A 230686-nucleotide genomic window follows, 5' to 3' on the forward strand; every position below is an offset into this window, starting at 1 on the left:
AAAGCGGCCCCGACGGCCGTCGCGCGCCGCCCTTGCTTGTGTTTTTGTGCGCCCAGCATGGGCGATTATTTTATGTAATCTGGCAAGATAACCTCGCGGTTCGTACCATAAAATATATCATCATGTCCGCTTATTCGTTGACAAAACTGTTCGAATTTATCCCATGAATTATGGATATCGAATTCATAACTGTGCCCCCATATATAAAAAATTTGCGGCTTATCAGGCTTTAAGGCAATAAAAGCTTCCGCAAGCTTCTCCATTTGCCCCCATTCTTGATGGTGATAAACAGTTGGATTAAATCTAAATAGGTTGTCTTGCAGGTCAAAATGATAGGTAGATGTTGTTGTTCTTGCGTATTGGATGGCTGTTTGGTTTCTTATGACATTCGCAACGTAATCATTGTTGTTCACGCCCCCGCCTGGATAGGCCATACCAACCACATCATATCCCACGATTGCTTCCAAATTTCTACGATCTTCTTCCACCTGCTTCACGATCTCGGTTTCATCCAATTGAGTAAGAAGTGGGTGAGTTAAGGTGTGCGCTGCGACTTCATGTCCGAGGTAAACTTCTCTTACTTGATCTCTTTGAATTTTGGTATGATTAACGGTTTGTCCTTCCCTGATAAGGGCGTTGTCCAATCCAAGGAGTTCCGAGTTAAGATTAAAAGTTGCTTTAAGTCCGTACTTATTAAAGATTTGAATCAAACGTATATCTTGGGTCACACCGTCATCATAGCTGAATGTAACAGCCTTCATTTTTCCGTTAAACATGTACATCCTCCTTAACTTCTTGCGTATTTCTCCGACCGTATCATCGAAAGAAATCACTGTCAATCCTAACTTTCCATTAACCTCCTAATTAGGTGAGTAGTAAGTAAATTTGTTACTGATGATGAGTAAATCTATTCCTTACTTTATAGGCAATTCATAGGTCATAATGGATTACAACCAAATGAGTGCTCGAACAAACGCACATGAATTGCAGCGTTCTTGGAGCCTTTAATCAAGGAGAAAGCTGAGTAAGAACGTTCGATGTTTGGTAGCAGGGGGGATTTGAACATTGGATTATTCAATCATGATAGATTGCTGGGATAAATCATGTCTCATCCAAGGAAATTGGTTTCCGTCCAAGCTCAGAGGGAACAGGGAAAGAGATACAATTTACTCAATAACTGCTGGAAGCTCTCTCTTTTTTGTACCACGATTAGAAAATTCTGGTGTCTATAAGGTATCCGTTTACGTAATCAAGGCATTCGGGGAACAGCACTATGAAATCATTCATGATGGTACCAGCACTTGGGCAACAACTTCTTCAACTGCTGGTGAAGAGGGCTGGACAGAATTAGGTAGGTATATGTTTAGAGCTGATGGCAGCGAGTATATCAAATTGATCTCGCAGAACGGATGTACACGGGGGACGTCGATTATGCTGGAACTCACCGAGGAAGTGAGGATTTTGGCTAATATGGGTGAATTTATAAGTAAACCTTCATCAGCTAAAGGAGTTCCGTCCCCAGATTTTTTTAATATGGCAGGTGAAATTCTAGACTGTACAACCGCCACATACACGGAGTCGGGATGCTGGCAAGATGCACTACTTGAGAATTATAAGGGTGAAAGCAGGACCAGAATGTCTTCGACACGGGGAGATTCCGTGAAATGGTTCATAACGACACCAATGCTATCTGCACAAGAAGAGGGCAATTTTGCTGTGTATGTTTGGATGCCTTACGGGAATAGCAGCGGGGCAAGTGTAAAATATTCGGTTCAAACATTGAATGGTCTTTGGGTCAAGGAACTCAGCCAGGAAAAGCACTATCGAGGCGGTTGGGAAAAATTGGTAACTGTGCGTGCATCTGGGGACACAGGTTTTGGGGTCATCTTGGAGGTATTGTCTGAGACGGATACCTATGCGTCGGCCATTAAGCTAGTTCGGACGGAAGCAGCGGAGGATGCCGCTGCGAATATGATGAGTGAAGCGGATACAGAAACGGTCGCTGTTCTTGTTAATCAATCCGGATACGATATAGGTAGAGCCAAGAGAGCAACGATTGTGAATATCCCTGACGAAACACCATTTTTTATCAAGGATGCCCTGACAAATGAAACGGTTTATACAGGAAAAGTCGTCAATCATCTCGCAGATTTTTCAAACCTGAATCCCGATAGCAAAAGTATGTATTATGTGGAGTCGGGCGGGGCTGTATCGTATACGTTTACAGTGGCAAATAGTTGGATCCAGCGCGTATCCGTTCCTGCTGCTCTTGCTTTCATGAACCATGCTAGGAATGATGCCTGGCTTCCTGGGCTTACTAGTATTGCCTGGCGCGACAGCCATCAATTTTCTTTTGAACTAGGCTCTCTGGCAATGTTATATATGTCGAATCCGTCATTGTACGACAACATGTCGCGAACCATTGTCCAATTAGATCTGACGATGTTTGAGAACTTGAAAACGCAGAATGAGCCGGATATTATTTGGCTGATGAAGTTCGCTGCAGAGCGATATTATGACTTGAAGGTGAATCATTCGCATGCTTTACATCCTCTCATTAAGGAGCAATTATCTTATTTTATCTATATGTTTCCTCATATTAAGGCGTATGTGTCGGAGGAGGAATACGTAAGAATCAGAGATTTTACAATCGAGGAGTGGACTTCGTCCGATCAGACAAATACGCTGAAATGGTACGACATTGCAGGTGAAAAATATAACCTCATGGAGGTTCAGACTGCATGTGGAGGAATTAAGGGTTCTTTCCCACCTGGGCATGCCATCGTCCCGAACCTGTTGATGTACGAAGTAGTCAAACGGGATCGACTTGGCGGAGAGGAGCTGTATTTCGAGGCAGCTTATAGAAATTGTGAATATATACTTGACCATATTGATATAGCAAGTCCTTATTATTCCAAAGGTCAACGAATGAGTGAGCACATCGTCATGGAAAATCTAGCTTACTTTCAGGAGATGTACCCGCAACAGGCGCCGGCAAAATTGATAACTGAAATCAATCGTTGGGCGAAAAAAATGATCGCGCGCTCCGCAAACATGTGGGATATGAGGATGGCATCTTCTGTCTCTGCTGGCGATGAGCAGGATTTTTGGACAGGAGCGGCATACGCCAAGTCCAATGACCCTCAAATAACGGCGCTTATGAACGAGCCAGGAAGTGAGGCGGGGATTCAGGCAGCAATGTTTGCGGCTGCCAGAGTTATCGACGACCCACAAGTGGCCGGACGGCTGAAAGAAATTGGCATTGCAGGAATCGATCATATGTTCGGACGTAATCCTTATGGCAGAATGTTCTTTTACGATGCGAAAAGAGATATCGAAGGGGCTCATTCAGGATGGTTCTCCAAACATGAAGTTGCTGGAAATGGTCGACTTGGTGATGTTCCCGGGCGAATTGACGCTTCTCCGAAAGAATCGGCATACCCCTTTAAACCAAAAGCAGATCCGGGATATGTTGAAGGCTGGGTTGCTTTCAACTCAGCTTGGAATTGTTCCATTGCATATAGCGCAGGAGATGACATAGAGATTTCGCTCAATAAGGCCCGAGCAAGAGTGGGGGAATGGATTCAAGTCCGCTTAAGGGCACCTATTCATATGGATAGTGAAAAAGTAGAAACTGCAACGATACAAGTGACGGATTCGATTTCAGGCAAATGTGATTGCTTAAGTTTAAGAGAAGAGATCCAAGACAGTATGCATTTCACTGGAGTGTACCTTGTTCCGGAAGGCATGGGTTTGGAATTTTCGTACGGATATGGATTGTTTAAGAAAGTGGCAAAGTTAAAGATTATTTCAGAACTATAAGACATCGGCATAGGAGGTATAAAGAAATGAGTAATGCAAAGGCACATTGGCGTCTCTGGTATGATCGTCCCGCTGAACAATGGACGGACGCGCTACCGGTAGGAAACGGCAAAATCGGAGGTATGATTTACGGAGGCATTCATGAGGAACGAATCGGACTGAACGAAGAAACGGTGTGGTCGGGTAAGCCGCATTACGACGCGAGCCCTAGTGTGCTGCAAACGATCGACCAAGTTAGAAACTTGCTGTTTGAAGGAGACTACCGCACAGCGCATGAGTTGGCGGAACAATCGATGAGAACACCGCTTAACCCGTATTACGGCAATTATCAACCGTTGGGAGATCTGTATATCAAATTGGACTTGCCTCCTAGGGATATAACGAAGTATCACAGAGAATTGGATATCGACCAAGCCATCTGTAGAACAAGCTTCTATGTAGGAGAAACTTGCTATACGCGGGAGGTTATTTGCAGCAACCCTGATCAAGTTATGGTAATTCGCTTGGAAGCCAGTGATACCCCTTCTCTAAGCGGCTGTCTTCGGATGGAGCGTGAATCTGGAGCAAGTGTATATCAGAATGGCGCAAGCGGGCTGGCTCTTCGTGGCGAATGTGAGTACGAAGGTGTGAAATTCGATGCAAGTGTGGAAGTGCATTCCGAAGGGGGAATATGTTATTCAACAAGTGATTCCGTCATATTCAGGGAATGCAAGGCCATTACGGTGTATGTGACCGCAAATACGACATACCGCCATAAGGACCCTCTAGAAGTAAACAAATCGCTGCTTCATTTGGCGGGCATGAAATCATGGGAACAATTGAAGACGGATCATAGTAGCGACTACCAATCCTTGTTTCACCGTATGGATATCGATTTGGGTGCGGACCGGTACCAAGAGCTTCCAACAAATGAACGTCTATCCCAATTGAAATTCGTTCAGGATGATCTCTATTTGACGGCACTGTATGTTCAGTATGGCCGTTATCTGTTAATTGCCAGTTCACGGAAAGGAACCCTGCCTGCTAATTTGCAAGGCATTTGGAACGATAGCTTTACACCGCCTTGGTTCTCGGATTATACGATAAACATTAATGCGCAGATGAATTATTGGCATGCCGAAACGTGCAACCTATCCGAGCTGCACGAACCGTTGTTTGATCTCATGGATACACTCGTTGAGCCAGGACGCAAGGCTGCCAAAGAGCGCTACGGCTGCGGCGGAGTGGTGCTCAGCACGCGGACGAATCCTTGGCTTAATACGTCGCTTCGGGCAACTTCTTCACTGCTCTGGCAGGAAGGAGCAGCTTGGCTAAGTAGGCATTATTGGGATCATTATCTATTTACAGGCGATATCGAGCTGTTGGAGCAAAGGGCTTATCCGTTCATGAAGGAAGCAGCCCTGTTTTATCTTGATTTCATGGTCGAGCATCCGATTTACGGATGGCTTGTCACTGGTCCGACAACATCGCCGGAGAATAAGTTTTTAGCTGCAGACGGTATGGTAACTGCACTCGATATGAGTCCAACAATGGCTGTTCAAATTATAGACGATTTGTTCGAAAACTGTATCCGGGCAAGCGAGGAGCTTGGGTTGGATTATGATTTCAGGGAGCTGCTCATTCGGAAACGTTCACAATTGCCTCCGATGCAGGTCGGGAAATTCAGGCAACTGCAAGAATGGCTTATGGATCATGAGGAGACAGAGCTAGGGCACCGGCATATTTCACATTTGTTCGGTTTATTTCCGGGGCACAGCATTAGCTACAAAACACCAGATTTGCTCCATGCTGCCCGAACTACGCTCAATAGAAGACTTAGTCACGGAGGCGGACATACGGGTTGGAGCTGCGCTTGGATCATTAACTTATGGGCGCATTTGGGAGAAGGAGAACTGGCCAACCAGTATATCAAGACGCTGTTTACCCACTCGACGCATAACAACCTTTTTGACAACCATCCGCCTTTTCAAATCGATGGAAATTTCGGGGCGGCGGCAGGCATCGTAGAAATGCTTATGCAGAGTGATGAAGACGAAATTCGGCTACTGCCTGCGCTTCCTGCTGAATGGGCGAACGGAAGCATTCGCGGTATTTGTGCGAGGAACGGATTTGAGTTAGAACTTCACTGGAGTGATAGTGTTCTTGATAAGGCGGTCATCCATTCCAAGCTGGGTCGCCGCTGCCGGGTAAGGTACGCTTTTGAAGCGGGGATTGAAGTACAATGTGCGAAGGAGTCAATTCCAATTAGTATCGTAAATGGGACACTGGCGTTTGACACACAACCTGGAGAACAGTATCGCCTTTTGTTTTAATACAGAGAACCTTTGCCTGAAGAAGGCAGAGGTTTCTTCGTGTCTAGGCGTTGTTATCTCAATTATTCAGCTGGAAGTAAGTAAATTTGTTACTGATGATGAGTAAATCTATTCCTTATTTCTAGGAGCCTTATAGGTGATAATTGAGTTACAGCCAAGAAATAAAGGAGGTCTTGTAATTGGCAACATTATGGAAGAATAGAGTGCTCTACATCATGCTTTTGCCACTGGTGGCGTGGTATATCATTTTCAAGTACGTGCCAATGTATGGCGTTATCATCGCATTTAAGGATTACAGTATTATGTCAGGGATTGGCGGATCCGATTGGGCTAATCCATGGTACAAGCACTTCAAGATGTTTTTTGACTCGCCTTATTTCGCGCAGTTGCTCACAAATACACTGTTAATCAGTTGCTATAAGCTGGTATTTACCATGGCGCCGTCCATCATACTGGCCATCCTGCTGAATGAGTGTCGGAACGTTTTCTTGAAGCGATGGGTGCAAACGTTGAGCTACATGCCTCATTTCTTGTCTTGGGTCATCGTTTATGGAATTGCTTTGGCGTTTTTTTCCGAGACTAACGGACTGGTCAACCGCTGGATCGGGGATCTAGGGCATAACACAATCCCTTTTCTTAGTTCGCCGGATTGGTTTCGTTCCCTTCTGGTCGGAACGGATGTTTGGAAGGACCTTGGCTGGGGAGCGATTATTTATTTAGCTGCGATAGCCGGCATTGACCCTTCGCTTTATGAAGCGGCTATGATGGACGGGGCGGGACGCCTTCGGAGAATCTGGAACATTACTCTTCCTGGAATTGCAAACGTTATCGCTTTGCTCTTGATTTTAAGATTGGGACACGTTATGGACGCTGGGTTTGAACAAATTTATATTTTCTATAATGTTCGGGTCTACTCTGTAGGAGATATCATCGATACTTGGGTGTATCGTACAGGGCTAGAGCAGCTGAACTTCAGTTTGGCAGCTGCAGTAGGTTTGTTCAAATCAGTAATTGGCATGGTGCTTGTACTTAGCGCCAATAAGCTTGCAAAGAGATGGGGTGGAAGCATATGGTAGTCAGTCGCGGGGAACGTGTATCGGGTGCAGCTATTAATTTGATTCTTGGTTTCGTAGGAATTATAAGTCTCTTTCCGCTGTTATTCGTAGTATCGATGTCACTGACGCCTTATGGCGAAGTTATTAAAAACGGAGGATTTCTGATTATTCCTAAATCCATTACGTTTGAAGCCTACAAATATCTCTTTCAAACCAAAGAGTTGCCGCAAGCGATGCTGGTTTCCATCTTTACGGCTACAGTAGGGACAGGGATCAACTTGTTGCTTACAATGCTTGGTGCGTACCCGCTGAGTAGGAAATCGCTTCCGGGCCGATCGGCTATACTGTTACTGATTGTATTTACAATGCTGTTTGGCGGCGGCTTAGTACCGACTTATTTGTTGGTCAAATCCTTAGGTATGTTAAATACCCTATGGGCGTTGATCATTCCGAGCGCAGTCGCAACGTATAACCTTTTGATTATGAAAACATTTTTCGAAGGACTCCCTGAGGAATTGTTCGAGTCCGCACGAATCGATGGCGCTAGCGATTTAACGATTTTGTTTCGTATCGTCGTTCCGTTGTCCGTGCCCTCGTTGTTGACCATCGGGTTATTCTATGCCGTATCCAATTGGAACAGCTTTTTCTCGGCTGTTATCTACATCACCGACCCGAATTTAAATCCACTGCAAATCGTTGTACGTAAACTATTGCTCTTGAGCAATTCCGTCGAAAATACAACGGATATCGTTGTACCAACGCCGACTTTGCAAATGGCGGCAGTCATCATAGCCAGTCTGCCCGTACTCATGGTGTACCCGTTTATACAGAAACACTTTACAAAAGGTGTATTAATCGGAGCTGTCAAGGGATGATTCGTTGTGTACCGCATTATTTTCGCGCTAAGAGAGGGCGAACCGTTGCGTTCACATATATAATAGTCATGAAAGAAGGGGTAACATGAAAAAACATATGAGAAAAAATGCAGTAGTAGCCATTATCCTATCCACTAGTTTGCTAGCAGCATGTTCGAACACCAGTCCTTCAGCAGAAACAACATCAAAGGGGGAGGCGTCGAGCAAACCGTCCGCGGCTCCTATGAAGATTGAAATCATGCAAGATGAGACGGTCACCTCAGCAGATGGTCCTGGTTTTCCAAAGGATGATTTCGTCAAGAATGAATTGAATAAGAAGTTGAATATCGACTTGACGATGACCTTGGATACGAGCGATTATTTGGCCAAACTGAACACGAGAATGGCAGGTGGAAACTTTCCGGATGTCATGCTGCTTATGAAAGAGCAAGTTCAGCAGTACGCCCAGAACGGTGTATTGCTTGATATGGGGCCCTATCTCGATAAATTGACCGATTATAAGAAATTCGTAGGTGCAGACGATGTGAAGAAGGGGGTTGTAAGCGGCAAGCAATATGCGCTGCCTAAGGCACCTGGATTTGCAACGAATACGTATTGGATTCGTAAGGACTGGCTTGATAAATTAAATTTGGCTGTGCCTACTACGGTCGATGAACTGTTTAATGTGGCGAAGGCATTTACCGAGAATGACCCTGACGGAAACGGCAAGAAGGATACACTCGGCATTACGGGGGTCGGCATAGATACATTTGGTCCTGTTTTTGGAGCTTACGGCGTCACGGCAAGTGCTGCAACGCTAACGGTTTTGAATAAAGATAAAATTGTTAATTCACTTTATGATCCAGCCATGAAAGATGCTTTAACGACAGTTAAAAAATTTATTGACGCCGGCGTTGTTGATCCTGAATTTATGAGTAACAAGCCTAATACTTCGAAAGATAAGGCATTCCAAGGGAAGATCGGCATTATTTTCGATGGCTGGAGCGGTATTATTAAAGAGGCGACGGTTAAGATCTGGAAGCAAGCAAATCCGAATGCTGATTGGGTACAGCTCTCCGCACCGAAAGGACCTAACGGACTGCAATATGTTAGTAAAGTCGATATCGCTTCAACAGGCAAGATGCTTGCATTCCCGAAGGCACTAGAGAAACAACCAGAGAAAATCAATAAAATCATTGAGCTGCTCAATTACGTCTCGACAACAGAAGGCAACCGCTTGGTAGATTACGGACTCAAAGATGTTCACTACAAGGCCGATGGCGATAAGATTACCATTACGGATCAAGGCCTAAAGGAAAGCGGATATACATTCGTTTATCAATTAACAGGCCGACCAGAACTTGCCTACCTGCAAACCAAATTCCCGGGGCAAGCGAAGTATATCGAGTTTGAAAAGAACTTGCCGCGATTGCAGGTCATTGACAAGTTTATCGATATGCCGAATGGTTACAACAAAGCCGATGCAGAGCGGTTCATTCAGGAGGAATTAACGAAATTCATTTATGATAAAACACCAATCACGGATTACAGTAAATTTCTTGCTACTTTAGAAAGTACATTTAGTTATAAGGTTTATACCGACGCTGTGACCAAGCAAGCGAAGGATCTTGGGCTCACGAAATAAAATGAAGATCCCCCATTGTGCATGTTGCAATGGGGGATTTCATTCAGAAGCAAATACTGGTAAATGTTGTGAGTGAGGAGATTATCTTTCACGACAAAGGGGGACATGCTAAGATAATTCTAAAGGCACACGTTGAATGAGGTGAAGTTCGAAAGGGGAAAGTGCATGTTTCAAACAATTAAAAGACTATGGCCAGCCAAATTGCAAAATCGCATTTTCCTAAGCTTCCTAGTAGTGATTTTCTTTCCTTTCTCCATTCTACAAATTCATAATTACAATCAAATAGAAACGATTATTGGAGCGAAAATTAGTGAACAGAACGTTACTCAGCTAAGCCAAATGAAATTCCAACTTGAAGAGGTACGTCGAACCGCCTTGAATTCGGTCTTACAGCTGGAGCGAGACACCAGCATTCGGGAATTGATGTCCCGAGCTCATAACGTACCGGGAGCAGAATCATCTCGCATTGTCGAGGAAAAACTGGATGCAATGAAAAGTACATTTTTACCGAATAGTGTATTTATTCAATATACATTTGTCCAAGAGAACGGTGATGCATACACATCTTTGCCGCATGCCGAGAACAATGAAGGCCCACTACATGCTCAATTGGCTGACGAGCTAACTGCTAAACTACCAATCGGAAGTCAACTGTTGAAGTGGGAGTTTGAACAAGTGCGCAACGGTCTGCAGTCGGAGCCCGAGACCAAAAAGGTTTTATCCTTATACTCGCTTTCAAATGCTACTGGAGGAGAATGGCTGCGCGCGCGAGCGAGCATCGATATCGATGGGTGGTTGCGAAATTCGGCAAACAGTATTCAGATCAAGCAAAACTATTATGTATTGGATCAGCAGGGCGCCATTATTTCTCAATCGAACCCGGGGTTCGTCATGAATCCACTTATTACATCAAAAATTCTCAATCAGGCGAAATTGTCGCCGAATGCTTATATCATAGATAAGTCTGGAACATTCGTTTTTAATGCTATTTACATTCCTTCCATTTCAAGTTATGTTGTCAGTCAGTTTCCACTGGATTTCTACTTTGGCGATATTCAAGCACTCAAGCAACGGGTGTTCGGCACCTACCTGCTGTTTATTGCGTTTTTCATAGGCATCTCCTTCTTGACGCTATCCACCTTGACTCGTCCGCTTCGGCTCTTGGAGGCTAGGATGAAGGAAGCTGCGGAGAAAAGGATGAATATCAAGCTGTCCGAGGAACCGCATAGGGGTGAAATTTTGTCATTTGTTCGCGCGTTTAATGGGATGGTCGACGATGTCACAAGCTTGATTGGGCAACTCAAATTAGAAGAGAGACAGAAGGAATCGATTCGGTTTCAAATGCTTTTGAACCAGATGAACCCGCATTTTTTACTCAACACGATCAACACGATTAAATGGAATGCCAGCAATTTCGGTGATGAAACGACAGCGGAAATGTGCAAAGCGCTTGCCAAACTGCTGGAAAGCAGCCTGAACACAGATAAGGATCTGGTTTTTCTGCATGATGAATTGAATTTATTGCGTTCCTATGTCTATATTCAAACGTTTCGGTACGACCACCGTTTTGAGGTACAATATGAAGTCCAGGCTGGTCTGGACTATGCGCTAGTACCGAAGCTAAGTCTACAGCCGCTTGTCGAGAATGCCATCCAGCATGGGCTTGTATACCGTAAGCAGGGGGGCATTATAAAGGTCAAAGTGGCATGCGAGGATCGCTTTCTTATTATTGATGTTCAAGATAATGGTGTGGGTATGCAGAAACAGCAAGCGGATGTACACCGAGTTCGTAAAGGAATCGGTCTAAGCAACCTGAAAGAGCGTTTATCTCTCCTCTACAAGCAGGACGGCAGTTTGCAACTGATTCCGCAAGAGGAAGGGATGCATGTTCAAATCACTGTACCTTTGTTGTTGTCTAATCCCTATCAACTTGAAGAAACTGATGTTTGATAAAGAAAAGGGGGACAAGCGATGTGGAACCTACTGCTTCTGGAGGATGAACCATTCGTACGCCGGTCTATTCGGCAAGCCATCAATTGGGAGTCATTAGGGTTCAGGGTAGTGGCAGAAGCTGAGGATGGAAACGAGGCTTGGGAATTCATGCAAGCCCACCATGTGGATGTGGTGTTGTCCGACATTATGATGCCTATCATGAACGGAATTGAGTTAATTCGAACGGCCAAACAAGCTGGTCATGAGGCAGAGTTCATCATGCTTACCTGTGTGAATGAATTTGAATATGCGAGACTTGCGCTCCAGTATGGAGCTGTTGGCTATCTGCTCAAAGCCTCTATGGATATGGAAGAGTTGAAAGGGCTCCTGCTAAAAATAAAACATAGTTTAATCAAGAAGCGCGATCAACGAACGAAAGCGCCTATGTTTAACTTATATCATAACATTTGGAGATCTCTACATGGCTTAGAGGAGATGGAGCAAAAGGAGGATGAAGAAGAATTACTTCGACTTCCCACCTATGTTCGCCTATTTGTTGGTTCTGCCAATAATGCCTCATTAGTGAATGATCGGATTATGAACCTATTCGACATGAACTGCCGTGACAAATTACTCGTACATCCTTTTATCAATTGGGGAATTACGACTGTATTAGTCTGGTCGGATGAACGCTATATTCCTATAACACCAGTACTTACGGAAGTATGTTCTACGACATGGTTGACATCTGATGAGTTGAAAGCGGGATGGGAGTCATTGCTTCAAGGCATCGGACGTATCTGGTACGATCTGGATCCCTCCATCCCAACAATGAGGGAGTTGCAGCTTGAGAACTTGGCTTGGAAAAAGGAGTCTCTCATTCTGTCGCAATTCGAAGCTGCACAGTGGGTGGAATGCGAGAAATCTTTGCAATCGCTATGGGATTACTTCAAAGAGCGGCAACTGGCTGTGGTGATGGTCAAGGAAGCTGCTGACCGTCTGGACAGGGCGTTTGCCAGGTTATCGAATCAATTTCCTGCAGGGAAGGCGGTTTGGGCGGCAGTCGAAAGTCATAGGCAAGCATTGGAACAGATCGTAGATCGGGTTCACCATTATTCTAATCATCGGATGAAGGAAACCCTTACGGATCATCCTGAGATAAATAAAATCATTGCATATGTGAACAGACACTATGATAAGGAGCTTACGCTCAAAGGGATGGCTAAATACGTAAATATGGGCGAGCAGTATTTGAGTGGTTTGTTTAAGAAGAAGACCGGCGAGCAGTTTATCCAATATGTACAACGTATTCGAATCGAGCGGGCTTGCTATTGTTTGGCGGAGACGGAATTGCGCGTAGCGGAAATATGTGAGCAAGTAGGTTTTGTTCATATGAATTATTTCCTTAAGCAGTTTAAGAAGTGGACAGGGCTTACCCCGTCAGAATTCCGTGAAAGTAAAAAGGCAGAGCGGAAGAAACCGTTAGACACGGAGGATGCATAAAAAAGAAATCAAGGCTGTCTTGAGCCCCGACATGTCGGTTAGCTTGAGCAGCCTTTTTGCGTTCTCAAGTCGCTTTAACACAGCAGGGTATAATAAGTGAGTAACTTTGTTACTGTTGATAGTTAAATCTGTTACTTATATCGTAAGCGCTTTCTAAATATGATTAGTGTGTAAAAACAGTTCCTTTCTCCGATATGAGCAGATAATTGAAAGCGTCGACAAATTTTTGTGTGGAGAGTTAAAGGGGGAGGCGGAAGGAGTTGGGGATAAGAGTTCCGATTGAAATTTCTTCAATAATAACTTGATGCAGGAATGGAATCACTTAGTAAATAAACGAAGGAGATGTATGTTATGGGTAAGTTTAAGAAAATCGTATTTCAATGTTTGATGTTTACATGTTTATTTTTTTCTCTCGCTGCGGTTAGTTTCGCTGCCGAGATCATTATTGATAATGGGGACCCTGGTTACACAGAAATAGGCACTTGGAACAACAGTAGTGTAACAGGATATAACGGTAGTTCAACAAGATATTCCAATGTAAGCAATAGCAAGGCTCAATGGAGCCCCACTATTTTAGAAGCTGGAGACTATAAAGTATTTATTTATAAGGTTACTAATAGCACAGGGGACAATGACGTTGATATTAATGTCGTCTATGATGGTGGAACCATTTCAACCGAACAAGATTGGACTACAGGTTCTTCTGGTTGGGTGAGTTTAGGTACGTACCCATTTGCTGCCGGAACGTCAGGCTATGTACAAATCACGAAAGAATCGACTTCTTATACCCGTGCAGATGCCGTTAAATTTGTATATGTACCCGTAGTGAATTATGCGCCTGTGGGTACTTACTATGTTGATTCCATTAATGGAAATGATGCAAATAGCGGAACAAGTGAAAGTTCGGCATGGAAAACGCTAGATAAAGTGAATGTGTACACCTATCAACCAAGTACAACAATCCTGCTTAAATCAGGAAGCTACTGGACAGGGCAGCTTAAGCCATTGGGATCCGGAAGTGCTGGTAATCCGATTATTATTAATAAGTATGGAACCGGCAATAAACCTATTGTAGATGGGAATGGCATAACCAATGCGGGTGCGGTACAACTATATAACCAACAATATTGGGAAATTAACAATTTGGAAGTTATGAATGACGCACCAGCAGCTGCTACAAGATTCGGGATCTATATACAACTTGAAGATTATGGAACCGCGAATCATATTTATGTTAAAGATTGCTATGTGCATAATGTGAAAGGCGACAATTCTAATCCACATAAGGGCGTTGGTATCTTTTACTTTGTGACAAGTGCAGATTCCTCGAAGTTCAATGATATCCAGATAGAGAATAATACCGTCAAGTCGGTCGACCGATCCGGAATTATACTTAGGAACCCAAATGAAACGTACAGTACAGGTGTAGTAATCAGAAACAATTTTGTTGAAGATATCGGTGGAGATGGGATCGTAGCCAAAACGAGTAAGGCGCCGTTGGTCGAATACAATATTGCAAAGGACACCTCTGCTAGGGCTAACAATGCTAACGCTGCAATATGGACTTGGTATACGGACGATGCGGTTGTTCAATACAATGAAGCTTATAACACAGTGCGTCTTCCGAATAACTTGGATGCAAATGGTTTTGACAGCGATTTCAATAACAATCGGAGTATCTTCCAATACAACTATAGTCATGATAATGGTGGCGGATTTATCTTGGTTATCGATCCCGGGGCTAGTTCTTATAATGATACTACAATCGTCAGATACAATATCAGTCAAAATGACAAAGAAAAAGTAATTAATTTATTGGGAGATATTACGAATGCCCAATTTTACAATAACACCTTCTATTTGGACAGTGCTTCGACTGCCAAAATGATTGAAGTTAGAAACTTCTACGGCATTCCCAAATCAACAAGTTTTTATAATAACATCTTCTATAATTTGGGAAGTGGTGGATTCGATCTCCGAAAAATAGAAACCTCCGTATTTGATACGAATATTTTTTATGGCATGGCTGCGCCTTCTCCAACAGCGGACGCGGACATTGCCGTTATTAATGCGATTACAGCTGATCCGAAGCTGGTTAACCCAGGTTCTGGTGGAACGAATATTAATTTTAGTGATCCAAACAGACTTAGTGGTTATAAGCTGCAAGCCACTTCGCCAGCTATTAACACGGGCTTGATCATTGCGAACAATGGAGGCAAAGATTTCTGGGGAACTCCGTTGTACACGGGACAACCTGATATAGGCGCTTATGAATCCAACATCGCATCAGACATTATTATTGATAATGGCGATGCGAACTATTCGGAAAGCGGAAGCAACTGGCTGAACAGTTCTCTAACCGGCTACAAAGGTACAGGAACAAGGTACAACTGGCAGGATTCAGGCGCATATGCAAAATGGACGCCTACGATCCCGCAGGCTGGAGACTACAGAGTCTATATCTATAAAGTTGTATATCCAACCAGTGACACGAATGCCAAGATTGATGTTGTCTATAATGGCGGAACTTCCACACAGTATGTCAACTATACGTTGGGCACATCCGGATGGGTTGATCTAGGCGTATTCAACTTCAATGCTGGTTCTAGCGGTTATGTCAAAAATACGAGATCAAATAATTCAGCCCGCGAAGATGCCGTGAAATTTGTAAGACAATACTAGTGGTTAGGAGAGGTTGATTAGCAATCAACCTCTTATTTTAATCTACCTAGAAGGATCATAGGAGAGTGATCACTTTGAACAAGAAACGAATCCTACAAGGGTTCATAATTATCGTCGTACTGTTATGCTGCACGGCTTTTTTCTACAGTAAACCAATCAAAGATGACCAAATCGTTGCAACCGTTAATGGCGAACCGATTCGAGTTTCCGAATTTATGCTCATTATGAACAACAACTATGTGGCTAAAACATATAACTATTTTACAAATAAGTATGGTGTTAAAGATTATCAAGACTTTTGGTCTACTAGGTATGGCAATGAAAAACCAATCGACTACGCCAAAAGTTTGACACTAAAGGAATGGATACGAATAAAATCAGAGCAAATCTTGATGAAACAATATGGCGTGGTCAGTGATATGACCTATGAATCCTTTCTGAATGAGCTGGAAAAAGAAAATAACAGGCGAAAGACGGCTGTCGAGAATAAGCAGGTCATCTACGGGCCAGTCGAATATAGCGAGTATCAATATTTTTCTCACATTTTTACTAATGATGTTATAGAGCTTAAGAAAATACTTGGCAAAGAGAAGTTTAAGATGACAGAAAATGAGTTGAAAGATGCCTATGAGCAGTTAAAAGAAAAATATTTTAGGGAGTCATATGATATAAAAGTAGAGAAGATAAGCATGAAGAAGAGTGAGCATGCAGACGAGATCATGAGAGAATTGCAAAGAAGTTTAGGGCAGGCTGATTCCTTTGAAAAGCTAAAAAGCAACGATAAAGACATTGTGTTTGGAACACAAACTTTTAATGAAACCACAGCCAAAACGGATTATGATGTAAATCCACAATTACTCATCGAAGCGCAACAATTAAGTGTTGGTGACATAAGTGACATTATAGAAGAAAATAATACGTTAACGATAATTAAATGTATGGAGAGTAAAGAGAGAGGGTTTCAAGAGTATGACCAAGTTAAGGAACAAGTAAATGACCGAATCTTAGAAGAAAAGTATGAGGATTTGGTTCAACATACAATTAAAAATGCGAAAGTGAAAGTCGTTGATAAGGTTTTTAATCATGGCCTCAAGATCCTAGGCGCGCAGTGATTATTCACTTTCCTATTGAACTATAATACGAGCTTGCCCGTCTAAATTCTATACAACATACAGATAGCACTTACAGGAGGAAAGAGAAATGAGATTCAACAAAGACACAGCAAAAGGCATCGTAGCAGGTACATGTTTTACCTTAGCTTTAATGGCAGGAGTGGGCAGCGTATCCGCTGGGGGATTTACCAAAATGTTACAAGTTACATTTAACGATATTAAAATAAATGTGGGAGATAAAAGTCTGAATTTGGTAGATGAATCAGGCGCTGCTATAGAGCCATTCAACGTGGATGGGACGACTTATTTTCCAGTTAGAGCCATTTCAGAGGCGTTAGGTAAAAAGGTGGAATGGGACAGCGAAACGAACACGGTATATGTTGACAAATCACAAGCACAAAAAAATAACGACATTCACGTGCTGAAACCTGAAATGGTTAAAAACGCAGATCTGGAAAAGGCGATCATGACGACGCTTGAAATGGATGATAAGGACGCGAAAGAAACCCAATACTACTACAATCATATTGATTTAAATGGCGATGGGAATGAGGAGGTATTCGTTCAATTGACGGGACCTTATACCAGTGGATCGGGCGGAGATACCGGTTTACTTTTCAAACAGGAAGATCACACTTTCAAATTTCTTCAAAAGTTTACCTTAATCCGTAATCCAATTATCGTAAGTACGGAACAAGCGAATGGCTGGAATAATCTCATACTTCAAGTGTCTGGCGGTGGTGTTGCCTCCCACTATGTTCAACTGAAACATGATGGTACCCAATATCCCAATCCGTCAGATGCTGTTGAAATGGATACAAACGCAAAAATAGAAGGTACAAGCATAATTAACATGGATGATATCGCGTATGAGAATAGAGAAGGATTGCATTTAAAATAAGATAAACGCTCCCCACATGGAACAGTCAATTATGGTCAGATACGACCATGATTGAACTGTTTTTTTGTCACTCCCGTTTTCTCAACAAGTGAAACGATTGGTTTCCTTTCTTGTTCATGTATTGACCCATTTGGAGCAAGTGCTACAATGAGTAAAGATCTCATCGGACCTGAAAGGATACCATTATGTTTGAACTAAATAAGTTAGCTAAGCTTTCATATAATCAGGATAATCCCAAATCTCCTTACCTATTTTCGGGTATTACAGTACAGATTCAGCAAGCGGAACGTATCGCCCTTATCGGTTCATCAGGGCAAGGGAAAAGTACACTTCTACGTACCTTGGCCTTACTGAGCTCACCAGATGAAGGAATGATGCTATTGGAGGGAGCCTCCTATCAAGAGGTTGGGGCACGAAACTGGCGGAAACGAATTTGCTATGTTGCTCAGCAAGCGGTCATGCTGCCTGGGAGCGTTGAGGACAATTTGCGTACAGCAAGCCGACTGCATGGCACATCATATGAAAGCAAGCTAGCTGATGAATTGCTAGAGACATCGGGACTGAGCGAGTTGGATCTTCAAAAGAATGCCCGTGAATTGTCTGGTGGAGAAATGCAGCGGATTGCTTTAATTAGATCTATGCTACTGCGCCCATCAGTACTTCTTCTAGATGAAGTGACATCTTCCTTAGATGCGATGAATACAAGGGCTGTCGAGCAATTACTTCAGAAGTGGCATGAGAAAGAGGGAACTACTCTGATAGGGGTCACGCATGAGCTTGAACAAGCGGTGCGTTCGAGTGAACGTGTATGGTTTATGTCAAGCAATACGATACTTGAAGATGCGCCAACAGTGCGTTTCTTTAGCGAGCCATCTACAGAGGCAGCGAGAAAATTTATAGGGTTAATTAAAGAAGAGGTTCAATTATGACGATGTTGTCACTTAGCTTTACCTTACTATTCATACTCGCAACGATGTTGATATCATTTTGGCAGAAGCTTGGATTGGAAAAAGAGATCGCAATTGGCACGATACGATCGACTCTGCAATTATTATTTATTGGATATGTGCTGCATTACATTTTTCAATCGCAGCATGTTGTGTACTTGATGCTCATTATCACGCTTATGATTTCTGTAGCCTCCTGGAATGCGGCTAAACGCGGCGGCGGCATGCCTGGCATTCTATGGCGAATCGCCTTGTCGATCATGACTGTGGAGATTCTTATGATGGGTATGCTTCTGGGGCTGCATCTCATTGAAGCCACACCGCAATACATCATACCGCTAAGCGGCATGACCATCGGAAATGCTATGATCGTATCGGGCTTGTTTATTACTCAACTCAAAAGAGAAGTTCTTGCATCGAAAGGCGAGATTGAGGCCCTATTATCACTTGGAGCTTCCGCAGGACAGGCACTGCAAGACGTTAGGAAACGAGCGGTTAAATTCAGTATGATCCCGACCATTGACGGCATGAAGACAGTAGGGCTTGTTCAGCTTCCAGGGATGATGACAGGTATGATCGTGGCTGGAGCTGAGCCAGTGGAAGCTGTGCGTTATCAAATTTTAATCGTATTCTCCTTTACCGGCTCCGCAGCAATTACTAGCATACTGTTAAGTGTCCTCATTTATAAGTTAGTGTTTTCGGAACAGCTGCAATTAAAGGTTTTTCACGACGGAAGATAAGTAGTTAGTGTTTGCATAAAATAGACAGAACAAGAAACCTGAGAGATTGCTGCCCTCAGGTTTTTTATACATGCTGGTAAATCTTCGATTGACGTAAAGGTGTAAACCGCCTATACTGACCATGATTCTCATTCTCATGATTGTATTTAACTTCATTCCAAAGAAGGTCTCAACATATATGCTGACAAAGAAACGAATGATCCAATCTATAGCGATCTTCCTGGTCGTTTGTTCCATTGTTATCACATGGCAATGGTTCGATTCGAAGGAATGGCTTCGTGATGTAGGACTGCTCTTCCACCAGCCCAAATGGTTGGTCTTCATGGTAATCGCCTACCTAGCTTCCTTTCTTCTCAAAGCGGCAGCTTGGCGAATTTACGCGGGACAAGATGTCAAATTCGCGGTCTATTTTCATGCGATTAGCTACAGTTTGCTCGTAAACCATGTGCTGCCGATCAAGGTGGGAGATGGGGTGCGAACCGGTTTATTAATGAAAAATGGCGGAAAGTCATGGGAGGATGCACTCCATTCCGTAGCGGTTATGCGCCTGTTGGATATGCTTGTGCTGGCGGTCATTGGAGGCATTGGTATCGTCCGCATGGGTCTTCCTTCTTCTTGGATGTGGGTGACGCTGCTGGCATCTGGCACAGCGATTCTCGCAACGGCACATTATTTACCTGTGATTCGCAAATTCCCATTTGTCGCCAAACATTCTGCCTATTTTCATCTTAAAATGCTTTCGGGCAAAGGGCTCGCCATTCTGGGCTTCATCACATTCAGTTGGGTGCTAGAAGCGGGGGTCATTATCGCAGTCTCCCAAATTATTAATTTGCAATTAGGAAGCCTTTCGCTCGTGTGGGCCAATAGCATGACGATTGCTGGGCAAATTTTTCATATTACACCTGGGGGCATTGGCACCTATGAAAGTACGATGAGCGGCTCACTTGTCTTATTGGGTGTGGATGGGAAAGACGCCTATCGAGCGGCGCTATTGTCACATACGTTTAAATTTCTATTTGCCTATGCGTTAGGTGGCTATTCTTTGTTGCGGATGCCGCTGCACGTTCGAGAAATGAAAGCTTGGATTAGCCGAGTCACAAGTCAAACTAAATCACAATCCTATAACAAAGTGCGGAAGGAAGATTAATATGAAAAAGGCATCATCTTTTGAGATTGTTGCAGCACGCTGTTGGAATCTGTTGAATGAGGGGAAACCGTTTACACCAATTTTCGTTGTCGGCGTTTTTCTGCTGTACCATATCGGTGTATGGTCTGATTCTAGCTTTTGGAGCGCGGCGGGTCTAGGGCTAGTGATAACCATGCCTCTATTTGTACTATATTATTGCTTCGATTTTCCGCTCTTTTTACGCAATTATTTATGGTTGCCACTTATTGCCGCACTTCTTATTTGGGAACGAAATGAACTAACTCTATATGTGCTGGCGTTAGGGTTGTTTTATTTCTTTACGATTTATTTCTGGGGCACGTTTTACTATCATTTGCGAATTGGAACGACCTGGTGGAATTTCACACGCTTCTGGAAGCTTGTCCTGAAGAATAGTGACTCTACAAGCGGCAATGCGCAGGAGCAGATGCCTAAGTTTCTGCTGTTGCTGTTTGTATGGAGTCATTATTATGGTCAATTCAAGGCGGATGTTTCGGCTGATGTGGGTACAGGGCTGCTATTTGCAGGCGGTTTGTTGATCTACAGTTTCATTCTGCACCGTAACTTATTCGATTGGAAGCCATCAGAAATTCCAACGTATACACGTGATTCAAGCCCTGTACAAGCAGGCAGTAAAGCATTGAACCAGAAGGTGATCGTTATCGTTGTGGATGGCATGCGCAAAGAACGCTTTGAGGAAGCGAATGCCCCATTTATGAAGAAACTGCGAGCAGAAGGCACCGAATATGCGCAAATGGAAACCGTATATCCAGCGCGTACCGTTGTCTGCTTCTCCTCGATGTTTACAGGTACATATCCACGTGAGCATGGGATTCGCTCCAATATGGTGTGGAGGTTGGGTATTCGGGTTGAGAGTATTTTCGATTCCCTGCGTAAAGTGGGCAAAAAAGGTCGCTTGCTGGGCATTGCACACTTGATCGACTCCATGGGAGACGATGTGGAGAGTGTGACGGCTGTCATGCACAATGATTTGGCAGATCGTAATATCATCGAGCGAGCGAAGAAGATTATGGCAGAGCAAAATCCTGACCTACTCGTTGCCCAATTAATTGGAGTTGACCAAACAGGTCACAGCCGAGGTGTTCTCTACGATGATTACACGCAAAAGATTGCCGAAGCGGACCAACTTATTGAAGAGTTCGTCGGTTGGCTCGAAGAGCGCGGCATGATGGCGAACACGACGTTGATCATCTGTGCGGATCATGGTCAAGCAGACGGCATTGGCGGACATGGACATCTCGACGAAGGCGAGCGTTATGTGCCTTTCTTCCTGCACGGTCCGACCATCGAAGCGGGCCGCCGCATTGATGAGAAGCATTCACTCGTCTCTATGGCGCCGACACTGGCTTATTTGCTGGGAGCACCCTTCCCAAGCCATAGTCGTGGACCTGTTCTAACGGAGGCTATTAAACATCATGACTAAGAAAAAAATCATCGTTTTCATGCCTGCACATAATGAAGAAGAGAATATCAGCGGGGTCATTGCCCGCGTTCCGAGAGATTTTCACCCGCAGTATGAGGTGGAAGTACTCGTAATCGACGACGGGTCCAAGGACCTCACCGTCCAAGTTGCGCGCGAAGCGGGGGCCGACCACATTGTGTCGTTTCCGCACAATCGGGGGCTCGGCGCAGCCGTTCGCGAAGGGCTGAAGCAATGCTGCCTGCTCGGCGGCGACATTGGCATTATGATCGATGCGGATAATGAGTATCCGCCAGAGCAAATCCCGGACGTCCTTGCGCCCATTATCAGCGGGCGCGCGGACTACACCTTTGGCTCACGCTTCAAAGGCAACATTCAAGGGATGAAGCTGCATCGCCGCTTAGGCAACTATACGTTTACCCTGCTGCAGGCGATCCTACTGCGCAGATGGATTTATGACGGCCAGTCAGGTATGCGCGGATTCTCGCGCGATGCCATGGAGAACGCCGTCATTATCCATGACTACAATTACGCCCAGGTGCTCACGATTAATCTGGTTCGTCAGGGCTACCGTTTAGAGGAGATTCCGATCTCGTACCAAGTACGGACCAAGGGCCAATCCTTCATCAAGTTCAGACAATATGTGTCTTCCGTAATTCCAGCGATTTACAAAGAAATGAGACGTCCCGTCTCCCGCAAGCGCCAGGCCACTGTCCAAATGCATCGAGATGAACCGAGCTTATGACACGTAACGCGTTAGTAATGGCGCTTTTTGCAGCTGCGGTTATAGCCAGTGTGATCTGCCTTAGTCTGCTATATGCGAGTCCTTATGTGCGTACATGGGACGAGGTGGACTTCACACTCGCACTGCATCGGTATGATTTACTGGCCATGCAGCCTCATTTTCCTGGATATCCTTACTTTATCCTGGGTGGTTGGTTTATTAACCAATGGATGAATGATCCCGCTATAGCCTTATCCGTCTTCAATTCCTTAGCAGCTTTAAGCTCTGCGATTCCTATGTTTTTATTGGCACATCGACTGACGGGCAGCGGCATCAAGAGCCTTTTGCTGCCCGCACTCGTTTTAAGCAGCCCCTACATTTGGCTCATGTCCTCGCGTCCCATGTCGGAATGCGCAGGCATGGCCATGCTGTGGTGGTTTCTTTGGAGTATCCGCTTTGCGATGGATCGTCCGCACGCCGTGATGCGTCACGGGCTAGCGCTGCTGATGTTCAGCTTCTTAATGGGGATACGCCTATCCTTCTTTCCATATGGTTTAGCCTTAGTTCCCCTTTGGTATTCGCTTTGGCAGCAGGGGGCTACCCGTTGGAGGAGATGGCTCCGAGTAGGAGGTTCAGCTCTGGCAGCAGGGCTGTTTCAATTGATTTGGGTAGCCGGCTTGGTACTTTCCGAAGGAAATGTGGCTGGCTTCTGGAAGTTGTCCCTAGCTTTCGTAGAGGGACATTTCTCTGAGTGGGGCGGTGGCGTGATCTCAACGCCGATGCCCATGGGGGACCGAATCATCCAGCTATTCGGGAAAAATTTGCTAGGTTCTGCCCTTTTTGGTGGTTCCATTCTCATTGGCATGAGTCTCGCGATTTTGGTTGTCATAACGTTGGTCGTGCGAGGATTCGTCGCATCTCCAAAGCAGCTTAATAAAGAGAACAGGCACTACTTACTTTGGTTGGTCGGCTGTGCTGTTCTTTATTCCATATGGGCGTTAATAGGTCAAAATATTGAAAAACCTCGACATATTGTTCCGGTCGTTACGCCAATTTTATGCCTCCTATATGTCTATATCATTCGAACGGCAGGTGCAGTGAAAGCCTCAGATCCTAAGTCGCGTCTGTTGAGACTAGCACCAAAGTTACTTTACACGCTCTTCATTAGTCTCATCGTCGTACAGGTTTTCTATGGCTCGCAGCTATTAAAAAGGCAGGCTTTGGACGAACCAGCGATTTATCAGCTGCATGACTATATGAATAGCTTGCAGGAACCTCTCATCCTGTTTACATGGGAAGAAACGAGAGTCCTACAGTACTTACAAGCAGATTACGAACATGAGCGCATCTATACGTATGGGTATTTTCAATCATTAGCAGGAGCAAATTCGGATCGACGCGTTTTTCTAACCGATCATGTTGTGCAAGGTTTTGCGGCTCAGGGGAAATCGGTGGAATCGCATTTAAAACAGATTGCCGAGTTTACATCCGATACGCTGTTTGACCCTGCCTATGGACACGTGACTTTATTTGAATGGGTTCGTTAGTTGCCACTATGAACGGACGATGAACAGTGTGTGATCAAATTGTAAAATAAAGGTTGACATAAAAATGGACAATGATTATCATTATCAATGACATTGAAGATCGAATTCATTTGCAGGGGTGAAGATATGAAAAGATGGCTACTAGCCGGATTGACTCTTGTGTTTGCGGCATTATTAATTTTGCCGACTTCCGCGCTGGCCTACTCTTATGGTGATGCGAATACCGAAGATGTAGCAGAAACCTTTAAACTGGTGCAAACCAGTATTGGAGATGGTGCAAATGATTGGGGAGCAGCAGAAGGTGCCTACAAAGAGAGAAGATCTGAAATTGTAGCACACTTTGGTGAAGAAGTTGGAACTACGTTAGATGCGAATTTCCAGGCTAAGGATAATAAATTAGTCATTTCTAATTTCAAAGCTGTCCTCGTTATGAACTTAGATCGCCGCTTTACCTATGCTGGACAAGGAATTGATGACTATGCGGGAGCAAAGCTTCTATTGGCTAAGGCCAAAGCAACTTATGATACCCTAGAGCCTTATATGGGATCAGGTAAAGCGGAAATTGATAAAGCATTTGATGCTGCTCTTGATGCATTAGGTAATCCAGGATTGTTCGGCGTAGGGAAGAAGCCTGTACAACCTGCCGTATTTAAGGAAAAGGTTGATTTTATCTTTGGTAAGGTAAAGCCGCTATTTCCTTATAAAGCCTACAGTGCACCAGCACCAGTTGCCACAAGTACACCGGCGCCTACCGTTAAGCCGATAGAGACGACAAAGACAGAACCCGTTGTGAAGGCGGAAGTTAGCCCTAAGCAAGATCAGCCTGCTGCAACAACGGAGGCCAAACCAGTAGAGACGAAGGCACCAGACGCAGCGGCAACAGTTGCGACAAGTTCTCCTGAACCATCTGCATCAGCATCAGCGAGTCCAAGTCCAACACCGACTACCGAAGCTGCTAAGCCTACTGCAACAGTAGAAGCACCTGCTAAAGCTACGGAGACAGCTAGTACAGCCGTGAAAGCTGAGCCTGTAAAAGAAGCAGCCGCTCATGCACCTATGCAACGCACAGACAAAACGAATCCATGGGTCAGCGTATCCGTGATTGGTGGAGTTATCGTTATACTGGGCGGGGCCGTATGGTTTGCTCGCAAAAGAAAGTGGATTTAACCGTTAGGTCAACCCAAAAATTGAGATGAATAGAGGAGAAAATTATTATGCGTAAATTTCTATCTGTCGTATTAAGTGCTTCAATCGCTCTATCTAGCGTTGTTACTGTTTCATCCGTTGCTTTTGCAGAAACGAAATTCCAAATCAAAGAAGATCAAACGATCTCAGCTAGCCTTAAATCTTTCACAGATATTAAAGCACTTTTCACAGATAAAACCGATAAAGCCGTTCTTGCTGATATTAAGAAATTATATGTAGATAAATTCCAAACTGATGTTAAACGTCTGGATGTCAACATCAAAGCAGATGATCCTAAAATGGATGCTAACATCTTGCTTATTTTGGATGCTGCGATTAAAGGTGACTTGCCAGTAGGTCCAGCGAAAGAAGCAATCGATAAAGGTTTGCAATGGTATTACTTCTTCGCACTTCGTGATTTGATGAGTAACCAAGTGCGTCCTGCATTGACGAAAGGCGACATCGCTGGAGCGACAGCTGCTTTCGATAAAGTTGTTCAAATTTATGAAGGTGCTCTACAAGCTAACGTTGTAAAACGTGATACGAAGTATAACTTGAACATGGTACCACTTTTGAAAGCAACCATTGAGCTAATTCAAAAAGATATCAAAGACAACAACGTGAATGACTTTAACTTCCACCGTCAAATTCTTGACAAAACATTGATCAAAAACTACGCGCTTGCAACATATACATATGCTGAAAATGTTGGATTGGCTGCTGCAGCTGACCAATCTAAAGCAATCACAGAAGGTTACTTCCTTTTCATGCCTGTTTACACATACCTCAAAGGTGGAAGCCCTGCTGATGCTGATTTCGTGAAGAATGCCTTCGCTTCAGGCGATGCTAGCAAAATCAAACAAGCTGAAATCGGCGATGCCCTGCAACGTACAATGATCGGTAAAGTATCCGAATACCTTAACCAAATTCTAGTTAAACAAGAAGCTGGGGACCTACAAGGTGCACGTGGATATGTTGCTGAAGGTACGATGTTCCTTGCTAGCCAAGAAGTGTTCTTAGGTAAAGAGAAATTTGCAGCTGCAAGTGTTGCAGCTACGAAATTAAATGAAGCTGTTGATAAATCCGATGCAGCCGCTACGAACGCAGCTATTTTTGACATCGTAAAATTCCTCGTTGATAAAGATGGTTCCAGCTTAAAAGTGAACGACAAAGGCTATAAAGTAAATGGCGCTGCTTTCACAGCTGAGAATGCTCCGTTCGTTAATCAAGAAAGCGGCCGTACGTTAGTGCCGGTTCGAGTTATTGCTCAAGCGATTAATGCCCAAGTTGAATGGGTTGAAGCAACGCAAACGATCGTGATCACGAAAGATGGCAAGAAAACAGAAATCAAAGCTGGTTCCGATCAAGTTGTTGAGAATGGTAAAGTAAACGAGAAAGTTAAATTGGATCAGCCGGTTGTTCTTCAAAACGGCAGTTCATTCATCCCATTGCGTGCAGTAGCTGAGTTGTTCAGTTATGGCGTATTCTATCAAAATGGTGAGATCATCATTCTTCGTTAATCATCTCGTTCGGAAGGGAGACACTTGTGCTGTATAAGCACAAGTGTTTTTCAATGTTCAGATGCAAGGAAAGAGAACAGGAGGCAGATCATGGATTTACAGGCATTTCTCATTACGTTTCGTGAAGCACTGGAAGCCATTCTCATTGTAGGTGTCATCCTTACTTATTTGACTCGTATTGATGCGATCCATTGGCATAAATGGGTATGGGTTGGCGTGTTTTTTGCCATAGTTGTCAGTTACGGCTTGGCTCTTGCCTTCCAGGTTTTATTAACTGGTTTTGCAAGTATGGGTAGTCAGAATTATTTGAAGATCGGGATTATGCTTGTTTCGTCTGGTTTATTGACACATATGATTATGTTCATGGGCAAGCAAAGCAGTGAGATGCAAGGCAAGGTTCAGAGCAAGGTTGCTCATATATTGACCATTGGCGGCGCTATTAATATGATTGTTCATTCCTTCTTGGTTGTTGTGCGCGAAGGTGTGGAGACGGTCTTCTTCTTCGCTGCTATTACGGGTGGCGACATTCAGAAAGCGCTTGAAAGCTGGGGGGCTTTATTCGGTCTGGTGCTAGCCGCAGTGGTGGGACTTCTCTTCTTCAAAGGGACCAAGAAGATTCGTTTGAGTACGTTCTTCCGGATAACCGCTGTCTTCCTCATGATGATTTCGGCTGGACTGTTTGTTCAGGCGATTGGGATTATGCAGGATTTAGGAATTATAGGCAGCCTATATCGAACAGCTGGTCACCAGATTGGTGAAATTTACAATATTACAGCCTTTATGCCAGAACATCCTATTGACGGCGTACAATATCTGCGTGATTATGGAAAAGAACCGCTTATTAACGGCCAAGTCGGTATTTTCTTTAAAGCTTTCCTTGGTTATACGCAGAATCCTTCACTGGAAGAGTTCGTTGGTTACTGGGGATATTACTTCTTAGTATTCATTCTTCTAGCTGTTCAGAAGAAGCGTCAGGAACAGCAACAGCTCCAAGAAGATAAAGTGGCCGCGTAATACATAGGGGAAACGACTATTAATTGATTTTCAACATGAGGAGCGAGGATAACGATGAAAATAGGCATTGTTGGATATGGCCATGTAGGCAAAGCGATTCACGCCTTGTTTCCCAAGGCTGTTATATATGATGGACCTCTACAGATGGGCAGCCAAGATGAGGTGAACGTTTGTGACATGGTGTTCGTTTGTGTTCCGACGCCCTCGCTTCCGAATGGTAAATGCGATACATCTATTGTGGAAGAAGTTATTGTATGGCTGGCATCTGAAGTGATTGTTATTCGTTCTACTGTACCAGTTGGCTTCACGGATGAGATGAAGGAACGCACTGGGAAGAGAATCGTTTTCCAGCCCGAATATTACGGGGAAACCGTGGATCACCACTTCGCGGACTTGCGTCACCGTACGTGGCTTACACTGGGCGGCGCATCTGCCGATGCTAGCCTTGTGGTTCGTGCGTATCAGCAGGTGTATAACGCGGAAGTGAGAATACGATTAACAGATGCCCGTACAGCGGAAATGGCGAAGTACATGGAGAATTGCTTCCTGGCGCTGAAGGTGTCATTTTGCAATGAGTTTTATGATATCGCTGGCGCTCACGGCATTGACTACAATGAATTGCGTGAGGTATGGCTCGAGGACCCTCGAATCGGGCGAAGTCATACATTTGTCTATGAGGATAATCGCGGTTATGGCGGCAAATGCCTGCCGAAAGATGTTAACGCACTCATCAGCTTCGCTGAGGATAAGGACGTTAATGTTGATCTAATGAGAACGGTACAGCAGAAAAATAATCGACTTCGGGATTTAACGGATTAAAGAAATAAAGGGGAGCTTCTCATGAATATCCAAGCGTACTTGAAAGAAACACGTAAAATCATTGGTGTGGGACCGAACTTCAAAGCTTTTCGCGCTCAAAAAGGGATCACCCATGAGGAGGATCCCTTTCTCTTTATCAAGTCTCCGCAGAGCTTAACCGTAGAGACCGATATTTATTTGCCACCGCAGCTTACGGAGTTCATCTGTGAGGTGGAAATGGCGGTCATTATCGGTCAAGAAGCCAGAAATATTGCGGAAGAGGATGTGGCGTCCATTGTCGCAGGCTATGCCATTGCCAATGACATTACCGCGAGTGCGCATTTTGATACGGGAAGATTCAAGATGTTTGATCAGATGACCCCGATTGGTCAGATGGTTTCCCTTGCTGATCCACATCAGGTTGATCTCGAAATGTGGGTGAACGGCAATCTTATTCAAAAAGATAACACAGTGAACCTGCTATTCTCTTCGAACTGGTTGATCTCGCATATTTCACGCATGACAACCTTATGTAAGGGGGATATCATCTTAACAGGGACACCGTCGAATCCAATGACTTGTCAGATTGGCGATGTCGTTGAGATGAAGAGTCCGCAGCTAGGCAATCATCACTTTACGATTCAAAAGGAACTATGAGCCCATCATAGTTCCTTTTTTTGTGGAAAAAGCGAACACTTTGACAGCCATTTGCAATTGGAAACGAATATCAGGGTCTTTCAAATCAACCCCTAATAAGGTTTGAACTTTTTCTAGTCGATAGACAATGGAGTTGTAATGGCAGAAAGAAGCCTTTGCGGTTTCCTTAATGTTTCCTCCGAATTGCAAGTAAGTAATTAACGTATCAACGAGCTTGGCGTTATTCTCTTTATCGAATGTGTATAGGGGCTGAATATACTGAAATAGCTGTTTTTTGATGGATTCTTGATCAGAAAGTACATGAACAATCGAGTACATACCGAGTTGGTCGTAGTAACATAGCGTTTCATGGGGCTGAATGAAGTCCCAGAGTTCTAGCGCCGTTACGGTTTCTTTGTATCCCTCGTGTATATCGGATAATCCCTTCGTACTGCTGATGCCGAGGCGAATACTGGATTGTTTCAAGCATTTATGGAGCTCGGATTGGAGCTTGAGGTAGGCATTCTTCTGGTTAGCCAGCGGCTTTGGAATAAGAAAAACCCATTCATTCCCCATAGAAAGTAAGACGATGCCTTGAAGAATACAGTAAGCTTTCACATTCATGAGTTCTCGTGATGAAAAAGGTGGGAGCGGTGAGGTTAGACAAACATTGTAGCTAGTTTGCAGCTGAAGTCCGCATGAGGCCGCCTGCAGCGCTATGGCCTGTGGATCGGTAATTTCACCTAAGATCCAGGTTTTGAGAAAAAGATCTTTCTGATTATCCTCTAAACTGCGCAGCGAATGCTGTTTGCTAAGGTGCAGTGTCAGTAAGTTAACCGTATGCTGTAGCAGGAACTGCAACGGCTCCCATTCCCCGTCCTTACACCCCCAACAGACAAAGTAAGCCATCGTTTCGTTATTTTTCTCAATCGGCAAATAAATTGTGGTTGTGTCATCGTCCAGCCAATAGGAAGGCAGTGCTGTGGTAGATGAATGCGGCGCAACGGGCCGAAGGTGCCTAGCATCAGGCCATTCCTTCTTGAACGCTGGATCAGTGGCATACATATCAGATTCATAGGTAATCAAGGCAGCTTGCAAACCTGTGCTTTTGGAAAACGTCTCAATAAAGGTTTTGCTGTTCTCGCCCATAATTAGCGTACTGGTAAGCAACTGTATCTTATGATGCTGTTCCATGAGCCAATTCGTTTTCTGGTTGAGAATTTCCTCAAGCACTTCCGAAATGGTCTGGGAATAACCGATTTGATAGGCCAGCTCCAAGATGGGCAGCCCATATTCATTGGAAAGAGTAACCATTTCTTCTGGAACGGTTTCGAGATACCGCTTGGTTTTGATACCTATAGCGGCTATTCCTGTTGCAGCAAGTTTGGGGATCAGCTCATTCTGAGCATTGGGGTTATCTTTAATAGAGTATGCGGTGGTGAGGAGGAGATCGCCATGCCTTACCCAGTTGAAAACATCCGGTACTTCCATCACATTAACATTGGTAATGCGACGGTTTAAGCCGTTGGCGCCACTTATGATAGGATCATCTCCAAATAAGAAAGGTTTATGAGCAATTAATTCATTCACACTGATGCCATTCATGGCCTAACCTCCTCAATTTATATGTTAATAAACCTAACATAAAATGAAGGTGGAGGAAAGCACTGATTTAGTAGAAATCACTAAAAAAATCTTTCGTATATGGAGGGAAAGTAGAATGAATCGTTGAATACTACCAGTATGAACGCAGAATCTTTGTGAAATGTTCACAATGGGATCAGGATAGATTTGTGAAGCAACTCTAATGTAAATCGGATTTTTGTGATATATAATCTAACATATAAAGACAATATACATTACGGGGAGCTGGGGAAAATGAAACATGGTAAATGGATGAGCAAGGGCTTGGTTATTGCATCGCTTTTGTTAGTTACCGCTTGTGGAAGTAAGGCAACGACGACAGGTACAACGGCTAAGCCTGCTGACCAGTCAGTAGCATCTACAACTCCAGCCATGGCTGCATCAAGTGTGCCTGCAACATCAGCAACAGTTCAGCAAATTAAAAAGAACGGCAAGCTCGTGATTGGAACAAGCGGAAACTTCCGTCCAATGACCTTCATGAATGAACAAAGCCAGATCACAGGACTAGATATCGACATCGGTACAATGATTGCAGAGAAACTTGGCGTTAAGGTTGAGTTCGTGCCAGGAAACATCTCAGGCTTAATCCCAGGTCTCGTAGCAGGGAAATTTGATCTCGTGATGTCGGCTCTTTCGGAAACGGATGAGAGAAAGAAGAGTATTGATTTCTCCATTCCTTATGGCAAAGACGGCACGGTAGCTGTAACGTTGAAGGATACGACCAAAGTAGAGGACGTAACAAAGCTGAGCGGTCTGATTACAGGCGTGATTGGCGGTTCAGCGACACATACCGTTATTAAGGAATTCGGAGGCTTCAAAGAGCTGAAGGAATACCCAGGGAATGCGGAAGCCTTCACAGACTTGAAAGCAGGTCGAATCGATCTTTACGCAGTTGGTAATATTGCAGCGAATGATTACATCAAGAATGATAAGAGTGATAAACCACTTAAATTAGTTGGTAAAGTAGCGGCAGTGAAAAATATGGGTGTGGGTATGCGTAAAGATGAACCGGAATTAAAAGCAATCATTGATAGTCTGATAGACGAGAAAATGAAGGACGGAACGATTGATAAACTCGCTACCAAATGGGTAGGAGCACCGCTTCCGAAGTAACCTAAAATAAACAGAAAATGAGTGATTGGCATGGACTGGGAAATTGTATCCAATTATATGCCCCTCTACCTTGAGGGGGCGCTGACGACTTTCAGAATCTCCATACTAGCCATCTTGTGCGCAACAATACTTGGCTACTTTATTGCTCTTATGAGGCTTTCCAGTATCAGTGTAGTTCGCGGCATTGCTTTCGTTTATGTATGGGTATTTCGAGGAACCCCGTTAATGCTTACGCTGTTCTGGTTGTATTATGCCACACCATTCGGTCTAAAGCTTCCCGCGTTTATCGCGGGACTTGCGGCCATGTCGATCAATTCCGCTTCCTTCAAGTCGGAGATCATTCGAGCAGGCATCATGTCCGTGGATCGAGGTCAATTGGAGGCGGCGGATTCAATTGGGATGAACCCTTTTCAGAAGATGATTCGCATCACCATTCCGCAAGCAATTAGACTGCTAACGCCGCCTTATATTAATAACTGTGTCATTATGCTGAAAGAGTCAGCCATCGTATCCATTGTTACCGTGCCGGATTTAATGCTTGGCGCACAACGAGCTTATAACAGTACATACAGTGTCATCGAGACGCTGGGTGTGGCAGGCGTTATCTACTTAACCATGACCAGCTCGATCATGTTGCTGCAATTCTTCATCGAAAAGAAGCTGCGTATTGCGAAAAGGTAGGAGGCATGAGATATGATTCATATTCGTGGACTAAATAAACAATTTCATGAGAAAAAGGTACTAGATCAAATCAATCTCGAAATTCGCGAGGGTGAGGTTGTCTCGATTATTGGACCGAGCGGTGCGGGGAAAAGCACATTGCTACGCTGTATGAACCTGCTAGAGGTACCGACCTCTGGGGAGATTTACGTGGATACGCGCAAAGCCGAATATAAGACGAACGCTCGCGGCCGCTTAACACTGCAATCGTACATGAAATTGACCTGGCTTCGATCGGAGGTCAGCATGGTCTTTCAGCAATTTAATCTATGGCCGAATAAAACCGTACTGGATAACGTAACCGAGGGACCGCGTATTGTGAAAAAGGTTCCGCGTAAAGAAGCAGAGGCCAAAGCGATTAAGTTGCTTGAGAAGGTTGGCTTACAAGAGAAAATTAATGAGTATCCAACTAATTTATCGGGTGGTCAACAACAGCGTGTGGCGATAGCAAGAGCTTTGGCCATGGAACCGAAGGTTATTTTGTTCGACGAGCCGACGTCCGCACTTGACCCTGAATTAGTCCATGAAGTGCTCGATATCATGGTCAAACTTGCGAAAGAGGGCATGACGATGGTCGTCGTGACACATGAGATGAATTTTGCTCGCAACGTATCGGATCGCGTTCTTTTTATGGAGGATGGTCAAATTACGATGAGCGGGAAACCAGATGAAGTCTTTCATATGAAAAATGCAAGGATGAATCAATTCATGCGCAAGATCACCCATGAGGTCGAACTGAGAGGAGTTAACTAAGATGAAGATTGCCAGCAGCCAGTTTCGGGCCAAAAAGCTAAGATCAATGAAAGACTTTGAGGATCATGTTCGTTGGCATGTTGAATCAGCCGTAGCACAAGGGGCGGAGCTGCTCTTATTGCCTGAGTTTTTCGCGATTGAGCTGCTCACGCTGCACCATTTTGACATCAAGAGTACGGAGGATGTCACGAAAATTTTCGAGTGGTTTGGCAAGGAATACACAGCAGCGATCAAGCAATTATGTGCCAATTTGGCCAAAGAGTATCAAATCACACTCGCTGCGGGGACGCATTTCGCCTATCAGCCGGATCGTAAATGCTATTACAATACAGCGTATGTCTTCACGGCTAGTGGTGCTGTTTTTGAACAGAATAAGATCCATCCTTCCTATGAAATGGTGTATAACAAAGAATTGACCACGCCTGGCGATAAGCTGGATGTTTTCGAAATAAATGGTGTGACCTATGGCATCTCCATCTGCTATGATAACTCCTTCCCCGAAGTAGCGCGTATCCTTAGTCAAATGGGGGCTGATATTATCCTCGCGCCGACTTGTTGTCTCGATGAATGGGGGCAAAGCCGCAATATTCTATTCGCTCAGGCAAGAGCTTCGGAGAATCAGGTCTACGTTGTGAATAGTCACATGATCGGATCGATTCCGTTTCCAACGCATATTCCTTACGGATTTACATTCACGGGTAAGAGCGGCATCTATTCACCGATTCAACCGATGATTGGTACGCCAAATGCGATTGTCAGCCAAGGCGAAGCGAATGTGGAGATGGTTGTCGTCGGAGATATTAATCTGGATTACTTGAAATACATTCGAGAAAATGGACATAATCGGAATCGTACCGATATGCGGCCTTCTTTCTATCAACAATATGCCTTTCAAACAACCTGAATGAGAAAGTAGATGGCGAATGTGGACATTCTAGCAACCATGCTTCTTATGGGAATGATCTTAGGCTTTGCCGGGACGGGGGGCTCAGGTTTTATTATTGGGATTCTTCTAGCCGTGTTCCATGTCCCTGTTCATACGGCGCTGGGTACTTCGATTGCAGCGATGGTATTTACAACCTTATCGGGTTCAATCAGTCATTTCCGAGAAGGGAATGCTAGGCTTCGCTCAGGCCTCATTATTGGGGCTTTCGGAGCGGGTGGTGCGTATGCTGGAACCTTCGTGGCTCGCATGATTGCAGCCGATCAGCTCATTTGGCTGACCAGTGGTATGTTGTTCGTCTCTGGGCTTCTTATTTGGCTTCGGACAAGCAAGGTGTTTTCCTCGAAGGAGCGGGTGCTTGCTGAGGAATCCGACGAGTTAAAAAAGGTGAAGTTCTGGATGTTAGCGGCGGTTACGGGTATAGTAACGGGATCACTCTCTGGAGTCTTTGGGATTGGATCGACACCATTCATCCAGCTGGCTTTGCTCATTCTATTCGGGTTTCCACTCCGACAAGCGGTGGGGACGACAATGGTCGTTATTCTACCGATCGCTTTGTTCGGGTCGATTGGATTTTTCCAAGCGGGATTCTTGGACTTTGTATTGCTCGCTCAAGTCGTTGCAGGGACGATGATCGGCTCTTATATTGGGGCTAAGTTTACGAAGAGAGCTCCGAAGCTGCTGCTTCGCTCGGCGATGATCATGACACCGATAGCAGGATCGTTATTGATGCTAGTGAAAACATAGGATGTGTGAGGACTTCACTCGGTTGAAACGGTCATATTGGCAAGGAGGAACCATACTTGATATTAGGAGATTTCCACAAGTGGTCAGAGGATAAATGGTTATACGCTGAGCGGCTTGCGCAGCATTTGGACTACCTGTCTACCTGCACATTCGATGAAATCGAGGATGGGGTATATCCTGTGGGAGAAGACGGTACCTATCTGGTCGTGAAAACGACAGCAACGATCCCCTTCTCAGAGGCACTGCCAGAGCGACATCAACGATATATGGATATTCACTATATCCTTGCCGGATCAGAGACCATTGGATTCGCACGGGATAGCGAGAAGAATCAACCGGTTGAGGTGAGTCCAGCCATTGACGATCATACCTTTTTCGATGCTGCGGAAAATGAGATGGAGTTGACGCTGTGTCCAGGGCAGTTCGCCATCTTTATGCCATCAGATATTCATAGACCTTGGTGCAAGGGGACTAAGTCCGACTTTGTCAGAAAGGCCTTGTTGAAGGTGATAGTCCCTAATTAATGCTATAGTACCGAAAAAGTTCATAATGAAGCCCAGTAAATTAGATAGTTAATTTACTGGGTTTTTTGTGCGATACAACGGAATGAAGCTAATAGCTAAATCATTACGATTACTGCAAAGAATGATTACTTAAGGGTTACTCATCCGCTAAACGCCTGTCATGTAAGGGTTTTCAAGGTCGAGTAAAAGAAGTTAAATGAGTACGATAGCCTGATATTCATTTCATAACTTATGATACGAGGGAAGCCAAACACATACCAGTCAGGAGGAAGTCGAGTGCCGCAACCCTTGGAAGCACGAATGCAAAGAGCTCGATTAAGCTCATTTAAACGATCACAGCTAGTGCGGGATCTCTTAAGAGATCGATGGATGTATCTACTTTTGTTTCCCGGGATCTTATATTTTGTCATATTCAAATATGTTCCGATGCTTGGTCTGGTCATGGCGTTTCAGGACTACAAGCCTTTTACCGGATTTATAAACAGTCCATGGGTTGGCTTTAAACATTTTGAACGATTCTTTATGGAGCCCCAATTCTGGTCACTATTTCGAAATACTTTGTTGTTAGCCATCTATAATTTAGTCTTCTTTTTTCCGCTTCCGATTCTATTAGCTCTTATGATTAATGAAGCGCGAAGAGAGATGTTCAAACGAATCGTCCAAACATTGCTCTATTTGCCACATTTCATTTCGTGGGTAGTTGCTGTAGGTATATTTTATGTGTTATTTACGACAGAGGGTGGCGTCGTTAATGAATTGCTGGCACAATTCGGGTTTGAGAAAATCCCATTTATGCTAAGTGAAGAATGGTTTAGACCCATGATTATTGCGCAATCGATATGGAAAGAGGCTGGTTGGGGGACGATTATCTTCTTAGCTGCTTTGTCTGGGGTCGACTTGCAATTGTATGAGGCTGCTCGGATGGATGGGGCTGGTCGCTGGCGTCAACTCTGGCATATTACGATACCTGCGATCCGCAGTACGATTGTAATTCTGTTTATTCTACGATTAGGAAGTTTCCTGGATACAGGCTTTGAACATATCTTCCTTATGTTGAACTCGATGAACCGTGAAGTGGGCGAAGTGTTCGATACCTATGTGTATATGAAGGGTTTGACACAGGCGCAATATAGTTATAGTGCTGCAGTTGGATTGTTCAAATCGTTAGTGGGGCTGATACTTGTCCTCGGTGCGAACAAGCTAGCGAAGAAGTTTGGCGAAGAAGGCGTTTACTAGGAGGTGTAAATATCGAATGCCAACGAATGACAATACATTAAGCAATAGAATATTTGATTGGGTTAACTATGCCTTACTAACTCTTGTTTCTTTGATTACGATTATACCGTTTGTCTATATTGTTTCGGTATCTTTTGCAGCCCCTTCGGAGGTAGTTAAAGGGGGTTTGCTCTTGATACCTACCAAATTTACGTTTAGCGCGTATAAATACATTTTTTCAACAGACACCATGATTAGAAGCATCGGAGTATCGATTTATGTAACCGTTTTAGGAACATTGATCAATCTCATACTCACTTCGTTTACAGCGTATCCATTAGCTCGGGCCACGTTGCGTGGGCGTAAAACCTTTATGCTATTAATCCTCATTACGATGCTTTTCAGTGGCGGTATGATTCCCACCTACTTCGTCGTCAAATCGGTTGGTCTAATTAATTCGTATTGGTCTCTTATGATTCCAACAGCCATTAGTGCCTTTAACTTGATCGTTCTGAAAAACTTTTTTCAGCAAATTCCAGATGGATTGGAAGATGCTGCGAGAATTGACGGCTGCAACGATATCGGGACTTTATTCAGAATCGTGCTGCCCTTGTCCATGCCAGCTATGGCGACTTTCGGACTGTTTTACGCGGTGGGACATTGGAATACGTTCTTCCATGCCATCATTTATATCAACGATTCTGAGAAATGGCCCGTACAGGTTGTGCTTAGGCAAATTGTGCTCATGTCTCAAGATAAAATTGGCGATTCGACCTCACAGTCCGATCCGACGGATTATTTGCCTCAAACGATTCGGATGGCTTCGATTGTCGTCGCGACAATACCGATAGTTCTCGTCTATCCATTCTTACAGAAGCATTTCGCGAAAGGCGTTTTATTAGGTTCGGTAAAGGGATAACCTATAAGGGTTCATCTTTGCATATGTACCATATTATTCATAATCATGGAGGGGTAAGAATGATGAAAAAAAGGTATATGGCTTTACTTTGCTCCATCGCGTTGACAACAGGTACACTTGCAGGTTGTGGAAATAGCAAAGATCCGAAGACAGAAGAAAAAACGGTGGATAACACACCATTAGAGGTAACCATTGCTACGCCGCAGGTAGGGGAAGCGCCTAAAAAGGGCAGCGATATCGAGCTGGCGATAGAGAAATATACGAATGCCAAAATTGATATTCAATGGATTCCAGATGCTGCTTTTGAAGACAAAAAGAACATCATGATTGCTTCTAGCGAAATGCCGAAGGCTTTTAAAGTGAAAGCTAACGCTTCGACCCTAAATGCCATCCAGTCCGGTTTGTTCTGGGAAATTGGCCCCTTATTGAAGGATTACAAAAATTTATCGGAGCTTAGTCCGATGTATTACGACAACATTAAAGTAGATGGCAAGCTGTATGGGCTGCCGTTATACCGAGACATTGGACGTGCAGGCATCATTTATCGTAAAGACTGGTTTAGTGGGCTCGGCTTAAAGCCTCCGGTTACACTAGACGATTGGTACAACATGGCGAAAACAGTGGCAGAAAAAGATCCTGATAAGAATGGTCAAGCGGATACGTACGGCTTCTTCTTGGATAAAAACTATAACGATCCAGTGCTTAGCAGCAGCTTTTTAACTCGTCTATCGGTTCCGAATGGAGCACCTAATAAATGGGGGGTTGAAAATGGTAAAGTCGTAGCTGAATTTATGACGAAGCCATACATGGACTCCTTGAAGTTATTGAAACGTTTGTATACTGAGAAATTAATTAATCAGGATTTCTCCATCGTGCAAACGGCAGATTCCGATAACAAATGGAATGCGGGTAAAGTCGGTATCCGTGTTAACACGGTAGCAACAGCTGCAGCACTTTCTTTTGATAATGTTTCGAAATCAACGCCAAGCGCAGTTGTGGATGTCGTGCCCTTTGAAGGGCCATCAGGACTTAAAGTTCCGGCTGAGTCTGGAAACAACGGTTTCTTCCTATTCCCTAAATCAAGCGTGAAGACGGAAGCGGAATTGAAGCGCCTATTAGGCTTCTTCGATAAGCTGCTAGATGCTGAAATGTCAACGCTGCTGACAAGAGGGGTTGAAGGCAAACACTTTACCAAAACAGAGGATGGCAAGGGTCAAATTAAAGATTTGACACTGTTCAACCTTGAGGTTAAACCGTACCGTGATAGCTTGCCGTCATTTGAAACAGCTGGAAAAGGACTTCCGTTAAAGCAAAACGAGCTGCAAGCAAAAGGTTCGAAGATCGCTCAGGATAATCTGAAAAGCGTCGTTCCGAATGTGGCCCAGACATTTAATTCGAAGACGTATGCTGAAAAAGGCGTTGAGCTCGATAACATGATTCGTGATGCCCAAACCAAATACATTATGGGTAAAATCGACGATGCTGGCTGGCAGGCTGAACTCGATAAATGGATGAAAGCAGGCGGCGAGAAGGTTATTGCTGAGTACACGGCAGAATACGCGAAGCAGAAAAAATAGAGTGATTCATAAATATAGAGTCTGAGAGACGGAGTGAGTACATGCTTACAAATGTAGATGTCATCGAAAAAACCGCTTATATCAATGGCTGCTGGGTAGAACCCGGCAGCCGCCCTTCTAAGGATCATTACAGTCCGCTAAATACGGAGTTGTTAGTAGGACGAAGCCTCCAATTGAGCAAGGAAGACGTTGACTTAGCCGTTGTTAGTGCTAAGCGAGCGCTTCCAACTTGGTCTAGCTTGTCAGGTACACAAAGAGCTGCCTATTTGTTTAAGGCCGCACAGAAGATTGAGGATCATCTCGAGGAATTGGCACAACTTCTTACAGCTGAGATGGGGAAACCGATCGGCGAGGCAAGAGGTGAAGTCAATCGCGCTGTCGTACTGTTCCGGTATTACGCAGGTGAGGGACTACGCAGCATTGGTGAAGTATTGCCGTCCACAGACGGAGTATCCCACTTATACACGACGCGTGTACCGCTTGGCGTCGTAGGTCTGATCACACCTTGGAATTTTCCTGTTGCCATTCCCGTATGGAAGATGGCACCAGCCTTAATATTCGGAAACACCGTTGTATGGAAGCCTGCAGAACATTCTACCATTACGGCATCTAAGCTCATGCAGCTCTTGGAAGAGAGCGGCTTCCCGCAAGGCGTAATCCAGCTTGTTAGCGGCTCAGGCTCCGTTGTCGGACAACGAATTCTAGATCATCCTGATGTGACGGGAATCTCATTCACGGGCTCAGATGCTGTCGGCAAGCAAGTTTCGCAAGCCGCATCGTCCCGTCATGCGAAATATCAATTGGAGATGGGCGGGAAGAACGCGACCATTGTGCTTGCGGACGCCGATCTGGAGAAAGCGGCTGATGTCATCATTAGCGCTGCCATGCGATCTGCTGGCCAGAAGTGTACGGCAACTAGCCGTGTTATCGTCGAGAAGTCTGTAAAGGAACAATTGACCTCCTTATTGATCGAACGCGCGAACCAGATTAAACTGTCTAATCCGCAGGAAAATGACTGTTATCTTGGACCCGTTGTGTCCAAACGTCAATACGATTCGATTCTTGAATTTATCCAAATCGGTATTCAAGAAGGAGCCCAAGTCCTTGCTGGAGGGAAAGCGAAGATGGATGGCGAGTTTGCCAAAGGCTACTATATTGAGCCTACGATTCTGGATCATGTCGACCCGCAATCCACGCTCGCACAAGAGGAGATTTTCGGTCCTGTTTTAGTGATTAATGAGGTTGATCATATTGATCAAGCAATCGATATGGCAAATAGTGTTCGTTACGGATTGGCTGCTGCCATTTTCACACAAAATCAAAAGCATGTTCATCACTTTGTGAATCGTATTGAGGCAGGCCTGATTAAGGTGAACGGTGAAACCGCTGGTGTGGAACCGCAGGCTCCTTTCGGTGGGATGAAGCTATCCAGCTCCTATTCTCGTGAACAGGGACGCGCAGCAATCGAATTTTTCACACAGGTCAAAACCGTCGTGATTACACCATAGTCGTGGGAACGAAACGAAAGGAAGAGAACTCAGATGAATTATGCTGCATTCAGTAAAAGGCTGGAAACGATTTCAGCTATCAATATTACACCTTTTGATGAAGAGACGCGCCGCATTGATTGGGAAGGACTGGAAGCGAATATTGAGTTCTTGCTGGCGAATGGTACTGAAGTGATTGTGCCGTGCGGAAACACGGGCGAATTCTATGCGTTAACGCTGGAAGAGGCCAAGGAAGTCACCAAACGGGTCGTAGAAATCGTAAATCATCGTGCCATTGTTATGGCTGGTATCGGATATTCGGTTGAAACCGCGGTAGAGCTTGGTAAGCATGCTCAGCAGGTGGGGGCGGATTGCGTTATGATTCATCAGCCCCTACATCCCTACATCACAACGCCAGGTGCGGTGTCCTATTATCGTAATGTGATTGAAAGCTTGGATATTCCGTCTATCCTTTATTTGAAAGATGCTCATGTTTCGGACGATATCTTGTTTAGTCTAGCACCGCTGGATAAATGCGTGGGCGTGAAGTATGCGATCAACGATCTTCCGCGTTTTACCGAAACGGTGCGCAAGATCAGCGCAGCGTTCAACATCGCCTGGATCTGCGGGACAGCTGAGAAGTGGGCACCTTACTTCTACAATGCAGGCGCAAGGGGATTTACATCGGGCTTAATCAATGTAAATCCCGGTATTTCACAGGGGATGCTGCAAGCATTGCGCGATCAAGACTGGCCTACCGTATGGAAGCTGTGGGAAGATGTTCTGCCTTTTGAGAACCTGCGTGCCAAATATAATGCCGGTAACAATGTGGTCGCTGTGAAGGAAGCGATGGAACAATTGGGACTTCGTGCAGGTGTTACGCGCGAACCTGTAGATCCTTTGAATGAAGCGGATAAGAAGGAAGTAACGAACTTACTAAACGCATGGGGGCTGCTAACAACATGAAAATTTCAGATCTTAGACTTACGGTTATCGCAATGCCACGTAATACAGGGTTTGTCTGCAAGCATGTCATCGTGGAGATTGATGCGGATAACGGATTAACAGGTATTGGTGAAATGTCGGACTTCTCTCATCTTCCTCATTATTCATTAGATATTCAGGACATGGCCGTGGTGCTCAAGTCCATCCTATTAGGCCAGAGCCCATTTGATATTTCTCTACTAAATAAGGAGCTGCTCAGCAATTTTCCAGAAACGATGTTTTATTATGAAAAGGGTAACTTTATCCGTAACGGGATTGATGCGGCCTTACACGATCTTTGTGCGAAATCGCTGGGCATTTCCGTAGCTGAATTTATTGGCGGCAGAATCAAGGAGAAAATTAAAGTCTGCTATCCGATCTTCAGACATCGCTTTATGGATGAGGTAGAAGAAAATCTGGCGATTGTACGCGAGAGACTGAGTAAAGGCTTTGATACATTCCGACTTTATGTTGGCAAAAACCTGGATGCCGATGAAGCATTTCTGGATGGCGTGAAAAAGGAATTCGGATCGAAAGTGACGATTAAATCGCTGGACTTCAGCCATTTGCTGGACTGGAAATCGGCGTTGAAGGCCACGAAGCGCTTGTCACAATACGATTTCCAGATGGTAGAGAGTCCAGCGGTTCAGAATGATTTCGAGGGACTTCATCATTACCGAATGAACACGGAATACCCAGTAAGCGAGCATGTATGGAGCTTCCGTCAGCAATCCGAAATGATTAAGCATGATTCTATCGATATTTTTAATATTTCGCCTATATTTATCGGTGGAATTACCGCTGCTAGGAAAGCGGCTGCTGCGGCGGAAGTCGCTGGCAAATCGTGCTTGATCGGCACAACTCAGGAGCTGTCGGTAGGCACAGCGGCTATGGCACATCTGGGAAGCTCGCTTGTGAATTTGAACTACACGTCAGATCCGACAGGACCTGAATTGTATATTGGTGATATTGTTAAAAATCCAGTTCAATACGAGAATGGCTATCTGCTTGTTCCAGGCCGCGAATTACCTGGTCTAGGTATGGAGCTGGACTGGGATCAAATCAACAAATACCGCGTAGACGATCTAAGCTGGGGGAACGTATCTGTTCATCAACTTCAGGATCGTACCTCGCAAACCAAGAAGTAATCATGCAAGCAGCCGTCCGCACAGTAACACCGGACGGCTGGTTTTGGTATAATAAGGGTCATTGAAACGAAAGTAAACAGAAGTGAGGAATAACATTGCCCACCTATTTATATCGCATGATCCTATTCGCTATGTTGCTGGTTGCCATTCCAGTCACGACAATCGGAATGATTTCTTATCATATTTCCTCCCAGGATATAGAGAAAAAGGTTAAAGAAAGCAATTCCCAAATTTTGCTGCAGAACCAGATGAGAATTGAGCAAGTATTGAAAAATGTAGAAATGGGTGCCGTGCAATATTTAAATTCACCGCTTGTAACAGACAACCTCTACAATGCGTTGACACAGGATGATTTCCAAACGATTACAAGCCTTGCCAAGGGTTTATATAATTTGCACTCTTTATCGGGCGTAGCTGACACCCACCTCATTAACCTGGAAAAGGACTGGATGATCAGCAATTTAGGCTTCACCCGTACGGCGGATTATTCCGATAAAAAGCTTTTTCAAGATTACGCAAAGAATCCCAAAAATTTATTCTGGTTAGCTGACGAATATGGGATTCGTATGATTGTAAAGCTCCCAATGATTGCTCCGTCGGCAGCTCCGAAGGCATTACTGATCATAGAAATGTCGAAGACGGAACTGGAAAAAGGGTTAGCCCAAACGAAGCAGTTGGGAGACATCTATGTACTGAACCGCGAGCACATCCCATTCTTAAGTAACGCGGGAGCAGATTACATTTCTGATTCGATTTTGCAGCCTTTGAAAACAGTGACAGATACTAATGGCTATTATGAAGGCAAAAAAACGGCTGTGAATTACAGAGTATCATCCAATAGTTGGATCTATGCTTCTGTTGTTTCCATTGATCAAGTGACGATGGAATCGAAGAAGATTGCTCTCGTTACAATTAATGTCTGCTTGATCGTCTTCCTTGTGATTGCATCTGCCGCATTCTACGTGAGCAGACGGATGTATTCTCCGATCCGACGTTTATTTCAGACGATGGAGCAATACGGCGGCGAAACGACTGAGTCTCGCAGGAAAGATGAATTTGCTTATATCGAGGATAGATTTAATGCGTTATTCCGGACACGGAAGCAGTTTCAGCAGCAGCTTCAAGGTCAAACAGGACAGATGAAAGAGTTCTTCCTGTTGAAACTGTTCATGGGTCAGGTGACGGAGAGCGAATTTGCATTCAAGTGTGAAACCTACGGCTTTGCGGAAAAAGGAAAGCCCATGGGTGTGATTGCGCTGCAGATCGATTCCCTTCAGGATACGAGATACATGGAAAGCGATAAGGAATTGCTGTTATTTGCTATCCATAACATCGTCAGTGAGCTTTTGCCAGCTAATCGTTTACTTGGGTCGTTATTGCTGGATCAGTCTCAGGTATCCCTGCTAACTGGGGATGTCGAAGATCTGCAGGAACTGCAAGTGAGTTTTCACCAGGCGGCCGAGGAAATTAAAGATAAGGTTCACGAGCTGCTTCAGCTGAAAGTCAGCATCGGTATTAGTCGTGTATTTTCCCGATACACGGATGCCATGAATGCGCATGCAGAGGCTTTGGAAGCGCTGAAGCGAAGGATTCGTCTGGGAAGTGATATCATCATTCATTATGATGATATTGAAACGGTTCATGAGAACAGCAAACATCTGGCAGCATCGCTGAATTATTTGGAAGATTATTTCGTAAACGCATTAAAATCAGGTGATTCCACATCTACGTTTGAACATTTTGATAAATACGTTGCGTTGATCATGGAAAGAGAGATCCGGTTTAACGATTTTCAATTCGTAATGATTGAACTGATTACTGAGATTCATGGCCTAGTCCAGCAACAAGGCGGTAAATTGGAAGGCTTAATTGATACGAAATCCGTGCTCCATTCTTTTATGAAGTTGAACACGGTACAAGATATTACATCTTGGTTTAAGACGGATTTGCTTCCGCCTGCACTCGCTTTCTTCAAAGGACGGGCAGATTCGCAATATATCAACCTCGCGCATCAAATGCTTACAATGATTCATGAAGGATTCGAGCAGGATATTACACTTGAATCGTGTGCCGCGCAGCTCAAATATCATCCTGTTTATGTCAGTCGTGTTTTTAAGAAAGAGATGGGTGTTACTTTTATTGATTATTTAACCAACTATCGGGTTAACATGGCGAAGAAATGGTTGAAAGAGACAGATATGAAGATTTCGGAAATTGCGGAGCGGCTTAATTATGCCAATTCTACAGGTTTTATCCGGACTTTTCGAAAGCTGACAGGCATGACACCTGGACAATATCGGGACACCTAAGTTAACCATGTTAACCATTCGGGAGAGGATCATATGACATATCAATTGCTGGATCAACTAAGAGATCACTATATGGAAAGCGAAGGAACATGGTTTTCTTTGCGATGGCACTATATTGAGAACTGTATTCTCAAATCGTATATGGACAGCTATAAGCAATCGGGTAAAGAAGACTATTACCAGTTCGTCAAAAGCTTCATCGACCGTCTATATGATGAGAATGGCAGAATCCCAGCCATTGATGTGCGTTATTATAGTATTGATCAAATCAGACCAGCGACTATTCTTTTTGACTTATACCAAAGAGTGAACGATCCCAAATATAAGCATGTGCTTGATTTGATGTATGAGCAATTGAAAACCTATCCAAGAACAGCGTCAGGAAGCTTTTGGCATAAAGAAAATTATCCAAGCCAAATTTGGCTGGATGGACTTTACATGGGACAACCATTTTTGGTTCGTTACATCAAGGAGTTCGAGGAAAAGAAGGACTATTCCGATACCATACATCAATTTTTAAACGTCAAAAAGTTTATTTTTAATGAAGAGAATCGCCTGTACTACCATGCTTACGACGAGAGTAGAGAGATGTTTTGGTGTGACAAAACGAAGGGCATGTCTCCGAATGTCTGGGGGCGTGCTGTGGGCTGGTTGGTGATGGCCTTGGTGGACGTGCTTGAACTTCTAGAGGATGAACAGGTGGACAGTGAGCCTCTGAAAATGATGTTGCAGGAAACACTAGACGGTATGTTACCTTACCAGCATAGCGGGGGGATGTGGTATCAGATCGTTGATATGGGGGACCGACCTGGGAATTACTTGGAATCTAGCGGAACCTTGATGCTGGCTTATGCGATGTTAAAAGGTTCGCGCCTTGGCTATCTTGCTAGTGAATACACTGTGCGCGGGAAGTCTGCCTTTGACTGTACTGTCCGGCAATATCTCCGTGAGGAGAATGGAGAAGTGCTGCTTGGTGGCATCTGTCGAAGTGCAGGACTTGGCACAAACCCTGATACGGGCAAGGTTCGTGATGGAACCTTTAAGTACTATACCGAGAATGAAATCATCGTGAGCAATAATGGACATGGCGTAGCACCGCTGATTATGGCGTATACCGAGGTTAAGCTTTCAGAGCTTTAAGTCATGTTAGGAGAGAAGCCAATGCTGAATAAATTAAATAAGAGCCTGGAGAAATGGCTTCCGCTGATTACTCCTACGAGTGTTATTCTAGGAATTATTTTGACAGTATGGTTAAAGTCCTTTACTTACTTAGTACCATGGATCTTCGGCTTTATGACATTTACAGGCAGTTTAAGTATGAACTTTAAAGATTTAAAAAGAGTCTTAATTCAGCCGTTCCCGATTTTCGTCTCGCTGCTTGCTCTGCATGTGTTGATGCCTGCTATTGCATGGATTATCGGCAATGTGTTTTTTCATGATGATGTTTATCTGAGAACTGGACTAATTCTAATGGTCGTCATTCCTACTGGTGTCGTCAGTTTCATGTGGGTTTCCATCTTTAAGGGGAATATTGCGCTAACGTTGTCGGTTATTTTGATTGATACACTATTATCGCCGTTTCTCGTGCCTTTTACGATGGATGCGTTTCTCGGCGTACAAGTGCAGATGGATGTGTTTGGTATGATGAAAGGCCTTTTCTTTATGATCGTCCTTCCGTCCTTATTGGGTATGCTGCTAAATCAACTTTCGCAAGGAAAGGTGAAGGAGAAATGGGGGCGTCCCTTATCTCCTTTCTCCAAAATAGGGTTGGCTTTCACCATTGCGATTAACAGCGCTGTGGTGGCACCTTACTTCACAAAAATTGACAGTAAATTAGTCCTGACAGCTTGTGCAATTGTCGTCATGGCTTCATCTGGCTATCTGATTGGTTGGCTGATCGCCAGGTGGCTAAAGTGGGACCGCGATATCATGGTTACCATGGTGTTTAATACCGGGATGAGAAATAATAGCGCTGGTGCCGTGCTGGCCATTTCGTTTTTTCCGCCACCTGTCGCAATGCCTGTTATTATGTGTATGCTTTTTCAACAACTGCTCGCTTCTTTGTTCGGGCAATTATTATGCAAAGCCCCCGATTCGATAAAACGGAAGCCTGTCTCACAAAAAGCGATATAAGGGGAAGCCAGGTGTTCACATTAATGAATGCGTTTTACACACCGTACAGCGTTGGGAAGGCTTCCGGTAATTTGCCGGATTGATGCTATAGGAACTGAATCGGTCGATCTAACCTGCACATTTTGTGTAGGTTTTTTGTATTTTTAAAGCAATCTGAACATTACTAGCATGAGCCCAGTCCTTTTATTTTATAAACACAAAGAAGGAGATGTACAAATGAAAAAAATCATCGAAGGCTCGATGCAAAGAGCAATTCTCGTCATAGTCTGTATGTTGCTTATTCTGGGATGGGGAGGCATCTCCGCTTTTCAAATGCAGCGTGATTATTTGCCAAGCATTAATAATACAACTCTCCTTGTTTCGGTACGCGCCTCAGCTTACCAAGCCGATCAAGTCAAACAAAATGTAACACCCAAACTGGAAGACGCCATTCGCTCTTCGGATGGTTTGATGGATGTAGAAACGAATTCCTATGACGGCGGACTTTTAATGAATTTGTACTATCCGCTGGATTTCGATATGAAACAAGCAGAGAGCGAGATTAAACAAGCACTAACAAGTGCCGTCCTGCCGTCTGACGTTGGAGCGCCAGTCGTAACACGTGTAACGACAAGTACTTTTCCGATTTTAAGCTATAGCTTAACTTCAAACAATGCCAAAATTGACGAAACTGCACTTCGCTCTACGGTTGAAGCGGATATTGTTAAGCAGCTGAAATCCGTTCCTGGCGTCGCCGATGTGCGTGTTACAGGTGCTGCAAACAATGGCTACGTACTAAATATTCGCATGCAGGATTTAATCAAAAGTGGATTATTGATGGATGATTTGAATCAATCACTAACCGCCGCGCTGCCGAATTGGTTAACTGGAAAAGTGTCAAACAACAAAGACTCGTTTCCATTAACCGTGAATGGTTGGAACTTAACGGACCAGGAATTAAACAATATTCCAATTAAAAACAAGCAAGGCACAAGCGTCCCGCTATCGAGCGTGGCTGATCTATCCCACTCTTTGACAGATGTTAAAACGGTCTCACGCACAAATGGGAAAGCAAGCATTCTTCTAGATGTACTAAAAACACCGTCATCGAATATTACGGATGTGGCCAAACTCGTCAAGGAGCGCGTCGCACAAATAGCATCAATTAAAAATAACGATGTATCGTTAACCGTGATGCTTGACCGTGAACATGAATTAAATGCTTCCTTATTGGGACTTGTACGCGAAGGACTTTTGGGTTGCTTGTTCTCTATGCTGTGCGTTTTCTTTTTCTTCCGTAATGTACGTTCAACGCTGCTCATTGCGGTGTCTCTGCCTATTTCATTACTTGCCACAACGGCTGTTTTGAAATCGATGGGGATTACGCTTAATATTTTGACTGTATCCGGTCTGATTGTTGCGATGGGTCGAATTGTTGATGATTCCATTGTTGTTCTTGACAATATGTATCGTAAATATCAGGAGAATAAGGATCAATCCACCCTACATGTGCTTTCATCTGCTGTAAAAGAAATGCTGCCCGCTATTTTTGCCTCGACCGCAACGACCATCGCTGTTTATGTACCTATTGCTATGGTTGGCGGTGTCATTAGCGCATCATACTCTGGCTTTGCATGGTCTGTCGTGATTGCGCTGACGGTATCTTTCTTTGTTGCGATGCTTGTTGTTCCAACGTTTGCCTTCATGGGCTGGCGAAATGACACATCGAAAGCGGTGACGCTTGAACCGATGATGAAACCGGTCCTACGGTTTGCGTTTAGCCATAAAAAATGGATTACATCGATTTCATTACTAATTTTCATCGTTTCTGCGATATTTGCAACTACACTTCCAGTGAGCCTGCTGCCTACGGCAAATTCGGGAGATGTAGCGATTCAAGTTGAACTTCCGAAGGGTAGTGCACTTCCTGAGGTGGATAAAGAAGTCCAAAAAGTTGAAACCGTGCTGAAGGGAAATCCGAATGTTGCTTCGTATTCAGCCAATTTCGGATCTACCATGATGCCGCAGGCCGATGATGTATTTGATGCTGGTGGTGGATTTATTCAGCAGCCGAATATAGCCAACATGACTGTTGCCTTAAAGGATAAAAATAAGGTAGATGCCGTCATTTCCGATTTGCAAAAATCATTACCAGCAATAAATCAACAAGTGGTTTATACCGTTTCGAATCAAAGTATTGCTGGTGATGATAAGCAGATGAAAATCATGCTTTCTGGTGCAGATCAGAAAATACTGGACGACGCGGCGCAACTCGTTAGAAGTAAGTTAATGGAAGTGCAAGGACTTAGCGTGCAAGGAGCAACGGATCTAACAAACGGTACGCCTAAATATACCATTACACTTGATCGAGCTAAAATTGAGCAATCTGGCGTCAATGTACAGGACGTTACAAAAGTAATCGGTCAGTACATGATAGGTGGTAAGGACTTTGATATTCAGGTGAATCATAAGTTGATCCCAGTGGATATGTACATCACTCGGGTGGCTAAAGAAAATGCAACGTCAACCGATGTGCTCGCTGCGCTTGCTGCTGAAACAGTAAGTGGAACAGCTGGGCAAAAGATCAGAATTGATCAATTGGCGACGATCGCGCCTAATCAAGCTCCATCGTCCATACAGGAACGTGATGGACAATTATTTTCAACCGTTACCGTACAAATCACTTCTAAAGATATCAGTAAAGTTTCAAGCGCTGTCTACCAAAAACTTAAGAGTATCTCTTTACCAAGTGGAGTAACCTATTCCATGGGTGGTATTACCGAACAGGTTAAACAAATGATTGTGGACATGTCCATTGCCGTTGCATTTTCCATTTTACTCGTATTACTAATTACCAGTGGAGTCTTTAAGGGTTGGAGAGCTCCTCTAGCCGTACTATTAAGCATCCCACTTGCTCTTAGTGGTGTTGTGCTTGCACTCATACTTTTTGGTGGCGAATGGAACCTAGCCGCGCTAATTGGTGTCTTGATGCTTACCGGCATCGTCGTCACGAACGGCATAGTATTGATTGATAAAATTGAGAGGAACCGTAAAGAAGGGATGGCTTTCAATGACGCGATTATGCAAGGCAGCCTCTCTCGGGTAAGACCGATCTTCATGACCGCAGGCACGACCATTTTAACGCTGTTGCCGCTGGCATTGACGCATAGCTCTGATACTGTAATTTCGCAAACACTTGGTATTGTTGTGATTGGTGGTATGATTACATCAACTTTAAATAGCTTTCTTGTCATTCCAACGTTTTATGAGTGGCTGGTAAAAGGGAATCCTAAAACAAAAATTGATCAATCTTAAATGTTGATCGAGGGCAGTGCGGGAGGAAGATTATGTGTGGATCATGAATTAAATGACATAATCGGTAAAGCAATGAGTGGTGACAAAGAGGCTTTCGCCTTACTCGTATCACGATTTAAAGATAGTGTTTTTCGTTACGCTTATGGGATGCTTGGAGATCGTATGGAAGCGGAGGATGTTGCTCAGGAAGCATTTATTAAAGCTTTTTATGCCATTTCCAAGTTAGATAATAGTTATGCCTTTACATCCTGGTTAAAGCGAATTATATCGAATTTGTGTTATGACCGTATCCAAAAGCAAAAGAAAACGAGTGCCGTATCTGGAGAATTGATCGAAAAACAACGATCAAATAATGATATTGAACGAACAGACCTCCATATAACGATTGAAGAAGCGATGAGCAAATTAAGTCCTGAACACAGAGAAGTCATTATTCTAAAAGATGTTGAAGGTTATTCCTATGATGAGCTTGCGGGGATGCTACACATTCCGCTTGGAACTGTAAAATCACGTATTAATGCAGCGCGACTGCTGTTACGAAAAGAAATGCTTCGTGAAATGGAGGAGTAAGATGTCAGACCATATAGAAGATCTGTTATCTGATTACATGGATAATGAATTGGATGATTTGGACCGACAACGCGTCGAAGAACATCTGCTGACATGTTCGGCATGCAGTGCGTTGCTGAGTGATTTATCGGCATTTAAAAATCAAGTGTTTACTGCTTTTCATGCAATTGAGGCACCGGTTGGATTTGATGACAAGGTGATGCAAGCAATTAGCTTGAATCCATCGCCCGAACATGCTTCTACAGCGAGCAAATGGCTTTTGGTTCCATTGGTTAGTGCCTTTTGTTTCATTATGCTTGTTTTGGCTGCTATGGGGCCTTTCCTATTTAAATTAGGATCCATCTTGCTTAAAGTTACTTATAATTTAATGAGTGTATTTGGAGATATCCTAGGCTCAAACACGTATTTAATTGTAGGTTTGACGGGGTTTTCGATCATTCTCATTGTTGCATCTAGCCTTTCGCTCAAACATTTGCTCAAACCGAAAACGTATAAGGGGGCTAATCGGTGAAAAAGAAAGGGTTTATTTTCATGGCGATCCTGTTTTGCACCCTTTTGTTTACGATACCTACGAGTGCAATGGCAAAGGGTATATTCGAACATCAAGATACGGTTGTGCCTGCGAATCAGGTGGTTGATGATGTTGTGGTTGTCGGTGCAGATACAACGATATGGGGAACCGTGAACGATTCGGTTATTGTTTTTAATGGAAACCTACAGCTGAAAGCATCTGCAAAGGTAAATGGGTTTGTTTTAGTCGTTGGTGGGCAGATACAACAAGAGGAAGGTGCGTTCATTGCTGATGAAATTATCAATCTATCCTTTGATAAGGCTACTCAAAATAGTCTGTTGATAGGCGGAGGAATCGCCATAGGAACGTGGTTGTTGCAATTAGCCATCAGTATAGTTTTGATTGTACTGCCCGTTTTGACGGTTCTGATCTTCAAGAAACGTATAGATCCATTTGTCGATCATGCTCGGCAAGCATCTGGCCGCTTATTCGCGATTGGTTTTTTCAGCAGTCTCATCCTGATAGCACTTACCGTGCTATTACTTGTTACAATTATTGGAATCCCAGTTGCTATTGTGTTACTCGTTGCCGTATTCTTGGCTTTCATCATCGGATTGGCTGCTTTAAGTAGGGTAGTCGGTGAAAAAATACAAGGAACGCTCGGACGCTCTAACTGGGTTATTTCTTTAACTGGTTCGATTCTATTGGTGTCACTTATGAATATTCCACTAGTCGGAGTTATTATTTGTTTGGGGATACTGGTGTTTTCCATTGGTATCTTAACGATTTGGATGTTGGAAAAAACAACAAAAGGCAGCCTTCCTTAATGTAGGAGTGGCTGTCTCTTTTTTTTGGAGTGAGATCACATCACGCCTCCCGTTTGCGATACACTCTCTCAGGGCGACCCACGACGCCATATGTCAGATCGGCGAAGACTTCGCCCGAGGAGACTAGATGCTCCAAATATCGGCGTCCAGTCGAACGACTGACGCCTATTTCTTTGGCGATTTGATCCGCAGTCATCCCGTCTGCCGCGGTAGAAATCGCCTGAACGATTTTGACTAGCGTTAATTTGTCGATGCCTTTAGGGAGATACGCGATCTCAGCGCGGGAATCCTTTTTACTCGTTCCCAAAATGAGGCGATCGACATCGCTTTGATTAATAGAGCCAGTATGATGAAGTCGATTCAACTCGCTGTGAAAGTCTAGATAACGCAGGAGCGTTTCCTGCAGCCGGTTGAAAACAAGTGGTTTCATAATATAATCGAAAGCTCCGCTGCGAACGGCTTCCCGTATAGCCTCGACTTCTTTGGCAGCCGTGATCATAATGACGTCGGTATCTCGGAAATGTTGACGAATATAGGAGAGCAACTCCAAGCCATTGGAGCCAGGAATGTAAATATCCAGCAGAACTAAATTTGGGCGTAAAATGTCTAGCTGTTCCTTGGCTTGAACATCGTCTGTCGCGATACCGACAACGTGAAAGCCGTCTACTTTTTCAATAAACCTTCGATTAATTTCGGCGATTTTCACATCATCTTCGATGATCAAAACTTCAATGTTCGGTTGTTGGTGTTCTATCATCAGAGGTTGAACTCCTTTCTGTGGACATCGGATGTTTCGGTATGGCGACGGTGAAGAGTGTGCCGCATTCCGGGTTTTTATGGAAAGTGATATACCCGTTAAGCTTATGGACAGCGTGCTGGACTAAGGCTAAACCGATACCGCGATGTTCACCTGCTTTGGTTGAGAATCCCTTCTCAAATACGGCATTGCCTAACTCGTCAGGAATACCGACGCCGCAGTCCTCGCATTCGATAATCAAATCCTCGCCAAGATCGGTTAAAAATAATTTTACATACGGCGTTCGCTGTACCTCAACAGCCAGAACCGCTTCCATGGCGTTGTCAATCAGGTTGCCGATGATGGTGACGAGTAAATTTCGATCAATTTCCGCGGGGATATCTCGAAATGAGCTTTCACGGTCAATTTCAAAAGTTAGCTTTAGCTCCTGCGCATGATTGAATTTGCCAATCAGCAGCCCCCCAATCATGGGATCAGGGATTTCGGTCATGATGAACTGCACCCAGTTCTGATGCACGTCTGATTCCTTGGAGATGAGATCGACAGCTTCTTGATACGATTCCAGTTGGATGAGCCCAGAGATGACATATAGCTTGTTGGAGAACTCATGCGTCTGAGCGCGCAGTGCTTCAGCGAAGCGTTTCACCTGAGACAGCTCCTCGGCCAACCGGTAGAGTTCGGATTTACTTCGAAAGCTTGAAACGGCACCAGTGACACCGTGTTTCCGGCTCACAATCGGCACACGATTGACGATGACATCATGATCGCCGATCAGCATTTCATGGTCAAATTCGGCTTCGCCCGTACGTACTACTTCATGTAATCGCGTGTTCGGGATCACATCTTCGATGTGTCTGCCTGTGATTTTCGCACTGAGGGGCAGCTGCATAAGCTGCAAGGCATAGCGATTAGCCATTGTGATGATGCCATCTCGGTTTACCGCGATAATTCCCTCACGGATAGTTTGTAGAATGGCCTGTTTCTCGGTATACAGCTCACCGATTTCCTTAGGTTCAAGTCCATGGATGGAGCTTCGAACATTACGTGCGATTAAGACGGAACCAATGAGCCCAACGACAAGGACGATGAGGGAAATGAGCTCGATTCGCGACTGATACGTGAAGGTAATTGAATTGATATCTTTTGTAAGAAATCCGACGGACACAATGCCGATGACATTGCCTTGATCATCAAATAGGGGCGCTTTACCGCGAAGCGAAGGGCCGAGTGAGCCGATGGCCTTGGAGATGATCGATTGTCCTGCAAGCACAGGACCGTTGTCCCCGCCGACCATTTCTTTCCCAATTCGTTCAGGGAGCGGGTGTGAGTAGCGAATGCCTTCGCGGTTTCCTACAACGATATACTCGGCATCGATTTGATCTCGGATCTTCTCGACGAGAGGCTGGATGATCTTGGACGGATCCGAAGTTTGAAAAGCCATCCGAATATCCGACATATTTGCAACGGTTTCAGCCACCTTTAAGGCACGAGTTCCGATTTGATCTTCTAATGCTGTGGTCATCATGTAATAAAATATACTGCCTAAACTGATGATGACGATGGAAAGGAACGAACAAATAATGAGGATAAGCTTGGTCTGAAGCTTCATTTTCTCACGCAAGCCTCCCCTTCTTGTTTCATTTAAAAGAATGTATGTGTTTGGTATTGTAACATAAAGCGCTCTCATTTTGATGGTTATAGGGTCTCCAGATCCGTGAACAATATGAACAAAATGGTCAAAAAGCTGTTATTACAACTAATCGCCATAAACTTCCCAATAGACACAAGAGGGTGTTATTCTGAAAGCGCTTCAAAGAAAGCGTATACATGATAAACCAAAACCAAATATGGAGGGGTTTCATTTGATAAAACAAGTTTTTTCAGCGTCTTGGAAAGTAACGGCGATTAGTGTGCTTGCAATCAGTTTGGCGGCTTGCGGTAATGGCACAGCTAAACCAGCTTCGAAATCCAATTACCCAGACAAAGCACTTAGCATTATCGCGCCATCAGGTGCTGGCGGCGGCTGGGATATGACAGCGCGTACCATCGCGAAAGTATTAACGGAAACGAAAGCAGTCGATAAGCCCGTTTCAGTTGAAAATAAACCAGGCGGCGGCGGTACGGTATTTATGGCGGAATACGCGACCAAAGATATCAAAGATAACTACAAACTGTTCGTCAGTTCGCCTCCAATTCTCATTAATCATTTGAAAAAAGAAGGAAACACGCCTTACGGATACAATGATACGACGCCGCTAGCGCAATTGACCAAAGATTATGGCGCGGTCGCGGTAGCCGCCAATTCGAAATACAAAGATCTGAAGTCGCTGCTGGATGATATGAAAGCAGATCCTACGAAGCTAACGGTTGCTGGCGGTTCGGCACCTGGTTCCATGGATCACTTGGTATCGATTCTACCCGCGTTCAAATATGGGATTGACCCGAAAAAGGTGAAATACGTGTCCTATGACGGTGGCGGCGAAGCCGTAACTGCCTTGCTTGGTGGTAATGCTGATGTTTTAGGTACAGATGCTTCTTCCTTAGATCAGTACGTGAAAGCCGGAAAAATCCGCATACTTGCTGTTGCAGCACCTGCTCGTCTTGGTGGCAGCCTGAAAGATGTTCCGACGATGAAGGAACAAGGCGTTGATGCCGAATTCCTGATCTGGCGCGGTTTCTTCGGACCGAAGGACATGTCAGCGGATGCCAAAACATACTGGGAAGATACGATTAAGAAAATGGTAGATTCCGATGCTTGGAAAAAAGAAATGCAAGCGAACAGCTGGCAAACGGACTATAAGAAGGCAGATGATTTCAAAGCTTTCTTGGGTCAGCAAGAAACACAACTGAAAGACATGCTGACAGCGCTTGGTATGCAGAAATAAAACCTAACGAGACAAGGGAGAAGAGGACCTCTTCTCCCTTGCCCTTAGTAGGGTAGGAGGCAGAGAAATGAATACAACGTTTGATCGATATGCAGGCATCGTCTTTTTCGCCATTGGCCTTGCCTTTGTGATCGGTTCCTTAGGGATTTCAACAAGTGCTTATGGTAGTAATGTGGGTGCTAATATTTTTCCGATGATTTTGGGCTCGTTCTTGTCTTTGATGAGTTTGCGTCTTATTTATGAGACGTTCCGTAAGCAGCGTGCTGAGAAGGGCAAAGAAAATTTGGATTACAAACGATTTCTCATTATTTTTATCGCGGCTGTGTTATATGCCTATTTCCTTGAAGATATCGGGTTCGTGATCTCCACGTTCCTGTTCCTAATGATTGGATTTCAAACGATGCAAAAAGGTAGAGTATGGGTTTCCTTGCTGATCGCAGCTTGCTTCTCATATGGCGTGTATTACTTATATGTGAATCTGCTGGATGGATCGCTTCCCGGATTTCCAACATGGTTAGGGGGGGCATAAGATGAGCACGTTGGATTATGTGTTGAATGGTTTGGGCACGGCGATGCAGTGGCATAATGTTATTTTTGTATTTTTGGGCGTATTGATTGGTACGGTAGTTGGCGTACTTCCTGGGATTGGTCCGATGAGTGGTGTTGCTCTCTTGATTCCGATCACGGCAACAATGACAGCTGGTTTAGGCCCAGAAGAGGCCGCTACGAGTTCCATTATTTTGCTGGCAGGCGTGTATTATGGGGCGATGTACGGAGGTTCGACGACGTCGATTCTATTAAACACACCAGGAGAATCGTCTTCAGTCGTCACAACACTCGATGGCTATCAAATGGCCAAACAGGGAAGAGCCGGAGCAGCGCTCGCGATTTCAGCAATCGGTTCCTTCGCTGCGGGCATTATTTCACTGATCGGTCTCATTTTCTTGGCTCGTCCTTTGTCGGCAGTCGCGATCAAGTTCGGACCTGCGGAATATTTCTCCTTGATGGTGCTCGGTTTGCTCGCAATCAGCGGACTGGCTGGGAAATCGATGGTGAAGGCGCTCATGATGACGGCATTTGGTCTGTTGTTAGCGACGATCGGTATCGATAACGTGTCAGGAGTGGAACGATTCACATTCGGCATTCCCGAGCTATATCAAGGCTTGGAATTCCTGACTGTGGCCGTGGGTACATTTGCTGTCGGCGAAGTATTCAAAACCATCCTTCAGCGCGAAGGAAACGATGGTGAGATTGCCAAGATCAGTCGCATTCTGCCGACAAAACAAGATATGAAAGACAGCGCGGCACCGATTGCTCGTGGTTCTGTGCTTGGCTTTTTCATCGGCTTACTTCCTGGCGCAGGCGCTATTCTTGCTTCTTTCTTCGCTTATATCGTGGAGAAGAAGATTAGTAAAAACCCAGAGAAATTCGGCAAGGGAGCCATTGAAGGGGTAGCTTCACCGGAGGCTGCGAATAACGCGGCATCGGGTGGCGCGATGATTCCGCTGTTGACATTGGGGATCCCATCCTCAGGAACGACGGCTATTCTGATGGGTGCTTTCATTATGTACAACGTCCAGCCAGGTCCATTGCTATTCCAAGATCACCCACAGCTGGCATGGGGCGTTATTGCAAGTATGTTCGTCGGCAATCTCATGCTGCTGATTCTTAATATGCCGCTGGTCAAAGTGTTTGCCAAAGTCATTGAAACACCTGCTAAATATTTAATTCCATTAATTATCGTCTTTTCCGTATTCGGCGTGTATGCCGTACAGTATTCGACCTTTGATTTAATGCTCATTATGGGCTGTGGTCTTGTGGGATACTTCTTGTCTAAGAACGATTATCCGCTAGCACCACTCGTACTTGGTCTTATTCTGGGGCCAATGATGGAAAACAACATGCGCAGAGCACTTACCATTTCAAATGGTGATTTCATGATCTTCCTGCAAAAACCGGTTTCGCTTGTATTTCTCATCATCGGTCTGATCTGGATTACCATTCCACTAATAATGAAGCTTAGAGGTAAAAATGTACTTGTGAATGAGGAAGGGTAACCAATATGAAAAATACGATGGCTGGCAAAAGTATTATTTTACGTCTGGAATTGTTAACTGAGCAAATCCATTTCGGTCAATTAATTACGTTAATTACCGAAAACGGCGGGGATGTAATCGCGATTGACGTTATTCAAACCGGTGCGAATTGGACGGTTCGAGACATTACCGTATCCGCTTCCGAACAGTCCCAGCTGGACAGTATTGTCGCTAGGATGAAGGATCTCGCTGGCGTTCGACTCGTTCACGTATCGGATCGCACATTCCTGCTTCATCTTGGCGGCAAAATTGAGATGAAGCCCAAATCACCGATCCAAAACAGGGATGATCTGTCCCGCGTGTACACGCCGGATGTCGCCAGGGTCTGTATGGCTATCCATGAAGATGAGACTAACGCCTATAAGCTGACGATCAAGCGAAATACGGTCGCCGTTGTGTCCGACGGCAGCGCCGTGCTCGGACTTGGAAACATCGGACCCTATGCGGCGATGCCTGTCATGGAAGGCAAGGCGATGTTGTTCAAGCAGTTTGCTGATGTGGATGCCTTTCCAATTTGTTTAAGCACGCAAAGTACCGAAGAAATTATCGCGACCATCAAGCATTTGGCACCAGGCTTCGGTGGAATTAATCTGGAGGATATCTCCTCCCCGCGATGCTTTGAGATTGAAGCGAGGCTGCGTGAGGAACTGGACATCCCTGTGTTTCACGATGATCAGCACGGTACGGCTGTTGTGTTGTATGCAGGACTCATCAATGCGTTGAAAGTAGTCGGCAAGCAGATTAGTGAAGCTAAAGTTGTCGTCTGCGGTATTGGCGCAGCGGGAATGGCTTGCTCCAACATTTTACTGGCTGCAGGCGTGAAAGAACTGATCGGGGTTGACCGAGAAGGTGCGTTGGTACGTACGAAAGAGTACGCCAACCCACATTGGACGGAATACGCGGAGCGGACGAACCCTAACCTGCGGACGGGCTCCCTGCATGACGTCATCGAAGGAGCAGACGTGTTCATCGGCCTCTCCGCAGGAGGCTTGCTGAAGCGGGGGGATGTTGAGCGGATGGCGGCTAAGCCTGTGGTGTTCGTGATGGCGAATCCAACGCCTGAAATTCATCCCGATGAAATCGAAGATATCGTAGGTGTCGTTGCAACGGGGCGTTCGGATTTCCCGAATCAGATTAACAATGTGCTGTGCTTCCCAGGTATATTCCGTGCAGCCTTGGACTGCCAAGCCTCTACAATCAATGAAGAAATGAAGCTGGCCGCTTCCGCTGCGATTGCGTCGGTTGTCACACAGCAGGAATTGAACAAGTTATATATCATTCCAAGTGTGTTTAATCAAGAAGTGGTTAGACGGATTCGTGAAGCCGTCATCCGTGCGGCTATTCAAACAGGGACAGCACGGCGGATACCGCGTGAGTTTCGACAGACTGAATGAGTTTTAGTTAAGACAGCCCAGATTTCGGGGCTGTCTTTATCTATTTGTGAACATTTGTTGACAATACCTACAGATTATCTAGGATAAGCTTCGGTTTTGGGTTGCAATGTGGATTTACTGTCGGAGAATATGAGAGGACAAGGGCTATCTTTGCTTTCGCTCTCTTCGATGATTCCGTATACGTTCGTGCCACCGTTTGTTTTGTATATGAAGGATCAGATTCCATGACAACGTTGTTACTGATATTTGCAGGTTTGGGCGTGATAAATATCGGTTTAGGCATTCGCTTATTCATGTCGATGGGCCAATATACACCAATACAGGAAATGAAGGAACCAGATTTACAACCCCTCCAGGGTAAAAAGGTGTTTCTCACGTGTTGTTTCCATCCGTCATTATGTTACTTGCTTCTGTTGTATTCAGCGTTGCTCCTACGTTTTTGCCCTTATATTTGGAGAGTCAGGGCATGCACTCGGCTCCGTTATATTTTTTGACGGAAACAGCAGTGCTGATTCTGATTAGGTTCTTTGGGCGAAAACATATTCCATCGTCTGACACGTATCCCAAATGGCTTGTTGTACCGCTCATTGTCTGTTTTACGCTGTCTCCTGCATTACTTGCGATATCGATATCTACGCCTGTGTTTGTTTGCAGTGGTCTTGCGCTTTCATTGCTGTATCCAACTTAAATGACCTATATCTCGTTCATTGTTCCTGCACAAGTTCGAGGATATTCGATCGGCTGGTTTATTGCTGCAGCGGATTTCGGAACTTCATCGGGCGCTTTTCTTATGGGCTGGTTAGCGGAATCATTTAGCTTTGAGATGATGTTAAGCATAGCAGCCGGATTGGGAGGCGTTACCATCATCCTTGCTTTGTCGCATCAGGGTAGGAAGAAGGTGGCGCATTGAGTCTACTCGTGGTTGATCGCATATCCAAAACCTATAGATCATCCGGCTTTTTCCGAACAAGCATGAAAGAGGGAGCAGGCATTCGCGATGTGTCGTTTACGATTGAACCAGCCATGTGTATGGGGATATTGGGTGAGAGTGGAACGGGTAAGAGTACGCTGGGCAAGATCATTCTAGGTATTCTACGGCCGGATAGCGGCAACGTGAAGATGTTAGGTACCGATCTGTATGGTGCTGATGTGAAAGCACGGAAGGGCTTACGCCGCGATATACAAGTTGTTTTTCAAGACTGTTACTCTGCGGTAAACCCTCGATTTTCAATTCAACAAATTATTGCTGAGCCATTACGAAACTATGAACGGTTATCGCCACAAGAAGAGATTCGAAAGGTATCCGAGCTGTTGGAGATTGTCGGTCTTCATGCGAACGATAGGCATAAGCAGCCGAAGCAAATGAGTGGAGGTCAACTTCAACGGGTGAATATTGCAAGAGCCATTGCGCTGGAGCCCAAGCTAATCGTACTGGACGAGCCTGTAAGTAGTTTGGATATGGTGGTTCAGAAGCAAATCCTGCTTCATCTTAAAGATTTAAAGGAGAAGAAGGGACTATCCTATTTGTTTATTTCGCATGACGTCTTGGCAGTAAGTTTATTAGCTGATCAAGTAGCTGTTCTTGACGGAGGCCAGCTTGTAGAGCAAGTGGCAACAGCCAACTTACTTTCATGTGCACATCCTGCTTCAAGAAGGCTAATAGATGCTTCATTTTGAAATGTTCGCTAACGTTAAATGATCGAATGTAAGAAGAGGCTGTCTCCAAGGTCAAGTTGGACCTTGGGGACAGCCTCGTTTTTCGTTAATGATCGATGAGTAAACCTGATTCAAACCCATTGTGGCTTCCGAAATCTGAATACATGGTGCATGACATTGTTCAAAAGGGAACGTAGATGCGCTATTTCCCCGATATCCGGTGCAATTGACTCCAAGCGGAACGTAGATACGCTATTCGCCTTATTTCATCTGATTTTGGCGTATTTGAGCTAAATAAGGTACTGTCGTTCCCCTTTGATGCCCATTTTGTACATTTATCCGTAAATAGCGTATCCTCGTTCCCTTTCACTAATTAAGTTCGGAAATCAAAGCTTCCAGCGATGCTTTAGAGGCAGTAACATCTGGATGTACAGCACGGACTTGTCGCAATACTTTATCGATGGCATTGTCAATCGTATTCCACTTCGTTTTATTTATTGGCTTCAGCCGGGCCGCAGCTTTATCCCAAGCGGTCTCCAAATCAGTCACGCGTGTCTTTGCGGCTGAAGGATTTCCTGCTTGAACAAGACTTAATGTATCTTCCGTAATTTTACGGAAATTCGAAATGTCATCTTGTGGGAATGCTTGCGTGACGGAGCTAGAGGAAGACCCCTGCGGTAAGGCATCTTGGAGACTATTATGCCGTAAATAATAGCCCGTACCTGCCGCGATCACTAGCATAGCTACTACCACGACAACTTGCCACAAAGCGTTGGATCGTTTGGGTTCCGTTGCTGTCTTGGCTGATATTGATATTGTTGGTATCAAATCTCGCTTCGTGACAGAAAGGTAAATGACCAATAGCAGAATCGCTGCAATGAATATTGCGCTTGTTACCGTTGCACCTAAGCCTAACCCGCCATTATCTTGTGTTTGGGAAAGGAAATCCCCGATTGAAGCACCCAATGGACGCGTCATGATATAAGCAATCCAGAAGGCTAGCACAGCGTCAAGCCCCATTCGCCACGCGACAGTCATGATGGCAATAACCGCACAAACGATGGCGCCTGTTACGACATAACCAAGTCCCAAACTTTCTGCCATGAGGTCTCCAGCTGCCGTCCCCAGTGCAAATGTGAACAAGATGGTTAACCAATAAAAGGCTTCCCTTCGCTTCGTAAATATGGAGTGGATCGAGAGTGTTTTCTCGTTGGCATACCATAAGACAAAGGTCAATACCAAGGCTACACTGAAAACGATCGTGCTTACCTCAAGAGGGATTCCCAAGTTGTCTGTCAAATTATCGGTAACAAGCGTACCAAAGATGCTGATCAAGAATACCGTCAACCAATAGATACTAGGTATATATTTCTTGGACTTAAACTGAACATACATGGCTGCAAGCAACAAGACGCCAGTTACAATGGAGGTACCCGTTAATCCGAAATTGAGATTTACGTTGAGGAAATCAGCAGCAGTTTCTCCGACTGTGGTACATAAAATTTTTATGATCCAAAAATAAATGGTGACCTCTGGGACTTTACTTAACATCCGCTTTATTTCATTCGATTGAATTGTTTTCATCTTCAATCCCCTTTTTCAAGATTTTTTAAACCCCTAGACTTGCTTAGTCTACTAGCTTCAGATGAGAAGAAAATGAGAAATCGTTTTATGGACGAGTAGTTATCCGATCTGATGTTCATAGCAAAATGAAAGCACCTCAAGTCATACACAATTTCTTCAGTTTTTAATCTTGCTTTAGTAAGCTTGCAACCAGGTGAAAATAACGATTGAAGGAGTTACTTATGAATTTAGCTCAATTAGACTACCAATGGTTTCAAACGTCTCTATGAATCCATTGAACTAAGGTATGGAAGCCTTAGTAACATAGACAAGCCAGGACAGAGAATGCTCAGTCCTGGCTTGTCTTATATGCCATATCTCTTACTAAATTCGAAAACTTAATAATTAGTCCGTAATAGTAAATTGAAATTTGTAGCCTCTTGTAAAAATCAGCTAGATCTTTCTACCAGTTTATAGTAAAACGAGTGGTATCTTCTTGTACAAGTTCATCACCTAACAGGACTTCCATCAACTCAAGATTGGTAACTGCCTTGATTCCATGTTTGATGCCTGCTGGAATCTGTAAAGCTTCGCCAGCCACGAGCCTATACAGTTTGTCCTCCATAAGGATTTCCGCGCTACCTGACAAAACCGTCACGATTTCTTGGCGTTTGAGATGCAGGTGATAGCTCGTAGAGGTTCCTTTGGTGAGACACACTTTCTTGATCATTGTTTCAATGCCATTATCATTTTTCCAATAATTCAGTACTTGATAGGAACCCCATCTTTTCTCTCCATACATCGGTAACTGAGGCACTTGGGAGAGTAAATCCTTGATTTGATTAGCTTTATCTTTATTAGCGATCAAAATTCCGTCAGAACTTGCAGCAACAATGATATCGGGAACGCTAATAATTTCAATGGGATAGGGAAGTTCGTTGACGAGATGGGAACTCACGGAATCTTCTGATATCCGTCCCGATCCGATAACTCTATTTTCAAAATGACTGCTAAGCGAGGTCCAACTTCCCAGATCAGTCCATTGCCCTTCATAGCCCATGACAACAACAGGCTGTGTGTGCTCAACGACTTCTCGATCAAAGCTTAGATTTGCATGGTTTTCGTAATTTGCTAACCAAGACGCAACTTTGACAGGATGTCCATTGTCTTTCAAATACCTCAACATGAATGCCAAGTTGAATGCAAATACACCGCAGTTCCACAAAGCGTGATGCTCAATTAATTGGCTGGCAGCAAGTATATTAGGTTTTTCAATGAACTGGCGCACGAAAGCATATTCGTCATTCTCCTTTGGTAGAACTGGAACAATATATCCGAATTGATCAGAGGGTTGATTTGGCTTCGTACCAAGGAGAGCAAGAGCTGCTTTAGAATGTGAAAGGACTACAGGAAAGGAGTGGAGTAGCCGAAAAAAATCGGTATCAACATAAGTATCTACTGGAAGAATACAAATGGTTTCATTCGGATCCACTTGCATGATCTCATGATGATAACAGACAGCTAAAGCGACTGCTGTAAATGTTCCTCTTTTATAAGGTTCTTCTATGATCGGAATGTGTTCACCAACATAGTTACGCGTAATTTCAACTTGACTTTGATGAGTGACAATACATGTGGATTGTAGTAGGCCCACCTCATCCAATTGTCTGCATATTCGCCCAATCATCGATTCGCTGGCACCATTTTCGGTTTTCAAAAGTTTAAGAAACACCTTGGAGCGAATCTCGTTGGATAAAGGCCATAGCCTTTTTCCCGAGCCCCCGCACAATAGTACTATACGCATGCCAATTTCTCCTTCCTTGGGGAACATCACCCTGCATTTTTAATTATTAGATTGCATTACTTTTTCAACCGCACGCTTCAGTAACTTTCCCGCTCGATCCCATGATAATTGAAACATATCTCTTCTGCCTTGGAGTCCTTTTGCTTTGCAAAGTCCGGGATTCTCATATGCTTTCCTCATGATCTTCTTCAAGCTGTGTAGGTCCGGTTCCGCCCATAGTTGTCCTTTTTGCGCAAAAAGATTTCTGAACTTTCTAGAAATGGCACGCGGACTGTTCATGCTGACGGATGGGCTCCTCAGCTTAAAAGGAATTAGAAACGAGTTGGAGGGTGTAAGGAAGTCCATTTGCCCGCCCCAACCTGTTGCGATAACCGGGACACCGCTCGCCAACGCTTCTAGAAAAGGTAGTCCGACACCCTCACCACGAGTGGGGAGAACGAAGGCATTACCGAGCGTATACAAACCCTTCAGCTGGCTTTCACTGAGTCGCCTGCCGATAATGACAACAGGGGCTGTATCTTTGCGGATACCAAGCCTTTTTTTATATGTCGATATCTGATGCTTAATCCATTGCTCATTCTCATAAGCTGCATATCCATTCGTTTTGATTACAAGAATAACGTTGTCCTTTGATGAAAATTCTTCCCAGTAAGCCCTCAGCAAGCCTTCTGGATTTTTACGATGCTGGAAGCCAAAGACAGACACGAATGTAAATTTTCCCGCCGCACGAGGCAAAGCCATCTTCTTATTGTTCGGATGAAACTCCATGGTGTTAACACCATGAGGAACATTAAAAATCGGTATTTTTACACCGCTATTCTTTAATGCCCTTTTATTATGTTGTGAAGGTACACAAACCGCATCAAATTTGTTCATATGGGGACGCCAGCTTTTGGGGATCCTACTTGTTTCCCAAACGGTATTCAAAATAATTCGACCATAAAGACTTCGCTCTTTCTTCCATTGAATATGACTAGGAATATGATGATAAATAAGTGCTTTTCGTCTTTTTACCGTTATGCCATGTCTTAAAGTACCAACTCCAACAGTAACACCCTGGCGCTTTAGTGATCGGACATACGCTCTGCTTGCACGACCAAGACCGCTTCTTTTGTGTACAGGACCTTTCCAGACAACATAATAGGGCTTCATATTGACATCAGCTTGTTGGATTTCAGATAGCCTTTACGATTGTGAACCGTATTTTCATGAACGAATCTACACCGCTTTTTTGAACAAATCACCAGAATTCGTTGGACTAACACTTCAATTTGGTTTGTCACTCGCTCATCTCCATATAATCAATGTATTTATTATGATATGTCGAGAGAAAGAAATGGTATGGAGTAATTAGTATTAATTTGTACTCATAATTTAAGTGGATTGGAGAAGGGAATTGATAGAATACATCGTTACTCAAGACTTTTGAATGAATGCTCAGTTCTACTGTTAATCTTCCAGGGTTCAATCGGTAACGAAGAGTCATAAGTGGTGATACAATACGATAATCAAGTCATGTTACATATAACCTTTTCAGAGCGGACATACTACTTTTCGACGGTGAAAACAGCGAGGTGTCGTGTCCCAGAACATTCAAAGATAAAACACCAGGGAAGTTGTTTTTGAATCCATATTGAAGCGAGGCGATGTGCCGTGAGCTCATTAATGTAGTCTTGTACTGCAATAGTGTGATGAGGTAGAGACCGAGCAAAGTAAGGTTCAAGGCAAAAGTACCATCAATTTATTCACCGTCGAAAAGGACTCCGAAAGGAGTTCTTTTCTTGTTTTAATTTTTAAATACCAACTGAAATAAGGAGTTGAACAGCACGCGGCTCCATGTGCTAATTTATCATTATTCCATAGGGACGGGTAGATATTAATAAGACTATGATTAATTTAGAAATATTTTTATAAAGCCAAGTACCAGACGCAATTGGTATCATCGTATTTATCGTATTGCTAGGAATAAGTTGGCTGCTAAAAGGCAGGCGAAGATGTATCTCAAATCGGGCGTGAGTTTGGTAGATATCCATAGGCTGGACACTTTGAAAAGTGATCAGCCTATGGATACTTTTTTTAAATGGGTTAACTTGCTTTCATGCACGCATCCTGCTTCAAAAAGGTTCATCTATGCATTGCGCAAACGAAGATACTCTTCATAGTTTTTGATGATAGGCAATGAATCTGGCACACCGCTAGCAGCATATTTCATGGCGTGCGAAGTATTAAAAAGGACTACGGAATCGGAGGGACTTAGCCAGCCGCTATCACAAAGGGTCAATAAGCCTGCCCAAGTCGCTGAGCCTTCAGGCGATGAGGAAATACCCTGCGCGCCTAAGGTTTGACCGGCTTCAGCAATTTGTTGCTTGGATACAGCGATCGCTGTGCCGCCGCTTTGTTCCACAATGGACAGAATGAGGTCTAGATCCGGAGGATTCGGTACGCGCATTCCCGTTGGACTGGAGGTGATTCCAGCTTGAACAGACGGAAGCGCATTTCGATCAGCACCGTTTCTCCGCGATCGGAGACCCTCGACAATCGGTTGGCAGCCTTCCTCTTGCACACAAACGAATTTAGGCATGTCACATTGAATCCAACCCAGCGCTTTGAGCTCTAAGTAGGCTTTCCACATGCCAATAATGCCTGAGCCGCCACCGGTTGGATAAATGATGACGTCAGGAAATGTCCAGCCTAGTTGCTCGGCAAGCTCGATCCCCATCGTTTTCTTCCCCTCGACACGGCCTGGCTCCTTCAATGTGCCGACATTCACCCATCCCTGATCCTTTTTACCTGCTTCGATGATCGCAGCAGCATCATGAATGAATCCATCTACAAGGCATGTTGAAGCACCATAAAGGGGACATTCCTCTACAATTAATGAAGGACAGTCTAACGGAATAAAAACGAAGGATGCGATCCCTGCCCGACTTGCGTAAGCTGCCAAGGCACTTGCAGCATTGCCATTAGATGGAACGGCAGCTTTAGTCACCTTAGACTCCTTCAGTAAGGAAACTGCTACAGAAAATCCCCTCGATTTGAAGCTGCCAGTCGGATTCTGTTCTTCTCTTTTGATCCAAAGCTCACTTAGCTGTAGCTTCTGCTCCCAGTTAGACATACGCAACAATGGCGTCCACCCCTCGCCTAAGGAAACTACGCAATCTGGATCGCTGACGGGAAGCAGTTCCTTATATCTCCACATCGAACTGCTTCGATGCCAGAGAGCCTCTTTGGTCATTGTTTTGGCAACAGATTCTAAGTCATAGTGGACCAATAAGGTACCACCGCATACACATTTCATGTCTTGATATCGGAAAGGAATTTGCATGGAACATCGTGAGCAATAAAGCCCCATTCGAGTCATGATCTGAGCCTCCTCTGCCTGTGCAGTAGGGTAAGAGTTAAATTTTCCTACTCATATGAATGGCTTTGATCTTACGGAAAGTTGACTTATCTTTAAGTTTGAGGAATAGTTCAAGCATAGGAGCGAGGTTGACTTCAATGATCCAAACGCGTCCTTTCGTATCGAGAGCCATATCGAAGCCGAACGTATTTACCCATCGATAGGAAGGACCTAGTTTAGCTGCACCATGTAAGGCAACTTGATCTAACTTTCTAAGCAGTTCAGTAGTTTTCAGAGTAGGAAGATTGGATAGCTCGATCGCTTTATTGACCGTAATAACGTAGCCATGACTTTTGGCGGTATTCGTTACAATGAAGCCTTTCCCAGCCACTTTCGCCAATTTGCCAGTCACCTGCCAATGTGAATTCGGACGCCGCTGTACCATCACTCGAAGGTCAAAAGGTTTGCCATTCACGGTAGCGAGGGCGATTCGTTTCTGTACAATATGACTCCTGCTAAGCTTCTTGCTGATGAATTGGTTCGTTTGAAGTTTGGTTAATTTACTTTTTCTAGCGCCATCATGAATCTCATAAGTCGCCATCCCGATGTGTTTAATTCGTATGACCCCATGTCCTCCAGAACTACTTGTGGGTTTAATAATGACTTCGCCATACTTGGCGATCATAAGCCAGAAGCTGCTGGCAGTTAACCATCTGGTTTCAGGTAAATGAGGTCGAGTGGAAGCAGACTGACTGAGCAGTTTGTGTTTGCTCCATTTACTTGTCTTAGAAGTTGTGGGTATTTTCTTTTTATTAACATGGTTAATCTTCCAATTTCGATGGAGTGAGTGCATGTGGAATTGCTCCTCTACGTTCATAATGGACAGTCTTCATAGTTTATGATGACCAAGTATCGAACGAGGCAGCTAGTTGCCTATTTCACTGGAAAATGAGTAATAATTAACGCATTGTTCTAAGATGGGTTATTTTGCATGGAATACGTTCAGAATACAAGGGGAAGGAGCGGTTCATTTGGGGTTTTTAACAAATTGGTTAGAGCAATATGGCTATTGGGTGCTCTTTTTTGCCCTTTTACTTGAAATGCTGGCTTTGCCGTTTCCCGGTCAAGTCTTGATGAGTTATGCAGGCCTACTTATCTTTCAAGGGAAATTAGATTGGATCGTTGCCATATTGACAGCTGGTGCTGGTGTATCCACCGGGGTGACGCTATCCTACTGGATTGGGTTTCATTTAGGCACACCATTTTTCAATAAATACGGCGCTCGCTTTCATGTTGGACCCGATAGGCTTTCCCAAATATCTAATTGGTTTCAAAAGTATGGCAATAAATTGTTGCTTGTAGCTTGCTTTATTCCTGGCGTTCGGCATTTCACTGGATACTTTGCTGGGGTCACGCGGATCCCTTTCCGGACTTATGCTTGCTATACCTATACTGGAGCTTTCATCTGGGTGACGGTATTTATATCGCTCGGCAAGGTATTAGGTCCACAGTGGGAGCAGTACCACCATACACTTAATAGATACCTGATTTATGTAGGGATTACCGCGGCTCTCATATTTCTGCTCGTATACGTCTATCGGAGAAATAAGATTCGGTTTATTGAACTGCTGACAAGCAGCCTTCAGAAGGGGATATCTCATTTTCATTCGATGGGCAAAGTAAAGTTTATTGTCATGGCTGCTTTTACAGTGTTTGCTGCTTGCTTATCGCTCATGATTGGCATGATTCAGGAGTACTTAGAGAATGAATTCAGGCTTTTTGATGAAGTCGTTAGCTTTATCATTCATGAGGCGTTTGACCCGAGCTGGGGGATCTGGATGAATCGATTTGCGCTTCTGGGATCTTACTATGTGTTCACGCCATTGATTGGACTAACCATAATTTTGATTGTATGGAAGGGCAAGGATCGCATGCTTGAATTGATGTGTTTTGCCTTCGTTATTTTGGGAGGAGAAGCGCTGGATGAGGGGTTGCGTATGTTATTTCAGCATGTTGGACCTTCCACAGGTAGTCATGAATTTCCCTATACATTTCCTAGTGAGCAAACCTTAATTTCCTTGACGGTATGCGGCTTCGCAGCTTACTTGCTAGTCAGACATAAAGGGAATCTAAGCATTCGCCTAACAGTGACCTTGGTAGTAATTACGCTATGTTTACTAGTCGGGATCAGTCGTATCTTCTTTTATGTCCAGTATCCAAGTGATGTTGTCGCGGGTTATGTATTTGGGGGTATATGGCTTAGCTTGAACGTGATCCTTCTGGAGACTCTTCGTATGCTGCGCAGAAATATAATTAGAGAATTTAACCATAGTAATCTATGAAACTCGCCCTCACATCTATGAATCTAAAGAATAAGATATATTAACTCATTTGAAAGGAGTTGATATATGATGCTTTTTGTTAACCAGTTTTATGGCATAGTTTATAGAAATGCTAATGGAACAACCACCGTTTTTAATGCGCGCGTCGTGGCAAGAGGGTTACACAGAATAAGAATTAAATTCATGAATGAAAGAGGTTTTATCGTGTTTAGATTTCTTTTCCTTCGTCAAATTCTTAGATTTGTCTTAATTTAATAGCATTACAAAAAACTCCAATGCCATGTTTACATGGATTGGAGTTTTTGGGTTTACTTACGTCGCAGATGTAAGAACCGACCGTTTGCTCGCGCGTAATGCAGAGCTTTGAAGAACATCCTTTTATCCTGTAGTTGGTTGAAAATAAAGGGATCCGGTGATGTATTCACTTCTAGTACCCATGGTTTCAATTTTTTATCGATGCCAATGTCGATACCAATCTCTTTGAATCTCGGATAACTCGTCTGATAATGCTTAGCAATTCGATATCCTAAATTTCGCAGGCTATGGATATAATCCTTTTTCTTCTGTCCATTTACATAGGAACTAAGCAGCAATTCTAAGGGTAACGGTTTCCCGCTATTATGAAAGTTCGTCACTATTTTTTTGGGATGCGCGACTCGACCGATATAACCAGTAGTCTCCCAAGTTTTCATCTGGTTTTTTTGCACCATAATACGTATATCGAATATTCGCTTGTGATGGGTTAGAAGGTGAATGCCTTGTTGAATGAGGTAAGATCGTTTTAACTTGGCTTTGTTCAGAGCAGCGAATAAGCTTTGAAACGTTCCAAATGATTTAGCAACTTTACCGGCTTTTAAGTGGTATTTATCACTTTTCACCACTCGAATAATGCCATTCCCAGCCGTACCATGGTCGGGCTTCACATAAACCATCTTATGTTTGATTAACATCTGAAGCAAGTTGGTTTGACTGTAGATCCTTGTTTCCGGAACAAATTTGCGAAGTTCTTTATGGCGTAATAGAACTTTCGTTTTTACCCATTTACTTCCTACTGTTCTTGCACGATTCATTGTCAACACAGCACCTTTACTTGGGAATTGGCTTGGATCATACCCATTATCATATTCAAATAAGGTGGAGCGACTTGGAGTGGAGTCTAGTAGGAAATTAAATTTTTGAAACAATTCTATTGTGGGGTTCACATATGATTCTCATTTTTTTCTCATCTTCATCACGTAATGTTGATAACTAATGATGCCTTTGTTCTTACGGGCACTGAAATTTTATGAAAAAGGGAGCGGCACAGAAAATGAGGACACTATGGACAAAAGATAAAAAGTGGGTTTTGTTAAGTTGCGCAATTACGCTTGTCTTCGTTATTTATGGCGCATGGAATATGTATCATTTAACTTCTTCACAATGGCACGATCGTGCATTCAAGGGTCTATATAAAAATTATGGATCTCAAGCAAGGATCCTTTTGTTCGCTGTATTGGCTTATTACATTTTGAAGACATTGCTCCAAAAACGATGGATGAGTCAAGGCTCACTCTTAAAAAAAGGTGCGATTTTCCTTACTGGAATCATGAGAAAATGGCATTCGCCGCTCGCTATTCTTGCAATTGGACTTATCGCACTTCATATTATTGGAGCTTTTCTGTATGAGTTCAAGATAGATTTTGCCCATATTAGCGGTCTTGCAGCTGGAGTTGTTTTACTGCCTGTACCTATCGCGGGGGTGTTTCGTTACCGAGGACTTGATCGGAAATGGCATATGCGGTTTGGGCTTATCTTTGCTATTTTATTTTTGATTCATGCATTTCTTTGAATAGATAGCAAACCTCAGGGGGGAGCAGGTTACGGAAAAGGCCTTCATCTTAGAGCATATTCTTATCATTCCCGGAAAGTTTAGAGATTATGAAGCGAAGAATCTACTATGATGTATGGCAAAGAGACCTCCCTCACTAATGAAGTGAAGGAGGTCTTGTTATTTGGGTTAACGTTATTTAATTACGCGGCGAGCCGTTTTGTAATGCGTGCTCCACCAACCGGAATTCATATCCGTAATCGTTACACCTGGGCTGCCGTACGTATGCATAACCTTGCCATTCCCGATATAAATACCGACGTGATGAATAGGGGAATAGAAGAAGACTAGATCTCCTGGTTGTAGTTGATTTCTCGGTACATAAGTACCTACTTGTGACTGCTCTTTAGAAGAACGTGGCAATGTAATCCCATACTGACCATAGACATATTGCGTAAAGGAGGAACAATCAAATGTGCGTGTAGTTCCTTTCTGAGAGCCGAACTTATAAGGAACTCCAAGGTATCTTTTACCCAAGCTAATGATACTGCCAGCCTTGGTAGAGGCCGAAGTTGATGCCGTAGATACCGTATTAGATGTAGCTGCGTGAGCCGCATGTGGAGCAGCCATGACAGTCATAGAAGCAAATAAGGAAACACTAAGTGTCATTCCTAATAGCGACTTTCTCAGGCGATTCGTTTTCATAGTATTCATGATTGGATATCCTCCTTAAGGATCGTGTATTAGGCTTTCACTTGGCCTGGGATAACCTTAACACACTTATAACCTCCTAAGGATTACTAACTAGCGCTGTAATAGAGGGCTCATAAGGCTAGAGAATGGTTTATTAGAAAACGATGAGAGTTTCCTGCGCATAAAATCATTGACATTACAAAGAAGGCCCACAAACGCTAGTTCATGTATCCCGTTTATGATAACATTCTAATCTAACTTCGTAGGTAGCTACCGTGATGGCTGAGATCGCAGGGTCATATACTGTACCATAGTTCATATCTGAATGGTGGTGCACCTATGCTTGATACGGTTGGTATCTTAGTAGATCGGCAAACATTTAAAGGAATCCCTAGCAGAAGAACCGGGAACGAGCGGCTTGCTCTCTATAATAAAGCGGCAAAGCAGCTTGGTCTGAAGCTCTTTTATATGTCACTTGATCAAATGGGGAGAAAATCAGCATCAGGTTTTACGTATCGCAAAAAGACATACAAGCGCGAACGCCTTCCTATTCCTGCGGTGACACATAACCGCGTCATTACCTTTTCTTCCAAGGAGAACGGAAAGCTCAAACAATTGTCGCAAACTAGCTTCTTATTCAATCGACAAAATCGATATGACAAGTATAAGATTTATAAGTTGATCTATCAGAACCCTAAGCTGCGAGCCTATTTGCCAGTATCCCTGGTATTTACAGAAGCTCAGTTACAATCGGCAATGAAGAATTATTCCTCTCTATATATCAAGCCAACGAATAGTAGTGTAGGTGATGGGATTATGAAACTTAAAAAGCATAAGAGCGGGAAATGGCTGTTTTACTGGAAAAAAGGGTCACCCAAGTTGCTATCTAGTAAAAAAGCTGTCTCTACGATCACGAGGTATGTGGGGAAGATGAGATATATGATTCAAGAAGCCATTCCGGTAGCAACCTACGAGGGAAGACCCTATGATTTGCGCGTAACTGTACAGCGCGGCAGCACGGGTAGCTGGCAACTTATCGGAATGATTGGCAGGATTGCTGCGGCAGGACGACACGTTACGAATGTAGCCAAAGGTGGAAAGGTAAAAAAGGTCAAGGAGTTGTTCCAAGCGAGCGGATTCGAGCCGGAACAGATGGAGGCTGCTGTCCGCGAAGCTTCGTTACAGATTATGTGGTATTTGAGTGAGAAATTGACTCATTTGGCGGACGTCGGTCTAGATATCGGCGTAGATCGGCAAGGTGCTATTAAATTAATAGAGATCAACGGGCGAGATCAGCGCTATTCCTTCAAAAAGGCAAAGATGAAATCAACCTTTTATCGGACCTATGAAACGCCAATGAAATATGCGAAGTATGTATTGAATCAAAATAATCAAAAACCCTCTAACTCGTAACGTTAGAGGGTTTCTTCATGGGGAGGGAGATGATAACTTCAGTTCCGCAATTCTTATCGCTGTTCAATTGGATAGTCCCACCATGCAAGGTGACGATCGATTTGGCTATCGCTAGGCCTAAGCCAGATCCACCTGTTTGCCGGCTCCTAGATCGGTCCACGCGATAAAATCGGTCGAAAATGAAAGGCAAAACTTCGGAAGGAATACCGATGCCATCATCGACAATTCGGATACAGACATGTGATTCCTGATGTTCGAGGTATATGTCTATATGTTGATTCGCATATTTCAAAGCATTATCCAAGGTAATTAGCAGTACTTGTTTGATCTGTAAACGATCCGCTTCTATGAATAGACTTTGATCAGCCGGGAAAAGCAGGATCTTCTTACTTGAGAGTGGCTGCAGAAGCTGAGTAGTCTCTGTACAAAGTGAGATGAGGTCAAAGTTACAATAGATGAGCTTCGATTCATGTTCCAATTCGGCTAATTCGAGCAGTTGATACGTAACATGCTTCATTCGGTTACTCTCTGCATGAACAGCCTCAAGAGCTTCTTGATGAAGCTCCATATTTTCAAAGCCCCATCTTCGAATAAGGGAGGTATAGCCTTCAATAATCGTAAGCGAGGTCTTAAATTCATGAGAGGCATCGGAAGTAAACTGCCGCTGTTTCCGCATGCTACTCTCAATTCGTTCCATCATATGATTAAACGTCTCTGACAGTTGGTAAAGCTCATCATTTGACTTGGGATTTAAGGGCAATTTCCTAAACTCCAGACTCGTTTCAATCTCTTTCATAATTTTTATCACGCGAGAGAGGGGTAAGAACAGCAGTCTAGATAATAAGAAGCTTCCTGAAAGTGATAGAAGGATCGCGCCTAATGCAACATAACCAATGATTAGAATTAAGCGATATAAGCTTTGTTCTAACTCAGTTGGCGTTGAAATGATCTCCAAGGTTCCGATAATCTCTGTCCCATTGCGAATAGGTTCTCGAACAATCATGACTTTTTCTCGGTGATAAGTTGCTAAATAAGCCTCTTGGATATCCGCGTGTTGAGGAGGTATAGCGAATAATTCAAAACGGTTTGAAGCTTGGTTTTTTATCACAGATGTCTTGTCAATGGCGCGAATCATCGTGTGATTCGGGAGATAGGAATTCAGAAGCAGGTTATTCTCCTCGAATAGCAAGTCTATAGATGATATGTTTTTGAAGATTTCATTTGCGGAATGTTGTAATCTTTCCGTTTCTTCCTCTTTTTCGAACTGTGCGTACAAATAGTAAATAACAAAAGTGAGGGGTAACAAGATACCGATTAACCAAACGAAAGACAGCAGAGCGGCTTTTGTTTTTATTTTCATAGGTTACATATCCAAAATATAACCAACGCCGCGAATGGTTCGGATCGCAGGGAAGGAGGCATCCAGCTTTTTGCGGACATAGCGGATATAGACATCCACCAGATTGGAATTCCCGAGAAAAGCATATCCCCATACATCTTTCATGATTTGCTCTCTACTGAGAATTTCATTGGGATGCTCGATCAAATAAATAAGAAGCTGGAACTCTTTGGGGGTCAAATCGATCTTAACTCCGTTCACTAAAACTTCCCGTGTCCGAAGATTCACAAGGGTTCCTCGAAGCGAATACATATATGTTTCATTGTTCTTGTTTTCTTTATAAGGATCACGCGGCCGTTTATGATGGCGTATGCAAGCACGAATACGTGCTAATAGCTCCTCCATATGGAAAGGTTTAGTCACGTAGTCCTGCCCGCCAAGATCAAGGCCATTCACAATATCGGCAGGCGTACCGCAAGCAGTTAGTATAATGATAGGTGTTTCTGTATTCACTTTACGGAAGGAAGTAATGAATTCAAATCCATTCATGCCAGGTAACATAATATCAAGAAGAATAAGACTCCAATCGTCATGCAATGATTTCTTTAACCCATCAGAACCCTCATTGGCAATCTCAACTGAATATCCGGCATGTAGGAGTTCTAACTGTAGAAGCCTTGCTATTCGCTCTTCATCTTCGATGACGAGTATTTTGCATGTCATGGGATACCACTCTTTTCTACCTATCGCTATAAACGCATTGACCATGCATTTTATGCTTCGGAAAGGTGGTAGGTTCGTTTTCTTTTTCTCATAAGATTCTCATGATTCATCTTTATAGTAAGGGCAGTAGAACGGCGTGTGAGTATGAAAAGGGAGGCTTGTTGTCATGGCAAAACCTATTCTTCAAATCATAAATTTGACGAAGCGAATCGGGAATAAAACAATCATCGATAAATTAAATATTAATGTGCCTAGAGGCGAAATATTTGGGTTTCTGGGGCCAAATGGGGCTGGAAAGACAACGACCATTCGGATGATGGTTGGCCTAATGAGTATCACGGATGGGGATATTCTCATTGATGGGGATAGCATTACAAGGAATTTTAATAACGCGATCCTCAAAGTAGGGGCGATCGTTGAAAATCCTGAAATGTACAAGTATTTAAGCGGGTATAAGAATTTGATCCATTTTGCCCGAATGGTGCCCGGTGTGACCAAGGAACGAATCGAAGAAGTCATTCGATTGGTTGGCTTAGAGAATCGCATCCAAGATAAAGTTAGAACCTATTCGTTAGGTATGAGACAACGGTTAGGTGTCGCACAAGCGCTTTTACATAAGCCATCCCTGCTCATTCTAGACGAACCAACCAATGGCCTGGATCCCGCGGGGATTAGAGAGTTAAGGGATTACTTGTACACCTTAACACGTGAAGAAGGAATTTCCGTTCTTGTGTCTAGCCACTTACTTTCCGAAATGGAGCTTATGTGCGATCGTGTAGCGATTATCCAAAATGGCAAATTAGTTGAGGTGCAGTCTATTAAGGATTTAATGCATGAGGGGCTCCTCAGCTCGGTAACTTTCGAAGTAGACAACTTAGATGCAGCTGTACAATCACTTACTGATTTCCCAGAGGCACAGGCCAAGAAAGCGGAGGACGGATTAGTCTGCTGGCTAGAAAGAGAGCAAATTGCCTTGGTGGCTGAACGTTTAATGAGAGCTGGCATCAAGCTCTATGGGATTAAGAAGAACTCTCCTACGTTGGAAGATAAATTTTTGAAAATGACAGGCGGTGAGTCCATTGGTTAATCTGCTCTTAAATGAAAATATGAAGATATACCAACGATTGCGTACGTGGTTATTAATCATTGGTCTCGTACTCACGACGGTTTGCTTCTTGATTGCCCAACAATACAGTGTAAAGCCTACCCAAGTGGCTGATGCGAACTGGAAGGTCAATATGCAGCAACAGATTCAAAACGATACCGTGCAATTAACTAATATGAACAGAGGACCTGAATGGAAAACACGTGTTACTTCGCGTATTAATGTGAATCAGTATCATATTGATCATAATATTCCACCTACGGAAGAAACCCTTTGGGGGAACATGCTCAATGCTTCAAGTCTTATGATTGTGGTCACCTTGATGACAGTTATTATTGCAGCCGATAGTGTAGCAGGAGAATTCACCGATGGTACGATCAAACTTCTACTTATACGGCCCTCATCTCGCTCCAAAATTCTTCTGTCCAAATATATATCTGCATTTACTTTCTCGATTTTGTTATTTGTTATTTTGTTCGCTACAGCTTTCTTAGTATCAGGCCTCTTGCATGGATTTAAGGACATAAGTGCTCCGTATGTCTACGCATCAAGCGATACGATTGCTCATGAAACCAGCATTGTGAAACATGCCATCAGCACCTATTTATATCAATGTATTCAAATGGTGTTGGTTGTCACGTTGGCCTTTATGATTTCTACGATTTCACGCAGCAGTTCGATCGCCATCGCGCTTTCTATCGGTATTATGTTTGCTGGGACTAGCATCGTTGGATTCTTGAGCCAATATAACTGGGCGAAATATTACTTATTTGAAAATACGGATCTAACACAGTATTTGAACGGTGCTCCCAATATTGCAGGAATGACACTCGCTTTCTCAGTCAAAGTTATTATCGGCTACTTTATCATTTTCAATGTTTGCTCATGGCTTGTATTTAGGAAAAAAGACGTTACTGCATAATGGTATAAGAATTTAGCAAGGGGTGGCTTATTTGCATCAAATGATTGATTGGATTTCTACACATGCGACTTCGTTAATTGAAAGCTATGGGATTTTTGGTATTTTCATCGGCATGTTGTTGGAAAGTGCCTGTATTCCAATTCCAAGCGAAGTCATTATGTTATTTGGCGGTTTCTATATTCAACAAGGTTCGTTTAGTTACTTCGAGGTTGTGAGTGCGGGTGTAATCGGAAATCTAGTGGGTTCTATGCTCATTTATTGGGTAGGGGCTACAGGTGGTAGAGCATTGCTTATGAAGCATGGGAAATATGTCTGGATCAAGCCTGAGCATGTAAATAAAGCAGAGGCATGGTTTAGCCGGTATGGGGAATGGGCAGCTTTCTTTGGGCGCAATTTGCCCCTAATACGTACGTTCATATCCTTGCCAGCCGGAATCGCAAGAATGGAATTCTCACGATTCGTCCTCTTTACTTTCCTAGGTTGTTTGCCGTGGAATATGCTGCTAACCTACCTTGGATTTAAGCTCGGCGAGAATTGGCAGCAAGTTGAACCTTATATTCGACCTGTCAGCTACATCATGCTTGCCGCGATCATGATCTTCATCGTTAGACACATTTATAAGCTGACTTTCAAAGCGAGAAGATCGTAATCTTTCTCATCGTCCAGATGCACGAACTCTTTTATCACGATTTTCCATATACCATTGGAAGATCCAAACACTAAAGGTGAACCAGAATCCACTGGCAAAATAAGCGCCAACAACGTCACTCGGATAATGGACGCCGAGATAAATTCGGCTAATACCAATCATAAGTATCATCAGAATACTGAACAAAATGACGATCGTTCGGCCGCGTCTTGTAGGGACATGTCGCCACAGTAGAAAAGCAAGTGCGGCATACAGCGCAAAAGCCTCCATGGAATGGCCGCTGGGAAAGCTGTATCCCGTTTCTTGAATGAGCCTGTGAAGAGAAGGGCGCTCTCTTTGAAAAATCATTTTCAAAATCAAATTCAAGATGGCCGTCCCCGCCACAAGGATTAGAAATAGAACTAACTCTTGTCGGTGATGCAGGAATTTGAAGAAGAGAAATAGGCAGACTATTGAAATGACGATAACCACTGGCGTAGAGCCGATGAATGTAAAAGCATTCATAGCGGAAGTCAGCCAGGGTCTTTCCATGCCTTGAATCGAAGAGATCACGCTGCTGTCAAATTGTGCAATCGACTGCCCTTTTAACAGGGAAGCCACAACGGCAAAGCAAAGAACAGAAATAATGCTTAGAATAAGGAAAATAGTGACTTTTAATTTTGAGTTCATTGCCAAGTAAGCTCCAATTCTCTGATAAGTAAGATAAGGATAGTATAGCAAATTCAAGTCGTTAATATGTCGCCACGTAATATTTTGGGAACTTCAAGGGTAAGGAGAGATCAATAATGACTAATTCTACATCATCTACATTTAATCACATGAAACAATTGGCTGCCAAGGTTCCGGAAATTACGCTCTATTTTTGGATCACCAAACTGCTGACAACCGGCATGGGAGAAGTCGCCTCTGACTACCTGTTTGAGCACTTAAATCCACTGATTTCAGCTCCGCTTAGTGTTCTTATTTTCGTAGCAGCTATGATCTTACAGTTCAAAGTGCGCAAATATGTGCCAGGGGTTTACTGGCTAGTCGTCATCATGGTTAGCATTTTTGGCACAATGGCCGCGGACGTTGTGCGAGTAGGACTGGGCATTCCCTATATCGTTTCGACCATCTTCTTTGTAGCGGCGCTAGCTGCTATTCTCATCACTTGGTTTTACAAGGAAAAAACGTTATCGGTGCATAGTATTTTCACGCGTCGCCGTGAGATTTTCTATTGGCTGACGGTTCTAACGACATTTGCTCTTGGTACTTCTGCAGGAGATTTGACCGCGACGAGCATGCACTTGGGATACTTCACTTCCGGGCTGCTATTTACAGGTATGCTTGTCATTCCAGTTGTGGGGTATTTCATGTTTGGGATGAAAGAAATTTTCGCATTTTGGTTCGCGTATATCTTGACGCGCCCAGTAGGAGCCTCGTTTGCTGATTGGTTATCGGCCTCGCAAACTAATGGAGGAGTGGGCTTCGGCAGCGGTTCAGTTACGTTGGTATTAACAATATTCATTGTTATCTTAGTTGTATTTCGTGGCGGTTCTCCAGCGCTGTCACACGAAACCAAACCAGATGTCAAAGTTGCCTAAACATAATCAAACGACCTGCCATCATTAGGCAGGTTTTTGTAATTTCATTGTATTCTCATTTACTTCAGCTATAGTAGACAGAATAGTACGTGAAGGGAGATGCCGCTAATGAAGCGCATTTTATTAATAGAAGATGAAAAAAATCTCGTCCGATTCATCCAATTGGAACTCGAACACGAAGCTTTCATGGTGAAAGCTGCTTACGATGGGAAAACGGGCTTAGAACTGGCCCTTCAAGAAGATTGGGATCTGATACTTCTGGATATCATGCTGCCTCAAATGAACGGAATTGAGGTCTGTCGTCGAATCCGCGCTGCTCAAAAGACCCCTATCCTTATGCTTACAGCGAGAGATAGTGTCGAGGATCGTGTTTCTGGTTTAGACAGCGGTGCGGATGATTATATTCCGAAGCCTTTTGCCATTGAAGAGTTGTTAGCACGTATCAGGGCTATCTTTCGCCGCATGGAGCTTGAGGGAAATGTACAGCATGCACAGCTTACTTTTCAACATATAACGGTGGATTTGGATGCGAGGTTGGTTTATAAAGATAAGCAGCTCGTTGAACTGACGAAGCGGGAGTTCGATTTATTAGTCATGTTTATGAAAAATCATCATCTCGTTCTTACGCGTGATATGCTGCTGGACCAAGTATGGGGATTTGATTCCCTGGTGGAGACGAATGTGGTTGATGTGTATGTGAGATACGTACGCAACAAATTAGATCTAGATGGCGAAAATAGCTGTATTCAAACCGTTCGGGGAATAGGATACGTGATGCGATGAGAGGACGTTTAACGAGGTCAATTCAAAGTCTTCCTATCAAATGGAAGCTCATGCTGGGAGCTGCTTTGCTGATCTTTCTGCTATTTGCCTCCTATAATTTTGCGCAATATTTAGTACTGAAGCAGTGGATGATGAAACAAGAGGAAGATAAAATCCAAGTCAATATGGTACAGCTCCAAGACTATTTCCAGGATAAATTAGCTGCAACTAGCGACTTTCCTATTGCGGACAGCCAACTTTATATCGAGAAAATGTCGGGAAAAAACCAATTGGTGCGTATCCTCGACAAAGAGGGGAAGCCGCTAGTAGCCGTAGCGAACCATTTTGTAACGAACTGGGTTGTACCCAAGTCAGTGGTTATTCCAGAGCTTTACGACACGACGACGCACAAAGAAGATCATATTCTCATATACCGCAGTCCGTTAGTCGCGGGGAGTTTCGTTGGAACCATAGAGCTGGCGAGTAACTTGGAAACGTTCGATCACTTCAGTGACACCTTGCTATGGGTGATGCTGATCGGTGGTATTTTGGCGGTGTTTATCAGCGTGATCAGTGGTTTAGCGATTTCTAGGCAGTTTATGCGGCCGATACGAGCACTGGCGTCAACGATTCGCAGCGTCAAAGAGAAAGGACTTTCCGAACGTGTTACCGATATTCAAAATGGTGACGAGTTATCTAGCTTAGCCAAGCTATTTAATGAATTGATGAATCAACTTGAATTTTCTTTTCTTCAGCAAAAACAATTTGTAGAAGATGCCTCACATGAGCTGAGGACACCGATTACGATCGTGGAAGGCCATTTGTCTCTATTGAATCGGTGGGGGAAATCAGACCCTGCTGTTCTTGATGAATCCTTGGAGGCTTCCCTTCAAGAAGTTAGGCGTTTGAAAAAGTTGGTACAAGAGCTATTAACCTTAACGAAAGTAGAAGCCAATTTAATAAGTGATAGCATCACAGCAATCCAATTGGAGCCGCTCATTGCGGAAACGTTGAAACGCTTTGAAGTCATGCATGCTGAATTCGAATTTATTGCGAACACGGAAGCCATAAGAGACGTTATGCTACTGATGAATCCGTTGCATGTGGAGCAAATGCTGATGATCATTCTAGATAACGCAGTCAAATACGCGAGTTTGACGAAACGGATTGTAATTGAAGGGATTCGCCTGAAAAATGAGGTGCAAATCAGCGTACAAGATCATGGCATTGGGATTCCTGAAGCTGATTTACCATTCGTATTTGATCGTTTCTACAGGGTCGATAAAGCGAGAAATCGTGAGATTGCAGGTACGGGACTTGGTCTCGCGATAGCGAAGCAACTCGTTCTCAATTATCAAGGAAGCCTGGCGATATCGAGTGTGGAAGGTGAAGGAACACGTGTACAACTGACTTTCCCTCTCCATCAAATAGTAGATGCTTAGTTTCTCATTTTCCTCTCATGTTCATCAAGTAAAGTTTAGACGAAATAAGGAGTTCTCTCCTGAAATGTTGATGATGAAAGGTGGTTTCCATTTGCATGAACGCTAATCCTCGTGTACTAATTCTTACGGCTAGCTACGGGAATGGTCATCTACAGGCTTCCAAGGCCTTGTATCAGCAATTCATAGAGCAAGGAATAGAGCATGTGAAAATCGTTAACCTCATGAAAGAAGGGCATCCGTTCATCAATTTAATTACGACGACACTGATTAACACCAGTGTGAGAAGTTCACGCTTTGGTCTTGATTACTATGGCTGGTGCTATTACTTAACTCGTGAAACGAAGCAGACCGCGCTCTTTCAGAAATCGATGACCTATTTAGGTCAAAAGAAATTAAAAGAGCTCATTCAGGAAGAGCAACCTGATGTGGTCGTTAATACATTTCCCTTTGGGGCGGCTCCTGAAGTGTGCAGCTCCATGGGGATTCAGAACTTCACCGTACTTACGGATTATGCTTTGCATGCGAGTTGGCTGCATCCGAGTGTCGATAAATATTATGTGGCTACAGAGGAATTAAAGCAGCAAATTGTTTTTCATGGCGTTAATAAGGAACGCGTAGAGGTAAGTGGCATTCCAATTCGTCAAGAATTTGCTATGGAAAGTTCAATAGCTCGAGGTCGCAAAGGAAATCTCATTCTCATCATGGCAACCGATAACAGCGTAAATGGCTATATGGAGGACATGATTAGCGCCCTAGCCATGTTTGCTCAATTTCGTTTGGTTGTCATTTGTGGTCACAATGAGAAGTTACGTCAGAGACTACTTGAAATATTTGCAACGAACCCAGGTATTTGCATATTAGGATATGTCGACAACGTGCACGAATGGATGTCACAAGCTGCCTGTATCATAACGAAAGCGGGAGGATTGACTATCACCGAGGCCATTGTCCTTCGGTTGCCACTTTTCATTTATAGGCCGCATGCAGGACAGGAAAAAGAGAATGCTTTATACCTCTCGAGTCGGGGAATGGCCTCGATTTCGAATAGCCTAGAGGAATTAGTCTCGAATATGGATTATTTATTCCGACATCCAAGCCTATATGAAGAGGTAAGAAAACGTATGGCAGAGATGCAACGAAGTCAAGCAGCTGCTCATATCGTCAGTGATATTACACATAGATTGGCTAGGGAAGCGATCCCATTGTCGATCTAGAAGTTACGTAGGAGGGCCCAGATGAGGATACATGTACACAACAGCCATTATGGATCGCATATCATATGGACGATACTTATCGGACTTCTAGTCTATACAATTATACCGACAGCCATTGTTCGATTAGGTGGTTTTAGCGCTTATCGTAAAGGGAAGGGAGTAACCGGGATTGCGCTGACGTTTGATGATGGGCCAGATCCGGCATTCACACCTCAACTTTTAGATATATTAAAATTACATGGCATTCAAGCGACTTTTTTTATACTTGGTGCTAAAGCGGAGAAATATCCGGAAATCATCAGAAGGATGCATGCAGAAGGACACTTGATAGGCATTCATAATTATAGGCATTGGACCAATGCTGTACTGACCCCGAAAAAGGTAAGAAAGCAATTGCAAGATACCGTAAACGTGATCGACGCCATATTGGGAATCAAGCCGATCTATTATCGACCGCCGTGGGGGATTATTAACATATTTGATTTTCTGCGTATGAAACAATTTCGACTCGTATTATGGTCCTTAATGGTTGGCGATTGGCGATGCAGCGGTGGGACAGATAGGATCAAGAAAAAGCTGTTTGCAAGGCTGCAAAATAACGACATCATCGTGCTGCACGATAGTGGACAGACATTAGGGGCGAATCCATACGCACCGATGTACATGTTGGAAGCATTGAAGGAATTCGTGGAAGAATGCAGAAAGCAAGGTATTCCTTTTATGCGAATTGATCAAAGAATGCAGTTGGATGATCAAACGACGATTCACCCAATAGATCTATCTAGCCTAAAAGCTTGAGTATCCCCTTCAAAATACGAATATAAAATAACGGCAGACTAGACCTTGTAAAGGCCATAGACTGCCGTTTTAGTTTTTTTGGAAGCTATGTTAAGTCTCGTATAAAATGCGTCCTGTCTGCGATAAATCATATCCTTGGATAGGACGCAGCTCTTTATGGAAGGATTCCGATTGCAAAATTTGCTTGACACGTTCAATCCATGCAAGGTTTTGTGGTTTTTTTAACATGACAAGATCATATCGCTCTTGAATAAGCGGAATGAATTCAACGCCATTAACCATAGAGGCAGCTTTCTCTATCCCCACACCGAAATCAGCTTCACCTGTAGCAACTTTACCAGCCACGCCTAAGTGATTCGATTCCTCCTGCTCATAACCATGTAGCAGTTGTTGTGGAATTCCATGAAGTCGGAGTTGTTCATCTAATAGAACACGTGCACCAGAGCCTTTTTCACGATTTACCAATCGAAGTCCAGGCTTCTTGAGATCAGCCCAACCATGTAATTGTTTAGGATTTCCCGGTTGAACGTATAGACCAGCCGATCGTGACAAGAGATTCACAACAATGTACGAAGAACCAATCAGTAATTTTCGGATAAAAGGAAGGTTATACTCACCTGTGTCTCCATCCAGCAGATGCGTGCTGACAATATCGGATTCGCCCTTGTACATGGAGATTAGACTGTCCATACTACCAACAAACGAACGAAGTGGTCTGTAATGAGATATATTTTTTTCGATATGTTTGGCTAAAATGTCCAAGCTAACATCTTGTCCAGTTATCACAAGAGAGCGACTGGAAGATGAAACGGCTTGGAAAGAAGGATTAGTAATTGGTTCGACATACTCACTTTTAATCGTAGAGACCATACCATCTTTTGCACGTGTTTTATAGGCTTCAAGATCCGATGCATCCACACGCATCTGTTTGCCAACACGGTAAGCGGGTAGATCGCCTTTTTTTATTAAATCATAAACAGTTAGTTTGGATATTTTCAAAAGTTTAGAAATTTCTTCCGTTGTATAGGACATGTCAGCTGTCATTGTAAACCTCCATAAGCTTGTCTTCTATAAAAGTAGCGTAGATTTACTCCTGCATCCGTACGGAACCACCATCATCTATCATAAGCTGATAAATAGGGTATTTCAATCCTGTTGTTTACTAATTAATTCTGGTTTTATATAATGATCAGTAATTGTATAATTCTATTTATAATCAAATAGATATAAATTTAACCTTGGAGGGGACGTAATGTTAAGTTTAAGAAGGTTTAGTTATGTTTTATCTTGTTTTGTTGTCGCAACCATGATCATCACAGGTTGCTCCAGCCAAAAGGAACAACCCGCAGTAAGTACAACACCAACACAGGCAACTGTGGCACCTACAGCAACACCAGTGCCGGCCGAGAAAGTAGAGCTGACTATATCGGCAGCTGCAAGCTTAACGGATGCATTTAAAGAAATTCAAACCAACTATGAGACCAAAAACAAACAAATTAAACTGAACTTTAACTTTGGAGCTTCAGGGGCGCTGCAACAGCAAATCGAACAAGGTGCACCTGCGGACTTATTCTTTTCGGCAGCAACCAAAAATATGAAGACCCTAGTCGACAAGCAATTGATCGAACCAACACAACAAAAAAACTTGTTAATCAATGAACTAGTCGTCGTAGTTCCAGCGGATGGTAAAGTAGCCATTCAAAAAGCAGAAGACTTAACAAATGAAAATATCAAACACTTGGCAGTTGGAGAACCCCAGACCGTTCCTGCTGGCAGCTACGCCAAAGAGGCTTTGACTAACGTGAAACTGTGGGACACACTTCAAGCCAAAATCGTACAGGGCAAAGATGTACGCCAAGTACTTACCTATGTAGAGTCTGGGAATGCGGAAGCAGGTTTTGTTTATAAAACGGATGCGATGACTTCCAAAAGTGTCAAAGTAGCATTCAGTGTTGATCCAAAATCGTACACACCGATTGAATACCCAGCTGGTATTGTAAAAGCAACAAAACATAGCAAAGAAACGGCTGACTTCTACGCTTATCTTCAAACGAAAGAAGCACAAGATGTATTCGTCAAATACGGATTTTCTATTCCTAAATGAGGATGGAACAGATTAATTGGACAGAATTTGTTTCACCGATCCTACTTTCGTTAAAGGTATCCGTTGTATCCAGCATCTTCGTTCTGTTCATAGGGGGAATAGCAGCTTGGGGAATGTCGCGGCGTAAGTTTCGTGGAAAGACGTTGCTTGAAACGGCCATTCTTCTGCCGCTAGTGCTCCCTCCGACAGTTGTAGGCTTTATCTTATTAGTCCTATTGGGCAAAAAGAGTTGGATTGGTTACCTAATGGAGAGATTTTTCGATCAGTCTATTATATTTACATGGGGGGCTGCTGTGATCGCATCGATCGTGGTGGCTTTTCCATTAGTTTATCAAACGATGAGAACAGGGTTCTCACTAGTCAGCAAAGATTTGGAGGACTCGGGGAGATCCATCGGTGCAAATGAGTGGCAAGTTCTACGCTACATAACCTTGCCTTTGGCGTGGCGTTCTGTCACGGCAGCTTACATTCTTGGATTTGCTAGAGGGCTGGGGGAATTCGGTGCCACACTTATGATTGCGGGCAACATCCCTCACAAAACCCAAACTTTGCCTACCGCCATCTATATCGCTGTTGAATCAGGTAATCAAACTCTTGCCTGGTGCTGGGCAGCAGCTATCATATTCATCTCATTCGGGCTCATGTTTATCGCAAACCACAGAGCTAGAGATTAATAAGAAAATGAAGTTGGATTTGCTTCGCATAGCCTACGGGGAATTTAATATGAAGTAATTCGGCGTTCACTCAAATGAGTGAACTTTTTTCATTCCAAAGCTTATTTAGCGCTTCATCGTTGTGCCGTGTTCAGATTTCGCATATGCGTGGAAGGAAACCGCCGATTTACACGCGGGTAGCCGCTGTTCTACACTTTCTTATGAATCACTTTGACAGAGTAGGTGTAGAAGAAGGGGGAAAGACGAATGACTATTTTCAGTTTTGAAAGCGGTATCCCAGCTTGTTTTGCCTGTGACAGGCATTCTCGCTTGTCCATTACGAATCAGTACTATAAGGATGGCAACTATAGCTTGCAGTGGGATTATACAGAAAATTCATCCGTGATCGTCACGGAGTCGATAGGGTATCGTCCATTTCAGGAAGGTACGAAGGATCAGGCGCGCGACTCGTTTACGATCTGGATCTATAACGCTGCTCCAGTAGAGGGCGAACTTGTATTCGAGTTCGGGCGCGGTGGGCAAGCGGTAGACTGCTCCTTTCAATTTGGGTTGAATTTCAGTGGTTGGCGAACCGCTTGGGTTGCTTATGAAAGGGATATGACGGGTATCCCTCACCCAGAAATGGATACGGTTACAATTCGTATGCCAAGGGGCGTACAGCCAGGAACGTTGTTCATCGATCAGATGATGTTGAACACGCCGATCGATCCTAGGTTTCATACAAGGGATTTCCAGGTGCCGTTGGTAAACCTTCGCGCCGATGTATCTGCAAACGCACACTGGCTCGCGTTATGTGCGTTTGAACATTTGGCTCCGAAGCATGCGATCCCTTCAGCGGTCATGCAGGAAGAGAAAGAGGCTTTTGAGCTGATGAACGAGCGATTCGAGGCGCTCTTCTTCAAGGAACGGAGCGTGTTGAAGGATGAGATCGCGTTGCTTCAGCAGCGTTTCGCCGAGTATGGGATCGCGCGCAAAGGTGGAATTCTCACAGGCCGTCCGATCGAGCTGTTCTTCGATCATTATCCGCCTCCGTTAAAGGAGGAGCTGAAACTCCTTTCCAACGGTGTACCGCTGAGTAAGATTACTCAGTTCCTGCTGGAAACGGCTGTCTGTTTCCGGTCTTGCGAGGAGGCGGAACAGCGAGCTGATCTGCAGGCAATGTTTATAACAGTACTGGACCATATGGAGGATCAAGGCTGGACGTACGGCAGCTCGCAAGGAACCGTCCATCATTTTGGCTATAACTTTCGTGATTATTATCCTGCCGCTTTTCTTATGAGAGCTGAGCTTCAAGAGGCGGGAATCCTGGAGCGTACACAGCGGACGATGCGCTGGTTCAGCGGCGTGGGCCGCACACATACGCCTCTTGCAGAAGTAGAAGGCAACATCGACATCTACAACACGACGCTGCACGGGATGCTCGCTTCCTTGCTTATCATGGACGACACACCTGAAAAAGTACGGGACCTGAAAGCGTTCCGCGATTGGCTCTCCCAGTCGTTATTGCCTGCTCCAGGTTTGCGTGCAGCGTATAAAATCGACGGGTCTGCCTATCATCACGTGAATCATTACCCTGCCTATGCGGTAGGCGGCTTTCAAGGCGTGACACCGTTGATGTACGTATTGAAAGGTACCCCGTTCCGTATAAGCCAAGAAGCACATGAGACGATACGCAAAGCCCTTCTCTCTATGCGGCTGTACAGCAACAAGCGGGAATGGCTGATCTCCTTATCTGCACGACATCCTACAGGCAAATGGGCGCTAGATCCGGAGCCTTATGCTTTTCTAGCTGAGAGCGGCTCACCTGATGGTCGCAGCGAGGTAGATACAGAAGTCGCTGCAGCTTACCTGCGGCTGCTAGACCCAGGAGAGCGAACGGAAGCGGCACATCGCTTTAAAGAAGCGGGTATTGTACAGGAACCAGAACCGAACGGTCACTGGACGATGAACTACGCCGCGCTGGCCATTCATCGGCGTGATTCCTGGCTTGCCGGCATGCGCGGGCACAGCCGTTATTTGTGGGCGAACGAAACGTATGTGAACGCGAATCTGTACGGCCGTTACATTTCCCACGGTCATCTCCAGATTATGGGCCGTGGGGAGCCGGTCAATCATCAAGATAGCGGCTATCAGCAGGAAGGTTGGGATTGGAATAGATGGCCGGGGACGACAACCGTGCATAAGCCGCTAGAGGAGCTGCGCGCTAACGTTTGCAATGTAGATACATTCAGCGGCTTTGAGGAAATGCTCCTTTCGGATGAGACCTTTGCAGGCGGACTTCATTTGGAAGGGCACAACGGGATGTTTGCCATGAAGCTTCATGAGCATGCCAAATATGAGGGAAGTCATCGAGCGCGCAAGTCGGCGTTTTTCTTCGATAATCGCATTATTTGCTTGGGTTCTGGCATCGAAAACGATAATGAAGCCTGTGTGACAGAAACGACGCTGTTTCAGAATCATTTGCCTATCATGGAAGATCCGCTCTGGATTGACGAAGCGGCGCCGATTTATGATTTCCCTTATTTCCAAAAAAAGCAATTAGACAATCCCGCATGGATATTGGACAATAAAGGAAACGGGTATTATGTGCCAGCCGGACAGACGGTTTCTGTCTCGAAAGCAACACAACATTCCAAGCATCAATCAACAGATGTTGATACACAAGGTGATTTTGCTGCAGCATGGCTGGATCATGGGACTTCACCGAATGAGGGCAGCTACGAATACGCGATCCTGGTTGATACGGATTGCGGACAGGTTCAGCGCTTTTATGAGCAGATGGCGCATTCGGATACAGCCCCTTATAAGGTGCTGCGTCGGGATCGATCAGCACATGTGGTGTTCGATGCAGAGAGCTGTACAACTGCATACGCGCTGTTCGAGGCGGACGATTGTCTGGGGATCGGGTACGTGATGGCAGTTGATACGCCTGCGATGGTCATGATTCGCGAGGAAGGCGGAACATTGACGATGAGTGCGGTAGATCCGGATCTTCGTTTATATGAAGGAATCGAAACGGATCAATACGATAGAAGCGGGATTCAGAAAGAAGTCAGTGTTTATTCACGCAAGTGGGTGCATGCAGAAAGCATAGCCCATGCCATGAGAATTACGCTAAAAGGACAGTGGATGCTTTCGTCACCTGAACAGGGGATTCAAGTTCTGACAGGTGAGGGGGATTGCAGTGTCGTTGAGCTAATTTGCCAAGATGGAATGCCAAAGGAACTTGTCTTGGTTCCATGCGTTTAAACGTTTAGGAACGGTCAAACAAAATCGAGATGGGGGCGAAAAGATGAAAACGGCAATTAACCAACTACCGGTCTTTTATCGTTATCTTTTTTCCTACATGGCGCTATTTTTGCTTCCGCTGCTTGTATTAGGGGTGACTGGCTACTATCAGCTGGTTCATATCGTTGGCGGCGATGTAGAAAGGAATAATCAGGCGCTTCTTAATGAATTGCAGGATGGGATGGATCAGAAGATGATCCTGTTGAATCGGATTGCAGGTCAATTAGAAGGTGTATCTGAGCTATCTCCCTATGTACTGACTCATGATTATTTCAACGTTTATCAAGGTAAGAAAGTGCTGGAAAGCAAGGTTGTAGATGAGAGCATCCGAGAGATTGCGCTCTATATTCGGGGGACCGATTTTCTGCTTTCATCGACAAGTATTTATAAGGTCAATGCATTCATTGGTGAATTTTATCAGTATAAGCAGTGGACCTCCGTGCAGTTTAACGATGACATGAATCTTTTGACAGCCCCTCGGCTCAGGCCAGCGGAGGACGTTAAAATCTCAGGAATTCCCGATCAGCGGCTTGTTAGCTACATCGTGCCGATTCCGATTAACAGTCTACACCCTTACGGTACGGTACTTTTCATATTAAAAGAAAACGAGCTGCTCAAGAGTCTGCCGGTACCGGATGGCAACGCCATTGTGTTCGACCAATATGGGCGTGTCATAGCGGCTCAAACGCCTACTGACTACTTGCAAGATCCCGATTTCTTCGGCCAAATCGTGAATGGCAATGCCAAATCTCAGGATGTTACGATTCAGCATATTACCTATGCAGCCTCTTACAAGAAATCGGACAAAAGTGGGTTTACTTACGTCACGATGCTTCCTAAATCTACCTTGATGGCGCCGATTAACCGAGCCATTTGGCAGTGGGGAACCTGGATGGCTGTCATTTTCCTTGCAGGCTGTGTGCTCGTCTATGTGCTCATGATCTTTAATTATAATCCGGTTAAAAGGCTAGCTGCGCTTGTGGAGACGATTCGGGGTCAGTCACTCCGCAGAGCGAACGTCTTTGAAATGATCGGTAACGTCATTCATGATATGGCTGATTCGAACCGAAACCTAGGGCTGAAGCTGGAAGCCAATCGTTCAGCTGTTATGGAGCACTTGCTTGCCAGTTTATTGAAAGGCGAGTTCGCTTCAGTCGAAGCTTTAAATGTACAGGGGCAAGAGATTGGGTTCCTGCTTCCTTACCCAGAAACCGCTGTGTTAATGTTGGAATTCCCGGCTTCTTTTGTACCGATGAAAGGCAGGCTGCATGAAGAGGTGGAAGCCTGGTTCGGCGGGCAAATTGTCGGGTACCGCAAAGAAAGTCTCGAAGATCGCCGGATGCTGTTTATTGTATCCTCAGGCTGTTCGCCGGAAGCTTGGAGGGAGTGGCTGGATCAGATGCATGAGCATCTGACAGCCGTGTTCCAAGCTCCCATCACGATGGGAGTGGGCAACCGATATGCGGAGTTGGTGCAAGCGGGCCGTTCGTATCTGGAGGCTTCAACAGCGATCGATTATAAACTGATCAAAGGCAATCAGCGGGTCATTTTCTTCGATGGACTGCTCGTGCACGACCATGCCGACCTATTAAGCCCCAGAAGAGTGCTGGAGGACTTGGAAATCGTGCTACAGCATGGAAACGCAGGCCGAGTCGCCGAAACCGTCCATCAAATTGGCATGCGGATGAAACAGAGTGGACTTACGCTGTTTGTTGCTAGAGAGCTCTGTTACGATATGATTCGTAAGTTTATTGCCTACGCGGATAAACGCAATTCAGGCGGGGCAACCGCCAGCTTTCCCGACGTGCTGACGCTGACTGAGTATATGACATTGGATGAAATCGTGGATCTTCTGACGACCGCCTGTGCGACCTTCTGTGATTTGCTTGAATCGAAGAAGCCGGCGAATCCATCCGCAATGATCCAGCAAATCACGCAGTACATTTCACGGCATTGTGGGGAATATGATTTTTCTGTGCAGAGGATCGCCGAGCATTTCTCGTTATCTTTATCGTATTTGAGCAGATATTTCAAGGAACAGACGGGCAGGACCATCATGGACTACATGAATGAGGTCCGAATCGATCATGCCAAACGACTACTTAAGGCAGAGGATTTCTCCGTCAAAGATATTGTTCAGCAAATTGGCTATAGTGATGTGTCTAGCTTTATTCGCAAGTTCAAACAGACCGTTGGTGTCACACCGGGTGAGTATCGGAAACAGCATCGATGATGGCATGATCTTCACCCCGGCTAAATGGAAAACATACAGTTAATTCTCGCGAATTCCTCCGAATTTCACGGTTAGATGGATTATATGTTGTTAAATCATCGAATTTCATTCGTATTCTCTTGAAATCTTGAAATTACATGGATGATTTCCAGTTAAATCACTGAAACACGAATTAGACGTGAAATTAGATGTACAAAATACAGTTACTCTAGTGTTTGGTCCACGGCTGCCCGCATCCCTGGAGAAGAACGCCAACGTAGCTGCCGTATACTAAAAGGGACGTACTTCTCAAGTACAGTCCCTTTTCTTGTATTTCTCCATAAACGCTCTGTCCTTGAAGGACGGCGGAGGCGTTTTTTACCATTTCGTATTGAAATCGGCATATAGACAAGTTAAAAATGACTTATTCTTGGCCGAATTAGGCCAATATCAAGAATGGCATAGTCCATGTAGCGATCTCACTTATATACGGACGGTCTAAAAGGGTGGTACAAATGAGACATGAAGAATGAATATTACCAAATGGTCAACAGCTAGCGGAGGTGAATGGACAACATGACACAACAACAAATTTTTAAGCGTATCATCCGTAACTATGATTTATATTTACTGCTTTTGCCTACGCTGGCCTATTTCATTATTTTCCACTATCTCCCGATGTACGGGCTCCAAATTGCTTTCAAAAATTTCAACCCGGTAAAAGGCATCATGGGAAGCGCGTGGGTAGGATTCGATAACTTCGAGCGATTTTTTGAATCGTACCAGCTTGTTACCATTATTAGAAATACGCTGGGCATTTCTATCTATGAATTGCTTGTCGCATTTCCGGCACCGATCATTCTCGCACTGATGATCAATCAGTTAACGAGCGAAAGATTCAAACGTTTTGTGCAAACGGTTACGTATGCGCCACATTTCATTTCTACTGTTGTCGTAGTCGGTATCGTATATCTACTGCTATCACCTAAAACAGGTGCGGTCAACAGCTTACTCGGGATATTTGGCATCAAGCCAATCTTCTTTATGGGGAGTGCTGAATGGTTTAAAACTGTTTTCGTGTTCTCTGGTGTATGGCAAAGCGTTGGTTGGGGGACGATTATTTACTTGGCAGCCTTAACTGCCGTCAACCCAGATCTGCATGAAGCGGCAACCGTTGACGGTGCGTCCAAGCTGCAGCGTATCTACCACGTGGATATTCCATCCATCATGCCGACGGTTATCATTATGCTAATCATGAATATGGGCCATATGATGAGCGTTGGATTCGAGAAAGTGTATCTGATGCAAAATCAGCTCAACATTGACTCGTCGGAGACTATTCAGACGTACGTCTATAAAGCCGGACTTGTACAGGGGCAGTACAGCTACTCCGCAGCCATAGGGCTGTTCAATACCGTGATTAACTTTATTCTGCTGATCAGCGTGAACAAAATCGCAAAATCGTTAAAACAAACTAGCTTGTGGTAAGGAGGAGAACCGATGAAACTGGCGAGAACAAGAGCGGATCTCCTGTTTGATATCTGCAACTATACGCTCATCTCTATTCTGGTGTTGTTAGTTTTGTATCCGCTTTATTTTGTGTTGACCGCGTCTGTAACAGATCCTGATCTGGTATATTCCGGGAAGCTGCTATTCTTTCCTGAACATATAACCTGGGACGGTTACAAACGGTTGCTTGCCGAGTCCTCCATCTGGATGGGCTTCAGTAATTCGCTCTGGTATACAGTTACTGGAACGGCGATTAACGTCGTGCTCACGATCACGGCAGGGTACGTACTGTCCCGCTCGGATCTAATTGGTAGAAATGTGTTTATGTTCTTGCTTGTATTTACGATGTTCTTTGGCGGCGGACTTATTCCCAGTTATTTGCTTGTCAAAGAGCTGCACATGCTGGATACGACTTGGGCGATGATCATTCCGAATGCGGTTTCGGTCTTCAATGTGATTATTGTAAGGACATTTTTTCAAACCAACATACCGGGGGAATTGCTCGAGTCAGCTCAAATGGACGGGTGTTCTAATCTCAAATTTTTCTGGAAAATTGCTATTCCACTTGCCCTGCCGATCGTAGCGGTGATCGTTCTCTTCTACGCTGTAGGACACTGGAATTCGTACTTCCAAGCACTCATTTATTTGAAAAGCAACGCCAAGCAGCCGCTGCAAATCATACTACGTAATATCTTGATTATGAATGAGGGCTCCGATATGCAGGGTATGCTCGATGGTTCGCAGGAGCAGCAGAAACGGATGGAGTTGATGAAATACGGTATTATAATCATATCCAGTTTGCCCGTTATGATTTTGTACCCGTTCCTGCAGCGGTATTTCGTCAAAGGCACATTGGTCGGTTCAGTCAAAGGGTAATCGCGTTTTCTTCGCTTACTATAGGCAGGTTCATTTCTTGCATTTCTTAATCAGAAAGGGGAAAAAAAGATGAAATACAAATGGTCAAAAGCTTCACTAGGATTAGTGTTAGGCATGTCAGTTGCGCTTGTAGGCTGCAGTTCAGACAAAGGTACACCAGAGGCAAGCGGCAAGTCGGAAGGATCTGTACCGTCCAATATGAACGTGAGCGGCTTCCCGATCGCCAAAGAGAAGCTGACGCTAAATATTGCGGGGTTTAAGCCGCCTTCAGGCAAGGATTTGAACGACTACAAGCTATTCCAGGATATAGAGGCTACGACAAACCTTCATATTAATTGGAATTTGACCCCGGGCAGCAGTTGGACAGAGAAGAAGAACCTCTTGTTCGCCGGCGGCGAGCTGCCTGACGCTTTCTATGCGCACGGTATTCTCAGCGAAGACACGGATATTGTGAAGTACGGTTCTCAGGGTATTCTCATTCCGCTTGAGGATTTGATCGAGAAATATGCCCCTAATATGAAGAAGATTCTGCAAGATAATCCGACCTATAAAAAGCAATTAACCGCGCCTGATGGGCACATTTATTCGTTGCCTACGATCGACGAAAGCTATTCGCGGACGAAATCGACGATGTTTATCAATAAAAAGTGGCTTGATCAATTAAAGTTGCCTATGCCGACAACGACCGACGAGCTTTATAAAACGCTAAAAGCTTTTAAAGAGAACGATTTAGGCGGTAACAGCAAGAAGGATCAAATCCCGCTATCGTTCCTACAAAACTGGAACAGTGATGTCAATTCCTTCTTCGGCGCCTTCGGACGAATTGATCGCGATGTACATAAAGCGGGCAATAATCACCTAGCTGTTGAAAATGATAAAGTTATTTACACGGCGGTACAGCCGGAGTACAAGGCGGCCATTGAATATTTCAACAAGCTTTTCGCCGAAGGCTTGGCAGATCCAGAAAGCTTTACACAGGACGGCAAGGTGCTCACGGCCAAAGAAAGCAAAGGGCTTGTAGGCGTCGTGTTCGATTGGAATCCAGCCAACCAGGACTATGTATCGCTACCGCCGCTGAAAGGACCTAACGGTAAGGATCCGGTATGGGCGGAATATGCAAACGGTATTTTGCTGCGAGGTTCATTCGCCATTACGAACAAGAATCAACATCCGGAAGCAACGATTCGCTGGATTGACTACACCTATGATCCGAAAATTTCCATGCAAATGAGCAGAGGGGTTATCGGAGGCGACAGCTTAAAAGAGCGCTCGGATGGTAAATACGATGCGATTGCCCTTCCGCAAGGAGCTAACTCGGAAGACTTCATGAAAGTGCCGCCAACCGCTTATTCTGTCTGGGCACTCACCAAATCTGTCAGCGATAAGGTCGTGCCGCCTCCACAGACGTCAATTCGCTCGAAGGTCGACATCGACAATCTATACGGCAAGTACCTGGTTGACAATGCGTTCCCGAAAACGTATTTCACGGCAGAAGAAAGCGATCAGATTTCCCGCTACTTGACGGACATCGATGCCTACGTAAGTAAAATGTACGCGAAATGGATGCTTTCCGGTGGTATCGACAAAGAGTGGGACGATTATGTGAAAAAGCTGAACGACATGGGTATGGATAAAATGGTAAAAATTTACCAACAAGTTTACGATCGGTATAAATCAACGAAATGAGTGGGAAGCCGAACATCATTGTGATACTGGCCGATGACATGGGGAGTTGGGCTCTAGGCTGCGCGGGCAACAACGAAATTCACACTCCGAATCTCGATCGGCTTGCAGCCGAAGGGATGCGATTCGATCATTTTTTCTGCACGTCGCCGGTATGTTCGCCGGCGCGTGCTTCTATATTGACTGGCCGTATGCCGTCGCAGCACGGCGTTCATGACTGGATTTGCTCGGGCAATGTGACTCGGAGTGAATTGCGGGAAGAGGTGCAAGGCAAGCCGATTTTTGCTGACGAGCGTACAGCTATTGAATATTTGGCTGGTCAACTGACCTATTCGGAGCTGTTAGCCGAAGCTGGTTATGCTTGTGCTTTGAGCGGGAAATGGCATCTGGGCGCAAGCGCGGTCCCGCAGAAAGGCTTCGAACGCTGGTTTTCCATCGCCAGAGGCGGATGCTCGTATATGAAGCCTGATATGGTGGAAAATGGCGAGGTTACACTAATGGATGGCTATGTGACAGATTTGATTACGGATCGGGCACTGGACTTTCTGAATGAAATTTCCCAGCAAGACAATCCTTTTTATTTGAGTGTTCACTATACAGCCCCACATTCTCCTTGGGATCGCTCTGAGCACCCAGAGTCCTATGTGTCCATGTATGAGGACTGCCCGTTCGACTCTGTTCCTGAGCTGCCGCTGCACGTGAATCAAATCACTTCTGCACCGCATGGCGAAGGTGAACGCCGTAAGGAGTTGCTTCGCGGCTATTATGCATCTGTTACGGCTATGGATGATGGCATCGGCAGAATCATCGCAAGGCTGGAGGAACAGGGATTAAGGGAGCAGACACTCATTATTTTTACGGGCGATAACGGTATGAATATGGGGCATCACGGCATTTGGGGTAAAGGCAATGGAACGTTCCCACTCAATATGTTTGATACGTCCGTTAAGGTTCCCGCCATCTTCAGTCACCCTGGCGTAATCCCTGCCGGAGTTGTTCGTAGTGAACTGGTTAGTCAATATGATTTGTTTCCTACGCTGCTGGCCTATGCGGGATTATCCAATCCCGATCCGTACCCGCTGCCGGGTCGCAGCGTTCTTTCGCTATTGCGAGGAGAAGAGGACGACGGCCATGAGGATATTGTCATTTATGACGAATACGGACCGGTTCGTATGATCCGCACCCAAGCTTGGAAATATGTGCATCGTTATCCTTACGGTCCACACGAGTTATATGATTTGAACAATGATCCGAATGAGGATGTGAACCGGATTGATGATGCCGCATGCGAGTCGGTGTTGAAAGATTTGCGACGAAGACTCGGGGAATGGTTCGGGAAATACACAGATCCAAGCAAGGATGGCCGGATTGCACCCGTGACAGGAAACGGCCAGTTAGCACCGCTTGGGGTGGGGATTACCGAAGGCAGCGCCTTTAAGTAACACAAGTGGGAGAGATGCAGCAATGAAAAGACCTAACTTGGTCTATGTGTTCCCAGATCAACTGAGGCAGCAGTCACTGGGCTTCATGCATGCGGATCCGGTCATCACGCCGAATCTGGACGGTTTTAGCCAAGAAAGCTTGGTGCTCGATAATGCGCTTAGCAACTTTCCAATTTGCAGCCCTTACAGAGGCATGCTATTTACGGGGAAATATCCGTATTCTACTGGGGTTATTGCAAACTGCAACAGCAACCGAAATGTCTACGGCGTATATCTGAAAAAATCCGAGCGTTGCATTTCCGATGTGTTGAGTGAGCAGGGATTTGAGACGGGCTACATTGGGAAATGGCATCTAGATCCTGTAGAACCATCCCAAGCGTCTCTGACAGAGGGGTTCAGAGAAGACGGCGTGCTGTGGGACTCATATACGCTGCCAGAGCGGAGACACAATTTTCACTTTTGGCATGCTTACGGTGCTAGTGACAATCATCTGGATCCGCACTACTGGGAGAATGAAGATGCTATTGAGGACAGGCGGAAGCCAGGCGAATGGTCCGTCAAGCATGAAACCGATGTAGCTGTTCAATATATTAGGAATGCAGATGGCAAGTATCGGGATAACGATAAGTCCTTTGCTCTATTCGTTGCTTATAATCCCCCACATCCGCCCTTCGATCAGGTACCTGACAACTATGTGGCAATGTATGAAGGAAAAAGCGCTGAGGATTTATTGGTTAGACCGAATGTGACCGATCAAACGCCGGAAGCGTTGTCACGTATCGGATCCCGTCCCCACGATGGCTTGAAGTATGGCAAGGAACATGTTAAAAATTATTTTGCGGCCATTACAGGGGTTGACGATCAGTTCCGAAGAATCTTGGAAGCCATCGAACAAAAGGGGATAAAGGACGATACGATTGTTGTCTTTACATCAGACCATGGTGATATGATGGGGAGTCATAACTTAGCTGGAAAACCACATTGGTATGCGGAGTGCTTTAAAGTCCCTTTCTTGATTAGGTATCCGGGGAAAATTAAACCTAGCCGAGCAGATTTTATTTTCAATGTTCCGGATATTATGCCGACTTTGCTAGGCATGATGGGGCTTGCCGATCACATCCCTGATGATTGTGAGGGAGATAACAAGATGGGCTATTTCTACGGGGTCGAGCATGGGGAGACAATAGGCTTATTCATTAATCCGTTTACGAATATGCGGGGTTTGAAGACTAGGCAATACACGTTTCTAGTTAGCAAAAACTATGCAGAGCAAGAATCTTATCTGTTATACGATGATTTGAGCGATGAGTATCAGTTGAACAATATCGCAAATGAACAGGAAAACATCCATGTTGTACAGGCGTTAAGAGATCAACTGGATGTTGCTTTGGCAGCGACTCGGGATATATGGAATGATTAGTCCACCTAGGCACGCTGCTGATCCAATTCGTTACCCAAGGAGGAAAGATGGATGTTAGCTAACCAAATGCTGCCCTCGCCACGATCAGGTGGATTCCGAATGGATGACTACTGGGTATGGTGCGGTTCTGTTGTGAAGGGCGAGGATGACCGCTATCATATGTTTGCTTCCAGATGGCCTAAATACCTGCCGATGCATCCGGGCTGGCTAGTCGCGTCAGAGGTGGTGCGAGCCGTTTCGGACACGCCTGAAGGACCTTATCAATTTGAAGAAGTGGTTCTTCCTTTCAGAGGAGCGGAATACTGGGACGGCAGAAGTACGCATAACCCGCATATCGTGAAGCATCAGGATACGTATATTTTATACTATATGGGGTCCACGCACCCATTTATGGATGTATCGCCTGAAGAGGCAGAGACCTATGATCTTCATGATCCAAGATGTATCGTAGCGCGAGCCAATAAGCGGATTGGCATTGCTGTTTCCAAGAGTGTATACGGGCCGTGGGAACGCATGGACTCTCCTATCTTACAGCCAAGACCGGATAAGTTCGATAATTTCTTCACCTCTAATCCTGCGCCGTGCATTCATGAAGATGGATCCGTACTTCTGGTGTATAAGACTAGAACCTACAAATCTAGGCCGTATTCTACCTTTTTACACAGTCAAACCATGTCGTTTGGGGTTGCGAAGGCCGATCATTACAGGGGACCGTATACGGCTTTAGCAGATGAGACTGTGTTTCCAACAGATAAATTCTGCTTGGAGGATCCTTTTATTTATCAGGTGCCCGGCGGCTATGAAATGATCGCGAAGGATATGATTGGCAACATTTGCGGTGAATATCATGGCGGAATTCTGGCAAGTTCACAGGATGGGATACACTGGGAAGCTCTTGAGGGAGAAAAGTCATACTCTCGGAGTATCAAGTGGGATGATGGCAAGGAACAGGTCATGGGGAGCCTGGAGCGGCCGTTTATTTTATTTGAAAATAATGAACCCACCCATATGTTTTTTGCGACAGCTGACGGCCCTGGAGAATTTACAAGTGCCGCGAATACATGGAATATGGTCATTCCTTTGAAATAGGATGAATAAGGTTAGGGCATCAAATACTACATACAAATCACATAAGAGCGTTGAAACGGCAGCCAGCATTGGCTGCCGTTTTCCATGGGAAGCTGATTTGGTTATGAGAGTGTCATCATATACCTATCGGATGTCGTTATAAACCTATAACATTGCTCGCGCCATTTTTTATAATTAGAGGAGAATGAAGAATCAGGAATGCTAGGAGGTTTACTAGGATGATGTTGACGAATTGGCAGGCAAAGTGGATATGGGGCGAAGGGGAAGAGAGCCCGAGGAATGAATGGAGATGCTTTCGCAAATCGTTCACGGTTCCAGCTGGTGAAGGTGGAAGTGACGGCTATTCACTCCGAATTACGGCGGATTCGAGATACGTTCTTTATGTGAATGGCACGCAAGTCGGGCGGGGGCCGGTTCGTTCTTGGCCTTTTGAACAGTCTTATGATACGTATGAAATTGGACATTTGCTGCAACCAGGCGAAAGCAATACGGTAGCAGTTTTCGTGAACCATTTCGGCGTTGCAACCTTTTACTATGTGCGAGGGCGCGGTGGATTGTTGGCGGAATTGAACGATTCCGAGGGAAATGTGCTCGCAGCGACGGATGCTACGTGGATCACTTCTTTACATCAGGGGCATCATACCCGCTCATCGCGAGCATCCTGTCAGCACGCCTTTGCGGAATATGTGGATGCCTCATTATGGGATTCGGCATGGACAGGGCAGGTGTATGACACGGCAGACTGGACGAGTTCCGTTGTGCTCGGCCCTGTCGGCATGGAGCCATGGATCGCGTTAAAGCCGCGTGACATACCGCTGCTGACAGAGGAAATCATTGCACCCGTTCGGGTTGAATCACTTGCGAAGGTAAAGTCATTTCAAGTCACTGCGACCCTTGATGTCCGTAACGCTTGGATAGACGGAAGTGAGGATCATGCGAATCGCATTCGATTTCTAGGCTACGCAGCAACCTTGATTCGTTCCACCCAAGCGGGTCAGGCAACTATAGGGTTCTTTCAAGATAGGGAGTGTTTAAAGGCACTGTCTCTGAATGGCGAGTGGATCGATAGTGCTCAGATGTACGGCTCTGCTCCAGAACGCTATGTCGATATCGACCTGCAAGCAGGAGACAATCTGCTGTTCATCGACGTGTCGAGTGATATTCATACGGGTAAGCTCCAGATCGGCTTATATGCGGAAGATGACAATGTAGTGTCGTTTCAAGCACCTGCCCCATCAAGTAGCGAGCTGACTTCGGAATGGCTGCGAATTGGACCATTTGACGCTGTTGAGCTGCTGGATCACCAACACGTGCGTACACTGGATTGGGAACATCCTGCCTATCTGGAGTTCCGCGACAAGGTGAGAAGTGTAGAAGATTTGCGCGCATACCAAGAGTGGATCAAGCCGATAGATTCTAAATATGTGTCTGAGGTTGATGTGTTCGTTCTGAGTGTTTGGAGAAAAGAAAACATTCGGTACGCTGTTCCTGCCCAATTGCAGAATGCGGTCATTCCGCACGCTGAAGCAGCGATTGTACCTGTATTTGAAGGATATGATACCGAGGTACTCTTCGATTTAGGGAAGGAATACTCCGGTTACTTAAGCTTTGAAGTAGAAGCGGATGAGGGCGTTGTACTGGATTGGTATGGCTTCGAATATATGTCTGGTGAGTACAGGCAGGATATGTTCGGGCTTGACCATACGCTCAGATATGTATGTAAGGCTGGCCGTCAGCGTTATGAAACACCGATTCGCCGAGGTTTCCGGTATGTTTCTCTAACTGTACGGGGTGCGCAGAAACCGATCAAGCTCTATAGCGTCAACATGATACAGAGTAATTACCCTGTAGCGGAAGTAGGACAGTTTACGTGCTCCGATGAACTCCTGAATGATATCTGGGAAATCTCCCGGCACACGACGAAGCTATGTATGGAAGATACATTCGTAGACTGTCCGGCATATGAGCAGGTATTCTGGGTGGGGGACAGCCGGAATGAGGCGCTTGTCAGCAACTATCTATATGGGGTGCAGGATATTCTCAAGCGCTGTTTGAGGCTTGTGCCAGGTTCCAGTCACCAAACCCCGCTATTCGCGGACCAAGTACCGAGCGGGTGGAGCAGTGTGATCCCGAACTGGACGTTCTTCTGGGCGATTGCTTGTGCGGAATACTATGAACAAACTGCGGATGAAGCATTCGCTGCAGAGATGTACGGGCATATCCAATTCACCTTGCAACATTATCTAGCGAAGATCGATGATCGGGGTCTCTTTGCAGTCAAAGGCTGGAATCTGCTCGACTGGTCGCCGATCGATCAACCAAATGACGGCATTGTGTCTCATCAGAATATGTTTCTCGTGCATACCCTTAGAGTTGGAGCTCGTATGGCTCGAATATCGGGGGATCAAGCGGGAGCATCTTCGTTCGATGAAGCGGCACTAAATCTGGAGACAGCGATCAATGAACATCTCTGGGACGCTGACAAATTGGCGTACATCGATTGTATCCATGCCAATGGAAGGCGCTCCGATGTGCTGAGTATGCAAACACATGTTGTAGCTTCGCTAACGGGTGTAGCACAAGGTGACAGGAAAGCGATCATTGACAGCTACCTTGTGTCCCCGCCGGACAATTTTGTCCAAATTGGCAGCCCGTTTATGTCGTTCTTCTATTATGAAGCACTAGCTAAATTAGGAGAAGTCGAACGTGTGCTTGGGGATATTCGTCATAATTACGGTATGATGATTCGAAATGGGGCGACAACTTGCTGGGAACAGTATCCTAATTTTTTCGAAAATCGTGCGAATCCCGACATGCTTACGCGCAGCCATTGTCATGCTTGGTCTTCCGCTCCGGCGTACTTCTTGGGAAGGGAAGTGCTTGGCGTACGAAGTCTCGCACCAGGTTGGACAGAGGTGGAAATCGCGCCAGTACCAAGCGGTTTGACGTGGGCGAAGGGCAGTGTCCCGCATCCTGCTGGGGGAAGAATCGACGTGGCTTGGACACTGGACGAATCCACCAAAACGATAGTACTTCACATCAGTTATCCAGAGAGCATAGCTGTTCGTGCTTCTGTGCCTGAAGGCTACACAGGCATCATACATGAAACAAAGCTAGCGCTTCTATAGCAGGCAAGGGGTTGTCTCCTATGTATATTACATAGGGACAGCTCTTTTTTTGACTAAACTTTAACGCTTCGCGAATGATAAGAAAATAAGATTTGGTCCTCATGCGGGAGCACCTGTCTGTGTAGGATTGGTCAGCGGCACGAGGCTTCTGTCCAATGTCTACGAATACGAACTCGGCTGCGAGGGCCGGATCCTTCGCTGTCCTTGGCACGGCTGGGAGTTCGATCTGACGAACGGCAAGCATTTGGCGGACCCGAACGTGAAGTTGCGTGGCTTTGAAGTACTCGTTGAGGTCGGGGAACTCTATATAATGTTAGCATCATAGTATTGAAATAAACTGTAGAGGTCAGAAAAAACCGGAGCCCCATGAGTACTAGGGGGTCCGGTTTAAAAACTGAAAGCCAGATACATGTGGTTACTATTTTATCTCCGTCTCCGTTTTCTCAAAACCGATATAGTTGCCGTAAAGTTCTTCTAACGCAACCCCTACATGTTTGTGAGACTTTTGACCTTTCAAATCCGATTTTGCACCGTCACGTAGAGATCTTGCTCTCATGGACGAAGCAACAACTAGCGAATACTTGCTACCAATTTCAAGTAGTTTATCAATTGAAGGATATAACATTCAATCTACCTCATCCATTGTACGATTTTTTCGCTACTTTAATCATTATGTCCTCTTTAATAGCTATTTAACTTCCTTTTTCAACTTCGTCGTACATTTTGCTTCTCTTGTATGCTTCATATAATGAGCCTCTAGGTTGGTTCGCGATTTTTGGAACACAAAAAAAGAATCTAAAGATAGATCTTTAATTCTTTTGGGAGAAGGGAGTGTATTTTCAGAAAATTCAAAATAATATCCCGTTATCACTATAACATGACCATTTTTTCTTGTCAATTTATTGACTCCCCCATACATACCCTGTATATTTATGGAGGGGGTGTATGTGTGTCAGTCATACGCAGTAAATTAAAAGAAGTCATGGAAAATCACGATCCTAAATTATCGATACGTAGGCTCGCTAAAGAGATTAACTACCACTTTGACTCCGTTCGTCGTATGTATAAGGATGAGATGGTACAGTATCCTAGGGATTTATTGCTAAAGCTTTGTCTGTATTTTAATGTCCAGCCTGGGCAGCTCATTGGCATCGAAATGGATGAGGAAAGTGATTGGACGATAGATGCTTCGATGGATTATCAGGAGGACGTCAATGACAAGGAAATCGATTAAAATGGAGAGAAAGTCATATTAGGAAGAGTTGAGGAACGGGATAGTGAGTTCTATCAAGTCTTCTTTTTTTACATGCAAGAATCAGATTTGGAGTCCCCGAATAGGAACGAATTGGTTTTCATTAAAGTTTGACTAGATTTTATGGTCATGTTATAATCAATTTGACAAGAATTTATGGTCAAAGAGAGCAGGAAACAAACAAATGAGTAAATTTATTCAATTGAACAAGCGCACTGGTGAAACAAAGTCCCACATGAATCAAGCAAGAAAACAGGGACGCATCCCCGCTGTGTTGTATGGGATTGGTAAAGATACTTTGTCTGTAGAAGTAAATGAAAAAGAAATGCTGGATATTTTGAAAAAACATCCACGAGCTATCCTACAAGGCAATACATCCGATGAGAAAGTAATTCCGGTCATTGTTCAGAGCGTCCAAAAGGATGCGATGTCGGGCAATCTGCTGCATATCGACTTTCATCATGTGAATATGACTGAAATTATGGATAGCAAAGTTACTATCCAGTTTTCTGGAGAGGCAATCGGGGTTAAATCCGGTGGGGTTCTGCAGATCGAAATCTATGAAGTAGAAGTGCGTTGTATGCCTGGTGATTTGCCGACTTCCATGGAAGTGGATATCAGTGGCCTTGATACTGGCGACAAGCTTCTCGTTTCCGACCTGATCTTCAAGGATGGCATTGAAGTGTTGACGGACGCGAATACGGTTATGATTCAAATCAAAACCGTGCACGAAGAAGTCGAAGCAACAGCTTAGAAATAATTATCCCCTTACCGCGGAGAGTATGTAAGTTCATGAGGAGCTTACATACTTCCTGCTGTAAGGTTTTTTTGTTTTTTTTACCTCATGTTTCTTCTGAAAAGCTTAATTTACATGGGTTTTGGTGGACATATCAAAGTTAACATCTTCAATAAACTCGATAATTTCCCCATTGGGACTGTGAATGATAGCGTTCTTTATTCGAAGAGGAGGCTCACCAAGAGAAAGATGTGCCGGCTCTATAAAAGCCTTTGCTCCATGAGCAAGGGCTTTTTGAAATATTTCATCTACATTATCCACATAGAATGCGAAATGTAATAACGCTCCGTGAGCGATATCTTCTTCAGAGGAAGCTTTTTTCCCTTGGGCGGGAATGACTGCATCGTTATCAAAGACCTCAATACAGGTTCTTTGGTCAGGTGAAACCAGCATGGAAGCTTCTTTAATTTGAAAAGATGGCAAACTCCAATGATGACCTAACTTGAACCCTAAAACTTCAATATAGAATGTAATAGTTGCTTTATAATCGTTGGCTTGGATTGCTACATGTGAAAGGCCTTTTACGCTCATCTATCATCGCTCCCTTATTTGATAGATTAATTATAGTTACAATAAACCAAGATATACATACAGAAGGTAAGTCTTTTGTAGTAATATGGTTATTGAATATAAGGTATTTTGATTAAATTGGTTTATTTTATTTAATTGGTTCAGGGGGTTCTTGAGATGGATTATCTTATCGATGAAATGGATAAAAAGATCATGGCATTACTTCAGCACAATGCACGAAAGTCCATTTCTCAAATCAGCAAAGAGGTTTCGATGTCGCAGCCATCCGTTAAAGAAAGAATTATCAAGTTGGAAGAAAAAAACATCATTTCTGGATATAACACTGCTTATAATTTACGGGTTATGAATCGAGGTACGACCACATTTATTCTAATAAAGACAGAGCATTGCCAAGAGATTACTAATTTTTGTGAAAATGCTAGAGAAGTGACTGATTTATATCGCATTAGTGGAGAATATAATTATCTCATTAAGGTACAAACCTCATCTATTGAGGAACTTGCTGAATTCCAAGATTCCCTTATAAAGTTCGGACCTTCAAAGTCTCATATCAGTTTGAAAAATATACTTGAGAACAGGGTTATGCTCTAACGACATGAATATTTCGAAGAACCCAACTTCCTGCTCAATCCTTCGCTCCGTGCACAATTCTCCACTGGTTCACAAACGCGTCCTCGAGAATAACATCCTGGTTCACAGCTTGCAGCACGTAGTTTCTATAGTCTGAGGCTGTCATGCCCTCTTGAGCTTGAAATAACCGAGATAGATAGGGCAGACTCCAACCAACGCGGTTCGCGATCTCGCTGACAGTCAAATTCGTAAACTCAAGCCACTCCTTTACCTTGAGCAGCCGAACATTCTGATGATATCGGATCGGCGTCATTCCCGTATGGTTTCGGAATAGTTCGATAATGTAATGGGGATGAAAATTAAATTGATCGGCCAGTTCTTGAAGGGTGATTTGGCGTTCTAGGTTCTCCTCCAGATAAGAAGCCATCCGAAATGGCTCATGTTTACCAATCACCATGCCGCTCACGGATGGGGAAGGAACCAGCAGGCCGAGTAGTATGCTTTTAAACCAAGTATCGATGCGTAGTAAAGAAAGTGGGTCTAGGGTAATCTTCATCCCATGCTGTTTCATGGAGAGTTTAAATATTTGTTTCAATTCATGCAAAGTATCTTTGGCGTATTTTAGCACCTGTAAGAATGGAGGCAGAGCCTCAGAGAGTCGTGGATCGGTTACAGCAAATTTGAAGTCGAGTGTAATGGTTTCGCGTTCGAAAAGAAAACCGTGCTTGGTTCCTGCAGGGATTAGGCAGCAATCTTGCTCGCTCAGTTGATGCAAGGAGTCATCCGTCGTCAATTGGATCGCACCTTCCAGTACGACAAGTAACTGGTTAAAGTTTGTATGAGCATGTTCGGAAACGACGCTGTTTTTGGCATAGTCGATCCGTGCTGTCCATAACATTTTGATCTGGCTGTCGCGCAACGCTTCACTCATTCTCGGGTACTCCCCCTATGGAATTGCCTCATGACCTGAATATCGGTTAAACATACTTGAATAAACGGCATGGAGGCCACATCCGCACTTATACTACAATAAAAGTGTAGATTTGCCAATGAGCTGATGAAGGTGAGGGAACGGAAATGGTTAGAAAAATGACAGTGCCGTTAATGGAGCTAACAGATGAAGTGGGAACAGGAACGCAACAATGTGCAGTTATGGAGAATATTGGTGAAATCGTAATTAAGCGTGCTTATATACCGGAACCTGCGGATCATGAAGTGCGAGTTAAGATTAAATGGGTCGGGATATGCGGCAGTGATGTTGAAGTATTCAGAGGAGCCCGGGAACCGGAGTTTATTTCTTATCCGACTCGTCTCGGTCATGAAGTGGCCGGAATTATCGATAAGGTCGGTAGCCGAGTTATTGGTGTAAAAGAGGGAGACCAGGTTGCCTTGAGGTACGTTTGGGGGGCTTTCGCCGAATATGTGTGCTGCAGTCCTTTCTCCGTCAAAGTGCTTCCCAAGGATTTCCCTCTTCTCGAAGGCTCGCTAATCGAGGTGCTGCCAGGTGTGCTTCACGCCGCTGAGCTAGGTGACATCTCCCCGAACAAAAATGTGTTGATCATGGGACAAGGGGTCAGCGGCCTTGTGATGACGCAAGTTATCGCCTTGTTCAGCCCCCGTAATTTGGCTGTAACCGATCTCTTCGACGAGAAACTCGAGCTAGCCAAAGCTTACGGAGCCACGCATACGTATAAGCTGACGGACGAGCATGCGCGAACAATGGACTTTGCCAGCGCTGATTTTCCGGAGGGCTTCGATGTCGTGATCCCGTGTCTTCTAGAGGGAGACGGGATGGTGGATGCCATCGATGCGGCCGCTCAAAATGGCAGAATTGTCATGTACGGCTGTATTGGAACATGCCGGAAACCGGTTGAATTCTTTAAGGTGCACAAGAAGCGGCTGGACATCTTTTCGACAGAGCCGAAGCGGGACATCGATAATCGGAGATACTTCGAGGAAAGCTTAAGGCTCGTTCTAGATGGGCTTGTGAACACAAAAGACATGATTACGCATGTATTGCCCTTGGAGGAAATCACGCAAGCCTTTAAACTGCGCAACGAGCATCGGGGAGATATTATTCATGTCATGGTCGATTGCGAGACCGTGGGTAGACAAGAATAGACATGTCATGCTCTTACGACATGAAAATACCTACAACGAAACCTTGTTAAATCCAAGGTTTTTTTGTGCTTATGGGGATATTACGCTGAATGCTCCAAGCGTCTAGGTCAACCATAGCGTTCATATCAGCCGAATTTTTGATGATATATTTGCGATTGGCATCTGCCGTAAAATAGACTTTGCCTGTATTCGACTGGATAAATAACGATTGGAGAGGGGGAATATGAAGGACTTTGCGCCAGAGATCAGGCGAACACATACGTACAAGTTGAAAAGGAGGAGAGAGCTGAACATGGTCTTAACACAGCGAACGATGAAGTGGCGTTGGTTTGTTTATTTATTGATCTTATTTCTAATATTCAGCGGCATGACGTTTGGGCCGAGGGCGGCTAGCGCATCCACCGCATCGTTTATGGGCACAGACACGACTACGAAAGGCAATTGGGTGGGCGCTTACGGCAGTGAAGGATATGTACTGCCCTATTACACGACAACTGCGATGAACTACAGGGAAACGCCGCCTGCCGCCGACGTCGCGCAACTGCCGACATATGTGAGCGCTTATGCAAAATCGGGCTCTAACTATTGGGTTTCTGGCAATCAGGCCGATCCACGCGGCCTGCAATCGCCGGATGGCAGCACGCGCAAACGATTCACAGTGTATACGTACGGCACGATGTCCTTTTCGTTTACGCTATCTGATAACGAAACACATCAATTCTCCGTGTACACAACCGATTTTGGGTCGACGGAGTCTATTCAGATGGGGTTTGAATTGCGCGATGCAGGCGGAACGGTTCTCGATTCCCGAACGGTTTCGACGATCAACGGCGGTAAATACGTGACTTATCGTGTACAGGGCAGCTTCAAGCTGGTCGTTACCTTGCAGGCAGGTACGCAGGCAAATGCGCAAGGATTTTTCTTCGATGCGCCGGGGCCGGTATGGCCTGAAGGAGGAGCGGCTTCGGCCACAAGTGTAAGCGCTACCAGCGCAACTATCAACTGGCCTGTGGCAATTGACCCAGATGGCGTGACGGGGTATCGCATTTACAAGAACAACGCACTGTTGGATACAGTCAGCGGATCGGTCTATGCCTACAACGTGACGGGCTTGTCGCCAGCCACCACTTACACGTTCGCTGTCGAGCCCGGCAATGGCAGCAGCTTCTGGGGCAGAAAGTTGGCGGTGCCGGTGACTACGGCCATAGAATCAGATTCTGTAGCGCCTGTCTGGCCGTCCGGCAGCGCATTGACCGCATCGCAGGAGACCCCTGCCGGGGTTCATCTGGCCTGGAACGCCGCAACTGACAATCGAGCTGTTACCCAGTATCGTATCTACAGAGACGGTACGCAGCTTGCAACTGTCGGGAGCGGTGTCTACGCCTACGATGTAACCGGCCTTGCGCCGGAGACCGCGTATACGTTTCACGTGCAAGCAGGTGACTCAGCCGGCAACTGGAGCGGTGATGGACCCTCCGTAACGGCCATGACTATGCCTGCTCCGACCTACTACTTGGGACAGGATACGGTTAGCAAAGGGAATTGGATCGGTACCTATGGCGGAGACGGCTACATTCTGCCGTTCTTTTCAGCAACGTCCGCATCTGGCAAAGACGCGACGACGCCAGCCCACATCGCCAGTCTCCCATCGTATGTGAGTGCTTACTCGCTCGGAGGCAGCAACGGCTATAATGTCGTGCAGAATCCATCTACCGACGCGCGTGCGCTCCTGATGCCGGACGGCAGCATCCGCAAAATGCTGACGGTCTATACGTACGGGACGTTGACGCACTCGTTTACGCTGACGGACAACAATCTCCATCAGGTAAGTTTTTATACGACTGACTTCGGTTCACAGGAAGTGAATGTAGAAAAGTTTGAACTGCTAGACGGAAGTGGAAATGTATTAGATGCTCAGACGGTCGATACGATTAACGGCGGCAAATATGTCTCCTATCTAGTGAGAGGCAGCTTCAAACTGCGGTTTACGAAGCTTGCCGGAGCACAAGCGAATGTGGAGGGGATCTTCTTCGATACGCCGCTTGCGCCAACCGTGTCAGATCTGCAGGCTATGAACGACGGCATACGTCAGGTGGCATTGTCTTGGGTGAGTGCCGGAACCGACGATACGATCGTTCTCCGAAAAAAGCAGGGCGATGCTGATTTTGCTCGAATCGCGAAGGTAAGTGCAGGCGTGCACGGGTATGCCGATTCCAGACTAGAACCTGGCGTCGTCTATCAGTACGGACTACGCAACATCCGCCAATACCGCTATTCAGACATTGCGGTGCGCGCATCAGTTACTATTCCCGCGTACCAGGCGACAAGCCTGACATTTGAAGACACATCGCTCGTAGTCGATCGTCCGAATGAAATCGTTCAGCTACGCGCTGTGCTGAAGGACAGCATAGGTGCTCCACTTGTAGGCAAGCCGGTTGCGTTTGAGTTAGCAGGCACTTATGTCGGCTCACATATTGATCCCAACGCTGGCTCCGGAGTAACGGACGAAAACGGTGTGGTTACGGTCGAGTATACGCCGTTGTTTGCTGGTTCTTACACGATTAAGGCTGTTTTTGCCGTCAACGATATTCTGTTGCTAAACGCGAGCACGGACACGATTCCTCTGCTCGTTCATTTGGAGGATTGGGAGCAGCCACCCGTTGTGCTGCGCTTTTCTGACGCGGTCGTTCCGGGCACGCTGTTTACCGTTTCCGGCTACGGCATGACGCCATCCGCCGTCGAAGTCGCCATCGACGACTACGCGCAGCTAGGCGCCAGCCCGCCTTCCGCAGGTGCCCGTACGCTCGATATCGTTCAGACGGACGATCAGGGAGCCTTCGTCGTATCGCTTTTACCAGAAGATATGGCCCCGGGGTCATATGCTGTATGGATTCGCAACGAATACGGCTGGAGCGAAGCGAAGCCGCTTAACGATCCGCGTCCGCAGTTTATTTCCGAACGGGAAGCGTTCGAAGGGCAGCAGATCAAGCTTGTTGGACGCAATTTCGACGCGAGGGAGTTTGGAGGTGCGTCCGCTGACACAGCTGTTAGACTGAAGAGTGTTGCTGGCAGCGTATACGAAATGCCGATTGTTGAGCTGAACCCGTTCGCCGTCACCTTTGCCATCGATCAGGCTCCGCCGCAAGTATATTGGGTCGAGGTACGCAACAGCGTAGACGGTAATTGGGTGCGGTTGGGCAATGGCCAACAGCTAACCGTTACAGAAGCTGGCGACGATCCACTGGGCCTTGGCGTCGCTTGGGCAAAGAATTTCCAATGGAGCAATGTGTACAATGTGGCAGATTACGGGGCGACGGCCGATGACACAATAGACGACACCGCTTCGGTGCAAAGCGCCGTCGATCAGGCGCATACGGAAGGAGGCGGGGTCGTATGGTTTCCGGACGGTACATACCGGATCGCGAAGATTTTGCTGCCAGCAGGCGTTGTTCTGCTAGGGGAAAGCCAAGAGAACACAGTGCTTGCTTATTCCGGCACGAGCACCGGCATGTTGATCGTTTCGTCCGGCGACGGCCAAACAGCCGGTCATGCGGGTGTAGCGCGAATGAAGCTGGATGTCTTCAATCCGTCCGTGTATCCCGATTTCTTCATCTGGCTCGGGCACTCATGGGGTGCTGCCGTTACGGACAACGCCCTTCGAACCGCCAGTGAGCTATTCGTCACGGAAGTCACGATCGATGCTCCCTTGGAAGAGCAAACGGGTCGGGCGAACGGCGTCGGATTTATCGCCAATGAACGCACGTTGTTCGTCGGCAATTCCTTTAAAGGCAGGGCGGCGACAATCGCGACCGGCTACGTCAACGCCTACAGCCAGGTTCGCAACAACATCATCGAATATGCGAGCGGAGCAACCAATATGCTCGCCCGTTACGTGATCGTTGAAAACAACCGGCTCATCGGGCATCCGGAGCAAAATACAGATACACACGGGGTCAACGTCAAATCGGATTACTATGTGTCGAACAATGTGATTCAAGGTATTGGAACGCTGGATCACGCGAACAACGACGGCGAGATGGTACTGAACGAATCGCCTAGCGGTACCTTTAATTATGGTGAAGTTTTAGGCGCTTCGGGCACGGAGCTGAAGGTGGCGACCGTCGTCCCGCTCAGTGTTGGGGCGACCGTGACTGGCAACGTCTATAGCTTCCCGCATCGCTACGGCCGGTTGGCAGTCGTTATCATGGCGGGACGGGGAATCGGGCAGGTGCGTGACGTGGTGCAAGTCACTGGGAACACGATTTCTGTCGAAACCCCTTGGGACATCGTGCCAGATCGGACGAGTAAATTTTCGTTCATTGTTCCGAACGCCAGAGGGACGGTTTACCGAAATACAGGCATGGACAGCGGAGGACCGATCTCACTGTATGGTAACTCCTTTGATAACGTCGTAGCTGACAATATGCTGACCAACACAGGCGGAGCAGTCACGTTCGGCTTCAACTCACTTGTGCAGCACCGTTTAAACAACACCTATTTCGTCAGGTTTGACAATAATACCATTATAGATGCGTTACCTGGAGCCGTCTTCGGACTCGGTCTGCAGGCTGATAATACCGGCTATGCGGTAATGGCATACGGCAGTGAATTCCGCAACAATCGAGTTGTTGCCGATCAGAATGCCGATGCGTCAGGCTTGTTTATCAGGACAGTGAAAGGCAACACATTCGACGTACCGGTCGTCAGGAATACGCTGATCGAAAATAACCAGTTTGTTGATTTGAAAACTGGTATTTCATTGACGCAGGCGATCTACGGCCAGGTACTGAGCGGAAATAGCTTCGTAAGTGTCACGACGCCGATCGTTGACGCTGGCTCGCTCAACACGGTCACAACCGGGAACGCTTATGCGGACGTGAGGGCGCCCTATTGGTCGGCGGGCAGCAACGAACTGTCTGTCATTGACGTTACATCTACGGAAGCGCAATTGATTTGGCCATCGGCGACCGATACGTCGGGTGCGGCGATATCGTATCGCATCTATGTAAATAGTTTGCTTCAAGATACCGTATCGAACATCAACACTTACACGTTCAACGACTTGCTGCCGGGCACGGCCTATACGTTCCGAGTAGAAGCCGTTGACGTTGCAGGAAACGCAGTTCGTGACCAATTGACCGCATCCACTGTTACGCTTCCTTGACCTTAAGACAGCACCCCCGTACTTTCGGTACGGGGGAAAGCTGTATGTGCAGCGGTTCAAAAAAATGATGATTGAAATGAAATCCGGCTTCACTTACGGTTGAATGCGGATACAAGACTGGAGGAGGAACAGAAATGTCGCGTAATTTGGCTACTATAATCGGGCAGGTCTCGCAGGCGACGAGGCGGATGCCAATGGCGGAATGGAACTGGAGTGAAGGCGTTGCACTGTATGGTTTAGTTTCGTTGTGGAAGGCAACGAAGGACGATTCGTTGCAGCTGTATTTAAAAACGTGGATTGACGATCAATTGGAGCGAGGACACGTGTTCGAAACCGTCAATGCAACGGCGCCTTGCTTTTCGTTGATCGAGCTATATGTCGCTTCGGGCGAAGCACGTTACGCAGATATCATCAAGTCGAGGACTGACTTTCTCCTGCGCCGTGCAGAGCGGCTTGCGAATGGTGCGTTTGAGCATACGCTCGTGGAAACGAATTTTGGCGGGCAGATGTGGGTGGACACGCTGTTTATGGCTGGTCTATTTCTTGTGAAGGCAGGGCTGTTATTCAATGATCGGGAAGCGGTCGACGAAGGACTTAACCAATATTTCCTGCATGTGCGTCATTTGCAGCAGGAGAACGGTCTGTATTATCACGGCTGGGATGAGCGCAAAAACGGCCCAATCGGCTGCTTGTGGGCGCGGGGCAACGCGTGGGCGGCCATTGTGTCAGCGGAGCTGCTAGTTCTGCTTCCGGAAACAGAGCCTAGACGGAACGCGATTAAGGATTCCTTGGACCGGCAATTGGCAGGTTTGTCGCGCTACCAGGATGTCTCCGGTTTATGGACGACGGTGATCGACGATCCGAAAACGTATTTAGAAACATCTGCAGCCGCCGGCATTGCCTATGCTGTGAAGCAGGCGCTTCGCTACGGCAACGTGGAAGAAGCGTACGTGGAGATGGCTAATCGAGCTGCGCGTGCCGCGCTTTCACACGTGGATTGGGAAGGGGTGTTTCGCGGTGTGTCTGCCGGAACGGGGGTACAGAAGCATGCTGGCGAATACCATGTCATTGCGCAGCACCGCGCAGAAGGCTACGGGCAAGGTTTGTTGCTGATGCTGCTGTCGGCGATGCTGGAAGAAAGCGGTAGAGCACCCGAAAACCAACGGCAATAGGGAACGTACATGCATATTGCACGGTCTAAACAGTGAAGCGCAAGGAGATTCCCATATCGAATCCAACAAAGAGTCCTGGGTTTCCTGGGCTCTTTGCTGTTCATAGCGCCCGGAATCGGCATCATCTCTGTGTTATCAGTCAGACTACTGATTCCGAAAAGATGACGATGCCGATGAAAGCGTTCTTTTGGTATAATAAAGCCGAAAAGCCCATCCATTTTGGAACTAAGAACGGTGATACGCCTATGAACCTTGTTCGTAAACTTATTCGACAACGACAAATCGCCTTACTTTTGCTCTTTTCTATTATACCAGTGCTCGGTTTCGGGACGTTCAGCTACTACACGAGCCTTCGCCTAATCGAAGCGGAAGTGAAGCGGACGTCTGAAGTGGCAATCGCCCAGATGAAGGAGCAGGTGGACCAGTTGCTTCGGCAGATCGAAGAAGTAACGGGACAATTCTCGCTGCAGGCGGGCATGCTTCAATTTGTCAAAATTCAAGAAACTCCGTTGCTCGGCACGCTGCAATCGGTCAACGAGCTCAGACGTGAGTTAGCGAATTTCTCATCTTCAATCCATGCGGTCGACTCGGTTTATCTCTATCACCGAAAGCAGCAGCTTGTGCTGACGTCGAATTTACTGTTCGATCTGAACAGTTTTCCTGATTCGTCGTGGTTGCCGACGTTGCGGCAAGCGGGGATAGAACGCAAATCAAAGCTGTGGATCACGCCTCGTGCAATGGGCGGCGATGCCGGCAAAAGCCTGGAAGCACTAACGTATTTGCTCCCGTTGCCATACTTCTACGAGGAGCCCGATGCGGCACTTGTCGTCAACGTCAAGACTGGCGTGATCGCCGACATGATCCGCTCGTTTCCGTTTGACAGCCGGGGCGGCTTGCTCGTCTTTTCGCCAACGGGACAGACGATCGTGGAGGCAGGCAAGCTGCGTCTTACGAAGCCCGACGCGATCGGCGCGTTACTGGCTGCCGGGTCTTCGCCCGAAGGCAGCCTGCCGGTCAAGCTGGACACGGAGGCCGGTGAGATGTACGTGACGACCGAACGGTCTGCGGCATACGGCTTTCTCTACGCTATGCTGATTCCCGCGGAGGCGGCATCACACAACGCGCAGCTGCTCAAGATCTGGATCGTTGCCGCTACCGTGGCGCTATCGTTATTGTCGCTGTTTGTCGCGTATTTTAATGTTCGGCGATTTCAAAGTGGCTTACGGAGCATCTTCCTAACGCTGCGCGGCAAGGGCGAAGTGAACGGAGATGAAGATCAAGAATCGTTCGACGCTGACTATGCCGCGGGCTTTACTCGGATTGAGAGTGGCATTGCCGCGCTACTCAAGGAAATGGGCGACGTGCGCTCACAATGGAGCAGCCAGCTGCCGGTGCTGCGCGACCATTTCCTGTTATCTGCGCTACTCGGTAACAACGCCGGCATGGACCCATGGCTGCGTCAGAAGCCCGTCGAGACGCCTCTCTTTCCGGATCCGGTTTTCTGCGTGCTCGTGGCGGAGATGGACGCGACCGGCGAGAACGCCCGCTTTCGCAGCGGTGAAGATTCACGGCTGTTTCTGTTTGCTGTGGCTAATATCAGCCAGGAGTTGATGAAGGACAAGTTCGCCACGGAAACGGTCGTCTCTCGCCAGCATGTGGCCGTCATTCTAAACATGCCGCAGCATGAGACCGAGCGAGAGACGGTCCGTGCGGCGGAGACGATTCGTTATGCAGTTGCGTCGTACTTGAAACAAACGGTGACGATCTCCGTTGGCAGGCCTATCACCGATTTCGGTGAGTTATCTGTTTCGTATCAAGACGCGCTGCATGCGCTGCAAGAAAATTGGCCGAAGGCAGGCAATGAGGTAGTACGTGGAAGCCAAGAGCAGGAGGCGCTTGTCCCCGTACCGTATCCGGCAGAATGCGAAAGCGCGTTGCTGGCGGCAATCCGCGAAGGCAACCGAGTGCAAGCTGCGCAGGAACTGAACGCCTTCTTCGATGGGCTGAATGGCAGTCGTCTTCCCTTTGCGCTGATTAAAACATATGCAATGCAATTGCTCGTTTCCGTGATCCGGTTGCTGCAGGAGTATGACCCCGACCTTACGAAGACGTTTCCGGGACGGAGCCTGTACGCCGAATTTGCCCAGTTGAACGCTTCCCCTTCGATGTGCGAATGGTTCAGCGAAACGGTCTTTGCACCGGGGATCGATTTTCTGAATGGGCTAAAGCGGCTGCGGATGGAAATGATCATGGAGCGGACGAAGAAACTGATCGAGGAACGGTACGCACAAGACTTGTCGCTCCAGCTTGTTGCTGATCAGCTCAGTATCAGTCCGTCGTATTTGAGTGAGCTGATCAAGCAACATTGGGGGGAAACGTTCATCGCTTATGTCACACGCTACCGGATCAGCAAAGCGAAAAGTCTGCTGCTTAAAACCGAGTTGAACATCGCCGACATCGCAGTTGAGATCGGTTATGGCAATGCCACGCATCTCATTCGGGTATTCAAAAAATCGGAAGGTATGACGCCGGGCGAATATCGCTTGCAGAGCCGTTCCTGATTGCGCGAAATGCGCCGCAGCCGCCAAGGCTTCGGCGCATTTTCCGTTTCAGTGGTCACGAAAATGTGACGATTGCGTTGATATCGTAAGCGGCCGTAAGCTGATGACATCGGCAACCAATGGACAACTGATGCGGCTGTGGGTCAAACGTCCGCAACTGGCATTTCCGAGCCGTATGAGGAACGAAAGGACATCGCAATACACGCAGGTCATACAAAAAGGAGGATCAAACGTCATGCAAAAAGGAGGATCGAACAATATGGAAATACGGCGCGCGATTCTTAAGACCCGCGATCCGGGAAGGGAAGTCGGATGGCAACGGCAATGGCGCATTTACAAGCAGCACCGTGCGCTTATTGTTATGCTGCTGCCTGGACTGGCACTATTTCTGTTGTTCAGCTACGTGCCGTTGTATGGCATTGTCATTGCGTTCAAGCATTTTCAGATTACCGAGGGCATTCTCGGCAGCCCATGGGCTGGCTTGGAGAATTTCGAGCGATTGTTCAAGGGGAACGGCTTTCTGAATGCACTACGTCATTCGGTGCTGATTGCTTTCTTGAAAATGGTGTTTGTGTTTCCAGCACCGATCGTACTGGCGTTGCTGCTGAACGAGATCCGGCTGACTTGGTTTCGGCGGACGATTCAAACGGTGACATATTTGCCGCATTTTTTCTCGTGGGTCGTGCTTGCGGGCATCTTGTTTCCGTTTCTAGGCAGTGAGGGTGGATTCAATAAACTGCTCTCCCTGTTCGGCATCGCGGAGCAGTTGTGGTTGCTAGAGCCGGACTATTTTTACGGTGCGGTCGTACTGACCGACATTTGGCAATCCGCGGGCTGGGGATCAATCGTCTATTTTGCGGTGCTGGCTTCAATCGATCCAAGCCTCTATGAGGCTGCGATCGCGGATGGAGCAAGCCGCTGGCGGCGAATCTGGCATATCAGTCTGCCGTCGCTCGCGCCAACTGTCATCATCATGTACTTACTATCGATCGGCCACTTCCTGTCGGTCGGCTTCGACCAAATTTACAACCTGATGACGCCCCCTACCTCAGGAGTAGGGGAGATTCTCGATACGTACGTGCTACGTCGGTTGTTGACGATGGATTACGAGCTTGGCACCGCTGCGGGGTTGTTCAATTCAACTGTTGGGCTGACGCTGGTGCTTGTCGCTAATGCGTTGGTCAAGCTATTCAACAAGGAGCGAGGATTATGGTAGCGAGAAGGGGGGGGAGAATGTGAAAACAACTTGGGGCGAGCGATCGTTCGACGCGCTGAATGCTGCTTTCTTGACGATTTTCGGGCTTGCGACGCTGTATCCGCTGTTATACATTATTACGCTTTCGTTCAGCACGCCGGCGGATGCGCTGGCGATGAAGTTTTATTGGTTCCCGCTGCATCCGACGCTTATGTCGTACGAGAAAGTACTTGCGCATCCTGATCTGTTGTCGGCTTACGGTAATACGCTGATCCGAACAGGCGTCGGTATTGCGATTTCGCTAACCATGACGGCGATGATTGCGTATCCATTGTCCAGGCGCACGTTTCCGCATCGGAAGCTGATCATGAAACTCTTCGTCTTCAGTATGCTGTTCAGCGGCGGCACGATCCCGATGTTTTTGTTAGTGAAAAATCTCGGCTTGCTCAATACATTGTGGGCGCTTGTTTTGCCCGGTGCGGTGTCGGCGTTCAACATGATCGTGATGCGCAACTTCTTCGAGGGTATCCCGGCCGAAATTATCGAGTCAGCGCGCATCGACGGCGCTTCCGAAATGCGAGTACTCATGCGCATTGTGTTGCCGCTGTCCGTGCCAGTAATGGCCGTCATGGCGCTCTGGGTCGGCGTCGCGCATTGGAACCACTGGTTTGATGCACTAATCTACACAACGGACAACCGGTGGCAAGTGTTGCAGCTGTTCCTGCGCAGAACCGTCGTCGATGCGACAGTATCGCTGACTCCGGGCGAGGATATCAACCGGATTAACGAGGAATATACGCCGGAGTCGCTCAAAGCGGCCACGATCGTGGCAGTGACGCTGCCGATTCTGTTTCTGTACCCGTTCATCCAGCGGTATTTCGTCAAAGGCATCATGCTGGGTTCAGTCAAAGGCTAGGTATATAGGCCTTGCGGTGCGAACTGGGTATGCCGATATAATACAATACAATTTCATGTAGGAGGTTACAGGATGAATGCAAAAATAGGGGTAAAAGGGTGGTCAGTGCTGGCGGTTGTTTGCTCGTTGGCACTTACAGCATGCTCGAATGGAGGGGGAGAAGTCGTATCGTCCACGGCTTCGCCGAGCGCGGCAAGTGCGACGCCGGCAGAGCCAATGGAAATCAAATGGATGGTACCTTCAGCGGATTTGACCGCCAACTCCCGTACAGTGCAGTATTTGCAGGAGAAATTTAACGTCAAAATCAACTATTATTCGATTCCGCAGGCCGATTACGTGCAGAAGCAGCAAATACTGCTTACGTCTGGTGACGTGCCTGACGTTATGTTCGTCTACGATCCGAACCAGTTGTTCAAATATGCGGGCCAGGGGCTGATCGCTGAGCTACCGCTCAAAACGATTGAGGAGAACGCGCCCAAAACGAAAGCGGTGCTGGACAGCTTCGCCAATCAAGGCTGGTACTATACGAACCTGAATGGCAAAAATTACGGCTTGCCAACCACCTACTTTACCGGTCAGTTCAACACGAAGCAAGGATGGCGGGTGGACCTGCTGAAGAAAGCGGGCGTCGATAAAATTCCAGAAACGATCGACGAAATGACAGCCGCGTTCGCCAAGCTGAAGCAGATCGGCGTTTACGGCATGTCGACCAACGGCAATTCGTACTACCTCCAGTTCTGGTCGATATTCGGTGCCTACGGCGTTATGCCGACGCAATGGATGCTGAAGGATGGCAAGGTGGTCAACGGCGCAGTCGTGCCGGAAGCGAAGGAAGCGCTGACGGTGCTTGCGGACTGGTACGCCAAGGGCTATATCGATCCTGAATTCGTAACTGGCAAAGACCTGGACAAGAAGCTAGTCGAAGGGAAAATTGCGTATTCGCACAATACGAGTATAGGGTCGTTCGACGCGAACAACCCGCAATCAGCGATCAGCGCGATGAAAAAAATCAATCCGGACGCGGATCTCCAAATAGCCCCTCTGCCAAAAGGGCCGCGCGGCCAGCAGGGCGGTTGGGCATGGGGAACGGCGGGAAACCTCTTCGCGTTCGGCAAGCAGATGGAGAAGCAGCCGGAAAAGGTCAAAAAAGTGCTTGAAATCATGGAGGCAATTCGCAATGACGAGCAAGTGTTTCTGGATGCTGGCGTCGGCGTCAAGGGCAAGCAGTGGGATTACAACACGCCTTCGGATACGCAAAGCGGTATTAAGTTCCTTCCTCCTTACGACGACAGGGCCAAGCTTGCGACTGAAGGTCTGAGAAACAACTTCGACACGCTGTTCGCCGGTGGTCCGGCTCCTACAATTTTTGAAAAGGCACTCGGAAAATCGAGCGTTGAGCTCCTTGACAAGTATAACAAGCCGGTATCGGATATCTTTGGCAAGTCTGATGTGTTGCCGTCATCAGGGAAATATTGGGGCGATCTGACGAAGCTGAAAATGGATGTATACGCCCAGATCGTGCGCGGTGACAAACCCGTTTCGTACTTCGATGAATTCGTTAAGCAGTGGAACGACTTGGGCGGCACTGAGTTAGAGAAGGAAGCTAACGATCTTTATAAATCGGTACAAGGCAGCAAATAATGAACGGCGATAACGGTGGCGCGCGGAGGTGCGCCGCCGTTCGCGTTCCGTCGGAAGCGGCGGAGCGTGTTGCCTGAGCGCAAGTGGGGAGGATGAGTACGATGGAATGTAAGCAAATCATAATCGAGGATCAGCTAAATAGGGTCGGATATGCATGGCCGCCCACGCTGCTCGGTTTCGTCCGGCAGGATGAAGAAGCGGCGATGCAATCAGCCTGGCTCGCAGACAGTAACGGCGACGCTGTTCCGTTCCAATGGCGGCGGACAGATACAGAAACGCGGTTATGCCTGGTTGCCGATCTGCCGACGGGAGCCGAGAGACGATTCGAATGGCGCAATGGGATGGCGCCCGCGCCGGCAACCAAGTACGGCCGGGTGACAGTCATGCGGGATAACGGAGGCGTGCAGGTGGATAACGGACGGCTTTCAGTACGGTTCACGGAGGGCCAGCTCGTGAACGGCGAGCTGTTTGCGTTGCGCATGGCCGGCTTCACTGCGGAGGGCGTCGCTCGCATTGACGGCGGCAGCCGCAAGTTGCTTACCGCGGAAGGGACGGTAACGGCGGATGGACCAGTATTTGCTGAATACGAGTTTGTATGCCAATTCGAAGGTGAAGCGGAGTACCGTGCGACCGTAACGGTTGCCGCCGGCATGGACTATATCGAGCTGCGCGAGCGGATGTCCGGCTTTGACTCTGGCCAAAGCGCGATGCTCGCGATCGAGTGGCTTTCGTTTGCCCCCACTCACCGGTATACGAAGCCTCGCGGCGTGGAGCCGATCGATCGCTACCTGAACGGGAACGGTGAGCTGCCCTTCGGGGTAAAGCCTTACGATAACGCGGTATGCTGGCAACAGGCGAAAGCGGCGGCCTTTGCCGACGAAGCGGTCGCGGCCGCCGTATTTGTCAAAGACAGCGGCTTCTGGGACGACGGCGAGTATGCATTATGGGGCTCGCCGCAGTCGCTGGCACTCCGCTTTCGTTGGTCGCGTCGCCACCAAACACTAAGTTGGGAGTATCCGCTGGCTGCGGGTACTCGCTGCACGGCGGTTGCGCTGTACCCAGCGCAGCGGCAAATGGCCTCGACGGGAGGATCGTACGTTGACGAGCTGTGGTTATGGCACGAGTTCCTTTCTCTCGATAAGGTGAAAGACTGGACGCTGGCATGGGAGGAGCAGCAGGCTGACTATCCGCGCCTGTTCCGCGAGGAGCGGCTGCCGCAGCGGATGCACAACTGGTTCGGCTACACCGCGACGAAGCCGTCGCCGGGCGACATGGAAGCGATCGTAGACCGCTTGTCATTTTGCCTGCATAGGCCGGGAGATCTGAGTCCGGTGGCGGCACGCGAATTTTATACTTGGGCGTCCACGTTCGATTTGGCAGCCCCGACAATGACGCCCGGCCAGTTCGACCGGCTGAAGGCTGCATGGGCGTTTATGGCATACGCTCACAATGAGGAGTGCTTCATGCCGGTGTTGAATATGCTCGCCGGACATCCTAACTTCCTCGTCGACGTGAAAAGCGTCCCTGCTCTAATGGCCGCGCTGTTTCCCGCTCATCCCGACGCGCGCTGCTGGAAGGACGATTTCGAACGGGCAATGGCGCTGAACGCGAAGTACCATGTTCGGCCCGACGTACCTTCCTGGGGAGCTAAGGGAGGGAGACATACGGAAAATTTGGCTTGTTACACACTCTATAACTTGAAAGCAATGTTGTATCCAGTTATGGCGATTCAGCGGGTATGGGGAGAGCATGCGGTCGCTTATCCGAATTACGCCAAGTGGTTATCATGGCTGCTGAATGCGCTGACAGCCCCGGTCGAAGGTGCGCGTCACGTACCGCCGCAAGGAGCTCACGCTGGCGGACACGTCGACGATTATGCTGCGCCGCTGACACTGCGCACAGCCGCGTTCGGCTTGCAGTCCATTGAGCCACTACTGGCCGAGCATCTGCTCCATGTAAGCCCGGCCGATGCGCGGGGCTACGCGGAGCGCGAGCCTAATACGGATATTTGGCGGGGCGCAGACGATGCGCCGCACGACGGCAACACGGGCACGCGGCCGACGCTCCGCTCGGCGACATACACCGGTTACGGCTTCATCATGCGTGCTGCAGTTGGCGAACCAGTGGAAGCTTCCGTGCACCTGCAGCAGATTGACGAAGGTCCGAATTACCGCTGGGGGCGCTCGGGACAAGGTGGCTGCGGCGTCATCACCTACTACACAGATGGCAAGCGACTCAGCTTCAACCGCAAGGAGGATGTCGGCGACGACAATATGGGCGACGTGCAGGCTTGTTGTAATTTTGGCGTCCTGTACGGGCACGAGTTTCGTAGCGTCGGGCGCGGTGAGTTGACCGAGCCACTGCTCGATCTCGGTTTTGCCCAATTCTCTCAGGTGATGGCGGGCCCCTACGCTAGCCCGGCTTATCATTCGCGCAGCGTGCTGATGTCCGGGAGCGATTATATTCTCGTCTACGATCAGGTCGGCGACATGCGGGTGAGGGGGAGGTTTGCCTGGTTCGTGCAGGAGAGCGACACTTTCCCGACGATATGCCAGCTGAAGCCGGGCGTACCCGGTTATGACGTCGCTCCCGGCATTCCGGCTGAGCTTGGGCCGGGTGCTTATCGTAACGTCAACGACGAGTCGAAGGGGAAATATTACGACGGGAATGGCCACTTCCTGACGCTCGTTTCTCCTCACCGAAAAGGCGATTACGGCTACTTGCTGGGCGTTGAAGCGACAGCGTATGGAGCTGTTGTGACGCTCAACGACCGACGCGACTTCGTGTTCCGTGATGAAGCTGCCATTTCGTTCGATGAAGGCGGCGTTTCATTCGTTGGCCATGCAGGTATTGTTCGGCTGTACAGCGCGGAGAAAGCGGAAGCGGCGCTGTTCGTTGGCTCGTGTATCGGCGCCGCTGGCGTTGTCTTAGAGGTAGCTGATATTGCCGATGAATCGACTGATGAGCTGCGACCTACAGGTCTATCCTTCGTCCGCAATGGTACAGAGCTTAGGGGCGGGTATGCTGGCGGGGGGGCCATCATGACGCTGACCTTGCCGGAACCGCTTCACAGTACAGCGTATCGACTATACGTCGATGGCGTTTTGCTAGAGCCGCAGGGTGCAAATGGGGGGAACGTCTCTTTCCGCCTGCCGGCAGGGAGCGGGAAGTGGGAATGGACGGATCAGTTGCCGATACCGGCAGCTGTGCAAGTAGCAGGTTACCGGGCCGCGTCAGGCTTGGCTGATCTGATTTGGGAGCCGGCTGCAGGGGCAGAGAGTTACGAGATCGCCGTTAGCGATAATGGCGGCGCGAATTGGACTGTCGCGGTGTCGGGCATCTCCGGCGAGTCGGACTCGGAGCTTCCATTGCACTGGCGGCTTGCCGGGACGAACGGCACAAAGCGCCATGTGCGAATAAGGGCTGTCAACCGCGACCGAAAGGGGCCATGGAGCGATGATTATCCCGTATACTTTACGGGGGAACCTCCGCAACGAACGGACGGTCTGCGAGTTGCGCGAACAAAACGAGGCTTCCGGTTGACGTGGGGCTGGCAACTCGGGGCAACTGGCTATAGGTTGTACCGTCGCGCGCGCGACGAAGGTGACTTTGACGTCGTCTATGAAGGTAAGTTACCCGCATACGACGATGAGACCGCCGATCCGGCGTGTGTCTATGAATACTGCGTCGCCGCTTGCAACGGCAATGGTGAGGGGCAAGCTTCACCGCCTAGGGACACGGCGCCTGACGGTCTGGCCGATTGGGACCCGCGGCCGGACGAACCGTTCCGCCGTTACACGCGCAGTCACGAATACGGTTATAACGGGTTTGACCATTGGTCTAACGATAGTAAGCTGGTGCTTTCCTACCCGGGGGCGGATGAATGATAGCGCCATTCTAGGCGGTGGAAAAGGAGATGAGCTAACATCCATGGATATGGGCTCCCCATATGAAACGATTGTTTATAAAGAAGCGGCTGGGTATCAGCTTCGGCTGTTGGTATGCCGGCCGGACGAGTGGAGCGCTGCTGACGCAAGGTCAGCCGTCGTCTGGATTCACGGCGGTGGCTGGCGGGGGGGACGGCCGGAAATGCTGCTGCGCCATTGCCGTTTGTTTGCAGCACGCGGCGCGGTGACGTTTAGCGTTGAATACCGGCTCATGACGAATGAAGGACATGATGTGGAGTCGGGAAAGGCGCATGGCGTAGAAACGTGCATCGAAGATTGTCGCTCGGCAATGCGCTTTATACGCCTCCATGCGGCTGAACTTGGTATTAATCCAAACCGAATCGCGGTTGTCGGCGACTCCGCCGGCGGCCATCTGGCGTTGAGCCTCGCCACGATTGATTGCTATGATGCCCCCGGTGAAGATACTTCCGTAACAGCAATGGCAAATGCTGTCGTGAACTGCAATGGCATCGTCGATTTTACTGGCCGTTGGAAAGCGGCAGTACCAGTTGTCGATGTTGAGAAAGTCGGTGGAGACCCGGTGCGGGCCTGGATGATACGCCACGAGCAGGCAAAGGCGCTGTCTCCGCTGAATCACGTGAGCGCAGGCCAGCCGCCGATGCTGATTATGCAAGGCTTGCTGGACGTAACCGTCGTGCCCGAGGAGGCGGTACGCTTCTACGAAGCGTATACAGAGGCGGGCAACGAGGCTGAACTCGTGCTGTATCCTCATCTAGCCCATGCGTTCGTCCTTTTCGATTACAAGACGGAAGAGAAGGAAGTGCTGAAAGTCATTGCCCGCATTGACCAATTTTTAACTCGATATGACTATTTGCCGGCTCCCGTTCTGTAAGCCGTGTAGGAAAGGTGAAAACCAACTTAATTATATTAAAAAATTTGAAGACTAAACTAACACAGGAGCGATAGCTCAATGAATTAAAACGGGATCTGCAGCTGCGGATCCCGTTTTAATTGTTATTCTGGAAGGTATCACATTATTGCAGAGGGTACTTTGAAGCATTTCCTTGCAGTTGGGGCAAAAAACGCCCTCAATTTGGCCGCTTGTGCTCAAATAATGGCGTTTTTTTAGTTTACACTTTTATATAAGATCTCGTCCGCTATCACTTTCTGTATAGATCGATATAAGTACGATTGCCGTCTCTTCCCCTATATTTCTTACCAAATGGGGTGTGCATGCGTTCCAACTGAACGAATCGCCCTCTCCGAATTCAGCCCCATCCTCTCCCTGCTCTGCGTAAATGCTGCCTTTAATAACTAAATGGACCTCTTCACCTTCATGTGCATGAGGTGTATCTCCTGTAGAGGCTCCGGGGGGGAGCTCTACAAGCATCATTCTAACGTTTTTCGTAGAGCTCAGGTGCTCCACCTTCAGAAATTCGGAGCCGCTTGTTGTGGTTCTTCGTTCATTCTTTCGAACAATATTCATTCGATCTTCTTTCTTTAGAAGCAAATAAGCTAATGGCACATTCAAAGCCTGCGCTATATGTTCCAACGTTGCTATAGAGGGGGAAGTTTTATTAGTTTCAACCTGACTCATGAAGCCTTGGGACAAGCCGGTTTCTTCGCAAATTTGAGCGATGGTGATATTTTTTCTCTTCCGAATCGCTCGAATAGTTGAGCCGATATCCATCCTAATGCACTCCTTAAATATTAGTAATAAGAATTATAATTTCATATTAGCAATTTTCGTATTGACAAGTCAATGAATTCTGCATTAAATTAGTTATATAAACTTTATTTCTTTATTACTAATATTTTATGAAGGGGAGATTACGAATGACGAAAACAGCAGTTATTTCAATCATTATGCGTGTGGTGATAGGAATCATATTTATAATGCATGGAATCGACAAACTTCAAATGGGACTCAGCAATGTTGAGGCGTGGTTTAGCTCGATCGGTATACCGGGATTTGTAGCTTATTTCGTAGCAATACTTGAACTTGTCGGCGGTATTATGCTGATTGTGGGATTGTTTACTCGTTATGTATCTGGCTTGTTTGTAATTATGTTAATGGGTGCAATTGTAACAACGAAGCTTTCGGTAGGACTTCTGGGAGATGGGCAAATGGCTGGTTATGAATTGGATCTTGGATTTATGTTGGTTTTGTTGTATCTGGTTGTTGGTGAGCAATCGACGCTCTCAGTCGACCGTCTTATTATGAACAAACGCTGAGCATAACTTACAATTAAGGGGAATCATTATGAAACCATTTTATCAATATGACATTCATTTACCGCTCAATATGGACCCGGACAAGAAATATCCAGTCGTCTTTACCCTGCATGGCAAAGGCTCCAATGAAAAAAATATGTTCGGTCTGGTCGCTCCGTTGGCAGATGATTTCATCATCATTGGTATCCGTGGCAACCTACTACTTGGCTCAGGATATCAGTATTATGATTTGAAAAGCCTAGGCAATCCCATCCGTGAGATGTTTGATGAAGCGGCAAAACAACTCGAAGCTTTCATTTATTATGCGACAGAAAAGTATCCGATTGATCCAGGCAAACGCTATCTACTGGGCTTTAGCCAAGGCGCGATCCTGTCGATGACACTAGCACTTACGATGGGAGAGGAGCTGAAGGGAATTGTTTCCCTGAACGGGTACGTTCCTGACTTTGTGAAGACAGAGTATCCGCTCCGAAGTGTGAAGGATGTATCGGTATTTATTTCACATGGCGAGTATGATTCCGTATTCCCAGTTCGGATCGGTCATGAGACGGCGTCATATTTCAAGAATCTAGCGCCGCGCCTAACATTTAATCTATATCCTACCGACCACGGCGTTTCGGAAGAGAACCAAATTGATTTTCTGAATTGGCTTATGCAAGATACTGGTTTGACTACAACTAAGGAGTGAGAAGCGATATGATGCCTTCCTATTTTTTCGCGCATGGCGCACCGTCGATCGTGCTTGAGGATAACGAATATACACAATTGCTTAAAAAATTTAAGGACAATAACCCTAGACCGAAAGCAATCGTGCTCTTTAGCGCTCACTGGGAAGAGTCGGTACAGGCGGTCAGCGCTGCTGAGACGTATGAAACCATCTATGATTTTGGCGGGTTTCAGGATGAACTTTATACGATGACCTACCCGGCTAAAAGCGATCGTTCACTAAGCGAGCATGTTCGAGCGCTGTTTGAAAAACAAGGCATTCAGAGTGTTCTCAATGAGAGTAGAGGACTTGATCACGGAGCTTGGGCGGTTTTGAAGCTGCTGTATCCGGAGGCGGATATCCCGGTTGTCGCTTTATCCGTGAATCGTCATCTGAGTAACGAGCAGCAGTATCAGATCGGCAAAGCGCTGGGGGAACTTAGGGAACAAGATGTTCTCATTATTGGAAGCGGAGGAACCGTTCATAATTTAAGAAGATTGAATTGGCAGTCTGAAGGAAACGACGATTGGGCTGAGCAGTTCGATAACTGGCTTCAGAATAAGCTTGAGTCATGGGATACAGAAGCGTTATTTCAATATCAAGAGCTAGCTCCCAATGCCCAAGCAGCCGTGCCAACGAGCGAACATTTTATTCCGCTGTTACTTGCAATGGGATCCGGGGACTCCAATCGTCAGGCAAAGCTGCTTCATCGCAGTTACCAATACGGCAACCTAAGCTTAAGCTGTTGGCAATTTAGCTAATGAAGCTAAATGAAAGAGGCCGGATCGGATGAAATCCGCAGGCAAAGCGGCAATGGAGAGGATGATTATTTTCTCCATTGCCGCGGTTTATATTGTTCAGCAACTGACGCAACTGGAGATGCTAACTCCTGTGCTGGGAAGCCTTGTCTTTTTGGCAATCGCACTATTGTTGCCGAATCTTAAGGGGGTAACTTTCTGGCTTACAGTATCCTTTATGGTTGTCGGAATTCTCCTCATGTTGTTTCAAAAAGTGGAGACTTCTGTTTGGTTTGAGTCAGCGGGAATCAACGTGACGATCGTAACGCTTTTTCTATTCGCGCCGTTGTTCGGGATTCCAGTCCGGATTCCCGAATACGTCGAAGCGCTGAAGCGTTTCTACGAAGAAAATTTTCGCAGCAAAGCAGCTTTATTCATAGGAACGCAGTTTCTTACACAAATTATGGGTGTGTTTATCAACGTCGGTTCGATTCCTGTCGTATATCAAATGGTTTTTGTTAAGCCGCAACCCGGTATGTCTCGGCTGCTTACCAATGCATTAAACAGGGGATTCGCGGGGGCGATACTATGGTCACCGTATTTTGCTGCGATGACGCTTGTGACATCGGCGCTTGAGTTGTCTTGGTCTTCCGTTCTTCCTTATATGCTCGGTTTAGCTGTCCTAAGTCTTGTCGTAAGTTTGGCGGTCGATTTCCGAGAGCTACGGGCGGCTGAAACGGAGCCACCTCAACAGGAAATGGCTGAGAAGCAGGGTAGTGCGGTGTTTCCGAAAGGGCTTGGCATATATTTAATATCCGCAATAATTGCCATATTGATATTGGAACGGTTAGTCCAGTTGCCAATGGTGTTGTTAATTTGTATGGCAGCGGTATTATTTCCGCTAATTTGGTGCATGGCTAAGGGAGCGATGCCCGTATACAGACAAGGGTTGAAGAATCATATTACCGTTACGCTACCCGCCTTGCAGAAGGAAATCACACTATTTTTGGCTGCCGGCTTTTTCAGCGGCTCAATTGGCGCAACCCGTTTCGGCTCCTCAATTCCGGCAATGCTCGAGCAAATACCACTGTCGGTAACCATAACATTCTCGCTATTCACGGTTGTTCTCATTGCGGGATCATCGTTAATTGGTCTTCACCCGATTGTGCCGGTAACCATTCTTGCAGGCGGCATTGATCCGGTGAGCGTGCAGATAAGTCCGTTGTATTTCGGAGTGCTGCTGCTCGGAAGCTGGAGCTTGTCCAATCCCATATCACCAGCCTCGGCCGTGAACAATTTACTGGCGGGTTTGTTTAAGAAGCCGGTGTTTGAGGTGGCTGCGCCAAATTACAAATTCGCAGGCTGTATGGCAATCGTGCTCATTATTTATTTGATGGTTGTGTTAGGGAATTAAGAAAGATAGATGATCATGTGTCGGAAATCCCAATTGCAAATTGAAAAGGAGAAGTATCCATGCCAGTGGCTCAAAGATTTGATCCTAAAGTGATTTCACTTCTACAAGAGAAAATAAAACTGATCAAAAAGGGCGAAGGGGCGGTATATCTTGTCGGACCCATTAAGCTGCCGGTTAACTTATTTGGGGAGACCATCCAGTTTAATTGGTACTGCTGGCTCAATTGCAATGAAGTGACGGAAGACTTTGAGCGTATTGTCGCCAAATTATCTGCTGCTAATTTAGCGGAATATCAACAATCGAGTGTACTTGTTCATGGAGATTTTCAACATTCAGATCATGCCTTGATTCGGTTTCACTCCATCTGTCATACCGGAGATATTTTTGGCAGTAAGCGATGTGACTGTGGATATCAGCTTCATCAGTCGTTGAAACATATTGCCGATCATGGAAGCGGCGCGTTATTTTATCTGGCTAATCATGAAGGACGAGGTATCGGGCTCTTCAGCAAAGCGCTTGCCTATATTTTACAAGAAAACGGATATGATACCGTGGATGCCAATCTTCAGCTTGGTTTTGTGGATGATTCACGTGATTATAGCGACGCTATTAAGGTGTTAAAAGCACTTCGAACGAAGCCGGTCACTCTGATCACAAATAATCCCAAAAAATTAGATGCGCTTAGTAAAGCGGGTCTGGATGTAGAGGATCGCGTGCAGCTTTGGGGAGATGTCTCCGAGTATAACGAGAAGTATTTGAAAACGAAAATCGATCGGTCCGGGCACTTGAATGGAGACGAAGGCTGTTGTAATAATGACTGACCACAGGTTAGACAATTCCGAATATGTTTGTTGGATCTGTCATTGCTCAAACACAAAAAGAATGATCCCCCTCAAATCGAAGGAGGATCATTCTTTTTGTCGTTAGACTAGCAGCAGCAAGCAGAAGAAGTAGCCGTTTTTAATCAGTTGACAAAAAATCCTTCCTCCCGTATTATTTAAACAGTTGTTTTAAATGATTGTTTAATAAAAGGAGTGGTACAAATGGGATCGTCAATAGCGGCTTTTTTGAAGCCTGCAACAACCAAGGTAGGGATTATTACAGCGATTACGTTTCAGTTGCTGTTTAGCATCATATGGATGACCGGGTATTCGGGAGTTTCGGATAATACGAAGAATTTGAAGATTGCGATCGTAAATGAAGATCAAGCTATGGGTGGCAAAATTGTTCAAAACCTGCAAAGCAATCTCCCTTTCCAAACGGAGGTTATCGCGTCAAATGAAGAAGCTCAGAACAAGCTAAACCTGCGTGAAGTGCAAATGGTTATGCACATTTCGCCGGATTTTTCGAAAAAATTACAAACGCCAGGACAGACTGCACCAATCATCTATACGGTTAATGAGTCAAATCCGTCGATGACGAAGTCGATCATGCAGGCTGTGGCAGGGAATATTACAGCAACGGTAAATAAAGAAGCAGTAGCCGCAGGGGCATCGGCTGTTTTGACACAGATGAACCCTCAACTTCCAGCTGAGCAAGCGACTCAGATTGCACAAGGGTTAGCGAGTAAAGTGAGTTCAGATATCCAAAGCACCAATAAAGTAAAGGATATGCCGAATCAAATGCTGCCTATGATGCTTGTGCTAGCTTCCATCGTGGGTACGATGATTATGGGGATGAACTTCAGTGTAACGACAAATCTTCTAGGTGCTTCTCTGACTAAAACACAAAAAATGGCTGCACGTATTGGGATTACGGTGGTTGCTGCGATTGTCGTTGGACTCATCAGTGCCATCATGGTTGTTTCGTTGGGTGGGCATGTAGATAAAGGATTTGTTGCTCTTTGGGGCTTTGAATCGTTGTTCTTATTAACGTTTGCTCTGGTTGCTCAAATGTTTTTGACTTTGTTTGGGAACGCAGGTATGCTATTTAACATTGCTATGTTATCCCTGCAGTTGGTCTCATCCGGTGCGATTGTACCGAGAGAGCTTCTGTCAGATTTCTATCATTCGATCAGTAATTTCTTCCCAGCAACGTATGCAGTGAACGGGTTGATGAATATTTTGTTCGGTGGACCTGGTGTTGGCAGCGAAGTTGGCTTTTTATTCGTGATTGCCGCGGTGGCACTTGTTATTGATATGGTGGTTGTATTTGCGAAAAAAGTAAAGACAGCTCCAGCGGTAGGTCGTGTTCCATCAAACGCTTAACTTAGAATTAGGAGGGCGCTAGGCATGGTTCATCAAGAGTCAGATATGAAAATGAAAATTCTATTGGCCGCGAAAAAGCTGTTTGCACAGCATGGATATGATGCGACTAGCGTACGTCAAATATGTGAGGAGGCCGGGGCCAATGTGGCCCTGGTTTCCTATTATTTTGGTGGAAAAGAGAGCGTTTTCCATGAAATATTTAAGCAGTTTTTTCCTATTATTAAACTAACTGAGTTTTATGAAGTGGAAGATCCACTTGCTGGCATCCAACAGGTGATTAGAGAAGTTGTCAAAATCCGAAACGAAGATCCGCAGCTGATTAGCTTGATTCAAATGGAGATTATCACGATTACACCGCGAGTGGATAAAATGAGGGAGCTTGTTTTCCCACTGTGGAAAAAGGTTCGTGATTTATTGGACAAGGGTAGACAAGAGGGACTCTATGAGTTTGAAGGGCTGGATAGTACGCTCATGTTTGTGTTGGGAGCTATGTTTTTTTACAAGCAACGAGAGTTCTTCGAACCGATGTTTACAGAGGAACGTCCAGACATGGAGACGCTGATTGGGCAAACGACGGCATTCATCATGCGCGCGCTCGGGTATAACAAATAGCAGAGCGCTTTCATTTGATAATGTAAATAGATGTTGAAATTTGGAAGTTTATGTGATACTTTTAGTGTATTGTTTCGAACTGATGATCATATAGTTTGATTTGCGAAGAACGCAAATGTCGGAGATGAATTCTCCGGGGTTTGCGTTTTTTCGTTGTGTTTGTAGGTGGGCGGAAGGAGGTGATTAATTGAATCGCAGGAGAAGCCTGCTGATTAGTGTGATTGCAGCATTGCTGGCTGGATTGCTCGTATACGGGGTATATGTGTTGCAAGTGAATCAGGTCGAGCTGCAGCAGACGGTTCAGGTTGTGGTGCCGAAGGATTTTGTTCGAGCGGGTCAGTTTATTCATGAAGATATGGTCGAGTTCAAGGCGATTCAGAAAGGCAGTTACACATCGAGTATGATGACCAAGCTTACAGATGTTATTGGGCAGGAATCCATGATTCCTTTAGGCACACAGGAGCCTATTCTGAAGTGGAAGTTGAATCGTTATCATCTCCTTCCTAATGAGCAACAGGCCACTTTTCAAATTCCCAAAGAGTATCTGCTTACGGTTTCGAATGGTATTCGTGCGGGAGATCGTGTTCGTATGTACGTGTCAGGGAGCGATGGCAGTTCACGCAGGTTGTTCGGTGACAAAGAAATTACGGTGGCTTCTGTGAAGTCATCCGCTAATGTCGAGGTAGACAATCCGAAGAACTCCAATTTGCTATCCAAGGCTCAGGGAGATGAGCAGAAGATGTATACCTCCAGACTGGAAGCTAATGGTGCTATAGATCAGATCAATTTGAATTTGACGGAAAATGAGTGGCTCCAGATTGATCAATTATGCTCAGGAAAGAAGGCTAAGCTGGTCATTGCTTTTAGTTCCACGTCAATTCAAGTCCAAGAGTAACATGAAGTTTGGCAAAAAGAGAGGTGAAACCAAGTGCAAATCGGACTGGTGTCGAAAGATCAGCGATTAATAGATGAGCTAACGAATGTGGTGTATGCCAAACCGTTCGGGTGGCGAATATTTACGGAGGCGAATGATTTACAGTCTAAATCATTGGAGCAGTCGTACTCCCATGTCATCCTTTCGGATCGGGAGCTCTCGTACGGGGAGCTGGAGGAGTTCCTTGAAGTCATGCAAGGGCAAGAGCCAACGATGAAAATCATTGTGATGCTTTCAAATTATCACGATGCCTCAATCAACGAGAAGTATGTGAAAATGTGTAAGCTGATGAAGTTGGATTATATCCTTCCAGGGCGCAGTACGGCTGTGATTGCGGATGAAATCCGCGCCTGGGTTGATGGGTCAAACGGGGGACAATTGAATCAGGCGCTTTCTGGTAAATTAATTACGTTCGTTGGCTCTACACCGAATATTGGTACGACACTGGCTTCTTATGGAGTTGCCTGTATGTTAGCGATGGAGACTTCAAAGAAGGTAGGTTATCTCTGTTTAAATCTCAAAAGTTCAAAGCTCCATCGGTATTTGGGGCGTGAAGAGTACCTTTTTACGTTAGATGGATTGAGGGCGGAACTGAAGGCTCAAAGCTTAACGCCAGAAAGGTTGCTCCACGTTTGTGATAAGCCGAAAGAGGCACATGGCCTACATGTTCTTTATGGCAATATGCTGCGTGAACAGGCGGAATTCTTCACGCCATCAGAAATCATTCATTTGCTGCGTGTGGCGCGAGGCGCTTTTGACATCTGTATCATTGAAGTTAGCGCGTATTGGGATAATGCAGCGACCGTAAGCGGGCTGCTGGAAGCTGATAGCAAAATTGTCGTCACGACAGGGGATATTTCACATTTTCAGGAGGATTTCTCGAGGTGGATTAGGCAGGTTGGATCTGTATTCGGCTTGCAGCCAGATGCTTTTGAGCTTATGGCCGTACAAACGGATCGGCATGCGAAGCAAAGCGAGTTCACGCTCAAAGATATTCGCAAAGAAACGCAGCTTCATTTAATTGGACATGTCAGTCGACACGGGGATGCGCTCGCGCGTTGCAACCAAGGCAAGCTGATGGAACTGTTAAGCCCGACCCATCCCATGCATCATGAGGTGAAGGCAGTAGCGCGGAAACTTGCTGATTTTTACAAGCTGTCTCAGAAGACGAGTGTGCGTGAGGAAACATGGTTCCAAAAGCTCATTGCCGGCAAACGCGCGGTCAGCTAAATCATGATCAGGAGGGTAAGGGAGTGAGTGGGAAAAGGTTTTCGATGATTACCTACATGCATGAACGTAGGACGGAAGAGGCTGTGTTGGGATTGGGTCGCTACCCGACAATACACACAGCTGACGCTAGTGATTTGGGCGATAGAATGGTCGAACAGGCTAACGGAGTGCGTGGAAATGGCAGCGTTCAGGATCAAGCGGGTACAGGTGAGGAAGCTTTTTTCCAGCAATGGGTGCAAGAGATTCGCAGTGAGCTGGTTGCCTTGAAAGGTAGATCAGAGACTGAAAAACAGCTGTATAACGAGACGCTAAATCGCGCAATTCTAGGCTATGAAGAGGATCGTGGCAAGCTGCTAGCCATTATTCATGATCTCGTGTCGAAAAGGAGACTTTCGGACATTCCGCCTCGAACTAGTGGGTATACGACGCTTCCTGAAGCGATTTTTGCCGAAATTATTGGCTTAAATGTCCTTGAACTCGTCCTCAAACAGAAGGAAGGATTGGAAGAGATTCAGGTTGTGGGGAGGCAGATTTTTGAAGTGCGTGGAGGAATGGCGACACCGTCATCTTACGAGCTTCCATCCATCCGAGAATTAGAGCGAATTCAACAAAATTTAGTGTTATTCAACCACGATACCCTCAATCCTAGAAAGCGTTGGGCGGAGGTTGTTCTGCAGGATGGATCGCGTGTGACCATGACTGGTTTTGGATTTACAGCGGAACCCACCTTAACGATACGCTTTTATACGGTAAAAAGATTTGATCTAGCATCGCTTACTTCCCCAGATTTGGCCACGATGGATTCCCGCATGGAAGTGTTACTTCGTTGTTTCATCCACACGTATTTCAATTTGGTCGTCATTGGACCGACAAACTCCGGAAAAACTAATCTGATCAAGGCGCTCATTGCCGAAATGGACGATAACGAACGAATTATCACGATTGAATCCCGATTCGAGTTGAATTTAAAGCGAGATTTTCCCCATAAAAATATCGTCGAATACGAAATTGACGAAGAAGATCCGAGGCATTCGGGTTTACAGGCTTTTAAACTGGCATTGAGGCAGTCTCCAAAGCGCATCTGTCACGCAGAAATTAGGGATGAAGATGCCAATTTATATGTTCGTGCTTGTACACGTGGCCATGAGGGCAGTTTGACGACGGTCCATGTGAGTGAACTGGAAGATGTACCGGATGCGATTACTGACATGTGCATGCTGGATGGCAGAGGGATGGATTCGAAGCGTTTGACGAAAAGGATTACGGAATTTGTGACACATATCGGCATTGAAATGCAGGTTGTTTACGGGAAAAGAAAGATTGTGCGAATCGTCGAATATCGCTATGAAAATGAATGCGTATTCGTCACGGATTTAGCACTTTATGACAACTCGACAGGCAAATGGACATTTCCCGGGAAATTGTCGCTTCATGCATCGCGAAAAATAAGGAAGGGAGATCGTAGACAGTATTCGCTGTTGAGGGAGCACGGATTTCTTGATTATGAAGGGAAAGAAGGCGGTTTTGAACCGTGATTGTCGCCAAATATGTCTTTCTCTTGTTGTTATTTGTGCTCATTTATGTCGGTTTTCGTGCTCTGTTAGAGCTGCTTATTAGACAACGCAAGGCTAGGATCAGGCTGCACTATGTAAGAAATGCCACCGTTAGTGCGAGAATCTCCACTTATTTGGAGACATTTAGCTGGCTTTACAAGCATATGAAGGAGTTGCTGGAATCCGTCGAATCTAGACTAAGCATGCAAGCCATGCTGACGATCAGTCTAATTGGGTTGTTATTCGGTTTGTTGGTTGGTGGCGTTTTTTTTCAATCCTTCAAAGGCGCACTTATTATGACCTTGATTGGTGCTTCGCTGCCGTATTTGCTGCTTCGGGTGAAGCTGGTAAGCGTCCGTTTGCGAACGAGACTAGAGTTTCTTCCTGCTGTTGAGGTGTTTTTCCAGTCTTATATGATGGACCCTAATCAAAATATGAAAATTGCACTGAAGTATTGTATAGAGGAAAATCGTATTTTGTACCCGATTAAGCCTGTTTTCGAGCAATTATATCGTCATTTAATGACGCAAAGGGATACCGAGGAAAGCTTGCGCATTTTCAACCTAACGCTGGGGCACATCTGGGCGGACTATTTTACAGGAATCATGCGAGTGGCCTTGAAGGAGGGGAGCTTTGTCGGAGATAGCTTGAAGGAACTGATCACCGACATGCGGAAAGCACAGCGTTTTGATCAGATGGAAAGAAATCGACTATTGGAAATTCGCATTGCCAATTTTACACCAATCGGATTTATGGTCTTATTCATGTGGATTAACTTTAAGATAAATGCGGATAACGCCTATTTATATTATGTGATTGATCCTGCTGGTCGAAATATGATTTTGGATGCACTTATATTGATTTTTGTATCGTTTCTGATGGGAATCTACTTGTCTATGCGAAGAATGTGAGGAGGTGAATGCTATGGTTATGGTCAATACCCAGCTGTTGATGCTGCAATACGCTTCGCGTTTTCTCTTATTTATACTTTTTATGATCATGATTTACCAGGGGTTAAGGTACATGCCAGTACGAAAGAGAAGATGGCGATCTTTACGGGTAAAAAGTGCGCTAAGAGAGTTTCAAATACCGCCTTGGTTATATAAAATGCTTGGGATGAGCACGAAAGCGGTGGAGGCGAAGCGCCAATTGTTGTTGGGATGCGGAATTTGGCTGAATGCGAACCTGTATGAGGGTGCGAGAAGATTACTTTTAGCAGGAACAATGTTGGTAGGCTGTATGGGATATGCGGCTTTCGAGCGTCCTTGGATCACTGTGCATATGCAGCCTGCGTATGTGTTAGTTGGTGCGGCAGTCGTGTCGATTTTTCTTATATGGGATGGCAAAGTGCTTGCACAGCTCAAAGAAAAGCGATCTCAGCGCATCGTGCGGGATATTTATGCGATCAGTCGACAGCTCTTGTACTATAATGATTCAAAATTAAATTTGCATGACAAATTGTCTTTATGTGTCGGTCAGACGACATCGACTCGAGCTCATGTTCAGCTGCTGCTCAATGAATGGTATCAAGGGGCTGAAGAAGCGATTTCCCATTTTAAAAAGAGACTAGGAACGGAAGAAGCTCATAGCTTTGGTGAAACGCTGAATGCGCTCAGATTGAATGAACATGGGGGCTATTATGAGCTGCTAAAGCAGCGCATTCAGGATTACAAAGAAAAGATGGAGTTGATTCGCGACAGCAAGAAGGAAACGGTATCTTATGTGCTGTTTGTCCTTGCAGGTCTGCCGATTCTGAATACGTTCCGGGTGTTTATGTACCCTTGGATCGCCGAAGGACAACGATTATTTGATGCAATTAACTAACATGCGATGGGAGAGAAAGTAGATGAGAAATATTTTGGTAACGGTGATGATGTTGATTGTGGTGGCTTTATTATTTACAACGATTATTAATGATGGATCAACAGGAATGAGACGAAATATCGGGACCCATGGGACGACAGCGAATACGAATATTACAGCACTTACACCATAGAGATGGCAGGTCATGTATGAGGTCTATTCTTGTAACAGTGCTGTTGATGATTGTTGTTATCGGCATCTATATGGATGTTGTTGGGGGAAGTACGGGAACTCGCAAGCAGGTTAGCGATAGCGGGGCTAGAATTAGTGGATCCATTGAGCGGATTAATCCATGAAGCAGATTTTGGTGTTTATTCTTTTTGCGTCTCTGCTCTGTTGGTTCATGTTCGCGCCAGTGTACAAGCATATCATTATTGTTCGGCAGGCGGTGTTGCAAAAGGAAGTCGATTATTTGCTCGAGGTCGGAGCGAATGGCAGCCATGGGTATATCAATGCAGCGATGATAGCCGAATCCAAGGGACGTATGGCGGAAAGAGGTTTCTTGGTTGATGAGCTGGCCTATATGGTGGCTACCAACTCAGGCGTTGGTGGCATGGATGCAAGTGCACCGGTCTGGCGTGGAACGGGCTTGCGGTTAACGATTACATATCCGTATCAGCGGCTTTTTGTCATTGATCAGCTGGTCGGCATTTCGGTGCCGATGGCTTCCGATCGAATGGGTGCGACGGGTATGAAAATGAGTGAATATGTGCCATGAGAGTTGAGGGAATGGCGTGTACAAGCTGCTATTAATGGTGTTAATGAGCGTGGTGTTTATGTCGCTCTATGGGCTACAAACGGATGAAGAGTTGGCCATGCATACCGTGTTTCAGGGAAAACATGGGCTGAACAATGCTGTGCATGCGGCTGCTCAACAAAGTGATGAAGCGAAACTTGCACAAGGAATTCATGCGATTGATGATACGAGAGCAAGAGAGGCGGCAATGGCGTATCTGCAGGCCAATTTACGATTAGATGCGGACAATGAGCCCTTGCCGGATACGTTTTTGCAGAGCGCGGTGGTGGTTGACTTATTTAAGGTTGTTAATGAGGGGGAAATATTTCCCTATACGTATCGCGATGATGCTCAGGATTACACGGTCACGCTGGAACGCCCTGGTGTCATTATGTTTATTCGGTTGGTTTTTCCGCGGACGTATGCGGTTTTGCAACCGATTACGTGGACGATTAAGGCGTCTGCGGAGATGGTGTATTGAGGGATGGGGATCGGCTCAGCTAGCGCCGTTTAACTGGAAAACATACAGCTAATACGAGTGGAAATGATGAGTATTGAAGTATAGATGGAAAATGTACAGCTAATTTCCTCGTAATCACTCAATTAGGTAAAATTCGAGGAAAATAGCTGGAGGAAATCCAGTTATTCTGCAAAAGAGCCCAAAAGTGGACAAATTAGATACAGGAAATCCATTTATTTTCGTTGAAGTTGGTTGATGTAGCTAGTGGTAGAGTGCCGGTAGAGTGCGGTTAGAGTAAAGAGTAGGGGGGAGAGGTAGAGGTAGAGTACCGTTAGAGTACTGCTAGAGCGGTAAAGGTTATTTGGATGTATAATGGAGGTGAGGTGTGAATCTACGGCGTATAGGAGTCGATTTCTATGACAATTTTTGAGCAAAGGCAGCAGTGGCTGCAAAATGAGATGCGTAAGCGAGGGTGGTCAGGCTTCCTGGTCACGCACAATGTCGATATATATTATTACTGCGGCTCGATGCAGACGGGGTATTTGTTCATTCCGACGGAGGGCGAAGCGATCTATCTCGTCCGTCGAAGCTTAGTACGAGCGGAGGAGGAAGCGGCAGCGGCCGTCGAAGCGCTCGGCTCATGGAAAACGCTCGGCGAGCGGCTTCGCGCTCGCATTGGCGGTGACGCAGCGGCGGGAGATCCGCTGCGTATAGCGACAGAGCTGGACGTGTTACCCGTCCAGCTGTACATGCGCTTGCAGACCGCGCTGCCCGGCGCGGTCTGGGAGGACGGCTCGCTGCTCGTGCGAGAGCAGCGCATGATCAAATCGCCGGACGAAGTCACGGCGATTCGGGAGGCAGCGCGCGTCGCGGACGGCGCGCTGGAGGCGGTCATCCCCCACATTCGTGAGGGGATGGCAGAATTTGAGCTGATGGCGCTTATCGAGCATCAGCTCAGGCTGCGCGGGCACCAAGGGCTGATGCGCATGCGCGCGTACAATTCCGAGTTAATCACCGGAATGGTCGCGTCAGGCGCATCGGCAGCGGTGCCCACCTATTTTGACGGGCCGGCCGGGGGCACGGGGCTCCACCCGTCCAGCCCGCAGAGCTCGGGCCGCGCGCTGATTAAGCGCGGCGAACCGATTCTCGTCGATATTGGCTGCACCATCGACGGGTACTTGATCGATCAGACGCGTACGCTCGTGATCGGAGATCTGGACCCTGAGCTGCAGCGAGCTTATGATGTGGCGGAGGAGGTCCTCCGCGCCACGGAAGCCAGGCTGCAGCCGGGCACCATCGCCGAGCATCTGTATCTGCTCGCGCTGGATCAAGTGCAGGAAGCTGAGCTGAGCGCCCACTTCATGGGGTACGGAGCTGACCAAGTGAAATTCCTTGGTCATGGCATCGGGCTCGAAATCGACGAGTTGCCCGTTCTCGCCAAGGGCTTCAAATACCCGCTGGCGCCCGGCATGGTCATCGCGATCGAGCCCAAGTTCACCTTCCCTGGGCGAGGTGTCGTCGGTGTAGAAGATACGTATCTGATCACCGAAGATGGATACGAGAAATTGACGGTATCCCGTGATGGGATACGGCGTCTATAAGCTGAACGAAGTCTTGCGGGACTTCGTGTCGGCGTAAGGCGAACCCTGCTGCCCTGTTTCTTCGGAAACGGACAGCAGGGTTTTGCATTTTGTGCCAAGTGAGTGGGGGAGGGTATAGCTGTATGTCGGTCGTGATGGTGACTATCACCACTATCCCCTTAACTCAGTTCAGCCAAAATCGCCCCCTATCCTGAGCCAAGGGGATAGTGCTCCTAGCAGAATCTATCCCCTCTATCCCCCTCAGCTCAGTTCCACAATGAACAATAAGACAAATGTGGAATTATTCTTTTACTATGTTAAAGAGATCTGCGTGGTTCCTATCACGCGGGTCTCTTTTTTTCTGAATGGACAAGTCTGAACGGACATGTCAGCTGGGGAATTGTCATAGCATGATAGCGATTACAATTTATTTAGGAGGGATAAATGAATGATGCTCAGGAAGAAGATAGGCAAAAAAATAATAAAAAGTGCATGGACACTCTTCTTTGTCGCGGCGCTCTTGTTTCCACAAGCCTTGCAAGCACCGAAGGCGGAGGCAGCTGATTTTCCAGCGAATCCAATTAATAAGCCTGGTTGGATCTTAGACACGAACGATGAGTTTAATGGCACCAGTTTGAACCAGAGTTTGTGGATTCCTAAGTTTCTAGAAGCTCGGACGACAACGGAACGCTCGCAAGCCAACTACATATTTAGGGATGGTGCAATTGTGCTTCAAATTCTGCCAGATCAGTTAACCTATAAGGCAGGCGGAACGACCAAGGTTTCTTCCATTCAAACGGCGGCCAAAGATTATCTGCATTTGGATGATCTATCAACACATCCCGACAGATATTAAATATGCGACGCAGTATGGTTATTTTGAAGTCAGAGCTAAGTCTCAGAAAGGTAGCGGCATGCATACTGCTTTTTGGGCAACAGGTGTAGAAGATGAGGCGTGGCAAGAGCTGGAAGTGGATATCTCGGAGCATCCAGGCAGAAATGCACAGCAAACTTTGATGAATTTCTACAAATGGGATGATCCAAATGCAACGGATTCAGCCGGATCTGTGAATGTAGGATTCGATATGACGACGGAGTATCACATTTATGCGATGGAATGGGATGCCTCAGGGATCAAACTTTATGTGGATAATCAACTTAAACGCACGTATTCTTATTCGCCGAATTATCGGATGAATTTCTACTTAGGTATCTATGAAAATGCGGGATGGACGGGGCCACTGGATACGACGATTGCCTATCCCAAGGAGTTCGCAGTTGATTACTTCCGTGCGTACAAAAGAGATCCGAACGCCACACCACCAGCTGATTTGCTCAGAGATAATTTTGAGGACGGCAGTGCAACAGACTGGACAACGGGACTTGGCAGCTGGAGCGTGGTAACGGATTCCTCCAAAGTCTTTCGACAAAGTGCAACAACGGGTGAGGGAATTGTTACGAATGGCAACACACTGTGGCACAACTATTTCGTCGAGTCTAAAGTAAAAATAGCAACGGCCAACGGTGGGGCGGGGGTGATCGGACGGTATCAAGATGCCAATAATTATTATATGCTGCGCTTAAATAACACGGGGGATAAGCTCCAGCTGTACAAAAAAAGTAGCGAGATATTTACACTGCTTCAGGAGATCGCCGTTACTGTGAATTTGAACACCTGGTATACGCTCAAGCTTGTGATGATTGAGAATAGCTTGGATGGCTATTTGGATGGTGTGAAGAAAATCAGCGGAATCACCGATAGCTCGATTTCCACAGGCAGTATCGGTCTACGCACGTTTAACGCGGATGCCAAATACGATGATGTCGGCGCAGGCCACAATTATTAATGCTATGAAATAAAACGAAAGACTACCAAAGGGGGTTAGCTCTTTAGTAGTCTATTTCATTTTCGAAAATATTCGTTAAATCCGCGTAATCACCTTATCGATCAACCCATATACGCGTGCATCTTCGGCATCTAAGAAGTAATCGCGATCTGAGTCTAGCTCGATCTTCTCGATTGGTTGTTTGGTGGTTTGGGAAAGGATACCGTTGAGAACTCTGCGCGTTTTGAGAATATGTTGAGCTCGGATATGAATATCACTCGCTTGCCCCTGTGCGCCTCCCCAAGGTTGGTGAATCATGACTTCGGCATTCGGCAGCGCAAAACGTTTACCCGGAGCACCAGCTGTTAGCAGAACAGCGCCCATGGACGCGGCCATACCTACGCAGATCGTGGATACATCGGGTTTGATGAAGTTCATCGTGTCATAAATCGCCAGACCAGCTGACGTAGATCCGCCTGGTGAGTTGATGTAGAGCGAAATATCTTTCTCAGGATCCTCTGCGGAAAGGAACAAAAGCTGGGCAATAATCGCATTTGCAACTTGATCATTAACTTCTGTGCCAAGGAATACGATGCGGTCTTTCAGCAATCTGGAGTAAATATCATACGAGCGCTCTCCACGCGCGGTTTGTTCGACGACCATAGGTATGAAGCTCATTGAAATCATCCTTTCTATAATGAAGATCGATTTATTTTGTTTAAGCTGCTAAATGGTTTAGCCCATTAAGCGGCTTTGCATTGGATTGTATTGGTATGCACGGTGGTCTTCTGTCCAAATCCAGAGGAAACCATGATGAGTCGAATAGGTTCTTCATTTTGAAAAGAAGGGAACTCGCGAACCGTAACGGTTGCTTCGGAATCTATGGATGCGGCATCTTGTCGGCGATAAGATTCAAGCTGAATGATTTTGCTTTTGGAGGAATCGCTTGATTTGGCGGGGGGCTGTTCCCAAGCGATGACAGGTGATACGGATGATAGAGCAGTATCCTGCTGTGGTAGACTTGTTTGTTTCTCCTGTGCTTGCTCATGCTCATACTCATGATTCATGGTAATTGCCTCCTCATTCCTTTGGCTTGGGATAAACGGTCAGTAATACCTGATAGGTATCTTGAACGTCTCCTCGAACACCTGCGTAGCGTTGCACTAACTGCTGGGCCATTGCCGTGTATTCTTCAATGAATGCATGTCGCTGTTGCTCCGTGCATAGCTGCACTTGAAGCTGCAGTGTCGCGCTTGGAATCACTTCACCGACATCCGACTGCTCCATGAGCAGCATAGCATCTCGGCGGATTCGCTCGGAAGTCGTCACGAGATGGGCGAGCGAGCTCTGATCCTTCAGTTTTTGCAAGGTTTCAGGCTTCATACTGAGAGATTCGGCCAGTACAAAGGTCTTAGCGATTGAACGGTAAAGCACCTCAACCAGATTGCGTACTTGGCGTGTGCCTACGCGCGTAACTAAGCCGGCTTTCTCCAACGCTTTCAGATGATAGTTGATGCGTTGGGCCGTCTCGCCTAAGGTGCGTGCCACTTCCGCGGCGGATCCCGGCTCTAAGAGCTGCGCGATGATTTCTCCGCGAAGCGGGTTAAGCAGCACAGTCGCCTGCTCAGGGGACTCGATGTAGTAGCTGTCTCGTATCTCTTTGTCTTGTGGCATGGAGTGGATAGCCTCCGTGTACAAATTATATGTTACGTACAAATATTTTATTACGTGGAGATGGGAAAGTCAATGGGCGGGGAACAAACCACCTTGTTGGATGACAAATTAGTTTTGAAATTGACAATAAAGTTTTGAAATGACAAACAAAGTTTTGAAATGACAAATAAAGTTTTGAAATAGGAGGTTTAGCTGGTGATATTTGAGGGAAAGATATTATTAAACCATTAGAGCAGCGATACTATTCTTCGAAATTAGTATCGAGTACACCAGGGCCCCGACCAACAATTTGGTCGGGGCTTTTGTTTTTATCCTTAGGAGGAGAGTGAAAACATGACTAGAGGTAACTCTGTAAGAAAATATCAAGAAAATAAAATGAAAGATGGACGCGGTCAAGGAACTGGAAAAGATTATATCCCTTTTATTCAAGCAAGTGATAACAAGACTCCAGGTGATGGCTATCTCACTCGATCACTCGGTTGGAAAGCTGAAAGAATTCATCACACTCTTTCAAAAGTAGAGTATAAATATCTCATGCTACTAAACTGGATGGATGTCGTAATGGACATAAGAGAACAGTATCCTCTTCAAATCGAGAGAACAATAGAAATAGCTGAGCAGTTGCATATACCACATGCACATATTGACAATGTTCCGGTATATCAAACAACAGACTTTATCATAACTATTCGAACATCGACGGGGTTAAGGGATATTGTAAGAACAGTTAAGGTAGTAACTGACTTAACATCAAGAACACTTGAGCTTTTTGAAATAGAGAGACGTTATTTTGAGGAACAAGGTATTGAGTGGGGAATTATTCTTGAATCAAGGATACCTTCCATTATAGTTAGAAATATAGATTGGATCTTTGATGGAAGATCTCTTGAAAGTCGCATTGGATTAGACATTGAATTGGTAGAGTATATAAAGAGTTCATTTATTCAACTTCTTATTGAAGATGCAGCCGCGACTCCCATTCAGAAACTTTGTTTAAGTGCGGATATCAAATATGGCTTAGATTCGGGTTCTTGTATGTTTATTCTAAAACACTTGTTAGCAAACAAAGTCATTCATACAGATATGCAAAAATTAATAAGAAATGCCTACCCTCTATATATAAGTAAGGAGGCTGTGAAATGATATATGTAAATACCGTCATTAAGCTTTTAGCAGGCTTAGGTGAAAGTAATACATTTATTCGTGTATGTTGGATTTCTCCAAATTCAGAAGAGCTTTTTGTCATTAATATTACTAATTCGAAGAAAATGGAATTGCCGTACCTTATGAAAATGGAAGATTTAAAAAACGATTTGAAAGATTCTAAAGCGGAAAAAGTCGAATATGAACAAGATTTCCATATCATTAATCCTTCAAATGAATACCTAGAGAAGTATGCAAAGAAGTTAAACGATAAATGGAATCTAATTAAGGATACCGTATATGTAGAACCGGATATATACTTTTCAGCTGAACGAATGAAGCTTTTCCAGAATATAAAAAATAAAACAGGAGCAGGGTATAACGTCCTTTATGATCTCTTAAAGCGTTATTGGTTTTATGGGAAATGCATTAACGGTTTGCTGCCAAATTATTTCGACTCCGGTGCTGAAGGTGAGGTTAGGGAATATAAAACGAGACCTGGGCGCAAAGGAAAGAATATTAAAATTCTAGATGATAAAGACTTTGTTAACTTTCAAAAAGCGGTAGAAAAATTCCGTATAGCTGAAAAAACAGACATAATTGAAACTCACCAAAGGATGTGTGAGCATTATTATCCAGATTCTTATTATAGAAAAAGAGGAAAACTGTCACCACTAATTGATGAAACCAAAGCTCCTTCAGAGAAGCAGTTCCGATATTGGTACAATAAAAACTACTCAGTTAGGGAAAGAAAAGGACACTCACTAGGTCAACGAAGAATGAAAAAAGATTTTAGGGCATTATTGGGGAGCAACAGTATGTACATTGAAGGCCCAGGTTATCTCTACCAAATCGATTCTACTCCTGCGGATATATCATTATTAGCAATCGATAATAAAACACCTATTGGTAGGCCAATTTTATTTATTGTAAAAGATGTCTTTTCTCGAAAAGTAGTTGGGTTCAATGCGAGTGTTAATCATGCAAGTTGGGTTGAAGGGGCTATGATGGCACTGGAGAATGCAGTCACAGATAAAGTTGAGTTTTGCAAAAAGTACGGAGTCGATATTGATCCTGAAGAATGGGATTGCTACCATCTACCACGGAATATTGTTGCTGACCGAGGTGAGATGAAAAGTAAATATCCGAATGGACTAGTAGGTATCGGTGTTGATATTGCTAATACGCCCTCATACCGGCCTGATTTGAAAGGCGTAATTGAACAGCATTTTCATATAACTAATAAAACGATTAGGGATTTCTTCCATAATTACGGTGCAATTTTAAAGGATAAACGCGAACCAGGTGATTCTAAGCCAGATGATACTGCGGCAATAACTTTAGATACTTTTAATATATTTATGATCGAGCATATCATTGCTTTTAATAAAATGTCACTCCCTCGTGAGTTCGTAGTAAGTCCAGAAATGTTCAAGGAGCATGTTAAACTTACGCCTAACGGACTCTGGGAATGGGGCACTAGTAAGAACTTACTCCATGAGCGTCCTAAGAATTTGATCCATTATACGCTTCTACCAAAAATGACTGCAAAAGTTACTCGATTTGGTCTGGAGCTAAAAGCAAACACTAAATTATGTTATACGTGTAAAGAAGGGGAAGAAGTAGGATGGTTCGTAAGTGAATCGATAGAAGGTAATAAAGAAATTGAGGTTTCATATGATCCACGAGATTGTAGTGTAATATTAATTCGTTTAAAAACAGGTAAACTATTGTACTGCTCCTTAACGGAAAAATTTAACGAATATAGGGGATTGAGTCTTGACGATGCTAAAGCAATTTTTGAGTTTAGGAAGCAAGAATACAAAGGACTATCTAATAATAATAAGCAAGCAAAGGCAGATAGACGTGCGATGGTAAAGCCACATATTAAAGCAGATATCGAAGCAAAAAAAGCTGCAAAAGCATCAGAGACAGATAAGCCCATAGGAAAACGTGAAGCCAGAGTCCAAGAAGCGAATTCTAGGAAAAGAACCGATGCGTTTACAAATCAATGGCCAGAGCAACCTCATGAAGTTGTTAATAAAGTATCAGAAATTGTTGAGAAGGCTGAAAGCAATACTCAATTGCCTTCCGAGAATAAATTAAGTGAGTTCTTAAGGGGCAAACATAAAGAAAAGAATAGGAGTTTACATGCGTGAATAATCTTGAAAACGAAGATTATCTTACAGGTTACCACTGCGATGCAGAATACAATGAACAGGTAATCCCGGAGAATCAAGGGAATGCCCTTATTGAAGCAATACCAGATCGTTTAAATGCAAATAAACTATATGAGGCGCTCTATAGTGCCCCCCAATATAAAGGTGATGTTTCAAAGTTAGATATTGAAGACCGTTTGGCTTTGGTTCAGCAAATTCGAAAGAGTTTTTGGCTCCCATTATCCTCACACTTTTACCGGTATCGTCAATATTACAATATGTTAAAGATAGGATATCAGTCTAGAAATCCATACTCACCAAGCTATAACAGGCAATACGCTCTCGGTTTGGATAAAGTGTTCGCTGCTGGAATTGATGAAGATGGCAGAAATATTGCAGGAGTGAATCATACAGCTGAAGGGTTTGCAGACATTGGTCTTAGCGGCATGGGGAAGAGTGTGACGAATAAGAGAATTTTGCAGTTGTTTCCTCAGGTTATTCATCACAAGTCATACAAGGGAAGACAATTAACGAAAACTCAGGTTGTTTGGCTTCATATAGAGTGCCCAAGTAGTAAATCGCTTGCCCAATTAAGCAGGAACTTCTTCGCGGCGGTAGATAAAGCTTTAGGTCCTGGAGCGAATTTTTATGAAAAATTCGGAGAGAAAGGGGGGACAATCGAAGTTCTTGCACAGCGGATGGTTAAAGTTGCCAACCAAATACACCTTGGAGTTCTAGTAATAGATGAAATTCAAAAAGTGCACCGCGCACATTCAGGCGGAGATGAAAGAATGATTGAATTTATTACAGAGCTTACTAATACGATAGGCATTCCTGTTGTAATTGTGGGAACCCTTAAGTCCTTATATTTGTTTAAAAGTTCTCTGGCTAACACAAGGAGAGCAATACCAGATAGCTACGTGGAGAATATTACTGATCGGATGGTCGAAGGAGAAGTATTTGAGAATGGGGAAAAGGCAATAACAGAATGGGATGATTTTATCGAAGCTTTGTGGGATTTTCAATATACCCTTTCAAAAGTGCCTTTGACCGAAGAATTCAAATCGTTAATGTACTATCATTGTATTGGTATTCCAGATATAGCAGTTAAATTATTTATGCATGTACAGTGCCAAGCAATGGTAAACGGAGGTGACGAGCGAATCACAGAGAGTTTAATTAACTCTGTGGCTAGTAAAAGTTTGAAACTGCTTCAGCCTATGTTTGATAGGGTACGTAGAGGAGAATCAGCAGTACTAATTGAATTCGAAAATGTAGAGTTAAACTGGACCGATCTTAATGAGTATTTTAAAAATGCTGCTCACCGAGTTTTTGTTCATGGTAAACTTGCTCAAGAACATGAGCGTGCACTTCAACAAAAGAATGGAAATAGCATTTTAAAAGATCTAATTGCGTTTGCCAGTAAAATGTCTAATAGCATTGAAGAGGCCGAGTCTATTGCTCAGAAAGTTTATGACTCAAGTAATGGTATGGGAGATTTAAACTCCATGTATCAGCATGTTGCAAAAATGGTAATGGAATCTGAAGATACTAGCTCTCGTAGTCAGAAGAAAAATAAGGTAACACAGTTCCCTAAATTAAAAAAGAGTAAGGGAGAACTCCCGCTAATGGAGGTATCTGATATTCGATATATAGTTAAAGTCGGCGAGCAAAAAAAAATGTCAATTGAAGAGTCGCTATTTGGTACCGGTTTGATTAAAGACCCATTAGAGTTCGTTCATTAATAGGAAGGTGAGAATATGATCTCATTTCCAGAAATGCTTCCAGATGAGCTTTTTTATAGCTGCTGCGCGCGTTATCATAACGAGAGTGGAAACGAAACTACTAGTCAAACAATGAAGGATCTTTTTGGAATTGCTGGTCTTAAAACTAGATGTATGTTGCCTTCCCACCTTGATAACTTTGTCAAGAGATATAACAATAAGTGGGGTATGTTGTGCAGTAACGAGATTCTTGAGAAGCATACAATATACCCATTATTTCGATCGTTTTTAGAGGACGAACAATCTAAAATCATTCTTCAAATGATTAATGGAACATTAAAATATCTACCACATTTTATTTTAGGTATCAAAAATAATTTGTGGCAACAAGGATTAAACTTTTGTTCAGATTGTGTTAGAGAGGATGATTTGAAGTACGGGTTTCCCTACTGGCATAGACTACATCAAGCTCCTGGGGTTCTATATTGTCCAAAGCATTGTAAAAGATTAAAAAAGTGTTGTCCAAGTTGTAATTTCAGATTTGAGACACAAAACAATTTTATAATAATACAGCGCTTTTGCAAGTGTGGGCATGATTTTTCACGCGATATAGTTAGCCAGGTTGTGTCCTTAGACGAATACAGGGCTCAATTAGAGTTGATAACAATAAGCCAAGACATTACATACGTTTTTAGTGCAATTGCTACTGGGCATCAATGGCAACAGCTATACAGAGAACGCATAAGTAAAACCAAATATTGCTCATTGACTGGAAGGTTAAATCAGAGTGATCTTGTTAATGATTTTATTAGCTTCTACGCCAAGCCTACTCTCAAACTACTAGAGTGTGAGTTATCTAATATTAATTGGGTACAACATTTTTTTAATAGTAAAAAAAATGTATCCCATCCTATTAAACATATATTATTTATTCGGTTTATATTTGGATCTATTACTAACTTTTATGATGAAGTTCGTGAGGCTGCTTAGAAATTCAATGAATATAAGTACGTATTTTAAACTAATACCTATAGTATTGATTTTTGACATTTTGTATATTAAATATAATGCTTCCAATACTTATTAGTAGGGAGGTGGTTTTATTAAATTCAATAATCTTTAACCCCTTCTAAAAATATTAGGAGGGGTTTTTATTTTAAATTTACCAATTCAATTCCCAGATGAGGATATACGTAGTCTGGTATATAGGTTCCATGTTGAGAGCAGCAATGAGAATTTTTTTAATTCTGCTACTGAGTTATTTTCCGTAAAACCTAATAAGAATAAAATATTTCCTAAGCTAGACTATTTTTTGGATTTATCCTATAAAGATAAAGAAAGTAGAGGGAATTTTATAAGGTATCATACGTATCTTCCATTTTTAATGCCATTTATAGAACGTTCAAAGTGGGAGACTTTAATTAGTAGACCTACTTCTTTCATGTCTGCTTGGAGAATATTTCATGATAAAATTAGATATTGTCCGGAGTGTATGAAAATGGACGATAATGAATATGGCATGTGTTACCCCCATCGGGAGCATCAATTACGGTATATTGATATTTGTATGATTCACAAATGTAACCTAATTACATGCTGTGATTTGTGTGGTGAATATTATTCATCGAAAGGGGACCTAAGTTTAGCGCTAGTGCCAAGGTGTACTTCTGGACATGAGGTTCATAACAATGGTTTACAAACCGCTGAACCTGATCCTTCTATGACCTGGATAGTCGAAAGTTTTAGGTTGATGATTAATCATTATGGCGAGATTGATGCTAAAAGTTTAATTGAGAAGCTAGTTCCTGTACTAGCAAAGTTAGGATATATTGAATTTAAGGGAGCAATACTTAAGAGCAAGGTAATAGAGGATATGGTAGCATTTTTTGGTAAGGATTTATTACATAAATATGGAATAAATAAGGATGATCTTTTAGAACGAACTACTATTGGTAAGCTTTTTACTCCAAATAACGTTTATATTAATATTTATTTGTATTTGTTTCTTATTAAGTTTTTAATTGGTGACTTTAAAAAGTTAATAGTGTGTAATTTTGAATATTCAACAAAATTACCCTTTGATAAGGGGCCGTGGTTATGTATGAACAAAATCTGCCCTTCACACAATTTACCTGTGATAAATGAATGTATTAGAACTGTTAAACAGCATATTTATGGACGGTTTACATGCACTATTTGTGGTTATTCTTATGTTCAGCGATTTGAATCCTATAAAGATAATTCTGCCAAAAAGTTTAAAATAGTAGATTTTGGCTTTCTTTGGAGGGAAACAGTTACTAAAATGCTTTCCGAGAACAGGTCGCTACAATCTATTTCTAAAAAAGTAGGATCGTACACACAGACAATAAAAAAATTCAAACTAAATATTTTAGATCCGGCTCGTTGTAAAACAAAGTACAGTGTAGAAACACTTCAAAATGAGTTTGAAAAATTCATGTACAAAAAAAGCTTTACATCCAGAGGTGAAGTTAGAAAGGAATTTGGTGTAGGAAAATACGATAGGCTAATGAAGATTAAAAGAGATTGGATGGAAAATCTGCTACCTCAATGTAAAGTAAATTTATTTAAATATCGGAACTATGATCAATTGGATATTGAAGCGTATGATTCTGTATTAATAGCATATGAGCAATTACGCGTTGAAAATTCCGTTCAACGGATTACAAAGATAGTTATTTTGAAGCATACATCGAAGTTGATATTTTGTAGGCTTACAGGTATAAAAAAAAATTGCTTTATTAAGACTAACAAATTATTACTAGAATTATCGGAAAATCAGGAAACTTACCTAAAGAGGATATTTCCGATTATTTTAAACCGTTTTGAAAATTCTCCCCGATATATAACTCTTACATGGTCGTTAATAATTAATCGATTACATCATGGTTATAAAAATGCTTCCCCAGAAGTTATAGAGTGGGTGATGCAAAAAATTGAAGACTACCAAAGCGACAGAAACATTTAAAAAACGTTTGAAAGCTGTGTCCTCAGTTATAGAGGATACAGCTTTTTTGTAATAAAGTATTGCGGTAATGATGCAAAAAAGTATTATTAGTCTACTTTTTGGTAATACTATAAATATCATAGATTAATAGGGGAGGTTATAAATGTGGAACAAATTGATTATATGCTTTGCGATGAAGCAATTATTACAACAAAGGGATTTTTATTTAAAGGAAACTACTACTCTTGTCGAATGGCTTTAAAACAGAGATTATTCAACCCAGCAAACTGCATAGAGGGGGGAAAGAAAGTGGAGGTACTTTACGAGCCGCTATTGTCAAATAAAATTCTGGTTAAACTTGAAGGTTGGAAGTATTGTTATGCAAACATAATTCAAGAGGATCTAACGATGACTCAAGAAGAGATTCAAAATTATCAAAAAAACATCCAATTACTAAAGCGAGACTTTAAACTGCATAAAAAAAGAAAAATTCAACGTAGAGTTATAGTAAGTAATCACAATAACTGTAGTTGAATTTATGTTAGTGCAGCTTATTTAAAAGTTTTTAATACTTCTCTTAGAATATTCCTAAACATCGTGATTTCATTATCATTAAGCCTTTGTAATGTACTTGTGATTTCATGTGCCGCTGCCTCATGTAATGAAGTGTATGTTTTTTCATCATTGGATTCAGCAGTTCGTAATAAATCAGATAATGTGACAGATAAACACTCTGCCACTTTCTCTAAGTTAGTTAACGAAATATTACGTTCGCCTCTTTCTAATCCACCAATGTAGGTAAAATGAAATCCAGACATTTCACCTAACTCTTCTTGTGAAAAACCTTTTAGTTTCCTCAAATTGCGTATAGTTTCACCTAAACGAATTAGTAAAGTTGACATTAGTATCCCACCTTTATTTTAAAGTGTAGATAAGGGATACGTTTATAGTAATAGGTTAAAAAGCACTATTTATATAATGTAAATAAGTATCAAGATTTAATTCATCAAATGAATCCAAAGTTATACTTTTTAAAACAAGGAGTTTTATATGGATGAATTAATAACCAATGTGGAAAAAAGCATTCACACACTTAATTTAAATATAGAACGTAATAAAAAGTATTATGACTATCCATTTACTAATAACTGTGATCACTTTTATCGCTTAAATCAAATGCACAAACAGCTAGAGTGTTGGAACCACTTTTTAGAAATGTTAAGAAAGTTTAAAAACGACCGCTGTTGCATTCTTATGAAGGAAAGCTCTGTATTTGAAAAGAAGATTAATGTTGAAAGAAAGACAGTTCCAGGATTTGTTACACATACTACACTGCAAGAAATGATTGAATATATGCGAAAGCTTGAGTGGAAGGTAGATGGAATGAATGGTATTTGGAAGGAGGAGGAGGCAAGTTAGTCACATTATCCACAAGCAAAATGTTAATAAAATTTGTGTAGATTGTGGATATATTAATATGATGTCAAGTATTTCAAGATGTTTGTTGTGGTGATAAATAAAGTTCGTTAGTGGTTGTTCACTTTTGTGAACAACCACTTTTTTTCTAGTCTAGGGGTTCGTTAATTAACCAGTTATCGCTACGGAGGTAACAATTCGTGAGTATGATAGCGAGAAGGAATAACTTTTTAAATAAGCTAGGAAATCTAGTTTTAAGTCCAATTTGCTTACCAATAAATTTAACTTCTTGAATTGACCCCATCTTAAGGCGTGATATAACAACTCTTCCCTGAATACAGGATAGGATCGTTTCCAAATGCAGCTACGTTACATGCTGTCCCATTGTAGAAAGTACGGTAAGTATAGTTATCTGCCGCCCCAAAAGCAACGGTCCGGGGACCGGTAAAACTGCAAGTACCATTCTCGACAGCACAGAGTGTACTATAGCCGGTGGGGGCTCCTGTTCGGACATAACACGCTTTGGCGACACCGCTAATTGGATCGGAACCGAAAGCAACATTATCACAAGTCGTTGTTCCTGTAACCAAAGAGGCAAAAGCACCTTTCGCACCGTACAACACATTCTGGGTACCGGTGACAGTACAAGTACCAGCTTCTGTAGCACATTGTGTCCAATCGCTTGTCGGCGCACCAGAAGGTGCGAGGTAACAGTTTTTTGTCAGCGAGGGTAACGGGTCATTGCCGAATGTAGCAACATTACATGCGGTCCCATTATTAGCGATTTTATAACTGAAAGCTCCGTTTGCTCCAAATGCCACCATAGAAGGTCCACTGAAAGAACATAGTCCATTCTCCGCTGCGCATAGAGTGTATCCACTTGGACCTCCTGATGGTGCTACATAACAGGACTTCAATAATCCGCTTGCTGGATCACCAAACGTGGCAGCATTACATGCTGTACTGGTGGTCTTATTAAGAAAATTATATTTGCCTGCTCCGAAGGCAACTGTGGCGGTACCACTAAATGTGCAAGTTGCTCCTTCGGTACCACAATAAGTAAACCCAGCTGGCAGTTCGTCATTGTTAGGCCATGATGTTCCTGTTTCATTAAAACTCCATGTACCTGGACTAATTTGGAAATAAACGTAATTGTTATCCGCGCTTAGATATGTTAATCCCGAAATGCTGCCTGTTGGAGCGCCGCCACTATACACTGTTGTTCCGTTTGCTGTGATTGTATTATTGTTCATTCCAAATTTAGGTATTGCAATGGATGCTGTCGTGCCTCCTGGTGAAGTAACATTCATTGCAAAATGACTTGGTTTATCATGAGTAAGACTCACAATAATGTTACCTTTAATGGTAGGCACTGTTGATTGAATCGTTTTAAGGCTGCCCATTTGGGGGGTTATTTGGTAGCTTGTATATCCCGGCTGAGTTGGACGAACCCCAGAAGCATAAGCGGAGAGGACATACAGTGGTCCGCCATTCCAGCCATGATTATCCGTTCCCCAACCGCCTTTAGTCCAAAATTCAAATAATGTGTATCCCGGATCACTTACTTGTCCTGCATAGCGATCTTTCATTCTAGCAAGCGCACTATCTACAGACCCCATCTTATATAATGCTTCCAATACATAGAACTCCATGTAAGGACTTGCATTCTTGTGGACGTTCAATACATTCGTTATAGCAGCATACTTGCTTGTATCAGCTAACCCCGCGACTACAGCCATTGCATTCGCACGATCATCTGTATCCCCTGTATAACCGGGTGAACGGTATTCTTGATTAGTTGTATTCCATAATATGTTATTGAAGTTATTTGAAATACTGTTCTTTTTGCCCTGCCAAAAGGCGACGTCCCCTGTATTTCCTGTTAAATTAGCCAATTTAATGGTTGTATCTAATGCGAGATAATACAGTGAATTATCTAATACTCTTGCATCAATATCAGATCCCCAATCTTCCCAATCCCAATCTCCAGGTCGGTGATTGATTAAGCCATTAGCATCTATCGTCCAAAGGTTCATGTAAGTTTTTATGCTATTATAAGTTGAATTTATCGCACTTGCATCCCCAGTATACATATAATATTGCCAAAAAGTCCAAATGGAAGCAAGCATTTGTGGTGGCAGTTCATTATTGAAGCCTTTAGACGGAATGGGAGCATATAATTCGCCTGTAGGCTTCTGCCAATTGACTAACTCCGAGATCGCCTTCTTACCGAGAGCGTAAGAGTTAGTATCAAAAACGTAGAAACCCTGTTTCATCTCGTTTACCACATCACCCCACCATTGTGCCCTTTCGCGAGTTGGAGTGTCCATATAGTTGTCCCGCATATTGAGATACATCGTTCTTGCAGATTTATTCCATAAAGTATTAAAAAATGTGTCATCACTTTGAAAGGATCCGACAAAGTTAGTGTTATAGCCACTTTCACGATACTTTAAACCAAGAATTTGCACATTGCTTGGAATCGTATATTCAACAGCGGTTCCTGACATCCAACCCAACGATTCGAATTCTTGTATACCTCCTGTAGTAATATAGGTCGATCGTACATTAAAATCTGTTCCATTGCCGCCATCAGCATAGTGATCTGTCTGAATACCTATTACAGCCCCTGCTGGCGCGTTAACCTGCAGATAAGGAGTGACTTGTAAATTGGATGGCAAATTCATCTTAATGGGGGTGGTACCTGTTCCATAAGAAGGAGTAGCGTTTGTATAGGGCATTAACCCTGTATATTTAAAGAAAGGAATGGGGCGCTTCACTAAATTACCCCAAGGCGAAACTCCTACTGTACCCTTTTCTGTAGCTGCAACCCAGGAGCTATCATTATAACCACTGTTCATCCAATTCGACATACTCGTTGCATTTTGAGCATTGTAATAAATATTACTCTCTGGTAAACGATAATTTGGTTGACCACCACTAAGGTCTGTGCTATATCCCGGATGTGGCTTCACTTTCCAACTTGCATCCGAGTTAACCGTTGTGGTTGTGCCCGCTACGATATTGGATTGAAACATAAATGCTGCATCTCCGCTGTCGTTATAAGAAAATCCAGTTTTACCATAGTACCAAACTAGAACAGCAATCGTATTGGTACCTGCAGTCAAATAGTTTTTAAGATCAATCTCGTCATAATAGGAATCCGACGGATTAGGTCCCCGCTTTAGTCCACCTTCAAAAACTACTAAATTCCCGTTCACATACAACCAATATTTCGTATCCGCAGCAATCTGAGTTATGGCTGAGGTCGGTGCAGAAGATAGTGTAACTGTTTTACGAAACGAGGCCCATTGATTATAGACATGTGTTGAGTCCCAAATCCACTTAGCAGTCCAAGTTGCGGCCTGAACTGGTTTTGGTGAAACGAATGTAGGCAACATAGAAAATAATAAAAACATACAGATAAATAAGTTTAGTGAGATTTTCATTTGACGTCGATGATTTGAGGAGAATAATTTCATCATAGAACACATCCTTTTCAATTAATCCAATTCTGAATCCTTACTTTGAAATTTCGAAATAATTGCATCCTTTAATAACAAACTCTCGAACTAATGTAAAATTAAAACAAAATAATTTATTGACAATCATCACCTCCTTTATAAGGATATAAATATTACAAAATTACTTGAAAACTGGAAGCGTTATCATTTTATTCTAATTATTATTTAGCTATCTCTAACACCTAAACTCGATAGGATTTCAGCTTATTAGTATCACACTGTGAATTATATAGTGCAGTAAAGAAGAATTATATTGGACTCTCTTTGTATTCGTTGACCTTTTTATAGATGTTTTCTAATTTTTTGGTGATGATTTCGAGCTTATGCTAGTCGAAGTCGATGGGAAATAAGTTTGTTGAGATAGAGCAGGGAATTATGGTGAACATCGGTAGTCGAGATAAAATTAGATTAGGTATAGTCGGATAAGTTCTAAAGAAAGGGCAACAAATCTAAAGAGAAGGTCAGTGATTATTCCAGAGTTTTATAATACAATTTTTGTGAAGAAGCATTTATTGTGTTTCATAATAGGAGGAATAGTGTAGTGACCAATAATTCAATTAAACCAGGACAAGTTTGGCTGGACACCGAAGGGAAAAGAATACACTCGCATGGAGGATCCATTATTTATATTGATGGTACATTCTATTGGTATGGAGAAAACAAGGAAAAATCGAAGCCTGGTAGCAACATTTGGCATTGGGGGGTCCGAGCCTACGCTTCTCAAGATTTGTATAATTGGGAGGACAAAGGGTTGATCATTCCACCTAATCTTGAGGATGAAAGTTCTCCCCTGCATCCTTCAAAATTTCTTGATAGACCACATATAATTTACAACCGCTTCACGAAGAAATATGTTTGCTGGTTGAAGATCATGCAGCCGGACGCGTCTCAGAAATCGACAGTTCTAGTCGCAGACGACTTTTTAGGTCCATATACGATTGTAAAAGAGGGTATCAAACCTCTTGGTATGAGTGCAGGGGATTTTGATATGGTTGTAAACCCGAGTGACGGTAAAGCATATTATTACTTCGAGAGAGTTCATAGTGAGATGATATGTGCCGATCTTACCGATGACTATACGGACGTTACCGGATATTATTCGACGCACTTCCCGCAGTCCCATCCTCCATATGTAAGGGAAGCACCAGCGCACTTTTATCGTGATGGGCTACATTACCTAGTGACTTCTGGAACAACAGGGTATTTCCCAAATCCTTCCGAAGTAGCATGCTCTAGCCTTTATCATGGCCCTTTTGAAGTGTTGGGGAATCCACATGTGGGGGATGCGACGAACACTTCATTCGGATCCCAGATTTGTTCGGTATTCAAGCATCCACTCAAAAAGGATCTATACATTGCCCTAGCCGACCGCTGGGTAACAGAGCATACACCAGGAAATCCGACTACGTATGAGGAAGCTGCAGAGAGGTTTGACAGAATTTTCAACCCTAAAAAGGGAATGGATCCTACTGTAGATCATTTTAATCCGGTGGATACAACTAAGTCGGATTTTGTGTGGCTGCCATTCCGCTTTGACGGGAAAATGGCTTATCTGGATTGGCATGATGAATGGCGCATTGAAGACTATGAATAAATCTAACTCTTAATAATAAGGCATAGAACAGCAACAGCATCCTCATCTTTCGAGGATGCTGTTGCTTAATTTGAAGCCTATAATTCACAAATATAAGGCAACGTTTCTTCAAAAAGTGCTATATACGCTAGGAGTCAGTGATAATATACTGACAAAGAAGAAAGCGCAAACATTTCTTTGCAATCAAATTAGGAGAACATTTTTGAATAGGGGGTAATAGTGGCAATAGGGTCGGATAGCATTGCTTAGATTTGCATGTGCGGATGAATAGCCCAAAAATACGGAGGTGTAATATGAAGAAGAAAGCAATATTGTCATTAAATTTAGTATTTACACTTGCATTTTCCATGTTAGCGATTCCAGGGACTACAGCACTGGCAAGCGGGAGCGGGGGTGCAGTGCAAGTCACTTACAGCTCTTATAATAACAACTCTGGAAACTACAAACTTTCAGTACAACCGAGCAAGACGTTAGCTCAAATCGACAATACTGCCGTTGATGCGACGATTCAGGTTGACCCGTCCATCACGTACCAATCATTTGTTGGATTTGGCGGAACGATGCTTAATTCTGATGTCTATGAGCTTAATCGACTTAGTGCAACTGATAAAACGAATGCTTTGAAAGCGCTAGTAGATCCAAATGTCGGTAACAATTACAATTTGATGCGCCTTACTATTGGCTGTTCCGACGCATGCTCGTCTTTTGACACTACCAAACCAGATAATGGTTTCTGGTCATATGACGACAACGGTGGCATAGCAGATCCTAATCTAACGAACTTTTCGATTCAGAAAGACATAGATGCCGGAACGATAGCGACATTGCAGCAAATGTTGGCAATCAATCCAAACCTCAAGTTTTTTGCTTCCATTTGGTCGCCACCGGGTTGGATGAAAGACAATAATTCTATGATAATTACGGATCAACAGGCGCAAAATGGCCTCGGACACGTGCTTCCTCAATACTACGGTACTTTGGCTAATTACTTTGTGAAATATATTCAGGCTTATGCCAACCTGGGTATTCCAATTTATACAGTTTCTCTAGCTAATGAGCCGAATGTTCCGAGACTTTATCCAACTACTCTGTGGACAGCTTCGGAGCAGGCAGACTTTGCTGTCACATTAGGGCAAGCATTTGCAGCGAATGGGATTAAAACAAAAATCTGGTCTCACGATGACAATGAAACGGATACCTTCAATTTTGCGGAGCCTGTTTTGAAGAATGCCAACGCGAGTGCTTATATTGACGGCGTCGGTTTCCACAATTATGGCGGACAAGTACTTGTACATCCTTCCATGATACATTATCAATATCCAGACAAGACGTTACACGTAACGGAGATCACAAACGGATCGGCGCAACTCGTCGAGTATTTCCGTAATTGGATAAGCAGCTATGACTACTGGTTAAGCTTCGCGGAGTTCATGCCTGGACCTGGACCTGGTTTCTGGCAACAAGTCTCTAGCAACGACAACCCAGACTTCTGGACCGATACGCAACTTTCGTGGGCTGGAACACCAGGGAACAGTACTTTCAAGCTTAACGCCTACTACTACACTTTTGGGCAGTTCTCCCGATTCATTCAGCCTGGAGCGGTCCGCATCGACAGCTCAGGTACGCAAATCGGCAATATCTCTAATGTCGCGTTTAAGAACCCAGATGGTACAATTGTGATGGTTGTAGTTAATCGGATTCCAGATTCGCATAATAGTACATTCATGAACACCCCAGCTAAAACGATTAAAATTGCCACTCCGGATGGTCAGATTGTAGATACGATACCTGGTGATACGGTGGCAACGTATCGCTGGACACCAAATACTGGAGAAGCTTTGACACGTAGCGGATGGACAGCGTCAGCAAGTCTAACTAACAGCGCTTATTCTGCAACGCAAGCAATTGATGACAGTACGGAAACGCTATGGAACAGCGGTGCAAATCAAGCAAATGGTCAATCATTCTCGTTGAACCTGGGTTCAGCTCAAACCTTCGACCAAATCAGTTTGAATCAAGGTTCTCTATATGGAGGCGACAGTCCGGGCAGTTACCAAGTGTTTACGTCAAATGACGGCGTCAACTGGGGCAGCGCAGTAGCCAGTGGAATAGGTTCTAATGGAATGACAAATATTTCTTTCGGCTCACAAACAAAGCAGCATATAAAAATTCAGCTGACGGGAAGTGCAACTAGAGGTTGGACGATCGCGAATGTATCACTTTTTAATAGCAAGAATGGTATTCTTCCGACAAACGGATGGACGGCAAGCGCCTCGTCGACTGAACAGAACGGTTCTGCATCTAAAGCGCTGGATGGCAATTTGGAAACGCGCTGGTCCAACGGTACCGCGCCCGCGCCTGGACAATGGTTCCAGGTTGACATGGGCGCTACGAGAACGTTCAACAAAATAGATATGAACACAGGACCTAGTGTTGGTGACTACCCTCGTGGATATAGTGTTTCTGTATCTAACGACGGCGTTAACTGGGGGACTCCAATTGCTACAGGAGTAGGTATCGGACAAGATAACCTAGTTAGCTTCCCATCTCAGACGGCACGCTATATTAAAGTTACCCAAACAGGTAGTGCTAGTAATGTCTGGTGGTCGATTGCAGAATTTCATGTTTATAATCAGAATCCTTTACTGTTAAATCGTTCTGGATGGACAGCAATTGGTTCACCAGATCCTAATAGTTCTGCTGCTAACACGCTAGACAATAATTTAACAACCCGTTGGACTAACGGATCTGCACCCGCCCCAGGACAATGGTTCCAGATCGATATGAAGAAAATTAATACAATCAGTGGAATTGAGTTAAATGCGGCGACATCGATTGGTGATTATCCGCCTGGCTACGAGGTAAACATCTCCATGGACGGAACCAACTGGAAGATGGTAGCCAAGGGTTCGATCCCAGCACAGGATAACGTCATCAGCTTTCCGGTTGATACTGCGCGTTACATCAAAGTAACGCAGACCGGAAGTTCTACAAACTCATGGTGGTCGATACATGAATTCAATGTATTTGGAGTTCAGATGGCACCTTCTGTGGGCAATCCAATTAATCACAGCGGTTGGACTGCAACTGCGTCGGTTTCAGGAAGCGGGTCTCCGTCAAATGCGATTGACGGCACATTAGGGACAGCATGGAGGACCGGATCCAGTCAAGCCGGCAACGAATTCTTCCAGATCGATCTAGGCTCGACTCAATCATTCAGCATGGTTGAATTGAACGCAGCTCCTCTAGTTGCGGGTAATCCGAATGCCTATCCAACGGATGCACCGGCCAATTATGAGGTATATGTTTCGAATGGCGGAGCCTGGACGCTTGTTGCTCAAGGATCTACCACAGGGCAACCGATCACAAGAATTAAATTCCCAACACAGAACGCACGATTTATTAATGTCCACCAAACGGGGGTAAATGCTTGGCACCAGTGGACGATTGGTGAGTTTAATGTGTATCATTAAATAAGAAATAAGGCAGTGGCGTCAGACTAACTTGACGCCACTGCTTTTGTCCTTTCAATATGCCGTAAAAGGAAGTGATTTGTTGATGAAGTTTATCAGGAGAATAAGCAGATTGCGTCTGCTTCCAAAGCTGATCCTAACGTTCCTGCTGGTCTTAAGTCCGCTGTATTTCATCGGCTTGAAAATGAATGTGTCAGGCTCTGGAATCGTAAGAAACGAGATCAGTAACTCTCTATCTTCTCGGGTCGACCTGTATATGGAAATTTTGGAGAGTGATTTTAGCCGAACAGTCGGTCTTCTTCAACAATATGTCAACGACGATGATTTGCTTAAGCTGAGCACGTCTGCGTCATTTATGACGGATATTGAGCGAATGGACAGTATTCTCAGACTGAAGAGCAGGCTGGATCTGCTGAAGAGCTCTAGTAACTTTATCGCTAATGTCATCGCATATATCCCGGATATAGACCGATCCATTACTTCCAATGAAATTGATATCACAAACTTCAACCGAGTGGAATTCGAAGCGCTTCGTCAGGCGAATAACCGATTTCAGACACCATTTATCGTTTGGCAGGATCGGCTGTTTATTAGCATATCCTATCCAGATCCCTCTATTAACAAGTCACCCCGCTTTGTAATGGCAGTGGAAATCTCACGGCAAGCTTTAGAGACTACGCTAAGTCGCTTTACAAATGAGGGAGGAGGCGCTGTTCTTACCGGGAAGAATTCACTATGGACCGTATCGGGTGCAGTCGATGTGCAACAAGGAAAGAAATTTTTGCAGCAAGTTGAGAATGAGAGAAAACAAATAACAAGCGAAATCGGGAATGTAAAAATTGACAATATGACATTTATGGTCGCACAAAAGGACTCTGAAACACTGAATGCTACCTTGCTGATGTTTGTTCCTACACAGAGTTTGTTGTTACCACTTCAGACGTATCGAATGTGGCTAATCATCCTATCTCTGTCGGCAGTTGCAATCATGTTCGCATTTTCATTTTCTATTTACCGTATGATTCACCGTCCGCTTCGAATTCTCGTTGCCGCTTTTCGTAAGCTGGAGCAGGGAGATTTTGAAATCTCGCTGAAAGCGCCCTTTCAAGATGAATTTGGTTTTCTGTATGAACGATTTAATGCTACAGTTCGGCAATTAGGTGTGCTAGTTCATGAAGTATATGAGCAACAATACCGCGCTCAATCTGCGGAACTTCGGCATTTGCAATCGCAAATTAACCCTCATTTTCTATATAATACCTATTTTATTCTGTACCGAATGGCGAAACTACACGATAATGAAAATCTTATCCACCTAACGAAGCATTTGGGTGAGTATTTCCAGTATATAACTCGTGATGGCAGCGATAAAGCCCCTTTTGACAAGGAAGCACAGCATGCAAAATCTTATATGGAAATTCAATCAATTCGCTTTCGTCAGCGGATTAAGGCTGTATTTGAGCCGATTCCTCAGGAAGTATCAAACATCCTGGTGCCGCGCCTCATCTTGCAACCGATCATCGAGAATGCATACAACTATGCTTTGGAGCAAAAGGCTAAAGACGGTCTACTAATCGTCAACAGTGTTGTACAGGATGGGAGACTACTGGTTGTTGTGGAAGATAATGGCGACCAAATCACACCGGAGTCTTTAAAAAAGCTGCAGATGCTCCTAAGTAATGGTGAGCTTGTCGCTGAAAGTACAGGGTTAGTGAATGTCCATCGAAGACTTCGCATTCAATATGGCCCCGAAGGTGGCATTCAGTTGGATATTGGGAGCTTGGGTGGCTTGAAAGTGACAATCATAATTCCATTAGAAAGGGAGTAGGAACGGAAATGAAAGTACTTCTTGTTGATGATGAACCTTACACTGTAGATGGGTTATACGAAATGCTTACCGAGCATAATGAATTGGATCTTAATATATACTGTGCTTACTCAGCGGAAGAGGCGACACAACGGATGCTGCGGACGAAAATGGACATCGTCATTAGTGATATGAGGATGCCTGGGATGAATGGGCTTGAGTTGCAAGCCTGGATTCGAGAGCGCTGGCCCAAATGTCAGATCATTTTCTTAACGGGTATTCGTGATTTGGATTTCGCACAGCAAGCCATTCGTGGCGGGGGGAGCGACTATATTTTAAAGATGGAAGGAGATGAAGCAATTGTTCAATCTTTGAAGAGGGCAATTGCTGTTTTACAAGAAAACTCGGATAGTGAGCAATTCTTGCAAAAAGCTAAACACCAGGTACTTCATGCGCTACCTGTGCTGCGTAAAGAGTGGTTTCTTAGTATGTTAGATCAGAGGGAATTTCATTTCCAGGTTTCGGATAGACGATTCGCTGAACTAGGTGTGGTTCTCTCCAATGAGAATAAAGTGTTGCTTCTTGTGGGACGGATTGACGGATGGAATGAAGACTTTACTTCCATGGACAAGGCCCTGCTATTATATGCTATACAGAATATTGCCGAGGAGCATCTCCAACGTTCTGTATTCTTACCGATCATCCTTGAAGGCCCTGAATTTGTTTGGCTGATTCAATCTGAAAACACAGAAGCGGATGCTTCTCAGGAAGAATTAATACCTTATGTGCTCGGTACTCTTGAAAGCATTCAAGTAACTTGTCGGGAGTTGCTCCGATTATCAATTTCACTTGCTACTATGGGCCGTTTAGAGTTGTGGGGGGACATTCCAAATTCCTATCGCAATCTAAAACAGCAATTACTGCTTGGTTTCGGAAATGGGAAGGAAATGCTGCTCACGTATGAGGGACAAGAGCACAAGCATAATAACAGTCAGGAACTTGGTCGTCATTTGATTTCCGATTTGGAGCGAGAACTGGATGCAGGATCTACGTCGGAATTTGAAACGAAACTAGAGTTGTTTATTGCTCAAGGAATGACCTACAGTGAATATGCTTATCGATACTACTGCGTTGCGTTAATTCTGTTGGAACGTTTGCATCGGTTGAATTATGGCCATGAAGGGGCCAATAGCATGGATACGGAACGTCTGATGAATGTTGCTTTCCATGAATCCAAGTTGGCTGCCCAACAATTCTTGGTAGAGAGCGCCAGAGTGATATGGGGCTTGAAGAAGCAGACTACCGATGACCGGACAAAGCGACTTATCCAAGATCTTCATGACTATATTCAGCTACATTTAACCGAGGATCTATCTCTTGATACGTTAGCTGATAAGGTTTTTTTAAATGCATCGTATTTATCGAGTTTGTATAAACAAGTGACAGGTCGAAATATTTCTGATTACATTACCGGACTGCGTCTTGATTTGGCGAGAGATTTACTCGCACAGCCTCACATGAAGGTTCACGAAATTGCAGAGGCTTGCGGGTACAGCATGGCGGGTTATTTTACAAGATTATTTAAAAAGCATCATGGCATGACTCCGCAGGAATATCGTTTGATACTTCCAAACAAAAGGCAATGAATCTCGAAAGAGTGAAATATACGTGAGGGTAACTGGACTTTATACTAAAAGTATAACCAACAGATATTCAAAGGGAGGTTCAACTACATGCATATCAGAAAAAAAATGATCGTAACATTAGCAACTTGTCTCTGTGTAAGTTTGGTAGCAGTAGCTTGCAGTAGTGACAAAAACAATGGTTCGGAATCAGCAACAGCAACGAAGTCCGACAATGGTGCAAAAGCATCAGATAAGCCGATTTCAAGTTCAAGTAGTGAGAAGGACACAGCGTTCGCAAAATACGATACTCCAATTGAGTTGACAACGGTGCGTTCACTTGGTGATAACCTCAAATTTGCTCAAGGTGAAGACCTAGATCACAATATTTGGACAAAGGACATGCTAGAGCAGTTGGGTATTAAAATCAAAAATAATTGGAGCGTAGCACGCGCCCAATATGATGCCAAGCTTAATGTGACAATTGCGTCAAACGATTTACCAGACTTTTTCTATGTGAATGCGATTCAATTAAAGCAATTGGCTGAAGCGGGTCAGATTATCGATCTGAAAGGTTTAGTAGATAAATATGGATCACCAATAGTTAAGCAATTTGCACAAGATACTCGTAACGGCTTGGCATCAGCGACGTTCGACGGCAAATTAATGGGTTTAGCGGCAGGAGGGTCAACTTTAGACCAGGCACCAATGGTCTGGATTCGCAAGGACTGGCTGACGAAGCTCAATTTATCGGTACCGAAAACGATGGACGATTTGATTAAAATTTCCGATGCTTTCACGTCGAAAGACCCGGATGGTAATGGAAAGCCAGATACGTATGGACTTGCCCTGCAAAAAAATCTTTACGGAGGCTTCGGCTCACTGGATGGATACTTCAATGGTTATCACGCCTATCCAAAAATGTGGGTCAAGGGAAAAGACGGTAATCTGGTATATGGTAGCATTCAGCCTGAAATGAAAACAGCGTTGGCGAAGTTGCAGGAGTTATACAAGAACGGACAGATCGACAAAGAGTTTGGCGTAAAGGATTCGAACAAGGAAGGCGAGCTTGTGGCATCTGGCAAGATAGGGATGACATTTGGTCAAATGCCAATTTCGCTCAGTCAACTTGGTGACAACCGAAAGAACGATCCGAAAGCTGATTGGCAGGCGTATCCGATCGTATCTGTAGACAGCAACCCGGCTATGGCACAAATTCCTGCCATTGGTGTCTCCATGGAGGATCCGTCCTACCTCGTTGTGAGTAAATCAAATAAGCATCCTGAGGCAGCCATCAAGTTGTTGAACCTAGTTGTAAAATATTTGAACGACCCAAGTACATCGAATGATGTATGGACAGCTCACTCCAAAGCCAATGGGAATGAGGTATGGATGTATCCGCCTGTTTCTGCTGGACAACCAGAAAAAAACTTAAAGGTACATCAAGATGTTGTAGCGGCTCTAGACAAGAAGGATCCATCTGGACTGAACGCAGAAGAAAACGATGCTTATAATCACAGTGTTAAGGCAGCTCAAGGGCAAGGCGATGTGGCAGATTGGGGCTTTGATAAAGTGTTCGGTCGAGAAGGATCTTATGCAACTATCAATCAATACGTGAAGAACAACCTACTAATGCCAAGTGAATTCTACGGAACACCGACTCAAACAATGGGCGATAAATTTACTACACTACAGAAATCCGAGCTTGAGACGTTTACCAAAATAATCATGGGTGCCTCTATTGATTCTTTTGACAAGTTCGTAAGCGACTGGAAGAGCTTAGGCGGGGATCAAATCACGAAAGAAGTTAATGATTGGGCGAAGTCCAAGAAATAACAAGAGAAAGGGGGCTGAGGATTCTCCTCAGCTCCTTTCTCTTTAACGAAAGTGAGGCGACTTACAATGAGTGAAAAGGTTATTAGAAAGGAACACACATTACTTACAGTCAAAAAACTAAGAGGTAGTCTGTTCAAAAAAAGAGAAATTCCACTTCATTTAATGATATTTCCAGCGATTATTCTGCTTTTGGTGTACTCCTATGGCCCAATGCTGGGCATGGTGATGTCCTTTCAGAAATTTATTCCGGCTAGAGGATTCCTCGATTCCCAATGGATTGGATGGGACAATTTTCGCTACATCTTCGCTATGCCGGATTTCCATAGAGCATTATGGAACACGCTATTAATTTCATTTATGAAAATAATAGCTAATCTCATTGTACCTATCGCGATAGCGCTTCTGCTAAATGAAATTCGCAAGGAAGCTTTTAAGAGCTATGTACAGACATTGATTTATCTACCACACTTTTTATCGTGGATTTTGCTTGGTGGTATTCTAATCGATATCCTATCGCCAACGAATGGAATCGTTAATCAAGTTTTGGGATTTTTCGGTGTTAAACCGATTTATTTTTTAGGAGATAACTCATGGTTTAGGCAAACACTTGTAGCTACAGATGTATGGAAGGAATTCGGTTATAACACAATTGTGTATTTGGCTGCATTAACTGGAATAAATCCGGCTTTATACGAAGCGGCTATTGTGGATGGAGCGAGCAGGTGGAAGCAAACACTTTATATTACAATTCCCGGTATGGCCCCTATCATTGTGCTACTGGCTGTCCTAAGCATTGGAAATGTACTCAACGCTGGGTTCGATCAAATTTTTAATCTATACAGCCCGGCTGTATATGAAAGTGGAGATGTCATCGATACATTTGTTTACCGGATAGGACTCATCGATGCTCAATATTCAGTTGCAACGGCAGTCGGCATGTTCAAATCAGTCATTTCTCTCATATTAATTTCTGGATCTTACTTTATTGCCTATCGGTTTGCCAATTATCGCATTTTCTAGGGAAGGGGAGAGAAACACGTGGTCATTCGAAAAACGTTTTCAGGTAAGCTTTTCACCTTGTTCAATTTTGTGCTATTGTCTTGTATATCTTTGGCCTGTATTCTCCCCCTCGTCCACACGCTTGCACTCTCGTTTAGTTCGAATGCTGCTGCAGCGGCGGGGGCGGTGAAGCTAGTTCCTGTTGGCTGGACATTGGACTCCTACAGCTACGTCTTGAAACAGGTTGCTTTCTTCCGATCGATCCAAGTTACTTTAGAGCGCGTAGGTCTCGGTGTTCCGATAAATATCCTGATGACAATTCTCGCCGCATACCCGTTGTCCAAAGAGGTTCGCTCCTTTGGAGCGCGCTCATGGTATGCCTGGATATTTGTTATCACAATTTTATTTAATGGAGGACTTATTCCCGTTTATATGGTGGTTAAATATACGGGGATTATGGATACGATTTGGGCTTTAGTGCTTCCCACAGCAGTTCCTGTTTTCAACATCATTCTTCTGTTAAATTTTTTTAGGGGTTTACCGAAGGAACTGGAGGAAGCGGCATTCATCGATGGAGCTGGACATTGGACGACTGCATGGCGCATTTACGTACCATTGTCGTTACCTGCACTTGCAACGACAACCTTATTCGCAACAGTCAGTCACTGGAACTCGTGGTTCGATGGCCTGATCTTTATGAATTCAGCTGAGCACTATCCGTTACAGAGCTACCTGCAAACTATTGTCGTCCAGCAGGATATTACGAAGTTGGCTGCAACCGATCTGAGTCAATTACTGAATATTAATGAACAGACGGCGAAAGCTGCACAAATCTTTCTAGGTGCGCTACCGATTCTGCTGGTTTATCCGTTCCTTCAGCGTTTCTTTATTAAGGGAATTGTCATGGGGAGTGTGAAGGAATAAAGATTGTAAGATGAGAACTAAGTACGCTTCAAAAACATAGCGCGTTCGCCCTTTGGTGATCGCGCTATTTATATTCTCATTTGGGGATGATCTCACGAAAAGTTTTCTGCCAGGTATTGACTGTAGTATTATCAATCCGCCTTAGTCTTATAATCACTTGGACTAAATCCAGTATACTGCTTGAATGCCTTACTGAAATGAAAGGGGTCCAAATAACCAACATGCTCGGCGATTTCCTTAATCAAGACAAATGGATGTTCCTTAATAAAACGACCGGCTTCCTCCATTCGAATTTTGACAAGATAGTCGGGGATGGAGGTATGATACGCTTTCTTGAATAACCGGTTTAAATATGCCTGATTCAGCTGTAAGTTGTCTGCAATACTTGTAAGAGAAATGTTTTCATTGTAATAGTTATGGATGTATTGCTTAGCATCCTTAGCCCAATCTCGGTAGGTGGTTTGTTCGGTTTCAGCTTTGAAGAAATAAGAACACCATATTTCCTTTATATGGTGAAACAATTCATTTATCTGCCGTATTCGCCATACTTCCTCGCTTAATTCGGCTTCCATTGCTTGCATGGTTTCGAAATTTGTTGAGAAATAATCTTTAGATTGATTGTGTAAGGAGTGGGAAATAAACAGTAATAGCTGTTCCCAACCTTTTCTAGTCTCTGGAACTTGTAGGGTTTGCTCTCCAGCTATCAACAACTCTAACTCTTTGCAAAACAACTGTTTCTGTTGTTTAATGATAAATTGGGCCAATCGTTGTGTAATGGGCTGGTACGGTTCGAGAAGGGGTTGGATATTCTCGGGTGTTGAATCGGACAGCCAGAAACAACATCCTCCAAATCGGCTTTGAACCCTAACTTCTCTCTTACATTGATCAAGTAAGTCCGGAATTGGTTGTATGCCTATCTCAGATAAGGCCATCGAAATTGTAAGACCAGCTTCGGTGACAATTAAATTTTCAACTGCTTTCGTCCATTCTTTCTGACGTCCAGGCGAACAGGAGTGGACCCCGAATAAGAGAATTCGTTCATTTCCTGATGTAGAAGGAAGTGAGGTGTATTTTTCACCTTCATTGAGTAAGTTTTCAAATCGACTTTCAATTCCAGCGGGTATATCCCCTTGTGGTTGCCAAGCATAGACGAGTATATAGTGACCATGATAGAACAATTCTTTTGCAATTTGACTCCAGTCTGTTAGAGAACTGCCTGGAGCCGTTGATACACCACTGATTTGACTGGCTACCTCGCCCTCTAGCAACCTCTGATTAAGAAAGATCTTCTCCTTCATCTGCTCCAATAACTGTTGAATATCAGAGTCGGACGCGGGTTTGAGTAAATAATCCGTTACACCTAGCTTTATACCTTGTCTTAAATATTGAAAATCATCATGGCCGCTTATAATAGCACACTGTATTTCAGGAAGGTTCTTTTTGACTCTGTGAATTAGCTCAAGTCCGTCCATAACCGGCATGCGAATATCCGTTATAATGGCATGCGGCTGAGTCCAATGTAGCTCGATAAGCGCATCTTCTCCATTATCGTAAGTGCCAATTACTTTAAAATCAGAGCTGATATAGGTGATTTTCTCTTTTAAATGTCGTAAAATCCGTGGTTCATCTTCAACAATAATCATACGGAACATGTTTATGCTTCCCTTCTTATGGATATGGTAAATTCCATACCTCTCGAAAGATTATTAAGAGTAAATTGTACCTGTCCATTCCAGAACAGATGGCACCGGGTAAGTGTATTGACAATTCCAATATGCCCTAGTCCTTGGGCTGATAAGTTATCTAATTGCCGAATCTGTCCATTATTAAGCTCTTGGATTAAATCTTGGGTTTCTTTAAAAGCAGCATTCGAAAACCCGGATCCATTATCTTTAATTCGAATCAACCAATATCCGTTCACTTCGTTGCTCTCAACGGACAATTCTATTTCCCAAGGAGGTCGAGCCTGCTGAAAGCCATGAGTAAATGAATTTTCCACCAAAGGTTGGAGCAGGAATTTGGGAACAGGTTCATTGTCGAAAGATGAATCAACCAATAGGGTATAGGAAAATTGGCCTTCGTATCTGAATTGCATCAATTCTAAATAGTCGATTGTATATCTGATTTCCTGTTTAAGAGAGACTGAATTGTTGACAGATTGAGTTGCATATCGAAGCATATTACTCAGTTTCTGGGAAATTCTGGCGTGTTCCGGAAAACCCGACTCTTCAGCGAATGAAGCCATGGATGTTAAGGTATTAAATAAAAAATGGGGATTCATTTGTGCATACATGGCTTGTAAATGAGCTAGGTTTTCCCGTTTTTGAGCTTGAAGTACCTCAGTAAGGGAATCGTTAAGTCTGGTCCTCATATCTTCAAATGTCGAATAAAGTGATGCAATTTCTTTCGTGTTCCGGAGTTTCTTCGTTGTTGAGATATTCATATTATCAAGGCTCAATTTATCTAGACGAGTTTGTAGATATCGAATTGGGGAAGCAATACCAGCGGAAAGTATATAGGCAATAACAAGTGATATGCATTCGCCTAATATTCCTAAAAGCCAAGTCATTTTTTGTAAGCGAATGATGGGCTCCATAACTACCGACTTGGGCTGTTGTATGAGGATGGTGAGTCCACTATAATCGGATCTAAGTTTGATCCATATATCTGACTCATTGCTTTTCGCTCCCTTAATCTCAGTAACCTTCCCACTCAATTTAGGTATCTCCGGTTGCTCTTTATTTTCTTTCTTATTGGGATAGAACTGTTTCCCACTATCATCAATAACGAAAACTTTTGCTTGTGATTCTTTATTTTGTCCTAGTTCCATTGTTTCTGATAGTAACTCATAGGGTTGTTGTATTTCTACAACAGCAGGTGTTAAGGCAGGTGGGAAATTGAAGCTTCGTACCAATGAAAAAAACAATTCCTGGTTCTCTTGCCACTCGTTAATACGAGGTGTTATAAGAAGTTTTTCACCCTCCAGTTGCAGAGCTTCTTTTATCCAGTGGACCTTTTCTATTCGCTGTTCGATATCGGGTAAGATGCTCATGTTTTTCCCGTAGGTAAGAAAAAAGCCACTTAATGAAATTAAATTGATTTGTGATGCAATAAACCAAGGACCGTTAAACGAGGCCAGTAAATCCTCATACTTCTTACGTTTTGTGAAACTTAGAAAGCTTGAGGAATCTGTTTCATTAACTTCAATTAAATAGTTCTTGATATCTGTACTATAAATGACCTGTGCCGATATACGGTCCATGTCTTGAACGATATGATCTAACGCTTCTTGATAACGATATAATTGTTGCATATTTGTTTCTTCCACTCGGTCCAATAAATCCTTTGACGTCTGTGAGAAGTATAGATACCCACTACTGGAGACCAAAATAGAACTAAGTAATGTAAAACCAAGGAAAAGTCGAGTCTGTATTCTTAGCTGCATCTACTGCACCTCCAGAATCGATTATATCATGGATGAAAAGTCCATTTCGTAAAGGTTCATTATTTACATGTCCGAGGTTCATTATTTCCATTCCTGAAGTTTGGGTAATGACCTAATATAAAGAAGAAATCAACCACATATATGGAGGGGTTTAAATATGGCAAACGTTAAAAGCTTGGCCGTAGTTCTGCTGGCTTCGGCCATTACACTATCTGCATGCGGGCAAAGTAGTAGTAACACAAGCACGCAAACAAATGAACCGGAAAAAACGGCAACTTCTCAGCCAACGGACAAGAAACCCGTAACACTTAAGGTATTGGTAGCAAGTGATTGGTTGAAGGAAAAGAAATGGCAAATTGTATTCGATGACTGGCAACAAAAGACAGGGAACAAGCTTGATATCCAAAGCGCGCCTGTCAACAACTATAAAGACTTAGTAAATACCCGACTTGCAACGAATGATGCACCTGATTTGCTCTTTTATTGGAGTAATGAAGGGGCAGTGAAAGCATTACAACCTGAGAAAAATTTGCTCGACCTTAGTAACGAAAGTTATATTTCACGAATTAATCCAGCCACGAAAAAATATTCTTTTGGCGGAAGTGGTAAGACGTATGGTATCCCGGTTACTGGCATGAGTGTATCCGGTGTCATCTATAATAAAAAGGTTTTTGCAGATTTGGGTCTTTCAATTCCTAAGACATATGATGAATTTCTGGCGATTTGCGAAAAAATCAAAGCCGCTGGAAAGACTCCTGTCTACGAGGCTGGAAAAGAAGGCTGGCCGCTTCAACTATTCTCCTTTAGTGCGATGACAAATGTCATCAAAAAGCAGCCAGAGCTTATGGGAAATATTAGTACTCGCAAAACGACTTTAGATCAAGTACCTGAATTTGTAGACGCGCTTCAAAAACAAAAGGATCTAGTTACAAAAGGTTACCTAAACAAGGATCTTTTCTCAGCTACTTACGATATGTCTCTTGAACAAGTGTCTTCTGGTAAGTCAGCAATGATCTTCCAAGCAGATTGGGCGATAGACCCGCTCTTGACTAAGTACCCGGATGCTCAAATTGGGATGTTCCCATTACCATGGGATGGGGATCCTTATGCAGGTGTTTCCGATCCTAATGGACTTTATGTATTCAAAAACTCTAAGAATCTCGATGCCGCTAAAGATTTCTTGAATTTCTTCAGCAGCGAACAAGAATTAACGAAATATTTTAACACTGTTAAATCTATTCCTACTTGGACTGGTCTGACAATTAGTTTAAATCAAGGAACAGCTGATATGAAAACGTACGTTGATGCGGGTAAAGCTGCTCCGTTCTTCAATAGCTTAACACCAGTTGAAATCGGTGATTATCAAGGACTTTTGCAACAGATGTATGGTGGTACGATGTCTCCGAAAGAAGTAGCTGTAGGATTGCAGGCTAATTTAGATAAAGCAGCTAAAGCTGCAGGAGTAACTGGCTTCTAGGTATTTGACGGAAGGATAGTGGAGAATATGCTGCAAAAAAAGATGTATCCAGTTTGGTTTGTTTTACCTGCCCTATTAATGTTTCTGGTGTTGTACGTTTATCCAACTGTTTCTGGTTTTTATTATTCACTTACAGATTGGTCGCCATACAAAGATCAAATCCGATTTATTGGATTTGAACAATACCGAGACTTATTTAAAACCAAAAGCTTGTATCTGGCTATGAAACATACTTTGATTTACGCTTTCATTGTAACCATCTTTCAGAATGGGCTGGGAGTTCTCCTAGCCCTTTTCCTTAACAGTAAACTATTGGGACGTAATTTGTTCCGAAGCGTTTATTTTCTACCGTGTATTTTGAGTGCAATGATTGTAGGTTATATGTTTACAACCGTACTACATCCAGAGGGAATCTTGAATCAATTACTACGAGCTCTTGGCCTATCTAACTGGGCTAAGGACTGGATTGGTGATCCACATCTAGCATTATTCTCAGTTGCTGCTGTAACTGTATGGCAGTGGGTTGGTTCTTCTATGGCTTTATATCTTGCAGGTCTACAAGGTATTCCCAAGGATATGATCGAAGCGGCCATTATTGATGGTACGACATATCTACAGAGACTTCGCTTTGTAATTCTGCCTATTCTTGCACCAGTAGTAACGATTAGCGTTGTTCTCGGCATGATTGGATCCATGAAAACCTTTGATTTAATTTATGTTACGACAGGCGGGGGACCTGGTGGCGCTACGGAAGTGATGAACACATTTATCTTGAAGCAGTTCAGCCAAGGCTTATACGCATATGGTACTGCAGCGAACGTCATCCTGTTCCTATTGGTAACTGTTGTTTCAGTTCTTCTCTTCAAGCTACTTCAGAAGGGGGAAACAGCCGAATGAGTAACCGATATGGAATCATTTTACGCACAATTCTAGTTAGTTTGGGTAGTCTGTTGATATTTATTCCACTTGTTCTGGTAGTCTTAGGGTCTTTGAAGAACCCTGCTGAGGCAGCAAAGTTAGATTTGAGTTTACCTAGTCAGTGGATGTGGACAAATTATAAGACTGTTTTTATCGAAGGAAGATTACTTAATGGTCTTAAAAATAGTGTTCTTATTACGTTCTCTACTGTTATCTTAGCCATATGCGCGGGTTCTATGTCAGCCTATTTTCTATCTAGACGTGAAGGCAAATGGGTTCAGTATCTGTTCCTTTTATTTTTCTCAGGGCTTATTGCACCCCCATCAATGATACCAACAATTAAATTATTGAAGTTCCTTCATTTATCAGGTGAATATATTGGCCTCATCCTATTCTTGACGACACTTATGCTGTCATTCACTATCTTTATCATGAGCGGATTCGTTAAAACTCTGCCCAGAGAGTTAGATGAAGCGGCTACCATAGATGGTGCTGGAAGCTTCACAACTTTTAGTCGAATTATTTTCCCATTACTTACACCGTCGATTGCAACTACTTCTGTATTCGTTGCGATTTTCACTTGGAACGACTTCATGAACACTTTATATATTATAAGTGATACCAGCATGTGGACACTTCCATTCACTGTATACAATTTTGTTTCACAAAAAGGTACGGAATGGCAACTTGTTTTTGCAGATCTGCTTTCCGTCATGCTCCCTATGTTGATCGTCTATTTATTCCTTCAAAGGTATATTATCGAGGGTATGACCGCGGGTGCTGTTAAAGGGTAAATTTCAACGGAATACGCTTTTTAAAAGTGAAGCACCATGGGATCTAGTATGCCCATGGTGCTTCTTTTATAAAATGTTCTATTGATTTGTATATAAGTACTAAAAACGTGCAATATTATTTCATGGGATATGACTGGTATACCCAACAATTATTTGAGATAAAACTATTTGGTAATTTTTTACCTTTGCTCAACACGTAAAATGTTGCCGCCTTCAAATAAAGGCGGCAATTATTGTATCTACAGGAACCGAACATCATGAATTGATTTGGATTACCTGTTTCTATAGCTTTGTGGCGTGTAGCCATAGTATTCTTTAAACAAACGAATAAAATATTGCGTCTTTTGGTAACCAACCTCACAGGCTATATCGTAGACCTTTTTATTCGTCGAAGTTAGCAAGAGTGCTGCTTTCTCCATTCTAACCCGAGTGATGTAAGATGAAAAACTTTCGCCCGTTGCTTTTTTGTACAATCGTGAAAGATATACCGGGTGCAAATAAACATGTTCTCCGATCACCGTAAGTGACAAATCCGATTGAAGGTTTTGTTCGATGTATTCTTGAATCTGCCGCATAATTCGGTTTTGATTACCTAAGCTATCGTGAAGCGATACTCTGAACTGTTCTATTAATGTATTAGCCCAACTGCGAATAGCTTCAGTAGAATGGAATCGTTGCAATTGGTTGGATAAAGAATTTCCTAACAAATCGATAAAAGAATCGCCTTGTCTATGTGCTAAATAGGAGAAGCAGTTGTACAAATGGTAGACAACTTCAGTCGCATGTTCTTGGGTCTGGTAATCCGGCATGTTTAATTCTGCAAGTACAAATTCCAGTCTGTGAACGGCCTCATCCCAACGTCCTGACTCAAACAATTGCATGAGAGATGGGGTTTCATATAGACGAACTAACGGCCTCATTTTCGTTGTAGTTGTATTTAATTGTTGATCGAGTGTGAGCATTACATCATTTCGTATTCCTATTAAACTCCAGAATTGATTCAAAGCTTGGAGATATATTTGGTCCAGTTTTTCGTTTACAAACAAGGGACGGCTTACAAGAATCGAAACTGTTCTCTTTATATATAGTTTGACTGCATGATGAAGTTGATTAATTCCCTCAGTAATGTGACCTAAACCACCTAGATATTCTAATGGTAACATCATGATTAAATAATTGTGGGAGTCACTGCAAGTCCATAAATTTGGTTGGGGAATTCCTTTCTCCTTAAAGATTTCTTCAGCTATATTTACAATTGCGTAGTGAAATAACTCCAAATCCTCAGCGCTGGAATCTGAAAGTTCGGTTTCAATCCGAAGAAGAGCTAGTACACATTCATCTCCAGAAGTGATCGACAGGCGCAAGGATGAGAGTTGTTGATCTAATTCACCATTGGGATAGCGTTTGCCTAAAAGCAGGTCCAATAAGAGATGTGTTCTCATACGAGAAATACCATTTCGGAGCACATCTTCAGCTGCTAATATTTCTTCCTTATTCTTATTCTCGTTCCCTATTAGTGTTAACAGATTCTGTAAAGAAATCTCTACTTCCTCATTGGTTACAGGCTTTAGTAAATAATCAGCAGCACCATGTTGGAGTGCTTGTCTGGCATATTCAAATTCTGAATAACCCGTTAGAAGAATCACTTTTATATTGAAATTATTTTCCTTAATTGCTGATAATAGCTCCAAACCGCTTTTTTCCGGCATTCGGATGTCGGTAATCGTAATGGAGATAGGAATATGATGGATGATTTCCAACGCTTCGTCGACGGAGTTTGCCCGATATAGACTGGTAATTCCAAAGGTCGGCCATTTTATTGTTTCCTCTAAATAATCCAGTACATAATCTTCGTCATCCACCAATAATACGTTCATTTGTCTTCACCGTCTTCTCTTCTGATATGGTAAGGGTAACCTTTAAGCCACCCCAATCGTTATTCGAAAATGCTACTCCACTCTTATTGCCATATCGGTTAACTAACCTCTGATGAATGTTTAACAGTCCGCAACTCATCTCATTGGCAGACGACTCAGAGGATGAGGGAGGGTTATAAACGCACCGTTTGAGCTCCTCGAGCTCCAACGGTGACATTCCTGCTCCATCATCATCCACGGTCAGAATATATTGTTTATCAATAGAAACCCCATTAATCAAGATTTTGCCTGAAAATCTTTTGCGTTCTAAACCATGAACAATAGCATTTTCAATTACCGGCTGGAGCAACAGTGTTGGAACTGGAAGTTCTAGCATCGGTGCCGGGATATGTATTTCATAAGACAGATGTTTGTTACGAAGGGACTGGACCTCTAAATAGGATTCTACGAGTTGAATTTCATCAGCAAGCGTTACTTCAAAACCTACTTTGCGTGTGATGTAACGGTAGAAATGGGATAAATTTTTTGCCATCGAGATTACGGCGTCAGGTGATTTATGCGCCATGCTTACGATGTAAAATAAGCTGTTATATAAGAAATGAGGATTAATCTGTGATTGTAAATGCTTATATTCCGCTTCGCGTGCACGAACGCGCTCCTCGTACACATTCTCAATTAGGGCTTTTATTCTAGAGGCCATTTCATTAAAGCGATCGAATAGAAAATCAAATTCGTTATTTACTTTAAGAACAGCTCTGCTATTTACATTACCGGAACCCAGTTGCTCGAGTTTTTTTACTAAGTAGCTGAAAGGCATACGAAAATGGCGATATATAAAATATACAAATGTTAACCCAGTTAAAAATAGTAGAAATAAACTTACATTAACAAGACGGTTCATTTTTTGGAGCGGGCTTAAGAAGTCACTTAATTTAACATAGCTGATAAGTGTTCCTTGGAGAGATGGGCTGTAAATCGTCTGTATTAAATAGCTTACTCCATCAATTTTCATAGAATTACGCAAGGGTCCAGATCCTTGCGTCTCCTGCCTTTCAAGCATCTTTGCCGATTTCAGCATTGGGAGAAAGTTGTAATCGTTTTGATGGTTACTGATCAAAGGCATGCCTTCAAAATAAAAAAACGAGGTACCGTTTCCAGATAAATCCATTGTTTGCAGAACAGATTTCATGTATTCCAAGGAGACGGAGGTTTCTACTGCGCTAGTTACGTTGTTGAAATCTTCAGAAGGAAATGTTGGGTTTGTGAAAATTAGTCGAAAGCTAAAACGGTCATCTTGTATGTGTTGAAACCATTTGTTTTTTGGTGCTTCTATCAGTTGTTCTTCGGATAAAGTCACTAATTTTTTGCTAGAGATCGATTCGTGTAGCGTTGGGAAGTACAAGGTTAAATTATAAATCATGTTGTTCACTTCGTTATGAACAGTCAATTTATCTTCTATGGTTTTACGCAGTAGTAAGTGGTCTACGTATTCGGGAAATTGAAGAGACGTGGAATATGATTTTATGCTGGAATCGTTTAGCAGAAGCAGGGACTGTGTTTCAATTTGCCTTAATGATTTTTCCAGACTATCCATCGTGTATTCCAGCTGTTTGGAGGCGGAGCTTTCCAAGGTATTCTGAACTACTTTATTACTGGATCGGTTGGAATAGCTGAACAATAACATCGTTGGTACAAGTAGAACGACAAGCAGAACGATAAGATTCTGGAAGATTTTATATTTTACCATCGATACACCGCCAAAGTTATAGAGTGAAAGGAATTGGTTATGGATAGGGCTATAGATGTTAAGACCTTATCATAGGTTAAGGCGAATCTGATGGCTATAATAGTATCATAAGCGATTATAAATGCAACTTAGATTTTTGAGAGGAGATAATAGTTTTGAGAATAACCGATGTTAAAGAAAACGAGGTTGTCATTCGATTGCCCAACAAGAAGGTCAGGTTCAGGGGTTTTAAAAAAACTTGGCCTTTACATGTTCTAATCTTCCCGTCATTGATCATCGCAATAATATTTCACTATATACCTATTCTCGGTTTGGTGATGGCTTTTCAAGACTATAAACCTTGGCTAGGATTCTTCAAGTCGGATTGGGTGGGACTAAAGCATTTTGAAGCACTCTTCATGTTCGAGGGGTCCAAACAAGTCATATGGAACACCCTAGTGATATCAGTATTAAAGATAGTCTGCGGTTTTATCGTTCCGATTGTGTTCGCTTTACTTCTCAATGAAATTCGAAGAAATGGCATTAAACGTTCGATTCAAACTTTTGTTTATCTCCCGCATTTTTTGTCTTGGGTGATACTTGGAGGGATTCTAATCGATATACTCTCCATTAAAGGTGGATTAATTAACCGCGTAATTGTGGACGGATTCGGCTTAGATCCCATCTTTTTTCTTGGGCAAGGTGGATGGTTCCGTTTTGTTTTGGTTATCAGCGACATCTGGAAGGAATTTGGATATGGGATGATCATTTATTTGGCTGCTATTGCAGGGGTAAATCCTTCACTCTACGAGGCTGCCGAGATGGATGGGGCTACAAGATTAAAGCAAACCCTCCATGTGACGATGCCGGCTATGCTTCCAATTATTATCGTTGTTGGGACACTTCAACTCGGGAATGTATTAAATGCTGGATTTGATCAGATATTCAATTTGTATAACCCGCTAGTTTATGACCAAGGGGATGTCATTGATACTTTCGTTTATCGTTCAGCGATGATTAAGGGAGATTTCAGCTTCTCTACAGCGGTCGGGCTGTTTAAGTCAATCATAAGCTTTATCCTAATTGTTACATCTTATAGACTGGCATACAAATTCGCTAACTATCGGATATTCTAAATTCGAAGAGAGGAGAGGTAAAACTTGTATCATAAATCAATAGGTTACCGCTGGTTTAATGCTATCAATCATGTTTTTTTAGTTATCGTGTCACTTATTTGTATATTGCCGCTTGTTCATATATTAGCCGTCTCTTTTAGTAGTGCATCAGCTGCTACGGCGAACATTGTAAATCTTTGGCCTGTTGATTTCACCCTTGAAGCTTATGCCAAAACGATAAATAACTCTGCTTTTATACGTGCACTATTGGTTTCGCTACTTCGAACGGTACTAGGAACAGGAATTGGCATGGCGGTTATCATTTTATCGGGATACGCCTTATCTAAGTCATACGCTGAATTTAAAAGTCGGAATTGGTACATGTGGATTTTCGTGTTTACGATGCTATTTTCCGGAGGTCTTGTACCGAGCTATATACTAATTACTAATTTACATCTGGCGAATACGATCTGGGCTTTGGTTCTTCCTAGTGCGTTTAGTGCATTTAACATGATACTTCTTATGAACTTCTTTCGTACCATTCCAGCGGAGCTGGAGGAAGCAGCTCTGATCGATGGGGCGGGAATCTTTAGAATACTCTTCTCAATTCATTTGCCAGTGTCTTTGCCCTCCGTTGCAACGATCACATTATTTACTCTAGTGGGTCATTGGAATTCTTGGTTTGACGGGTTGATTTATATGATGAATCCCCAAAACTATCCACTTGCGACATTTTTACAAACGGTCGTTGTCCAACAGGACTTCAGCAAAATGAGTCTAAATCCAAAAGACATGGAAAATCTCTCTCAGCGGACCGTGAAAGCAGCTCAGATCTTTATTGGAGCTCTCCCGATTCTTATGGTTTATCCTTTTCTGCAAAAATATTTTGTTAAAGGTATTGTAGTTGGTGCTGTGAAAGAATAACGATCAAGGAAGGGATATGAAAATATGAAAAACGGAACATGCTGGCTAGATACAGAAGGGAAATTAATTCAAGCGCACGGCGGAGTTATAATTGAGTATCAAAATAGGTTTTATTGGTATGGGGAAAATAAAGATGCTGATACGCATCTAAACCGAGTTCCCTTCCTGGGCTTCTCTTGTTATTCCTCCAAGGATATGGTCAATTGGTCAAACGAAGGGGTAGTTCTTAAATCCGTGAATGATGACCCTGAGCATGAGCTAAGCTCTACAAAAGTAGGGGAGCGACCTAAGGTAGTCTACAATAAAATGATGAATCGATTCGTAATGTGGTTTCATTTGGATGATGCTACCTATAACTATGCTCGAATTGGAATTGCGGACGCTGACGTTCCAACTGGTCCATTTACATACAGGGGGAGCCTGCGGCCGGATAGTCAGGGTAAAGACAGTAGGGACATGACTTTGTACCAAGATGATGATGATAGTGTCTATCTATTTTGCAGTACGAATTGGAATGCCACGACTTTGATTTGTCAATTAAGTGAGGATAATTTGTCTTTAACCGGCGAGTCTAAGCTTTCATTAATTGAGCAGTATCGGGAAGCCCCGGTCATTATAAAGGAAAACAATATTTATTATAGTTTCACTTCAGGCTGTACGGGTTGGGATCCGAACGCTATGTTATATGGTTGCGCGAGAGAAGTAATGGGAACATGGAGATTAATCGATAATCCATGTACCGGTATGAATTATCGGAAGACCTACAACGGACAAACCTCAAATGCCTTTAAGGTCAACGGCCAATGGTATCTCATGTTAGATCACTGGAATAAGGATGACCTTAGATCGTCAGGTTATAGTTTTCTTCCGGTTCACATCAATGGTTATGAGGTTGAAATTCCATGGAAAGAAGAATTTCTAGGTATTAAGGACACAACTGATTGAATCTATGGATATGCATGTTGATTCTCGGGCATATACGCTATAAGAAAGCAGCTAGTACAATAAGAACGTAGGAATCAAACAACGAGAGGGGAATGAATATATGAATAAAAGAAAAATATATGGAACAGCACTGAGCGTTGTAATCGCATTCACAGCTGGATGTTCAGGAAATGGAGAGACTGCACAGTCTACCGACAACAAATCAAATTCTACCGTAATGATTACCACAGCACGTCCTTTAGGTGGGGACACGAAGTTCATTAATGGTGAGGATATTAATAACAATATCCATAATACATGGGCGAAAAAGACACTAGGGATTGAATTTAAAGATTTGTGGAATTCAGCAGATCAAACTGCTTATCAGACCAAATTAAGGTTGTCACTTGCTACGCAAGACAAATTGCCGGACGTTTTCATCGTTCAAGACACAAATCTTGTTGCGGATCTTATACAATCCGGTAAAGTAAAGGATATTCAAAAAGATCTCGACACTTACGCTTCAGACAGGTTGAAAAAACTCTACACTGACAATAGCTCAGTACTGAACCAAGTCAAGAGCGACGGAAAGTTGATGGGATTGCCTATCCTCTCAGCTGGCGACAGTACCAATCCGGTGTTATGGGTCAGGCAGGATTGGCTGGATAAGTTGAAACTACAAGCTCCGACGACAATTAAAGAATTTGAGCAAGTCATGGATGCTTTCACCAAACAGGATCCTGATGGTAACGGTAAAAACGATACGATCGGATTTAGTTTTGCCGCAAGGAATGGTTTCTCTAATTGGATGTCTGACTCCAGCTTTATCTTCGGTGCCTACACTGGCAAGTTAATACCTGGTACTTGGCAGTTGGACAAGGATGGAATAATGAAATATGGTTCCGTTCAGCCTGGGATTAAAGATGGTCTTGGCAAGTTAAGGGAGTGGTTTGCTAAGGGATACCTGGATCCTGAGGTAGGGGCCATTGATGAAATGAAAGCGACGGAGAGCTTCGTTCAAGGAAAATCGGGTATGATAGTAGCACCTTACTGGGCAAATGGTTGGCCTCTTGGCGATGTTAAGAAAAGCGCTCCGAATGCCTTGGTACGTGCTTATACGTTACCTACTGGCGAGGGTGGAAAGACAGCTCGTTACACTGGTTCTTTAAACGAAGATAGAGTCATGATGTTCAGTAAAGATTTCAAGAATATGGATAAGTTCTTCTTGTATATGGACAAAATATATGATAATCAGTTCGGTACTGGGGAGTTTAAGGACGGTTACTTTGAGGGGTATGACTATGCAATGGTGGACGGCAAGCCGATTTATGATCCAAAGAAATTTCCGAAACCACATGATGATGTCATAGATCCTGTTAAGTATTCAATGTTCTGGAACACTCCAAAAATACCTTTTAAAGAATCCAAGGATTTTGACTACGTCTACAATGGCGGCCAACCAGAAACGAATGCACAGAAGGTAATTGCCTCGGGCGATAAGGAAGCCATCCGGGCAGGAGCTTTAAACTTCAAAATGAAAGCTAGTAACGCTCCTAACGAATTTCTAGGTGCACCAACGAAGACGATGAGAAGTAATCAAGACAGCCTAAAAACTATGGAACTTATGACTTTCATCAAGATTATCTATGGCGAAGAGCCTCTGGACAAGTTCGATACCTTTGTAGCCGATTGGAAAAGCAAAGGTGGAGATCAGATCCAGAAGGAAGTCAATGACTGGTATAGTAGCGTGAAGAAGTAAAGTCAAATAAGCATCTACATGAGTCTCCATCGAAATTTCGTGGAGACTTTTATGTATACTTATTGAACGAAGCTACCATAATAATGGCGGCTATCTTATTACTTCGGAAGCTTATTTATCTTTCGATATTTGCTTGGACTGGTTCCAACCACCTTACGGAACAATTCGTTAAAATGCCCCGTATCCCGATATCCTACACTTTCTGAGATATAAGCGATCTTATAATCCGTTTCCAATAATAATTGACAGGCATATTCGATCCGTTTGTGTTGGAGAAATTCTGAAAAGCCCGTTCCTGTTGCTGATTGAAATAATCGAATGAAATGACGGGTGCTAATACCGAACATGGCCGAAAGTTGTTCAATAGTTAGCCTTTCCGTGAAATGGAGTTGTACATAATCCAAAATATTCGACAGACTCGACTTTAGGTGAAATGGTTCATCTTCTTCCATTGAGGCTTCTCGATACCAAAGTCGGGAAATACGTACGGAAAGTTGTAATAGCCCTCCAAAAATGGATGTTGCAAAGCTGGGTTGATTCTCAGAAAACTCCCTATACATGTGCTCGAACAAGCTCATTAGTTCCATGCTTTTGTCTACAAGAGCAATATGGGTACCGGGTTTTCCCTTAAAAATAGAGAATGCTTGGTTCCCAGAACCATATTGAAACAACCATACTGAAAGCTGATCCAAGAACTCTTGGCGAATACAAAGATTGTAAACAAGGAGTTTGTGTTTGTTAGATGCCCCACTCGGGCGAAACACGTGCGATGTCCCAACAGGTAATACGTACAAGCAACCCTTATATGTTCGTTCAACGAGATCTCCGACATAGTGGTAGCCCTCACCAGCCATGACATACACGATTTCGATATAATCGTGATCGTGCTCCCTAAGTTGGAAGCCTTCCTCCCATCTATTTAAGAAGAGAGGAAATTCATCTCTAAAATGCTCTGAAAGAATAGAATGATGTACCGATGATCGAGTTACCGGCAATGAGCAAGTAGTCTCTTCTTTGGCATATTTACCGTCCATGTTCGTCACTTCTTCCTGTGTTTTTGCCTATTTGCATATTATACAATCAATTTATAAGAACCGAAAGGGGTCAACCTCGACATGGAAAAAAACACAAAAAGTTATACAGCAACCTGGATTTGGTATCCAGGTGATTTTGAAATTCGATTGCATGAGAAGATGTCAGTCGTACGTCGAGCTCGCGGCGTCATGTATCCAGCTTATTGGAGACTTGATCGCAATTATTCGAACATTAAGTTTCGATACAGATATGAATTGGAGCAAGAGGAGCAAATCCACGTTATGGCTGAAGGGACTTTTTCCTTCTACCTGGACGGTAAGGATAACTACCGCTCAGCCGACTCCGTCATCACTATACCGGCAGGCCGACACGAGATTAGCATAAGCGTCTTCAACGATATTGAAACGCCGGCATTGTTTATCAGTGGCCCTACAGTGTGGACAGACTCAAAATGGGAGGTCACTTCCTATCAAAACGACTGGAAGCAAGCAGGATCCTGGACGTTTGACACGCCAGATAATCCCCCATCGCGGTTCCGACTGTCGACGACCCCGCATGAGCCCACAAGCGTAACAATACATGATGGTTACCCGCTGTTGGATTTTGGCCGTGAAACGTTCGGATACTTACGCTTCCACAACATGAAGGGCACAGGAACGGTACGAGTGTACTACGGTGAGTCGATGGCGGAGGCGCTTTCGCCAGAAGAATGCGTTACGCTAGATCGATTTGAAGCGCGTGATGCATCAAAAGGCGGCGAAAACGAAATCTATACGCTGAAAGAGGCGAAAGCATTCCGTTATGTGTGGATTCATGCTGACCCTGAGGTTAGTTGGGGACACATCAGTATGTTATATGAATATGTGCCAGTAGAGTACCAAAGCTCCTTTGAGTGCTCGGATCCGAAGATGAACGAAATTTATGAGATGTCGCTGTATACGTTGCATTTAAACACAAGAGAATTTTTTCTGGATGGGATTAAGCGAGACCGTTGGGTATGGTCGGGAGATGCGTACCAAGCGTTTTTGATGAACTATTATAGCTTCTTCGACCTTGATGTGACTCGTAGAACGTTGGTTGCGCTGCGAGGCAAAGACCCGCTCACCATGCATATCAACACGATATTAGACTATTCACTGTATTGGTTTATCTCGTTGTACGACTACTATCAATATACGGGCGATTTCGAATTCATCCAACAGTATTATGATCGGGCTGTGAGTTTAATGGACTTCTGTTTGAAGCAAAGGAACGAAGAAGGCTTGGTGGAAGGCAGACAGGAAGATTGGGTGTTCGTGGATTGGGCGGACTTCAATAACGACGGTGCTGTGAGTACGGAACAGATTCTGCTCGTGAGGGGTCTGGAAGCAATGTCACTGTTTGCCTCATTAATGGGGGAGGACGCGACAGCCAAAAATTACAGCGTCTTGGGGGAAGAGATTAAATCTAAAACGCTCCGTCTTTTCTGGGACGACGAAAAGGGCGGATTGCTGCATCATAGGGTCGAAGGTGAGACGAAACCGACACTAACCAAGCATGCGAGTATGTTCGCGATGACTTATGACTACTTATCTCCAGAACAACGCGATTCCGTCATTCGTAATGTCATGTTGAACCCAGACGTGCCCAAGATTCGTACACCGTATATGAGGTTCCACGAGTTGGCGGTTCTCTGTGAAAGTGGGGCTCACGATTTCGTTCGCAGGGAGATACTTTCATACTGGGGAGGAATGATCGAGCTTGGTGCGACAACGTTCTGGGAGGAGTACGATCCTTCGTTGGCGGACGATGCGCACTATGGAATGTATGGCGTGAAATTTGGAAAGAGCTTGTGCCATGCATGGGGAGCTGGTCCGATTTACATTCTCGGCAAATACTTTCTTGGCGTCACGCCGACTTCACCAGGCTACGAGACGTACCGCATCGCTCCTAATCTTGGCGGCCTTGAGCATATGAAGGGGACGTTGCCGACAGGTGCGGGGCAAGTATCGGTGGAGATGGATTTGAGCACGATAAGTGTCGAAAGCACGTCAGGTACAGGAATTCTTACGTTTAGCAGTTCGGAGAGTCCCGTATGTAACGAAGGTGAGATACGGGAAGTTGGTAACTGTTCCTATGAGGTGACCATTGAGGCTGGTAAGAAATATCGGGTTTCTTATCAACTAATGAAATAATGTGTTGGTTTAGTTTGAATTTATCCAAAAGGCGAGTTTATCATTGATTATAATCGCCATATATAAGTTGTATTAAAAAATCCCTTCTATTATATATGTTTAAATCGCTATATAGTAATAATGAAAAGTAGCTGTCGAGAAATATACTCGGCAGCTACTTTTTTAGTTAATGTGTTGCTAAAGGAATTGTGCAAGAGAAGGTATTCCTGATGTTAGTATCAGGTTCAGAATTTACATGCTCTAGGTTCAATATCTCCATTCCACAATTCCTTTCGAAGTTCTAAGATAAAAAGGAAATATCTAGAATATGCAAATGGAGGATGTGAAAAGGTAAGCTCAGTGTACATAGTGAGGGAACTGACGACTTGGTTGTTTAAATGGGAATGGATCTCTTTAGTGGCTCTTTTGTAAGCGCTTTAACATTATGTAATCCACTGCTTTGAATTTGGTAGTTAAATTGTGAGATTTGGAGAAAGGATTGATATCTTAATGAGTAAAAGAAATACCTCCATGTTTGCAAGTAAACTGATATCCTATACGCTGGTCTGCTCGGTAACGGTCGGCCTATTCACCAGTAACGTCCGACCTATCCAAGTACATGCGGCAGATGTGCCTCCAATGTTCAAAACGCAAGTAGGTGGTATATTCGACGGTATGCCACTGTTTGACGGTGTGCCTGATCATATGGAAGAGTTTGTGGATACTTATTTCAATTATACGGGTTTAGAAGGACCTGCTGTATACGTAGCAGGTGCAAGAAATATCTTTACATTGACTCGAGGTTCAAATGTAGGGAAAAAAATTCCTGGTGCATTATCTGCGTCGGATAACGATCAAGGTGTCTCTACAGATTTCCCAGCGTATGTGGGCATGGGACAGTCCTGGAATAAGAACCTGATTGCTGAAATCGGAAATGTAATGGGAGAAGAGAAACTTAGCAAGCTTAGAGTAAAGCAAGGAGAGTCCAATATCCAAGACGGTGCTAATGCCTCTCTTTCCGTAGCATTTACTGCTACCAGTGACTTAAGAGTTAATCCATTAATTGGCCGATTTGATGAAAGCTTCAGTGAGGATGATTACTTAACTTCAACCTTAGTGGATACAATGGCCACGGGACTTAGTGGTATTGATCAAAAAGTTAGTACAGATGGTTTTTGGATGCGTGCAGCTGTCGGGACAAAGCATTATTCGGTTTATAATTCCCAATGGTTCCGAGGAACCACAAGTAATAGCGCAGGTGCCCGTTCAATTTATGAGTACTATACCCGGAGTCCTTTAAAAGGATTTAAAAGTGGATCACTTGCTGGAGCTATGACATCATATGGCAGGACAAACGGTATCCCAAATATTCTTTCTCCATTTCAAATCTATGCCAATAATAATTCTAAATATGGGGTGTACAGCAGTACCGACTTTTTCAGCGACCGTTATGTTTATAGTGATCCGTTTAAGCCTGGAGCTGAGGGTCAAGGGAACGGTTACGACAAACAATACGCCATAGATAATACTCATGCTTCAATTTTATTCACTTTAGCAAAGTCAGGGGACGGACTACAAGATGTTCAAAGTATAGTTAATGCCGTAGAAAATGGATTATATGACGTCACAAAAGAGGATTTGATTGAAGCCGCTCGGTCGCATGTTAACCAAATGGTTCGTCTGGGTATCTTTAATGAAGTTGATGAAAAAGGGATCCCTAAATACTATCCATTTGCAAGTGGTGCAAAAGATGTTTCCGTAACTGAATCTACCTATGCGGTAGTGGAACATCAGGAGGTAGCATTGAGAGCTGCACAAGAAAGCATTGTGTTGTTAAAGAATGATGGAGCTCTTCCATTGGCGAAGGATAAAAAAGCTGCGATTTCTGGGATATATGCGGATTCGAGGTTTAAAACTTCTAAATCTTTAGGCACAACTCCGGGCTTGCCAAATTCGGGAGAAGCGCCTCTTACATCAATCATAAAACAAGTAGGTTCTGCTAACGTTTCATACAATACAGGAAGCAAAGTAATTGCTCTAACTTCCAAATGGAATGGTGGGTCGGTAACTTCAAGTACATACGATGCTGGGGCAAAACTCGTAACGAGTGCAGGAGAGTTAAATACTTCCGATCCTAGACAACTATTTGAGGTCTTTGATTGGGGACAAAATGGCGTTAGTTTACTTTCGTCACAAAATAAAAAATGGGTTACTTCTCCGAACACAAGTAATGCTACGGTTGGAAATACGGACGCAACCAAATTGAATTTGACAAGTAACGACTGGAATGGAGAACTGCTGCAAGGGAACACTAGCACTATTCCTCCAACCCTGAGAGTGGAACAAAACAGTGATGGAACAGTTTCTTTGGTAACTGACTCATTTCATCTAAGTTTCTTCGGGAATTTTTCAAACAAATATTATACAAATGGCAGATTGGTTCTGACAGGTGATGATGGAAGTTTAAAAACATCAAGCACGACATTAACTGATTCTGCTACCGCTAGTGAAGCCAAAAAGGATAGTAGGGCGAAGTTTAATTTAACCGTGACAAAAGAGGTAGGCGCTACTGCTGCAGCAAGAGCAGAAACTGACGATTACGCCATCGTATTCGTCGGGTCTATTCCGCGTCACAGTGCTGGTGAAGGAAATGACAGATCTAGCCTTTATATGGGTGATGATGACTATAAACTTGTAAAAGCCGTTTCAGACGCTTTTGCTGCAAAGGGCAAGAAGACAGTAGTTATCGTTCGATCGAGTTTCCCGGTAATTATGAAGGAAATTCAAGATAATCCTAATGTATCGGCAATCTTGTACCAACCCTACGGTGGTCAATACGATGGTGAAGCACTAGCTCAAGTACTCTACGGCGATTACGCACCAACTGCCCGCCTCACGTCCACCTGGTACGCGGACATGTCAGCTTTACCGGCTATTTCTAAATATTCCATTCCAGAAGGTAATACAACGCAAACGTTGTCGACGACAGACCCACGGTATACGATTGATATGACTGCTGCAGACCCAATTGAATCTAAACTAACCTATATGTATACTGAAGCGCCTGTTACATATCCTTTCGGGTATGGCTTATCTTTAAGTAGCTTCGAATACAGTGATCTAACTGTACCACAATCCATTAACGACAAAGACCCGTTCATAGTTACAGTTAATTTGAAAAACACTGGTCAGGTGAATACTTCAGAGGTTGTTCAGTTGTATATGAAGAATAATGATTCGGCTTACGGTATAAATGCACCTTTCAAAAAGCTGGTCTCATACGAAAAAGTGGCACTCCATGCAGGAGAAACAAAAAATGTAACGTTAAAGGTCGATCCCAACGATATGGCTGTTTGGGATGTCAATAAAGGTGATTTACATGTAGAGAGTGGGGTCTACACGGTTATGGTAGGCGCTTCATCTCAAGATATCCAGCTTCAACAGGATGTGCAAGTCACGGGAACCCCTCTTCAGCAGCTTAATATTTACAAACCTTTTAACGTGTTCGACCACTCCTTTACCTCGAATGATATCATTTACTATGAGGTAGCCAAGGAGCGAACGGCAGTCAATTTGAAAGAGAAGAAAGTTGTAGCTGGCTACTATGCCGTGGGGTCCAAGAAAAATGGTTCATGGACAGCCATTCCAAAAGTTAACTTGACGGCAGCCAAACAGATAACAGCACGTGTTGCTTCCAATACTTCTGGTGGTGTAATTACACTGCATGCTGATTCACCGACGAATGCACCAATAGCTGTTCTTGATGTACCGATTACTGGACCAAAATCCTATACCATTGTAAATGCAAACGTAGCAGTTACTGAACTCGGATATACGGATATAACAGTTGATTTGAGCAATACGACTCTGATTGGAAATCACGATCTGTATGTTGTGTTCAAAGCCCCAGATCTTCGTATTGATACGCTTTCGTTCCAAACGAAACCGGCTGTTAAGGCGGTTGGTCATATTACAGCATCCCAAAATAACCCGAAAGTTGACGTAGAGGCCGTCGAAGCACCATTCGGTATTGGTGCTACTGAATTAAAGAATTGGGCGTTTGAGTCAGGAAATAGTGGTTTGACTCTCGGATCCGTTACAGTAAACGAAACAGGAACTATGGCAACCCTTCAGTTGTCGGGGACTGCATCGTCAGGAGGCACGCTTTCTGTTACTCCTAAAGCAGATGCTTTTAATGGTAATGTTATTGATGGAAATGTTATTACATTCACCATCGAAAGCACCAGCTCCAATTCGGGTACAGACACATCCCAGACTTCCACGCCAATTGTTGGGAATCAGGGCAATGGGAAACCTACAACTCCACAAGCTATAGTTGAGAAGTTAACTGACGAAGAAAGGCGCAAAGTAGAGCTAGTCAAGGCGCAAGGAGTAACGCTCTTAGGGTCACCAATTAAAATTTCTATTGAACATAAGAATGGGCTATATGTTGTCGCCAAAGTAAATGTAACTCCTGCAATCGGACAAATCATTACCACTTTGGCTAGGGTTAATGATGATGGAAGCTTGTCACCTGTACCAAGTATGATAACTACAGATGCAAATGGAAATACGGTAATACAGTCTATGGTTTCCTCAGAAGGTTTGTATGTGCCGGTTTCAGTTCAACGACATTTTACTGATGTACCGGACAATGCTTGGTATGCAAAGGATGTTGCTGAGGCAAGTGGTTTGCTCTTGATCAACGGGGTGACAGAGACGACGGTCGATCCATCCTCGGCAACCTCGGCTGCTCAGACATTAATGGTAGCACTAAATGTACTCGGCGTATCACCAGAGAAACAGTCAGGGGATTCGACATGGTTTGAAGCTGTCGTTAGGACCGCAAACAAGCTAGGTTTGATTGAATATTCCTCCCTTCCTTCGGATAAACCAAATTCCCGAGGGGAAATGGCCCTTGTACTCACTAATGTTTTAAAATCTGCAGGTATCGATGTGTCATTATCTGATAATGAAGTAAATGCTTTACTCAATGGTTATTCTGATGCAAAAGATGCAAATGCTGAACATCGGAAGGCGCTCGCAGTTATGTTAAAGCAAGGGATACTTATAGGAATATCTGCGAACGAGATTGCTCCGAATGATGTTCTAACGAGGGCACAGCTTGCAACGGTAGCGATACGTACCCGCAATATTATAATTAAGAATGTAATTCAGTAATTTAAGCGTTCTCCTTGTAAGCAAAATTCAGTTGACCCAATGCCAGATTGGCATTGGGTTGTTTTATACTTATTTGTTGATCAAAACCTAGTTAAAGTATATATTATAAATAAAAAGTATACTTAATAAATAAATTATTTAAGAGGAGCAATTATTATGAATCAAATTTGGAAATCAAAATGGATTTGGATCGACACACCGGAGTATACGCCGAATGTTTATGTTGAAGCGCGTACCGTATTTCCTCTTAGTGTAGATTTTCAGTCGGCTACATTACGGATATCCGCTAATCAAGAATATAAGCTTTTCATAAACGGTAGGTTGATCGGATCCGGACCGTCACCTTCGGATAATGCTTGGAAATATTTCGATACTTACAATGTTCTAGACGCTTTACAGAAAGGCGATAATTGCATTGCTGTCCTAGCCTATAATTTCGGTGATCGTCAAATTGTCACCCAGCAACGACAAGGTCCGGGTGGTTTGATTGCCCAACTGGACATCCGGACCGATGATGGAAACATGAGCATTCTGACAGATGACAGTTGGAAATGCCGCCGTTCCCCCCGGTGGGTACACAAAGTCTCCAGAATGCATTCTTGGAGTGGGTATAAGGAGATCTACTTGGCGGATAAAGAAGATAGTTGGGAAATGGCGGATTATGATGACTCTTCATGGGAGAAGGCAAAGGTAATGGCAAAAGTGAATGATCCCGACTCCGCCTGGCCACGCTTGATTCCCCGTGAGATTCCGTTCCTCTCTCGGAAAGAAATTAAGCCCAACTCTGTCCTTAGGACAGAGGATAATAATGGCCTTCTGAATGGGGCGGAGCAGCTCGTGGAGGGAATGAAAGGTAGTATGCTCTTGGATGCATCCGTACCTGGTTCACTTCCTGGAGTTGTATTTGACTTCGGTGCAGTCACGGTTGGTTATCCAGTAATTGAGGTCATTGCGCCAGAAGGTGGCGTACTGCAGCTGTCTTATGGAGAGTCCTTGGAGATAGTGCAACTGGACACTTTCAAGCTAAAGAAAGGTGTCAACCGATTATCCCCATTCGGAAGGAGGGCATTCCGTTATTTGCAAATATCGGTTCAGGCAACACCTGCCTCGATTTATATCGAGAACTTCCATGTAGAGTCCGTCCGTTACCCGTTCATGCAAGGGGGATCTTTTGAGAGCAGTGATATGTTGCTAAATCGGATATGGGATATTGGACGGTACACGACGAGTGTCAACAGTCAAGATCATTTGGAGGATTGTCCTTACCGTGAGCAGGCACTTTGGGTCGTTGACGCTGTGGTCATGGCCAAGGTCATATTCCAAACATTTGGTGACACAGCTCTCGTCCGGAAGTGTCTGCTGCAAGGGGCAAGGATTCAAAATGAGGATGGCTCGATTCCAGGGACGGGACCCGAACGCAACAGCTTCTTGCTTCCCGACTTCAATGCTTACTGGTTATTAGGTGTACATGATTACTGGCGGTACTCAGGCGATGATAAGATTCTTTCGGAATTGAATGCTCCGATTCGTCGGTTGATTGAGTGGTTCATAAATCAAGAAGATGAAAATGGATTATTTGCTAGGGCAGATAGGGACGGGTGGTGGTGTTTCGTCGACTGGGCAGATTATATTGACAAGCGGGATCGGGTTACTGCCATCTCGTGCTTGCAGCACAAGGTGCTGAGAAGTGCTGCGGACATGGCGGTCGCTTTAGGTGATACCTCTTTTGCTGAAGAATGCAATGTACGGGCGGAGCGTCTGCGCACATCGATTCGCAATTTGCTCTGGAATTCGGATAAGGAACTGTTCGCAGATTGCTTAACAGATAGCGGTTTGTCGGATAGTTTCACGTACCAAACGAATTTCATAGCAATATGGTCCGGGATTATGACAGAAGATGAGGCAGATAATTTCATTAATAATGTGTTCATCAAAGGCCAATGCCCCGAGTTGAAAGGCGCATTCTTCTATCATATCGTCCTGGAAGTTTTGTTCAGCCGCGGAGATGTGAAAATGGCTCTGGACATTATTCGTTCGTTCTGGGGGGAGATGGTCGCCAGGGGAGCAACCACATGGTGGGAGACTTTCGATCCTTCGTCTCCGCATTGCACCATACCAAGTCCATATCAAGGGAATACGCCGACGTATCTAGCTGACTCGATACCGGTCAGTCACTGTCACGGATGGGGGGCATCCCCGACTTACCTCTTGACCGAGCGGATTTTGGGTATTGATGTGAGCGGTATCTCATCAGGGGAGTTCGGGTTCCAACCTGCCTTGGGTGATTTAGATTGGGCGAAGGGAATGGTACCTACTGCTTACGGCTCCATTCATGCAAAGTTTATGCGTGAGACCGATGGTGTCGTAGACTTGGTAATAGAATACCCGGCAGCACTTTCAATTCGACCATCAGTGACTATTGAGCAGACTGTAATGGAACATATAGGTGAAGTGGTTGTTTTACGCGGCAAGATGGCGCTTTGAAGAAGAAAAGGAAACCTATTGATTGGATTGTCTTCATTAAAGTATACTTAAGCAATTAATATGAGCGGAGTGTGCTTTCATTGAAACAAGGAAAAACCCCGAAGTATCAGACGATAGTGGATGATCTAAAACAGAAGATTGCGACAGGTAAATTCGACCCGAACGAACCGTTGCCGACCCAATTGGAATTCGCAAAGATTTACAATACCAGTGATATTACGTCCCGCAGGGCCTTGGTTGAGCTAGCGAATGAAGGGTACATTTATCGTGTTCGAGGGAAGGGTACATTCATCCGAGCGGTATCAAGTGAGAGACCGGAGGCCAGAAAGGCCACCTTGGATAAGATCTATCTTGCACATGTATCAATGCCACTTCGGGCATTTGGCCATCGCTTTTACTCAGACTTAATTGCTGGCATTCAAGAGGTTTGCGAAGAGCAGAACATAAAGTTCTACTTATGGGACATGGGGCATAAGTCAACTCTTCCGGAAAAGGATGAGTCAACAGGCTTTGTTCTGTTGCCGAGCGCGAATACGGATCCTGAGCTTTTTCGAAGCTGGAAGAGTGAGGAGCGCAAACTTGTAACTGTCCACTTCTTTTATCCGCAGCTCCAAATCCCTTATGTCATCGTCGATAACTTAACGGGAGGATTCTTGGCGACGCAGCATCTTCTTTCACTTGGACACCGCCGAATTGGGATCGTGTTGACGGGTAAGTCGTTCTATGAGATGAACCAAGAGTTTTCACTACGCCTTCAAGGTTACCGCCTCGCATTGTCGCAGTATAATGTAGCTTTCGATCCAGAGCTAGTTTGTATCATTGAAGAAAACGAGGAGTCGGAGGAGATGGGGTACGCGGGTGCGAATAAACTAATATCGCTTCCGAAACCGCCATCAGCGATATTCGTAACGAGTGATTATAAAGCGGTAGGCGTGATACAAGCCGTTAAGGACCATGGAATGCGCGTTCCTGAAGATATAAGCGTGGTAGGCTATGACGATACATTGGTTAGTCCTTTCATCGAGCCTTCACTTACGACGATAAATCAAAATACCTTGTCCGTAGGCCGACGAGCAGCTGAGTTATTGATCTTTGATTGGACTCAATACGAGGAAGGACACTTTATTAAGGATGAAATCGTTCCGAAATTAATCGTGCGTGATAGTACGAGGAAATGCTTTGAAAAATAATCTATAATCAATTGGTAGGACTCGCATAAGGAGCTGAATTCATTTGAGTATTGTTCCAAGGTATATGGAGATAATCGTTTTTTGACATGATGGTGTGGACAAAGACGTGTTAAAGTTATAAGTGTGGAAGTAACTGATAGAAAACGATCATTTTTTTAATAACACTGCCATGGCAAATTGCCATGGCTTTTCTATTGCCTTCACATTTAGTAATGATATTCTTGTCGCTGTTACAGCTATATCCTTGTCGTTTACTACTTTTCTTTTGGGAGCCGTAAACAGCATTGGCCGAAACTCTGACAAATTCCATATTACTATTTAGAACGTGCCGTGAAAGTCTCATCTGAAATTTTCGACACTTATTTTTGCGTGAGTGGCTCTTTTTCGTATTTTTGATTCATGGCAGGAAAGTAGATTTTGATGACCTTGACATAACAAGTTGTCTAACATATAGTTGTCTAAACAACTATATGTTAGAGGGGGTATCAAACATGCCAAACGAATCCCGGAAGTTGCCGATCGGATTTGCGATGGGCGTTACGTACCGGAAGCTGGCGGCTTTATTTCAGCAAAGACTAAGCGGGCACGGCATTACGCCCGAGCAGTGGTCTGCGTTGTATCAAATCGATCGCGCTCAAGGTTTGATCCAGCGTGAAATCGCCGAACGGACCAGCAAGGACAAGCCGACGACGACGCGGATTTTGGATCATTTGGAGAAGAAGGGGTTTATCTATAAGAAAGCGGGCAACCGGGACAGGCGATCATTTCTCGTATATAGCACGGAGCTCGGACAAGCGATCATCCGCGTAACGACGCCAATCGAAGACAGTGTGACGGCGGAGGTAAAAGCATGCATTTCGGAAGAGGAGTACGAAATCATGATGGAGTTGCTGCTGCGCATTCAACTGCATATCGGCGGGAAGATCGGAAATACGGAGCTGATAGAAGACTAGTAACATTTGATTAATGCTGATTGGAGATGATGCTAAAGTGCAGCAAGAACAACAACAAACTCCATTATGGACGAGGCAGTTTATCGCTTTGACAATTTGTTTTTTTCTGTTATTCCTAAGTTTGCAAATGCTCCTTTCGTCCTTCCCAGCCTACGTGAAAGATGAATTTCACGTAGGGAATATTCAGGCAAGCCTTGTGACGTCTGTATTCGCGCTCGCAGCCATCATATCGCGTTTCGCGACGGCAGCGATCATGCAATACGTTTCGCGGATGAAGCTGTTGCTCGCTGGTCTTATTGTCGCTGCGGCAACGAAGGCGCTGTACTCTGTGGCGAGCTCTTTTGCCACATTATTGTCGCTACGCATTGGCTACGGCATCGGCTTTGGTATGGCGAGCACCATTCTTCCGACGCTGGTATCCCGAATCATCCCGTTGCGCCGAATGGGTGAGGGAATCGGTTATTTCGGGTTGTCAACGAGTCTAGCCATGTCGATCGGTCCGTCCATCGGGCTAAATGTGATGAAACAAGCTGGCTTCTTGCAATTGACGATGATCGGATTGATTACATCCCTGGTTATCTTCCCGGTCTTGTGGCTGTCGCGTTCTAAGCGGGAACAAGCCCCTGTGGAGCAAACGGAGCCCATTCGGCAAGTGGTTCTACCTATAGCCAGAACTAAACCAGAATTCAACCGAAGACTGTTGTTTCCCGTACTACTGAACGTTTTTCTCTCCATAACGTACAACATACTGTTCGCCATACCATACTGCTCCGGTTTCGAGATTCGCAGCATCCAGGCTTGAATCTTAGGCTGAATGGCGCCGAATCCGACTCCATATAGTAGCGCTGACACTATCAGCATCGGCATGGCATGCGTATTCGACAGTATCGCCATGCTGGCCGTGACGAACAATCCCGCGGGAATGAGCACCAACGCATGTCCGAATCGGTCGAAAATGCGCCCCGAGAATGGACGTACGAGAATTATCGTGACGGCGTTGAACATGAAGAATAAACCGACCTGTTTGATATGTACGTAATCGCCGAACAATGCGAGAAAACTGATCTGCCCTTTCGGGAAGTTAAATGTTGAAAATTATCTCTTAAAGAGTCGCGTATAACGTGGCTCTTTATTTTTAAACATAAATTTTTGTTGTTACAAGCTAAATGATAATAACTGGATGTATTTCCCTTAGCATCTGGTACCGAAGGAGGGTCTATTCTAGACGATTAATTAATCGATCAAGATATTTGTTTCAGTCCATTGCCTTACATCCTGATTAAGTTCTTGGAGATTTGTTTGACTTGCTTGACTTGCTTTCACAAATTAGGAGGAATATGACTCAAAGAATAGGAGTAATAGCTTCGTATTTTCTTTACACTCTATAAGGACAATACAGGCAAGCTTTATTGATGTAGATTTCCAATGGCGATTCAAAAAATATAATAGAACGTAAATTTAGGTTTACAAAGAGTCAGGGACCTGCTGTTTATGACGCAATAAAAGCAATCTCAGAACAGCGAACAGCAATCTTGTTTACTCCGAATCGACTATACTGGACTCATATGGGGACAGCAATCGAAGAGGAGGATTTAAATTGCACACAGAAATACAACTGAAACGGACAGATGTTACAACGGCATTGGAAAAGGTATGGGGCAAATTAACCAGCAAATCGCAGGATTTTGGTGACGATCTGCATTACTGGGAGTGGACACCAGGCGTGGGAATGTATGGTGTAATTAAAGCGTATGAGGGGACAAAGCAGGAGCGATTCGCAACATTTATCAAGCAATGGGCTGTAGACAATTCGAGTAAAATTAAGTTCGGTTCGGTCAATTGGGTTGTGCCAGCGAATGTGCTTCACAGCGCTTATCAGCAGACTGGTCATATCGGCTACTTGAAGAGCTGTCAAGAGGTTGCTGATTGGTGCGTGCATCGTGCGTTACTTACTTCCAACGGAGGGTTCGCCCATGTATGGGGGGAAGGCGCGGGAGGGCTCGATGATTACAAAAATCAACTTTGGATTGATACTTTATTCATGGCAGGTGTGTTCATGCTTCGTTTCGGACTGGCTGATCAGAATGAGGCATGTATTGCCGAAGCGCTGAAACAGTTTGATATTCATATCGAGTGCCAATTTGATAGGGAATATAACCTCTTTTATCACGGCTATCATTGTTTAGATGGCAATACGCTCGGCGAGCACTGGGGGCGCGGCAACGGTTGGGCAGCAGTCAGTTTGGTTGAGTTGCTCGGATTGTTACAAGATCATCCTTATGAGATTAGTGGGTATGGGGAAATCTTCCAACGACAAATGGAAAGCGTGTTTGAATTGAGAAGAGATGAAGACGGCATGTTGCGTACGCTGCTCAGAGAAAAAACGTCATATTTGGAAACCAGTGCTTCAGCACTTTTCGCGTATGCAGCACTGAAGGGGCAACGACTTGGCATCTTAGACGATAAATTCCGAATCTGGGGCGAACAGATGGTTTACGAGATCATTACTCATCATTTGAGTGATGAAGGTGCCGTGCTGCATGCTTCGGGTGGAACAGATTGTCAGGAGAAGGAAGGTTACCTGAAAGTACCGTACCAAATTAGACAATATACAAACGGCATTATGCTGATGTTGTTGACCGAGGTGTTGGAGCCTGATAGAGAGGCTACTAGTAAAACGATTTGATGAGGAACGATTGCATGGAAGAAGTAATGAATACAGGGACTGTCCAATTGGACAGTCTTTTTTGCCATGCTCAATCAACTGTTATAAACAACGTCACATTGATGGTTTCGGAATATGGTTTATCTCCTGAAATTAGTTTATTGTTCATTCGTCCCTGCCCCCGTATAGTGTTGGTAATCACGATAGAGCAATCTTGGAACATTCGGAGGCAATTTCAATCTTTGAAAGTGATATATAATGAACTCGGCTGCTAGAGGAGGCAAGCGAAATGTCGTTGGAGGATGATTCACTTGAAGGGCTTCATTCAGAGGCCTTCATGATGGAACATAAAGATAAGGATAACTATCCGGTGGCGTTTCATACCCATATCGGGTATGAACTGGTGAGGGTGCAGAGCGGAGAGGCGTGGGTTATTTTAGAGGATGAGGTGATCTCAATTGGGCCAAATAGCTTACTCCTGTTTCAGGGACATATCATTCATAAGGTTAAAAGACGGAGTACGGAGCCCTATGAGCGCGACATGATTCACTTTCTTTCCGATTTCGTACCTGATTGGGACGAGGAGGGGAGTATTTCCATCCGGGATCAACTCGCACAAACTTCGGTACCATATTGTCATCTTCGGTTGTCCGTAGAGGAATCTGAGGTTTGTGAGCGGTTGTTCGCTTCCCTGTACCATGAGCAGAATGAGCCTCACCAATGGGGATGGCGCAAAGCGATTCAATTGCATTTGATGCATTTGTTGCTTCTCATATTCAGGCGGGACAGCAACAAACAGGCGGAAGAGCCTGAACAGCGTTTTATTACGCGAAGCGCGGTCCCTCTCAGCCAGATTATGAAATGCCTAAACCGTATGTGGCGTTCGCCATGCACGTTGGATGCCATTGCAGACGAATTGCATATGAGTAAGTACTATTTGTGCCATTACTTTAAGCGAGAAGTCGGGATGAGTATTCAACAGTATTTGATGCAGCGCAAAGTCAATGAGGCTATGCGACTTTTGTTGCAAACGCATTTAACAATGAAAGAAGTCGGCTATCAGGCAGGGTTTCAGACTCCTTCGCATTTCAGCAAAAAATTCAAGGAGGAACTCGGTCAAACGCCTGAGCAGTTTCGTAAGAAAGCAAGAAAATGGTAGAAATAATAGGGATAGAGGAGGAGATAAGATGTCTGAATTCAATTTGCACTGGCTGACTCCGAGAAAAGCTTCAGAAGCCGCGGTCAGCTTTGGAACACCTTGGGTGAGAGGCGGTTTACTGCCGGGAGAGAGCATCCGATTGCTGGATGAGGCAGGGAACGTAAAGCCAGTCCAGACAAAAATCAATGCATACTGGCCGGACGGCACAGTGAAGTGGCTATTGCATAGTGCTGTGCTGGATACCACGCAGGGGCATCGTATGAGCAAAGGAGAGGGCGCACCTGCAACAAAAAGCCTAATAGCAAGTCAGAACCTCGACGGTACGGTAACTGTGGAAAGTGAACTACTCTCCTGTACGATGGCGACGGGAAATGAGCTGATATCGTCCATAACGCGGAAAACTGAGGGGCAGAGTCATCTTTCAGCACAGTTAATAGCCTTCATTGAAAATAGAGATGAGCAGGAGGATGCAGAGACCGTAACCATTCATAAACTGATCGGGGTTACGAAGAGAATTACTTTGGAAGAGAGCGGGCCTTTGAGAGCTGTTGTGAAAGCAGAAGGGACTCACTCGTACATAAAAGATGGTATGCAGCGCTTTCCTTTCACGATCCGGTTGTACTTCTATGCGGGCAGCGATGAAGTCCGAATTGTGCATAGTTTTATCTATGATGGAGATGAGAACATTGATTTCTTAAAAGGGCTAGCCGTTCAATTTCACATGCAAGCTGGGGGGGAGCTATGGAATCGCCATGTTGGTTTTACCGGAGATACAGGCATGTTCTATGAGGCCGTACAGCCAATTTATATAGGAAAAGACGTTCATCCGCTGTATGAAAAGCAACAAGTAGATGGACAATTTATCACCATCGATCCAGTAAAGGATGAAAAGCTACTGGAGCACGCGAGGGACAACGCTTATTGGGGTAGCTTCCAGTTGCAACAGGATTCCTGTGAGCATTATAGTGTCGTAAAAAGGACGAAGCCAGGTTGTGCCTATATTCCTGCGGTGCAAGGCAATCGCTCCAAGGGAGCGGTCTTCTTTGGCTGTGAGCGAACAATTGTGGCTGTGGGAATCAAGGACTTTTGGCAAAAATGTCCGATGTCGCTTGAGGTCACTGGTGCGGCAGACGATCAACCTGTTCTAACGGTTTGGCTACGGAGCAAAAATGCAGAGGCATACGATTTCAGAGCATACGATACGGTTTCGCATCAGTACTCGTACGGCGATCTGGATAATCATCCACAAGGCATTGCCAATACGAATGAAATGGTGGTCAAGTTGTTCGATTGTATGCCTGGTAAGAAAGCAATACTGAATTTTGCTGAGGATGTGCAGACGGACGCATTGCTGATTACGGACGTAAGTGTTTATGAGCAGACGAATGTCTTTGGCACCTATTGGTGCCAGCCGAAGGAAGAACGCTATCGAACGGAAGGGAACGAGCAGGCGGTGCTCGGTTTTATAGATTTTTATCGACAAGAAATTGAGCAGCGCAAATGGTATGGTTTCTGGGATTATGGCGATGTCATGCACACGTACGATCCAGTGCGCCATTGCTGGCTCTATGATGTGGGAGGCTATGCTTGGCAAAATACGGAGCTATGTAACACGTATGTGAACTGGTTGGCTTTTCTACGAACTGGTGATTATGAAATTTATAGATTTGCCCGAGCGATGACGCGTCATACGAGTGAGGTGGACACCTATCACTTAGGCAAATACGCGATGCTCGGCAGCCGTCACAATGTGCGTCACTGGGGTTGCAAATGGAAGGAAGTTCGGATATCGATGGCTGGCCATCACCGGTTCTTCTATTATTTGACCGGGGATGAGAGGATCGGGGATATCATGGATTTTGTGAAGGATTCCGATTTAGCTCGGCGAGATGATCAGATCGAAGACGAGCTGGGACGCATTCAGGCACGTACGGGACCAGACTGGTCATCCTTCGTGTCCAACTGGATGACACGTTGGGAGAGATTCCAGGATACGGTCTATCGGGATAAAATTTTGACAGGAATACGTAGCCTCAAGAATGCGCCTAATCGGTTATCCTCCGGCTCTCATTTTCTGTACAATTCGCAAACGAGCGAAATGGGCTATATTGGTGAAGGAACCTACCAGTATCATATGGTCGTTTGCTTCGGCGCTCCAGAGATTTGGTTCGAGCTAGTGGAGCTTATCGAAGATGAAGAATTTAAAGACATGCTGGCTCAGTTCGGCAATTACTATGCTATGACACCAGAGGAGCGGCAGGAAGCGTCGTATGGCTTATTCAATGAGAGCAATGACCATGCATGGCGAGGTGAGCGATTTGCCATCCGCATGTTCGCATATGCCGGTTATTGGTACCGTAATGCAGGGCGAATGCAACAGGCGCTGGAGATGCTGAGCCAAGCAGCGGATTCGAGCTCGAATACCCCCGGCCACTTTGACGGAAGCGGCAAGCCAGTGTTCACAATTGTCGCCAACACTGAGTATGTACGCTCCATCCGGGAGGTGAAATATGTAAATACGAACGGCATCTCTCAGTGGAGTTTGAATTATATAGAGACAGCTAGGCTCCGGGAGATGATTGGTGAACAGCAATAAAACAGTCATTTCACTGAATAAAGTTTATAAAACGGAAAATGGTTTATTGTTTGAAGCGTTTACAATAGGTAATTAAAGGTCGGCCTTGACGGGCCGTCTTTTCTATTAATAGGGTATAAACCGAATTCCTGTAACAATACTATTTCCGATTCAAATGGTCGAAAGCCTGCTGTATCAAAGTTTCGGAAATCAGTTTACCTTCTGAAATTAGTTTGTTGTGCAATTGCCCTTGCTCCTCGTATAGTGTGATTATTCACCTGATCCTGATGTCAGGAAGTGCAGGAATATATGACAGCATGAAAACAGAAAAGGAAGAAGGGAAACATATGGATCAAAGTATGACCACACAGCCAAAATCTCAACACGTCATAAAAGTGGCCGTTAAGCGTCGGCGAAAAGGCGCATTCATTAAAGATTACCAATTGTACTTACTTATGATTTTACCAATTGCATATTTCATTCTATTTAAGTATGTACCGATGTATGGAGCAGCAATTGCCTTTCAAGATTACAACATTTTCAAAGGAGTAACTGGTAGCGAATGGGTAGGCTTCGATAACTTTCGCGAACTGTTTGCCATGAGTCAGTTTTATACAGTTGTAAGAAATACATTAATCCTAAACTTGCTAGATCTAATATTTTCCTTCCCTGCCCCAATTATTTTAGCGATATTGTTAAATGAACTACGAGTAGTTTGGTTTAAAAAAGTGGCACAAACGGTTCTTTATCTTCCTCATTTTATTTCCTGGATTATCATTGGTGGGCTTGTTTATCAAATGTTTGCTACAAAAAACGGCTTGATCAACAATTTCATTGAAAGCATTGGGCTTCCTGCTGTTCCGTTTCTGACCGAAAAAACCAATTGGCTTTTCGTCTATCTCGGAACTGGGATCTGGCAAAGTGCAGGCTGGGGAACCATTATATATTTAGCGGCGTTGACTGGCATAAATAAGGAATTGTATGAAGCTTCCGATGTCGATGGTGCAGGACGTTGGAAAAAAATATGGCATATTACGCTACCGGGCATCCGCTCAACGATTGTAGTGATGCTGATTATGCAGCTTGGACATATCATGACAATTGGCTTTGAGCGTCCGTTTGTAATGGGCAATACATTAGTTATGGACTACGCGGAAGTTATTTCCACATTTGTTTATAAAGCGGGTCTGAAATCGGCTCAATTCTCGCTCGCAACAGCAATGGGATTATTTCAGGCTCTAGTTGGACTTGTCTTTGTTGTAGGTGCAAACGCTATAGCTAAGAAGTTTGGAGAGGAAGGATTATGGTAGGAGGAACAAACGTGAAAAATGTGACAGTAATAAATAAACCGAATCGTTTTCGTGTGACCGACGCTTTAATTATGCTGGTTATCGGATTGATACTTCTGGTATGTCTAATGCCTTTTCTACACATTATTGCCATGTCGCTGAGTTCTAAGCATGCAATTCTATCGGACTTAGTGACACTTTTTCCTAGAGAACTGGATTTTAACGCATATGTCATTGTATTCAAAGACGCGAGAATGTTGTGGTCAATGGGATTGACAATTGTTCTGACGGTTACCTTTACGGTAGTGAGTATGATCATGAGCATTTGTGCAGCGTATCCTCTAACGAAAGAACGTCTTAAGGGCAGAAAAGTGTTCATGCTTCTCATTGTGTTTACGATGTTTTTCAGCGGCGGCTTAATCCCCGAATATTTACTGGTAAAACAGCTTGGGATGTTGGACAGTTTGACATCGTTAATCGTTCCGGGTATGATCTCAGCATTTAATTTGATTATCTTACGTACATTTTTTGCTTCTGTACCTGCTAGTCTGGAAGAGTCAGCCTACCTTGATGGCAGCTCACATATTGGGACATTAATTCGCATTATTCTACCACTTTCCATGCCGGCGATCGCCACTCTTAGCTTATTCTATGCAGTGTCAAGATGGAACGGTTTTATGGATGCTTTGTTCTATATAACGAAACCGGAATTATACCCAATCCAGCTTAAGCTGTACCAAGTTGTAATGAACAGTATGGTGACGGATTTAACTGCTCAGGAAGGTGCTTCCCAGATTGAATCTGTACCTGAGAGTATTAAAGCAGCAAGTATTATGTTCGCGACGGCACCAATTTTAATTGTGTATCCTTGGCTTCAGCGGTACTTTGTTTCTGGTGTGATGATTGGAGCGGTGAAAGGCTAAGCATTATACAATGGTGTGAATGGGAAGGAAGTAACAAAAATATGCTGGAAATGTTGAAAAAGGAATTTATGAATCCCCCAGCAGAATTTGGTCCAATACCGTTTTGGTTTTGGAATGATGAATTGTCAGAGAAAGAACTTCTCAGACAGCTCCATGAATTCCATGCCAAAGAAGTTAGCGGTGTAGTGATTCATCCCCGCATGGGATTGTCTCGTGAAACACCATATCTGTCAGAAGCTTATATGGCACTGGTCAAGTCTGTTGTTGCCGAGGCAGCGAAGTTAGGAATGAGTATTATACTATACGACGAGGGGATGTACCCCTCTGGGTCTGCATGCGGACTTGTGGTGAAGCAGAATCCTGCTTACGCCAGTAGAGGTCTGAGAATGGAAGAGCATCCTTGTTCAAGCCAAGGCATCGATCTACCCCTAGTTTGTTCCCAGGGTGAAGTGATTGTTGCTGCGCAAGCTGTACACAAATTATCACAAACTGAGATTGCGCAGGATTCTATAATAAATTTTAATCTTAAACAAGATCGACTTACCTTTATTCCCGCGGATGATGGTGAATGGTCAATACTCTTATTCATTGAAACCAATTCACAGGGAACGATTCGTGGGGTGCATTTCGGACAAGATGATGGAGAGGCTGATGCGCCACTAGCAGCAGACTTATTAAATCCGGAGGCTGTTCAAACGTTTATTACGATTACACATGAGTGTTACTATAAATGGCTTGCACCGCATTTTGGCAAAACGATATTTGCATTCTTTACCGATGAACCTGACTTGCTAGGCCGCGGGCATTTACCTGATTTGAAGCCTTGGACGCACGGTTTTATCAATGAGTTTCTTGCTGGAGGCAACGCATTAATTGACCTGCCTGCTCTTTGGTTTGAGGCTGGTCAGAGGACGCATTGCATACGCAGCACATTCGATGGGACAGTACGGAAGCGTCTTGCCCGTACTTATTACAAACAACTAGCTGATTGGTGTGAAAATCATGGAATTGGTCTTACCGGTCATCCAGCAGCCAGTGATGATATTGGATTATTAGAACATTTTCATATACCAGGACAGGATGTTGTTTGGCGGTATATTGCACCTGAAGTAGGCAATGCCTTAACTGGTCCGCATAGCACGATGGGGAAATGCTCGTCCGATGCAGCACGCCACCGAGGGCGTAGAAGAAACTTAAATGAATGTTTTGGTGCATGCGGCAAAGAAAGTGGTTGGGCGCTAAGTGCCGATAATATGAAATGGTATTTGGATTGGCTGTTTGTTCGTGGTGTCAATATGATTGTGCCGCATGCCTTCTACTATTCCATAGTGGGGGAACGACAGCATGAGCGACCGCCAGATGTTGGGCCTAACAATATTTGGTGGCCGGTTTATAACTCCTTTGCAAGGTACATGAAACGAATGAGCTGGTTAATGACCGACAGCTTCAATTTAGCAGAGATAGCTGTGCTATCACAGGCTGATAACTTGCCATGGCGAATCGTTAAACCATTGTATGAAAATCAGTTGGAGTTCAACTACCTGGAGGAAGAACTGCTTCCTTCGTGCAGAGTTGAGAACGGAATGATTCGATTGGGGAACCAGTTCTACAAAGCCATTCTGATTGAAAATTCAGCTGCATTTGATCCGAAAAGTTTAGACTGGCTTGAGCGGTTTGCTGAGCAAGGTGGTTTTATCGTTGAAATGTCAGACAGTAAGCAACTGGTCAATATCGGACAGGTGCTTATCACGGAAGAGAACGAGTTGGTAATTACACTTAGTTTAGCATTCAAACGAAACAAATTACTGCAACCAACATGTCCAGACATTCGCATCAGCCAAATTGTAAAAGGTGACGTTATTTTTTACGTAATCGTCAATGAGGGCGAAGTTCCATACTTTGGAGAGTTGCATACGGAAATTTTCGGACACGCGGAGATATGGGATCCATGGACAGGTGAAACTTTCACTGGGGCAACCACAATAATGACAAATGGCTGTCGATCCATTGCCTTTTCCATTGCCAGAAGAGGGTGTTTAATCATTGCGATAGATCCTTCTAAGGAAGCTGTTCAAAGAATTAAACCAGACCAGCAATTGGATCACCTAATTGAACAAATAACGATTTCTGGACGTTGGGAAGTACAAGGCGAGCTGATGAATGGTGAGTTACACGTATTACAGTCATGGACAGAATTTGAAGGCATGAGTCAATACTCAGGTAGAATGACATATTCGGCCAACTTTGAACTTCATGAAAATATACAGGACTCTCAGGTTAAACTAGATCTTGGAGATGTACATGAGTTGGCTACAGTATGGGTAAATGGTATAGATGCGGGTACGCGCATGTGGAAACCGTACACATTGGAGATAGGTCATATGGTTCGAAAAGGCATAAATACGCTTCGAATTGAAGTAGTCAATAGTTTGGCGAACCGTCATGATGGTTTGTCGTTACCATCCGGTTTACTCGGTCCCGTAACGATACAGGTACTAGGTAGACAGGTATAGGCGGAATAACATCTCATTTGGTTTTAACCTCTGTAAAGGGGAAAACATATAAAAACAAACATGTAAAGGGGAATTTGTCTATGAAAACATTACAAAGTAAAGTACTAGGAGCTTCTTCCGCGTTGATTCTGCTTGCAGGTTTACTGTCGGCTTGCTCCAGTAGTTCCAAAGATGCATCCTCTAGTCCATCCTCCAGCCCAGCCGCAAGCGCTGCTGCGACGAGCAACGCCAGCAAAGAGCCAGTCACTTTAAAAGTGGAGATATTCGATCGTGGAAATGCACCTGCAGGTGCAGGTCCAGTTGATAACAACTTTTGGACACAATGGATTCAGAAGAATTTCGGCGATCCGAATAACATCAAGCTTCAATTCATTCCGGTTCCTCGAAACCAGGAAGTGGATAAATTAAACGTTTTGATGGCTTCTGGGGATGCTCCTGACATCGTATTCACTTACGATACAACAACCATTAACAATTATGTTAAAAGTGGCGGTTTGACTGATCTTTCCCAATTGATCGAGCAGAATGGCCCGAATTTAAAGAAATTCCTTGGAGACGATGTATTAAAGTATGGAATTTTCAGTGGCAAACAATATACAATTCCAGGAAAGAGAACGCTTCAATTTACTCAATCCTCATACATTCGTAAAGATTGGTTAGATAAATTGGGACTGCCCGTTCCGAAGACAACGGAAGAATTTAATGCAACTTTGAAAGCGTTTAAGGAAAAGGATCCTGGTCAAACAGGCGGCAAAGTAATTCCATACGATTTCAGTGCATTTGACAGTAATGGTATCACATCATCGTTCGTACTTATGAACTCATTTGAGAAAAAAGTTTCCGAGGAAGATAATTATGCACTCTCCACGTCAAACTTTATCCCGGAATTGACTAAACCCGGGTTCAAAGAAGGCGTTCAATTTATGAACAAACTGTATTCAGAAGGTCTAATTAATCCTGACTTTGCACTAGATAAGGACGAAAAGAGTTTCCAAAAAGATGTATCTAACGGACTAGTCGGTTCATTTACGGCTCTAGCTGCGCATAATAACCTGATGGGGAATGGTCAGGTATTTGATACACTTAAGAAAAATGTCCCTGGGGCAGAGTACGTAGCTATGGATCCATTCTTGAATGACGAAGGTAAGTCAATTAAGTCGATCTATGATCCGATTGGTGCCTACCTTATGGTTCCAAAAATGAGCAAACATGCTGCTGAAGCGATCAAGTATCTTGACTGGATGTCTAAACCAGATGTATTGTTCACGTTGCAGAATGGGATAGAAGGCCAACACTATACACTTGAGAATGGCTTCCCAAAAACGATCACAACGGATGAAGCGAAGAAAACGTTCTACAATAACACGGATATTGCAATGATTTCCAACGGGAAAGACTTCGGTTCCAAGGATAAAAATATTGAAGCAGCAACGATTCAATATCCGAACTATAAAGAGTTAGCAAAACAAACAATCATTAACGGATTAAAAGATGGTTTCACGTTGCCGCGTTTTGATCGTCCAATTGATTCCGAAATTAAGTTTGGTAAAACGCTAAAAGATAAAGGTAATGAAGTTGTCGTGAAAAGTATCTTGGCTAAACCAGGAGAATTTTCTAAAATATATGATGCCGGTGTTCAAGAATACCTGAAAATTGGTGGTCAGACTGTTATTGATGAGCGTAGAGCGGCTTACAAGGAAATGAAAAAATAATAATGCGAGAGAAGCCCCCATTCTGAATTGGGGTTTCTCTCTATCTACTCTCGACACATTAGTGAGAAATGCTTAAGTTATTTTTCAAGAGTTTAATAATTCATCAAAATGGAAGCGATTTCAAGTTTTGGGGGAAAATCATTTACTAATAGGATAAACGAGATTGAATTATAGGAGATGTATCTATGTTTAAAAAGATACTTTCATGTTTGCTCAGTGTATTGATTTTGTTTTCAATCATTTCTACGAAACCAGTTGCGACTGTATATGCACAGGAAGATGCTTCAGGGGATGCAAACCTAGGTTTCGAATCAAATTTTGATGGATGGAATGTAACTGGTAATGTTACGAATCAAGCTGATGGAGGTAAACTTGGGAACTATGCTCTGATGAAATCCGGTTCTTCTTTGAAGAAGACAATCAAGGGTATTCCTCAAGGTAGCTACACAGTAAGTATGTGGGTTAAAGGTGCGACCAGTAGCAACTCTGCCAATTTAACAATTAAAGATACTGGCGGCCCTGATTCCGTACTTAAAATTGATACCTTTTTAGACACAAGTACTTGGCGGCAGATCGCTCATAGAAATGTGCTGGTCTACAACGGGCAAATGACTTTAAATATAAATGCGGGATCGTCAAGCGGACTGCAAATTGATGAGGTTACAATAACGCTTGATTCAAACGATAACAATCCGGTGAAGAACTGGGATTTTGAAGGTGGATTGCAAAACTGGGTCACTAAAGGCAACGGAGTTCAAATTGACTCAGCTAATGCCGATACAGGTGGGAATGCAGTAAAGCTAGCGGCTGACTCTGAAGTTAGTCAAAAAGTAACAGTAAAGCCTAATACGGACTATATTGCGACAGTTCGTATGAAAGTGGATAAGCAAGACACGTACAAAACAACCAAACAATACAATATAAGTAATACGAACGTGATTGGTGTTTTGGTTGAGAGAGTAACATTGGGCAATCGTGTTAATCTCGGCGTTAGAGGATTGGATGGCGTTGTTCTGCGTCAGGCTCCTGCCAGTACCGAGGGGTATGCACTGGTCACAATCGCGTTTCATACAGGCGTGAATCAAACAGAGGTTGAGTTGTATGCAAACACGATATTTGATCAAAACTATGTCAAATCTGTTTCCGTCCATGAAAATAAAGATACGGATAAGCCCTATCCAAATGGATGGCAAAGACCCAAATATGAAGAAATTGAAAACGCGCACCCAGCAGATGAATGGACTTCAAATGGAAACCAATTTGCTTATGTTGATAATCTGAATATGTTCGAAATATCTAATGATTATATTAAAGGTGCAGACATGACATTTCTTCAGCCTATTGAGGATGCTGGAGGAAAATATTTCGCGAACGGTGTGCAGCAGGATGCATTGAGGATCCTGTCCAATCATGGTGTTAATTCAATATTGACCACGCTATGGGTCAAGTCAGGAAATCTTGTTTATGACTGGTCTACCTTAACACCTTTATCAACAGAAACAAAAGGTTATGATGGAGAAACGGTTACAGGACGGCAAACGATCCCTGGATATTTCGATAAAAAGCATAGTGTTGCGATTGGCAAACGCGCTAACGAATTAAATATGACCTATACACCTAGTTTCCACTACAGCGACACATGGATAAGTGCAGCCAAGGCACATATGCCGTATGAATGGATTCAAAAAGATTACAATGGGAATCTGTCGAACCCCGATATTCAGATGCTTGAAACTGCAGTGTATAACTATGTACATGATACCCTTTCTGAGATGAAGTCTGAAGGTGTCAATGTAATATCTGTAAAGAATGGAAATGAGCAAGATGGTGGACTTTTATTCCCTGTAGCCATGGGTTCAAATTATAATCAGCATGCTGCAATTATAACCGCTTCTACGCGAGCGGTAAAAGAAATTTACCCTGGTGCTATCGACACCATACACACAAATACAGGATACGATCCTGCCCAAATCACAGGCTTTTTCCAAGCTTTTGCAAATCGTGGAGCTGAATTTGACGGGATGGCTTTTTCACTATATGGTGGGCGAGAAACCACGAACCAATTTGTCATGATGAACGCAGCGATGCAAAATAGTGCAACAAAGTACTATGACTATATTAACGTAGAAACGGGCTTCACATTCACGACATCATCTCCTATAGGTGACACCGAGAGTACCTTGACAATGCCACAATACTATAATGCTACTCCAAATGGACAGTACAATTTCTTATTGGATTATATGCAGGCCCCTCTTGATATCCCTAATCCTTATGGTACAAAAAGAGGATTTTATTATTGGAATACAGAGGCGATTGCCATCTACGGAGCTGGCGCTAAAGCAGGAGAAGGCCCAGGTGGCAGCAAACGTACGATGTTCAACAATGGAACAGATAGCATTAAGGAAATGGGGAGCACTCTGAACGGTAAATCAGGTGATATGATGGATAGTATGTATGCTTACCTCATCAGGGGAAACACAAAAAAAGCATCGAATACCATTTATAATCCACTGCGATACAACGGAACTAATTACGATGTAGGCGAAGCCACCAACTTATCATTTCTAAATGCAAACATATCACTGAAAGTTGGCAAGGTAAGTCGATTACAGCCTACAATCGCGCCATTGGATAAATTACTCAAAGATTATACGATTCATTACACTTCTAATAATCCTAGCGTGGCTGAGATATCTGACACTGGTTTTGTTACAGGCAGATCTGCAGGAACAGCCGTAATCACTGCGACAATAGGGAATGTCACAACAACAGTGTCTGTGACAGTTAGTGATGCAGATACGACAAGTGGGATGTCTATCACCTATGACATCATTAGAGGTGGAAGCAGTGTTGGTACTGGGACAATAACACCAGGAAGTACAATCAATGCAAAACCCTATGATAAGATAAAGTTTAAAAGTGCTTTTGCGGGTAATCCCACGAAGAAGGCAGTTGTATATACGGTATCGGATCCCAATATTGCCTGGTGGTACGGAGATACTTGGCAGACCGATGACAGGACAATGCGTACACTTTCAGATAAGCTTTCAACCGCCAATTATGAACCTGTTGTACAGCTAAATCCAATTAAAGGCGGAACGGCGACTATCACTGCTGCATCAGATGATGGAGCAAGCAGTGTGAATTTCAATGTAACCGTAACTCAAATAGATGTTACCCAAGTATCGATTAGTGGAGGAAATCGTTCTGTTCTCGCCGGTAAAAGCTTACAGCTAACGGCTTCTGTAACACCTAATGATGCCTCATTTAACAAGGTGTACTGGAGTAGTAGTGACGAAAGTATTGCCAAAGTGGATTCAAAAGGATTCGTTACTGCCATTAAACCTGGCACCACAGCCATTAAGATTATATCTGATTCAAATCCTGCTATAACAGCTTCCATAACCCTTACTGTAACTGACGTGCTAGTTGAAAAACTACTGCTCTCAAACAGCAAAATAGGACTTCCTGTTGGAGGTACTAAGACCCTCGTCTATTTAGCGCAGCCAGATAATGCCGTGAATAAAGCTGTTACATGGAGTGTGAAGCCAGGTAATGAGGGTATTATATCTGTAGATCAGCATGGCGTAGTGACGGGGCTTCAGGCTGGTACCGGAACAGTAATTGTTACTTCGACTGACGGTAGTCATGTGACTGCAGAATGTATTGTAAAAGTCGTGGAAGGATCGATAGCTGCAACTAGTATGGAGTTGTCAAAAAGTGAGATATGGGTTAAATCCAACTATTTCTCTCCCGATTCTGCTGTAAAAGGAGACAGTAAACCTGTAAATAAGCTGGAAGCCATATTTGCACCAGAGGAAGCAACAAATACAGGTGTAGTCTGGTCTTCGAATAATGGTGCAGTCGCAACTGTTGATACGAACGGAATTATCACAGCACATAAACCAGGCGTGGCAGTAATAACTGCTACTTCTATAGAAGGTAGCTTTTCGGATAGTGCAACAATCTATGTACCCCAAATCAGTGAGGATTGGGAAAACTATGGCATAGCTTCTAAGGGTGGATTTACAGATGGCAACACGTTTACTTATCAAGTAGTTGACGCATCTGGCAATAAAAAACTTCAGGCGGCTGTAAGTAGTAAAGCAGGATCTGCGACTTCTCTAAGCCGTAGAACGTTCACTCCGGTAAGTGGCGATGAAGTTGTTGTAGATTTTGATTGGAATGTAGGTTCTTTTACGGCGGATAACCGTTCCAGAGGCGCAAATATTTCAATCGAGGATACAAATGGGAATACGTATCTGGCATTAGCAACATTCCCTGCAGTTTCTGGGACTGATTATGAAATGACGTATTACTTCAATAAAACGAATAACTCAACGGCTATGCCAACAAAGAATAATGATGTAAATGGAAGTTTTAACTACATTCACGGTGGCGGCGGAGTTGGTGGAACTTATTCGGATACTATAAATGTAGGTACGGGCTTAAAAGGAGCGAATAAGGAGTACAATGTAAGGCTGGTTCTGGATTTTAAACATAGAACGATAAGCTTTACAGTGACAAATAAGAATGACCCTAGCATTACTTCTACCGTATCGGGATTAGCAATGGATTCCAGGGTAAGTTATTCAAATAGCTTTGGCGCGATTGCATTTTCACATTATTTCAACTCTTCTGCATCATGGACCACGACGATTGATAATTTGTCGGTGTACAAGACATCCATTCAAGCTGAAAAGATTGACCTTGATGTGGAGGGGATAAATGCGAACGAGAGTCAAGGAATAAAACTGGTACCAGTCAAGGATGCACTGAGTGCTACGGCGAAGATTAATGCTCGTGTGCTTCCAGCAGCAGCTGATCAGCGTATGTTATTTACACCGTTGGGTGATTTAGCGGGTACTGTATCTGTTGATACTTATGGAAATGTATCCATAAATCCAACTTCATTGGTCAACTATGGGAATTATGAAGCTATTCAAAGTGCTACTGGCTACATTCGAGTTTCATCCGTCAGTGCGCCTGACGTATATACTGATGTTAAACTCACAATAGGTAAGCCAAATGCATCTGAAATTCTTCAAGTATATGTGGACGGCGAGGAGTATTCAGATCCAGTAGTATTGGAGCAAGATGCAACTCCTACATTATCCTATATTGCCTCTGGTGGGGATGGGGTTTCAGATGTATATGCTTATAACTGGCAGGTTACATCAGGTAATGCTCAGATCGATGTCAACGGTAAGTTATCTGCAATGACACCTGGAAATGTCACCGTTACATTTACAATTGACTTATTCAGGAAGCAAGAAGTGCGTACATTAGAATTTAAATATGCAGAGGCAATCTCTATTCCATCGGTTCCTACAGATCTAAGTGCTACGGCGACGAGTATGAATAGTATCGAGATAAACTGGAGTGAGGCCAGTGGAGCTGTGAGCTACAATGTATATCGTTCAACTTCTGCTGATGGGAACAATGTCAAGTTGAATAGTGTTCCAATAACAGGAACGATTTATACTGATTCAGGCTTAACTGCAGACTCGATCTACTATTATAAGGTTTCGTCAGTTAACACAGCAGGTGAATCTGTTAAGTCGTCTGTAGTGTCTGCAAGGACTTTATTGCTACCGCCAGTCGTTGTTAGTGTGACAGGTGTTAGTGTGATATCGCCAATGGTAATTCTGTTAGAAGGTGAGACTTCCCAATTAACAGCTTCACTATCGCCGCAGAATGCAACCAATAAAGCTGTGACCTGGAGTTCTAGCAACACAAACATAGCGGAGATTAGTCCCAGTGGTGTCATAACTGCAAAGCAAGTAGGTACAACGGTTGTAACAGTTACTTCCGTTGACGGCTCTTACACTGCAACTGCTCAAGTAACGGTAAATGCAGTGCCTCCTGTAACTACGACTTCATATCGATTGACAGGGCCGAGTTCCATACAGACAGGAGAAACCTTCCAGCTTACTTACGGGCTAGCGAATGTCATTGGTAACGTATATGCCAAGTCAGTTACGGTTAATTACAATCCGAATGATATTGAGTACGTAAATGTGAGTTCCTTGCTTAATGGCTTTAACGTGGTGGGAAGCACGAATGGTTTAGGCACAGTAAAAATCATCGAAGCTAGTACTGGTTCGACAAGCGCAGTTACTGGCACGTTGGATTTACTCTCACTTACATTTCGGGCATTGAACCAGTCGGTTACTACCAATGTCTATATGAACGGCATAGTCTTGGGTGATCAATTTGGGAACGAGATGACGGTGAGTAGCGGTAGCGGACATACGATAAACATCGTTGCTCCAGCTCCAGTGAACAAGGCAGATTTGATAACCATCATGGCGGATGCTACTAATACCATCACAAACGCTAAGGTTTTGAATCCGGCGGCACCTCGTTTTGGTTATTATTCACAGAGCGCTATTGACGTACTTAACGCTGCAATCGCGACAGCCAAAGTGGTATTTGATCAAAGTAATGCCACTCAGACTCAGGTGGATCAGGCACGAGATGCACTCTCTCAGGCACTGACCGGGTTTCGCGCTTCGGCCAGTCAGACTGCTGGAGTAGGTGATGTAGCATTAATTTCAGCAAATTATCATGCGACTAGTAGCTCCGCGAATTGGCAATCGCTCCAAAAATATGATTTAAATCAAGACGGAACACTAGATTTATTTGACCTTGTCTCCATGGCACAGCGAATACTGAACTAACAACATTTAACGGATGGGAGAAGATAGATGTATCTCCCATCCGAAGCTTATTTTGGGGGATCCAATATGAAACGTTATCTTCAAGTGGTTTGTCTTGCTTTCTTGTTGTTGGCATCTATGCTACCAGTCTCGTATGCAGAACAAGTATCAAATACATTCGAATTGCAATCATCCTCGGGTAATGTCCAATCAGGAGAAAATATTACGATTACCGTTAGGGGGAAATCACTCGCGGATGTCTATGGTGCTGAAATGGAGCTTGCTTATGATAGTGCAAAGTTACAGTATACAGGGTATTCCAGTGCTTTAATTGGAGAGGCTTTTGTAAGAGAGCCTGAAATTGTTAATAATAAGATTAGTCTTGTATTTACACTTACAGGTCGCAGAGCAGGGCTAAACGGAGATAAGGATTTGTTTACAATTACGTTCAAAGCAGTGGGAAATGGTAATGCATCCATAGGCTTGCTTTCATTGTCCTTACTGAACAGTCAACCTCAGCCGCAGTCTTTGGTGGGAGTGATGGGCGGGGAAGTTAAGATAACTGTAACATCTACAAGCCCAAGCCCAAGCCCAAGCCCAAGCCCAAGCCCAAGCTCAAGCCCGAGCCCAAGCCCAAGCCCAAGTCCGAACTCTAATTTGGATGTCATCACGCTTGAAGCGGAACCTACGGAAAAGGGAATTATTTCTGTAGGTGTTAAGCCAAATGAACTCCTTGAAGCATCCGAACACGCGAAAAATGGATCCGTACTCATTGACATCGTTTCGAAACCAAAAACTAGAGAAGTGCAGGTTAGCTTACCAGCAGCCGAGTGGCTCCAAGCAGCCTCTCAATCAGGCCATTCAGATTCGATAAAAATACAAACAGGCATGGCGACGATAATCTTAGAAAGCAAGGTGCTTCAGAACGTTCAGGTTTCCGAAAGCTCCAATCTAGTGTTCACAGTAGCCAAAGTAGATCCTGCAACGCTTTCATCGGAAGTGAGGCAAAAAACGGGCTCTCAGCCAGTCTATGATTTTAATTTGATGTTAGATGGACAAAGGCTGACAAGCTTTAATGGCGAGGTTAAGGTTGAAATTCCTTATGTACTTGGTCCAAGCGAGAAACCGAATCAAGTTGTAATCTACTTCCTTAGAGATGATGGCAAGCTAGAAATTGTACGAAATGCTAAATATAATGCGTCAACACACATGGTTACGTTTAAACCAAATCATTTTAGCAAATATGTGGCGTACCATTCTACGGCGTTTTTCAAGGATATGGCCGGATATGCATGGGCTAGTGAAGGCGTTCTTGGATTGGCTGCACGTGAAATAATTGATGGCAGAAGCGAGGGGTACTATGTACCTGAAGGTCAGGTGACAAGAGGGGAGTTTGTAAAACTCCTTGTCCAGCTATTCGAGCTAGAGGATAAGACAGCTACTTCTGTTTTTTCGGATGTCGTGCAGAATGCTTGGTACTACAGCTCCATTGCCTCTGCCCAAAAAGCAGGTTTAGTACAAGGTAAGGATGATGGGACTTTCGGGGTAAATGACCAGATCAGCCGTGAAGATATGGCTGTGCTTATTTTCCGGGTTTCCAAGCTGTTAGGAATAGCAAGTGACTTACCATTAAGCATGAACAACATAACAACTAAATTTAAAGATTTGGATTTAGTGTCCGACTATGCGAGAGATGCCGTCTCCGCGTTACAGTATTCAGGTCTAATGAACGGGACGACCGAGGGTTATTTTACTCCCAAGAGCCCATCTACTAGAGCACAAGCTGCAGCTGTCTTGTATAGATTGTTTCAAGACAATAATTGAATTTCAAGAAATATGATAAAGAATTATGGTGCAACCCGTAAATTCTTTGCGGAGACTGGAATAACTTAGCGGCCTTAGTCCTCAGTTTCAATAGACTGAGGCCGTTTATATTTGTAGCAAAGTCGAAGAAATTAAGTTTGATATCCAAACCTTTCATGTGACGGAGAACGGACATTCCCTGTTTTTTAATTTATGAAGGAAATGATTGATAACAGAAAAATGTTTGTCCAACAGAAAGGAGTTTATTGCCAAAATAAGTAACTTAATCCTATAGTTTGAAAGTGCGCAGCAGGATCGACACCGAGGAAGCCTAGCCGATGCGCTCATCTTTATAAAGAGAGGAGGGCATTGTAAGGATCAGAAGCAATGATTCACTTTCATTTATTTAATAATTTATTAATGGAGGGAAGAACAAAATGAACCAAGGAAAGAGCTTACAACAACGTGTACCTTTCTTAAGCTTCCTATTTCTCTTTATGATGGCATGCTTCATCGGTGGTACGTCTGCTAGTGCAGCTAGTCAAAAGTTGACAAATGATGTTTTTTGGAAGGATACATCAGGAAATCCTATATATTCACAGGGCGGTGGAGTTCTCAAAGTCGGCAGCAAGTATTATTGGTATGGTGTGAAATATAATGGTGCCGTCACATATTACAATAATCCCACTTCGCTCAACAGTGATGCGAGTTTTAATGCAATAACTTGCTATTCCTCAACAGACTTGGTGAATTGGAAATTCGAAGGTAATGTTGTGACAGCAGCGTCAGACGGTTCGACTTGGGACACCGATTGGGTGGGAAGAATTGGTGCTGCGTACAACAGTACGACACAGAAATACGTATTGGTTATGCAGTATCAAGGTCCTAATGGTAAGGGGACAGCATTTGCGACTAGTAGCACACCTACGGGGGCGTTTACTTACGACCACGTGCAAACGACCATTACTAATGTTGTAAATGACCGTACGGGCGATCAAGCGGTGTTTAATGACGATGACGGAAAAGCTTATCTTGTGTTCAGTAATGCAGGAGGTCGTGCAAACGTATACATTTCTCCATTACGCACCTCAGATTATCTAAACGTGGAACCGGCGACTCAGATTTTTAATGTCTCTGCTGGGCGGGAAGGTAATGCTATGTTTAAATATAACGGTGTTTACTACGTTTGCGGCTCCGACCTACATGGTTGGAATGCCTCCCAAACGTACTGTATTTCTTCGACGAACATTTATGGTCCTTACTCAAGCGAGTTTGTTATGGGTAATACAAACAAGGATTTTTCTCATGTGACTCAAACGGGATTGTTCGTAAATGTACAGGGAACAGCGGGGACGACTATTTTGTTTGGAGGAGATCGTTGGAGCGACTTTGCTGGGAATGGAATTGGTTATAATCAATGGATGCCTCTATCTTTCAACGGGACAACGCCAAGTATGAATTCGTTAAGTGAATTTAATATAGATGCAGCGACAGGAACTTGGAGTACAAGCAGCGGAAATAACTATGTACTAAATCCAAGCTATGAGGCGGATCGCGTTTCTCAAAATAGTTTGGCGGGATGGCAAACGTGGACAAATGCTTCAACGAATCCCAATGCGAATGTACTCGGTGGACACTCGGGTCGGTGGGCTGCGAAGCAAACCGGATCTGCAGCGTATAGTGCCACCCGTTATCAGGACATTACCAATTTGCCGAACGGCACGTATACACTCAAGACATGGGTAAAAAGCAGTGGAGGCCAGACGAGCGCTTACATTTATGTAAGTAACTATGGTGGGTCGGAGCTAAGATACAATGTCAACTCCGTGATTAGCAGTTGGATGCAGATTACGATCCCGAATATTAACGTTACGAACGGATCAGTACGGATTGCTCTTTACTCAGTCGCAAATGCAGGGAATTGGGTTTCTGCTGATGATTGGTCATTAATTAAGAACTAAATGGTTATAATAAGAGCATCTGGTTTGCTTAATGTGCAGACCAGGTGTTTTTCTATTAATAAGTATTCCTCCAATGTCTATTTCTGAAATTGGTTAATCGAACAGAAATCAGTTTATTGCGTTAAAGCTTCTCAAGTCGTATAGTTTAAATACTTCTAGATAACTACTCGGAATAAGCAGAATCGAACTCATGCTGCCTGATATGTTATAGTATTAAAAAAAGCTGCAAAACAGGGTGAGCCAACCATGAAAAACAATACCTATATCAAACGCATGATGTTTTCATATCTTCCGATTTTATTTTTAACAATTTCAATTTTAATTTCTATTTTCGTGACTGTACTTAATGAACTCAATGTTCGTAATGCTATTCAAGCTAATAAGGTTACCACGGAATATATTAGCAATATGATTGATAATACGCTGAAAACGATTGACGCAGATGTCCGTAAAGTTATTCAGTCGAATAGTGATTTGCAAGCGTTTTTAGAGATGCCATCTGATCGTCTGCTCAATTATTCAGCCTCGAATTTGCTGAGAGATATGATGGTTTCGCATAATTTTATTGATTCAATCTACCTGTATAGAGCGAAAGATCGTTTTGTGCTGGATCAAAGCATGATTCGTTCCATGGATGTATTTCCCGATCAGGGATATATTACGGAATTATTAGAACAGCCTTATCCTATTAATTGGTCTTCTCCTAGAGTAAAGAATAATGACAATAAGACGAAACTAAGGGTAATTTCGTTAGGACGAAAAATCCCATTGGAATCAGCAAGCCTTGGCTATATGATCATTAATGTTAATTTAAATGCTGTGAACAATTTTGTCGATAGTATGCTTGATCGTACGATTACAGATGCTCAAATATATGATGCGCAAAAACAACCTTTTTTCACAGACGTTCATGTTGAGGGTAAGGATACTACTCGCGTACGCGGAGAAATTACTTCAGATTATACAGGTTGGACATACCAGACTGAAATTAAAGGCAGCCGATTGTACAGCGTGCTGCTTCACGGTAATATGGTGTGGATTTTTGCTGTATTAGGTGCAATTGTCTTAGCGATTGGCTCAACCTTCTATGTAACGCGTAGGAGCTACAGGCCAATCGAAGCGATTTTACATCGTATTGACCGCTTTTCTACGACAATCATGTCGAACGACATCAATACCGATAAGAATGAGTTTGCATTTATTGATCAAGCAATTGAGAGACTGATAACGAATAATATGGTATTTCAAGAAAAACAAGAAGAGAACTTAACTATTCGCAAACAACAATTCTTACAAAATTTGTTAAATGGCGAATATGCAGAAAATCAGGCAGTTTGGAAGTTGGAAAGTGAACGGTATGCAATAAGAGAAGACAGTCGATTTATCGCTGCTATTCTTGAAATTGATAATTATGTCCATTTTTGCTTGAGATATAATCCTAAAGATCAGTCACTTTTTAAATTTGTGATCAGCTCTGTCGCAGTGGAGTTTTCAGAACAATGTCAGCAACAAGTTATAATTGAGTGGGTATCCAAGAGTCGTCTAATATTACTCTTTTTTTCGCAAGAGGAATTTGATTTTGAGCACCAAATGTTAAAAATGATGGAACAGATTCGAGCTTGGATTGAAGGGCATCTTGATTTTACCGTAACGATCGGCATTGGGACAATGGTCGATGATGTTGCTCTGGTTCGCCAAGCTTATCAGGAGGCAGGACTAGCAGTTAGCCGCAAAGTTACGCTTGGTACGAATCAAATTATTGACACAGTTGATGGCGGAGAGAAATTAACAGATGAGTGGTTCGCCTATTTGCAGTTAATTCAAGGGACTGTGCTTCAACTTCGTATGGCAGAAAACGGATGGAGCAATAATTTCACTAAGCTGTTTGATGAAATGAGAACCCACCAATTGCAGAGAGAAGATATTCAACGTTTACTTGAATACTTCATTTTTCAGTTAGAACGAGAGTTAGTAGGGATGGCCTCTGATATTAGTTCATACTGGCGAGACCATTTGAAAGTAGTGATGTTACAAAGCTTGGCGGAAATAGAGACACTACAAAAGATTGAGGTGGAGTTTCGGAATGCATTGCAGGGGCTGGTTGAGCAACTGCATGAGAACTCACAAAATCGCAGGCATCACGCCTTGCTAAAAGACATTCGCAGTTACGTGGATGAGAATTTTACGGATCCTAACTTATCTTTAACTTTCCTGAGCGATCGTTTTCAAGTAAATTCCAAGTATCTTAGCCAATTGTTTAAGGAAGAACTTGGCGAGAACTTCAGTGACATTCTGATATCGCTTCGAATCGATTATGCGAAAAAGCTTCTGGAAGAAACGCAAGATACAGTTCAAGATATATCGGTTAGCGTTGGCTATACAAATTCCATATCTTTCAGTCGTATTTTCAAAAAAAGCGTTGGCTTAACCCCTGGCCAGTATAGGGATTCGCGCTTCTCGTAAATGCTGTAGACGCGACTGACTTGAATGTTAGAAGTCCACCAACAGCTGTGGGATTTTTACTTATTATCAACATCAACAATGATTAGTAACAAACCTTAAAGAGACCCTCATCCGAGGGTCTCTTTTTATAAGGGTAGTATTGTATAAATACGAGGTGCGCGAACGTATCCTTCGAAGTCGCTGCGGTTGCTGCTGAAAAATTTCACAGTTGGTATCCATAATAGATCCAGTAAGTGAAAGTAAGTTCTATTAATTATAACCTAAAACTAAAACCGTAAACCTTCATTTATGTGGAGGTTATTTAACTTGGAGATATGGATGATTTACGGAAAAATGATAATAAACGGAAAAAGGTTTATTGAAATACACAAAATTTTATGTCTTAATTGGTATCGAAGTTCGATACAATACGGGGTGGTTAGTTTTGTTGGTTATAAAATGAGACGATCAAAGAGTATTTGAACAACGAGTCAATTTGATTGTTACATTTTGAGGAGGTGATGGAATAAATCAGGGTTTATAATGTTCCTGTTTTAATTGTAAGCGCTTTTAATAGAGGAGGTAAGAAAATGAGTAAATGGATTTTTAAAAGAGCTATATTATCGTTAATTGCATTTGTAATGGTTTTTAGTATTTTGGTTACTATTCAACCGGAGAATGTTAGTGCCGCAGATACAACTTATACATCGACTTCTGATTCGTATGTGCGATCCGGGGTATATGCAAGTACAAACTATGGAACAGAGACGCAATTATTTAGTAAGAAAGATCTAACGTATGCAGATAATAAACGGATTAGTTATATCAAATTTGACTTTACTGGAGCATCTTCATTCAACTTAGCTAAATTGAAAATTACAACATTATCTGCAAATAACGATCATGTACTTCATGTTTACGGCCTGAATAATGATTCATGGACAGAGACAGGGATTACTTGGAACAATGCGCCAAATAACAATACAGCTGGATATGGATTGACTGGGACTGGTATAACGGATATTGGTTCTGTAACAAATCTTTCCATCGCAACTTATGAAATCGACGTAACCAACTATGTCGTAGCACAGACCGATAAAATCGTTACATTTGCGATCGTGACAGATACTACTGATGTAAGCTATGCGGATGCGATTACTTCTAGAGAAGGATCTAATAAACCGGCACTTATATTAAGTACTGTAACTAATCCTCTATCCTACCATTTAGATATAGCACCAGGAAATTATGATGTAACTGTCGTTTTAGGTGACAGTACGTCTGCGGGTTCTACAGCCATTCAAGCTGAAGCCCGTAGAACTATGATTAAGGAAACGGTGACCACTGCTGGAAGCACTTCGACGCAAACTTTCACGGTAAATGTTAGATCGCCTGAAGGACAACCGTCAAGTAGCTCTGGAACTGAGGGACTTGATCTTGTATTCACAGGTTCATCTCCTAAATATAAGAGCGTTAGTGTTGTGAGCGCTGCCAGCCCAGTTGGTATTTATTTAGCTGGCGATTCGACTACCTGTGATCAAAATACAGCACCATGGGCAGGTTGGGGACAAATGTTTCCACAATATTTTAAGAAGGGTACATTTATTGCAAACTATGCGGACTCCGGTGAAAACGCTGGCAGCTTTCTTAACGGAACCCTCTTTTTCAAGGCATTAATCGCTAAAGTGAAAGCAAATGACTACGTGTTTATTCAATTTGGACATAATGACAAAACCACAACGAAGGCAGATTATCAAGCCAATCTAACGAGTATGATCAACCAAACAAAAGAGAAAGGCGCTATACCTGTGCTTGTTACACCACCGGTCAGAAGATTGTTCAATAGCGATAATACAACCTTGAGCACAACAGCGCTACATGTTAACAGTCTTGGTGTTAATCTTCCTGCGGCAATGAAAGAAGTCGCGACTACGACTGGTATCAAGCTTATTGATTTAACAGCAAAAAGTAAGACTCTCATTGAGTCACTAGGTGTAGAAGGTTCAAAGAAGATTTACATGACAGTTGAAGCGAATGACAATACACATTTCAATGAATATGGAGCCAATGAAATGGCAAAGCTTGTTGTTCAAGCTATCCAAGAACTGAATATCCCGATCGAAGCTAATATTCGATAGATAATTATGTTCTTCCGAAATCAAACGAGCAGTATGCTTTATTGCAACACGTATATTGAAATTTATCGACTGTTGGGATAGTTTGCGCCGCTTAAAGATCGGCAATATAGACCTCTACCAATCGCACCAGTTTTATAAGACTGCGTGGAATAAAGCTTTAACCTAATAAAAAATAGTACTATAGCTATTAGGGAATTTTATTTGATGTATTGGCAAGCGATATTTTGCTTGCCTTTTTATACATTTCAGATATAAAACGATATGAATATATGAAAAAAAACCAAGAGTTGCAAATGTTCGAGGAAAATAATGTTTTAGACTGGATGTTTGCGTTAACGGGTAACGTTAGTTAAATAAGAACAGCGGTAGTCTAAGACTTTATTTTTTAGTCTTGGTCCACCGCTGTTTGTTTTTTATTGTCAGTCTAATACTTATTTTCTGAAGTCTGGCGACTATTATTCTCAGAAACCGCGTTAAGTAAGGCACCTCAGTCTAAAACTTTATTTTCACTGGACATTAAAGATTACTTTCCCTGAATTTTTGAAATTTCTTCATAATACTCCCTTATGCTTGCGATAAGCACGCGGGGAGAGGCCAGATAATTTTTTGAATACCTTGCCGAAGTGGGAGAAGTTTTCAAAGCCACAGAGTTCGGATACTACCGTTACGCTCAATTTTGTATCCTTGAGTAAGCGCTCTGCTTCTTTAACCCGAGTAATATTTACATATTCAGTGAATCCAAAGCCTGTAAGCAACTTGAAGATACGGCTTAGATGGCTTTTACTGATAAAGAATTGTTTAGCAATACTGTCTAGCTGCAAAGGATCTCCGTAATGCAGATTTATATGCCGGACAATACCCGTTACCTTGTGTTGGATTGGTGAGAGTTTGTCGTTCGCTTCGGATTCACGCTTCAATATGTTGCGCGCAGTGAATAGCAGAAGCTCGACTGCCACGTTCCGGATGTACAGTTGATAGCCGGGAGGTTGGTTAACTATTTCGCTCAGAAGGGATGCAAGCTGTGTCTCCACATACATTTTCTCCTGCAAGTTTAGCCTGATATGTGGATTTCCATCTTGATAAGGAGAGATGAGCAGTTCTTTTTCGGTTTGTGTGAATTCATTAAAAAACATTGGAGCGAAATTAAGAACAATACGTTCATGATTAGGTGCAAGCATATCAGAAGTTTTGTGTATTGCGTTGGAGTCAACAAGTACAAGGTCACCAGAATGGACTCGATAGGTAGAGTCTTTAATGAAATAATTGCGCTCTCCTTGAAACAAGTAATAAATTTCATATTGACTATGATAATGGTTGTTATCCATCGTGTAGTAGCCTATTCTACGATCGAATTCAATCCAAAATAGATCTTTATCAGAGCCGAAGCGAAGAGTATTGGGCAATGAAGAAATATTCACGTGTATGCTCCTATTCATCTCATTCAGTCTAGTCATATTATAATAGCAAAATAAGCGTGATTTGAGAATATATTGCTATTATATGAGGGGAATTAGATTTTATTTTGTGGTATTCTTTTTGAGAAAGATAATGTGAACGAAATTAATAATAGCTTAAAACTATTGCGTTTCCTTAAGCCTAGATCAGGTCTTCAAAGACGATTAATGCAAGAAATGCTAAGGGATCTTGCCAAAAGAAGCATCTTTGAAGCGGATGTCATCTTTTTCTCAACTAGGAGGGGAACTATCGTTGTATAAGCTATTGATAGTAGATGATGAGAAATGGGTGCGAGATTCATTACGTAATATTATGAAAGAGACCTGTATGCCGTTCACCATTGTTAATGAGTATGATCAAGTTAAAGATGCACTAGACTGGCTTAGTAGTCATCAGGTTGATTTAGTGCTAATCGACATAAACATGCTGTATAGGGACGGGGGAAACTGGATAGTACAACTGATAGAAGAGCATGCAGAGTGCAAGGTAGTTCTGATGAGCGTATATTCTGATTTTGAATATGTAAGGCACGCGGAGCGATACGGTGTGAATGAATATTTATTCAAACCGATAGAGTATGAGGAGTTAGAATTGTGTCTTCAACGATTTTTAAGAAAGAAGGAGTAGTCGTTTCTGGTGAGCTAGCAATCTCCGAAGATACGATTAAAAAAGGATAAGTACAATTAGTCTTATCAAAGAAAGGTTGAATTACTATGGAAAAAAATAATAAATACGATATTGTTCCTCTTAATCTAAAGTCACCACCAGCCTCTCAAACAGATACAAGTATAGCGCTTATTTGGGATAAACCATCAGATTCATTGGAAATCGTTTGTTATCATGTATTTGTCAATGGGACTATTCATGGGATCTCAACAAGTACGGATTATACGATTTCAAGTTTAGAATCCTCGAAGGAATATGAAGCTTATGTATGTTCTGTCAGCATGAACGGCATTGTATCTCCGTCAAGTCTTACGATAAAGATTTCAACCAAACCAAAAGCAGAGATTTTTGATATTACTGCATTTGGGGCAGTAGCTGACAACTTAACAATAAATACAAAAGCAATTCAGGCTGCTATTGACGCATGTGCACCTGGTGGCAAAGTGTATGTTCCTAAGGGGACATTTGTTACAGGGGCAATTTTTTTGAAGAGTAATATGACCCTTTATGTAGAGAAAGAAGGTGTATTACTTGGAAGTGATAATCCCTCCGATTATCCGGTTATGACATATAGATGGGAAGGCAGAGAGCAATTATGTTACGCTAGTTTAGTAAATACAAAAGATTGTCAGGAAAGCCGACTAGAAAATATTACGATTGATGGCGAAGGAAAGATCGATGCGAACGGCTCTGCACTGTTTATAAACGAGATGAGAGAAATGAAGGGTTACCGTGGGAGAGCAGTTTGTCTTAGAAATGTCGATCATGTATACATGAAGGATATTACTGTTAGGCAATCTCCCGCGTGGTGTGTACATTTAATTTACTGTAATCATATCAGTGTCAACAATATTGAAATACACACCAAAAATGATGAGTATGGAAAGAGATATGAACACATTTTTAATGGAGATGGCTTGAATCCAGATTCATCAAGTGACGTTTATATTTTCAATTCTATGATTGCCAGTCAGGATGATTGTATAGCTATCAAATCAGGCCGTGATGAAGAGGGGAGAAGAGTCGGCATCCCATCTGAAAATATAAGGATTACGAACTGTTCGTTTAAATGTGGCTTCGGAATTGCAATGGGAAGTGAAATGGCGGGCGGCGTAAGAAATGTTCTTATTAAGGACTGTACCTTTGAAAATTCATTCAGTATTGCTACTGTAAAGGCACCAAGGGGAAGAGGTGCTAGAATCGATAATATCCGTTATGAGGATTGTAAGCTAATAAATTATGATCTTGATCATGAGGACTGCAAATGGTTCAGAGGTGCAATTAATATTGATCAATTTTACAGTCATGACGAATATGACC

172 protein-coding genes and 1 pseudogene (1 of these 173 cut by a window edge) are annotated in these 230686 nt (G+C 44.1%); 142 read left to right on the forward strand and 31 right to left on the reverse strand.

The features are described from left to right. Positions 1–65: 65 nt before the first annotated feature. Positions 66–776 (reverse strand): polysaccharide deacetylase family protein, encoded by a 711-nt coding sequence (locus tag GC096_RS01365; protein ID WP_171628518.1) that lies wholly within the window; start codon positions 774–776, stop codon positions 66–68. Positions 777–1065: 289 nt separating this feature from the next. Here GC096_RS01365 and GC096_RS01370 point away from each other — a divergent pair, with 289 nt between their 5' ends. The 21 genes from GC096_RS01370 to GC096_RS01470 all read left to right on the forward strand — a co-directional run bounded on the left by GC096_RS01370 (position 1066) and on the right by GC096_RS01470 (position 29556). Then, the gene (locus GC096_RS01370) at positions 1066–3822 is read left to right on the forward strand and encodes a cellulase N-terminal Ig-like domain-containing protein (protein WP_171628519.1); all 2757 of its coding nucleotides are present in this window, start codon (positions 1066–1068) and stop codon (positions 3820–3822) included. Between the two features lie 26 nt (positions 3823–3848). Further along, positions 3849–6134, forward strand: coding sequence for a glycosyl hydrolase family 95 catalytic domain-containing protein (locus GC096_RS01375; RefSeq protein WP_171628520.1), 2286 nt, complete (start codon positions 3849–3851; stop codon positions 6132–6134). 215 nt (positions 6135–6349) lie between these two features. Continuing rightward, positions 6350–7210 (forward strand): ABC transporter permease, encoded by an 861-nt coding sequence (locus tag GC096_RS01380; RefSeq protein ID WP_171628715.1) that lies wholly within the window; start codon positions 6350–6352, stop codon positions 7208–7210. Next, positions 7204–8064 (forward strand): carbohydrate ABC transporter permease, encoded by an 861-nt coding sequence (locus tag GC096_RS01385; RefSeq protein WP_171628521.1) that lies wholly within the window; start codon positions 7204–7206, stop codon positions 8062–8064. Before GC096_RS01380 ends, GC096_RS01385 begins: the two co-directional genes overlap by 7 nt. Before the next feature lie 85 nt (positions 8065–8149). Further along, positions 8150–9688: an extracellular solute-binding protein gene (locus GC096_RS01390; RefSeq protein WP_171628522.1), complete on the forward strand. Its 1539-nt coding sequence runs from the start codon at positions 8150–8152 to the stop codon at positions 9686–9688. Positions 9689–9853: 165 nt separating this feature from the next. Continuing rightward, on the forward strand, positions 9854–11638 hold the full coding sequence (locus GC096_RS01395) for a sensor histidine kinase (RefSeq protein WP_171628523.1): 1785 nt from the start codon (positions 9854–9856) through the stop codon (positions 11636–11638). 21 nt (positions 11639–11659) lie between these two features. Beyond that, a complete protein-coding gene (locus GC096_RS01400) occupies positions 11660–13123 on the forward strand; it encodes a response regulator transcription factor (RefSeq protein WP_171628524.1) in 1464 nt (487 codons plus the stop codon). Between the two features lie 351 nt (positions 13124–13474). Further along, the gene (locus tag GC096_RS01405) at positions 13475–15805 is read left to right on the forward strand and encodes a golvesin C-terminal-like domain-containing protein (RefSeq protein WP_171628525.1); all 2331 of its coding nucleotides are present in this window, start codon (positions 13475–13477) and stop codon (positions 15803–15805) included. 74 nt (positions 15806–15879) lie between these two features. Beyond that, positions 15880–16917, forward strand: a complete 1038-nt coding sequence (locus tag GC096_RS01410) for a peptidylprolyl isomerase (protein WP_171628526.1) — start codon at positions 15880–15882, stop codon at positions 16915–16917. Between the two features lie 88 nt (positions 16918–17005). Then, the gene (locus GC096_RS01415; protein WP_171628527.1) at positions 17006–17818 is read left to right on the forward strand and encodes a COG3650 family protein; all 813 of its coding nucleotides are present in this window, start codon (positions 17006–17008) and stop codon (positions 17816–17818) included. Between the two features lie 185 nt (positions 17819–18003). Beyond that, positions 18004–18747, forward strand: a complete 744-nt coding sequence (locus GC096_RS01420) for an ABC transporter ATP-binding protein (protein ID WP_171628528.1) — start codon at positions 18004–18006, stop codon at positions 18745–18747. Further along, positions 18744–19505: an ABC transporter permease gene (locus GC096_RS01425; RefSeq protein ID WP_171628529.1), complete on the forward strand. Its 762-nt coding sequence runs from the start codon at positions 18744–18746 to the stop codon at positions 19503–19505. Before GC096_RS01420 ends, GC096_RS01425 begins: the two co-directional genes overlap by 4 nt. A 178-nt stretch (positions 19506–19683) precedes the next feature. Further along, positions 19684–20652, forward strand: a complete 969-nt coding sequence (locus GC096_RS01430; protein WP_171628530.1) for a lysylphosphatidylglycerol synthase transmembrane domain-containing protein — start codon at positions 19684–19686, stop codon at positions 20650–20652. Between the two features lies 1 nt (position 20653). Beyond that, a complete protein-coding gene (locus GC096_RS01435) occupies positions 20654–22114 on the forward strand; it encodes an alkaline phosphatase family protein (protein ID WP_171628531.1) in 1461 nt (486 codons plus the stop codon). After that, complete coding sequence (locus GC096_RS01440) at positions 22107–22856, forward strand: glycosyltransferase family 2 protein (protein WP_171628532.1); 750 nt, start codon at positions 22107–22109, stop codon at positions 22854–22856. Before GC096_RS01435 ends, GC096_RS01440 begins: the two co-directional genes overlap by 8 nt. Next, positions 22853–24382, forward strand: a complete 1530-nt coding sequence (locus GC096_RS01445; protein WP_171628533.1) for a hypothetical protein — start codon at positions 22853–22855, stop codon at positions 24380–24382. Before GC096_RS01440 ends, GC096_RS01445 begins: the two co-directional genes overlap by 4 nt. Positions 24383–24508: 126 nt before the next feature. After that, positions 24509–25549, forward strand: coding sequence for a hypothetical protein (locus GC096_RS01450; protein WP_171628534.1), 1041 nt, complete (start codon positions 24509–24511; stop codon positions 25547–25549). A gap of 47 nt (positions 25550–25596) precedes the next feature. Then, positions 25597–27087: a copper amine oxidase N-terminal domain-containing protein gene (locus tag GC096_RS01455; protein ID WP_171628535.1), complete on the forward strand. Its 1491-nt coding sequence runs from the start codon at positions 25597–25599 to the stop codon at positions 27085–27087. Positions 27088–27177: 90 nt separating this feature from the next. Further along, positions 27178–28101, forward strand: coding sequence for an FTR1 family iron permease (locus GC096_RS01460; protein WP_171628536.1), 924 nt, complete (start codon positions 27178–27180; stop codon positions 28099–28101). 54 nt (positions 28102–28155) lie between these two features. Then, positions 28156–28920 carry a Rossmann-fold NAD(P)-binding domain-containing protein gene (locus tag GC096_RS01465; RefSeq protein WP_171628537.1) on the forward strand — a complete coding sequence of 255 codons (765 nt, stop codon included), beginning with the start codon at positions 28156–28158 and terminating at the stop codon, positions 28918–28920. 21 nt (positions 28921–28941) lie between these two features. Then, positions 28942–29556, forward strand: a complete 615-nt coding sequence (locus tag GC096_RS01470) for a fumarylacetoacetate hydrolase family protein (RefSeq protein ID WP_171628538.1) — start codon at positions 28942–28944, stop codon at positions 29554–29556. On the opposite strand, the gene GC096_RS01475 is transcribed toward GC096_RS01470, so the two are convergent. Next, entirely contained in the window at positions 29551–31140 is a 1590-nt protein-coding gene (locus tag GC096_RS01475; protein WP_171628539.1) for a PucR family transcriptional regulator, read from the reverse strand. The genes GC096_RS01470 and GC096_RS01475 overlap by 6 nt on opposite strands. A 273-nt stretch (positions 31141–31413) precedes the next feature. On the opposite strand from GC096_RS01475, the gene GC096_RS01480 reads away from it, so the two are divergent. From GC096_RS01480 to GC096_RS01570, 19 genes are all read left to right on the forward strand, one after another. Continuing rightward, entirely contained in the window at positions 31414–32292 is an 879-nt protein-coding gene (locus GC096_RS01480) for a substrate-binding periplasmic protein (protein ID WP_171628540.1), read from the forward strand. 30 nt (positions 32293–32322) lie between these two features. Continuing rightward, positions 32323–32973 (forward strand): amino acid ABC transporter permease, encoded by a 651-nt coding sequence (locus GC096_RS01485; protein ID WP_171628541.1) that lies wholly within the window; start codon positions 32323–32325, stop codon positions 32971–32973. A 12-nt stretch (positions 32974–32985) separates the two neighbouring features. Continuing rightward, entirely contained in the window at positions 32986–33765 is a 780-nt protein-coding gene (locus tag GC096_RS01490) for an amino acid ABC transporter ATP-binding protein (RefSeq protein ID WP_171628542.1), read from the forward strand. A 1-nt stretch (position 33766) separates the two neighbouring features. Then, positions 33767–34669, forward strand: a complete 903-nt coding sequence (locus GC096_RS01495) for a nitrilase-related carbon-nitrogen hydrolase (protein ID WP_171628543.1) — start codon at positions 33767–33769, stop codon at positions 34667–34669. Between the two features lie 12 nt (positions 34670–34681). Beyond that, on the forward strand, positions 34682–35455 hold the full coding sequence (locus GC096_RS01500; protein WP_216626001.1) for a sulfite exporter TauE/SafE family protein: 774 nt from the start codon (positions 34682–34684) through the stop codon (positions 35453–35455). 56 nt (positions 35456–35511) lie between these two features. Then, positions 35512–35979, forward strand: a complete 468-nt coding sequence (locus GC096_RS01505) for a NanQ anomerase/TabA/YiaL family protein (protein WP_171628544.1) — start codon at positions 35512–35514, stop codon at positions 35977–35979. Between the two features lie 300 nt (positions 35980–36279). Beyond that, positions 36280–37215 (forward strand): ABC transporter permease, encoded by a 936-nt coding sequence (locus GC096_RS01510; protein ID WP_171628717.1) that lies wholly within the window; start codon positions 36280–36282, stop codon positions 37213–37215. Positions 37216–37231: 16 nt separating this feature from the next. Next, a complete protein-coding gene (locus GC096_RS01515) occupies positions 37232–38113 on the forward strand; it encodes a carbohydrate ABC transporter permease (RefSeq protein WP_171628545.1) in 882 nt (293 codons plus the stop codon). Positions 38114–38172: 59 nt separating this feature from the next. Next, the gene (locus GC096_RS01520) at positions 38173–39690 is read left to right on the forward strand and encodes an extracellular solute-binding protein (RefSeq protein WP_171628546.1); all 1518 of its coding nucleotides are present in this window, start codon (positions 38173–38175) and stop codon (positions 39688–39690) included. Between the two features lie 41 nt (positions 39691–39731). Then, positions 39732–41198 carry an aldehyde dehydrogenase family protein gene (locus tag GC096_RS01525; protein ID WP_171628547.1) on the forward strand — a complete coding sequence of 489 codons (1467 nt, stop codon included), beginning with the start codon at positions 39732–39734 and terminating at the stop codon, positions 41196–41198. A 33-nt stretch (positions 41199–41231) separates the two neighbouring features. After that, a complete protein-coding gene (locus GC096_RS01530; RefSeq protein ID WP_171628548.1) occupies positions 41232–42143 on the forward strand; it encodes a dihydrodipicolinate synthase family protein in 912 nt (303 codons plus the stop codon). Continuing rightward, a complete protein-coding gene (locus GC096_RS01535; RefSeq protein ID WP_171628549.1) occupies positions 42140–43309 on the forward strand; it encodes a mandelate racemase/muconate lactonizing enzyme family protein in 1170 nt (389 codons plus the stop codon). Before GC096_RS01530 ends, GC096_RS01535 begins: the two co-directional genes overlap by 4 nt. Before the next feature lie 95 nt (positions 43310–43404). Continuing rightward, a complete protein-coding gene (locus tag GC096_RS01540; protein ID WP_171628550.1) occupies positions 43405–45618 on the forward strand; it encodes an AraC family transcriptional regulator in 2214 nt (737 codons plus the stop codon). 33 nt (positions 45619–45651) lie between these two features. Beyond that, positions 45652–46758, forward strand: coding sequence for a glycoside hydrolase family 88/105 protein (locus tag GC096_RS01545; RefSeq protein ID WP_171628551.1), 1107 nt, complete (start codon positions 45652–45654; stop codon positions 46756–46758). 21 nt (positions 46759–46779) lie between these two features. Continuing rightward, positions 46780–47751 carry a bile acid:sodium symporter family protein gene (locus GC096_RS01550; RefSeq protein ID WP_171628552.1) on the forward strand — a complete coding sequence of 324 codons (972 nt, stop codon included), beginning with the start codon at positions 46780–46782 and terminating at the stop codon, positions 47749–47751. A gap of 216 nt (positions 47752–47967) precedes the next feature. Further along, a complete protein-coding gene (locus GC096_RS01555) occupies positions 47968–51045 on the forward strand; it encodes an efflux RND transporter permease subunit (RefSeq protein WP_171628553.1) in 3078 nt (1025 codons plus the stop codon). Between the two features lie 72 nt (positions 51046–51117). After that, on the forward strand, positions 51118–51615 hold the full coding sequence (locus tag GC096_RS01560; RefSeq protein ID WP_246302524.1) for an RNA polymerase sigma factor: 498 nt from the start codon (positions 51118–51120) through the stop codon (positions 51613–51615). A 1-nt stretch (position 51616) separates the two neighbouring features. Beyond that, on the forward strand, positions 51617–52126 hold the full coding sequence (locus GC096_RS01565) for an anti-sigma factor family protein (RefSeq protein ID WP_171628555.1): 510 nt from the start codon (positions 51617–51619) through the stop codon (positions 52124–52126). After that, positions 52123–52953 (forward strand): hypothetical protein, encoded by an 831-nt coding sequence (locus GC096_RS01570; protein WP_171628556.1) that lies wholly within the window; start codon positions 52123–52125, stop codon positions 52951–52953. The genes GC096_RS01565 and GC096_RS01570 overlap by 4 nt, the downstream gene beginning before the upstream one ends. A gap of 40 nt (positions 52954–52993) precedes the next feature. On the opposite strand, the gene GC096_RS01575 is transcribed toward GC096_RS01570, so the two are convergent. Both GC096_RS01575 and GC096_RS01580 read right to left on the reverse strand, forming a co-directional pair. Next, the gene (locus GC096_RS01575) at positions 52994–53710 is read right to left on the reverse strand and encodes a response regulator (protein WP_171628557.1); all 717 of its coding nucleotides are present in this window, start codon (positions 53708–53710) and stop codon (positions 52994–52996) included. Continuing rightward, on the reverse strand, positions 53682–55319 hold the full coding sequence (locus tag GC096_RS01580) for an ATP-binding protein (protein ID WP_171628558.1): 1638 nt from the start codon (positions 55317–55319) through the stop codon (positions 53682–53684). The genes GC096_RS01575 and GC096_RS01580 overlap by 29 nt, the downstream gene beginning before the upstream one ends. 238 nt (positions 55320–55557) lie before the next feature. On the opposite strand from GC096_RS01580, the gene GC096_RS01585 reads away from it, so the two are divergent. The 7 genes from GC096_RS01585 to GC096_RS01615 all read left to right on the forward strand — a co-directional run bounded on the left by GC096_RS01585 (position 55558) and on the right by GC096_RS01615 (position 61762). Then, entirely contained in the window at positions 55558–56595 is a 1038-nt protein-coding gene (locus tag GC096_RS01585) for a Bug family tripartite tricarboxylate transporter substrate binding protein (protein WP_171628559.1), read from the forward strand. 67 nt (positions 56596–56662) lie between these two features. Continuing rightward, positions 56663–57124, forward strand: coding sequence for a tripartite tricarboxylate transporter TctB family protein (locus GC096_RS01590; RefSeq protein WP_171628560.1), 462 nt, complete (start codon positions 56663–56665; stop codon positions 57122–57124). Between the two features lies 1 nt (position 57125). Further along, a complete protein-coding gene (locus GC096_RS01595) occupies positions 57126–58652 on the forward strand; it encodes a tripartite tricarboxylate transporter permease (RefSeq protein ID WP_171628561.1) in 1527 nt (508 codons plus the stop codon). Between the two features lie 5 nt (positions 58653–58657). Beyond that, the gene (locus GC096_RS01600; RefSeq protein WP_171628562.1) at positions 58658–60085 is read left to right on the forward strand and encodes an NAD-dependent malic enzyme; all 1428 of its coding nucleotides are present in this window, start codon (positions 58658–58660) and stop codon (positions 60083–60085) included. Between the two features lie 376 nt (positions 60086–60461). Beyond that, a complete protein-coding gene (locus GC096_RS01605) occupies positions 60462–60773 on the forward strand; it encodes an MFS transporter (protein WP_171628563.1) in 312 nt (103 codons plus the stop codon). Beyond that, positions 60774–60995 (forward strand): hypothetical protein, encoded by a 222-nt coding sequence (locus tag GC096_RS01610; protein ID WP_171628564.1) that lies wholly within the window; start codon positions 60774–60776, stop codon positions 60993–60995. Further along, positions 60992–61762 carry an ATP-binding cassette domain-containing protein gene (locus GC096_RS01615; RefSeq protein ID WP_246302516.1) on the forward strand — a complete coding sequence of 257 codons (771 nt, stop codon included), beginning with the start codon at positions 60992–60994 and terminating at the stop codon, positions 61760–61762. Before GC096_RS01610 ends, GC096_RS01615 begins: the two co-directional genes overlap by 4 nt. 348 nt (positions 61763–62110) lie before the next feature. Here the strand turns inward: GC096_RS01615 and GC096_RS01620 are convergent, their stop codons facing one another. The 5 genes from GC096_RS01620 to GC096_RS01640 form a co-directional block, all read right to left on the reverse strand. Next, positions 62111–63325 carry a COG4705 family protein gene (locus tag GC096_RS01620; protein WP_171628565.1) on the reverse strand — a complete coding sequence of 405 codons (1215 nt, stop codon included), beginning with the start codon at positions 63323–63325 and terminating at the stop codon, positions 62111–62113. Positions 63326–63767: 442 nt separating this feature from the next. Beyond that, positions 63768–65108, reverse strand: coding sequence for a sugar phosphate nucleotidyltransferase (locus GC096_RS01625; RefSeq protein ID WP_171628566.1), 1341 nt, complete (start codon positions 65106–65108; stop codon positions 63768–63770). A gap of 39 nt (positions 65109–65147) precedes the next feature. Then, positions 65148–66260 carry a glycosyltransferase gene (locus GC096_RS01630; protein ID WP_171628567.1) on the reverse strand — a complete coding sequence of 371 codons (1113 nt, stop codon included), beginning with the start codon at positions 66258–66260 and terminating at the stop codon, positions 65148–65150. Between the two features lie 976 nt (positions 66261–67236). Further along, positions 67237–68469 carry a threonine synthase gene (locus GC096_RS01635; protein ID WP_171628568.1) on the reverse strand — a complete coding sequence of 411 codons (1233 nt, stop codon included), beginning with the start codon at positions 68467–68469 and terminating at the stop codon, positions 67237–67239. A 37-nt stretch (positions 68470–68506) separates the two neighbouring features. Continuing rightward, positions 68507–69301, reverse strand: coding sequence for a YheC/YheD family protein (locus GC096_RS01640; protein WP_171628569.1), 795 nt, complete (start codon positions 69299–69301; stop codon positions 68507–68509). 178 nt (positions 69302–69479) lie between these two features. Between GC096_RS01640 and GC096_RS01645 the strand changes: the two genes are divergently transcribed. Beyond that, entirely contained in the window at positions 69480–70790 is a 1311-nt protein-coding gene (locus GC096_RS01645; protein WP_171628570.1) for a bifunctional DedA family/phosphatase PAP2 family protein, read from the forward strand. A gap of 308 nt (positions 70791–71098) precedes the next feature. On the opposite strand, the gene GC096_RS01650 is transcribed toward GC096_RS01645, so the two are convergent. Continuing rightward, the gene (locus tag GC096_RS01650; RefSeq protein WP_171628571.1) at positions 71099–71860 is read right to left on the reverse strand and encodes a YheC/YheD family protein; all 762 of its coding nucleotides are present in this window, start codon (positions 71858–71860) and stop codon (positions 71099–71101) included. Between the two features lie 239 nt (positions 71861–72099). On the opposite strand from GC096_RS01650, the gene GC096_RS01655 reads away from it, so the two are divergent. Beyond that, a complete protein-coding gene (locus GC096_RS01655; RefSeq protein ID WP_171628572.1) occupies positions 72100–72618 on the forward strand; it encodes a hypothetical protein in 519 nt (172 codons plus the stop codon). Positions 72619–72792: 174 nt separating this feature from the next. Here the strand turns inward: GC096_RS01655 and GC096_RS01660 are convergent, their stop codons facing one another. After that, positions 72793–73311 carry a C40 family peptidase gene (locus tag GC096_RS01660; RefSeq protein ID WP_246302517.1) on the reverse strand — a complete coding sequence of 173 codons (519 nt, stop codon included), beginning with the start codon at positions 73309–73311 and terminating at the stop codon, positions 72793–72795. Between the two features lie 318 nt (positions 73312–73629). On the opposite strand from GC096_RS01660, the gene GC096_RS01665 reads away from it, so the two are divergent. Continuing rightward, on the forward strand, positions 73630–74703 hold the full coding sequence (locus GC096_RS01665; RefSeq protein ID WP_171628573.1) for a YheC/YheD family protein: 1074 nt from the start codon (positions 73630–73632) through the stop codon (positions 74701–74703). On the opposite strand, the gene GC096_RS01670 is transcribed toward GC096_RS01665, so the two are convergent. Together GC096_RS01670 and GC096_RS01675 are read right to left on the reverse strand one after the other, a co-directional pair. Continuing rightward, positions 74693–76063, reverse strand: coding sequence for a sensor histidine kinase (locus GC096_RS01670; RefSeq protein ID WP_171628574.1), 1371 nt, complete (start codon positions 76061–76063; stop codon positions 74693–74695). The two genes, GC096_RS01665 and GC096_RS01670, sit on opposite strands and share 11 nt — an antisense overlap. 3 nt (positions 76064–76066) lie before the next feature. Next, complete coding sequence (locus GC096_RS01675) at positions 76067–76765, reverse strand: response regulator transcription factor (protein ID WP_171628575.1); 699 nt, start codon at positions 76763–76765, stop codon at positions 76067–76069. 166 nt (positions 76766–76931) lie between these two features. On the opposite strand from GC096_RS01675, the gene GC096_RS01680 reads away from it, so the two are divergent. From GC096_RS01680 to GC096_RS01690, 3 genes are read left to right on the forward strand one after another with little or no spacing between them, the layout of a single operon-like run. After that, complete coding sequence (locus GC096_RS01680) at positions 76932–77852, forward strand: ABC transporter ATP-binding protein (RefSeq protein WP_171628576.1); 921 nt, start codon at positions 76932–76934, stop codon at positions 77850–77852. Continuing rightward, positions 77845–78792: an ABC transporter permease gene (locus tag GC096_RS01685; RefSeq protein WP_171628577.1), complete on the forward strand. Its 948-nt coding sequence runs from the start codon at positions 77845–77847 to the stop codon at positions 78790–78792. The genes GC096_RS01680 and GC096_RS01685 overlap by 8 nt, the downstream gene beginning before the upstream one ends. A 40-nt stretch (positions 78793–78832) precedes the next feature. Beyond that, positions 78833–79441: a DedA family protein gene (locus tag GC096_RS01690; protein WP_171628720.1), complete on the forward strand. Its 609-nt coding sequence runs from the start codon at positions 78833–78835 to the stop codon at positions 79439–79441. A gap of 6 nt (positions 79442–79447) precedes the next feature. Here the strand turns inward: GC096_RS01690 and GC096_RS01695 are convergent, their stop codons facing one another. Continuing rightward, positions 79448–80110: a phosphatase PAP2 family protein gene (locus GC096_RS01695; RefSeq protein WP_171628578.1), complete on the reverse strand. Its 663-nt coding sequence runs from the start codon at positions 80108–80110 to the stop codon at positions 79448–79450. A gap of 116 nt (positions 80111–80226) precedes the next feature. On the opposite strand from GC096_RS01695, the gene GC096_RS01700 reads away from it, so the two are divergent. The 5 genes from GC096_RS01700 (at position 80227) to GC096_RS01720 (ending at position 85240) form a co-directional block, all read left to right on the forward strand. Next, positions 80227–81024: a COG4705 family protein gene (locus GC096_RS01700; RefSeq protein ID WP_171628579.1), complete on the forward strand. Its 798-nt coding sequence runs from the start codon at positions 80227–80229 to the stop codon at positions 81022–81024. Between the two features lie 108 nt (positions 81025–81132). After that, positions 81133–81807 (forward strand): response regulator transcription factor, encoded by a 675-nt coding sequence (locus GC096_RS01705; RefSeq protein WP_171628580.1) that lies wholly within the window; start codon positions 81133–81135, stop codon positions 81805–81807. Continuing rightward, the gene (locus GC096_RS01710) at positions 81804–83228 is read left to right on the forward strand and encodes a HAMP domain-containing sensor histidine kinase (protein ID WP_171628581.1); all 1425 of its coding nucleotides are present in this window, start codon (positions 81804–81806) and stop codon (positions 83226–83228) included. The genes GC096_RS01705 and GC096_RS01710 overlap by 4 nt, the downstream gene beginning before the upstream one ends. A gap of 95 nt (positions 83229–83323) precedes the next feature. Further along, entirely contained in the window at positions 83324–84442 is a 1119-nt protein-coding gene (locus GC096_RS01715) for an MGDG synthase family glycosyltransferase (protein ID WP_171628582.1), read from the forward strand. A gap of 21 nt (positions 84443–84463) precedes the next feature. Then, on the forward strand, positions 84464–85240 hold the full coding sequence (locus GC096_RS01720; protein WP_171628583.1) for a polysaccharide deacetylase family protein: 777 nt from the start codon (positions 84464–84466) through the stop codon (positions 85238–85240). Between the two features lie 90 nt (positions 85241–85330). Here the strand turns inward: GC096_RS01720 and GC096_RS01725 are convergent, their stop codons facing one another. Further along, complete coding sequence (locus tag GC096_RS01725) at positions 85331–86284, reverse strand: substrate-binding domain-containing protein (RefSeq protein ID WP_171628584.1); 954 nt, start codon at positions 86282–86284, stop codon at positions 85331–85333. 208 nt (positions 86285–86492) lie between these two features. Here GC096_RS01725 and modA point away from each other — a divergent pair, with 208 nt between their 5' ends. From modA to GC096_RS01785, 12 genes are all read left to right on the forward strand, one after another. Beyond that, a complete protein-coding gene (gene modA, locus GC096_RS01730; protein ID WP_171628585.1) occupies positions 86493–87344 on the forward strand; it encodes a molybdate ABC transporter substrate-binding protein in 852 nt (283 codons plus the stop codon). Positions 87345–87346: 2 nt separating this feature from the next. Beyond that, positions 87347–88018, forward strand: coding sequence for a molybdate ABC transporter permease subunit (modB, locus tag GC096_RS01735; RefSeq protein ID WP_171628586.1), 672 nt, complete (start codon positions 87347–87349; stop codon positions 88016–88018). Positions 88019–88264: 246 nt separating this feature from the next. Then, complete coding sequence (locus tag GC096_RS01740) at positions 88265–91267, forward strand: chondroitinase family polysaccharide lyase (RefSeq protein ID WP_171628587.1); 3003 nt, start codon at positions 88265–88267, stop codon at positions 91265–91267. Between the two features lie 43 nt (positions 91268–91310). After that, complete coding sequence (locus GC096_RS01745; protein WP_171628588.1) at positions 91311–93539, forward strand: helix-turn-helix domain-containing protein; 2229 nt, start codon at positions 91311–91313, stop codon at positions 93537–93539. Between the two features lie 555 nt (positions 93540–94094). Then, complete coding sequence (locus GC096_RS01750) at positions 94095–95006, forward strand: ABC transporter permease (protein ID WP_171628589.1); 912 nt, start codon at positions 94095–94097, stop codon at positions 95004–95006. A 12-nt stretch (positions 95007–95018) separates the two neighbouring features. Continuing rightward, positions 95019–95903 (forward strand): carbohydrate ABC transporter permease, encoded by an 885-nt coding sequence (locus GC096_RS01755; RefSeq protein WP_171628590.1) that lies wholly within the window; start codon positions 95019–95021, stop codon positions 95901–95903. A gap of 69 nt (positions 95904–95972) precedes the next feature. Continuing rightward, positions 95973–97589, forward strand: a complete 1617-nt coding sequence (locus GC096_RS01760) for a type 2 periplasmic-binding domain-containing protein (RefSeq protein ID WP_171628591.1) — start codon at positions 95973–95975, stop codon at positions 97587–97589. After that, positions 97586–99028, forward strand: a complete 1443-nt coding sequence (locus GC096_RS01765; RefSeq protein ID WP_171628592.1) for a sulfatase family protein — start codon at positions 97586–97588, stop codon at positions 99026–99028. Before GC096_RS01760 ends, GC096_RS01765 begins: the two co-directional genes overlap by 4 nt. Positions 99029–99050: 22 nt before the next feature. Continuing rightward, on the forward strand, positions 99051–100448 hold the full coding sequence (locus tag GC096_RS01770; RefSeq protein ID WP_171628593.1) for a sulfatase family protein: 1398 nt from the start codon (positions 99051–99053) through the stop codon (positions 100446–100448). 51 nt (positions 100449–100499) lie between these two features. Further along, positions 100500–101537, forward strand: a complete 1038-nt coding sequence (locus GC096_RS01775; RefSeq protein WP_216626002.1) for a glycoside hydrolase family protein — start codon at positions 100500–100502, stop codon at positions 101535–101537. Between the two features lie 218 nt (positions 101538–101755). Next, positions 101756–104665 (forward strand): family 78 glycoside hydrolase catalytic domain, encoded by a 2910-nt coding sequence (locus GC096_RS01780; protein WP_246302518.1) that lies wholly within the window; start codon positions 101756–101758, stop codon positions 104663–104665. A 127-nt stretch (positions 104666–104792) separates the two neighbouring features. Continuing rightward, positions 104793–104990 (forward strand): Rieske (2Fe-2S) protein, encoded by a 198-nt coding sequence (locus GC096_RS01785; protein ID WP_216626003.1) that lies wholly within the window; start codon positions 104793–104795, stop codon positions 104988–104990. A gap of 93 nt (positions 104991–105083) precedes the next feature. Here GC096_RS01785 and rpoZ read toward each other — a convergent pair whose 3' ends face one another. Then, positions 105084–105290, reverse strand: coding sequence for a DNA-directed RNA polymerase subunit omega (gene rpoZ / locus GC096_RS01790; RefSeq protein ID WP_171628594.1), 207 nt, complete (start codon positions 105288–105290; stop codon positions 105084–105086). A gap of 324 nt (positions 105291–105614) precedes the next feature. Between rpoZ and GC096_RS01795 the strand changes: the two genes are divergently transcribed. Together GC096_RS01795 and GC096_RS01800 are read left to right on the forward strand one after the other, a co-directional pair. Next, positions 105615–105899 (forward strand): helix-turn-helix domain-containing protein, encoded by a 285-nt coding sequence (locus GC096_RS01795; RefSeq protein ID WP_235550500.1) that lies wholly within the window; start codon positions 105615–105617, stop codon positions 105897–105899. A gap of 202 nt (positions 105900–106101) precedes the next feature. Then, complete coding sequence (locus tag GC096_RS01800; RefSeq protein ID WP_171628596.1) at positions 106102–106671, forward strand: 50S ribosomal protein L25; 570 nt, start codon at positions 106102–106104, stop codon at positions 106669–106671. Between the two features lie 108 nt (positions 106672–106779). Here GC096_RS01800 and GC096_RS01805 read toward each other — a convergent pair whose 3' ends face one another. Then, positions 106780–107244, reverse strand: a complete 465-nt coding sequence (locus GC096_RS01805) for a VOC family protein (RefSeq protein WP_171628597.1) — start codon at positions 107242–107244, stop codon at positions 106780–106782. A gap of 156 nt (positions 107245–107400) precedes the next feature. On the opposite strand from GC096_RS01805, the gene GC096_RS01810 reads away from it, so the two are divergent. Continuing rightward, a complete protein-coding gene (locus GC096_RS01810) occupies positions 107401–107835 on the forward strand; it encodes an Lrp/AsnC family transcriptional regulator (RefSeq protein WP_171628598.1) in 435 nt (144 codons plus the stop codon). A gap of 34 nt (positions 107836–107869) precedes the next feature. Here GC096_RS01810 and GC096_RS01815 read toward each other — a convergent pair whose 3' ends face one another. After that, the gene (locus tag GC096_RS01815) at positions 107870–108745 is read right to left on the reverse strand and encodes an AraC family transcriptional regulator (RefSeq protein WP_171628599.1); all 876 of its coding nucleotides are present in this window, start codon (positions 108743–108745) and stop codon (positions 107870–107872) included. A gap of 146 nt (positions 108746–108891) precedes the next feature. Between GC096_RS01815 and GC096_RS01820 the strand changes: the two genes are divergently transcribed. The 9 genes from GC096_RS01820 to GC096_RS01860 all read left to right on the forward strand — a co-directional run bounded on the left by GC096_RS01820 (position 108892) and on the right by GC096_RS01860 (position 127384). Continuing rightward, positions 108892–109935, forward strand: coding sequence for a zinc-dependent alcohol dehydrogenase (locus GC096_RS01820; protein WP_171628600.1), 1044 nt, complete (start codon positions 108892–108894; stop codon positions 109933–109935). Between the two features lie 292 nt (positions 109936–110227). Continuing rightward, complete coding sequence (locus GC096_RS01825) at positions 110228–115099, forward strand: fibronectin type III domain-containing protein (protein ID WP_171628601.1); 4872 nt, start codon at positions 110228–110230, stop codon at positions 115097–115099. 134 nt (positions 115100–115233) lie between these two features. Further along, positions 115234–116271 carry a glycoside hydrolase family 88/105 protein gene (locus tag GC096_RS01830; RefSeq protein ID WP_171628602.1) on the forward strand — a complete coding sequence of 346 codons (1038 nt, stop codon included), beginning with the start codon at positions 115234–115236 and terminating at the stop codon, positions 116269–116271. 173 nt (positions 116272–116444) lie between these two features. Next, positions 116445–118832 carry a helix-turn-helix domain-containing protein gene (locus GC096_RS01835; RefSeq protein ID WP_171628603.1) on the forward strand — a complete coding sequence of 796 codons (2388 nt, stop codon included), beginning with the start codon at positions 116445–116447 and terminating at the stop codon, positions 118830–118832. A 259-nt stretch (positions 118833–119091) separates the two neighbouring features. Then, the gene (locus GC096_RS01840) at positions 119092–120048 is read left to right on the forward strand and encodes an ABC transporter permease (RefSeq protein ID WP_171628604.1); all 957 of its coding nucleotides are present in this window, start codon (positions 119092–119094) and stop codon (positions 120046–120048) included. A 19-nt stretch (positions 120049–120067) separates the two neighbouring features. Next, complete coding sequence (locus GC096_RS01845) at positions 120068–120943, forward strand: carbohydrate ABC transporter permease (RefSeq protein ID WP_312886161.1); 876 nt, start codon at positions 120068–120070, stop codon at positions 120941–120943. Positions 120944–121015: 72 nt separating this feature from the next. Next, positions 121016–122584, forward strand: coding sequence for an extracellular solute-binding protein (locus GC096_RS01850; protein WP_171628606.1), 1569 nt, complete (start codon positions 121016–121018; stop codon positions 122582–122584). Positions 122585–122685: 101 nt separating this feature from the next. Next, positions 122686–126471 (forward strand): fibronectin type III domain-containing protein, encoded by a 3786-nt coding sequence (locus tag GC096_RS01855; RefSeq protein WP_171628607.1) that lies wholly within the window; start codon positions 122686–122688, stop codon positions 126469–126471. Positions 126472–126514: 43 nt separating this feature from the next. Further along, complete coding sequence (locus GC096_RS01860) at positions 126515–127384, forward strand: alpha/beta hydrolase (protein ID WP_171628608.1); 870 nt, start codon at positions 126515–126517, stop codon at positions 127382–127384. A gap of 246 nt (positions 127385–127630) precedes the next feature. Here the strand turns inward: GC096_RS01860 and GC096_RS01865 are convergent, their stop codons facing one another. Beyond that, a complete protein-coding gene (locus tag GC096_RS01865) occupies positions 127631–128182 on the reverse strand; it encodes a helix-turn-helix domain-containing protein (RefSeq protein ID WP_171628609.1) in 552 nt (183 codons plus the stop codon). A gap of 146 nt (positions 128183–128328) precedes the next feature. On the opposite strand from GC096_RS01865, the gene GC096_RS01870 reads away from it, so the two are divergent. The 19 genes from GC096_RS01870 to GC096_RS01960 all read left to right on the forward strand — a co-directional run bounded on the left by GC096_RS01870 (position 128329) and on the right by GC096_RS01960 (position 144606). Next, complete coding sequence (locus tag GC096_RS01870; RefSeq protein ID WP_171628610.1) at positions 128329–128727, forward strand: DoxX family protein; 399 nt, start codon at positions 128329–128331, stop codon at positions 128725–128727. 28 nt (positions 128728–128755) lie between these two features. Continuing rightward, positions 128756–129415 carry an alpha/beta hydrolase gene (locus GC096_RS01875; RefSeq protein WP_171628611.1) on the forward strand — a complete coding sequence of 220 codons (660 nt, stop codon included), beginning with the start codon at positions 128756–128758 and terminating at the stop codon, positions 129413–129415. An 8-nt stretch (positions 129416–129423) separates the two neighbouring features. After that, positions 129424–130194 (forward strand): DODA-type extradiol aromatic ring-opening family dioxygenase, encoded by a 771-nt coding sequence (locus GC096_RS01880; RefSeq protein ID WP_171628612.1) that lies wholly within the window; start codon positions 129424–129426, stop codon positions 130192–130194. A gap of 28 nt (positions 130195–130222) precedes the next feature. After that, positions 130223–131584, forward strand: coding sequence for a hypothetical protein (locus tag GC096_RS01885; RefSeq protein ID WP_171628613.1), 1362 nt, complete (start codon positions 130223–130225; stop codon positions 131582–131584). 59 nt (positions 131585–131643) lie between these two features. Next, a complete protein-coding gene (locus tag GC096_RS01890) occupies positions 131644–132405 on the forward strand; it encodes a GTP cyclohydrolase II (RefSeq protein ID WP_171628614.1) in 762 nt (253 codons plus the stop codon). A gap of 222 nt (positions 132406–132627) precedes the next feature. Continuing rightward, positions 132628–133791, forward strand: a complete 1164-nt coding sequence (locus GC096_RS01895; RefSeq protein ID WP_171628615.1) for a YhgE/Pip domain-containing protein — start codon at positions 132628–132630, stop codon at positions 133789–133791. A 24-nt stretch (positions 133792–133815) separates the two neighbouring features. Continuing rightward, positions 133816–134403, forward strand: coding sequence for a TetR family transcriptional regulator (locus GC096_RS01900; RefSeq protein ID WP_171628616.1), 588 nt, complete (start codon positions 133816–133818; stop codon positions 134401–134403). A 187-nt stretch (positions 134404–134590) separates the two neighbouring features. Next, a complete protein-coding gene (locus tag GC096_RS01905; RefSeq protein WP_171628617.1) occupies positions 134591–135298 on the forward strand; it encodes a CpaB family protein in 708 nt (235 codons plus the stop codon). A gap of 33 nt (positions 135299–135331) precedes the next feature. Continuing rightward, complete coding sequence (locus GC096_RS01910; protein ID WP_171628618.1) at positions 135332–136567, forward strand: CpaE/TadZ family protein; 1236 nt, start codon at positions 135332–135334, stop codon at positions 136565–136567. Between the two features lie 23 nt (positions 136568–136590). Next, complete coding sequence (locus tag GC096_RS01915) at positions 136591–138102, forward strand: ATPase, T2SS/T4P/T4SS family (RefSeq protein WP_312886162.1); 1512 nt, start codon at positions 136591–136593, stop codon at positions 138100–138102. Next, the gene (locus tag GC096_RS01920; RefSeq protein ID WP_171628619.1) at positions 138099–139031 is read left to right on the forward strand and encodes a hypothetical protein; all 933 of its coding nucleotides are present in this window, start codon (positions 138099–138101) and stop codon (positions 139029–139031) included. Before GC096_RS01915 ends, GC096_RS01920 begins: the two co-directional genes overlap by 4 nt. A gap of 13 nt (positions 139032–139044) precedes the next feature. Further along, complete coding sequence (locus tag GC096_RS01925) at positions 139045–139944, forward strand: hypothetical protein (RefSeq protein ID WP_171628620.1); 900 nt, start codon at positions 139045–139047, stop codon at positions 139942–139944. 22 nt (positions 139945–139966) lie between these two features. After that, positions 139967–140116 carry a hypothetical protein gene (locus GC096_RS01930; RefSeq protein WP_171628621.1) on the forward strand — a complete coding sequence of 50 codons (150 nt, stop codon included), beginning with the start codon at positions 139967–139969 and terminating at the stop codon, positions 140114–140116. A gap of 16 nt (positions 140117–140132) precedes the next feature. After that, positions 140133–140279 (forward strand): hypothetical protein, encoded by a 147-nt coding sequence (locus GC096_RS01935; protein WP_171628622.1) that lies wholly within the window; start codon positions 140133–140135, stop codon positions 140277–140279. Further along, a complete protein-coding gene (locus GC096_RS01940; RefSeq protein WP_171628623.1) occupies positions 140276–140701 on the forward strand; it encodes a hypothetical protein in 426 nt (141 codons plus the stop codon). Before GC096_RS01935 ends, GC096_RS01940 begins: the two co-directional genes overlap by 4 nt. Positions 140702–140717: 16 nt before the next feature. After that, the gene (locus GC096_RS01945) at positions 140718–141200 is read left to right on the forward strand and encodes a hypothetical protein (protein ID WP_171628624.1); all 483 of its coding nucleotides are present in this window, start codon (positions 140718–140720) and stop codon (positions 141198–141200) included. 395 nt (positions 141201–141595) lie between these two features. Continuing rightward, complete coding sequence (locus GC096_RS01950) at positions 141596–142780, forward strand: M24 family metallopeptidase (RefSeq protein ID WP_171628625.1); 1185 nt, start codon at positions 141596–141598, stop codon at positions 142778–142780. Between the two features lie 427 nt (positions 142781–143207). Continuing rightward, a complete protein-coding gene (locus GC096_RS01955; protein WP_171628626.1) occupies positions 143208–143615 on the forward strand; it encodes a LamG domain-containing protein in 408 nt (135 codons plus the stop codon). Further along, a complete protein-coding gene (locus GC096_RS01960) occupies positions 143584–144606 on the forward strand; it encodes a family 16 glycosylhydrolase (RefSeq protein WP_171628627.1) in 1023 nt (340 codons plus the stop codon). The genes GC096_RS01955 and GC096_RS01960 overlap by 32 nt, the downstream gene beginning before the upstream one ends. A 75-nt stretch (positions 144607–144681) precedes the next feature. Here the strand turns inward: GC096_RS01960 and clpP are convergent, their stop codons facing one another. The 3 genes from clpP to GC096_RS01975 all read right to left on the reverse strand — a co-directional run bounded on the left by clpP (position 144682) and on the right by GC096_RS01975 (position 146259). Then, entirely contained in the window at positions 144682–145263 is a 582-nt protein-coding gene (gene clpP / locus GC096_RS01965; protein ID WP_171628628.1) for an ATP-dependent Clp endopeptidase proteolytic subunit ClpP, read from the reverse strand. Positions 145264–145328: 65 nt separating this feature from the next. Then, a complete protein-coding gene (locus GC096_RS01970) occupies positions 145329–145652 on the reverse strand; it encodes a hypothetical protein (protein WP_171628629.1) in 324 nt (107 codons plus the stop codon). Positions 145653–145665: 13 nt separating this feature from the next. Further along, positions 145666–146259 carry an ArsR/SmtB family transcription factor gene (locus GC096_RS01975; protein WP_171628630.1) on the reverse strand — a complete coding sequence of 198 codons (594 nt, stop codon included), beginning with the start codon at positions 146257–146259 and terminating at the stop codon, positions 145666–145668. 333 nt (positions 146260–146592) lie between these two features. On the opposite strand from GC096_RS01975, the gene GC096_RS01980 reads away from it, so the two are divergent. The 6 genes from GC096_RS01980 to GC096_RS02005 all read left to right on the forward strand — a co-directional run bounded on the left by GC096_RS01980 (position 146593) and on the right by GC096_RS02005 (position 154784). Continuing rightward, a complete protein-coding gene (locus GC096_RS01980) occupies positions 146593–147402 on the forward strand; it encodes a TnsA endonuclease C-terminal domain-containing protein (protein WP_171628631.1) in 810 nt (269 codons plus the stop codon). Then, positions 147399–149561 (forward strand): TnsB C-terminal domain-containing protein, encoded by a 2163-nt coding sequence (locus GC096_RS01985; RefSeq protein WP_171628632.1) that lies wholly within the window; start codon positions 147399–147401, stop codon positions 149559–149561. Before GC096_RS01980 ends, GC096_RS01985 begins: the two co-directional genes overlap by 4 nt. Beyond that, a complete protein-coding gene (locus tag GC096_RS01990) occupies positions 149558–151306 on the forward strand; it encodes an ATP-binding protein (RefSeq protein ID WP_171628633.1) in 1749 nt (582 codons plus the stop codon). Before GC096_RS01985 ends, GC096_RS01990 begins: the two co-directional genes overlap by 4 nt. A 15-nt stretch (positions 151307–151321) precedes the next feature. Next, positions 151322–152275, forward strand: coding sequence for a TnsD family Tn7-like transposition protein (locus GC096_RS01995; protein WP_171628634.1), 954 nt, complete (start codon positions 151322–151324; stop codon positions 152273–152275). 178 nt (positions 152276–152453) lie between these two features. Then, positions 152454–154271 carry a TnsD family Tn7-like transposition protein gene (locus tag GC096_RS02000; RefSeq protein WP_312886164.1) on the forward strand — a complete coding sequence of 606 codons (1818 nt, stop codon included), beginning with the start codon at positions 152454–152456 and terminating at the stop codon, positions 154269–154271. Positions 154272–154415: 144 nt separating this feature from the next. After that, a complete protein-coding gene (locus GC096_RS02005; RefSeq protein ID WP_171628636.1) occupies positions 154416–154784 on the forward strand; it encodes a hypothetical protein in 369 nt (122 codons plus the stop codon). Between the two features lie 17 nt (positions 154785–154801). Here GC096_RS02005 and GC096_RS02010 read toward each other — a convergent pair whose 3' ends face one another. Then, a complete protein-coding gene (locus GC096_RS02010; protein WP_171628637.1) occupies positions 154802–155152 on the reverse strand; it encodes a helix-turn-helix domain-containing protein in 351 nt (116 codons plus the stop codon). A gap of 148 nt (positions 155153–155300) precedes the next feature. Here GC096_RS02010 and GC096_RS02015 point away from each other — a divergent pair, with 148 nt between their 5' ends. Further along, positions 155301–155669: a hypothetical protein gene (locus GC096_RS02015; protein WP_171628638.1), complete on the forward strand. Its 369-nt coding sequence runs from the start codon at positions 155301–155303 to the stop codon at positions 155667–155669. Between the two features lie 302 nt (positions 155670–155971). Here the strand turns inward: GC096_RS02015 and GC096_RS02020 are convergent, their stop codons facing one another. After that, on the reverse strand, positions 155972–159151 hold the full coding sequence (locus tag GC096_RS02020; RefSeq protein ID WP_216626005.1) for an alpha-L-rhamnosidase-related protein: 3180 nt from the start codon (positions 159149–159151) through the stop codon (positions 155972–155974). A 580-nt stretch (positions 159152–159731) separates the two neighbouring features. Between GC096_RS02020 and GC096_RS02025 the strand changes: the two genes are divergently transcribed. The 7 genes from GC096_RS02025 (at position 159732) to GC096_RS02055 (ending at position 171445) form a co-directional block, all read left to right on the forward strand. Beyond that, on the forward strand, positions 159732–160784 hold the full coding sequence (locus GC096_RS02025) for a family 43 glycosylhydrolase (protein WP_171628639.1): 1053 nt from the start codon (positions 159732–159734) through the stop codon (positions 160782–160784). Between the two features lie 293 nt (positions 160785–161077). Next, positions 161078–164257, forward strand: a complete 3180-nt coding sequence (locus tag GC096_RS02030) for a discoidin domain-containing protein (protein ID WP_171628640.1) — start codon at positions 161078–161080, stop codon at positions 164255–164257. Between the two features lie 85 nt (positions 164258–164342). Then, a complete protein-coding gene (locus tag GC096_RS02035; protein WP_171628641.1) occupies positions 164343–166085 on the forward strand; it encodes a sensor histidine kinase in 1743 nt (580 codons plus the stop codon). A gap of 8 nt (positions 166086–166093) precedes the next feature. Further along, positions 166094–167710 (forward strand): response regulator transcription factor, encoded by a 1617-nt coding sequence (locus tag GC096_RS02040; RefSeq protein ID WP_171628642.1) that lies wholly within the window; start codon positions 166094–166096, stop codon positions 167708–167710. 87 nt (positions 167711–167797) lie between these two features. After that, on the forward strand, positions 167798–169522 hold the full coding sequence (locus GC096_RS02045) for an extracellular solute-binding protein (protein WP_171628643.1): 1725 nt from the start codon (positions 167798–167800) through the stop codon (positions 169520–169522). 162 nt (positions 169523–169684) lie between these two features. After that, on the forward strand, positions 169685–170542 hold the full coding sequence (locus GC096_RS02050; RefSeq protein ID WP_246302529.1) for an ABC transporter permease: 858 nt from the start codon (positions 169685–169687) through the stop codon (positions 170540–170542). A gap of 18 nt (positions 170543–170560) precedes the next feature. Then, positions 170561–171445 (forward strand): carbohydrate ABC transporter permease, encoded by an 885-nt coding sequence (locus GC096_RS02055; RefSeq protein ID WP_171628645.1) that lies wholly within the window; start codon positions 170561–170563, stop codon positions 171443–171445. A gap of 131 nt (positions 171446–171576) precedes the next feature. Here the strand turns inward: GC096_RS02055 and GC096_RS02060 are convergent, their stop codons facing one another. Both GC096_RS02060 and GC096_RS02065 read right to left on the reverse strand, forming a co-directional pair. After that, entirely contained in the window at positions 171577–173097 is a 1521-nt protein-coding gene (locus GC096_RS02060; protein WP_171628646.1) for a response regulator transcription factor, read from the reverse strand. A gap of 2 nt (positions 173098–173099) precedes the next feature. Further along, on the reverse strand, positions 173100–174890 hold the full coding sequence (locus GC096_RS02065) for a sensor histidine kinase (protein WP_171628647.1): 1791 nt from the start codon (positions 174888–174890) through the stop codon (positions 173100–173102). 157 nt (positions 174891–175047) lie between these two features. Here GC096_RS02065 and GC096_RS02070 point away from each other — a divergent pair, with 157 nt between their 5' ends. From GC096_RS02070 to GC096_RS02080, 3 genes are read left to right on the forward strand one after another with little or no spacing between them, the layout of a single operon-like run. Next, the gene (locus GC096_RS02070) at positions 175048–176367 is read left to right on the forward strand and encodes an ABC transporter substrate-binding protein (protein ID WP_171628648.1); all 1320 of its coding nucleotides are present in this window, start codon (positions 175048–175050) and stop codon (positions 176365–176367) included. Positions 176368–176394: 27 nt separating this feature from the next. After that, positions 176395–177264 carry a carbohydrate ABC transporter permease gene (locus tag GC096_RS02075; protein WP_171628649.1) on the forward strand — a complete coding sequence of 290 codons (870 nt, stop codon included), beginning with the start codon at positions 176395–176397 and terminating at the stop codon, positions 177262–177264. Beyond that, complete coding sequence (locus GC096_RS02080; RefSeq protein ID WP_171628650.1) at positions 177261–178079, forward strand: carbohydrate ABC transporter permease; 819 nt, start codon at positions 177261–177263, stop codon at positions 178077–178079. Before GC096_RS02075 ends, GC096_RS02080 begins: the two co-directional genes overlap by 4 nt. Positions 178080–178351: 272 nt before the next feature. Here GC096_RS02080 and GC096_RS02085 read toward each other — a convergent pair whose 3' ends face one another. Both GC096_RS02085 and GC096_RS02090 read right to left on the reverse strand, forming a co-directional pair. Beyond that, entirely contained in the window at positions 178352–179956 is a 1605-nt protein-coding gene (locus tag GC096_RS02085; RefSeq protein WP_171628651.1) for a response regulator, read from the reverse strand. After that, positions 179934–181550 (reverse strand): sensor histidine kinase, encoded by a 1617-nt coding sequence (locus tag GC096_RS02090; RefSeq protein WP_171628652.1) that lies wholly within the window; start codon positions 181548–181550, stop codon positions 179934–179936. Before GC096_RS02090 ends, GC096_RS02085 begins: the two co-directional genes overlap by 23 nt. A gap of 308 nt (positions 181551–181858) precedes the next feature. On the opposite strand from GC096_RS02090, the gene GC096_RS02095 reads away from it, so the two are divergent. The 4 genes from GC096_RS02095 to GC096_RS02110 all read left to right on the forward strand — a co-directional run bounded on the left by GC096_RS02095 (position 181859) and on the right by GC096_RS02110 (position 186404). Continuing rightward, a complete protein-coding gene (locus GC096_RS02095; RefSeq protein ID WP_376769467.1) occupies positions 181859–182818 on the forward strand; it encodes an ABC transporter permease in 960 nt (319 codons plus the stop codon). Positions 182819–182842: 24 nt separating this feature from the next. Further along, a complete protein-coding gene (locus tag GC096_RS02100) occupies positions 182843–183721 on the forward strand; it encodes a carbohydrate ABC transporter permease (protein WP_171628653.1) in 879 nt (292 codons plus the stop codon). A gap of 24 nt (positions 183722–183745) precedes the next feature. Next, positions 183746–184666, forward strand: a complete 921-nt coding sequence (locus GC096_RS02105; protein ID WP_171628654.1) for a glycoside hydrolase family 43 protein — start codon at positions 183746–183748, stop codon at positions 184664–184666. Between the two features lie 100 nt (positions 184667–184766). Next, on the forward strand, positions 184767–186404 hold the full coding sequence (locus tag GC096_RS02110) for a type 2 periplasmic-binding domain-containing protein (RefSeq protein WP_171628655.1): 1638 nt from the start codon (positions 184767–184769) through the stop codon (positions 186402–186404). Positions 186405–186502: 98 nt separating this feature from the next. On the opposite strand, the gene GC096_RS02115 is transcribed toward GC096_RS02110, so the two are convergent. Further along, entirely contained in the window at positions 186503–187438 is a 936-nt protein-coding gene (locus GC096_RS02115; RefSeq protein ID WP_171628656.1) for an AraC family transcriptional regulator, read from the reverse strand. 81 nt (positions 187439–187519) lie between these two features. Here GC096_RS02115 and GC096_RS02120 point away from each other — a divergent pair, with 81 nt between their 5' ends. From GC096_RS02120 to GC096_RS02145, 6 genes are all read left to right on the forward strand, one after another. Continuing rightward, positions 187520–189613 (forward strand): alpha-L-rhamnosidase-related protein, encoded by a 2094-nt coding sequence (locus tag GC096_RS02120; RefSeq protein WP_171628657.1) that lies wholly within the window; start codon positions 187520–187522, stop codon positions 189611–189613. A gap of 489 nt (positions 189614–190102) precedes the next feature. Further along, positions 190103–194773: a glycoside hydrolase family 3 C-terminal domain-containing protein gene (locus tag GC096_RS02125; RefSeq protein WP_171628658.1), complete on the forward strand. Its 4671-nt coding sequence runs from the start codon at positions 190103–190105 to the stop codon at positions 194771–194773. Between the two features lie 156 nt (positions 194774–194929). Further along, positions 194930–197257 (forward strand): alpha-L-rhamnosidase-related protein, encoded by a 2328-nt coding sequence (locus GC096_RS02130; RefSeq protein ID WP_171628659.1) that lies wholly within the window; start codon positions 194930–194932, stop codon positions 197255–197257. Positions 197258–197328: 71 nt separating this feature from the next. After that, positions 197329–198447 carry a GntR family transcriptional regulator gene (locus tag GC096_RS02135; protein ID WP_376769468.1) on the forward strand — a complete coding sequence of 373 codons (1119 nt, stop codon included), beginning with the start codon at positions 197329–197331 and terminating at the stop codon, positions 198445–198447. Positions 198448–198938: 491 nt separating this feature from the next. After that, positions 198939–199400, forward strand: a complete 462-nt coding sequence (locus GC096_RS02140) for a MarR family winged helix-turn-helix transcriptional regulator (protein ID WP_171628661.1) — start codon at positions 198939–198941, stop codon at positions 199398–199400. 127 nt (positions 199401–199527) lie between these two features. Further along, entirely contained in the window at positions 199528–200202 is a 675-nt protein-coding gene (locus tag GC096_RS02145; RefSeq protein ID WP_246302531.1) for an MFS transporter, read from the forward strand. Here GC096_RS02145 and GC096_RS02150 read toward each other — a convergent pair. Then, positions 200196–200405, reverse strand: a pseudogene (locus GC096_RS02150) (MFS transporter); the annotation flags it as partial. The gene GC096_RS02145 and the pseudogene GC096_RS02150 sit on opposite strands and share 7 nt — an antisense overlap. A gap of 592 nt (positions 200406–200997) precedes the next feature. Here GC096_RS02150 and GC096_RS02155 point away from each other — a divergent pair. The 12 genes from GC096_RS02155 (at position 200998) to GC096_RS02210 (ending at position 227245) form a co-directional block, all read left to right on the forward strand. After that, the gene (locus GC096_RS02155) at positions 200998–202086 is read left to right on the forward strand and encodes a glycoside hydrolase family 88 protein (protein WP_171628663.1); all 1089 of its coding nucleotides are present in this window, start codon (positions 200998–201000) and stop codon (positions 202084–202086) included. A gap of 268 nt (positions 202087–202354) precedes the next feature. After that, positions 202355–203224, forward strand: coding sequence for a helix-turn-helix transcriptional regulator (locus tag GC096_RS02160; RefSeq protein WP_171628664.1), 870 nt, complete (start codon positions 202355–202357; stop codon positions 203222–203224). Between the two features lie 28 nt (positions 203225–203252). After that, positions 203253–205820, forward strand: coding sequence for an exo-rhamnogalacturonan lyase family protein (locus GC096_RS02165; protein ID WP_171628665.1), 2568 nt, complete (start codon positions 203253–203255; stop codon positions 205818–205820). Between the two features lie 434 nt (positions 205821–206254). Beyond that, complete coding sequence (locus GC096_RS02170; RefSeq protein WP_246302532.1) at positions 206255–207109, forward strand: ABC transporter permease; 855 nt, start codon at positions 206255–206257, stop codon at positions 207107–207109. A gap of 71 nt (positions 207110–207180) precedes the next feature. Further along, complete coding sequence (locus tag GC096_RS02175) at positions 207181–208011, forward strand: carbohydrate ABC transporter permease (RefSeq protein WP_246302533.1); 831 nt, start codon at positions 207181–207183, stop codon at positions 208009–208011. 41 nt (positions 208012–208052) lie between these two features. Further along, on the forward strand, positions 208053–210524 hold the full coding sequence (locus GC096_RS02180; RefSeq protein ID WP_171628667.1) for a glycosylhydrolase-like jelly roll fold domain-containing protein: 2472 nt from the start codon (positions 208053–208055) through the stop codon (positions 210522–210524). Between the two features lie 80 nt (positions 210525–210604). Continuing rightward, a complete protein-coding gene (locus GC096_RS02185; RefSeq protein WP_171628668.1) occupies positions 210605–212236 on the forward strand; it encodes an extracellular solute-binding protein in 1632 nt (543 codons plus the stop codon). Positions 212237–212421: 185 nt separating this feature from the next. After that, a complete protein-coding gene (locus GC096_RS02190; protein ID WP_171628669.1) occupies positions 212422–218922 on the forward strand; it encodes an Ig-like domain-containing protein in 6501 nt (2166 codons plus the stop codon). A gap of 66 nt (positions 218923–218988) precedes the next feature. Further along, positions 218989–220725 (forward strand): S-layer homology domain-containing protein, encoded by a 1737-nt coding sequence (locus GC096_RS02195; RefSeq protein WP_171628670.1) that lies wholly within the window; start codon positions 218989–218991, stop codon positions 220723–220725. 416 nt (positions 220726–221141) lie between these two features. Beyond that, positions 221142–222665, forward strand: a complete 1524-nt coding sequence (locus GC096_RS02200; RefSeq protein ID WP_246302519.1) for a family 43 glycosylhydrolase — start codon at positions 221142–221144, stop codon at positions 222663–222665. A gap of 246 nt (positions 222666–222911) precedes the next feature. Continuing rightward, positions 222912–225128 (forward strand): helix-turn-helix domain-containing protein, encoded by a 2217-nt coding sequence (locus tag GC096_RS02205; protein ID WP_171628671.1) that lies wholly within the window; start codon positions 222912–222914, stop codon positions 225126–225128. Positions 225129–225697: 569 nt separating this feature from the next. Beyond that, positions 225698–227245: a CBM96 family carbohydrate-binding protein gene (locus GC096_RS02210; RefSeq protein WP_171628672.1), complete on the forward strand. Its 1548-nt coding sequence runs from the start codon at positions 225698–225700 to the stop codon at positions 227243–227245. Between the two features lie 551 nt (positions 227246–227796). Here the strand turns inward: GC096_RS02210 and GC096_RS02215 are convergent. Next, positions 227797–228663 (reverse strand): AraC family transcriptional regulator, encoded by an 867-nt coding sequence (locus tag GC096_RS02215; protein ID WP_171628673.1) that lies wholly within the window; start codon positions 228661–228663, stop codon positions 227797–227799. 289 nt (positions 228664–228952) lie between these two features. Here GC096_RS02215 and GC096_RS02220 point away from each other — a divergent pair, with 289 nt between their 5' ends. Then, a complete protein-coding gene (locus GC096_RS02220; RefSeq protein WP_171628674.1) occupies positions 228953–229327 on the forward strand; it encodes a response regulator in 375 nt (124 codons plus the stop codon). Positions 229328–229413: 86 nt separating this feature from the next. Continuing rightward, positions 229414–230686, forward strand: the 5' portion of a protein-coding gene (locus tag GC096_RS02225; protein ID WP_171628675.1) for a glycosyl hydrolase family 28 protein. 275 nt of this gene lie beyond the right edge of the window; the window shows 1273 of its 1548 coding nt (coding positions 1–1273); it begins with the start codon at positions 229414–229416; its stop codon lies beyond the right edge, outside the window.

Source organism: Paenibacillus plantarum, assembly GCF_013141695.1.
GTDB lineage: Bacteria > Bacillota > Bacilli > Paenibacillales > NBRC-103111 > Paenibacillus_E > Paenibacillus_E plantarum.

Excerpts from the sequence above, each read along its gene's own strand:
- GC096_RS01365 (WP_171628518.1), bottom strand. The coding sequence starts at position 776 with ATGTTTAACGGAAAAATGAAGGCTGTTACATTCAGCTATGATGACGGT.
- GC096_RS01375 (WP_171628520.1), top strand. The coding sequence starts at position 3,849 with ATGAGTAATGCAAAGGCACATTGGCGTCTCTGGTATGATCGTCCCGCT.
- GC096_RS01380 (WP_171628715.1), top strand. The coding sequence starts at position 6,350 with ATGCTTTTGCCACTGGTGGCGTGGTATATCATTTTCAAGTACGTGCCA.
- GC096_RS01385 (WP_171628521.1), top strand. The coding sequence starts at position 7,204 with ATGGTAGTCAGTCGCGGGGAACGTGTATCGGGTGCAGCTATTAATTTG.
- GC096_RS01390 (WP_171628522.1), top strand. The coding sequence starts at position 8,150 with ATGAAAAAACATATGAGAAAAAATGCAGTAGTAGCCATTATCCTATCC.
- GC096_RS01395 (WP_171628523.1), top strand. The coding sequence starts at position 9,854 with ATGTTTCAAACAATTAAAAGACTATGGCCAGCCAAATTGCAAAATCGC.
- GC096_RS01400 (WP_171628524.1), top strand. The coding sequence starts at position 11,660 with ATGTGGAACCTACTGCTTCTGGAGGATGAACCATTCGTACGCCGGTCT.
- GC096_RS01405 (WP_171628525.1), top strand. The coding sequence starts at position 13,475 with ATGGGTAAGTTTAAGAAAATCGTATTTCAATGTTTGATGTTTACATGT.
- GC096_RS01415 (WP_171628527.1), top strand. The coding sequence starts at position 17,006 with ATGAGATTCAACAAAGACACAGCAAAAGGCATCGTAGCAGGTACATGT.
- GC096_RS01420 (WP_171628528.1), top strand. The coding sequence starts at position 18,004 with ATGTTTGAACTAAATAAGTTAGCTAAGCTTTCATATAATCAGGATAAT.
- GC096_RS01425 (WP_171628529.1), top strand. The coding sequence starts at position 18,744 with ATGACGATGTTGTCACTTAGCTTTACCTTACTATTCATACTCGCAACG.
- GC096_RS01430 (WP_171628530.1), top strand. The coding sequence starts at position 19,684 with ATGCTGACAAAGAAACGAATGATCCAATCTATAGCGATCTTCCTGGTC.
- GC096_RS01435 (WP_171628531.1), top strand. The coding sequence starts at position 20,654 with ATGAAAAAGGCATCATCTTTTGAGATTGTTGCAGCACGCTGTTGGAAT.
- GC096_RS01440 (WP_171628532.1), top strand. The coding sequence starts at position 22,107 with ATGACTAAGAAAAAAATCATCGTTTTCATGCCTGCACATAATGAAGAA.
- GC096_RS01445 (WP_171628533.1), top strand. The coding sequence starts at position 22,853 with ATGACACGTAACGCGTTAGTAATGGCGCTTTTTGCAGCTGCGGTTATA.
- GC096_RS01450 (WP_171628534.1), top strand. The coding sequence starts at position 24,509 with ATGAAAAGATGGCTACTAGCCGGATTGACTCTTGTGTTTGCGGCATTA.
- GC096_RS01455 (WP_171628535.1), top strand. The coding sequence starts at position 25,597 with ATGCGTAAATTTCTATCTGTCGTATTAAGTGCTTCAATCGCTCTATCT.
- GC096_RS01460 (WP_171628536.1), top strand. The coding sequence starts at position 27,178 with ATGGATTTACAGGCATTTCTCATTACGTTTCGTGAAGCACTGGAAGCC.
- GC096_RS01465 (WP_171628537.1), top strand. The coding sequence starts at position 28,156 with ATGAAAATAGGCATTGTTGGATATGGCCATGTAGGCAAAGCGATTCAC.
- GC096_RS01470 (WP_171628538.1), top strand. The coding sequence starts at position 28,942 with ATGAATATCCAAGCGTACTTGAAAGAAACACGTAAAATCATTGGTGTG.
- GC096_RS01475 (WP_171628539.1), bottom strand. The coding sequence starts at position 31,140 with ATGAATGGCATCAGTGTGAATGAATTAATTGCTCATAAACCTTTCTTA.
- GC096_RS01480 (WP_171628540.1), top strand. The coding sequence starts at position 31,414 with ATGAAACATGGTAAATGGATGAGCAAGGGCTTGGTTATTGCATCGCTT.
- GC096_RS01485 (WP_171628541.1), top strand. The coding sequence starts at position 32,323 with ATGGACTGGGAAATTGTATCCAATTATATGCCCCTCTACCTTGAGGGG.
- GC096_RS01490 (WP_171628542.1), top strand. The coding sequence starts at position 32,986 with ATGATTCATATTCGTGGACTAAATAAACAATTTCATGAGAAAAAGGTA.
- GC096_RS01495 (WP_171628543.1), top strand. The coding sequence starts at position 33,767 with ATGAAGATTGCCAGCAGCCAGTTTCGGGCCAAAAAGCTAAGATCAATG.
- GC096_RS01500 (WP_216626001.1), top strand. The coding sequence starts at position 34,682 with ATGGCGAATGTGGACATTCTAGCAACCATGCTTCTTATGGGAATGATC.
- GC096_RS01510 (WP_171628717.1), top strand. The coding sequence starts at position 36,280 with ATGCAAAGAGCTCGATTAAGCTCATTTAAACGATCACAGCTAGTGCGG.
- GC096_RS01515 (WP_171628545.1), top strand. The coding sequence starts at position 37,232 with ATGCCAACGAATGACAATACATTAAGCAATAGAATATTTGATTGGGTT.
- GC096_RS01520 (WP_171628546.1), top strand. The coding sequence starts at position 38,173 with ATGATGAAAAAAAGGTATATGGCTTTACTTTGCTCCATCGCGTTGACA.
- GC096_RS01525 (WP_171628547.1), top strand. The coding sequence starts at position 39,732 with ATGCTTACAAATGTAGATGTCATCGAAAAAACCGCTTATATCAATGGC.
- GC096_RS01530 (WP_171628548.1), top strand. The coding sequence starts at position 41,232 with ATGAATTATGCTGCATTCAGTAAAAGGCTGGAAACGATTTCAGCTATC.
- GC096_RS01535 (WP_171628549.1), top strand. The coding sequence starts at position 42,140 with ATGAAAATTTCAGATCTTAGACTTACGGTTATCGCAATGCCACGTAAT.
- GC096_RS01545 (WP_171628551.1), top strand. The coding sequence starts at position 45,652 with ATGACATATCAATTGCTGGATCAACTAAGAGATCACTATATGGAAAGC.
- GC096_RS01550 (WP_171628552.1), top strand. The coding sequence starts at position 46,780 with ATGCTGAATAAATTAAATAAGAGCCTGGAGAAATGGCTTCCGCTGATT.
- GC096_RS01555 (WP_171628553.1), top strand. The coding sequence starts at position 47,968 with ATGAAAAAAATCATCGAAGGCTCGATGCAAAGAGCAATTCTCGTCATA.
- GC096_RS01560 (WP_246302524.1), top strand. The coding sequence starts at position 51,118 with ATGAGTGGTGACAAAGAGGCTTTCGCCTTACTCGTATCACGATTTAAA.
- GC096_RS01565 (WP_171628555.1), top strand. The coding sequence starts at position 51,617 with ATGTCAGACCATATAGAAGATCTGTTATCTGATTACATGGATAATGAA.
- GC096_RS01575 (WP_171628557.1), bottom strand. The coding sequence starts at position 53,710 with ATGATAGAACACCAACAACCGAACATTGAAGTTTTGATCATCGAAGAT.
- GC096_RS01580 (WP_171628558.1), bottom strand. The coding sequence starts at position 55,319 with ATGAAGCTTCAGACCAAGCTTATCCTCATTATTTGTTCGTTCCTTTCC.
- GC096_RS01585 (WP_171628559.1), top strand. The coding sequence starts at position 55,558 with ATGGAGGGGTTTCATTTGATAAAACAAGTTTTTTCAGCGTCTTGGAAA.
- GC096_RS01590 (WP_171628560.1), top strand. The coding sequence starts at position 56,663 with ATGAATACAACGTTTGATCGATATGCAGGCATCGTCTTTTTCGCCATT.
- GC096_RS01595 (WP_171628561.1), top strand. The coding sequence starts at position 57,126 with ATGAGCACGTTGGATTATGTGTTGAATGGTTTGGGCACGGCGATGCAG.
- GC096_RS01600 (WP_171628562.1), top strand. The coding sequence starts at position 58,658 with ATGAAAAATACGATGGCTGGCAAAAGTATTATTTTACGTCTGGAATTG.
- GC096_RS01610 (WP_171628564.1), top strand. The coding sequence starts at position 60,774 with ATGACCTATATCTCGTTCATTGTTCCTGCACAAGTTCGAGGATATTCG.
- GC096_RS01620 (WP_171628565.1), bottom strand. The coding sequence starts at position 63,325 with ATGAAAACAATTCAATCGAATGAAATAAAGCGGATGTTAAGTAAAGTC.
- GC096_RS01625 (WP_171628566.1), bottom strand. The coding sequence starts at position 65,108 with ATGCGTATAGTACTATTGTGCGGGGGCTCGGGAAAAAGGCTATGGCCT.
- GC096_RS01630 (WP_171628567.1), bottom strand. The coding sequence starts at position 66,260 with ATGAAGCCCTATTATGTTGTCTGGAAAGGTCCTGTACACAAAAGAAGC.
- GC096_RS01635 (WP_171628568.1), bottom strand. The coding sequence starts at position 68,469 with ATGACTCGAATGGGGCTTTATTGCTCACGATGTTCCATGCAAATTCCT.
- GC096_RS01640 (WP_171628569.1), bottom strand. The coding sequence starts at position 69,301 with ATGCACTCACTCCATCGAAATTGGAAGATTAACCATGTTAATAAAAAG.
- GC096_RS01650 (WP_171628571.1), bottom strand. The coding sequence starts at position 71,860 with ATGAATCGTGCAAGAACAGTAGGAAGTAAATGGGTAAAAACGAAAGTT.
- GC096_RS01655 (WP_171628572.1), top strand. The coding sequence starts at position 72,100 with ATGAGGACACTATGGACAAAAGATAAAAAGTGGGTTTTGTTAAGTTGC.
- GC096_RS01660 (WP_246302517.1), bottom strand. The coding sequence starts at position 73,311 with ATGAATACTATGAAAACGAATCGCCTGAGAAAGTCGCTATTAGGAATG.
- GC096_RS01665 (WP_171628573.1), top strand. The coding sequence starts at position 73,630 with ATGCTTGATACGGTTGGTATCTTAGTAGATCGGCAAACATTTAAAGGA.
- GC096_RS01670 (WP_171628574.1), bottom strand. The coding sequence starts at position 76,063 with ATGAAAATAAAAACAAAAGCCGCTCTGCTGTCTTTCGTTTGGTTAATC.
- GC096_RS01675 (WP_171628575.1), bottom strand. The coding sequence starts at position 76,765 with ATGACATGCAAAATACTCGTCATCGAAGATGAAGAGCGAATAGCAAGG.
- GC096_RS01680 (WP_171628576.1), top strand. The coding sequence starts at position 76,932 with ATGGCAAAACCTATTCTTCAAATCATAAATTTGACGAAGCGAATCGGG.
- GC096_RS01690 (WP_171628720.1), top strand. The coding sequence starts at position 78,833 with ATGATTGATTGGATTTCTACACATGCGACTTCGTTAATTGAAAGCTAT.
- GC096_RS01695 (WP_171628578.1), bottom strand. The coding sequence starts at position 80,110 with ATGAACTCAAAATTAAAAGTCACTATTTTCCTTATTCTAAGCATTATT.
- GC096_RS01700 (WP_171628579.1), top strand. The coding sequence starts at position 80,227 with ATGACTAATTCTACATCATCTACATTTAATCACATGAAACAATTGGCT.
- GC096_RS01705 (WP_171628580.1), top strand. The coding sequence starts at position 81,133 with ATGAAGCGCATTTTATTAATAGAAGATGAAAAAAATCTCGTCCGATTC.
- GC096_RS01710 (WP_171628581.1), top strand. The coding sequence starts at position 81,804 with ATGAGAGGACGTTTAACGAGGTCAATTCAAAGTCTTCCTATCAAATGG.
- GC096_RS01715 (WP_171628582.1), top strand. The coding sequence starts at position 83,324 with ATGAACGCTAATCCTCGTGTACTAATTCTTACGGCTAGCTACGGGAAT.
- GC096_RS01720 (WP_171628583.1), top strand. The coding sequence starts at position 84,464 with ATGAGGATACATGTACACAACAGCCATTATGGATCGCATATCATATGG.
- GC096_RS01725 (WP_171628584.1), bottom strand. The coding sequence starts at position 86,284 with ATGACAGCTGACATGTCCTATACAACGGAAGAAATTTCTAAACTTTTG.
- modA (WP_171628585.1), top strand. The coding sequence starts at position 86,493 with ATGTTAAGTTTAAGAAGGTTTAGTTATGTTTTATCTTGTTTTGTTGTC.
- modB (WP_171628586.1), top strand. The coding sequence starts at position 87,347 with ATGGAACAGATTAATTGGACAGAATTTGTTTCACCGATCCTACTTTCG.
- GC096_RS01740 (WP_171628587.1), top strand. The coding sequence starts at position 88,265 with ATGACTATTTTCAGTTTTGAAAGCGGTATCCCAGCTTGTTTTGCCTGT.
- GC096_RS01745 (WP_171628588.1), top strand. The coding sequence starts at position 91,311 with ATGAAAACGGCAATTAACCAACTACCGGTCTTTTATCGTTATCTTTTT.
- GC096_RS01750 (WP_171628589.1), top strand. The coding sequence starts at position 94,095 with ATGACACAACAACAAATTTTTAAGCGTATCATCCGTAACTATGATTTA.
- GC096_RS01755 (WP_171628590.1), top strand. The coding sequence starts at position 95,019 with ATGAAACTGGCGAGAACAAGAGCGGATCTCCTGTTTGATATCTGCAAC.
- GC096_RS01760 (WP_171628591.1), top strand. The coding sequence starts at position 95,973 with ATGAAATACAAATGGTCAAAAGCTTCACTAGGATTAGTGTTAGGCATG.
- GC096_RS01765 (WP_171628592.1), top strand. The coding sequence starts at position 97,586 with ATGAGTGGGAAGCCGAACATCATTGTGATACTGGCCGATGACATGGGG.
- GC096_RS01770 (WP_171628593.1), top strand. The coding sequence starts at position 99,051 with ATGAAAAGACCTAACTTGGTCTATGTGTTCCCAGATCAACTGAGGCAG.
- GC096_RS01775 (WP_216626002.1), top strand. The coding sequence starts at position 100,500 with ATGTTAGCTAACCAAATGCTGCCCTCGCCACGATCAGGTGGATTCCGA.
- GC096_RS01780 (WP_246302518.1), top strand. The coding sequence starts at position 101,756 with ATGATGTTGACGAATTGGCAGGCAAAGTGGATATGGGGCGAAGGGGAA.
- rpoZ (WP_171628594.1), bottom strand. The coding sequence starts at position 105,290 with ATGTTATATCCTTCAATTGATAAACTACTTGAAATTGGTAGCAAGTAT.
- GC096_RS01800 (WP_171628596.1), top strand. The coding sequence starts at position 106,102 with ATGAGTAAATTTATTCAATTGAACAAGCGCACTGGTGAAACAAAGTCC.
- GC096_RS01805 (WP_171628597.1), bottom strand. The coding sequence starts at position 107,244 with ATGAGCGTAAAAGGCCTTTCACATGTAGCAATCCAAGCCAACGATTAT.
- GC096_RS01810 (WP_171628598.1), top strand. The coding sequence starts at position 107,401 with ATGGATTATCTTATCGATGAAATGGATAAAAAGATCATGGCATTACTT.
- GC096_RS01815 (WP_171628599.1), bottom strand. The coding sequence starts at position 108,745 with ATGAGTGAAGCGTTGCGCGACAGCCAGATCAAAATGTTATGGACAGCA.
- GC096_RS01820 (WP_171628600.1), top strand. The coding sequence starts at position 108,892 with ATGGTTAGAAAAATGACAGTGCCGTTAATGGAGCTAACAGATGAAGTG.
- GC096_RS01825 (WP_171628601.1), top strand. The coding sequence starts at position 110,228 with ATGGTCTTAACACAGCGAACGATGAAGTGGCGTTGGTTTGTTTATTTA.
- GC096_RS01830 (WP_171628602.1), top strand. The coding sequence starts at position 115,234 with ATGTCGCGTAATTTGGCTACTATAATCGGGCAGGTCTCGCAGGCGACG.
- GC096_RS01835 (WP_171628603.1), top strand. The coding sequence starts at position 116,445 with ATGAAAGCGTTCTTTTGGTATAATAAAGCCGAAAAGCCCATCCATTTT.
- GC096_RS01840 (WP_171628604.1), top strand. The coding sequence starts at position 119,092 with ATGGAAATACGGCGCGCGATTCTTAAGACCCGCGATCCGGGAAGGGAA.
- GC096_RS01850 (WP_171628606.1), top strand. The coding sequence starts at position 121,016 with ATGAATGCAAAAATAGGGGTAAAAGGGTGGTCAGTGCTGGCGGTTGTT.
- GC096_RS01855 (WP_171628607.1), top strand. The coding sequence starts at position 122,686 with ATGGAATGTAAGCAAATCATAATCGAGGATCAGCTAAATAGGGTCGGA.
- GC096_RS01860 (WP_171628608.1), top strand. The coding sequence starts at position 126,515 with ATGGATATGGGCTCCCCATATGAAACGATTGTTTATAAAGAAGCGGCT.
- GC096_RS01865 (WP_171628609.1), bottom strand. The coding sequence starts at position 128,182 with ATGGATATCGGCTCAACTATTCGAGCGATTCGGAAGAGAAAAAATATC.
- GC096_RS01870 (WP_171628610.1), top strand. The coding sequence starts at position 128,329 with ATGACGAAAACAGCAGTTATTTCAATCATTATGCGTGTGGTGATAGGA.
- GC096_RS01875 (WP_171628611.1), top strand. The coding sequence starts at position 128,756 with ATGAAACCATTTTATCAATATGACATTCATTTACCGCTCAATATGGAC.
- GC096_RS01880 (WP_171628612.1), top strand. The coding sequence starts at position 129,424 with ATGATGCCTTCCTATTTTTTCGCGCATGGCGCACCGTCGATCGTGCTT.
- GC096_RS01885 (WP_171628613.1), top strand. The coding sequence starts at position 130,223 with ATGAAATCCGCAGGCAAAGCGGCAATGGAGAGGATGATTATTTTCTCC.
- GC096_RS01890 (WP_171628614.1), top strand. The coding sequence starts at position 131,644 with ATGCCAGTGGCTCAAAGATTTGATCCTAAAGTGATTTCACTTCTACAA.
- GC096_RS01895 (WP_171628615.1), top strand. The coding sequence starts at position 132,628 with ATGGGATCGTCAATAGCGGCTTTTTTGAAGCCTGCAACAACCAAGGTA.
- GC096_RS01900 (WP_171628616.1), top strand. The coding sequence starts at position 133,816 with ATGGTTCATCAAGAGTCAGATATGAAAATGAAAATTCTATTGGCCGCG.
- GC096_RS01925 (WP_171628620.1), top strand. The coding sequence starts at position 139,045 with ATGGTTATGGTCAATACCCAGCTGTTGATGCTGCAATACGCTTCGCGT.
- GC096_RS01930 (WP_171628621.1), top strand. The coding sequence starts at position 139,967 with ATGAGAAATATTTTGGTAACGGTGATGATGTTGATTGTGGTGGCTTTA.
- GC096_RS01935 (WP_171628622.1), top strand. The coding sequence starts at position 140,133 with ATGAGGTCTATTCTTGTAACAGTGCTGTTGATGATTGTTGTTATCGGC.
- GC096_RS01940 (WP_171628623.1), top strand. The coding sequence starts at position 140,276 with ATGAAGCAGATTTTGGTGTTTATTCTTTTTGCGTCTCTGCTCTGTTGG.
- GC096_RS01950 (WP_171628625.1), top strand. The coding sequence starts at position 141,596 with ATGACAATTTTTGAGCAAAGGCAGCAGTGGCTGCAAAATGAGATGCGT.
- GC096_RS01955 (WP_171628626.1), top strand. The coding sequence starts at position 143,208 with ATGATGCTCAGGAAGAAGATAGGCAAAAAAATAATAAAAAGTGCATGG.
- GC096_RS01960 (WP_171628627.1), top strand. The coding sequence starts at position 143,584 with ATGATCTATCAACACATCCCGACAGATATTAAATATGCGACGCAGTAT.
- clpP (WP_171628628.1), bottom strand. The coding sequence starts at position 145,263 with ATGAGCTTCATACCTATGGTCGTCGAACAAACCGCGCGTGGAGAGCGC.
- GC096_RS01970 (WP_171628629.1), bottom strand. The coding sequence starts at position 145,652 with ATGAATCATGAGTATGAGCATGAGCAAGCACAGGAGAAACAAACAAGT.
- GC096_RS01975 (WP_171628630.1), bottom strand. The coding sequence starts at position 146,259 with ATGCCACAAGACAAAGAGATACGAGACAGCTACTACATCGAGTCCCCT.
- GC096_RS01980 (WP_171628631.1), top strand. The coding sequence starts at position 146,593 with ATGACTAGAGGTAACTCTGTAAGAAAATATCAAGAAAATAAAATGAAA.
- GC096_RS01985 (WP_171628632.1), top strand. The coding sequence starts at position 147,399 with ATGATATATGTAAATACCGTCATTAAGCTTTTAGCAGGCTTAGGTGAA.
- GC096_RS01995 (WP_171628634.1), top strand. The coding sequence starts at position 151,322 with ATGATCTCATTTCCAGAAATGCTTCCAGATGAGCTTTTTTATAGCTGC.
- GC096_RS02010 (WP_171628637.1), bottom strand. The coding sequence starts at position 155,152 with ATGTCAACTTTACTAATTCGTTTAGGTGAAACTATACGCAATTTGAGG.
- GC096_RS02015 (WP_171628638.1), top strand. The coding sequence starts at position 155,301 with ATGGATGAATTAATAACCAATGTGGAAAAAAGCATTCACACACTTAAT.
- GC096_RS02020 (WP_216626005.1), bottom strand. The coding sequence starts at position 159,151 with ATGATGAAATTATTCTCCTCAAATCATCGACGTCAAATGAAAATCTCA.
- GC096_RS02030 (WP_171628640.1), top strand. The coding sequence starts at position 161,078 with ATGAAGAAGAAAGCAATATTGTCATTAAATTTAGTATTTACACTTGCA.
- GC096_RS02035 (WP_171628641.1), top strand. The coding sequence starts at position 164,343 with ATGAAGTTTATCAGGAGAATAAGCAGATTGCGTCTGCTTCCAAAGCTG.
- GC096_RS02040 (WP_171628642.1), top strand. The coding sequence starts at position 166,094 with ATGAAAGTACTTCTTGTTGATGATGAACCTTACACTGTAGATGGGTTA.
- GC096_RS02045 (WP_171628643.1), top strand. The coding sequence starts at position 167,798 with ATGCATATCAGAAAAAAAATGATCGTAACATTAGCAACTTGTCTCTGT.
- GC096_RS02050 (WP_246302529.1), top strand. The coding sequence starts at position 169,685 with ATGATATTTCCAGCGATTATTCTGCTTTTGGTGTACTCCTATGGCCCA.
- GC096_RS02060 (WP_171628646.1), bottom strand. The coding sequence starts at position 173,097 with ATGTTCCGTATGATTATTGTTGAAGATGAACCACGGATTTTACGACAT.
- GC096_RS02065 (WP_171628647.1), bottom strand. The coding sequence starts at position 174,890 with ATGCAGCTAAGAATACAGACTCGACTTTTCCTTGGTTTTACATTACTT.
- GC096_RS02070 (WP_171628648.1), top strand. The coding sequence starts at position 175,048 with ATGGCAAACGTTAAAAGCTTGGCCGTAGTTCTGCTGGCTTCGGCCATT.
- GC096_RS02075 (WP_171628649.1), top strand. The coding sequence starts at position 176,395 with ATGCTGCAAAAAAAGATGTATCCAGTTTGGTTTGTTTTACCTGCCCTA.
- GC096_RS02080 (WP_171628650.1), top strand. The coding sequence starts at position 177,261 with ATGAGTAACCGATATGGAATCATTTTACGCACAATTCTAGTTAGTTTG.
- GC096_RS02085 (WP_171628651.1), bottom strand. The coding sequence starts at position 179,956 with ATGAACGTATTATTGGTGGATGACGAAGATTATGTACTGGATTATTTA.
- GC096_RS02090 (WP_171628652.1), bottom strand. The coding sequence starts at position 181,550 with ATGGATAGTCTGGAAAAATCATTAAGGCAAATTGAAACACAGTCCCTG.
- GC096_RS02105 (WP_171628654.1), top strand. The coding sequence starts at position 183,746 with ATGAAAAACGGAACATGCTGGCTAGATACAGAAGGGAAATTAATTCAA.
- GC096_RS02110 (WP_171628655.1), top strand. The coding sequence starts at position 184,767 with ATGAATAAAAGAAAAATATATGGAACAGCACTGAGCGTTGTAATCGCA.
- GC096_RS02115 (WP_171628656.1), bottom strand. The coding sequence starts at position 187,438 with ATGGACGGTAAATATGCCAAAGAAGAGACTACTTGCTCATTGCCGGTA.
- GC096_RS02120 (WP_171628657.1), top strand. The coding sequence starts at position 187,520 with ATGGAAAAAAACACAAAAAGTTATACAGCAACCTGGATTTGGTATCCA.
- GC096_RS02125 (WP_171628658.1), top strand. The coding sequence starts at position 190,103 with ATGAGTAAAAGAAATACCTCCATGTTTGCAAGTAAACTGATATCCTAT.
- GC096_RS02130 (WP_171628659.1), top strand. The coding sequence starts at position 194,930 with ATGAATCAAATTTGGAAATCAAAATGGATTTGGATCGACACACCGGAG.
- GC096_RS02140 (WP_171628661.1), top strand. The coding sequence starts at position 198,939 with ATGCCAAACGAATCCCGGAAGTTGCCGATCGGATTTGCGATGGGCGTT.
- GC096_RS02145 (WP_246302531.1), top strand. The coding sequence starts at position 199,528 with ATGCTCCTTTCGTCCTTCCCAGCCTACGTGAAAGATGAATTTCACGTA.
- GC096_RS02160 (WP_171628664.1), top strand. The coding sequence starts at position 202,355 with ATGTCGTTGGAGGATGATTCACTTGAAGGGCTTCATTCAGAGGCCTTC.
- GC096_RS02165 (WP_171628665.1), top strand. The coding sequence starts at position 203,253 with ATGTCTGAATTCAATTTGCACTGGCTGACTCCGAGAAAAGCTTCAGAA.
- GC096_RS02170 (WP_246302532.1), top strand. The coding sequence starts at position 206,255 with ATGATTTTACCAATTGCATATTTCATTCTATTTAAGTATGTACCGATG.
- GC096_RS02175 (WP_246302533.1), top strand. The coding sequence starts at position 207,181 with ATGCTGGTTATCGGATTGATACTTCTGGTATGTCTAATGCCTTTTCTA.
- GC096_RS02180 (WP_171628667.1), top strand. The coding sequence starts at position 208,053 with ATGCTGGAAATGTTGAAAAAGGAATTTATGAATCCCCCAGCAGAATTT.
- GC096_RS02185 (WP_171628668.1), top strand. The coding sequence starts at position 210,605 with ATGAAAACATTACAAAGTAAAGTACTAGGAGCTTCTTCCGCGTTGATT.
- GC096_RS02190 (WP_171628669.1), top strand. The coding sequence starts at position 212,422 with ATGTTTAAAAAGATACTTTCATGTTTGCTCAGTGTATTGATTTTGTTT.
- GC096_RS02195 (WP_171628670.1), top strand. The coding sequence starts at position 218,989 with ATGAAACGTTATCTTCAAGTGGTTTGTCTTGCTTTCTTGTTGTTGGCA.
- GC096_RS02200 (WP_246302519.1), top strand. The coding sequence starts at position 221,142 with ATGAACCAAGGAAAGAGCTTACAACAACGTGTACCTTTCTTAAGCTTC.
- GC096_RS02205 (WP_171628671.1), top strand. The coding sequence starts at position 222,912 with ATGAAAAACAATACCTATATCAAACGCATGATGTTTTCATATCTTCCG.
- GC096_RS02210 (WP_171628672.1), top strand. The coding sequence starts at position 225,698 with ATGAGTAAATGGATTTTTAAAAGAGCTATATTATCGTTAATTGCATTT.